This window comes from Brenneria sp. hezel4-2-4, assembly GCF_013155275.1.
GTDB lineage: Bacteria > Pseudomonadota > Gammaproteobacteria > Enterobacterales > Enterobacteriaceae > Brenneria.
In genome coordinates, this window is record NZ_JABJXS010000001.1 from 344,546 (window position 1) to 575,231 (window position 230,686).

Below are 230,686 nucleotides of genomic sequence, written 5' to 3' on the forward strand. Positions count from 1 at the left end.
GCAAGGAAGCTGTAGCTGCTGCGTGTTCCATATCCGAAGATAACAAATCAAAGACGCCAACTCCGTCAAAAAAGAAAGCCGAAAGCGATCAAACAATGCGCTTCTACGACGAGAATGGTGTTCTTAGAGTGCAAATCGGCATGCTTGATGATACTGAGGACTGACCAATGACCAAACCACGTAAAAAACGGCGTTCTGCAACTCTGCGGCAGAGCATAGAAAACATTCAGTATATTGCTCAACGCAAAAGTGACCGCGTAACAAAAGCAATTCTGGTTACAGTTCGCTGTAAACCGATGCCTGACCTCCCTGCTCCACGCAAAAAATCACGTTCCGGCAATACCAACAACGGTAGCGATCCCGATCGTTATGTTGGCTACTCAGCAGTTGGCCAGCAAAAAATGCGCGGTAGCAGCACTATTCCCCGCGGCGTTTACTGAAACTCCCCCATTAGCTCACTTCGGTGGGCTTTTTTTTCGCCTGTCGAAAGAGGTCCGCAATGGAAATCCTTCTTGCGCTGGCAATCCTGGCCGGATTGTCAGTCGTTATCGCGACCGTTTTTCATATCTGGGAGTGGTTATCCGGTCGCCGTATGCCGTCTAAGAGAGGTAAAAATGGCAGATGACATCGCCAAAATTGATTCAATGATTGCGGTTTTGCGCAACATGAAAGCCGATCTTAAGCGGCTTGGAAAATTAAGCGCTATGGACTACCGGGATATGACTCCGAAGCAGTGCCAAAAGCGCGCCGCCGATGCCGACTGGATCGGGATGGAGAACATAAAGCGCCGGCATGAACTTCACGCGTTGGCCGTAGAACTCAATTTTGCAGAGCGGCGCGAAAGCTATCACGAAATTGAATTAACTGATGGGTGGCACCGATTCAAATATAAGCCACGAGAACCTAATTAATTATTTCGCCAACGCCAAGGGAAACACGCCGCTATATGCGGCTTTTTTATTGTTCAAAAAGAGGACTAACCAATGCCAATCGTAATGACTCCCGTTAAATCATCCCAGATCCACAGCATCGGCCACGACGCGGCGACCAACACGCTAGCCATTCGTTTCAACGGTCGCAACAACGTGCCAGGCAGTTTGTATCACTACAGCAACGTAACTGCCGACGATTTCGCGGCATTCTCTGGCGCCGAGTCCGTCGGCTCCCATTTCTACCGCAACATCAAGCCCAATACGGACAAATTCCCGTACCAGCGCATCAACGAGGAGAAGTCAGAAGCGTAACCAGTAGGTTTTCACCATGCGCCTGTGTCGGGCGCATGCGTAAGCCCATTGGCACAGTGAGGTTCATATGTACGAGTACAACTACCAGCGGATGCAGGAGGAACGCCGGGAACAATACGAACGCAGACTGCCACACGATCCGGTTGAGCAGGCGGTGCTGGCTGAGCGTATCGAATACCTGCGGCGCCATGCTCACTTCTTTAACCGGATAAAGCAGCTCATCGCGGCTGAATGCGTGGTGGCCGGCAACGACGAAAGGCCAGTTCAAAGGCTGGTTGAATCCCCGGAAATGGAAGAATTTCTGAATGAGTTTCAGGAAAAGATATTTGCCATGACGGTTAAGGCCGAACGCCTTAACGAATTAGACACCGCACGCGATCCCCTTCCCCGCGAAATTTTCTGGTAGCCCCAAAAGAGAAAAGCCCCAGCTTTCGCCGGGGCTATCCCGGTCAGCGGCGACCAAACCGCATGACCATAAGGACTGACCAATGACCATAAAGATCATCAGCAGCTGATCGGGGACCAACCCGATCGCTAAGGAGTATACCGTGTCCGTAAAACATATCCAGTACCAACACCGCGTAGGCAGCCACAACATCCACCACTATCCGGAGCAAAAGCACGGCCTGACGTTCGTCATTGTCGTTACGGTTGCCTCGTTTTTCGCCTTGGCATTATTTCTTTGATAAGGACTGACCAATGACCACCAATAATGCAGTTTCAACACTGCCACAGGCTGTTATCGCGTTGGGTATCGATGATCCCACTTGGAACGCGCTGAAAAACAGCATCTACCCCGGCGCCCGAGACGATTCCGTCATTATGGCGGTGAGCTATTGCCGCGCTCGGAATCTGGATCCCTTGATGAAGCCCGTTCATCTGGTTCCGATGAACGTTAAAGATGCCCAGTCCGGGCAATATGGATGGCGGGATGTGGTAATGCCTGGCATTGGCCTTTATCGGATACAGGCGGAGCGTTCCGGTAGTTATGCTGGCGCCGAAGAGCCTGAATTTGGCCCCGATGTGACCAAAAAATTTGGCAACGTCGAAATTACATTTCCCTCTTGGTGCAAATACACCGTTCGCAAACAAATGCTTAATGGATATATCGCCGAGTATTCGGCGAAAGAATACTGGCTTGAAAACTATGCCACCGCAGGTAAAGACACCGATATGCCCAACGCCATGTGGAAAAAACGTCCCTACGGGCAACTGGCAAAGTGCGCGGAAGCCCAGGCTCTGCGCAAGGCATGGCCGGAAATCGGCCAGCAGCCTACCGCTGAAGAAATGGAAGGGAAGGATCTGGATGTATCCGGCGCGTTCAATGCCGCCAAAGACGTGACGCCCAAGACGACAACGACCGCGTCTGCGGCGTTACCGAACTATCCCAGTGATCGTTTCAATGAATATCTTCCGCAGTGGCAAACGATGATGGAAAGCGGCAAGAAAAGCGCCGAACAGATCATCGCTATGACCGCCAGCAAATACACCCTTTCCGAAGAACAAAAACTCGCCATTAAAGATTTGGAGCCAATCCATGCACACAATTCATGAATGCCAGCAGGGCTCAGCCGAATGGCTGGATCTGCGCACTAAGTATTTCACCGCTAGCGAAGCACCAGCCATGATGGGTGAAAGCAAATATCAGACGCGAAACACCCTTTTGCACCTGAAAGCAACCGGAGTTGCAACTGAGGTTGACGCAGCGACACAGCGCCTGTTCGACGCTGGGCACGAAACCGAAGCTAAAGCACGCGCCATTCTGGAAGGGTACCTCGGTGAAGACCTGTTCCCCATTGTCGCCACTCGCGACAATCTGCTGGCCTCGGTGGATGGCATCGACATGGCGGAAACTACCGTGTTCGAGCATAAGCTACTCAATAAAGACGTGGTTGCCATGACCGAGGCTGGCGAATTATCACCACACTACTACTGGCAGTTAGAGCAACAACTTTATGTCACCGGCGCCGAGCGAGCACTATTCATTTGTTCCGACGGCACGGAAGAGAATCTCTACATGCTGGAGTATCGCCCAGTACCGGGCCGTATTGAAAAACTGCTGGCGGGTTGGGCGCAATTCGAACGGGATCTGGCCGCCTACGTTCCATCTGAGTCCTCCCTAGCGGTGGTCGCCGAAGCAGTACAGGATCTGCCGGCAGTATCAGTGCAGGTCAACGGGCAAATAGAAGTTCGCGAAAACTTCAAGATTTTCGAGGTAGCACTGCGCGACTTCCTGGAAAACAAGCTGATCCGCGAACCGGAAACCGACCAGGACTTTGCCGATCTCGACCTGCAAATAAAGGCGATGAAAAAGGCGGAAGATACACTGAACGCCGCCGAGGCGATGATGCTGGCGCAAATCCAGAGTGTGGATGAAGCGAAACGCCAAAAGGACATGCTCGCCAAACTGGTGCGCGACAATCGGCTGATGGCCGAAAAGTTGCTTGCCAGTGAGAAAGAGCGCCGGCGCGCGGAGAAAGTCGTCGCGGCACGTAAGGTATTCACCGATCACGTTGCCGATCTCCAGCGCGAAATTAGTGGCGTGCGCCTTGATATCGCCGTCCCAGATTTCGCAGGCGCCATCAAGGGACTGAAAACCATGTCGAGCATTCAGGACAAGATCGACACTGCTCTGGCTAACGGCAAGATCGCCGCCGACCTGCAACAACTGACCGCCAAGCCGTTCGATGATTTCAAACTGGCGGTAACAGCACGCATCGATGCACACAAGAAAGCGGAAGAAGCCCGACTGGAAGCCGAACGTGAGCGCATCCGCCGGGAAGAAGCGACGCGTCTGGAGGCGGAACAGCAGCAGGAACAGCCACTCGCCCGCGAAACCGAAAGCGTGGAAACCACCGCGCCGCAATTGCTCGCAGCGGCAGTAAGAAACATCCCACGGTCCACGCCGAATGCCGTGCCTTCGTTGCGCTTGGGGCAAATCAACGATCGCCTAGCGCCTATCGCCTTGACTGCCGATGGCTTGGCGCGCCTGGGCATCACGCATGCAGCCACGGATAAATCCGCGAAGCTCTACCACGAAAGCGATTTCTCACGCATCTGCGCCACGTTGCTGCGACACATCGAGTCTGTTCAGGCCGCGAACAACTAAGTCCCTCTCCATTTAGGAAACACCTTATGACCACCACAACAACCGTCGCTGACGTGTTGGAATCTTCCCTGCGCCCCGTTCGGGCGCAACTCGACTTGGCGACATCGCAGACCACCGGCATTGCCCAGCGTTCCGTTGAAAGTGCAGGTGTTTTATTAAATCAAGCACAGGCCCTGTGTATTGAGCAGATCAACGCTGAAACCGACGAATACAACACTCTGTTGGATCGTCTGGAGGCGGCAGAAAACGCGCTGACAACCAAAGAACTGGCGCTGACGCAAGTTCAAGAGCGAATTGATGACGCGGAGTTGACGGCGGCAGAGGCCACAGCCGAACGCGACAGCATTACCGCCAAATACAAACTGGCGCTATCCGATCAACGGGTACTGTCAGAGGAAGTCAACCGCCTGAAATCGCTTAACCCGGAGCGCATCAAAGCTCAACTGGTGCGGGTAAAAACCGATCTGGAGGACAGCCGCACCCTGCGCAATCAGCAGTTGGCCGAAATACGGCGCGTTAAGAAAGAACTGGCCGATAAGGCCAGCAAATTAGCCAGCATGGTTCAGATTAACGATGAGTTGAGCAACCACGTTGCTGACCTGAGAGCCCGGCTGCAACGCACCGATGGCGACGTGGCGCCGCGCTACTGGCAGGCAGCAAACGGTGTTCAGTTCTACTTCTACACCTTCCAGTGGGGATTACAGCTCTATTCCCCTGAATACGACGTCAAGATCCTGAATGACATTGACTGGCATCTGGAGATCCGCAGCACTATCGGCATCTGCATGATTGTATCTGTCACCGAGTGGGCCATTCCTATCTACCCCACTGTAGAAAACTTCAAAGAAGCGTGGCCGGACGGTTTAAACGAGGCCGTCACGGTACGAATCCGTGAACTGCTGGAAGAAACCCACCCTCACCTGGTGCGCCGGGCTGAATGGGCGGAATCCATGCTTACGGAAACCCTGCCACTGAAAGAACAACATCTGGAACTCTTGGCTGCGTCCAACATTCATTCCCTGTTTGATGTGGTTCGCCGTACGCCGGAAATGCTGGCCGAGCGTGTTAAAGGCTTCGGGATCGCCACGGCACGCCAGGTTCACGCCAAATGCATGAGTCTGGTGAAGGACTGGGGAAAAACTCAAAAACACAGCGAGGCGGCTTGATATGGAAGAAGAATTGCACCCTGTAGCCGTCCTGTTCAAAGCAGAAGACGACCACTGCGACTGGACGCACGTCATTATCCATCGTATGCGCGTCCGGTCCGCAATACACACAGGCAAACCGTATAAACCGGAACCAAAGCCAATCTATGTCGGCAACCGGTTCCCGGCGGTTTCGCCTGTTGCGCCACGCATCGGTGCGCGGCGATGCTACTCAGCCAATATCATGCTGTCGGTTTACCAACTCCACCGCCGCGGCATCAACGAAAACGTGATCGCCAAAGACACCAGCATTCCTGTCGGCGATATCCGCAAACTGCTGACGCATAAAACGCAGACCCAGCGCAAACAATGGCAACTGGCCCAGCAATTACCGCTGCCGTCAAAGGCAGTGATTCTGGCGCGACTAGCAAAAGAACAGTGAAAAGTTGTTGTAGGATAGATATCCTGACAGTCCAACTATTATGATGATTATTTATACTTTCTCTCTGGACAAGTGCATGAAAATATTATCCACCATAGTGATTTCCTTAATTTCATTTTCCTCAATTAGTCATGCTGTGGTTAATGAGTTAGCTATGATCACAAAAAATGACAAAATCATTTTATCTTCAGACTGTATAAAAGCAGTAAATAAAATAGAACCTGAGCCTGGTATATTGGATAGCATTCATTTTGTGCTGGATAAACCATGCTCAGAGCAGCTTTCAGCGTTTACAGCAAAAAACGTTGGCAGCACAATGACGATTGAATACAAGGAAGCTCGACTTTGGTCAGGGTTGATCGTTAGCAAATTGTCTTCAAATTTTTCTATCTCATCTTCCGGCGCAAATCAGATGATCCTACGACAAGTACTCACTGATGCGGAGAAAAAATAGGGGGTAATTGCCGATTACAAGACTCCGCCCCAATGCTAATCATCCTTAGAAACCAGCAAGAAATTACTCACATCACTCTATTTAAAGCCGCCTAACAAGCGGTTTTTTTATACCCAAAATTAAGGAAATAATCATGCAAAAAAAAACCGAAAAAATTATTCTACGCGACTCTGAAGAAGCCGCCAGCATCAAAACAGTAACTGGCTGGGTATCAGCCAAAGGTCACTTCTATGGCGACAACGAAGATTTGGCTCGCTATGACGGCGCCACACATCAGCGTTGCTCCAACAATCCCGATCACCTCATTTACCGAATTAACGGCTACTGTGATATTTGCCACAAAGAAAGCCGCCGTAAAAAATTTGCCGAAATGCCGCGGAAAACATGGGATCGGGAAACGCCGTTGGTGATATTTGATTCCGATATCTATTTTTTCGAAGAAGACCAGATTGCGGATTATTGCAGTGAATTCGTCATCAGTCCCGATGCGTTGCAGTTGATGATCTGCGAACCCAATTATGCTCACTCGCTAGATCCTTGCGACGTTTACTGCGATCTCACGCCAGAAGATGGGGAAGTACCAAACGAATTATCGGAGGCATTCCGCACACTGAATCAGGCGATAAAAACCTGCCCACCCATTTCATGGTCAGAAGGGAAGTTCGCAGCTGATCTGCCAGTAGAAACACTAGAACGTATAAAAGAAGCTACCACCATCGACTAACCAAAGCCCCTTCCCTACACACACCAAACGACCAAAATACGGGCGTGTCATTGACATGCCCTTTTTATGAGGACTGACCGATGACCAAATTATTAACCCTGGAAGAATGGGCCAAGCGAAATTATGAAGAACCCATCCCGTCCCAGCAAACGCTTTGGCGCTGGGCGAGAAATGGAAATATTTACCCTGCTCCGGAAAAACATGGCAGGGAATACCGGGTGCGCGAAGAGGCTATTTATATCAAACCCAAAAGTTTTTCTCTGGCCAGAAAGTTAATTCAGGAAAAACAAATTCAGTCACCGTTGGTAGAGAGACTTATCCATGGCAAAGAGGCCGGAAAAATATGATGCCAATCTGCCTCGAAACCTGACATACCGTCGCAGTTATAAATCCTATTATTGGCGGAACCCCATTACCGGGAAAGAAATTCCACTGGGTCAGATTGCCCGCAGGGATGCTATCTGCCAGGCGATAGAGGCGAACAACTACATTGAACAAAACTTTACACCCGTAACACTCATTGAAAAGTTAAAAGAGAAAAAGGACACCACTCTCACTGAATGGCTGGAACGCTATGAGGTGATTATTAAGCGACGAGATTTGGCAGAAAATACTTATAAGATCCGATCTGGTCAGATAACGACAATTCGGCAAGCGTTGGGGGGTAAGGCTTTAAAAGACGTCACGACAAAGGATATAGCAGGATTTCTGGAGATATATTTTAAGCAAGGTAAGCTATCAATGGCGGGAGGTTTACGCTCCGTTCTCTCTGATATTTTTCGCGAAGCTATTGTTGAAGGACACATTGAAAATAATCCCGTAGCGCCAACCAGAGTCCCAGCAAGTGAGGTAAAACGGGAGCGCTTAGAACTAGAACAATATATAGCCATTCGCCAGGCAGCCGAACAGCAGGCGGTATGGTTTGGTTTATCCATGGATTTGGCGCTTATCACAGGACAACGACGGGAGGATATTACTCAAATGCGTTTCAGCCATATCATTGATGACCGCTTACGAATCGATCAGGGTAAAACCGGCAGCATGCTAGCACTGCCAATGGATTTGGGGCTGGAAGCTATCGGGCTCTATCTCGGTGATGTAATTGATAAATGCCGGGACATTAGCAACACAGACTATCTAATCAGTACTGGTATCCGGAAAAACAGCCCCGACGGAATGATAAATCCTGACAGCCTCACAAAAGGGTTTGTAAAAGCCAGGAAGGCTACAGGCATGGTTTTTGATGCGTGTCCCCCAACCTTTCATGAGATACGAAGCCTGGCTGGTCGACTCTATGAAAAGGAACGAGGAAAGGAGTTTGCCCAGAAGCTATTAGGGCATAAATCGGCCAAAATGACAGACAAATATCTCGATACCAGGGGCAAAGAATACACCTATCTATAAAAAACCGAATATCGGTTTTCGTGGATTTTTCGTGTATCTTCGTGGATCTTAAAAATAAATCGTTATAAATCAATAATTTAAAAAAAGACCGAATACGATTCCTGTATTCGGTCTAGGGAAATGGCTCTTGGAAGAGAGCCGTGCGCTAAAAGTTGGCATTTATACAAGCTGAACTAGCCTTGTCACCTAAGCGTAGCCAACTCCCTTGCATTTTCCAGTTTCCCTCTCATTGTGATTATCACAAATGGAACGTATTTCACACTTTATAGTAACCATTAGTAATTATTTAATTAACATTTACTCTAAAATCAACCGCATTATGGTTTACTAATGGGATCGCAAAGTTGTTCGGCACGTTCAATAAAAGGCTGTAAACTTTTTTTCTGTCCGGGATTGGCGGGATCATCCAACCAGATGGCATCAATCGACTGCGCATTGACCAAGCCGGCTTTCATTTGTGCGGTCGCGATGTCATTGAGCGGATACTGCATCAGGGTGCCCGTGTGTAAGGCATACAGTGCATTGCCAGGGCGGCAAATAAGTTGAACCTCTTCCCGCGTAAATGCCCACGTCTCTCCGTACTGTAGACGGCTAATATTCGCCAGTTTTGCGGCGGCAACGGCATTAACGGACAGTGAAGCGAAAACGAGAGATAACAGCAATTTCTTCATCATAATGCTCCTGAACATGACTATTCAGACGATCATGCCCCATCGCGGTCGCGTAATGATCTGAATCAGAAAGACAGTTTTATAGCATATAAAACATAAGGTTACTATATGGATGCAGGCAGCGATCATAACGATAGCGGCGGATGAAGTCGAGCGGCAAAGTCAGCATCATTCAGGATGTGGATGTGCAAAACAGAGGTAAGATAAGCGATGAGCCCTTGCGGAAGAAGGTTGGGAAAGGAATATCAGAGATTTGAAACCGGTTCGTCGTGTCGCAAGAGCGGGACAATGCGCCCATTCAACCGGGGCGCACCGTGTTTCCGTCAGCCGACAGGACTCAGGCTGATTCGCCACCCGCGACATTCGCCGCCATTTTTTTCAGATCCTGGTCGATAAAGAACAGGCCGCCTTCACTGGTGTTAACCAGCGCCAGCTTATCAAGGATAGATCGGAACAGTTTTTCTTCTTCATGCTGTTCAGCCACGTACCATTGCAGGAAATTAAATGTTGAATAATCCTGCAAAGCCATTGCGGCATGGGCCAGTTCGTTGATTTTTCCAGTAATCAGTTGCTCATGTTCATAGGTCAGTTTGAATACGTCAGCCAGCGACGTAAACTCGACCGGCGGCGCGGCGATGGTGCCTAATACGGGCATGCTGCCGGTATCGTCCAAATAGTTGAACAGGCGCTGCATATGCTCCATCTCTTCCTGAGAGTGTGTCTTCAGAAAAGCGGAAGCGCCTTCAAAGCCTTTGTCGCCGCACCAGGCGCTCATCTGTAGATACAAATTCGCAGAATAAAATTCCAGGTTAAGCTGCTCGTTCAATTTTTGAATCATTTCTTTTTTTAACATCGTCGTCCCTTATATCTCTGGCAGGTAAATTAATTCGAAATTATTATGCCTTGAATAAATAAAATAAAAAACATCTTATTAACTAAATTAACAATAAATATTTATATCCTTATAAATCAATATATTATTACTTTTCGTTATTGATATTAATTTTCATTTCCAATAAATAATTCGTATTATGAGTGATAATCATTTTTATTATCAAAGAGCGAATTAAATATAAATTTAACTTATTTTTGTCATCGGCAGACATTACCGCGGCTTGCCATTTTACCGCCTCTGCTTTACCTTGACGCGCAGAGTGTCGTCGATAAGCAGGAGAAATCCCACATGAGATATAATCTGGCAGACCTTTCCAAAGAAGAGATGGACAAGGTGAATGTGGATCTGGCGGCGTCAGGTGTTGCCTTTAAAGAGCGTTATAACATGCCGGTGATCCCTGAAGCCGTGGAGCGGGAACAGCCGGAACATCTGCGTAATTATTTCCGTGAGCGCGTTGCCGTCTATCGTCAGCTGTCTTTGCAGTTTTCACGTCTGCCCTATGAGCCTAAATCCAAGTAACCGCTGCCGCCTATCACGCCGGACATACTTCGTATTGATAAAAAATACTTTCTCCTTGCATGTGGGGCCAAACAGGCAGCTAATGGATTAGCAAGCCACCCTTTTACCAAGCGAGGTCAGAAATGAGTAAAGGAATGGACAGCAAAAAGAACAGCAAGAAGAAACCCTTGAAAACCGCAGCGGAAAAACGCGCGGATAAAAAGGACAAGAAGGCTAATCCACAAGCGGATGCCATCACTTAAAAACATCAATGCTGATCGGTAAACCCGCTTTCAGCGGGTTTACTCTCACTAACTCAGTCGCTTTCAAGAACCATCAGCAGAAACGCATATTCCAACGCAATATCCTCATAATGCTTAAAGCGCCCCGACTTTCCGCCGTGCCCGGCGTCCATATCGGTATACAACAGTAAAAGGCGTTGATCCGTTTTCATTTCCCGCAGCTTTGCCACCCATTTCGCCGGCTCCCAATACTGGACTTGCGAATCGTGCAACCCGGTGGTAACCAGCAGGTGCGGATAAGCCTGCTCCGTTACCCCATCATAGGGACTGTATTGTTTGATGTAGTCATAGTACTGGCGATCGTTCGGATCGCCCCACTCGTCGTATTCGCCGGTAGTCAGAGGGATAGACTCATCCAACATGGTGGTCAGAACATCAACAAACGGAACCTGCGCGACGACGCCTTTAAATAAATCCGGCGCAAAATTCACCACCGCGCCCATCAGTAATCCGCCGGCGCTGCCCCCCATTGCGAACATTTTCCGGCGATCGCCATAGCCTTTTTCAGCTAATGCGTTTGATACATCAATAAAGTCGGTAAACGAATGCATTTTGTTCAGCAACCGGCCGTCGTCATACCACTGTTGCCCGAGTTCGCCGCCCCCTCGAATATGGGTCAGAGCAAAGACGAATCCTCTGTCCAGCAGGCTTAATCGACTGACGCTGAAATCCGGATCCATACTGCTGCCGTAGGCGCCATAACCATATACCAGTATGGGATTCCGACCGGGCTTGAAATGCTTGCGGTGATAGACCAGAGAGACGGGAACCTCTACGCCGTCCCGGGCGGTGATCCACAGGCGCTCGCTGCAATAATCATCCGCAGTAAAATTTTTTACTTCGGCCTGCTTGAGTAACTGTTGCTGCCCGGTGTCCATATTCAGTTCATAAAGCGAACTCGGAGTGGTCATGGATGCGTATCCATAGCGCAGCAACGAGGTTTCCGGCGAGGGATTATAAGATAACCAGGTTACGTAGCTTGCATCATTGAAGGTAATATTTTTCTCCGCCTGCGTTTGCCAGTGAATTTGCCGCAGGCTGGTTAATCCCCGCTCTCTTTCCTCGACCACCAGCCAATCGCGAAACAGCTCGAAACTTTCAAGAACTCGCTGCTCCCGCGGAGCGATAAGCGTTTCCAGGTTGCTTTCTCCCCGATCCGGCGTGCAATACAGGCCGAAATTTTTCCCTTCCCGGTTGGAACGCAGATAAAACATGCCCCGATAGTGGTCTACGCCATACTCATGCTCTTTGCGACGCGGGATGAAGACCTGCGGCGCCGCATCGTCGCGGGTCGCATCGATCAGCAAAACTTCCGTGGTAGTCGTGCTGCTGAGGTAAATAGTGATGTAACGCTCTGAGGTTGTCTTACCCAAACTGACGTAATACGTATCATCCTGCTCTTCATAAACCAGTTCATCGGACGATGGATGGCTTCCCAGCCGATGGCGATAGACCTGATAAGGCAATAAGGTTTGCGGATGTTTGCGGACATAATAAAGAACGGCGGAGTCTGCCGACCATTCCGCCCCTGAAGAAACCTTTTCAATCACGTCGGGCAGCCAGGCGTCGCTGTTCAGATCGCGAAAACGAATATCGTACTGACGGCGGGACAGAAAATCCTCCGCCAATGCCAATACCTGATTATCGGGGCTGACGGCCAACGCGCCCAGACTGTAGAACTCATGATTTTCCGCTCGCTGATTCCCATCAAGCATCGTCTGCCATTTATCCGTCTCGCTCTCCGGCTGGCGCAGATAAATAGGATACTCTTTACCCGGCTCATAACGACTCTGATAACGGTAACCGTTTTTAACATAGGGAACCGACATATCCTCCGACGGTATCCGGTTAACCATTTCATCATACAGCGACTGCTTCAGCGCGTCGTAAGGCGCCATCACCTCGCGACTATACTGGTTCTCCTGCTGAAGATAGGCCAGCACGTCAGGATCTGTGCGCCGGTCGTCACGCAGCCAATAGTAGTTATCAATACGGGTGTCATTGTGAATGGTCAACGGATGGGGTCTTTTTGCTGCTTGCGGTACGGTCATGTCGTTCAGATCCTTGGTTTGGGAATAAAAAGAGTGGCACGATTCTCCGTGGATGCCAAGTAACGCCGGCTTTCCCTTTCGTCACATCATTACCTCAGATGCGTACGCAAACGTTTTCGTTTATACTGCGGCCATTTTTCACAACCAGATCAGGTATCACGTTATGTTAACGATTGGAACTGCCCTGCGTCCCGATGCCACACGCGTCATGCTGCTGGGCTCCGGTGAGTTAGGCAAAGAAGTGGCGATTGAGTGTCAGCGGTTGGGAATCGAGGTTATCGCGGTCGATCGCTATGCCGATGCGCCAGCCATGCAGGTTGCTCATCGAAGCCATGTCATTAACATGCTGGACGGCGAAGCATTAAAAGCGCTGGTTGAAGCCGAGCATCCTGATTATATCGTGCCAGAGATCGAAGCTATCGCCACCGATATGCTGGTTAAGCTGGAACAACAGGGGCATCACGTGGTTCCCTGCGCCCAGGCCACGCGTTTAACGATGAACCGTGAAGGTATTCGCCGTCTGGCGGCCGAAACGCTGTCCATACCGACGTCAAGCTACCGCTTTGCGGACAGCGAAATAAGCTTTCATCAGGCCGTGGCTGACATTGGTTACCCTTGTATCGTTAAACCCGTCATGAGTTCATCAGGTAAAGGGCAAAGTTTGATTCGGGAACCCGGGCAGTTGGATAAAGCCTGGCAGTATGCTCAGCAAGGCGGCCGCGCGGGCGGCGGACGGGTTATCGTTGAGGGATTGGTCAATTTTGATTTCGAAATTACCCTGCTGACCATCCATGCGGTGGATGGTATCCATTTTTGCGCGCCAATCGGTCATCGTCAGCAAGACGGCGATTATCAGGAATCCTGGCAACCACAGCAGATGAGCCCGTTGGCGCAGGCGCGCGCGCAAGAAATCGCCGGCGACGTGGTGAAAGCGCTGGGCGGCTACGGGCTGTTTGGGGTTGAACTGTTTGTCTGCGGCGACGAGGTTATTTTCAGCGAAGTCTCGCCACGCCCGCATGATACCGGCATGGTGACGATGATTTCTCAGGATCTGTCAGAATTCGCCCTGCACGTGCGCGCGTTTCTGGGGTTGCCGATCGGCGCCATTCGTCAGTACGGCGCGGCGGCCTCGGCCGTGATCCTGCCGGAACTGGAGAGCCGGAATGTTCGCTATCAGGCGCTGGCGACCGCGCTGCATCCCCACACGCAGATCCGTCTGTTTGGCAAACCGGAAATCCAGGGTAAACGCCGCATGGGCGTTGCGCTGGCGACCGCGGAAACCATCGATGAGGCCGTCGCGCTGGCGAAAAAAACCGCTTCGGCGATAAAAGTCGAGGGTTGAGCGGAGCTGAACCCGTAAAAAAGCCATCCCGGCGGATGGCTTCAGCAATACTTCGATAGGCTTATTACGCCGCCGCGCCTGCAACGGCCTTGCGCGCCAGCTCGGTGATACGCGCATAATCGCCGCTTTCCAACGCATCATTCGGCACCAGCCAGGAACCGCCGACACAGAGTACGCTTTTCAGCGCCAGATAATCACGGTAGTTATTCGGCGTAATCCCCCCGGTCGGACAGAAGCGAATTTGCGCAAACGGCCCGGCGATCGCCTGCAACGCTTTAACGCCGCCATTGGCCTCCGCCGGGAAGAATTTAAACTCGCGCAAACCGTAATCCATACCCAACATCAGTTCAGAAACGGTGCTGATACCCGGAATCAACGGGATGCGCCCTTCCGTCGCCGCTATCAGCAACGGCTCGGTGAGACCGGGGCTGATAGCAAATTGCGCCCCCGCCTCAGTCACCGCGGCCAGTTGCTGAGGATTGATTACCGTACCTGCGCCGACAATCGCTTCAGGCACCTCTTTCGCAATGGCGCGGATAGCGTCTATGGCGCAGTCGGTACGTAATGTCAGCTCCAGCACGCGAACGCCGCCAGCGACCAGCGCCTTTGCCATCGGCACCGCATGCTCCAGCTTGTTAACCACAATAACAGGAACAACGGGGCCCGCCGTCAAAATCTGTTCCGCGCTCGTTTCCCAGTTTTTCATCAAGAGTTATCTCCAGTCATGCCCAGGGGCATCATTAATGATATAGCGCGCCCCTGCCACAGGGGTCTGCATTTGCAGACGTCCGACCGCACCGTTAGCCACACATTAAAACCATAACCACATAATACAAATGCACCCTGTCCGGGTCGCGGACACGGCGTATCCGTTATTCAAACTCGTTCCACGAACGACCGTCGCGGGTGATCATCGCCACCGACGCCACCGGCCCCCAGCTCCCCGCCTGATAAGGCTTCGGCGCGTCGTTGTCCATTGACCAGGCGTCCATGATCGAGTCAACCCACTTCCAGGCTTCCTCGACCTCGTCGCGACGCACAAACAACGCCTGAATCCCCCGCATGGTTTCCAGCAACAGGCGCTCATAGGCATCGGCCAGGTGTTGTTGGTTAAAGGTCTCGGAGAAACTCAGATCCAGCTTCACCGTTTGCAAGCGGTGCTTGTGCTCCAGTCCGGGAATTTTATTCAGGATCTGAATTTCAATCCCTTCATCCGGCTGCAAACGAATAATCAATTTGTTCTGCGGCAATTGCTGATAAGAGTCGCGGAACAGGTTCAACGCCGGGTTTTTAAAATACACCACGACTTCGGAGCATTTCGTCGGCAGACGCTTGCCGGTACGCAGGTAAAAAGGCACCCCCGACCAGCGCCAGTCATCAATATCAACGCGTATTGCCACAAAGGTTTCGGTGCCGCTGCTTTTATTCGCGCCCTCTTCTTCCAGATAGCCGGGAACTTTATTCCCCTGCACAAAACCAGACGTATACTGACCCCGTACCGTTGTTTCATGCACGTTATTACGATCGATGCGGCGTAACGAACGTAGTACTTTCACTTTTTCATCACGGATGCGATCGGTCGTCAGGTCAGAAGGCGGCGACATCGCAATCATGGTCAGAATCTGCAACAGATGGTTCTGGATCATATCGCGCATCTGACCCGCTTTATCGAAGTAACCCCAGCGTCCCTCAATCCCCACTTCTTCAGCAACCGTGATTTGTACGTGATCGATCGTCCGGTTGTCCCAGTTGGCGGAGAACAACGAGTTGGCAAAACGCAGGGCCAGCAGGTTCAGCACCGTCTCTTTACCCAAATAATGGTCGATACGATAAACCTGACACTCGTTAAAATACTCGGCGACCTGATCGTTGATGACGCACGAGGAAGCCAAATCGGTTCCCAGCGGCTTTTCCATCACCACGCGCGCCGGCTCTTTATTCAGTCCTGCGGTGCCCAAACCACGGCAAATCGCCCCAAAGGTACTGGGCGGCATAGCAAAGTAGTTAATGGTGGTGCGGCTTTTCTGGTCGAGCATTTTGCCCAACTTGCCGAAACCTTGCGTATCGTCAACATCAAGATTACAGAAATCCAACCGGTTGCTTAACGTTTCCCACAACGCTTCATCAATCGGCTCTTTCATAAAGGTATCCAGCGCATCACGGATCACGCGGGTGTATTCAGCTTTATCCCAGTCGGCTCGTCCTACGCCGATGATCCGCGTTTGCGGATGGATATGACCTGCTTTTTCCAACTGATACAGGGAAGGCAGCAATTTACGGCGCGCCAAATCGCCCTTCGCGCCGAAAATAACCAAGTCGCACGCCTGGGCTGTTGAAGTTACCGCCATGTTCATCTCCTCGTTGCGGGATACTGTAATTTTATTACAGCAGTAATGTACTCTTTTTGACTCGGGCCAGTAAACCCGTCCAAATACTCAAAACCTCGGTTTAAGCTTACTGAAAATTACCCAAAAACCGGCTTGTTACAATGACTAAAGCGCATGAGGCATATGCCTGAAAGAGAAATCTTTCATCATTTCTGACAGCAGATTACTTTTCTGAAAGTTAGACACATGTCATGTTCTGGCAAAAAAAGCGCACAACTTCACGTTTTGCTCTCTGCCAACCGTCAAAGGCCGTAGTATATTTTCACGAAATCCGCATCGGTTGCTCCTTTGGTTGAAATCGGAAAAACTTACATGGCCTTTCTCATATGAATATGCTGGAAAAAATTCAGAACCACCTGGAACTTCTGAGCAAGTCGGAAAGAAAAGTCGCTGAAGCGATCCTGAGCGCCCCGCAAACGGCAATCCATTCCAGCATCGCCACCCTGGCCAGAATGGCTGTCGTCAGTGAACCCACCGTCAACCGTTTCTGCCGCCGTCTGGACACGAAAGGGTTTCCTGATTTTAAGCTACATCTGGCGCAAAGTCTGGCGAATGGCACACCTTATGTGAATCGCAACGTAGAAGAGGATGACAGTGTCGATGCCTACACCAGCAAAATATTTGAATCTACGATGGCCGGGCTGGAACATGTGAAGTCCTGTCTGGATATCATGGCGATTAACCGGGCGGTGGATCTGCTTACCCAGGCGAAAAAAATCTCTTTCTTCGGTTTTGGCGCATCGGCGGCGGTCGCCCATGACGCCATGAACAAGTTCTTTCGGTTCAATATTCCCGTGGTTTACTTTGACGACATCGTCATGCAGCGCATGAGTTGCATGAACTCCAGCGAAGGAGACGTTGTTGTGCTCATCTCGCATACCGGAAGAACGAAAAGCCTGGTTGAAATGGCGCGGCTAGCGCGGGAGAATGATGCTACAGTGATCGCCATCACATCCGACGATACGCCTTTAGCGCGTGAAGCCTCTCTGACGCTCAGGGTGGAAGTTCCGGAAGATACGGATGTGTATATGCCGATGGTATCCCGCATTGCGCAACTTACCCTGATTGACGTGCTGGCAACCGGCTTCACGCTGCGGCGCGGGGAAAAATTCAGAGATAACTTGAAGCGAGTCAAGGAAGCATTACGGGAATCGCGCTTTGATAAAGAGGCGCCATTTCTCCACCCTTTCAGTTGATTTTTAATACTGAACGTTATTTATTTTTACAAGGCTATAACCATTTAATCTGAAAGATAGAATAACTATAAACCAGACTCAATACGGAACTCGGGTAACGTATATCCAACCGATTTCAAGGCCCGCCGGATGGTCACGGAACGAATCCTCGCGGTTTAGCAAACCCGCTGACGGGATGCGGGAAAAAGACCGGCGACGTGAAAGATGAAAGGTATAGATGAAATAGTTTCGTTGTAAAGTTACACTTTACATCGTTATCCGATATTAATCGCAACACTACTGCTTCACAAGTCAACGGAGTTATACATGTCCAGACGGCTCAGAAGAACCAAAATCGTCACCACCCTGGGGCCAGCTACCGACCGCGACAACAATCTGGAAAAGATTATTGTTGCAGGCGCTAACGTAGTACGCTTGAATTTTTCTCATGGCACAGCAGAAGATCATCTATTACGTGCCAATAAAGTGCGTGAAATTGCGGCGAAATTAGGCCGCCATGTTGCCATTCTTGGCGATTTACAGGGTCCCAAAATTCGCGTTTCCACCTTCAAGGAAGGTAAAGTTTTTCTGAATATCGGTGATAAATTCCTGTTGGACGCCAACATGTCCAAAGGCGAAGGCGATAAAGAGAAAGTCGGTATTGATTACAAAGGCCTGCCCAGCGACGTGGTTCCCGGCGATATCCTGTTATTGGATGACGGCCGTGTGCAGTTGAAGGTTCTTCAGGTTGAAGGCATGAAGGTTTACACCGAAGTCACCGTCGGCGGGCCGTTGTCTAACAACAAAGGGATTAACAAGCTCGGCGGCGGTCTTTCTGCCGAAGCGCTGACGGAAAAAGACAAAGAAGACATTATCACCGCGGCTAAAATCGGTGTGGATTATCTGGCCGTCTCCTTCCCTCGCACCGGCGAAGATTTGAATTACGCCCGCCGTCTTGCTCGCGATGCTGGTTGCCACGCAAAAATCGTTTCCAAAGTTGAACGCGCAGAGGCCGTTTGTTCCGACGAAGCGATGGACGATATCATTCTGGCTTCTGACGTCGTCATGGTCGCCCGCGGTGATTTGGGCGTCGAAATCGGCGATCCCGAACTGGTCGGCATCCAGAAAAAGCTGATCCGCCGGGCGCGTAAGCTCAACCGTGCGGTGATCACCGCCACGCAGATGATGGAATCGATGATCACCAATCCGATGCCGACACGAGCGGAAGTCATGGACGTCGCCAACGCCGTACTGGACGGCACCGATGCCGTTATGCTCTCTGCCGAAACCGCCGCCGGGCAATATCCGGCCGAAACGGTATCGGCGATGGCGAAGGTGTGTCTTGGCGCGGAAAAAATCCCCAGCATCAACGTATCCAAACACCGCCTTGATGTACAGTTCGATAACATCGAAGAGTCCATTGCGATGTCTTCAATGTACGCGGCTAATCACCTGAAAGGCGTGACGGCGCTGATTGCTATGACGGAATCGGGGCGCACCGCGCTGATGATGTCCCGTATCAGTTCCGGTCTGCCCATTTTCGCCATGTCGCGTCATGAACACACGCTGAATCTGACGGCGCTTTATCGTGGCGTTACGCCAGTGCATTTTGACAGCTATACCGATGGCGTCGCCGCCGCCAATGATGCGGTCATCCAGTTGCGCGATAAGGGCTTCCTGATGTCCGGGGATCTGGTTATTGTGACTCAGGGCGACGTAATGGGCACCGTCGGCACCACCAACACCATCCGTATCCTGCGCGTCGAATAACCGTTCGCCATCACCATAGCGAACCGATCAAAAAAGCCGGATGATTGAAAAATCATCCGGCTTTTTTATGCGCCCATTGTTCTTAAAAGCGGCTCGGCGCATTCAGGCCGCTATTGCTTATAGAGATCGTCACGGCAGTAGGGTTCTATCTCCCCCGGCTTGCGGGTTTTCAGCAATTTCAGGATCCAGGTGTACTGTTCCGGATTCGGCCTGACCAGGATCTCGACCTCTTCATTCATGCGGCGGGCAATCTGCCTATCGTCCGCATTTTCCAGACCGTCCATCGGCGGGCGAATGAATACGTCAAGACAACAGGTTTTCGCGTTATACACCGGGAACAGCGGCACAATATCCGCACGGCATACTTTCATCAGGCGACCAATCGCCGGCAACGTCGCTTTATAGGTGGCGAAAAAATCCACAAACTCGCTGTGCTCCGCCCCATGATCCTGATCGGGAAGATAGTATCCCCAGCACCCTTTCCGCACTGAGCTGATAAACGGTTTTATACCGTCATTACGCGCATGTATACGCCCGCCAAAGCGGCGGCGCAGCGTATTCCACCAAAAGTCCACCAGCGCATTTTTTTGGTTATGGAACATCGCCGCCATACGCTGTCCGCGAGACGTCATCAGCATCGCCGGAATATCGACGGCCCAGCCATGCGGCACCAGGAAAATCACGTTACGGCCTTGTTCCTTCAACTTATTCAGTATCTCTTCGCCGTGCCAACGGACGTGTTTTTCCACACTTTTGGGATCGCGGATACCCACATCCACCATCATGATCATCGCCTGCGGCGCCGTGGCGAACATATTATCGATAATGGTTTCACGCTGCGCCTCGGTTAGCTCGGGCATACAATACAGCAGATTAATACGCGCCCGCCGACGGGCACCCTTTGCAAACCGACCAACCAGACGGCCTAACCCGCCCAGGACGGGATTTCTCAAGCGCGCAGGGATATACGCGGCAATCGCCATCGCCCCAACGCCCAGCCAGGTGCCCCAATAGCGCGGATGATAAAAGGCGCGCTGGAACTGCGGAACAAACTCATCGTTGTTTTTTTTATCTTTTTCCATACATCAACTCTTCAAATAAACCTAAAGCAAAAATATCAGGAACCTATAAATGAAAACGCCGGCAGCAAGCTGCCGGCTAACTATTCGTCATCAGCAACTAATCAAACTTGAGCTGAGGAACAATCTCTTTCACCTGAGCCAGATAATCATTGCGTTCCTTACCAGCCAATCCTTCAGAGCGAGGCAGTTTGGCCGTTAATGGATTGACCGCCTGTTGGTTTACCCAGAATTCATAATGCAGATGCGGCCCGGTGGAACGGCCGGTATTCCCGGATAAGGCGATGCGATCCCCTCGCTTGACCTTTTGGCCCGGTTTTACCAGGATGCGATTCAGGTGCATATAGCGCGTGGTGTACTGACGACCATGACGTATCGCAACATAGTTGCCCGCCGCGCCGCTGCGTTTGGCAATCACCACTTCGCCGTCACCCACGGCCAGCACCGGCGTTCCCACCGGCATGGCGAAATCAACGCCTTTATGCGGCGCGACGCGGCCGGTAACAGGATTAAGACGGCGGGGGTTAAAGTTGGAAGAGATTCGGAACTGTTTCATGGTAGGGAAACGCATAAATCCACGCGTTAAGCCGGAGCCTTCACGATCGTAAAATTTACCGTCTGCGGCGCGGATCGCAAAGTAATCTTTACCGCCGGTATTCAGGCGGACACCCAGCAGTTCACTCTGTTCACTGCGGCCATCCAGCATCTCGCGGGACATCAGCACGGAAAAGGTGTCATCTTTGCGCAGCTTGCGAAAATCCAACTGCCATTGCAACGCTTTAATCACCGCACTGACTTCACTGTTGGTTAAGCCGGCATTTCTGGCGCTGTTGACGAAACTGCCGTTTAGCCGACCATTTAACACGCTATTGCGCCATTCCCCTTTCAGCATTTCGATCCGCTCTTTGAAATCGGAACCGACGCGCTCATAAATCCGGGTTTCCCGGCGGGACATCTGCCAGGTCAGACTCTGCAAGTCGCCGTTATCGCCCAGTACCCAGGATATCTGCTGACCAATCTTAAGGTTGCGCAAATCCCGATTTTGCTCTGCCAGCCGTGTGACATCGCCAATATCAATGCCGTACTGAGTAAGGATGCTGCTTAACGTATCACCGGTCGACACCACATATTCATGCACCCCGCCGTCATCAGCGACTTTATCGTCCAGCTCATCCTGCGGGATCTCGTCATCCGGCGTAGGCTGATCGATAGGTTCGCTGGCCTCCGGCGTCAGTGTGCGCAATTGCTGGTTTGCGTCCAGCGCGACATCTTTCACTATTACCGGGGCATCATTAACGGGGGGATAAACAAAAGGCCGCCAAACAGCAACGGCCAATGTGACGACGGTAAGCGACCCCAGCATGACGCGGTGGGGTCTTGGTAAGCTATTATACGCCAGAGCGATAGTTCGGACTATCTGCTGCACTTATTCGTATCCTCATGATTTTTCCTCCAGGCAGCTCAGATACTGGCTCGACAGCTGCGTCAAGAAATTCACATAGCTATCTTTACCCAGTGCGATATCGCTTCCCAACGGATCCAGCACGCCCGAGCGCACGTCAGTTCCCTTGGCGACAGCATTAATAACGGCTGGCCTGAATTGTGGCTCAGCAAAAACGCATACGGTTTTATGCTCAACCAACTGTGTTCTTATCTGATGTAAACGCTGTGCGCCGGGCTGAATCGCCGGGTTGATCGTAAAATGACCTAATGGGCTTAAACCATAGCGTTGCTCAAAGTAGCCATAGGCATCATGAAATACGAAATAACCTTTACCCCGCACAGGCGCTAGCATGTTAGCAATTTTTTTATCTGTTTGCGCGATTTTATCTGTGAAATAAAGCAGATTCGCGTCTAGTTTGTCTTTATTCTGAGGCATAAGTTCCAATAATTTTTCATGAATAGCGACGGCTGCTTGTTTTGACATCTCCGAAGACAGCCAAATGTGCATATTGTACTCACCGTGATGGTGCCCATCGTCATCTTCCGCATGCGCCGAATCCGCAGCGTGATGAGGCTCACTGACGCCCTCGTGATGCTCGTGATCATGGTGTTCATCTTGATGATCGCCATCGTCATGCGCGTGCTGATGTTGGGCTTCTTTTTTCAGCGCCGCTTTTATCGCCGGCAATTCGGATAACGTAATTTGCCTGGCGGGCGCCAACTGCGACAGCGGCTTGCCTAAAAAAGCTTCCATTTCCGGGCCGACCCAAATAACCAGCTCAGCCGACCGTAAACGCTGGACATCAGCCGGACGCAAGGCATAATCGTGGGGCGAAGCGCCGTTGGGCAGCAGGACATCGGTTGGCGTAATTCCATCCGTTATCGCGGCGGCGATAAAACCCAGCGGGCGGATAGAGGTTACGACCTCGGCGCAAGCCGCATTAATCGACGCACCGGAAGCCATCAGTGCGCTGACAACAAACACACTTTTTAACCATTTATTTTGTTGAATAGGCATTTGCATCGCATATTTTCTCATTGATTCAGGTGTGATTTGTTATATTATAACATTACGAAATCTGTGCAAGTCGAATTCTATGTCCACATTGGTATCACTCAATAATATTTCCGTGTCATTTGGCAGCCGGACAGTGCTGTCGGATATCTCGCTGTCGTTACAGCCGGGACGTATTCTTACGCTGCTGGGGCCTAACGGCGCGGGGAAATCCACCCTGGTGCGCGTTGTTCTAGGCTTGCTGTCGCCCACCTCCGGCTCTTTGCAAAAAACGCCCGGGCTACGTATTGGCTACGTCCCGCAAAAACTTCATCTGGACCCTACGCTGCCGTTAACCGTTAGCCGTTTTATGCGCCTGCGTCCCGGCGTGAAACAACAGGATATCTTACCCGCCCTCAAACGCGTTCAGGCCGCGCACCTGCTGCAACAGCCGATGCAGAAACTGTCCGGCGGCGAAAATCAGCGCGTTCTGCTGGCCCGGGCGTTAATGAACCACCCACAGTTGCTGGTCTTGGATGAACCAACGCAGGGCGTGGACGTCAACGGCCAGCTCGCGCTTTATGATCTGATCAATCAACTGCGTCAGGAATTCAACTGTGGCGTATTGATGGTTTCCCACGATCTCCATCTGGTGATGGCAAAAACCGACGAAGTGCTGTGCCTTAATCAGCATGTCTGTTGCTCGGGATCGCCGGAAGTGGTGTCCCTGCACCCCGAATTTTTAGCCATGTTCGGCCAGCGCGGCGCCGAGCAGTTAGCGATTTACCGACATCATCATAATCATCGTCACGACTTAAACGGACGTATCATTCTGAAAAGACAAGGCGGGAACGACGCATGATTGAGCTTTTGCTTCCCGGCTGGTTAGCCGGTATTTTCCTTGCGCTGGCCGCGGGGCCGCTGGGGTCATTTGTTGTCTGGCGGCGCATGTCCTATTTCGGCGATACGCTGGCTCACGCCTCCCTGCTAGGTGTGGCCTTTGGCCTGTTGCTGGACATTAACCTGTTCTTCGCCGTCATCGCCGTCACACTGGCGTTGGCGCTGGGTCTGGTCTGGCTGGAGCGGCGCCCTTATCTGGCGGTTGACACCCTGCTGGGCATTATGGCGCACAGCGCACTGTCGCTCGGTCTGGTGGTGGTCAGCCTGATGGATAACGTTCGGGTGGATTTGATGGCTTATCTGTTCGGCGACTTGCTTTCCGTGACCACGGACGATCTGTGGATTATCGGCTGCGGCGTGGCCGTGGTGGTTGCGGTGCTGAGCTGGCAGTGGCGCCCGCTTCTATCCATGACAATCAGCCCTGAACTGGCCCATGTGGATGGCGTCAATCTGCAACGCACCAAGCTGCTCCTGATGCTGGTTACCGCGCTGACGATTGGCATCGCCATGAAGTTCGTCGGCGCGTTAATCATTACCTCGCTGCTGATTATCCCGGCCGCCAGCGCCCGCCGCTTTGCCCGCACACCGGAGCAAATGGCCGGCTTCGCGATTATTATCGGCACCATCGCCATTACCGGCGGTCTGGCGTTTTCCGCCGGTTACAACACGCCCGCCGGGCCGTCTGTCGTTCTGTGCGCATCACTGCTGTTTATGGCAAGCCTGATCAAAAACCGCCGGGAGCGATTCTAAACGCCGCCGGATATGCCAGGCTCATCGGCCAACGTTGTCAGCAACCTCAGCCGCCTTACAGCCGGCTACTCTTCACGCGTCAGGCCAAAATGGCGGTAGGCGTGCTGGGTCGCCATACGCCCGCGCGGCGTGCGCTGAATAAAGCCCTGTTGAATCAAAAAAGGTTCCAGCACATCTTCGATGGTTTCCCGCTCTTCGCCGATCGCCGCCGCCAGATTATCCAGCCCGACCGGGCCGCCGGTAAACTTCTCGATGATCGCCAGCAGCAGTTTCCGATCCATGTAATCGAACCCTTCGGTATCCACGGCCAACATATCCAGCGCCAGCGTAGCGACTTCGCCGGTGATTGCCCCCTCGGATTTGACTTCCGAGAAGTCCCGCACGCGACGCAGCAACCGGTTGGCAATACGCGGCGTACCGCGTGAACGGCGCGCCACTTCCAGCGCGCCGTCATACGTTAATTCGACGCCCAGACATTGCGCGCTACGACTGACGATATGTTGCAGATCGGCCACCTTATAAAACTCCAGACGCTGCACAATGCCAAAACGATCGCGCAACGGCGAGGTGAGCGAACCGGCGCGAGTGGTCGCGCCGATAAGCGTAAACGGCGGCAAATCAAGTTTAATCGAACGCGCGGCCGGCCCTTCGCCAATCATGATATCCAGTTGATAATCTTCCATCGCCGGATACAGGATCTCTTCGACCACCGGCGACAATCGGTGGATTTCATCGATAAACAGCACATCGTGCGGTTCGAGGTTGGTCAGCAGCGCCGCCAAATCCCCCGCCTTCTCCAGTATCGGCCCGGACGTGGTGCGCAAATTCACGCCCATCTCGTTGGCGACAATGTTCGCCAACGTCGTTTTCCCCAAACCGGGAGGCCCGAAAATCAGTAGATGATCCAGAGCGTCGCCGCGTTTGCGCGCCGCCTCAATGAAAATTTCCATCTGCTCGCAGACCTGAGGCTGACCGACATATTCCGCCAACAGCTTCGGGCGAATGGCGCGATCAATAAATTCCTCTTCGGGAACAGCCTCTGCGGAAATCAAACGATCTGCTTCAATCATGAATACCTCACAGCGCAGCGCGTAATGCGTCCCTGATCAGGGTTTCGCAGTCTGAATCCGGACGAACAACCTTGGCGATTAACCGGCTGGCTTCCTGGGGTTTATAACCCAGAGCAACCAGCGCGGAAGCGGCCTCCGCTTCCGCATCGCCGGCCGCATTATCGGCGGAGGACGTCGATGTCGGCGGGATATCGCTGGCTGAATTAAACAGATCGCCGCTTAGCCCTTTAAAACGATCCTTCATTTCAACCACCAGACGCTCGGCGGTTTTTTTACCTACGCCGGGCAACTTAACCAACGCGCCGATCTCTTCGCGTTCAACCGCGCTGACAAACTGCGAGGCGGACATCCCGGAAAGAATAGCCAAGGCCAGTTTCGGCCCCACACCATTGACTTTAATCAGCTCGCGGAACAGCGCCCTTTCCTGCTTGTCATTGAAGCCAAACAACAGTTGGGCGTCTTCACGCACCACAAAATGAGTAAAAATAACCGCTTCCCGGGACAGTTCCGGGAGTTCGTAAAAGCAAGTCATTGGCATGTGGACTTCATAGCCAACGCCGTTGGCTTCTATCAGCACCTGCGGCGGTTGCTTTTCCAAAATAATGCCTCTGAGACGACCTATCACGTTGATCTTCCTTTTACGTATTATCAGCAAACAACTGGATATAGCTTATAGCATAAAAAAGGCTGGATGAATATCCAGCCTCGGTTTCAGCGTAACCGCCCAGACGCCGGATGACGTTTCTCAATGCCGAGACGGATAAGGTTCTGGTTAAAATGACAGTGGGTAATGGCGATCGCCAGCGCATCGGCCGCATCGGCCTGCGGACTGGCGGATAATTTGAGCAGCGAGCACACCATATGCTGCACCTGCTTTTTATCGGCCGCGCCCGTTCCCACCACCGTCTGCTTCACCAACCGCGCGGCATACTCGAACACCGGTAAATCCTGATTCACCGCCGCCACGATCGCCGCGCCGCGCGCCTGCCCCAGCTTGAGCGCCGAGTCGGGATTTTTCGCCATAAACACCTGCTCAATGGCGAAACAGTCCGGGTGAAACTGGGTAATGATTTCACTCACCCCGGCGTAAATCAGCTTAAGGCGGGTAGGCAAATCATCGACAACGGTGCGGATACAGCCGCTGCCGAGATACGCGAGCTGACGCCCCTGCTGGCGAATGATGCCATAGCCCGTTACGCGCGAACCGGGGTCGATGCCGAGTATTATCGCCATCGTCACGCTCCGCCGGTTCGCCGGATGGAAAGGCGCCGCCTCTCCATCATCGTGCCGCCGTTATAGTAATTCGGCCACCTCATCGGAGATCTCGCCGTTGTGATAAACTTCCTGCACATCGTCGCAGTCTTCCAGCATGTCGATCAGGCGCATCAGCTTCGGCGCGGTTTCGGCATCCATATCCGCTTTGGTGGAGGGGATCATCGACACCTCGGCGGCTTCGGCCACCAGGCCCGCCGCATCCAGCGCATCCTTGACTTCGCCAAAGGTTTCCCATGGCGTGAAGACATCAATGGCGCCGTCGTCATAGGTTACCACGTCGTCCGCGCCCGCTTCCAACGCGGCATCCATCACCGTGTCTTCATCCAGACCCGGCGCATAGGAAATAACGCCTTTTTTGGTAAACAGATAAGCCACCGAACCATCCGTGCCGAGGTTGCCGCCGCTCTTGGAAAAAGCGTGGCGCACTTCGGAAACCGTGCGATTACGGTTGTCGCTCAGACATTCAACCATCACCGCCGTACCGCCGGGGCCGTAACCTTCATAAATGATGGTTTCCATGTTGTTGTCTTCGTCGCCACCCACTCCGCGGGCGATGGCGCGGTTCAGGGTATCGCGCGTCATGTTGTTGGACAGGGCTTTATCGATGGCGGCGCGCAGACGCGGGTTTGATCCCGGATCGCCGCCGCCCAGCCTGGCGGCGGTAACCAGTTCGCGGATAATCTTGGTAAAGATTTTGCCGCGTTTCGCGTCCTGTGCTGCTTTACGATGCTTTGTGTTGGCCCACTTACTATGACCTGCCATAAAAATCTCCGAAAAAAGCCTGTTTGTTCAGGCCGGATAAATAACAAATTCCTCAATCGCCTGCCGGTTGCTCCACGACTTGGTAAGCCGCGCCGCGCTGGGCGCATCCAGCCACTGGTAAGCGAGGTGTTCGGTAATCGCCACCTCGCGTTCCTCGGGTAGCGCCAGACAGAACCAGTGTTCTGTGTTGCGCGTCACCCCCGGCGCATAGCGACGTCTTAAATGAGCAAATAGCTCAAACTCAATACAGCGCTGACAGTCAAAGAGTGATAACGCCTCTGCGGATATATCAATATTAACTTCTTCTTTAACTTCACGCTGTGCGGCCGACGGCGCATTTTCGCCTTCCTCAATGCTCCCGGTGACGGATTGCCAGAAATCAGGATCATCACGCCGTTGCAGCATCAGCACCCGCCCGGTGTCACGGGCATAAATCACCACCAGAACCGAAACGGGCCGCTTGTATTTCATCTTATTGGTTCCCGGATTTACCGTCCTGCGCCGCTTTCCCTTTCCCCACCACGGCAATCGACAACTCCTCAAGCGCGGTTGGGTTGGCGAAGCTCGGGGCTTCCGTCATCAGACACGCCGCCGCCGTGGTTTTCGGGAAAGCGATAACATCGCGAATATTATCGGTGCCGGTCAGCAACATCACCAGACGATCCAGACCGAACGCCAGTCCGGCATGCGGCGGGGTGCCGAATTTCAGCGCGTCCAGCAGAAAGCCGAATTTTTCGCGCTGTTCGTGCTCGTTGATGCCCAGAATGCCGAACACCGTTTGCTGCATATCGCCGTTATGAATACGCACAGAGCCGCCGCCGACTTCATAACCGTTCAGCACCATGTCGTAGGCGTTGGCGATGGCCGCTACCGGATTGGCGGCAAGTTCGGATGGGGACATGTCGCGCGGCGCGGTAAACGGATGGTGCATGGCCGCCAGGCCGCCTTCGCCGTCGTCTTCAAACATCGGGAAGTCGATAACCCACAATGGCGCCCAGCTCCCTTCCCGGGTTAGGCTCAGATCGCGGCCCAGCTTCAAACGCAACGCGCCAAGCGCATCCGTCACCACTTTGGCGCTGTCGGCGCCAAAGAACAGGATATCGCCATCGGCGGCGCCGGTACGCTCCAGCAGCGCGGACAATACCTCTTCACTGAGGAATTTGGCCACCGGGCTTTGTACGCCCTCAAGACCTTTGGCGCGTTCGTTAACCTTGATATAGGCCAGACCTTTGGCGCCATAGATTTCGATAAACTTGCCGTACTCATCGATCTGCTTGCGGCTAAGCTTCGCGCCATCGGGAACGCGGATAGCCGCGACGCGGCCTTTGGCATCGTTCGCCGGGCCGGAAAAAACTTTGAATTCAATATCTTTTACCAGATCGGCCACATCCACCAGTTCCAGCGGGTTGCGCAAATCCGGCTTGTCCGAACCAAAACGGCGCATGGCTTCGGCAAATGTCATGATCGGGAACGCGCCCAGATCCACGCCTTTGATTTCCAGCCACAGTTCGCGCACCAGTTTTTCCATCACCTCACGCACCTGCGAAGCGCTCATGAACGAGGTTTCCACATCGATCTGGGTAAATTCAGGCTGGCGGTCGGCGCGTAAATCTTCATCGCGGAAGCATTTGACGATTTGATAATAGCGATCGAAACCGGACATCATCAGCAGCTGTTTGAACAACTGGGGCGACTGCGGCAGCGCATAGAATTTGCCTTTGTGCACCCGGCTCGGCACCAGATAGTCACGCGCTCCTTCCGGCGTCGCTTTGGTCAACATCGGCGTTTCAATATCCAGAAAACCGTGATCGTCCATAAAACGACGCACAAAGCTGGTAATGCGCGCACGGGATTTCAGACGCTGAGCCATTTCAGGGCGGCGCAAATCCAGATAACGGTACTTGAGACGCGCCTCTTCCGTGTTGGTCTGGTTCGAGTCCAGCGGCAGCGGCTCGGAGCGGTTGATGATGGTCAGCGCCGTGGCAAGAACTTCCACTTCACCGGTGGCCATATCCCGGTTGATTTGACTGTCAGGACGGGCGCGTACTACGCCTTTCAGTTGAATACAGAATTCGTTGCGCAGTTCGGATGCCTGTTTCAGTACATCCTGCCGATCCGGATCAAAGAACACCTGCACCAGACCTTCGCGGTCGCGCATATCGATAAAAATCAAACCACCCAGATCGCGACGGCGGTTAACCCAACCGCACAATGTCACTTCCTGGCCCACATGGGACAAATTCAACTGCCCGCAATATTCAGTACGCATCACTATGTCCTTTTACTCAGCCGCACAACCCACCCCTTTTCGCCGCACTGAGCGGTTGAAAAAGCCGTGGTATCTTTGCTGAACGGCATGGTTTTTCTGGATTACTGTCCGATGAAAAAAGGCGGCTATTATAAAGGAAATTCGCCCGGACGATAAGTATGAAGGTAACGCTCTGCGGCTAGCCCGCACACTCTTTTTGACAATTTTCGTTATCGGTTAATGAAATGATCGCTAATATAGGCTTAATTTGTTACCGGAACAAAACAATGTATATCGGATTACCCCAATGGCAACATCCTGCCTGGAGTCGTTTAGGATTGCACGATCTGGCGGATTATTCCCGCTACTTTAACTGTGTTGAAGGGAATACGACTTTTTATGCGTTGCCCAGCCGTGAACTGGTGATGCGCTGGCGTGATATGACTAGCGATGATTTTCGATTCTGCTTTAAATTTCCGTCCGCCATCAGCCATCTGGCTGGGCTGCGCAACTGTGAACAGGAGGTGCTCGGCTTCTACCAATGTCTGGCCCCGCTGGCATCGCGGATTGGGCAACTCTGGGTTCAGTTGCCCGCGGCTTTCGGCCCGGCCCAGCTTCCCACGCTGTGGCAATTTCTCGACGCGCTGCCGCAAGGCTTCAGCTACGGCGTTGAGGTTCGCCACCCAGATTTTTTCGCCAAAGGCGAGAGTGAACGCGCCTTGAATCAGGGGTTACGGAAGCGTGGGATGAACCGCGTTATCATGGACAGCCGCCCGGTACATCATGCCGCGCCGGACAGTCCGGCGATGCGGGAGGCGCAACGCAAAAAACCGCGCGTCCCGGTTCATGCCGTGTTGACCGCCACGCAACCGTTAATTCGCTTTATCGGCAGTGAGGATCTTGAGGAAAATCGGTCCTGGTTTCAGCCGTGGCTCAATAAACTGCCGCAATGGTCTCACGCGCGACCTTTTCTGTTTATTCATACGCCCGATATCGGCGATGCGCCGTTGCTGGCGCAACAGCTCTGGCCGTTACTGGCCGGTATTATTCCCACGATGCCCGCGCCGCCAGACTGGCCTCAGCAGGCATCCCTGTTTTAATAACCATTTGTTGTTGACTGACAAAGACTGATAACTCATGTGAATAACCGCGGCGCGCCCGTTATTCATTAGTTCTTTTCCTTATAAACGTAACTATAACCGGGTTCATTTCAGATAAAAAAAGTTGGCTTTACAGGCGACAGTTCTGCCAGGGAAAGCTATTATTCTGCAAGCCGTTTTCGGTCAGTCATGGAGTTAAAAATGGTAAGCGCGCTCTACGTAGTGCTTGGCGCATTGTTGTTGATCAAGTTGTCTGTCGACGTGGTTAAACTCAGAATGCAGTACCGCGTAGCCTATGGCGATGGTGGATTTTATGAACTACAGACGGCCATCCGGGTTCATGGCAATGCGGTGGAATATATTCCTATCGGCGCTATTCTGTTGGTTTTGATGGAGATGAACGGCGCCATCGTCGCGATGATCCACCTGTGCGGCATGCTGTTGATTGTCGGGCGTCTGTTTCATTACTACGGTCTGCGGCAGCGTGAGTTTCGCTGGAGACGCTCGGGCATGGCGGCAACCTATGTCTCATTACTCCTGATGTCGCTGGTCAACCTCTATTATCTTCCCTGGGAAATGGTTTTTACCCTGTATTAAGCCCTCTCGCGCCCCAAGTCATGCCGGGTTCGGATGATGTCGACCGGCAGCCAATACGCCGGTAGCTTGAAAGATGCAGGGTATACATGCTTTCTTGCATCATTCTGCTAGAATATGCCCCCTCAATTATCACTCTCAGCCATTACTTTTGCCATGCCAAACCGCGACCTGCTTTTTTCCGCCCCGATTGCCAATCTCGGCGACTGGACATTCGATGAACGCGTTGCCGAAGTCTTTCCAGATATGGTTCAGCGTTCCGTTCCCGGCTATTCCAACATTATTTCAATGATCGGAATGCTGGCGGAACGCTTCGTGCAACCGGAGAGTCAGGTCTATGATCTGGGCTGCTCCCTGGGCGCCGCCACCTTGTCGATAAGGCGCAATATTCACGTGCCGGGTTGCAAAATTATCGCGGTGGATAATTCGCCGGCGATGATAAAACGCTGCCGCAATCATATTGATGCTTTCCGTTCGGATACCCCGGTGGAGATCCTCGAAGCGGATATTCTTGATATTGAAATTGCAAACGCATCCATGGTGGTGCTGAACTTCACCCTTCAGTTTCTCGATCCGGCCAACCGGCAGACATTGATCGACCGGATCTATGGCGGGTTAAAACCCGGCGGCGCGCTGGTGTTGTCCGAAAAATTCAGTTTTGCCGATGCCGAGGTGGATGAGCTGTTATTCAACATGCACCACGATTTCAAACGCGCCAATGGCTACAGTGAATTAGAAATAAGCCAAAAGCGCAGCATGCTGGAAAACATCATGCTGACCGATTCCGTGGATACCCATAAGCGCCGCTTGAAGCAGGCTGGCTTTGAGCATGCCGAACTCTGGTTCCAATGCTTTAATTTCGGTTCATTACTGGCGCTCAAGACAGGGGACAAGGCGTGATCGATTTCGGCAATTTTTATCAGCAAATCGCTAAAGGTCCGCTAAGTCACTGGCTTAATACCCTGCCCTCGCAGTTAAGTCGCTGGCAGCAGGAATCGCTGCACGGTAAATTCAAACTGTGGTTCAACACCCTTGAGCATCTTCCCGCGCTGACGCCCACGCATCTCGATCTGACAAATAGCGTGACCGCCGGCATGGCGCCGGATATTTCCGCCGGACAGCGTGAAGGGATAGAAGTGCTGCTGCGCAACCTAATGCCGTGGCGCAAAGGCCCGTTCTCGCTTTACGGCGTAAATATCAATACCGAATGGCGCTCTGACTGGAAATGGCAGCGCGTGCTTCCCCATATCTCGCCGTTGCAGGATCGTCTGATTCTTGATGTCGGCTGCGGCAGCGGCTATCACCTGTGGCGGATGGTGGGTGAAGGCGCGCGTATGGCGGTCGGCATTGATCCCATGCAGTTGTTCTTGTGTCAGTTTGAAGCGGTACGCAAGCTGTTGGGTGATGACCAGCGCGCCCACGTGTTGCCCCTTGGCATCGAACAGTTGCCGGAGTTGGCGGCGTTTGACACGGTTTTTTCCATGGGCGTGTTGTATCACCGCCGCTCGCCGCTCGATCATCTGTGGCAGTTAAAAAATCAGTTGGTGTCCGGCGGCGAGCTGGTGCTGGAAACGCTGGTCATCGACGGCGACGAAAATCAGGTGCTGGTGCCGGGAGAACGCTATGCGCAGATGCGCAATGTCTATTTTATCCCCTCGCCCGATGCGCTGACCCAATGGCTGAAAAAATGCGGATTTGTGGATGTCCGGGTCGTGGATATCTGCCCCACCACGCCGGAGGAGCAGCGCAGAACCGACTGGATGATCACCGAATCACTGGCTGATTTTCTCGATCCCGCCGATCGCTGTAAAACCGTGGAAGGCTACCCTGCGCCCGTGCGCGCCGTGCTGGTCGCCCGCAAGCCTTGAGGTTATGGGCAGAAAAAAAGCCCCGGCAACACGCCGGGGCTTGGTACTCGCAAGCAAACCTGTCGGTATGCTGCGCGGCAAGGGTGCTCTGGCAGGTTGATATGCACAACCTGAAAACAGTTATGAAACCGATGATGTTGCACGGTCTGTGCTTAATGCTCGTTTCATCGCAGCCACCACATCGCCATCAACACAATACTGGCTAAACTCATCCATATCGGTATCTGAGCACATGGACACACCAATTTTGCGATAGCGCATCACTGATGGCATCCACAGTCCGGCAGAGCTATGCAGTTCCTGAATACCGCTTTGCTGGAATTTATGGAGATTGGTCAATCGCACACCGGATCCGGCCATAATGATTGGACCGCGGCTGGCATGAGTTAGTTCACGCAATAATACCAATCCGTTTTCGGCAGTCTGCTGTTGCCCGGACGACAGGATCCGGGCGACGCCCAAATCCGTCAGTTGTTCCAGCGCAATATAAGGATTCAGGCACATATCGAACGCGCGGTGAAAAGTCACCGCCATTCCCCGGGTCAGCGACATAATCTCTTTCATCCGCGGTAAATCGACATGCCCTTCAGCATCAAGAATACCGATAACCACACCAGGAAAACCCATCTCCCGAATTTGCTCAATATCATATTTAATCGACGCGAATTCGCTGGCGCTATAGCAAAAATCACCGCCGCGGGGACGCACAATAGGATGAACGGGAATCGCTATTTTCTCACGAGCAAGGCGCAAGGCTCCGTATGCCGGCGTTAATCCCCCGTCCCGTAAGCCGGAGCATAGCTCAATTCGATCCGCACCCGCCTGTTCTGCGGTGATTGCGCACTCAATGCGATAACAACATACCTCCAGTTTTGGCATATCCACCTCCATTTAACGCTGCTGAATACCACTAAATTTCATTTCCCTAAATTACGCGGGATCGTCCATGAATTACGTGAATTGATAACTATGGCATTCAAGCGTGCGCCATGAGGAGACCAGGGTCACAATGAATACGATAAATACCTGCAATAAATATGACATAAACCACAATTCTATTAATGTGTTTAGCAGGAGGATAAATCGTGAAACGCTGGCTGCTCGGTCACAACAATTTCCGTCAGCGCCGCTTTCATAGGTCACCGTTTTCACTTGCCACAATATCCCGAATATCAAATGGGTGAAACTTTATGGTTACCTTCCCATTGGTGACGGCCAACGTGGGATTAGGGATACGCTCTTTTTCACCCTGCGGCGAACTGAAATTAATTTTTACGCCCGGCGTACGCAATGCTTCATCGGATAAACCGGCTAGCGCTCTCTGATGCAGAGTATCCGGATCGCCCGGCAGCAGTAACTCCACATGCTCCCATCCTTCATGCGGATAATGTTTTTTTCCCGGCCAGGGTAACTCAATACAATCGATGCGCCAGGGGCCGATTTTGATTGCCGAATTTAATATAAACAGACAAATAGGTCGCCCATTAATCCTATTTTCGGAAAGCAGGCTTCCGATGTTCAACATCTGTGTTTTCCAGCGTTCCGCGGTCGCGTTCTGATGGCAGCGCAACGAAATGTGATCGGCGTTGAACTGCGCCAAATCCAGTTGAAGCACCGCCGCAAACTCCTTCAATTCTTGCTCGAAACGAACCAGATCCACCGCCAAATCTTCAGGCAACATATAAGTATGACTCCTCATTAGCCACGCAAATTATCAGGGGCAATTTACAGGGTGAGAATATCACCATCCATCACTTTTTAATGCGGTTATATTTTTATTCTTTTTTGGTTATTCGTGCTTTCGGCGCCAAAAGTCATCGTGAAATCGGGATAAACAGAATCAACAGGATTGATTAATAATCCTAAAAATGCCTGCTATTTATTGACATACCGATCCTCGCCTAACCTTTGTTGAGAGTTGTCTTAAATAAAATCACACCCATTGAATGAAGAAAAGAAACAGGATAATTTGAACGTCCAAATAATAATGCGAGTCTTCATCATGATGCTATTAATCATTTCAATTCTGCTGGTCATTATTGCGGCATATGCTATTTTTCGCCACTTTAAAACCAAGAGCGAACACAAAATCGGCGTAAACTCAAAGACAAAGAAACGTTAAGAACGAGACGTTCGGTTACCCCTGTTTCACATAAAAATTTCAATACGCCAGCCAAATATCATTTTTTATCTCATCCCGTCTCCCGTCACTTTCAATGTAAGCATGTCACTTCCCACCGCGCGCCCCGCCCCATCTGCTGACTCGTAAAGGCAAATATGGTATAAGCAGGGCTTGATTTTTTATTTAAGGTAAACCGGTGAATATTCAGGCTCTTCTCTCCGAAAAAGTTAGCCAGGCATTGGCCGCAGCGGGCGCTCCTATTGGTAGCGAAGCGCAGGTCCGCCAGTCGGCGAAAGTACAGTTTGGCGATTATCAGGCTAACGGCGTTATGGCCGTTGCCAAAAAACTTGGCATGCCTCCGCGTCAATTGGCGGAAAAAGTCGTTCAGCTTTTAGCGCTGGATGGCATCGCAGAAAAAACAGAAATCGCAGGCCCGGGTTTTATTAATATCTTTCTCGATAAACAGTGGGTTGCCCGCCAGGTAGAGAATGCGCTGATCGCGCCCAAACTGGGCGTAACACCGGTTGAATCGCAAACTATCGTGGTTGATTATTCAGCCCCCAATGTGGCCAAGGAGATGCATGTCGGCCACCTGCGCTCCACCATTATTGGCGATGCGGCGGTGCGTACATTGGAATTCCTGGGTCACCGCGTCATCCGGGCCAACCATGTCGGTGATTGGGGCACGCAGTTCGGGATGCTGATCGCCTATCTTGAAAAAGTGCAGAATGACAATGCCGGAGAGATGGCGCTATCTGACCTTGAAGCGTTCTACCGGGAAGCGAAAAAGCATTATGACGACGATGCCGAGTTCGCGGAACGAGCCCGGCGCTATGTGGTAAAACTACAGGGCGGCGATGAATATTGCCGTCAGATGTGGCGCAAGCTCGTGGACATCACCATGACGCAGAATCAGATCTCCTATGAGCGCCTTAACGTCACGCTGACGAAAGACGATGTCATGGGCGAGAGCCTGTACAACAGCATGTTGCCGGGCATCGTCGCCGATCTGAAAGCGCAAGGTCTGGCGGTTGAGAGCGAAGGCGCAACGGTTGTTTTCCTTGATGAATTCAAGAACAAGGAAGGCGAACCGATGGGCGTTATCATCCAGAAAAAGGATGGCGGCTATCTCTACACCACAACCGATATCGCCTGTGCGAAATACCGCTATGAAACGCTGCATGCCGACCGGGTGCTTTACTACATCGATTCGCGTCAGCACCAGCATCTGATGCAGGCCTGGGCGATTGTACGTAAGGCGGGCTACGTGCCGGATTCCGTCAGTCTGGAACATCATATGTTCGGCATGATGTTGGGCAAAGACGGCAAGCCGTTTAAAACCCGCGCCGGCGGCACCATTAAGCTTTCCGATCTGCTGGATGAGGCCTATGAGCGCGCCTGTAAGCTTATTGCCGAAAAAAATCCGCACATGGACAGCGACGAATTGCATGAGCTGGCGAAAGTGGTGTCCATCGGTGCGGTAAAATATGCCGACTTGTCCAAAAGCCGCACCACCGACTACATTTTTGACTGGGATAACATGCTGGCGTTCGAAGGCAATACCGCGCCTTATATGCAGTATGCCTATACTCGCGTGGCCTCGATCTTTAAACGCGCGGACATTCAGGAAGGTAGCCTGACGCAGCCGGTTATGCTGAGTGAAGAACGTGAAATTGCCCTGGCCACCCGGTTGTTGCAATTTGAAGAAACCGTCACCACGGTTGCCCGCGACGGGACGCCGCATGTGATGTGCGCCTATCTGTACGATCTGGCGGGGCTGTTCTCCGGTTTTTACGAACACTGCCCGATTTTGAATGCCGAAAACGATGAGGTTCGTCAAAGCCGCCTGAAACTGGCATTGCTGACGGCCAAAACGCTCAAACAAGGCCTGGATACGCTGGGTATTGCTACCGTAGAGAAGATGTAAACTCCGGCCCTCCCCTTAACTGAACCGATCCCTAAACCTGGACATCAGTTTAGACGGGGAGGGAGAAAACGAGTTTGGAAGAGCAACTCAGACGCTGCGGCGGGCGAAATCGCGCGGTCGGAATCCCAGTACCGCCAACGTGACAAAATAGGCCCCCGCCCCCGCCGCCACGACCAGCATCAGCCGTGTTATGCGCCAGGTCATACCGCCGACATCCCAGGCGGGCATCCACCACAGCAGGCCAACCAACACCAGCGACATCATAATCACGGCAATGGCCAGCTTCAGCAGAAAGCGCGTCCAGCCGGGTTGCGGATGAAAAATATCCTGCTTGCGTAATTGCCAGAACAATAATCCGGCATTCAGACAGGATGCCAGCCCGATGGAAAGCGCCAGCCCCGCATGTTGCAACGGACCGATAAAGATCAGGTTCATCACCTGAGTCAGAATCAGCGTCACAATCGCAATTTTCACCGGCGTCTTGATATCCTGCCGGGAATAAAACCCGGGCACCAGCACCTTCACAACGATCAGCCCCATTAACCCCACGGAATAAGCAATCAACGCCCGTTGCGTCATCGCCGCATCAAAGGCGCTGAATTTTCCGTATTGAAACAGCGATACCGTTAACGGTTGGGCCAGAATCCCCAATGCGACCGCGCTGGGCAGCGCCAGCAAAAAGCACAGCCGCAATCCCCAGTCCATCAGGCGGGAATATTCATCATGATTGCCGCTGGCGAAGCTTTTCGCCAGCGAAGGCAGAAGAATGGTGCCCAATGCCACGCCCAGCACCCCCGACGGGAATTCCATCAGCCGATCGGCGTAGTACATCCACGATACCGCCCCTTCACTGAGAAATGAGGCGAAAATGGTATTGATGATCAGTGATATTTGACTAACCGATACCCCCAGAACCGCAGGCCCCATCAGTTTCATCACCCGCCAGACGCTCGGCTCGCGCCATTTGATGCGGGGCAATACCAGCATGCCGATCTTTTTCAGGTGCGGCAGTTGGTAGCCGAGTTGCAGCAAACCGCCGACCAGTACCGCCCAGGCCAGCGCCATCACCGGCGGATCAAAATACGGCGTCGCGAACAGGGCAAAACCGATCATGCTGACATTCAGCAGCGTCGGAGCAAATGCCGGCACCGAGAACCGATTCCAGGTATTCAGCACCGATCCCACCATTGAGGTCAGGGAAATCAGCAAGATATAAGGGAACGTGACCCGCAACAGCGCCGAGGTAAGTTCAAAACGATCGGGCGTAGCCGCAAAGCCGGGGGCGGTCACCATAATCACCCACGGCGCCGCCACCATACCCGCCACGGTCACCAGCGCCAGGATCAGCGTCAGCATACCGGAGACGTAGGCGAGAAAGGTTCGGGTCGCTTCATCGCCCTGCTGACTTTTATATTCAGCCAGAATGGGCACAAAAGCCTGAGAGAATGCGCCCTCCGCAAAAATGCGGCGTAACAGATTAGGGAGTTTAAAGGCGACAAAGAATGCGTCCGTCGCCATGCCCGCGCCAAAAACCCTCGCCACTATCGCATCACGCACAAAACCTAACACGCGTGAAAGCATGGTCATTGAACTGACGGCTGCCAGTGATTTAAGTAAATTCATCCGATTATATTCTGAAATGTTCGGGACTGTTATCGACCATTCTGCGGTCATCCTGATTGCGCGGTGCGACTAGTCTACGCATTACGCGCTTAATAGCTACCCGGCATTGTAACGACCGTTGAACTTTTCAGCGCATTCTCAGCACGTCTCTATCACTCGCGGGGTTTATCCCTTTACGCCAACAATGCCGCAATCTGCCGCTTAAGCTCCGCCACCTCTTTCTCCAGCGCTTCGACGCGCACGGCAAGCGGAAGCGAGGCTGTCTCCGTCTCTGTCGGCAACGCAACGTCTTCGCTTACCTCACCGCTGAAAAGATGCATATAGCGGCTTTCGCGTTTGCCCGGCTCTCGGGCCAGACGCACCACAAACGGGCCATCTTCGCGCTGCCGCATCTGTTCCAGCACGTTTTCCACCTCATTCACATCCGCAAACTCGTGCAAGCGAGCGGCCCGGGTACGCAGTTCACCGGGAGTTTGCGCGCCGCGTAGCAGTAACGTCGCCACCAAAGCCACTTCGGCGGAAGACAATTTCAGATCGCCGAATTCCGAGTTACAAAACCGCTGCTCGTATTTAACCACCCGATGACCAAATCCGCTGAGCGTGCGCAAAAAATGTTTTTTTACCAGCAGATCGAGCGTTTGCTGAACATCGTTTTCGCTCAGATCCATTACCGGTTCACGATTCGTTTTCTGATTGCAGGCTGTTGTCACGCCGTTTAGCGACATCGGATACTGTTCCGGCGTGGTGATCTGCTTTTCCAACATACAGCCAATTACTCTGGCTTCTCGAACACTTAGCTGATATTTCATCAGGTACCCTTAGCGCGGCGGCTTCCAGTTAGGGGTAGTCAGGACGGTCAGAACGTGGTCCTGCCATTTTCCATCGATAAGCAGATAATCTTTCGCATACCCTTCCCGTTCAAATCCCAGCCGGGCCAGCAGATTTCCGCTACGTTGGTTGTGCGGCATATAGTTAGCCATAATGCGGTGCATATATTGCTGACGTTGCATATAACGCAACGCAGGCTGAAGCGCTTCGTACATCAACCCCTGCCCCTGCCATTTTTGACCAAGAGAGTACCCCAGATAGCAGGCGTAGAAAGATCCCCGCAGCACATTGCTAAAATTCGCCACCCCCCACACCTCATTCTCATTGGGGTCAAGCAGTAGAAAATAATAGGCGCTGCCTTGTTTGTGCATATCATTAATCACACTCAACCGCGCCTGCCAGCCCGAAGGATAGCAATGGCTGGCATCACGCAACGGTTCCCAGGGCTTAAGGAAATCACGGTTTTCCGAATAGTATTCCGCCAGACGCCAGGCATCACGCTCATGGGCCAAACGCACCACCAGCCGATCGGTCGTCAAATGCACCCGTGATGGCGCAGAACGGTAGCCAAACATTTCCCCCCCTGAATTGCGGGTTGCTCGATAAATAAAATTTATCGGAATAAACGGATAAATATTTCCTACAGACAGAAAATATCGTTATTACTGACCACTCTTACTATAACCGCATAAATTCTCTGGCGTAAAATCCCCACCGCTGAGTTATTGTTCGATCGGAACGATAAACTGCGCTTTTTTAGCGGAAATGCTAGCCGGATAACGCTCTGACGATAAAAAAATATTATCCATCAACAGGCTATCCCAAACACCCAATAGAGTTCAAAATAGTCACGTGGGTTATTTTCTTTCTTCTTCCTCGTGGTGAAACATGCCTCTGATGTCACAAGCTCGGAGCTTGGGTAAATATTTCCTGTTACTGGATAATATGTTGGTGGTTCTGGGGTTCTTTGTTGTCTTCCCCCTTATTTCCATTCGTTTTGTCGATCAACTGGGTTGGGCTGCGTTATTGGTCGGCATTGCGCTGGGATTACGTCAGCTTATTCAACAAGGGCTGGGCATTTTCTCCGGCGCCATTGCTGACCGGTACGGCGCAAAACCGATGATTATCACCGGGATGCTATTACGCGCCGCCGGTTTCGTTTTTATGGCTATTGCCGACCAACCCTGGCTGTTATGGTTATCCTGCGCGCTTTCCGGGCTGGGCGGCACGCTATTCGATCCGCCGCGAACGGCGCTGGTGATTAAACTGGTTCGACCGCAGGAGCGAGGCCGTTTCTACTCCCTGCTGATGATGCAGGACAGCGCCGGGGCGGTAATTGGCGCGCTTATCGGTAGTTGGCTGCTTCAGTATGACTTTGAAGTGGTTTGCTGGGTCGGCGCCATTATTTTCGTGCTGGCCGCAGCATTAAACGGATGGTTGTTGCCGGCTTACCGAATTTCGACCGTCAGAACGCCAATCCGTGAAGGCATGACGCGCGTTATCCGCGATCGGCGTTTTCTGACCTATGTCCTGACCCTGACTGGTTATTACATGTTGGCGGTGCAGGTGTTGTTAATGCTGCCCATCATGGTCAATGAGATTGCCGGCACGCCGGCGGCGGTAAAATGGATGTATGCCATTGAAGCCGCCCTTTCGCTGACGCTGCTTTATCCGATTGCCCGCTGGAGCGAGAAACATTACCGGCTGGAGCAGCGCCTGATGGCCGGGCTGCTGATTATGACCGTCAGCCTGTTCCCCATCGGTTTGACCGCCAGTCTGCAATCCTTGCTGATGCTAATCAGCCTGTTTTATATCGGCGCCATTATTGCAGAACCGGCGCGCGAAACGCTGAGCGCCTCGCTGGCGGATCCCCGCGCCAGGGGCAGTTACATGGGGTTCAGCCGTCTGGGGCTGGCGCTGGGGGGCGCCATTGGCTATAGCGGCGGCGGTTGGCTGTTCGACGTAGGGCATACTCTGGAGCAACCTGAATTACCCTGGTTCATGTTAGGCGTTATCGGCCTGTTGACGCTGGCCGCGCTCTATTGGCAGTTCAATCAGCGCCGTATTGAACCGGCAATGCTCGGCGGTCACTGATTTAGCTGTTTTACCGGCGTATTTGATCTCCCGGGTATTGCGCTGCATACTTTCCTAATACATTCAATCGATTGTTGCTCTGTCGTTTGATGACCCGTTCCACTCGCGGCCGCAGGCGCGGCCATGTGTTATCAGTGAACCAGAGGATACGAATATGAAGCTATATGTCTACGACCACTGTCCGTATTGCGTAAAAGCGCGCATGATTTTCGGCCTGAAGAATATCCCTGTCGAACTGCAAATTTTAGCCAACGATGATGAAGCCACGCCCAAAAAGCTGATCGGGCAAAAAATGGTGCCGATCCTGCAAAAAGACGACGGCAGTTGTATGCCGGAAAGCATGGACATCGTTCATTTCATCGATAATTATGATAAAAAACCGTTACTGACCGGCCCCATCAATTCGGCGATCAATGCCTGGTTGCGTAAGGTATCCGATTATACGCCGCGTCTGATTATTCCACGCTTTGCTCAGGCAGCGTTTGAAGAGTTCGCCTCCGCATCGGCGCGGCAATATTTCATCAATAAAAAAGAGGCTCAGCTCGGCAGTTTTGCAGAGCATCTCAGTCACTCGAAGGGGCTGATCAAAAAACTGAATAATGATTTGCAGGAGCTTGATCCGCTGATCGTTCAGCCCAACGCCTGCAACGGGGAATTGTCCACCGATGATATCCACCTGTTTCCTCTGCTACGTTCTCTGACGATTGTCGCTGGCGTCACGCCGCCGTCCCGGGTTGCCGACTACCGTGACAATATGGCCAAGCAGACGCAGATCACGCTGCTGAGCAGTCTCGCGCAATAATAACAGCATTTTCCAGCCGCTTCGCCGGGAAGCGGCTTCGGCGTTTTCAGGGCTATCCGATTGGTGAAGACCACCCGGCGGCGCACACTGATACCGTGGCATCAACCACAAGATTACACACCTGGAAATAATAATAGAGGTCAGAAAATGAAGAAGTTGGGATTCGCAGCCACGGCATTGCTGCTGGTCTTTACGTTAAGCGGCTGTAACAAGCTGACGCAGTACACGCTCAATGAGCAAGAAATCAACGAATACCTGCAAAAGCACAATGATTACCAGAAACAACTGGGTATGCCCGGCGTTGTGGACGCCAATATCGTCTTAACCGACCTGAGCAGTCAAATCGGCCGGACTGAGCCCGGTAAAGTTACCCTGTCCGGCAATGCCCGGGTTGATGTCACCTCGCTGCTTGGCGATCAAACCGCCGATCTGAAACTGACGCTGAAGGCGCAACCGGTGTTCGATAAGGCGCAGGGCGCCATTTATCTGAAAGAGATGGAGTTGGTTGATTACACCGTCCAGCCGGAAAAAATGCAGACGGTGATGAATACCCTGAGTCCCTATCTGAATCAATCGCTGAAAAGTTACTTCGCGCAGAAACCCGCCTATATCCTGAATGCGGATAACAGCGCCACCGAGGCGTTGGCGAAGAAGATGGCGAAAGGCATTGAGATCAAACCGGGACAAATCATTATTCTGTTCACTGACTAATACGCACCGCAGGTGACGGCGCCGCTGTCACCTGATCCCTGCCGGAAAATGCCCTACTCTGCGTCGGTTGACAATCCGCCCGCCTCATCCAGTTCATCACGCATGGCGTCAAGCGCCTCACGGCAAATAGCCGCCAGCGTACGGTAAAATGCCGTCGTCGCGTGGCTTTCCACCTTACCCAAAAAACGGCCGCTCCAGGGCAACAGGTATTCATCAAACAGCGCGATCTGTGCGGCGGTTTCGTCTTCCCCGGCCTGATCCTCCAGCCATGACGCCGCCAGGAGCAACCCGCCGAAGTGATCGACTGGCCCGTCGTTGAGCGGCATCCCGCGCTGTTGTAAAAATGTTCTCACGTCAGTGGGTTCAGCATCCATTTGATAGGCCGAACGCCAGGGAGACACCGCGCAGTCATCGCCGACGAACAGAGACTGATAATCGGCCTCCATGGCTGCCGCGTCATAACCCTTTTGCAAACGCTCCAGCAAGGTATCCTGTTCCAGCGGCCAGTGCTGTTGCAGTCTGCCTTCTTTAATCAGCGTAAGCAGCGGTGTTAACAGCGGATCCTGCGGCTGGCGATAAAATAAGGAGCCGAGGATGCGGCACACGATAGAAAACTCATTCATTCAGACAACCCGTTGATGATTATTAAGTGACGGCGTCACAAATCGGCAAGTTCGGCAATTGCCGGCCTTCCCCTCTGTTCAAGAAAATTTAATACCCGTCGGGGACTCACGTTCAATACGCGTTCCTGCGGGAAATTCACCTCCTGCAAAATACGTTGGCAATGGGTGAAGTCTCCCAGAGAAAATGCGATATGGGAATCAGAACCTAAAGAAAGCAAACCACCGGCATCACGCACGGCTTCGGCGATAGCCCGGCAGTTAGGCTCGCTCCCTTTACGCGAATGCATAAATGAGGAGTTATTTAACTCCAGCGCCACATTATATTTGGCGGCGGCCTCGGCGATAGCGCGAATATCGACCGGGAATTTCGGGTTGCCGGGATGACTGATAATATGCGCGTCGCCGTTGGCCATCGTGGCGATCATGGCAGCGGTATGGGTCTCTTTATCCTGCGGCGGGAATACCGGTTCATGAAAGCCGGCAATGATTAAATCCACTTGATCCAGCATCGGCCCGGCGCAATCAATTTCCCCTGCCACATTTTTAATGTTGGCTTCGATGCCGCGCAGAATACCTACGCCATCCACCTGCCGCGGCCAGATCCGCATATTCATAAAGTGCCAGTAGTGCGGCGCATCGGCCATATCGGGGCCATGATCGGTAATGGCAAACAGACGGATACTCTTCTTTTTCGCCTCGGCGATATAGTCATGCAAGGTGCTATATGCGTGGGTGCTGGCAACGGTATGCATATGTAAATCGACGGGATACATAATTTCTCCTGAGTCAGCTTTTCGTCGAAAAAGCATAACATTTTTGCGCGCCGCGCACAGCCAATGAACGGCCCAATAACCATGGAGCAACAAAAAAGAAACATTCTACTAAATACATCAGGTGCCATTTGAAATGACAAACAGGGATAAATGGCGAGTAAAGCAGCAAATTGCGTTAACTTTAGCTAAACGCGCACCGTAGCAGCAGAAGTTTATTGACGCTGCTGCGCAATTTCCCTACATTAGCGCCGTCGCCGGTACTGCGTACTGACGACCCCCGGTGAGGTGTCCGAGAGGCTGAAGGAGCACGCCTGGAAAGTGTGTATACGTGAAAACGTATCGAGGGTTCGAATCCCTCCCTCACCGCCATATTTGATACAAAATCAATTAGTTACATTATAATATTGATTTTGTCCTGCATAAAGTAATGCATAAAAAAGTTCGCTTCGGCGAACTTTTTTGTTTGTGAAATCCAGTATCCCTATCATTAGGCCAGTTTTTTCCTTCGCCAACTTCCCAACAGACAGATAAAGAAAAGCTCGGTGAGGGAACTGGAAGAAATCATCGATCAATGTCGGGCATTAATTTACGCGGTCGTTGAACTGGATGAACCCAAGGTTAAAGAGATTTTGATCTTCGTGCTGTGGGAACGACTTGAGCTGTTATTTCGATCTTTTCATGTTCAGGGATAAAGGGTGATAGGGTAAATAATGAAGGCCAGTCATAGCCTTCATCAAACGATCACCATCTGAGCATTGAAGTAGGTAAATATGTTATTGCCTCAACTTTTTCATTAAGATCATAATCTATCTGCATACTCACCGGAAGACTATAATTTTTTAAATGATAAAGATCTGTATAGCCAATATCTCTTTTTAATCTCTTCCTTGGTGGCAGAAATTTACAGGGTTCACCAAACTTTTCCTGAACCCAGCTTCTTGACATCGTATTTTTTAGCGGATGCGGTAGTTTATTTGGGAAATAATACCCGGATTTTCTATTTGATATAATCAAAGTAATTTCATTCAATACTCGATCATTTCTATTAAAAGAGAGATAAATACCCTCTTTTGCCATATCCAGACTAATACTAGAGCTGCCAGAAAAACCAGTCGGTTTGGTTTTATAGGAAATCAGACCTGCATCAAATATTTCCTGATGAGTTTTTCCCAAGCTATCGATTAATGCTTCTACATTTACGGTCATTAATACAACCCCTGATCTTCATTGAGTTTATGCATTTTTTCCCTTGCCGCCTCCAACTGCTCTTCTGTCACACCATACTCTTTCAGAGTAGGTTTTATCGCGTCAAAGTTGCGATCTACCGCACCGCGTAAATCATGAGAGTCTCGATCAATATCTTGCGGCCTATTGCGCCAACCATAAGTTTCACTAATTTTTTGGTGAACTTCAGCAGGAATGATTATAGCCGAGACATCCTTAGCCATCTGTTCTAATTCATATTCTTTAGCATCAGGATACAACCGCTTCAAAAACTCTATTACAGCTGCAGCCGATGGCATATGGTCTGCATGGTATTTTCCCTGCCGTGAACGCCCCTTAAAATTACTGTATAAATCAACATCAAGCAAGTTAACGGGTGGCTTACTCAAATAAACATAAATCGGCGGAAATACATTTTCCGGAAACACCAGAATATAATCCCGAAAATCTTTCTCTTCCGGGATAGGTGTCGCAAGGATACTGACATCCTCAATTTCCGGAATTTCAAATCCCGGTATCGCTGACGGGATAACCGGCTGTTCACCGTGTGCCGTGTCCGTTGGCAATTCCATTCCCGGATTATCCGGCGTCCATAAAATGGTTGGCCCGGTTGCGCCATCTTCCCAGAACTCGTAGCGGTTATTGGGGAAATCCTGTTTCAGCAGCCTGACACGAACCCGATCGCGTCCGCTTTCCATGCCGGTGTGGTAGCCCACCGCTTTCAGTCTGCCGGTTTCCTCATCTTCCACCCACTGATAACGCACTCGGCTCGGCGCCGTTCCCTGCTTTTTCGCCGCCTCCAGCAGCTTTCCCGGGGTTAACAGGTCAGATTGTTCACCTTTCAGGTGCTGTTGAACCAGCGCCCCCATCAGCAAAAAACTCTGCGCCATCTGTAGCTGCCCCTGCCAGACGGGCGGGCCGGAGAGCCGTTTCATCTGATGTGTCAGCGCCTTAGCCGCATCTTGATTTGCCTGAGCCACCGCGCCGCCAGCAGCAGTCGCGCCTGCTTCCGCTGCCGTACCGGCCATCACCAACTGTGGCGGTGGCGGCAACATCGCCGCATCCGCTTTACCAACAAGCAGGTCGAATAGCGTCTTATACCACGGCTCCAGCGGCGGCGATTCAGGGCGGGTATGGGATGATGTCCCGGTTAATAATTTAGCGGAAACAGAGGCATCGGTTTTGGCCGGCAACGGAGAGGTTTTTTTCGTTTTCGCCGCCTGCGCATATTGCTTCACCTCACTCTGTTTCTCAGGTGATGCAACAGGCTCAGCGACATAAACGCTCATTTCCCCGATGTTAGACTGCGGCTCGTTTTCCTTTCCCGCGTCCGTACAGCCCGCGCCACGCAAACAGGATTTGGCGAAAACCGGCTCTATTGTCAGCATGGGTGTCAAGGCCACGATGGGAGAGCGATTCAGTGCCGTTTGTTTTGCGCATTCCTGAACAGGGGACTTATAGGGCGTATCGCCAATGATAACGTTGCCGCTGCCGGAGATAATCACCCCGCCACAGCTAATTCCATCACCCATACGCGCGGCGGGTTTACCGTTAATAAAGACGGTGGATGAACCTTCGGCTATTTTTCGTGAATGCACCCCGTGCGGAACATCGGGACAGGGGCAACCGTGAAGCTGGACAGTATCCCCCTTACGGGCGGCGGGCCGGCCGTTGATGAAAACGTCGGGGCTGCCTTCAGTTATCGGTGTTTCGGGAAAGCACTGGTGACCGCTTCCGCTATCGTTAAGACGCGCCGCACCCGGCATAGTCATTCTCCTTTGACAGTCAAGCATTCCTTTTGATAGGCGGATTTTGTACGTTTTTTATGGGTCATTCAATAGCGGAACCGTTAACCGCCATAGAGGAAACATCGATAAGGTTCGGACGCCGCTAAGCATAAAAAAGCCCCCGCAAACGTGCGGAGGCAGTTCCCTTATATACATGACAAGACGCGTTAAGCGGTAACCGCCCTGTCCTCCATGGCCTGTCGCCAACCTCCCAACCAGTAGGACCGGGCGTTTATTGATTGATAAGGACAAAACTCCCTCGGTCTGCCGGAAATACCCGCTTGATAACCACGTGAATGAGCCCTTTCAAGGCGATCGCGTTTCTGTCTCTTCATGCCTTATTTCCCTCATTATTCATCTGGTGGAAAGAAAACAATGATTACTTTATAAGCAACCACAGACTATGAATAGCCATTTTGCCGCCAAAGATCAAGGCGCAAAATTCACGCCAATGTCACATTTGTGAACTAAAATAGGATTTTTCCCTGACAGGAAAGAAAGGCGCCGTTAGCCGCCGGAGTAAAGACCGCTGAGGGCGATGCCCATTCCGGCCATCGCCCCCAGAGACCCCGTCAATCATCAGGACTAATAGGTTGAAGCCGTCTGCTGGGCGATGGATTGCGCGACCTGCCGCCATCCCTGCGCCAACGTTCTGACCAGCGCATCATAGCCATCCTCCGACTGCGGCAGCACCAGGTTAAACGGTTGTTTAAGCAATTGTCCGTGATGATTCAGCACCCATTCCCCGCGGATCGCGACTTTGCCATCGTAACGGCCGTGAAAAGCGGTCACCGAGATATTCAGCACCGATTGCTCACTCCCCTGCGGCTGAGTCGTCACCAGCCACCCCGGCATGTCGTGGCTCAAATTCGCCACCAGCGATTGCTGGAGCTGTTGCTCCAGCGGGCTGGCCCACAGGTTATTGCTGGCAATGACATATTGCACATCATTAGTTTGGTAAACCAACCCCGCACTCGCCAGATAGTCCGCTAGGCTGAGGTGTTCCAGCCACAATTGCCGGCCGTTCGCCGTTTTCTCGACCGGCGCAACCGCCTCCTGCATAGCCGGCAACTGATAGTAGGTTTTTTGCGGGTTGCTGCCGCAGGCCGTCAGCAACAACACCAACGCCAGAGTCCATCCTTTCATCATTGTTTTGCCTTCTTCGGTTGAGGATCTTCGCTGCCCGATGCCTCAAACACCAGGGCGTTGCTCTTCTCATTCAAGGTGCGCAGAACGGGCTGTAGCTCGCGCAGTACCTGATCCAGCCGCTGCATATCGCCCAGCATCTTGTTATAAGCCGGGGAGCCTGGCTGGAAGCCTTTCATGCTGCGGTTCAGCTCGCGCAAGGTTTGCTGCATATCCTGCGGCAGATCCTGCATCGCCTTGCTGGTGGTGATCGCATTGAGCGAGGCCAGCGTTTTTTGCATTTCGCGCAGCGTTGCCTGACTTTCCGCCAACGTTTTGGTTGCTTCGTTCACCATCGGATTCAGCGGCAATGCATTCACTTTATCCAGTACCGACATCAACTTATGCTGAATCTGAGACAGACCGCCGCTAACGGTCGGTAATACCGGATAACCATCAATCGTCAGCAGCCTTTTATCCACCTTTTCATGCGGATAAAAATCGAGATCGATATATAGCGACCCGGTCAGAAGATTCGCGCTTTTTAACGCCGCCCGCAGCCCTAACGGCTGGGCTTTGCTCAAATGCTGTTCGAAATCGAATTTGCCGCCCAACTTGTGATCAAAGCGATCGGGTTCAATGCGGATCAATACCGGGATCCGGTAATCGTTATCGATATTCTGTTTCAGATCCTTGGTGAAGAACGGCACCGTCGCCACCGTCCCCAGCCGGATCCCCCGGAATTCAACCGGCGCGCCGGGTTGCAATCCGCGAATGGATTCGCTGAAAAACACCAGATACTCGCGGTAATCGGTATATAGCGAATCCTGAATGCTGCGCTGGTTGTTGAATAGCCGATATTCGGCCTGCGCGACGGCCGGGTCGCCGGGCCCCCAGCCAGTCGGCACATCAAAGCTTACGCCGCCGCTGAACAGCGTGGCTATCGATCCCATTTCCAGCCGCATCCCCTGCGCCGACATATCAAAAGACACGCCGCTGTCTTTCCAGAAACGAACGTTGGTGGTCACCAAACTGTCGTAAGGTGCGGAAATAAAGAGTTGATAGCGCATTTTCCGCGCGCCGGGATCGAACTCGCTGGTTTCAACCGAGCCGACCCGATAACCGCGAAACAGTACCGGATCGCCGGCATTCAGTTGACCGGCCTGCTCGCTGTCGAGAATAACGCGAATGCCTTTGGCATCCGGGGAGGCCAAAGGCGGTGAATCCAGCAGGGTAAATTCCTTTTTTTCGCCGTGGTGAGAACCGGGCTGAAGTTCAATATAAGCGCCCGACAGCAGCGTGCCCAGACCGGAGATCCCCGCGCGCCCGACCTGCGGTTTAACCACCCAGAACGCCGAGTCCTCCTTGAGCAAACCATCCATATCATCATGCAGGCGCGCTTTGATTTCCACCCGATGGAGATCGTCGCTCAGTTCGACGCTTTCGACGATGCCGACATCCACGCTGCGGCTCTTGATCGTGGTTTTCCCCGCTTCAATGCCCTCGGCATTACTGGTCACCAACGTGACCTGCGGCCCCAAATGGCTAAAGTGATAAAACAGTATCCACGCCCCGATCAACACCGTTACTATCGGAACGATCCAGACAGGCGACCAGCGTTTAATCGTTTCTACGCCCGCAACGGCGTATTTATCTTTCGTCAACGGAGGACTCCTTATGCAAAACATCATCACGGCGATCCCACAGTAACCGGGGATCAAAGGTCATAGCGGCAAACATCGTCAGGATCACCACCGAAGCAAACAGCACCGCGCCAATGGCAGGATAAATGCTCATTAGCAGCCCGACGCGCACCAGCGCCGACAGCACGGCGATAACAAACACATCGATCATCGACCAGCGCCCGACAAATTCCACTATTTCATACACCACATGCAGGCGCTCGCTATCCGGTTTCCCCTTGCCGCCGGCGCTCCAGCATAACCACCCTAATGCCAGCATTTTCAGCGACGGCACCATGATGCTGGCAATGAAAATCACCATCGCCACCGGATACGATCCCGATCCCCACAAAAAGATGACGCCGGACATAATCGTCGATCCCATCAGGCTGCCTAACGATTCCGTTATCATAATGGGCATCAGATTCGAGGGGATATACAGCATTACCGACGTGATCAACAGCGCCATCGTCCATTGCAGACTGTGTTTTCTGCGCGCATGTCCGCGACTGTGGCAACGCGGGCAAACCAACCGATCGGCGGGCAATATCGCCGTACAGCACCGACAGGAGCGAAGCCCTTGCGCCAATCCGCTGACGCCGGTCTGCGGAATGGCCGGCAGATCGGGCGGCGGCACGATATCGTTCCACAACCAGCGGCGATCCAGACTTTGGAACGTCAACAGTTGCAGCACGCAGAACAGCACATAGGGAATAAAGCTGTTTCCAACGCCAATATCGCCGTAAGCCATCAGTTTGACGAAACTGACCAGCACCGCGGCCAGGAAAATCTCCGCCATGCCCCAGGCTTTCAGTTGGAACAGGATCTTCCCCATGACTTTTTTTATCGCCAGCGGTAACGAGATACGCAAACACAGCAGAATCACCGTCGCCATACACATGGCGGGAACAAGCTGAACAAACAGCATAAACAGCGTCGCCACGCTGGCATAATCTTCCGCCACCATCACTTTGGGGATTTCAATCAGGGTGATCTTGCTGGTGACGCCGGCGACCCGCATGGAAACAAACGGGAACAGATTAGCCAGCAAAAGCATAAACAGCGCGCTCAAGGCATAACCGATCGGGCGTTTGCGCGGTTCCGTCTGATAGCTGGTCAGCGCCGTTTTACAGCGCGGGCACACCGCTTTTTGACCATGCGCCAACTGCGGCAGTTTGACCAACAAATCACACTGCGGGCATAACATATAGTCATCGTGATGATGGTCGTGAGAACACACCGCTCGCCGTCTCCTTCAGGAATGCGCCTGACGCGGCCATCGCGTCAGGCCGTTTAATGCTAAATCAGCCGTTCCTTTGCGCTTCAAGCGCTTCCCAACGTTCAAAACAGGATTCCAGCGTTTTTTCAGCCTCCGCCAATGCCGTCAGCACCTGCTGGGTTTCCTCGTGCGGACGACTGAAAAATCCGCTATCGCTCATTTGTGTTTGCAGCGCCTCGATTTGCTGTTCCAGTTGCTCGATTTGCAACGGCAGTTGATCCAACTCGCGCTGTTGGTTATAGCTGAGTTTTCCCGCATTGCGTTTAGCGGGCGGCGCGCTGCCGTTGCCCACGGATGATGTCTGCGCCGGCGCGGAGGATGCAGACGCGGTGCGCAGCGGCGTCGACTCGCTACGCTGCTGCTGGGCATCGTAGTAGCCGCCGACATAGCGGGAAATCACCCCGTTGCCCTCAAAGATCCAACACTCCGTCACCGAATTATCCACAAACTGGCGATCGTGGCTCACCAACAGTACCGTACCCTGGTAGCTGTCGATCAACTCTTCCAGCAATTCCAGCGTTTCCACGTCCAGATCGTTGGTGGGTTCATCGAGGATCAGCAAATTACTGGGCTTCAGGAACAAGCGCGCCAGCAATAACCGATTACGTTCGCCCCCGGACAGCGCCTTTACCGGCGTCATCGCGCGTTTGGGATGGAACAGGAAGTCCTGCAAATACCCCAGCACATGACGCGGGCGGCCATTGACCATCACTTCCTGTTTGCCTTCCGCCAGGTTATCCATCACCGTACGCTCCGGATCCAACTCGGCGCGGTGCTGATCGAAATAGGCCACTTCCAGCTTGGTTCCACAGTGTACCCGTCCGCTGCTTGGCGTCAGTTCGCCCAGCATCAGCTTTAACAGCGTGGTCTTACCGCAGCCGTTCGGCCCCACCAGGGCGATTTTATCGCCGCGCTGTACCTGCGCCGAGAAATTACGCGTCAAAACCTTATTATCGATCTGATAGTTAACCTCTTCCAGTTCAAACACGATTTTGCCGGAACGTGCGGCTTCCTCCACCTGCATTTTCGCCGCGCCCATCACTTCACGGCGCTGCGAACGCTCATTCCGCATGGCTTTCAGCGCGCGCACCCGGCCTTCATTACGCGTGCGACGTGCCTTGATGCCCTGCCGGATCCACACTTCTTCCTGCGCCAGTTTGCGATCGAACTCGGCATTTTGCAGATCTTCCACCCGCAGCGCTTCTTCTTTCCCGGCCAGATACTTATCGTAATTTCCCGGCCAGGACACCAGCTTGCCGCGATCCAAATCGACAATCCGGGTCGCCATATTGCGTATAAAGGAACGGTCGTGGGAAATAAACACGATGCTGCCCTGGAAGGTTTTCAGAAAGGCTTCCAGCCAATCAATGGTTTCGATGTCAAGGTGGTTGGTCGGTTCATCCAGCAGCAAAACCCGGGGCGAACTGACCAGCGCCCGCCCCAGCGCCGCTTTACGCAGCCAGCCGCCGGATAAGGACGCCAGCGGCGCGTCGGCGGCCAGGCCAAGCTGTTCCAGCACCTCGTGAATGCGGCTTTCCAACTGCCACAGCCCCTGGTGCTCAAGAATATCCTGAAGCTTGGCCAGCTGATTCAGATTCTTTTCACTGGGATCGGTTTCTACCAGGCGCAGCGTCGCGTGATAATTCTTCAGATAATCCGCCTGCGCGGCGACGCCTTCAGCGACAAAATCAAATACGCTGCCGGCGATATCGCGCGGCGGATCCTGTTGCAGACGCGCGACGATCAAGTCTTGCTCATAGGTGATCCGGCCGTCATCCAGCGGAATTTCTTTGGCCAGTATTTTCAACAGCGTCGACTTGCCCGCGCCATTGCGGCCGACCAGACAAACGCGTTCGTTTTCTTCGATATGAAGTTCGGTGTTATCCAACAGGGGGGCGTCGCTGAATGACAGCCATGCGCCCGATACGCTGATTAATGACATTGCTATTACTTTTCCTCGCCGGCATGCTTTAGCAGCCAGCAGTTATGAATCTGACGGTTGCGGGCAAAATCCTGTGATTGGGTACGGGCGGTGATCTCGTGCGCCGCCAGACCTAACGCAGCCAATCCCGGCATATCCATCTGGAATCCGCGTTTGTTGTTGGAGAACATGATCGTTCCGCCGCGACGCAGCAGCCGTTTAAGATCTTTCATTAACGCCAGATGATCGCGCTGTACGTCAAAGGTGTCTTCCATGCGTTTGGAATTGGAAAACGTCGGCGGATCGATAAAAATAACGTCAAATTGTTCATTCGTTTCACGCAGCCACGACAGGCAATCGGCATGGATCAGGCGATGTTGCCGCCCGGTCAGGCCATTGACCCGCAGGTTTTTCTCCGCCCATTCCAGATAGGTTCGCGACATATCCACGGTGGTGGTGCTACGCGCGCCGCCCAACCCGGCATGCACGCTGGCCGTGCCGGTATAGGCGAACAAGTTGAGAAAATCTTTGCCCCGGCTCATCTCACCGAGCATTTTACGGGCGATGCGGTGATCGAGGAACAAGCCGGTATCCAGATAGTCTGTTAGATTGACCCACAGCTTGGCGTTATACTCTTCCACCAGCAAAAATTCGCCCTTTTGCGCCAATTTTTCATATTGGCTTTTCCCCTTCTGACGCTCACGGGTCTTCAGGATCAGACGATTCGACGGCAGTTCCAGCACGCTCAGCGTGGCGTTGATCACATCAAACAGACGCTGGCGGGCTTTCTGCGCATCAATGGTTTTAGGCGGCGCGTACTCCTGCACCACCACCCAACTGCCGTAACGATCGACGGCGACATTGTATTCGGGCAGATCGGCGTCATACAGGCGGTAACACTCAATGCCCTGCTGTTGCGCCCATTTTTCCAGCTTACGCAGATTTTTACGCAGCCGGTTGGCGAAATCCTCGGCGATCTGCCCCGCGCCCGCCGCCCCCTGACTTTCCGCCAGTTGATAATTTTTCTGCACACAGTCCAGCGGGCCGTTTTTGGCCTTGAACTGGCGTTCAGCGCGCAGTTGCAGACAGCTGAGCAATTCCGGAGAGGCGCTGAATAACGACAGTTGCCAGCCGCCGAAATCGCTTTTCATCTTGCGACCCAACATATTGTGCAGCGCGATCAGCGCCGGTTCGCTTTCCAGACGCTCCCCGTACGGCGGGTTACTGACGACCGTGCCTTTCGGCCCTGCGGGTAACGGATTCTGAAGCTGTACGGCGTCTTTGACGCTGAAGGTAATTAAATCAGCCACGCCCGCCCGACGGGCATTGGCCCGGGCAATGTCGATCACCCGGCGATCGTTATCCGAACCAAAGAAACGCGAAGTGGTTTCCTGTAATCCCTGCCGGGCGCGCCGCTGCGCTTCGGTGGTGATTTCATGCCATAACTCGGCATCATGCTGCAACCAGGCGCTGAATCCCCAGTGGGTACGATGCAAACCGGGCGCGCGATCGGCGGCAATCATCGCCGCTTCGATCAATAACGTGCCGGAGCCGCACATCGGATCAACCAGCGGGGTGCCCTTTTGCCAGCCGGAGCGCAAGACAATGGCGGCCGCCAGATTTTCTTTCAACGGCGCCAGCCCCGCCAAATCGCGATAGCCGCGCTGATGCAAACCCTCGCCGCTAAGATCCAGCGCCACGCTTGCCGTGTCGCGCTGTAAAAAAACATTGATGCGGATATCCGGCTGCTGTTTAGCCACATCAGGTCGTTGACCGGTCTTACGGGTAAAGCTGTCCACAATCGCATCTTTTACTTTTAACGCGCCATACTGACTATTGCGGATATCGTCATTGGTGCCGGTAAAATGCACCGCAAAGGTTTTGTCGACGCTGAAAATCGTCGACCAGTCAATCGCCTGTACGCCGAGATACAAATCCAGATCGCTATGCACCTTAAATTCATTCAGCGGCAGCAGAATACGTGATGCCAGACGACTCCACAGCAGACTCTGATAAAGCAGGCGGTTATCACCCTGAAAATGCACCCCGCCCTGCACCACGGCACAGGCCTGCGCGCCCAGCGCTTCCAGCTCACTTTTTAACAGTTCTTCCAGACCACGGGCCGTGCTGGCAAACAGAGCATTCATATCGTCGATATCACCAATAAAGAAAATTGAGCCGCATTATAGCTAATCCGTGACGCTTGTCATAAAGTTGCCGTTTTACTTCAGCAAGGATCAATCAGTGCTCGGCGTAACGCGGCTTTATATTCATCCGGTAAAATCCATGCGCGGCTTGCAGTTGTCCCATGCCTTGGCGTCCCCAGGCGGTTTGGCGCACGATCGTACTTTCATGGTAACCGAGCCCGACGGAACCTTTATCACCGCCCGCCAGTATCCGCAGATGGTGCGGTTTACCCCGGCCCTGCTGGCGGATGGCGTGTTTATTTCCGCCCCCGACGGGCAAACCGCCAGCGTTCGCTTTACTGATTTCATCAACACGCCGCAGCCCACGGAGGTCTGGGGCAATCACTTTACCTCACTTATCGCCCCTGATTCCGTTAACCAGTGGCTGAGCCGCTATTTTCAACGTCCGGTGCAATTGCGTTGGGTCGGCAACGCGCCGTCGCGGCGCGTCAAGCGTCGCCCCGACGTTCCACTCTCTTTTGCCGACGGTTATCCGTTTTTACTGATCAACGACGCCTCTTTCCAGGCGCTGCGTCAGCGCTGTCCGGCAGGCATCAGACTGGAGCAGTTCCGCCCGAATCTGGTGGTCGCCGGCGCGTCGGCGTTTGCGGAAGATAGCTGGCAAACCCTTCGCATCGGCGAGGTCATTTTCGATGTGGTCAAGCCTTGCAGCCGCTGTGTTCTGACCACCGTCAGCATTGAACGCGGCATAAAACACCCGACCGCGGAACCGCTGGCAACCTTGCAATCGTTCCGCACCGCGGAAAATGGCGACGTCGATTTCGGGCAAAATCTGATCGCCAGGAATTCCGGTATTATTCGAGTCGGCGATGCGTTGGAGGTGCTGGCCGTCAAACCGCCTCGTCACTATGGTTCAGGGCCAGTCGTGGAGAACGTTCCCGCGCCGGAGAAAGAACAACAAACCGTAACGATTGAGTATCAGGGCAAACGTCTGATGGGAAATAATCAGCAAATCCTGCTGGAACAGCTGGAACAACAAGGCATGCGCGTTCCCTATTCCTGTCGGGCCGGCGTATGCGGCTGTTGTAAGCTGACGTTAATCAGCGGCACGGTCTCAGCGCTCAAGAAAAGCGCAATCGGAGAAAATGGCGCGATCCTCGCCTGTAGCTGCATTCCGCAAAGCGATATCCGCCTGCAATAGCAGATGCCAGAGGTTAAACGACCTTGGCGAACAGATAAGACGATGGCGTCTGTTCAGGTTCACTCTGGATGGCAACCGGCAATAATCGGTCATGCATGATTTTTATCGCATCCCCCAGCACCATCATTTTGGCGTTCAGTATTAGCTGTTCCTGCGCCAGCAGACACAGGCTGGCTTTATCGCCGGCTTCGGCGATCAGAAAACACGCGGTATCATTGTTTTCGGTCAATTGAACCTGAACGATATCGCCCGCCTGCGGCGCGGGTACAGTCGCGGCATGCTGCTGCACGAAATGCCAGCTTTTGGGCATCAGCGGTTTAAGAAAACGACTGGCGACCAGCGCATTCAAAATTAGCTCACCCTGAAGGTCGCGACTCAATGCCATCTTTTGGCACTTTTCGTTATAGGTAAAAAATAAAGCCGCGTCTTCAACACAAAATGCACTTTCATTAAACGCATCCGGGGTTAACATTTTAGACGGGAAACGCGAACGGAATAACATGCCATTGGCGAGATCCAGCATCACCCGATCGTGTTCGGTATCAAAATACCAGCGCCAGTTATCGTCAGGTTTTAACTTCATATTATTTACCCTTCGCCTTTTGTTGCATCTATTATAGGAAATGGCTGATTGCAAAACCATGTAATAAAAAACTATGCAATAAAAAAACCGGCAGGTGTTGATAGTTTATTTATGCAAACGAGTAAAATATAGACTAGCCGGGGGAATAAATAAACCCCCGGAGATAAATGAAAGACAGAAATGATTAAATATGCGTAACAATATCTTTAATCAGGCCGGGTCCCCGGAAAATAAAGCCTGAATATATCTGAATCAATGTCGCGCCCGCATCCAGTTTTTCACGCGCGGCAACCAAAGAATCAATGCCGCCTACGCCGATAATCGGCAATCGTCCGGCTAATTCCTGCGATAACCGCCGGACAATTTCCGTGCTATGCAGCTGTAAAGGACGACCGCTTAATCCTCCGGTCTGACCGCAGTGATTTAATCCCTGGATCAATTTTCTGTCGAGCGTGGTATTGGTGGCAATCACGCCGTCAATGTTATGACGAACCAGGCTGTCGGCTATTTGGATCAATTCCTCTTCAGAAAGATCCGGCGCGATCTTTACTGCCAGCGGAACATATTTCTGATATTTCTCACTTAACTCAGTCTGCTTATTCTTTATCGACAGTAAAAGATCGTCCAGCGCCTCGCCATATTGCAGCGTGCGCAATCCCGGCGTATTGGGCGAAGAGATATTTATCGCAATATAGCCGGCGTGAGGATAGATCTTATCCATGCAGATCAGATAATCCTCTTTACCCTGTTCTACCGGGGTATCTTTATTTTTACCGATATTGATCCCCAACACGCCGCCAAATTGTGATTTTTTGACATTCTCGACCAGATAATCGACGCCTTTATTATTAAAGCCCATCCGATTAATTAATCCTTCGGCTTCAACAATGCGGAACAATCTCGGCTTATCGTTCCCGGGTTGCGGACGCGGCGTGACCGTTCCCACTTCAATAAAGCCAAACCCCATTGCGCCCAATGCGTCAATACAGTCGCCGTCTTTATCAAGCCCTGCGGCCAGGCCAAGTGGATTTTTAAATGACAATCCCATGCAGCTAACGGGTTTGGTCGGAACGGACTGACGGACGAGAAATTCAAAAGGGGTATGGGTAATGCGGCGTAATTGCTGGAAGGTCAACTCATGCGCTCGTTCTGGATCGAGCTGAAATAACGCTTTCTTGATAACGGGATAGAACATATCGTCTCCTGAGATCCCAATCGCGAATAAACAAAGTCGGAATACGGCGAGATGGTAGTTCCATCACAGCGGAAAGTAAAACGTTTGCGCAATTCCGTTGATTAGCCGCAAACCTGAAAGAGAGGTGAGATGCCCGATATCACGGGCATCTCACCACGGGGAAAAGACCAAATAAGGCGAGGAAAAAGCGTTAATCCTGCAACGCTTTGCCGATCTTCTCGAACAGATCGCCAGACAAATTCTCCAGCGTTTTCAACTGTTCCAGCGCCTGACGCATCAACCCCTGCCGTTTGGCGTCATAACGTTTTAAGCGGATTAACGGCTCAATTAACCGCGCGGCGACCTGCGGATTGCGGGTATTAAGATCGATAAGCACCTCGGTCAGGAAACGATAACCGCTGCCATCTTCCGCATGGAATGCGGAAGGATTAGCGGCGACGAACGCCCCAATCAGCGCCCGCAGACGATTCGGGTTGTTCGGGCTGAACGAGCGATGGCGCTGGAGTTCACGAACCCGCTCAAGCACATCCGCCGCCGGGCTGGTAGCCTGGATCGTAAACCATTTATCCATGACCAGGCCGTCCTGATGCCAGCGATCGTCAAAGCGGGCCAACAGCGCATCACGTCCCGGTAACTGCGCGCTAACCGCAGCGGACAGCGCCGCCAGCGAGTCCGTCATGTTATCGGCCTGCTGGAACTGCGCGGTTACCAGGTTGTCGGCCTGAACTTCATCGCCAAACGCCAGATAATACAGGCAAATATTCCGCAAGGCGCGTTTACCGATATCCGCGTGCTCAATGCGATATTGCGGCGTCTGATTGGCGCGATAAACCGCCAGCCATTCATCCGCCATCTCTTTTGCCATCGCGCGGATCAGGCCATCGCGCACCGCCGCGATCGCCACCGGATCGATGGTGTCGAACAGCTCGGCGATTTCATTCTCGCTTGGCAGCGTCAGGATCTGCGATGCCAGCATGGGATCCAGATTTTCATCCAGCAAAATAGCGCGGAAAGCATCAACTACATGCATCGGTAACGAAAGCGACTGCTGTTGCTGATAACGGGAAACATTCAGACGAATGTAATTGGCCAGCAGACTTTGCGCCGCATCCCAACGAGAAAACGCATTGCTGGCGTGACGCATCAGGAATGTCAGTTGCGCATCGCTCCAGGCATAATTCAGTTTTACCGGCGCGGAAAACTCACGTAATAAAGAAGGAACCGGCTGACAGGGAACCCGATCGAAAATAAAGGTTTGCTCTGCTTCGGTCACGTTCAATATGGAAGACAGCCGCTGACCGTTTCTTTGCAGCGGGATCGCCTGTCCCTTCTGGTCGTACAATTCAATATCCAGCGGGATATGCAGCGGCAGTTTGGCCTGCTTATCGGCCCCCACCGGCGTCATCTGGCTGACGCTCAATAAATATTGCTGCGTTTGCGGATCGTAATCGTCGCGCACCGTCAGCACCGGCGTACCCGACTGACTGTACCAGCGGCGGAACTGAGCGAGATCCACACCGGAAGCGTCTTCCATCGCCTGGACGAAATCATCGCAGGTCGCTGCGCTGCCATCATGACGCTCAAAGTAGAGACGCATCCCGGCCTGAAATTTCTCTTCCCCTAATAAAGTATGCATCATCCGGATCACTTCCGATCCTTTTTCGTACACCGTCAAGGTATAGAAATTGTTCATTTCTATCACCTGATCGGGACGAATAGGATGGGACATCGGGCCGGCGTCCTCGGCAAACTGCGCCCCGCGCATCACACGCACGTTATCAATACGATTAACCGCGCGGGAACCCAGGTCGGAACTGAACTCCTGATCGCGGAAAACCGTCAGCCCCTCTTTCAAACTCAGTTGGAACCAGTCACGGCAGGTGACGCGATTTCCGGTCCAGTTATGGAAATACTCGTGACCGATCACCGCTTCGATATTCAGATAATCTTTATCGGTTGCGGTTTCAGCCTTGGCGAGCACATATTTGGAGTTGAATACATTCAATCCTTTATTTTCCATCGCGCCCATATTGAAGAAGTCCACCGCCACAACCATATAGATGTCGAGGTCATACTCCAGCCCGAAACGGGTTTCATCCCACTTCATGGCATTCTTCAATGAGGCCATCGCCCAGCCGGCGCGATCCAGATTGCCGCGATCGACATACAGCTCAAGCGCCACATCCCGGCCGGATCGGGTGGTAAAGCGATCCTGTAAGACATCAAAATCCCCCGCCACCAGCGCAAACAGATAGCACGGTTTGGGGAACGGATCCTGCCATTCGATCCAATGGCGGCCGTCGGCGAGATCGCCTTGCGCAATCCGGTTACCGTTGGAAAGCAAATAGGGATAACGCGACTTGTCGGCAGTGATGCGCGTGGTGAATTTAGCCAGCACGTCCGGGCGATCGAGGTAATAGGTAATGTGACGGAAGCCTTCCGCCTCGCACTGGGTGCACAGCGCTTCGCCTGACTGGTATAACCCTTCCAGCGCGCTATTGGCCGCCGGATTGATTTCAGTTTCAATACTCAGCGTAAATTCAGCCGGTAACTGCGTCAGTATCAGCCCGTTATCCTGTTGCTGATAATGCGGCCATGACGAGCCATCCACATGCAGGCTTACCAGCTTGAGGCCCTCGCCGTCCAGCTTCAGCGGCGCGCCCGGTTGACCTTGCAACACCACCTGACTCACTGCTTTTACATGGGTTTTCTCCGCATCCAGTTCAAAATCCAGCGCAATATCGGTAATGGTGTAATCCGGCGCTCGGTAGTCCTGGCGATATTTTACTTGCGGCTGTTGATTCATATAAAGTTTTCACCTCGTCATAAGCTTCAGAAATTAAGTTTATGCCTGTTACGCCAATGTTACCATGATAAAATAATGAGAATAATAATCATCTCAGAGCACATTTGAATCTCGCCTAAGCGGCCCCATTATGTTGTGATAAGGCAAAATTTGGCTAAGCAGGGTATACTGCGTGAACCCTGCCGATTGTCCCGACTGTGGATATGCGTCTAACGAGGATGCTGTAACGCATTATGACTTTACACACTTCCCCGATTCTAACCTCATTATTGGATACCGATGCCTATAAGCTGCATATGCAACAGGCGGTATATCATCATTATTATCCTGTCGATGTAGCGGCTGAATTCCGCTGCCGCGGCGATGAGTTGTTAGGAATCTATGCTGAAGAGATCGCCGAACAGGTTGATCTTATGCGGTACCTGGTTTTGAGTGACGAAGAATTCAGTTATCTTTCTTCTCTCCCTTTCTTTAAACAGGACTATCTCAACTGGCTGCGGAAATTTCGTTTTAATCCGCAACAGGTCAGTATTAAAAATCATCACGGCAAATTGGATATCCGTATTGCCGGGCCGTGGCGCGAGGTCATTTTATGGGAAGTCCCGCTGCTGGCGGTGATTAGCGAAGTCGTCCACCGCAACCGCTCTCCTCTGGTTGGCGCGGCGCAGGCGCTGGATCAACTGCATAAGACATTTGAGCACTTCCGTAAAATCAGCGCCGATGTCGATATCAGCCATTTCAAGCTGATGGATTTCGGCACCCGTCGTCGCTTCTCACAAGATGTGCAACAGACGATTGTCAGTACGTTGCAGGCCGAGTTTCCTTATTTAATCGGCACCAGCAACTATGACTTGGCTCGCCGATTAAAACTGGCTCCCGTCGGCACGCAGGCGCACGAATGGTTCCAGGCTCACCAACGGATAACCCCGGTGCTTGCCAACAGCCAGCGCGCCGCCTTACAGATGTGGTTACGTGAATATCCCGACCAGTTGGGTATCGCGCTGACAGACTGCATTACCATGGATGCCTTCCTGCGCGACTTCGATCGCCCGTTCGCCACGTCTTACCAGGGGCTGAGGCATGACTCCGGCGATCCCGTTGCCTGGGGAGAAAAAGCCATTGCCCACTATCAGCGCCTGGACATCGATCCGTTAAGCAAGACGCTGGTATTCTCTGATAATTTGAATCTTGATAAAGCGCTGGCGCTCTACCGCCATTTCTGGCAGCGCATCAATCTGGTATTTGGTATAGGGACGCGTCTGACGTGTGATATTCCCGGGGTCAACCCCTTGAATATCGTGATTAAGCTGGTGGAATGCAATGGTAAACCAGTGGCGAAACTGTCTGACAGCCCCGGTAAAACGATTTGTCAGGATCAGGCTTTCGTGTGCGAATTACGCAAAGCTTTCGCCCTCCCCCGCGTTAAAAAAGCCAGTTGACCCGTTTCGAGACCCTTTGATTGGATAACTTTTAACCCAGCCACGCCGGAATGCGCAAAACTTTATGGCATTCCGGCGATTTCTGCTTGTGTCCTGCCCGACGGCAAGTAACATAACGAAATGCCCGCAGACAGGGCATTCACTGTTTTTAAACACTATTAATTGAAGAGAGAATTTTATGAGCGTAGTGCCTGTAGTCGACGTACTGCAAGGCCGTGTTGCCGTTGACAGCGAAGTCACCGTGCGCGGCTGGGTGCGTACCCGGAGAGATTCTAAAGCCGGTATCTCCTTTGTTGCCGTTTATGACGGCTCCTGCTTTAATCCATTACAGGCTGTCGTTAATAATAATCTCTCCAATTACCAAGACGACGTCCTGCGTTTGACTACAGGGTGTTCCGTGGAAGTCACCGGCAACGTCGTCGCCTCTCCGGGCGAGGGTCAGAGCTTTGAGTTGCAGGCATCCGAAGTCAAGGTTATTGGCTGGGTGGACGATCCCGATACCTATCCCATGGCGGCCAAACGCCATAGCATCGAATATCTGCGTGAAGTCGCGCATTTACGTCCCCGGACGAACCTGATCGGCGCGGTGGCCCGCGTTCGTCATACGCTGGCTCAGGCTATTCATCGTTTCTTCCACGAACAGGGTTACTTCTGGGTGTCAACTCCGCTGATTACCGCGTCCGACACCGAAGGCGCGGGGGAAATGTTCCGAGTTTCCACCCTCGATCTGGAAAACCTGCCGCGGACTGAACAAGGTAAAGTCGATTTCAGCGAGGACTTTTTTGGTAAAGAGGCCTTCCTGACGGTTTCAGGCCAGTTAAATGGCGAAGCCTATGCCTGCGCGCTGTCTAAAGTTTATACTTTCGGCCCGACTTTCCGGGCGGAAAACTCCAACACCAGCCGTCACCTGGCCGAATTCTGGATGATCGAACCGGAAGTGGCCTTTGCCTCTCTGGACGATATCGCCGGACTGGCCGAAAGCCTGTTGAAGTATGTGTTTAAAGCGGTGCTTGATGAACGGGCGGACGACATGGCGTTTTTTGCCGAGCGGGTGGATAAAGAAGCGGTCAGCCGTCTGGAAAGCTTTATCACCTCTGATTTTGCTCAGGTCGATTACACCGACGCCGTCGAAATCCTGCTGAACTGCGGGCAAAAATTTGAAAATCCGGTGTACTGGGGCGTCGATCTTTCCTCAGAGCACGAACGTTATCTGGCGGAGAAACATTTCAAAGCGCCGGTGGTGGTTAAAAACTACCCGAAAGATATCAAAGCCTTCTATATGCGCATGAACAGCGACGGTAAAACCGTTGCCGCCATGGACGTATTAGCGCCGGGCATTGGTGAAATCATCGGCGGATCTCAGCGTGAAGAGCGTCTGGATCAGTTGGACAAACGTTTGGAAGAGATGGGACTGAGTAAAGAAGACTACTGGTGGTATCGCGATTTACGCCGTTACGGCACCATCCCTCATTCCGGATTCGGATTGGGATTTGAACGTCTGATTGCCTATGTTACCGGCGTACAAAACGTGCGCGATGTTATCCCCTTCCCGCGTACACCGAGAAACGCCAGTTTCTAAATAAAAATTTAATATAAGTAAAACAAATAGGTAGCAAAGAAGAGTCGGTTTTCCCGACTCTTTTTTTTTAATTTTAGTTATGCGTCACAAAGTTCCCTAAAATTTACATTTTGTAATACATATTTTCCATTAGTTACTGGATTACGAAGTTAGTAGCATTTTCGGGGTGGATTAACAGGCGTGTGAATGGAAAACTGCGTTCAGACACAGGAAGACACCAAACTTTCAGGAATGTTCCATAAGGAACTTTTTATGGCAGTGGCAGGTGTCTGAATAACACCAATGAGGGTAATAATGATGAAGCGCAACATTCTCGCAGTGGTAATCCCGGCTCTGTTAGCAGCTGGTGCAGCAAACGCAGCCGAAGTTTATAACAAAGACGGCAACAAGTTGGATCTGACTGGTAGAGTTAATGGCTTGCATTACTTCTCCGATAATAATGGTAATGACGGCGATAAAACCTATGCGCGTCTGGGATTCAAAGGTGAAACTCAGATCACCAGCGACCTAACTGGTTATGGTCGTTTCGAATACGAATTCAGAGGGAACAGATCAGAAAGTTCTGGTTCAGCTAACAGCGACAAAACTCGTTTTGCCTTTGCCGGTCTGAAGTTCGCTGACTATGGCTCTTTCGACTATGGTCGTAATCAGGGTGTCGCCTATGACGGTATTGCTTATACCGACGTATTACCGGAATTTGGTGGCGATCAGTCTAACTCTGATAACTTCCTGACTGGCCGTTCCACTGGCGTGGCGACTTACCGTAATACCGACTTCTTTGGCCTGGTTGACGGCTGGAACTTTGCTATTCAATACCAAGGTAAAAACAGCAGCGATACCTCGAATAACCGCAGTAACATCAGTGAACAAAATGGTGATGGCTGGGGTATTTCATCCTCTTACGAATCAGACATTGGTCTGGGCGTTGTAGCTTCTTATGCTGCCATCGACCGTACTAATGAGCAGAATAGTTCTGTTACTACTGGTCGTGGTAAGAAAGCTGAAGCCTGGGCTACCGGTCTGAAATATGACGCTAACGCTATTTACTTGGCTGCAACCTACGGCGAATACCGCAACCTGTCGTTCATTGGCCAGGAATCTACCCCTGCCAGTCTAACTGACACCGATGGTTTCGCAGACAAAACCAAAATCTTTGAAGCTGTAGCTCAGTATAACTTCGATTTTGGCTTAACGCCTTCTTTAGCATATGTATCAGGTAAAGCTAAAGATGATGCAAATGGTAAAAACGATTATATCACCAAATATGTCAGCGTTGGCGCGACTTATGCTTTCAATAAAAATATGTCTACCTATGTTGATTACCAAATCAACCTGATTAAAGACGACAACGCTTACGGTATCAATGATGACGATACCGTTGCAGTTGGTCTGGTTTATCAGTTCTAAGTTGATTGCATACCGTATAGCGGATTAACCGTTTACCGTATAGAAAAGGTAGAACTTCGGTTCTGCCTTTTTGTTTTTTTCGTCCCTATTATTCCTTTGTTGCCAGTCTTTTATTTTGTTTCCCCCGTTCCGCTGGTTATTTCCCTTTCTTTTTTAACCCAACGGTTGGCAAAGCCTTTTACTGGCGGTAATCTGAGAATTCTTGCTTAATCTCTGCCATGGAACACCCTATCAATGTTTGAAAATATCGCTGCCGCACCCGCTGACCCCATTCTCGGACTGACCGATCTTTTCCGCGCCGACGATCGTCCGCATAAAATTAATCTGGGCATCGGCGTTTATAAAGATGAAACCGGTAAAACACCGGTATTAACCAGCGTCAAAAAAGCGGAACAATTTCTGCTGGAAAACGAAACCACCAAAAACTACCTCGGCATTGACGGTTTGCCGGCATTTGGTCAGTGCACGCAGGAACTGCTGTTTGGCAAGCAAAATAGCATCATTGCCGACAAACGCGCCCGTACGGCGCAAACGCCGGGCGGTACGGGCGGTTTGCGCGTGGCGGCCGACTTTATCGCCAACCAGACCAGCGCCAAACGCATTTGGATCAGCAACCCGACCTGGCCGAACCATAAGAACGTATTCTCCGCCGTGGGGCTGGAAGTACGTGAATATGATTACTACGATGCCGCCAATCACGCATTAAACTTTAATGCCCTGTTAAGCAGCCTTGAAGCGGCTCAGGCTGGCGATGTGGTCTTATTCCACGGCTGCTGCCACAACCCTACCGGGATCGATCCTACGGCAGAGCAGTGGGCGCAATTAGCCGAGCTTTCGGTGCAAAAAGGCTGGCTGCCGCTGTTCGATTTCGCCTATCAGGGTTTTGCCCGCGGATTGGAAGAAGATGCCGAAGGACTGCGTATTTTCGCGGCCAAGCATAAAGAGCTGATCGTTTGCAGCTCTTATTCCAAAAACTTCGGTCTGTACAATGAACGTGTGGGCGCCTGTACGCTGGTTGCCGCCGATGCCGGCACTGCCGATAAAGCCTTTAGCCAGATGAAAGCCGCTATCCGCGCCAATTACTCCAATCCTCCCGCTCACGGCGCAACGGTGGTGGCAACCATTCTGGCTAACGATGCCTTGCGCGCCATCTGGGAGCAGGAACTGACGGCGATGCGCGAACGTATTCAGCGGATGCGTCAACTGTTTGTGAATACCTTGCAGGAGAAAGGGGCCAAGCAGGATTTCTCTTTCATTATTAACCAAAACGGCATGTTCTCATTCAGCGGGCTGAATAAAGAGCAGGTTTTACGGCTGCGGGATGAATTCGGAGTTTACGCCGTCAACTCCGGCCGTATTAACGTAGCCGGAATGACGCCGGAAAATATGGCGCCGCTATGTGAAGCCATTGTCGCCGTGCTGTAAACCAGCCAACCGATAAACGTAAAAAAGCCGGTGACAAACCGGCTTTTTTATGGCGATCTACCGCCACCGTCTCTGGGTGACATTGAAAACGCGCCGGCGTTTTTTGCTGCCGACGTTCAAGTGTTTATTACATCGCTACCAAACCGCAGGCTCATCGCGAATAAACGGATTGGTTTTACGTTCCTGACCAAAGGTTGATATCGGCCCGTGGCCCGGAATAAAGGTAATATCATCCCCTAGCGGGAGTAATTTATTGCGGATTGAGGAGATTAAAGCCTGATGATCGCCCTGGGGGAAATCACTGCGCCCCACGCCGCCATTGAAAATAACATCACCCACCTGCGCCAGACGCGATACTTTATCAAAGAAAACGATATGTCCGGGCGTATGGCCAGGGCAATGAAATACCTCAAGGGTAACCTTGCCGATTGTAATCTCATCGCCTTCTTTTAACCAACGGGAAGGCGTTAACGGTTTACACTCACTCAGCCCGAACATACGGCTCTGCGCGGGCAATCCTTCCAGCCAGAACGCATCTTCGATCTGCGGGCCGATAATCGGCACCTGATAAAATTCCGCCAGTTCAGCCGCGGCGCCGACATGATCCAGATGCCCGTGAGTCAACAGAATCTGCTTAACGGCAACGCCTGCCTGCGCCACCGCGTGTTTTATTTTATCCGCATCCCCACCGGGATCGACGATGGCGGCTTCATTGGTATTCTCACACCATAATAATGTGCAATTCTGGCTGAATGCCGTAACGGGGATAATTTGATATTTCATACTGCTCCGGGATAAACAAAATAATAACAATCCATTACAGCCAGTCAGTTTACCAGGTGCGAACAGGCCCCGTATCAATATGGACAAAATTACTGCGCGGATAATATCCAACGCCGCCGGCACGCATTTTCATCGCGGCTTTACGCAGGTTGGCAAGCTGGACGCCTTCAATATGGAAGTCCATCGCCTGCCCTTTGGTATGATAGCTTTGCTTGGCGACGCCTTTGCGATGCGCCCGCAGTTCATTATTGGTATCTATTGCGCGATACCCGGAAATCAGTTGAACCGGCTTGTTGGTTTCCAACATCACCTGTAATCGATAAAGTTGATCAAACAATTGCGGATCAATCGTTTTGACTTTGTTAGCCCGGTAATCGCGGAAAAAATGATTAAGACGGGATAACTCTTCTTTATTATATCGCCTGCCGTCAAAAAACTCGGCTTTAAGGCGTTCTCCCGTATTGAGATTATTGAACGTCAAAATACGTGGACGGGGCGTAGATAACGTAGCCATTGCCTGACCGGGAAGAAGTGCAATACCTAATGCCGCACCACCCAGCGCCAGCCATTTACGGCGATGATTGTCGATGTCTTCCATAAAGCGGATTACCTGGATATAAAGAACGGTGTCATGGGAGCACGTAAAATGCGCCGTCTGGAACCATAACCGCCTATGAAAAGTGAGTCAACCCGCTTTACTCAAGGGTTTGCGGGGGATCGCAATGATTCCCCGCCTGGCAAATAATGGGCTTATTTCGCTAAACCCAGAAATATTCAATACTTACTGCAATAACAACCCGGCTCTGGACAGAATGTGCGTCCCCGATCGCGCCGTGGCATCATAATTGTAAATATCTGTTCGGAACTGCGGCTTACCGTCATCGGCCACCCATGCGGTTAAATAATAAAGACTTACCGGGATCCTATGTTTCATCGGCACATAGGTGGTATTGCCCCGCTCCAGCGTCGACGTGATACGCTCATTATTCCAGCCGGTATCCTGCAATAACATATTGGCAAGTTCGGAGGCTTTATTCACGCGAACACAGCCGGAACTCAGCGCCCGGATATCCCGCTGGAACAAATTATGATTCGGCGTATCGTGCAGATAAATCGCTTCAGAATTGGGCATATTGAACTTATAACGCCCCAGCGCGTTATTTGCCCCCGGCGCCTGGCGCAGGCGATAGGGGAAACGGCCGGGCGACACCATCGGCCAGTCAATCATCATCGGATCGATCGCTTCCGCTTCCTGACTCCAGTCAGCCAGAATGGTGTAACCGTGGCGCTGTAAGTAACCGGGATCCTGAATAACCTTGGGAATAATATCCTGTCGCGTTAACGTCGTCGGCACGTTCCACGGCGGGTTGACCACCACATTATAAAGCGAACTGCGCATAAGCGGCGTTTTGCGCTTCGGCTGGCCGACAATGACCCGCGATGACAGCCTTTCGGCGCCATCCTGATAATAAATCAGCGAGTAGTTCGGGATATTAACCATGATGCCGGTGTGAACGTTATCCGGCAGCAGGCGCAAGCGCTGGATATTCAGCGCCAATAGCGTAGCGCGCGTTTGCGGCGAAACATTCAGCCAGTCGCGGGTTCGCTTACCAATAACGCCATCGCCATCCAGCCCCTGCCAGTGCTGAAAACGTTTTACCGCGTCGACCAATTCGCCGCTGTAGATATTTTCAGATGCAATAAGCTCGCCGTCCGCCGACGGGTTGTCCAAAGATTGACTCGCCGCCGCCGGGGATGCGGCGGTCAGCGTATGATCATTAAACAACGCACTCTCCCCGGCAGGCGCCAACATCCCTGTGCGCTGCAAAATTTCACGCAGCGCCGGCAGCGCCTGACTTGACTGCCCCGGACGTAAACTTTCAGACAGGTTCAATGTCGGCCAGGGGCGATTATCCGCCAGCATCGCCTTCAGCGCCTGATGCATTTTGGCATACTGTGAATGCTGCGGGGCCAATGCCACCACATAAGCGGCGTTATTGCCGGCCATCACCGCCTGTTGCCACTGACTGACGACCATTGCTGAAGGAGATTGCAAACGATAAGGCACACTGCTGTATAACCAGCTATTGCCATTGCTTTCCACGCCGGAAACAAACTGTAAATAGCCCAGCATGGCATCGGATAAAACAATATCACGCGCAAAACCGGTTAGCTGAGGATCGGTAAGCCAGGTCACCCAGGTGGTAAACTGCGGCTGCACGCCAGCCATCGCCAGCTCAGCCAATTGCTGTTGAAACTGCTGTACGGCGCGACTGTCCGTCCACATCGGTTGCATTTGATGCTGTGCATAGAGCGATGATAAATCGGAGAGATAATACGGCGTAATGCTTTTAGGCAACGCCGCCAACAAGCTCGCCCGGCTATGTTCCACCGAAACGGCCCCCACACTTTGGGATAGGCCAGACAACGCCACGGCTGATGTTGCCAGCACCGAAAACGAAGGAGACAGGCTACAGACCCAAATACAACCACTCCACAGTAGCCTCTGCGTTTTTCGCTTATGTAACAACATCCATTTATCCCCTGTACACATTAACCACAATGCCTTCCACGACAAGCCATTTTGATGGTGTAAATAAATTAACCCGGCTTAAATATTGCAGAGAAAATGGTTGTTTTTTTAAGTAGCAATATTAACCGGTAATTATCTGCGGCATATATTGCCTTTCCAGACTGAAATACTTCATCGGTCTTACTATCAGTATATAAAGAGAAAAATATTTTTGCTTCTCTGATGACAGGATTATTTTACTGGTCCGGCAAGTTGCCGATTAACTTTCACATAATCATCGTCAGGCTAAAAAATAAAGCCGCTCAAAAAAGCGGCTTTGCACATAAAATACTTTGTTCACCCACGCTAGGAAGCCTGTTCCCGGATCTCTGTCGCGTCACCGGCAAAGCCCCGCAGCCCTACCACATGAACGTGTTCGTTGTTCTGATAGACCTTACGAACCAGCTTATAGGTAGTGCCTTTTTCCGGGCTGATATTTTCCGGGGCGGCAATAATCAACTGCATTTCCAGACGATCGCAAAGCTCAAACAGCGTAGCAATCGACTTCGCATCCAGGCGGGCGGCCTCATCAAGGAACAATAAGCGGCAAGGGGATATGTCTTTGCCACGCAGGCGCTTCGATTCCTCTTCCCAGCTTTGCACCACCATGACCAGAATCGACATACCGGTGCCGATCGCCTCCCCGGTCGACAACGCGCCGCTTTCGGCCCGTAACCAGCCATCGGCTCCCCGGTTGACTTCGACTTCCATCTCCAGGTAGTTCCGGTAATCCAGCAGCTCTTCGCCAATGGTTTGCGGCGTCCGCTGCCCCATATCGATTTCAGGATTCAGGCGTTGATACAGTTTCGCCAACGCTTCGGAGAAGGTCAGCCGGTTACTGTTGAACAGATCCTGATGCATCTCCTGCTGTTCGGACAATACGTTCAGCAATGTAGTATGCGTTTCCCGCACGTTCACGTTCAGACGCACGCTTTTCACCTGACCGAAAGCGACGGATTGCAGCCCCTGATTCAACATGCGGATACGGTTTTGCTCGCGCTGGATGGTCTTGCGGATAATATTCGCCACGCTGCGCGAACTGATGGCCAGCATCTGCTCACGCGCGGTCAGCTCTTCCGTCAGACGATTCAGCTCAATCTCCATCTGTTCGATGGCCTCCACCGGATCGTCGGTACGGATAATATCCTGCCGGATACGCTCGCGCAGATGCTGGTATACCGCGATATAGAACTGAATTTTGCGCTCCGGGCGTTTGGGATCTTCGGAAAGACGCAGCACGTCGCGCAGATGTTCATTATCCGCTACCGCCAAACGCAGCGCGCCCAGCGCCTTGTCCGACATGGAACGCAGTTCGTCGCCATCCATATAGGCCAGTTCACGGCGGTGCAAACGCCGCTCAACGCCGTTATCCCTGACCAGGCGCATCACCGCGCACCAGCCCGCCTTGGCGGTTACCACCTGCTCGCGCATCTGATGGTAATCCCGCTCCAGTTTGCGTAATTTCTTCTGCAACCCCTCCATTTCCGCTTCACAGAACGTAATCTGTTTTTCCAACTGATTGCGGCGCGCGCGGTTATTACTTAAGGCGGCATGCAGTTCATCGCGACGCTGACGAGCGCGAGACTCGGCATCCGCATCCGCGCGCACGCCAATGTCCTGAAGCTCTTGCGTCAGCTCTTTCAGCATGTCGCACTTCGCGTCGTAAGAGCTTTTCAGCGACGCCTGCACCTGACTGTATTGCGTCAGTTGAGACTGATGCTGACGCAGTTGTTCGCGGGCCCGGGTTCGTTCCGTCTCAGCCTGCTCCAGACGATGGCGCAGTTTGTCATTCAGGTCTGCGTTTTCGCCCAGCATCCCCGCCGAGTCGGTATAGCTGAAATGCGCCCGACGTTGCACAACCTCGGTGAGCGCAAACGCCTGCTGTTTCGCCTGGCGCTGCGCATTCTGCGCCTGCACGTAATCTTCCTGAAGCTGTTGATGCTGTTGCGGATCGTTTTCCAGAACCGACGCCACTGATTCCAGCTTTGTCAGCGCCGCGCCATGTTGCTGGATAAAACGCACCGACTCTTCGGTCTCTTCCAACTCGGCGCGAATTTCCTCAACGCGATCCGGCAAGCTGTCATCGCACAACAGGCTGATGCGCGGGATCAGCTTATTAAGCTGACTGCTGCCCTCTTTCGCCTGTTCATATTGCTGACGCTGCTGCTGATTCTCACCGTCGAAATTCGCCATCGCCCGCTCAAGCTCGCCACGGCGTGAATTCAAGGCATGAATTTCCGCTTCCGGATCGTCATCAAACGCCACCGCCAGATGCGTACCGATAAAACGGCTAAAGGATTGATGCAACCGCTGGGTTTTCTGCACGTCGAATGACAGCGTGGCATAGTGCTCCGCCAGCGTTTCACGTTCGTCGCGCAGGCTTTCGAGACGCATTTCGCGCGCGGCGCGGCCAAATAAAGGCACCTCCGGGAAGCGGGAGTAACGCCACTGACGGTCGGCCACTTTCACCACCACCGCCCGCTCCAGCTCCTCGACGGCAAACACGCTGTCATCAAATGATTGCGGATCCCCTTCGATCAGGTACAGATCTTCAGGACAGTCTTCCAGACCCGCCAACTGCTCCCGCACCAATGAGAGATCCGCCACCACGATGCCGTGCCGGGAAGGGCCATAAAGCGCTGAGAAATAAGGAGCGTCATCCAGCGTGACGTCATCGTAGATTTCCGACAGCAAGACGCCGCCAAAGCGTTCCGCCAGCGCATTCAACCGCGGATCTTCGGAACCGCCGGGCTGGCTGAGGCGCTCAATCTGCGCTTCGATACTGCGTTTGCGGGCGGCAATTTCATCGCGCTCGACCGTGGTTTCACGCTCACGCTCCAGCAATTGCTGCATGTACTCCGTCACCTGCCGGCTGTCTTCAAACGTCTCGCCGCTTTGCTCGCTCAACTGGGTCAACGTTTCCTGCGCCGCCAGCCAGACCGGCGCGCGGGCGGTCAATTGCTGAATGCGTTGCTGTACCTGCTCCAATTCCTGACGCAGCGCCATGCGGCGCTCGCCGGCTTCCGCCACCAGCGACGACAGGGTTTCAATACGCGCCTCAAGCTCCTGCTGAAGAGATTCGAGATCGTCCGGCTGATAATCCTGCCCGTGACGTTTACAGAAATCCTGCAATAGCCGCTCCGCGTCCTGCTGTTCGCGCAGTCGCTGTTCCAGCTCCGATAACCGCATACGCAACGGCTGCACGCGCTCAGCCTGATAACGCTGTGAGGAACTGTCGCGCAATAGATCACGCGCCACCTGCCAGGCGTCGCCGCGGCTGACCGCGCCGGCAATCCGGGTCACCAGTTGGTAAGCCTGTTCAAACTGGCTGTGCGCGGCATCCGCCACGCTCAGTTTCTGCTCCAGCATCAGCAGCACTTCCGTGGTTTCCTGCTCTTTCGCCTGATAGCTTTCCAGCCATTCATCCGCGTTGTCGGCGGTTAGCTGCGGCAACTGGCATAACGTACGCGCACGCTCCAAGGCCTGTTGCGCCTGCTGATATTGAATCGCCCGGGTTTGCTGCACATCAAGCGCCTGCTGGTAGTCGGCAAGCTGGCTTTTCAGCTCATCCACTTCCAGTTCGGCGGCATCGGCCCGGGCTTCATTCTCAGCCTGTTGCTCCCGCGCCTCTTCAACCACTTCATTTTGTTCTTCCAGCCGGTAGCTCAGCTCTTCCAGATCCGCGTTGTAACGCTCGATTTTTTCCTGCTGACGCATGGCGGTCTGCACCAGATTCAGGTGGTCGCTGGCGGCCTGATAATCCGTTTCCAAATCGCTCTCGGCGCCGCTTTGCTCTTCGAGTTCACGGGCCATTTCAACATGGCGGTATTGTTCGGCAACCAGCTGTTTACGGCTGCCGAACAGATCGCGACGCAGTTCCAGCGCGCTATCCAGATGAATACGCCGCTCATTGGCATGACGCATATAGTCCGCGGCGACATAGGACGTGGCCTCGGAGATCAAATGCTTAAACAAATCACGATCGGACTGGGTGACGCGGATGGCTTCCAGCGTCATGCGGTTCTCGCGCAGTGCCGCTTCCATATCCTGGAACGCTTTGCGCACGCCGCTGTTTTCCGGCAGTAAATAATCGCGCAGCGAGCGGGTGATGGCGCTGGAGATGCCGCCGTACAATGACGCTTCAATCAGCCGATAGAACTTGCTGCGATCGGCGGCCGAACGTAAACGGCGCGGAACCACGCCCAGATCGAACATCAGCGAGTGGTAATCGGTGATGGAGTTGAATTGTTTGAACTGAACCCCTTCCATCTCCTCAACCCGCTCTTTCAACTCCTGCAAAGAGAGAACGCGCGCCTGACGCTCGCCGACCACCTCGGTCAGAATTTGCGTCGGCTGGATGGCCGTCGGCAGCCCCTGGATGGTGAAAGGCTTGATATCCACCTTGCGATCGCGGCCGGCGACCTGTTGCAGGCGCACCCCCACCAGCACACGCTGATGACGGGAGTTAATCACATCAAGGGTGGAATAGCAGACCCCGGCGCGCAGCTTGCCGTGCAGCCCTTTGTCGCGTGAACCGCTGGTGGCGCCGGCCTCGGTGGTATTACGGAAATGCAGTAACGTCAGGTCGGGGATCAGCGCCGTAATAAACGCCGCCATGGTGGTCGATTTACCTGCCCCGTTGCCGCCGGATAGCGTGGTGACCAGCTCATCCAGATCAAACGTGCGGGCGAAAAAACCATTCCAGTTAACCAGCGTCAGTGAGCGAAATTTACCGCGTTCAATCATTCCTGTTCATCCTCAACACTCTCCGACCGGGTATCGTCTGCGCGATCGTTTTCGTCGCTTTCGTCTTTCAGCGACAGGCTGCCTTCAACCGGCATCGCTTCACCGTCGCGAATCATCCGTAGTTGCGCCTCACGGGCATCGTCGCCGCTGCGCACATCGGCGCCGAAGCGGAATACCGATTCGGTAATACGAAACTTGCTGTTGTCGCTGCCCATGAAATAAATCATGCCCAGCCGACGCAGACGGTTGAGCGACGTGCGTACTTTTTCCTGAAGCTTTTGTCGATCCAGATCGGAACCTGTCGAACGCTGGTTAACCAGCTTCAGCAATTTGTTTTCATCCGCCAGACTGAGCAATTCTTCATACAGCTCCTGCTGACTGAAAATACCTTCATGCGCCAGACGTTCAGGACTGAGGTATAAATAGCAGAGAATTTTCCCCACCATCATATCCAGTTCAGACAAGACCGAGCGCGGGATCAGCGTCGTCGAGCGCGGACGCAGGTAGAAAAAACCTTCCGGCGCGCGGATCAGCTCCACATTGTAACGGCCGTAAAACTCTTCCAGTTCTTCCTGAAAATCCATCAGAAAGGCATGATTTTCAAGTTCTTCAATCCCGATATGACGGCCGGCGCGAAGCTGGCTGTCCAACGCGGGGAAGAGCATATTCGACAGCGCCGTCGCCAGCCTGACTGGCATGATTTGTTCAATATTTGTCGATGACATGGGCCTGTACCTTGGCTCCGTAATCATTGATTACCTGCCATAGCGCAGGCAATCCGGTGAAATCTGATTCGGCCACACCCAAGCGGACAGCCTGGTCGACCACGATTCGGGCAACATCAAAATGCCGAGAGCGGGGATACTGCGTGAGATACTCGCGCATCACATCGCTTAAATTAAGCGGTATTTGTTGCGCCTTATATTTATACAGCGCCTGTTCCACCAACGCGATCAACTGCTCGCGCATCTCGCTGAACTCTTCATATTCCAACTCCGGCGGCAATTCGCCGGTCACTTCGTCACTGCGTAACGCCAACTCCTCATCACGCATATCCAGCAAACGATCGGCGTTGGCGAAAGTTAATGCCCACGGACTGTCAAAATAGCTTTGCACCGACTGGCGCAACCGTTGGGCGAACACCCGGTTTTTATCCATATCAATGGCGGTACGGATAAATTTATGCACGTGGCGATCGTAACCGATCCACAGATCAATGGTTTGCTGGCCCCAACTGACGATACGGTCAAGTTTGCTTTGCAGATCGAATACCAGCTTATCAACAAATTCCAGGTTATTCGGGTTGTTCAGAATCGCATCCTGGATACTCAACAGACTGGCCTGCAATTTGTCGCCCGCCGCTTCCAGCGTATCCTGCAATTCGCGCAGCGTGCTTGATGTTTCCGTCAACAGCTGTTCACAACTGGTGATCGCCGCGCGCCAATCCTGGCTCAGCAAGGCGGCGATATCGTCTTTTACCCCCTGCTGCTGTTCATCCATCAGCCGTTGGGATAGATCGATGCTGTCAAAAATTTCCGCGACGGAATATTTCAACGGCGCAAAAACATGCCGATGCCAGTGAAACTCGTCGCCGCCCTCTTCCGCCGCATCAGCCGCACGTTTAAGCTCCTGAGCCACGATAGAAAGCTGCATGGAGAGACGCAGCGTCGAGAACTCACGCTGGCGAATGTAATAATCGGTAATGCCGATCCCCAGCGGCGTCAGGCGATAGATGGCATTGCCATCCGCCAGTTCGCTGGTAAAGCGATTAAGCAGCCGTTGGCGCACCAAATCGTTAATTGCATTATTGGCGCGCACGGCAATGGTTTCGTTTGTCTGATCAAATCCCTGACTGACATGGCGAAAAGCATCAACCAGTTCGCCTTCGCTCATTTCACCATCCATGCGCTCACCATTAAGTGTCGCTATCGCCAGCAAAAAAGCCAGACGCTCCGTGGGAAGTGAAAGGGAAAAATCATTTTTTCGTGCCCAGGCCACCAGTTCGGGTACAGTCTGGGAAAAATCACTCATAATGCATCCTTCAAATGGGGTTTGCGCGCCATGACATGGATATAGCGCCCCAGACTCACAAAGGGCTCCTGCCGACAGTAACGCTGCTCAAGTTCCAGGATCTCGGCAAAATTATCACTTTGTTGCTGCTTATTCTGCAAATAGTCATGAAACACCCGCACGCCCGTCTTACCCCGGATAGACAACCCCAGCTCATCAAGCCAGCCATAAACCTGCTGCGGATCCAGCGGGTGATCGGGCGATAGCGACCGCCGTTTACGCTTCGGCATGCCGGCCTGCACATAGGCAAAATTACCCAATACCATATTGCGCATCAACAAAGCATGCTGGTTATAGAACATCAGCGACAACACGCCGCCCGGCGACAAACAATCATACAATATCTTAAGCGCCTGCTGTGGTTGCGCCACCCATTCCAGCACCGCGTGAAACAATATCAGATCGGCGGGCTTATCCATATATTGACCGATATCCTGCGCGGCGCTTTGTACAAAACGCATGTTATGGATCACATCCTGTGCGCCGGCGGCCTGTTTGGCGCGCTGAATCATCTCATCTGATAAATCGCACAACAAGACCTGATGTCCTAAAGCCGCCAGACGGCAAGCCATATGTCCTTCGCCGCCGCCCGCATCCAGAATGTTCAGGGGCCGGTCGGGAAACTGCGCCAGCAGACCGCTGAGATCCTGCCATAATACCGCCTGTCGCAGTCTCCCCTTGGTGGTGCCATAAATGTTCCGGGCAAACTTTTCAGCGATATCGTTAAAATTGCGATCCTGCATCAGTCAAAGGTTCCGCATAATGATAGTCATGGCTAATAAAAAATGCGTGGCAATCGCGCGCACCGGGCTTGGTTGAAGCTGCTATTCTGGCACAGGCTGACGTAGAATAAATCGTCTTACCTAATGATATCTGCCCGGATGCGGTTTTTTTCACCCACAGGATGCAATTGTATGCTTTTCATCGTTAAAAAATCTATCGGCGGCCTGTTGCAGCCCTTACCGTTGCTGTTGTTATTAATGGGCATCGGTCTGTTGCTGTTGTGGCGCACGCGATGGCAACGCGGCGGTAAAACGTTGATTCTGGTGAGTTGGCTGACGCTGGTGTTGATCAGTATTCAGCCCGTCGCCGATCGTCTGCTCTTGCCGTTGGAAAAGCATTATCCCACCTGGCGGCAGAACCAGCCCCACGTGAATTACATTGTGGTATTGGGCGGAGGATACACCTATAACCCGGACTGGGCGCCAAGCTCCAACCTTATCGGCAACAGCCTGCCGCGCGTAACCGAAGGTATCCGGCTTTATTACGCCAACCCCGGCGCCAAAATGATTTTCACCGGCGCCGCGGCGCAAGGCAATCCGGTGAGCAGCGCGAAAACGGCGGCGCTGGTTGCTGAAAGCTTAGGGATCCCGGCTCAGGATATCCTGATACTGGATACGCCGCGGGATACGGAAGAAGAAGCCGCCAGCACGGCAAAAATCGTCGGCAGGCAGCCCTTTTTACTGGTGACCTCGGCTAACCATTTACCCCGCGCGATCCGTTTTTTCCAGGCGCAAGGCTTGAACCCGATCCCCGCCCCCGCTAATCAAATGGCGATTACCACGGCGCTGAATCCGTGGGAAAAGGTATTTCCTTCGGCTTACTATCTGTCGCACAGCGAGCGGGCCTGGTATGAAACGTTAGGGCGCCTATGGCAAAGCCTGAAAGGCGTCAAAGCGGCGCAGAACTCGCCGGATCAATAAGCGTCGCCGGCTTTTATTCCAACCAGGGGGACAGCTCGCACGAGGCGGCATCAAACAATCGGCGATCCAGTTGGCCGGTATGAATATAGCGGGCGACGGCTTCCCAGATAACGTACAGCCAGCGGCGGTAAACGAATGACTCGGCAACCGGCGCTTTGCTGAGATAGTGATATAACAGCTGTTCCGGCATGCCCGATTCGCATAGCCGCAGCAGCTCGTACTCTCTGGGCGCCCAGAGCATCATGCCCGGATTGATCATCGCCAGTAGCTGATCGCTGCGGGGATCTTTCAGCATACTGCGTAAAGAGAGATTACCGTGCACCAACACACAGCTATCGTTGAAATCATCAAATAACGCCGGGAGGCATTGACGGGAACGGTATAGCAGACTGCGATCGCCCTGCGTCAATAACGGCGCATTGATGTTGAGCAGCGTGGCCCACAGAACTTCCAGGCGCTGTTGATACCAGCTAAACCAGTCATTTTCCTGCGTGCTGTCAACCGAACCGACACAACCGTGGCTATCGATACGGTGCCAGGCCAGCACGCTTTCCACGATTTGATCCATCAGCAGCGTCCAGCGCTGCGCCGTGCGGGTCGGCGCCTCCACGGAAACGCCGCGCAGACGTTCGATCAACAGCAGCTCTTTATAGGGCGGTTGCTGGGTAATCACCACGCCGTATACCGTCGGTAGCCGGACATCGCCTTCACGCGCCAGCATGGAAAGCTTATAGGCCTCCTGCTGCGCCACCCCCTGACAAACGTAGCTTTTCGCTAGCAACGGGATAGCATTGCCTTCTTTATCGTACAACGCGTACAGATGCGCGTAAGGCTGTTCGCTTACGCACTCCAGCCGACTCAGGCTTTCCCCAAGCACCGTACTTAATTCAGCTTTCAACAGTTCCATAAATGGCTAAAACCTCTACTGAGCAGAATCGCTCCATTTGCCATCATGCGGTCAGCCGGTGACAATTTCCTCAATACAGATCAAATAAAGGAAGATCGGCGGTCGTTCTGGATAACCACCCTCTTCATGATGCGCTCACGTCAACGCGCCATGACTTCCCGCACGCGCGCCAAATCCTCCGGCGTATCGACGCCCACGCTGGGAACCGCTTTCGCCACCGCAACGTGGATTTTTTCGCCATACCACAGGACCCGCAGTTGCTCCAGCAGTTCAATTTTCTCCAACTGACTGGGCGCCCAACTGACATAACGGCGCACGAAACCCGCCCGATAGGCATAGATGCCGATGTGCCGCAAAAAATGGTCGCCGATGGTCTCTTTTGAATGCGCAAAGCGCTCACGATCCCAGGGGATGGTCGCACGGGAAAAATACAGCGCGTAACCTTGCGCATCCGTCACGACTTTAACCGCATTAGGATTGAACGCCTCTTCACTGGTTTCAATCGGCACCGCCAGCGTCGCCATCCCGGCGTGGCTGGCGGCCAGATTTTCAGCGACCTGACGGATGATCACCGGCGGGATTAGCGGTTCGTCACCCTGCACATTGACAATGATTTCATCATCGGAAAACCCGTAGCGTTCAATCACCTCCGCCAAACGCTCGGTGCCGGAATTGTGATCCGGACTGGTCAGGCAAACCTCGCCGCCAGACTGGCGGACCACCGCCTGCACATCCGGATGATCGGTCGCCACAATAACCCGCTGCGCCCCCGACTCCTGGGCGCGCTCCATAACATGCACAACCATCGGCTTGCCGTTGATATCGGCCAGCGGCTTGCCCGGCAAACGGCTGGACGCAAAACGCGCCGGAATGATGACGTTGAAGTTCATTGAGTTATCTCGTCAGCCCCTAACGTACGCGCTTCGTGCTCCAGTAAAACAGGAATGCCGTCGCGCACCGGATAAGCCAGCCCATCAACCTTGCATATCAGTTCCTGTTTTTCTTTATTAAAGTACAGTCGTCCGTTACAGACCGGACAGGCGACAATTTCAAGCAAACGGTGATCCATGCTTCCTCCATCAAGAAGCTATCTATATCCGTTATCTTTCAAGTTGCAGCGAGTTGGCTTGCCGCGCCTCAAAATCCATCGGGTATAACAAGGTTAAAATACAACAAACATCGTCAGTCGCAACGCTGGCGCCGGTCTTTCCGCGACAGTTGAAGCAGCTTGTCTAATCGGTTGAGCAATTGTGCGGCATGCGGTTCGGCCAACACCGCGTCAACCGGCAAATACCACCAGTTTCGGCAGGCGAACGGCTTGCATTTGACCGCATCCTTTTCCGTCATCAGCAAGGGTTGCTTTTCATCAACGGTCAGTCGTTTTAGCTGGTCGGCCTGATAGCTTTGATGATCGGCAAAAGCCACCTCACGGGAAACGCTCACGCCTGCATCACGAAGCGTAGCAAAAAAACGCTGTGGATGACCGATGCCCGCCATCGCCACCACGTTCGACAACCGATTCACCGGGCATTTTTCCCCGGAAACCAGATTAACCGCCATTCCTGCCGTCAAGTGCATGGCGATCTCACCGGCCTGCGCCGTTCCGCCGTTGACGATGACCGCATCCACCGATCGCAGCCGGTTTTCCCGCTCACGCATCGGGCCGGCCGGCAACCACCAGCCATTGCCAAAACGCCGAACGCCGTCAATCACCACCAGTTCGATGTCGCGCTCCAGCGCATAATGCTGCAATCCGTCATCGGTGATCACCACATCCAGCGGATAACGCGCCAGCAGCGCTTCCACCGCCTGACGCCGCACCGGCGCGACGGCGACCGGCGCGCCGGTGCGTTGATAAATCAGTACCGGCTCATCGCCTGCCTGAGCCGCGGTAACGCCATCACCAACCAGTAACGGGTAGCATTCCGCTTTGCCGCCGTAACCACGGGAAACGACGCCCGCCCGATACCCTTGGCGCTGCAACTGCTCTACCAGCCAGATAACGACCGGGGTTTTGCCGTTCCCCCCCGCCGTCAAATTTCCCACCACCATCACCGGCACCGGCGCTCGCCAGCGTTTACGCCATCCCCAGCGATAACTTAGGCGTATCAAGAAAGTGATAAGCCCGTATAACGCCGACAAGGGTATTAATAGCCAATAAAGCGGCGAGCGTCCCGACCAGATTCGCTCAATCATTCGCCAAACTGCATTTTATGTAATTGGGCGTAGGCGCCATTATTTTCCAGCAGCGCCTTATGCTCGCCGCGTTCAATAATACGCCCGTCTTCAACAACCAGAATCTCATCGGCTTTCTCAATGGTGGACAGACGATGCGCGATAACCAACGCGGTACGATCTTTCTGCAACTCATCCAGCGCCGCCTGAATGGCGCGCTCCGACTCGGTATCCAGCGCCGAGGTCGCCTCATCGAGGATCAGAATAGGACAGTCGCGCAGCAAGGCGCGGGCGATGGCGATACGCTGCCGCTGCCCGCCCGACAGCAGAACGCCGTTCTCGCCGATCATGGTGTCCAGTCCGTTTTCCATCTTGCTGATGAAATCCATGGCATGCGCCATTTTAGCCGCGCGCTCCACCTCTTCCCGGCTATAGCGGTCATTACAGGCATAGGCGATATTATTGGCGATCGTGTCATTAAACAGGTGCACATTCTGCGACACCAGCGCCACCTGACTGCGCAGGGACGCCAGCGTGTACTCGCGCAGGTCATGCCCGTCCAGCAGGATTTCGCCGGCCTGAATGTCATAAAAGCGGGTGATCAGATTGGCGATGGTGGATTTACCCGATCCCGAACGGCCGACCAGCGCGACGGTTTTACCAGGTGGAATATGCAGGCTGATATTTTTCAACGCCAGATTCTCTCTGCCCGCATAGGCAAAATCAACGTTGCGGAACACCAGATCGCCCTTTGCCCGGCCAAGCTCCAGTTTGCCGGTATCTTTTTCCTGCTCCATATCCAGAATGGCAAACAGCGTCTGGCAGGCGGCCATACCGCGCTGGAACTGGGCATTAACGTTAGTCAGCGATTTTAACGGACGCATCAGCGCAATCATTGATGAGAAAACCACGGTAATGGTCCCGGCGGTCAGGGTGTCCATAACGCTTGGGAAACTGGCGGCGAACAGCACGAAAGCCAGCGCCAGCGAAGCAATCATCTGAATAATGGGATCGGAAATCGATGAGGCGGAAACCAGCTTCATGCCCTGCTGGCGCATACGGTTGCTGACCTTGTTGAAGCGCTGAGCTTCCACCTCCTGGCCGCCGAAAATCAACACCTCTTTGTGGCCTTTCAACATCTGCTCTGCGCTGGTGGTGACCTGCCCCATCGTATTCTGCATATTTTTACTGATATCGCGAAAACGCTTGGAGACCAGCCGGATCGCCACCGACACAATCGGCGCAATCACAATCAAGATGATGGATAGCTGCCAGCTATAGTAAAACATCAGAATGAAGAGACCGATAATGGACGCCCCTTCCCTGACCACCGTAATCAAGGCGTTTGAGGATGAGGCGGCGACCTGCTCGGAATCATAGGTAATACGGGACAACAGCGTGCCCGTTGATTGCTGGTCGAAAAAGGTAACCGGCATTCCCATAATGTGGTTGAACAGGCGGCGACGCATGCTCATAACCACTTTACCGGACACCCAGGCCACGCAATAACTTGACACAAAACCCGAGGTGCCGCGCATCAGCATCAGTCCGATAACCACTAACGGCATCCAAACCAAAACGGTACGATCGGCTTTGCCAAATCCTTCATCAAGTAATGGCTTAAGCAGAGACAACATTAAGGTATCGCCAGCCGCATTAATAACCAGCGCGATCGCGGCCACAATCAGCCCCGCTTTAAAAGGAGTGATCATCGGCCATAGGCGACGAAACGTCTGCCAGGTGGAGAGATCCTTATCATTCAGCATGCAATAAACCTGAACCGGGAAGAAATAGCCGCCTATTCTACTCATTATACCGCTTTACGCCAAACCACCGATGATACCAGCGGGGCGATATTTGCTCTCTGAAGCGCAGCAGATGCCACGAATCGTTGAAAAAACGCACACTCAGCTGTCCTGACATCGCCGTATCAAGCCATTCATAGCCATACTGGCGATAACGCGCCACAATTTTTGTCGACGGCAGACGCCACGGATTATAGCGCGCGCTGGAAGAGATAATGCGCTGTGCGTCAACGGCGCGGATAAAAGGCGGCGAAGACGAACTGCCGCTTCCGTGATGAGGAATTTGTAACAAATCCGCAGCCAACGCATTTCTTTGCCATTTAACCAGTTGCCGCTCCGTTTCGGTCTCAATGTCCCCGGTCAGCAATACGCGGTGTTTTCCATCGTCGATACGCACCACGCAGGAATCGTTATTCTCCGCCCTCTCGACCTGCGACACCGGCCACAATACGGTAAAGCGCAACCCCTGCCAGCGCCAGTTTACGCCCTGCCGACAAGGCTGATGGCCGTCCTGTCTGAAAGCGCTGTAAATTTCCGCGTCCGGATACGCCGCTGTGACGGACGCTAATCCGCCGGCATGATCGCTATGGCTGTGGCTCACAATGATTTTTTCCATCACCAAACCACGCCACCGTAGATAAGGCAGTATTTCCCTGGTCGCCATGTCGCCGCCGTCCCAACGATTTCCGGTATCGTACAGGATCGCTTTCCCGTTACGCTCGATAACCACGGCAAGTCCATGCCCGACATCCAGCATGTCGACCCGCCAGTTGGGTTCCTCATTTTTTATCCGGGACAGGGCCAGAACCAGGACGACGGCAACCACACTGGCGGGATAGTCGCGCCACCACGTAAAGCGCCAGATCACCACCATCAGCCACCCGGCAATACTGCCGATAAGCAGGGACGCGTGTAGATCAATCCAGCCGGTCTGCATCACGGTCAGCGGGATAAACACGGCTCTCAGCGACCTGTCCGCCAGCCACCATAACCAGTAATTCAGTTCGGTGACGAACATCATGGGCAAGGCCAGCAGCACTAAGGGCGTGGTGATCAATGACACCACCGGCACGGCCCATAGATTTGCCGGCAAAGAGGTCAGGCTGAATCCATGAAACATACTGAGTTGCAGCGGCATCAACAGCAGCGTCATCCCGGTTTGCAAATGCAGCCAGCGTAGCCAGAACCAGCCAAAACCGGTTTGACATCGTTGCGGCAAGGGCGCCCACTGAAACCAGAAAATCAATGAGGCCACCGCCAGACAGGATAGCCAGAAGCTGTCGGACAGCACGCTGAGCGGGTCACAAACCAAAATAAGCGCCACACACCATAGCCATACCTGCCATGGCGAACAGATGACGCCTTTCATCCTCAGCAGGATCCACAGGCTGAGAGCCAATGCGGCCCTTATCGCCGGGGGATTCCCGCCGGCGAGCCATACATACCCCCACGCCACCAATCCACTGGTGAATAAGGGAAAACGGTAGCCGATTGTGTGCTCCGGCAAAAAATATTGCATCGTCCGGGCGATCCCCCAGCCGAATAATGCGGCAAGCGCAATATGCAGCCCGGAAATCGCCATCAGGTGCAAGGTGCCAGTTCTCTGGAGCGTAAGCTTGGTTTCGGGACTGACGGTTTTCATTTCGCCGAAAGTCAGCGCCAGTAAAATAGAACGCCACGGCAGCGTCATTATCCGTTGTTCGGCATGGGAAATAATACGCTGGCGCAGACCACAGGATGGGTCGATCGCCTGCGCCGACATTATCCGTGCCGATAATGGCTGACGCCTGGATATCGCCCAGCGTTGACTGTCAAACCCGCCTTGATTCAGGCGGCTGTGTACCGGGCGAAAATTGGCGGCGATCCGCCAGCGTTGGCCGCCGCACCAGCCCTGCATGTTTTGTGACAATGTCACATTCGCGTAAAGGGGTGGAAATATCCGCTTCTGGTCTATTTTCTCCAGCCGGATAACCACCCGAGACTCATCAAGTTCGGCAAAACGCATGCTGTTAATCGTGACGACCGCGTTGACCGGGCGCGATGTAACCTGCTCAATTTGTTGCAATAGCGTTTGCGCCGTTAATCCCGCCCAACAAAAACCGAACAGAACGACCGCCATTATCCGTAACGCATAATGAAGATGCCGCCACCCCATCATCACGGCCAGCGCCATCCCGCCCCATAGCACGCCGGTTGGGGGAATTTTCGGTAGGATCAGCAACGGCAAAATACCGAGGATCGCGGCAATAGCGACAGCGCTTACGGATAATCGGCTCATCACCCCCCCCTGGAAACAGCGCTTAGCCGTACCAATGTTTTTAGGAGAAGGAATAGTGCGCCATCATGACCCGTTGGCGCAGGTCAAAAATCAATCTATGCAATAGGCTGCGCAATCAATATTGTCGGTTTCAGTCAATTAGCGGGAGGTATGCGAAGCGCATTCAGCTTTCAGCGCGGGAAATGAGCGCCAGGTATCTACAGCAAACCGGCGCGGGGGTAAAATAGCGCGGCAGGGATAAAAACAATCAGGGATCGCTTAGGCGATCCCTGATTGTTACAGCGGTTAGGTTCAGCCGCTCGGGTTATTTCACTTCACCCATGGTTTTCAATTTCTTGGACAATTCACGACGCTCTTTCGACAGATCGGCGTTTTTAATGATGTAATCATCCACGCGATCTTCATAATCACTGCGCATGCTGGCAATGATGCCCTGAATGTCTTCGATGGTCATGCCAGGCTTAATGTACTCGCTCAGGTTATCGAGCAGTAATACACGCTTCTGGTTATCACGAATTTTCTTTTCGTTATCGACGATTTCACGTTGCAGTTTATTTTTACGACGAAACATACGCACAAACTCCAGAACATCCTGGAAACAAGGCTTAGTATCCTTATCCATTTTTCTACCCTTACTTAAGTCATACACAAATTCTCAATATGCTAACCATACAGGTTAGCAGCTATCTGCGACAAGATGGTTTTCTCCGGAATCGATTAATTACCGATAATACACGGCGATACGTTGGCTATTCACCTGCTCGATAGCCACCTCGGTATCAAAGATATCTTCGAGTATTTCAGAAACCATAATCTCTTCGGGCTTACCGCTGTAGATAATCCGCCCTTTGCGCATGGCGATAATATGGTCGGAGTAGGCTGAGGCAAAATTGATATCGTGAATGACCAGAACAATGGTTTTTCCCAGTTCATCCGCCGCCCGACGGATCTGTTTCATCATTGCCACCGCATGTTTCATGTCCAGGTTATTGAGCGGTTCGTCCAACAGCACATACTCCGTATCCTGACATAAAACCATGGCCACATAGGCGCGCTGCCGCTGTCCGCCTGAAAGCTGATCCAAAAAACGGCCTTTCAATTCGGTCAGATCGAGAAATTCCAGCGCCGCATCTATACGCTGACGATCGTCTGCATTTAACCGCCCTTTGGTATAGGGATAGCGCCCAAACCCAACCAACTCGGCCACGGTCAACCGGCTGGTAAACTGATTCTCCTGCCGCAGCACCGACAAACAGGTTGCCAGCTTGTCACTCGGCGTCCTGGCGACATCCATGCCGTTAACGCGGACCTGCCCGCGATCGGCGTCCAATAAGCGGCTGATGATGGACAATAACGTCGATTTCCCTGCCCCATTAGGGCCGATAATCGAAGTCACGCCGCCCCGGGGGATGGTGGCGGTAACGTTTTCCAATACCGCCATATGATTATAGGTTTTAGTTACATCGCCGATCTCAATCACACGGAAACCTTTTTAAGTAACAATAGAATAAACAGTGAACCACCGATAAATTCAATCACCACCGATAATGAGCCGGACATCCCCAGCAGATGTTCCAGCAGCAGTTGTCCGCCGACCAGGGAAATAATGCCCAGCAGAAAGGCGGCCGGCAGCAAAAAACGATGTTGTCTGGTGCCAATAATCATATACGCCAGATTGGCCACCATAAATCCCAGAAAGGTCAACGGCCCGACCAGCGCCGTCGATATCGCCACCAGCACGGAGACCAACAGCAAAATCACCGTCACGCTGCGCTTGTAATCCAGCCCCAGATTAATCGCGGTATTACGTCCCAGCGCCAACACATCGAATCGAAAGCGCATCCGCCATATCACGACGGCGATAATCACCGAGATCGCCGCCGACAGCCCGATCAACTCAGGCGCGGCGCGCGTGAAGGTGGCGAATATACGGCCCTGCAAAATAGCAAACTCACTGGGGGAGAGTAAGCGTTGCATCAGGTTGGCGACGCTGCGAAACAGCGTGCCGCAGATAATGCCCACCAGCAAAATCAGATGCAGGTTGTTACCATTTCCGGTAAATAACCAGCGGTAAAGCACGGCGGAAAACATCACCAGCAACAACGCCTCGGTGATGAATTTACCCTGAATGCCCAAACCCGGTATGCCCTGAGTACCGAAAATAAAAATCAAGGCGGTTTGAATCAGAATAAACAGCGCCTCAAACCCCATGATGGAAGGCGTCAGAATACGGTTATTGGTCACCGTCTGGAACAACACCGTCGATACGCTGGCGGCAAACGCCACCAACAGCATCGTCGCCAGCATCCATCCCCGATGCGTCAGGATATAGCGCAGATTGCTGCCGAGATTGACGGTCATAAATATCGCCATCGCCGCCAGTGACAAGGCGCCCAACAGCAATAAACGCCGGCGGGGAGATAATCCCCGTTGTTTTTCGTGCGCCACGGCAGGCACCGCCGAATTCACTTTATTAACTGACATGACGTTTTTGACTTAGCAGCAGGAGAAGAAAAACGATAGCCCCGATGACACCCAGAATGACGCTGACCGGTATCTCAAACGGATAGCGAACCACCCGGCCGATGATGTCGCACAATAACACCAGGCCTCCCCCCAGCAGACACACCCACGGAATGGTTTTACGGATATTATCGCCCATTATCATACTGATAAGATTGGGAACGATAAGGCCGAGGAACGGTAAAGCGCCAATCACCACCACCACCACGCCGCTCACGACCGCCACAATCGACAGCCCCATCAGCATCACCCGCCGATAGTTAAGCCCGACATTGACCGAAAATTCACGCCCCATGCCCGCCACGGTGAAGCGATCCGCGATCCAGCAAGCGACAAGCGTCAGTATACCGACCAGCCACAGCAGTTCGTAGCGACCTTTCAATACGCCGGAAAAATCCCCCGACTCCCAACTGCCGAGCGCCTGCAACAGATCAAAATGCATGGCGCCGAACGTGGTGATCGCACTGATAACGGCGCCGAGCATAATCCCCACCAGCGGCACCACCAATGCGGATTTCAGCACTATCCGCCGCAACAGCAGCATAAATAATAGCGTACCGGCCATCGCAAACAGGCTGGCGACAATCATTTTGACAAACACGGAAGACGTCGGCGCCAGAACCATCATAACCAGCAGGCCCAATCCTGCGGACTGGGTTGTTCCGGCCAATGACGGCTCCACGAAGCGGTTTTGCGTCAACAATTGCATGATCAAACCGGCCACGCTCATCGCGCTCCCCGCCAGCAGCAATGCCAGCGTTCGCGGAATGCGGCTGATCAGGAAAATATCGCGCATGGACTGATCGCTCCACAGCGCCTGCATACTCACCCGGCCGGCGCCGACAAACAGACTGGCAACGATCATTCCGCCCAGCAGCATGATACCAAGCGCAAAATAGAAAGGTTTCATTGTTCCTGCCACGATCGTGCTATTGCTTATTCAACGCGTTATCGACGTCCGTAATCAGCTTTTTATAGCTTTGCAGGCCTCCGGCGATATAAAGCGATGCGGAATCCAGATAAACGATATGATTATTTTGCCAGGCGTTGGTCTTATGAATCAGCGGATTGTCCAGCACCTGCCGCGCCGACTCCCCGCCCGCCTGCCCGATGGCGCTATCGCGATCCAGCACAAACAGCCACTCAGGATTTACGCTGAGTATGAATTCCGAGGTCACCACATTACCGTGCCGGCCCGCCTGCGGAAATTCCGTGGCGGGGGTAAATCCCAACTCATCAAAAATAAATCCAAAACGCGATGCCGGGCCGTAAGCCGACATTTTTCCGCCGCTGATCATCAGCACCAGGGCATTACCGGCATTGACGGCTTTAGCCTGGGTTTGGGCAATCTGCTGTTTAAAATCAGCTAACTGTGCTTTGGCTTCCTCTTCTTTGCCGAAGAGGGTTCCCAATTGTTCAATACGTTGGGAGAAACTCTGCATAAACTGGTTTTCATCAACGTCGAGCGATATCGTCGGCGAGATGGCGCTCAACTTATCGTAAGCATCGGTGGCGCGTCCCCCGGCGATAATCAGGTCAGGTTTCATGCTGCTGAGCACTTCATAGTCAGGCTCGAACAACGTGCCGACGTTGATGTATTCACTGCCGCGATATTTGGCAAGAAACTCAGGCAGTTGCGTACTGCTCTGCGGAACGCCGGCCACCTCGATATTCAAGGCATCCATCGTATCCAGGGTGGAGGGATTGAAGACGACGACTTTTTGGGGATGCAGCGGAACCTGCGTGGTTCCTTGCGCATGCTCAACGGTTATCGTTTCCGCGTTTTCTGATGACGAAACCGCCTGATCGCAACCTGCCAGCGCGAGCATTGACGCGAGTAACGTCGTTTTCACCGTAAAAGCTACGTTCACCTGCATTATTTTCCCCTTTCGCTGATTATCGCTTGGGACAATAGGCCGCAAGCAATAAATAAAAGAATCTAATTATCATTCGCATTAAAGGGGAAATTGTACCCGAATGGGCGTCAACATGCCTAGCAATTATACCCGCGCGGGATTTGACCCACATCAGGAAAGCGACACAGAAAACCTATTCAATGATATTCTTATTGCTTTATTAGCATTCAAACTCATCATCTAACGCAATGTAAATATGGCCGATAAAACACAACCTACGTTTTTCATTCATGACTATGAGACATTCGGTAAGCACCCGGCCCGCGATCGGCCCGCGCAGTTTGCCGGAGTGCGCACCGATATGGATTTCAACATCATCGGCGATCCGCTGGTCATCTATTGCAAACCGGCGGATGATTATCTGCCGGAGCCTGAAGCGGTGATGATCACCGGCATCACGCCGCAGTTGGCCTTGGCCAAAGGCGTGAACGAAGCCGAGTTCGCCCGCCATATTCATGAAGCATTCAGCGTTCCCGGCACTTGCGTCATGGGCTATAACAACATCCGGTTCGATGACGAAGTCAGCCGCAATATCTTTTATCGTAATTTCTATGATCCTTACGCTTACAGTTGGCAAAACGGCAACTCGCGCTGGGATTTACTGGATGCGCTGCGCGCGTGCTATGCGCTGCGGCCGGAAGGAATTGTCTGGCCGGACAACGATGACGGCTTGCCCAGCTTCAGACTTGAACATTTAACCCGGGCCAACGGCGTCTCCCATGAACATGCCCACGACGCCATGTCCGACGTTTACGCCACCATCTCCATGGCCCGGCTGCTGAAGCAGGCTCAGCCCAAGCTTTTTGATTATCTTTTCCAGTTGCGCAACAAGAATAAGGTCAACGCACTGCTTGATATTCCGCAAATGAAACCCCTGGTTCATGTTTCCGGCATGTTTGGCGCGGCGAGGGGCAACACCAGTTGGGTGGCGCCGCTGGCGTGGCATCCCGACAACCGCAACGCCGTGATCATGTGCGATCTGGCCGGCGATATGACCCCGCTGCTGGATTTGGATGTCGATGAATTACGCCAACGGCTGTATACCCGCCGGGATCAACTGACGGCCGACCAGCAGGCCGTTCCCATCAAATTGGTTCATATCAACAAATGCCCGGTGCTTGCGCCCGCCAATACGCTGAGGCCGGAAGACGCGGCACGATTGGGTATTGATCGCCAACGGTGTCTGGATAATGTAAAACTGCTGCGGCAGAACAGTCAGATCAGAGAAAAAGTCGTGGCGCTGTTTGCCGAGTCGCCGGCATTTAGCGCGCCAAGCGATGTCGATCAACGTCTCTATGACGGCTTTTTTGGCGATGCCGATCGCATGGCGATGAAAATCATTCAGGCAACCGCGCCGCAAAATCTTCCCGCGTTGGATCTCAAATTCGTCGATGACCGTCTGGAGCCGCTGCTATTCCGCTATCGCGCCCGCAACTTTCCAAACACGCTGGACGACAGCGAACAGCAACGCTGGTTGCAGCATCGCCAGGGGGTGTTCACCGCGGAGCGGTTGCAGGAATACATTGCCGAATTGGATGCGCTATATCAGCGTTATGACGGGGATAAACAAAAAACCGATTTAATTAAGGCGCTGTGGGCTTACGCGCAAGATCTGGCGAGCTAGTCGCTCATTGCCGAAAGTCCGGGGCGGAGAACCGGTTCTCCGCCCTTTTCGTCCGGCTATTCAGCGAGGTGCCGGATAACTTAAATCAACTCTTCACTGCATTGCGGCACCGGTTGACGGAAACTGCGCGTGACGAAAGCCAGATAAAGCAGACCCATCGTTGCCCAAATCAGGCCGAGGGTCATGGAGCTTTCCTCCAGATTAACCCACAGCGCGCCAACGGTCAGCGCGCCCAGCACCGGTAAAATAAGGTAGTTGACGGTATCTTTCAGCGTGCGATTGCGGCGCTCGCGAATATAGAACTGTGAAATCACCGACAGGTTCACGAAGGTGAAGGCCACCAGCGCGCCGAAGTTAATCAACGCGGTAGCCGTTACCAAATCGAAAGAGACCGCCGAGAGCGCAATCGCGCCGACCAGCAATACGTTCAGCGATGGCGTCCGCCATTTCGGATGAATATAGCCAAAAAAGCGTTCGGGGAATACGCCATCGCGGCCCATCACATACATCAGGCGCGATACGCCGGCGTGCGCCGCCATCCCGGACGCCAGCACCGTCACGCAGGAAAAGACCAGAATAATCGACTGAAAAAATTTCCCGGCGACATACAGCATGATTTCCGGCTGCGAGGCGTCCGGATCGTTAAAGCGCGAGATATCCGGAAAGTACAGTTGCAGAAAATAGGCGACGGCGATAAAAATCACCCCGCCGATCAATGCGGTCAGAAAAATCGCTTTCGGGATAACATTGCCGGCATCCTGCGTTTCTTCAGACAATGAACTGATGCCGTCAAACCCCAGGAAAGAGAAGCAAAGGATCGTCGCGCCGGTGATCATCGGCACGACCTGCGCGTTTTCCGACCAGAAAGGTTGCGTGCTGACGAGCGTTCCGGCCCCTTCTCCGTGATAAACGCCCTGAATGACCAGTCCCAAAAACACGACCATGATGGCGACCTGCACCACCACGATGACGGAATTAAGATTGGCGACCACATTGATGCCGCGCAGGTTAAACAGCGTCATCAATCCGACCAGCGCCGCGACGAAAATCCATGACGGCACGCCGGGGAAAATGGCTTCAAGGTAGATTTTCGCCAGCAGAATATTGATCATCGGCATAAACAGATAGTCCAGCAGCGATGACCACCCCACCATAAATCCAACATGCGGGCTAATGGCTTTTTGTGCGTAGGTATAGGCGGAACCGGCGGATGGAAAGCGGCGAACGAGCTTGCCATAACTTAAGGCGGTAAACAGAATGCCTGCCAGGGCGAAGGCATAAGCGGTGGCGACGTGGCCGTCGGTCAGGCCGGAAACGATACCAAACGTATCAAAAATGGTCATTGGCTGCATATAAGCCAGCCCCATCATGACAACCGGCCATAACGTGAGTGTTCTTCTTAATTGCACACGTTTCGCGGAACTTACTGATTGCCCCATTATCCCTTTCCTCACGGTGGCTCACTGGCACACACAAGCAGACTTATCTATCCGGATCATTGTCCGGCCTCTTTAGTTGAAGACCTAAATGCAAAAAAATAACCGACGCTATGGAGCGTCGGTTATTTTGCAAGGCGCGTATTCTGCACCAGTCATTCCCGTCTGACAAGATGTTGAGAAATCCGGAAACAATTTTATGGCTATCGCGTTTTATTAAAAAGTCATCATGCGGCTGCGTGTAAGCACGTTGGCAAAAAAATCACAGTTCCTGAAACTTTCTTTTCTTCTCATTGTGTAATCTTTCAAGCTCGAAAATGACCTGTTGCAGGTCACGTTCCTGGGCGGCAGACAGCATCGGAAATTTAAAGCTCAGGCGCTGGGTGATTCTCACCTCGCCTTTATTATCCACGTCTTTCATCGTCGATTGACCGACAAACTGCAAATCCACGCAGAAGAACCCATATTCATCGAGATCCATCTCAACCCCGCTGATGATATCCCCTTCCTTCAATAACCCGGTGGTATCCCGATCGGTATACAGGCTTACCCCGCCGAGAGAGAGATCCCTGATGGTAAATTGAAAGCGGCTGTCATCCGGTAATTCGCCACGGCACAGCAATGGCGGCCAAAGCGGCGTATTAATACGGAAATAGGTTCTGCGCTGGATGAGGTAGAGTTGTTCCGGAATAGAGGCGGTGAACGCGGGTAAGCCTTGAAAATCAACCGTTCGGGCGATTTCAGCGCTAAACTCGACTTTAGCTCCGGTCGGTTCAGCCACGAAACTCAATGCTCCCGCATACAAGGCGCGGCTATTCTCGCGTTCGACGCCACCCAGATCAAAAATAAAAATGTTATTGTCGGGTATGACATCAAGTATTTTACTGATGAACTGACCACGAGAATGATGAACCATAACCGTGGTGTCATTTTTCTTTAATTCACGCAGCGTTGCGCAGATAGCCAGTTTGTTACGCTTAACAAACTGCTCTTTCAAATTTTCATCCACTACTTCCATCCCCACCGTTTAGCCAATGGTTTATATTTATGTTTTGACATGATAAATATTGCTTCAATCGGTATCGACCGGCACCGCTCACAACTTTAGAGCAAATGCCGAAAAAAATACAATAACCCGTCGGCAAATCAGCGCTTTCTCCTGACGCCGGAGGATCGCCGTTCTGGTCGTTGCTCTCCGCTGCCCGCAATGGGGAAACAACACCGCATATGCCTTTTATTTTCTGATTAAATACGCCGAATTGCTGTTTAAACGCTCATTTTTCACACCGAAAAATTGCTATTTATCATCTTCAAAAATAAACTCGGCTTAATAAGAATTTACTATGAATTTTTCGTATATTTGCACAATAAACCCCGTGCTTGCGCCCAACGCCAAGAGATCTTAATCACAAATTCTTATTACACCTTATAAAAAAACTAAAACTCCAGGCATGCGGACCGATAAATCATCTCGTCCATAAATCAAATAATATTTCCCATTATTCATCATGAGTGTGTTTTATACACGGAGAGGCACAATGCATTCTTTAATTTCCCGCATTCGTAATGTTAAAATTTCCCACAAGCTTTACATCGGCTTTGGCGTTGTCCTTCTATTGGTCATTATTGCATCGTATCTGAGCGTTAATCGATTTAAAGAAATTAGAAATATTTATGAAAAAACCAACCTGATATACAATATTAACATTGAGGTTTTTCAGGCTAAAATCAATCGGCTAAAATATTTTTACACTGCTGATGAACAGTCTCGCGAAGTTATGTCAAACTATATCAAACACGCGACTCAGTTTACCCAGGAAGCAAGTAAGTTGTCATGGAGCGCTGAGGAAATAGCACATATTAACGATATAGATCAGTATCTTGATGAATTTCAGACCACCATTGGCAACATGGGCGTCGCCACAAAGAAAACCGTTGATTACAAAGCACAAATAGACAGCCTTAATAATGAAAATCATCTTCAAAATTTCAACGATAATCTTTATCGTCAATTAATAGAGAACGATCTTTTTCATAAAATTAACGATTTTTCGTTATTAGTTGCGGAGATAAAAAATCACGCGTATGAACTTCAAATTAAAGGCACCGATGAGTCGCTAAAAAAACTGGAAGAAAAATTCAGTAATTCAGAAAAGGCTTATCAGGATATCGCCCCGGCTTTATTACCGGAGCAAAAGGTCTTAGTCGATGGCCTGTGGCGATATGCGGTCAACTACAAAACGCTTAATGAAGATTATTTTAAATCCCTGAACGAACTGAAACTGGCGGAGGATGCCGTTAAAGTTGCGGGCGATAAAAGTAGCGCGGCCCTTAAAGCCATCATTAACATTGTAAAAGAAAAAAATGATGTTCTGGCCTACGACTCCGCCAATATCACCATTATTATTGGTCTTATTGCCGTTATCATTGGCATCGCCGTTTCAATGTATATTACACGCCAAATCACCAAACCCGTTATTCACAATCTTTCTCTGGCTGAACAAATCGCCAGCGGCGATCTTACGGCTTCAATAACCGTCGATCGCCATGATGAACTAGGGCAATTGACCGCGGCAATGGCACGAATGAACGAAAAACTGCGCCGTATGATTAGCGATGTCCGCGACAGCGTGGATAGCGTCGCCAACTCGGCCGCCAAAATCGCGGTCGGCAATAACGACCTGTCGTCCCGTACGGAACAGCAGGCGGCCGCCGTGGTTGAAACCGCCGCCAGTATGGAAGAATTGACCTCCACGGTGAAGAACAATGCGGAAAATGCCCGACATGCCAGCCAGATAACGGCGGAAGCATCGCACAATGCTTATAAAGGGGGAGAAGTGGTGCGCAACGTGGTCAGCACCATGGATGACATCTCAGCCAGTTCCAGGAAAATCGCCGACATCACCGCCGTGATTAATAGTATCGCTTTTCAAACCAATATCCTGGCGCTGAACGCCGCCGTTGAAGCGGCCCGGGCCGGCGAGCAAGGACGTGGGTTCGCCGTCGTCGCCAGCGAAGTGCGTAACCTTTCTCAACGCAGCTCTCAGGCGGCCAAAGACATTGCCGGTCTGATATCCGAATCGGTTTCGCGCATTGATGTGGGTAACCAGTTGGTTGCCCAGGCGGGTGATACCATGGATCAAATCGTCGCTTCCGTTTCCCGGGTTAATGACATCATGAACGAAATCTCCGCCGCATCCGATGAGCAAAGCCGTGGGATTGAACAGATAGCCCGCGCAATCGGCGAACTGGACACCACGACCCAGCAGAACGCGGCGCTGGTGATGGAATCGTCTATTTCGGCCAACTCGCTGGAGGAACAGTCAGACCTGCTGGAAAAAATGGTGGCTAATTTCCGTTTGTCCCAGAACGAAAATCCCGCACAAACCAGGCTGGCGGCAATCACCCCGCCTTCAGCGCAAAAAACGCTGCCTCAGGCCAGCCGCGGCGCGGACACAACGGCGCCGAATAAAGACTGGTCGGCATTCTGATCCCCATGCCCTGATTGCCGCCAGGCTAATCAGGGCAACCTGAAATCTCAGGTTGCCTGCATTCTGTTACCCCAGCGGCATGGTCATCGGATCCGGATACTGATAGTCAAATCCGAGTTCATTGCAAATACGCTGACCATCAACGATACGGCCTGAAGCCGTATTTTCATCAGCGACAAACTGCGGCGGGGTTAATCCTAACTGACGAGCCTGCTCGGGATAATAATCCTGTTTCGCCGGGTGCCCCGGCGCACAGAGATTATACAGATGCCCGCCGTGCGGGCGTTTTAATAATAGCTGGATGGCTTCCAGCACATCTTCCTGATGAACCAGATTCACGCCGCGAGCGCCGCCGGTCAGCCCGGTTTTCCCGGCCAGAAAACGACCGGGGTGACGATCGATACCCACCAGTCCGGCCAACCGCAGGATATCCACCGAGGTATCCGGCAAATGTTGTAGCCACTGTTCGAGCGACACCAGTACCTTGCCGGCAATGGATACCGGTTGCAGCGGTGAGTTTTCCCGCACGACGCCGGTGGTATTGCCATACACGGAGGTTGAACTGGTGAAGATAATCCGCGGTACTTTAAAAACCCGGGCGGTATTAACCAACTGTTGCACCGCCTGAGCATAATGCTCCCCGCCCTGCGCCGTACGGCTGGCGGGCAACGTGATAATCAGCACATCCACCTGCAATAAGGCGGTTAACTCGTCGGCATCACACATCAGCTCAGGCGTCAGTCTGAGCTGATAGCACTCGATGCCGCTCAGCCGGGCGGCTTCAACGCCGTCAATGGTGGTTTTACTGCCGACAACCTGATAGCCATGACCATTCAGCGCCAACGCCAGCGGCATACCCAACCACCCCAGTCCGACAATCGCCACTTTCTTCATCATTCACTCTCCCGCACATCCGCCGCAATATTTATCGGGTACTTACCGTCGATGACACCCTGCACGATCAATCATCCCGCATCCAGTAAAAAAGTGTTGCACAAATACCCGCACATGGTTTAGGTTATCCGACAGGCAGTTACTCTATTGATACAACCAAGAGATAATTTATGACAAGCGTTCTGTTTAACCACCATCATCACCATCACCCTGACTAGTCTTTCAGGCGATTGGTGCTGGAAGACGTTCAGATCTTCCAGTGGCGCAGAACGAAAAGAGAGCCCTCGGAAGATCACTTCCGAGGGTTTTTTTATGGGCTGGCTTTCATGCCTCCCCCCTGCGGGCCGTTGCCAAGCAACGTTAAAAAAACGCTCCGCGGTTTTTTATAGCCCGATTTTTTTAGCATAGTATTTAATTTGACAGGTAATGAGGTTTCCATGCTGGATAAAACACGTTTACGGATAGCAATGCAGAAGTCAGGCCGCCTGAGCGATGATTCACGCGAACTGCTGGCACGTTGCGGTATCAAAATCAATCTGCAACAACAGCGTCTTATCGCGTTTGCTGAAAACATGCCGATCGACATTCTGCGCGTTCGTGATGACGATATTCCGGGACTGGTGATGGATGGCGTCGTCGATCTGGGCATCATCGGTGAAAACGTGCTGGAAGAAGAGTTGCTCAACCGCCGCGCCCAGGGCGAAGACCCTCGCTACTTTACCTTACGCCGTCTGGACTTTGGCGGCTGCCGTTTGTCGCTGGCCATGCCGCTGGACGAAGAATATACCGGCCCGCAGTGTCTGCAAAGCAAACGCATCGCCACCTCCTATCCTCACCTGCTCAAACAATATCTCGATAAACAAGCCATTGATTTCAAATCCTGTCTGCTGAACGGTTCGGTTGAAGTCGCGCCTCGCGCCGGGTTGGCGGACGCGATCTGCGATCTGGTATCGACGGGCGCCACGCTGGAAGCGAACGGCCTGCGCGAAGTCGAAGTCATCTACCGCTCCAAGGCCTGCCTGATTCAACGCGACGGTGAAATGTCCGCCGACAAACAACAGCTCATTGATAAATTGCTGACGCGTATGCAGGGCGTTATTCAGGCGCGTGAATCAAAATATATTATGTTGCACGCGCCAAGCGAACGGCTGGAAGAAGTCGTCGCCCTGCTGCCTGGCGCGGAGCGCCCGACCATTCTGCCGCTGGCCGGCGACCAAAGCCGCGTCGCCATGCATATGGTCAGCAGCGAAACCCTGTTCTGGGAAACCATGGAAAAACTCAAATCTCTCGGCGCCAGTTCCATTCTGGTATTGCCGATTGAGAAAATGATGGAGTAATGACGATGGCCGACAGCAACTTCAATACCCTGATTGACTGGCAAGCGTGTAGCGCCGAAGAACAGCGCCGGTTACTGACTCGCCCGGCGATCTCGGCGTCCGATCGCATCACCGGTATCGTAAAAGATATTCTGGCAACCGTGAAAAGCAGCGGCGACCAGGCATTACGTGTGTACAGCGCAACGTTTGATAAAGTTCAGATCGACGCTATCCGCGTCAGTGAAGCGGAAATCGCCGCGGCCTCGGCCCGTCTGGGCGAAGATGTGAAACAGGCGATGGCGGTGGCCGTGCGCAATATCGAAACCTTTCACAATGCGCAAAAACTCCCCACTGTCGATATCGAAACTCAGCCCGGGGTACGCTGCCAGCAGCTTACCCGCCCTATCGCCACCGTCGGCTTATATATTCCGGGCGGCTCGGCGCCGCTGCCTTCAACGGTGCTGATGCTGGGCACCCCGGCCCGCATCGCCGGCTGTCAACGCGTGGTGTTGTGTTCTCCCCCGCCCATTGCCGATGAAATTCTGTACGCCGCCCAGCTCTGCGGTATTCAGGAAGTGTTCCAACTGGGCGGCGCGCAGGCTATCGCCGCGATGGCCTTTGGCACGCAAAGCGTCCCCAAAGTGGATAAAATATTCGGCCCCGGCAACGCCTATGTTACCGAGGCCAAACGTCAGGTCAGTCAGCAGCTTGACGGCGCGGCGATTGATATGCCCGCCGGCCCGTCCGAAGTGCTGGTGATTGCCGACAGCGGCGCCACCCCGGCGTTTATTGCCGCCGACCTGCTGTCACAAGCGGAGCACGGCCCTGATTCACAGGTTATCCTGCTGACGCCCGACGCCGCATTGGCCAAAGCGGTGGCCGATGCCGTCGAGCAGCAGCTCGCCCAGCTTTCCCGCGCCGAGATCGCCCGGCAGGCGCTGTCCGGCAGCCGGGTCATTGTGGCCCGTGATTTAGCGCAATGTGTGGAAATCAGTAATCAATACGGCCCGGAACACTTGATCATTCAGACGCGCGATGCGGAAAAATGGGTCGACCGCATCACCAGCGCCGGTTCCGTTTTCCTGGGCGACTGGTCACCCGAATCGGCGGGCGACTATGCGTCCGGCACCAACCATGTATTGCCGACTTATGGCTATACCTCAACCTATTCAAGTTTGGGATTGGCGGATTTCCAGAAACGGATGACGGTGCAACAGTTAACGCCGCAGGGTTTGCTGCAACTGGCGCCGACCATCGAAACGCTGGCGCAGGCCGAACAGCTTACCGCCCACAAAAATGCCGTCACCCTGCGTGTCGCTGCCCTTAAGGAGCAAGCATGAGCATTGAACAACTGGCCCGCGCCAATGTGCGCGCCCTGACGCCCTATCAGTCTGCCCGCCGGCTGGGCGGTAACGGCGACGTGTGGCTGAATGCCAATGAATATCCGCAGGCGCCGGAATATCAGCTCACGCTATCGACGCTGAACCGCTATCCTGAATGTCAGCCCAAACAGGTGATTGAACGCTATGCCGAGTATGCCGGGTTAGCGCCGGAGCAGGTGCTGGTCAGCCGCGGCGCGGACGAAGGCATCGAACTGCTGATTCGGGCTTTCTGCGAGCCGGGTAAAGACGCCATTCTGTTCTGTCCGCCGACCTATGGCATGTATGCGGTAAGCGCCGAAACGTTCGGCGTGGAACGCCGTACCGCGCAAAGCACCCTTGACTGGCAGTTGGACATGGACTCCATCGAACGGCAACTGGACGGCGTAAAGCTGGTGTATGTATGCAGTCCCAATAATCCGACCGGCAATCTGGTGAAACAGGAAGACCTGCGTCGCCTGCTGGATCTGACCCGGGACAAAGCGCTGATCGTCGTCGACGAAGCCTACATTGAGTTCTGCCCGCAGGCCTCGACCGTCGGCTGGTTGGCGGACTACCCGCATCTGGTCATCCTGCGGACCCTGTCGAAAGCCTATGCGCTGGCCGGACTGCGCTGCGGCTTTACGCTGGCCAACGCGGATGTGATTGCCTTATTGCTGAAGGTGATTGCCCCGTACCCGCTGTCGCTGCCGGTTGCCGATATCGCCGCGCAGGCGCTGAGCGCGCAGGGGGTGGCGAACATGCGGCGAAACGTGGCCGAGGTGATGGAAAACCGGCGCTGGCTGGCCGACCAATTAGCGTCGCTGGCCTGTGTGGAAAAGGTATTCCCCAGCGAAAGCAACTATCTGCTGGTGCGTTTTACCGCCTCCAGCCAGGTTTTCAAGATTCTGTGGGATGAGGGCATTATCCTGCGCGATCAGAACAAACAGCCCGGGTTGTCCGGCTGTTTACGCATCACTATCGGCAACCGTTATGAATGCGAACGCGCCATCGACGCATTACGGTCATTGCCTGGAATCAACGCTTAATCTCAAGGAGCCAATGTGGGCCAGAAATATCTCTTTATCGACCGTGACGGAACATTGATTGCTGAGCCGCCCGAGGATTTTCAGGTTGACCGGTTGGATAAGCTGGCGTTTGAGCCGGAGGTTATTCCCTCTCTGCTGGCATTGCAAAAAGCCGGATTCAAGCTGGTGATGATCACCAATCAGGACGGACTCGGCACCGCCAGCTTCCCGCAGGAAACGTTCGATCCGCCGCATAATCTTATGATGCAAATCTTTACCTCGCAGGGGATCCGCTTTGAACAGGTGCTGATTTGTCCGCATTTGCCGTCGGACAACTGCGACTGCCGCAAACCCAAAACGGCGCTGGTGGAGGCCTTCCTACAAGGCAGCGTGATGGACAGCGCCAACAGCTATGTGATTGGCGACCGCGAAACCGACGTAACGCTGGCGCAAAACATGGGCATTACCGGCCTGCGTTATCAGCGTGAAGGCCTGAACTGGAGCGCCATCACCCACCAGCTCACCAAACGTAACCGCCACGCGCATGTCGAGCGAGTGACGCGCGAAACGGCCATTGACGTTAACGTCTGGCTGGATCAGGAAGGCGGCAGCAAGATCAACACCGGCGTCGGTTTTTTCGACCACATGCTGGATCAGATCGCCACTCACGGCGGTTTCCGCATGAACGTGGAAGTGAAAGGCGATCTGTATATCGACGACCACCACACGGTGGAAGATACCGGTCTGGCGCTGGGCGAAGCGCTCAGTAAAGCGTTGGGCGATAAACGCGGTATCGGCCGCTTTGGCTTCGTCCTGCCGATGGATGAATGCCTGGCGCGCTGCGCGCTGGATATCTCCGGGCGACCGCATCTGGAATACAAGGCCGAATTCAGCTACCAGCGGGTGGGCGATCTGAGTACGGAAATGGTCGAACATTTCTTCCGCTCGCTCTCCTATGCCATGGGCGTCACGCTACACTTGAAAACCAAAGGGCGTAACGACCATCACCGCGTCGAAAGCCTGTTTAAAGTCTTTGGCCGGGCGCTGCGTCAGGCCATTCGGGTTGAGGGCGATACGCTGCCGAGTTCAAAAGGGGTGTTGTGATGAAGGTTGTCATTCTGGATACCGGCTGCGCCAACCTGTCCTCCGTTGACTATGCGGTGCGGCGTTTAGGCTATCAGCCGGTGGTCAGCCGGGAAGCCGATGTGGTGCTGCATGCCGACAAACTGTTTTTACCCGGCGTCGGTACGGCGCAGGCGGCCATGAACCAGTTGGCCGAACGCGATCTGATCGATCTGATCAAAGCCTGTACCCAGCCGGTGTTGGGCATTTGTCTCGGCATGCAGTTGCTGGGTACATCCAGCGACGAAAACGGCGGCATTGCCACGCTCGGCATTATTGATACGCCGGTCAAACGCATGACGGATCACGGTTTGCCGCTGCCCCACATGGGCTGGAACCAGCTCGTTCCGCAGGCCGGGCACCGACTGTTCCGCGATATTGACGAAGACGCCTACTTCTACTTTGTCCACGGCTACGCCATGCCGGTCTGCCCGCATACCATTGCGCAGGCAAACTACGGCGAGCCTTTCACCGCCGCGGTGGAGAAAGATAATTTCTTTGGCGTGCAGTTTCACCCCGAGCGTTCCGGCGCGGCCGGCGCCCAACTGCTGAAAAACTTTCTGGAGATGTAAATCGTCATGATTATTCCCGCATTGGATCTGATCGACGGACAGGTCGTCCGGCTGCATCAGGGCGATTATGGACAGCAACGCCAGTACGGCAGCGATCCCCTGCCCCGGCTACAGGATTATCAGCGGCAGGGCGCGCAGGTGTTGCATCTGGTCGACCTGACCGGCGCCAAAGATCCTTCCGCCCGTCAAATTCCCCTGCTGAAGACGCTGCTGTCCGGCGTAAGCGTACCTGTCCAGGTCGGCGGCGGTATCCGCAGCGAGCACGATGTGGAAGCGCTGCTCGACGCCGGCGCCCGCCGCGTGGTGATTGGCTCCACCGCGGTAAAACAGCCGGCGCTGGTTCAACAATGGTTCACCCGCTATGGCGCACAAGCGCTGGTGCTGGCGTTGGATGTGCGCATTGACGCCAGCGGCGTCAAACAGGTGGCGATCAGCGGCTGGCAGGAGAATTCGGCCGCGACGCTGGAGCAAACCGTCGAACACTATCTGCCGTTTGGCCTGAAACACGTGCTGTGTACCGATATTTCACGCGACGGCACGCTCAGCGGCTCAAACGTCGAACTGTATCGTGAAATCTGCCAGCGCTATCCGCAGGTGGCCTTTCAGGCATCCGGCGGCATCGGTAACCTGGCGGATATTGCCAATTTGCGCGGTAGCGGCGTGCAGGGCGTGATCGTCGGACGTGCTCTGCTGGAAGGTAAATTTAACGTAGCGGAGGCCATTTCATGTTGGCAAAACGGATAATACCCTGTCTGGATGTTCGTGACGGGCAGGTGGTCAAAGGTGTACAGTTCCGCAACCATGAAATTATTGGTGATATTGTCCCACTGGCGCAGCGTTATGCGCAGGAAGGGGCCGATGAACTGGTATTTTACGATATCACCGCCTCATCGGACGGCCGCGTCGTCGATAAGAGCTGGGTCTCCCGCGTGGCTGAAGTGATTGATATCCCTTTCTGCGTCGCCGGCGGCATCAAGAGCATAGAAGAAGCCGGGCAAATACTCTCTTTCGGCGCGGATAAGATCTCGATTAACTCACCGGCGCTGGCCGATCCGACGTTGATTACCCGCCTTGCCGATCGTTACGGCGTACAATGCATCGTGGTGGGTATTGATACCTGGCATGATGCGGCAACCGGCCGTTATCACGTTAATCAATACACCGGCGATGAAACGCGCACCAAAGTCACGACCTGGGAAACACTGGATTGGGTGGCGGAAGTACAAAAGCGCGGCGCGGGTGAAATCGTACTGAATATGATGAACCAGGACGGCGTGCGCAACGGCTACGATTTACATCAGCTCAAGCTGGTGCGTGAGGCGTGTCATGTTCCGCTGATTGCCTCCGGCGGCGCCGGCACCATGGAGCATTTCCTGGCCGCCTTTCAGGATGCTCAGGTTGACGGCGCGCTCGCGGCATCGGTATTTCATAAACAGATCATTAATATTGGTGAACTGAAACACTATCTTAAGCAACAAGGCGTGGAGATTCGGGTGTGTTAAGCGAACAGCGTATTTTAAACGACGAACAAAGAAACCAACTCGATTGGGAAAAAACTGACGGCCTGCTGCCGGTTATAGTGCAGCATGCGGTTTCCGGTGAAGTCCTGATGTTGGGCTATATGAATCAGGATGCGCTGAAAGCGACGGAAAGCAGTGGCAAAGTGACGTTTTTTTCCCGTACCAAACAGCGTTTGTGGACCAAGGGAGAATCTTCCGGCAACTTTCTCCACGTGGCGTCAATTACGCCGGATTGCGATAACGACACGCTGTTGGTTCTGGCGAATCCCATTGGACCGACCTGCCATCGGGGCAGCAGCAGTTGCTTCTCTCCCGCCGCCAGCGAGTGGCAATTCCTGTATGAACTGGAACGGTTGCTCGGCGAGCGTAAGAGCGCCGATCCGGCCAGCTCTTATACCGCCCGCTTATATGCCAGCGGCACCAAGCGCATTGCGCAGAAAGTGGGCGAAGAGGGTCTGGAAACCGCGTTGGCCGCCACCGTTCACGATCGGGAGGAGTTGACCAACGAAGCGGCGGACTTAATGTATCATCTGCTGGTGTTGCTACAGGATCAGGATTTGGATCTTGCCACTATCATTAACCGTTTACGCGAACGGCACCAATAATCATCGCTCGGGCATTCCTGTCAGCGGGATGCCCGGTTTAACCTCGATCGACCGCTGATTACAGCCTGTTCGTCTCTTCTTCTGAGACTCTCACTGCACCATTTTCGTACAAATCGATAGCCAAAACGGTGCATTGCACCACGCCTTTGTGACCATGCCTCTACCTCTTATGCGGGCATGAAATCGGCATTCTCATTATTAATCAACTGATAATCATCGCGGCAATATCACTGGCACAAAATATGCTTAGTTCTATAAATAGGAACCAGGTTCCATTTTATGAGACTTTGTATGAGCATATTAAATACCACGGCGGCCATTCTGAACTTAATGAGTCAGCTAAAACGCGGTATTACCGCCGGCGATATCATTACCCATTTGCAGTTGCCCAAAAGCACCACCTCCAGAGTGCTGAAGCAACTTTGCGAAACCGGATTTCTAAGCAAGGATACCCATAGCGCCACCTATCACCCGGCATTAATGCTGCTGGAAGTGGCTTATCTGGCGCATCGCACCTCGTCGCTTACCGACGACATTGAAAAGGCGCTACGCGCTTTATGTCACGCTACCGGCCATACGGGTTATCTTTCGGTATTGGATGGGGCGGATATTCTGGTGTTGCGGGTGATCCCCGGACGCCATGCGTTGCAGGTCATGACCTATCCGGGAACCCGTTCCCCCTGCTGGGCGACATCGACCGGTCGTTCCCTGCTCTCACGCTTTACCCCTGAGCAGTTGCATTCCTATTTCGACGACACGCTATCACCCGAGAGCAAAACGCAGATCGCATTCGAACGGCTGGAGGAACAGCTCCAGACGGTCAGGGAACAACGCTGGTCTTCCGCTATCAACGAAGCCGTTTCCGGCACCGCTTCGATCAGTTGTTCGGTAAAAAATCCGCAAAGCGGCGAAGCCATCGCTTTTTGTCTGACATTCCCGGCCAGCATGGCGAATGAACAGGAAATACAGCATCTGGCAAGGCAGCTTGGCAACGCCGCCATGTCAATCGGCAAGAAATACGGCGATCCGTACTGGTTACGGTGAGTCCGTAAATTAAAAAAACAAGCATCTTCTTTTAACATCAGGAGTGGTATTACATGTCAGATCATTCATCCCTCCACCAGACGAATCATCCGGGGAAAGAGAAAAAACCGCATCACGCAAGCTTTAATCCGCTGACGTTGGTATTTCTGGTCATCCTGAGTCTGTTTGGCGCGGTTATCGGCATTCAACTATTGACGACCTTGGGCGTCACGCCCAACACCTCAATTATCGGCGCATTGATCGCGATGATTATTGCCCGTGTTCCACTACAGCTGTTACGCCGCTTCCGCTCGATCCACGTGCAAAATCTGGCGCAGACGGCCATTTCCTCAGCTACCTTTGGCGCGGCCAACAGTCTGTTGCTGCCTATCAGCGTGTTATGGCTGTTTGGCCGGCCCGATCTGGTCGTACCGGTATTTATCGGCGTCTCTCTGGCCATGTTGCTGGACGCTTTTCTGCTTTACCGGATGTTCAATACTTCCGTGTTTCCGGCGACCGGGACATGGCCGCCGGGGGTAGCGGCCGCAGAGTCGATCAAGGCCGGCGATCGGGGGGGCAGCCAGGCGGCGATCCTCAGCGCCGGGGTGGCTATCGGCGCCATCGGTTCCTGGTTCAAGTTGCCGATGGCCGCATTGGGTACGGCGTTCATCGGTAATATCTGGGCGCTTACCATGTTTGGTATCGGTCTATTATTACGCGGCTACAGCCAGCCCATTTTGGGCATTGATATTAATAAAAATTACATTCCGCACGGCATGATGATCGGCGCCGGCCTCGTCGCGCTTGTTCAGGTGGTTATGCTAATCCGCGGTAAAAAAACCACCCAGACAGTGCTGTCGGCCGCAGCACTGAAAGCCGCCAATGACGACCGCCGGCATATTCTCAGCGCACTCCGCATGGGCGCCATCGGCTATATTGTGCTGGCGATGCTGATTGCGGCGGGCACCGGGCTTTATAGCGAAATGTCCATCGTCATGTTGCTGGCGTTTATTCTCTATGCCGCTTTTGCCGCTTTTATCCACGAATTGATTGTCGGACTGGCGGCCATGCACTCCGGCTGGTTCCCCGCATTTGCCGTCGCCTTGATCACCTTGATTATCGGTATGATGATCGGTTTTCCATTGCTGGCGTTGGCCGTACTGTGCGCCTTTTCCGTCGCCACCGGTCCCGCTTTTGCCGATATGGGTTATGACCTGAAGGCCGGGTTTATCTTGCGGGACAACGGCGCCGATCCCGCTTTTGAATTGGAAGGACGTCGCCAGCAGCTATTTGCCGCCATGATCGCCTTTATCATCGCCATCCCGGTGGTTTATTTCTCCTATCAAAGTTATTTCCAGAATAATTTGGTTCCTCCCGTCGCTAAAGTGTATGTCGCAACCATTCAGGCCGGCGTGTCGATGGATATCGCTAAATCCCTGATGATCTGGGCGGTGCCGGGCGCATTGATCCAATGGCTGGGCGGTTCAAAACGTCAACTGGGCGTTCTGCTGGCGACCGGTCTGCTGATCACCAATCCCTTGGCCGGCTGGGCGGTATTGCTGGGGATTACGCTACGCCTGCTGGTCATAAAAGTCGGCGGAGAAGAAATGCGTAACCGGATGGAAGTTTTTGCCGCCGGACTGATTGCCGGAGATGCCATCTTTAATTTCTTTAACTCGATTCTCGCCAGCAAGATCGGCGGAAAATAACGCTAATAAACTATTTTTGTACGCAACGAATGTCACATCATCTAACCATGAGAGAGTAAAATGAGCCTGTTACAAACCTTACACGTATTCGAAGCGCTTGATAGCGCCGCCGCCAGCGGAAAAACCGTGGTTGAGCTGCTGTCCGCCTATCCCGATGTCAATGTCAGCGTGACGGAATTCAAGGGCGATAAAGGAAAAACGGACTTTGTTAAAATCGTTATTCCCGGCAACGCCGGCAAACACGCCGGCGGCCAGGCTCCGACGCTGGGTATTGTTGGACGTTTAGGCGGCATTGGCGCCCGACCGGAGCGCATCGGGCTGGTTTCCGATGGCGATGGCGCCGTCGCCGCCATCGCCGCCGCGTTAAAGCTGGCGCATATGCAAACACAGGGAGACACGCTGCCGGGCGATGTGATTATCACCACCCATATCTGCCCGGACGCACCAACCCGGCCGCACGAACCGGTGGACTTTATGGACTCTCCGGTCGATACCGAAGATATGAACGAACAGGAAGTCATGCCGGAAATGGATGCGGTGCTGTCTATTGATACCACAAAAGGCAACCGTATCATCAACCACAAGGGATTTGCCATTTCACCCACCGTGAAACAGGGTTACATTCTGCGCGTAGCCGATGATTTGCTGCGCATTATGGAAATGACCAGCGGCAAACTTCCGGTCACGTTCCCGATCACCACCCAGGATATCACCCCGTACGGCAATGGCGTGTTTCATCTGAACAGCATTCTGCAACCCTCCATTGCGACTTCAGCTCCGGTGGTCGGCGTGGCGATCACCGCTGAAAGCGCGGTGCCTGGCTGCGGAACCGGCGCCAGCCATGAGGTGGATATCGCCGCCGCCGCCAAATTCGTGGTCGAAGTGGCTAAAGAGTTTACCCGCAATACCTGCCGCTTCTTCGATCGGGACGAATACGATCGCCTGATTGAACTCTACGGTTCGCTGGCCCACTTGCAAAAACGCCAATAATGGAGATGTCGATGCCTCTGCTCGGTACATTGACCATCGGTCAGGCGCCTCGCGCCGATATTACCCCCATACTGGCGTCACACCTGCCGGCGGGAACGCGCTGCATTCATGCCGGGGTTCTGGACGGTTTGGATAAAACGGCCATTGAGCGGCAATTCGCTCCGCAGCCGGACGATGCGCTGTTAACCAGCCGTTTGCTGGACGGCAGCGCGGTTATTTTAGGCAAAGCGGCGGTACATCAAGCGATCCAACAAAAGCTGCATTACCTCGAGCAACAGGGGTGTTCACTGATTCTCTTGCTGTGCACCGGCGAGTTTCATGGTCTTTCCTGCCAGCAGGCATGGCTGGTTGAACCCGACCAGGTGGTTCCTCCCGTTGCCGCCACGCTGATCGGTGAGCGTCAGGCCGGCATCCTCGTGCCGCTGGCGAAACAGATCGCCAGCGAAGGGCAAAAATGGGGCGATATGCGCCATCCGCCGGTTTATGCGACGGTTTCGCCTTACGACGGCAGCCGGGATGAGTTGATACAGGCAGCGCTCGCCTTAAAAGACCAGCAGGCAGAAGTCATCATTATGGATTGTATGGGTTATACCGAGTGGCACCGACAGCAGGTTCGTCAAGCGACCGGTTTGCCGGTGTTGCTTTCCAACGCGCTGATAGCCCGCCTGATCGCCGGGCTACTTTAACCACAAGGAATACCTTATGGAGCTATTACTGTTAAGCAACGGAACGCTGCCGGGGAAAAACTATCTGGAACATGCCCTGAACGCCATTCAGGCACGGGTGAAAACCCGGCGGAATGCATTGTTTATCCCTTTTGCCGGGGTGACAACGAGCTGGGATGATTATACGCAAAAAGTGCGACACGCATTATCGGCGATAGATATCACTATTACCCCGATTCACACCCAGACGGACCCGCAGCAGGCCGTACTTGATGCTGATATCATCATCGTCGGCGGCGGAAATACCTTTAACCTGCTGAAATGTTGTCGTGAGCGGGGATTGCTTAGCGCCATCCGCCAACGCGTCCTGGAGGGCGCGGCTTATATCGGCTGGAGCGCCGGCGCTAATCTGGCCTGTCCGACGATTTGCACCACCAACGATATGCCCATTGTCGATCCGCAAGGATTTGATGCGCTGAATCTGATCGACTTCCAGATCAACCCGCATTACACCAACAAACTTCCCGATGGGCATCAGGGGGAAACCCGGAACCAGAGGTTAGCCGAACTGTTGATGGCCCAGCCGGACATCACCATTATCGGCCTGCCTGAAGGGGATTGGTTGACCGTCGACGATCGACAGGTCTGGCTGAACGGCCCCTACCCGGCAATACGGTTTACCGCGCGGCAACCGCCGCAGACGCTGGCTTGCGGCGAAATACGCCTGTCATAACCTCAGCGGTTGTTATCCATAAATAAGGAGCGCCCATGACACTCGGCATTATTCGCGTACTTACCACGCAGGATCAAACCCTGCTTGAAGAGCACGGTCGCCTGCTTGAGCAGGAGTATGGTTTGTCATCCATCAGCCGTTGTATTTCCGAACAGGAACACGGCATTTTTGACCAGCGCAGTGAAGCCATCGCCGTCCCTAAAATCATTGCGCTCGGTCAGTCCTTTCAACAAGCAGGATGCCAGGCTATCTTTCTTAGCTGCGCCGCCGACCCCGGTCTTGAACAACTGCGTCAGGCGGTCACCATCCCGGTTATCAGCGCGGGCAGCGCCTGCGCCCGGATAGCCGCCAGTCTGAAATTACCCGTTGCGGTTATCGGAATTGGCGGCCAGGCGCCCGCGCCTTTCAGGCGGTTATTGGGGGAGGAGGTTGCCTACGCGCGTCCGGATGGCGTAACGCAAACCACCGATTTGTTGACGCCGGAAGGAAAAGAAAGCGCATTCGCCTGCGCCCGACAGCTCTATGATAACGGCGCGAAGGCGATCGCATTTTCCTGCACCGGCTTATCGACTATCGCCCTGGCGTCGCGTATCAGGCAAGAAATAGGTTGCGTTGCCATCGATGCCGTTAGTGCCGCGGGTATGTTTGCCATTGAGTGGTTAGGTTCGCCGGCATCGTCCAGCCGCTAATACATAACCGTCGCCGTCAAGCTATCGCACCATAAAAAATGGCACCTTTTCAGGTGCCATTCAGGAAATTCTCTTGCAAGCAAGACTACAGTCCATCAGCCGAAAATAGCGGCATGATTAACCGTAGATATTGGCGCGATCGCGCAATTCTTTACCCGGCTTGAAGTGAGGGACGTACTTGCCTTCCAGCTCAACTTTTTCACCCGTTTTCGGATTGCGACCAACGCGTGGTGCACGGTAGTGAAGTGAAAAACTGCCGAACCCACGGATCTCAATACGATCACCTTCGGCCAACGTTGTGGCCATCTGCTCGAGCATCTCTTTCACTGCATCCTCAACCACTTTGGCGGGGATATGAGATTGCTGTCCAGCAAGTCTTTCAATAAGTTCAGACTTGGTCATGGTTCCTCCAAGTACGTGATTACGTGAATAACCACGATAACTTACTACCGTTTCAAGAGTGAGCAACCAGGTTGCTCACTCCACCGTTATTACTCGCCTTTCGCTGCTTTGAAAGCTTCAGCCATAGCGCTGGAGAAGTTGCCGTCTTCCTGTTTGTTGTTAACAGTGGCGATAGCATCTTTCTCGTCTGCTTCGTCCTTGGCACGAACGGACAGGCTGACAACGCGGTTTTTACGATCAACACCGGTGTATTTCGCTTCAACGCTGTCGCCAACGTTTAATACCAACGTTGCATCTTCAATGCGGTCGCGAGACGCTTCAGAAGCACGCAGATAGCCTTCTACGCCGTCTGCTAATTCAACTGTAGCACCTTTGGCGTCAACTGCCGTAACTTTACCAGTAACAATCGCACCTTTCTTGTTTACAGACAGGTAGTTATTGAACGGGTCTTCAGCCAGTTGTTTCACGCCCAGGGAGATACGCTCACGCTCTGCGTCAACCTGCAATACAACAGCGGCGATTTCGTCGCCTTTCTTGTATTCGCGCACCGCTTCTTCGCCGGCCACGTTCCAGGAGATGTCGGACAGGTGAACCAGACCGTCGATGCCGCCATCCAGACCGATGAAGATACCGAAATCAGTAATGGACTTGATCTTGCCTTCAACGCGGTCGCCCTTGTTGTGGGTTTCAGCGAATTGCTGCCACGGATTGGCTTTGCATTGTTTCAGACCCAGGGAGATACGACGACGTTCTTCGTCGATATCCAGAACCATAACTTCCACGACATCGCCAACGTTGACAACTTTGGACGGATGGATGTTTTTGTTGGTCCAATCCATTTCGGATACGTGCACCAGGCCTTCAACGCCTTCTTCGATTTCAACGAAGCAGCCGTAGTCAGTCAGGTTGGTCACACGGCCGGTCAGACGCGTGCTTTCCGGGTAACGCTTAGCGATAGCAACCCAAGGATCTTCGCCCAGCTGTTTCAGGCCGAGGGACACGCGAGTACGTTCGCGGTCGAACTTCAGCACTTTAACGGTGATTTCGTCGCCCACATTAACGATTTCGCTTGGATGTTTAACACGTTTCCAAGCCATATCAGTGATATGCAGCAGGCCGTCAACGCCACCCAGATCAACGAACGCACCGTAGTCGGTAAGGTTCTTGACGATACCTTTGACTTCCATGCCTTCTTGCAGGTTTTCCAGCAGTTGATCGCGTTCAGCGCTGTTTTCAGATTCGATAACCGCACGGCGAGAAACAACAACGTTGTTGCGTTTCTGATCCAGCTTGATCACTTTGAACTCAAGCTCTTTGCCTTCCAGATGCAGCGTGTCGCGTACCGGACGAACGTCTACCAGAGAACCAGGCAGGAACGCACGAATGCCGTTCAGCTCAACGGTGAAACCGCCTTTAACTTTACCGTTGATAACACCGGTAACCGTCGCAGCTTCTTCGTAAGCTTTTTCCAGCATCAGCCATGCTTCATGACGTTTGGCTTTCTCACGAGACAGCAGCGTTTCACCGAAGCCATCTTCAACAGCGTCCAGCGCAACGTCGACTTCATCGCCAACCTGAATTTCCAGTTCGCCCTGGGCGTTTTTGAATTGCTCTACCGGAATGGCGGATTCAGATTTCAGACCGGCGTCAACCAGTACCACATCTTTATCAATAGCAACCACAACACCACGAACGATGGAGCCAGGACGGGTTTCGATTTCTTTCAGGGATTCTTCAAAGAGTTGAGCAAAAGATTCAGTCATGTTGATAATCTTAGGAGTCTTCAATTTAACGTCCATCTGGCTTCCTGCTCGATGGGGTTGTTTAACATGCCCCGCTGTGCATCCTTACAGCGAGGTAAAAATTCTTGGGTTTTCCGCGTGTTACGCTAAAATTTCGCGGGAATAAGCCAGCGCTCGCGCAATCACGTCGTCAATTGTCATAGCCGTTGAATCCAGCACCAATGCATCAGTCGCGGGCACCAATGGCGCAACGGCCCGATTACGATCGCGATCGTCGCGTTCTCTTATCTCGGACAAAAGACGTTCAAAGTTAACATTAAACCCCTTCGCCTGCAACTGTAGCATGCGCCGCTGCGCCCGTTCCTCTGCGCTGGCATCCAGAAAGATCTTCACCGGCGCATCCGGAAACACCACGGTTCCCATATCGCGGCCGTCGGCAATCAGCCCCGGCGCTTCACGAAACGCACGCTGGCGGCGTAATAATGCCTCGCGGACCCGTGGGAACGCCGCCGTCTGAGACGCCGTATTGCCGACCGTTTCGGTGCGGATCTCATTACTGACGTCCTCACCTTCCAAAATCACCTTTAACTGCCCGTCCTCAGAGATAAAACGCACATCCAGATGTGAGGCCAAAGGCACCAGCGCCTCTTCCGAATGGATATCCACCTGATGGTGTAACGCCGCCAGCGCCAGAACACGATAAATCGCCCCTGAATCCAGCAAATTCCACTGTAAAGCTTCTGCCAGCGCCTTGCACAAAGTGCCCTTACCCGCGCCACTCGGTCCGTCAACCGTAATCACCGGTGCAGTCACCGTCATTTCTCTCTCCTTTACACTGGGAATACCGTTGCTGTCGTTTAAGACACTACGGTGCTTCATTATACGCATCAATGGCGAGAAAGGTTATATCGACGGGAAAAATAAGACGGCGCCCGATCTCGTCGGATCGGGCGCTGAGCAGGATTGGGGTTGAAAATCGCCCCTGTTACGCCAGTTCGCTTAAGCGCGCCAGTTGTTCAAAATAGTCCGGAAACGTTTTGGCGGTGCATTTCGGATCGAGAATGGTGACCGGCGTATCGGACAACGCGACCAGAGAAAAGCACATCGCCATCCGGTGATCGTTATAGGTTCCTATTTCAGCAAATTTCAGCCGGGCGGGCGGCGTGATGCGAATATAATCCTCGCCCTCTTCAACCTCCGCGCCCACTTTACGCAATTCCGTCGCCATTGCCGTCAAACGATCGGTTTCCTTTACCCGCCAGTTATAAATATTACGCAGCGTGGTCGTCCCGCCCCGGGCAAACAGCGCGGTGGTCGCAATGGTCATGGCGGCATCGGGAATGTGGTTCATATCCATATCAATGGCATGAAGTTCGCCGCGCCGGCATTCAATATAGTCATCACCCCAGCGGATGTCGGCGCCCATCTTCTCCAGCACATCGGCAAAGCGGATATCGCCCTGAACGCTTGCGCGCCCCACGCCGGTAACCCGCACCGTTCCCCCCCTGATGGCGCCCGCCGCCAGGAAATAAGACGCCGATGACGCATCGCCTTCGACCAGATAATCGCCCGGCGCACGGTATTGCTGACGACCTGCGACAGAAAACCGTTGGTAATTATCGTTACGCACATCGATACCAAAGGTTTTCATCATATTCAGCGTGATATCGATATAGGGTTTGGAAACAAGATCGCCCCGAATGCGGATATGGGTATCCTGAGGAGCCAGCGGCGCGGCCATCAGCAGCGCGGTCAGAAACTGGCTGGATACGCTGCCGTCGACGCTGATTTCCCCACCCTGAAACCCGCCGCGCAAGCGCAAGGGAGGATAGTTTTCCTGCTCCAGATAATCCACTTTCGCGCCGCCCTGACGCAGGGCGTCCACCAGATGACCGATAGGGCGCTCTTTCATGCGCGGTTCGCCGGTCAGAATGATATCGCCGTCGCTCAGACACAGCGCCGCCGCCAACGGACGCATTGCGGTTCCCGCATTCCCCAAGAACAGCTCAAGCGGTTGCCCGGCTTTCAACGCGCCGCCCAGACCGGTGATTTCGCACTGGGTGCGGTTGGCGGAGAGTTGATAATTTACCCCCAACGCCTGTAACGCAGTCAGCATATGACGAACATCATCGCTATCCAGCAGATTCGTCAGCCGCGTTACCCCGTCAGACAGTGCCGCCAGTAGAAGCGCGCGATTGGATACGCTTTTTGAGCCGGGGAGGTTAATGGTGCCGTTAATCAATTTAACCGGCTGTAGGGTCAGGGATTCCTGCATGTGAAACTTATTCTCCAAACGTGAACACAGAAACCCCGGTCTCGCCGGGGTTTCTGAATCAATTACCCATAATCAGTTGGCGCCCGACGGCATTACCCGTGACGACGTTCAAAATCCGCCATGAATTCGGTCAGCGCCTTAACGCCCGCCAGCGGCATCGCGTTATAAATAGATGCCCGCATACCGCCTACCGCACGGTGTCCTTTCAGCGCATGAAGACCGGAAGCCTGGGCTTCTTCCAAAAAGACTTTGTCCAGGTCGGCATTGGCCAGCAGGAAAGGCACATTCATGCGGGAACGGTTGGCGACGGCAACGTCATTGCTATAGAAATTGCTGTTATCAATCGCGCTATAAAGCAGGTCCGCCTTGTCCTGGTTGCGTTTTTCCATTTCAACCAGACCGCCCTGCTCTTTCAGCCACTTAAAGACCATGCCGGAAAGATACCAGGCAAAAGTCGGCGGGGTGTTAAACATGGAGTCGTTGTCGGCAAGGATCTGATAATCCAGGATCGATGGCAACTCACGACGCGCCTTGCCCAGCAAATCATCACGGACAATCACCAGCGTCAGCCCTGCGGGGCCAATGTTTTTCTGCGCGCCGGCATAAATAACGCCATAACGGCTGACATCAATCGGGCGGGATAGAATGCTGGAAGAGAAGTCCGCCACCACGACTTTATCGCCAAAATCCGGGGTTTCTTCGATAGCCAGCCCGTCAATGGTTTCATTAGGACAATAATGAACATACGCGGCATCGTCAGACAGTACCCATTCGCTCATGGGTTTGGTGCTGCGCAGGCCATTCACGCGCGTTTTCACATCGATGACCGTCGGGGTGCAGTATTTTTCCGCCTCATTTACCGCACTGTGCGCCCAATAGCCGCCGTCAATATAGTCGGCCTGCGTTTTATCCCCTAACAGATTGAGCGGAACGGCCGCAAACTGCGCGCGGGCGCCACCGTGACAAAACAGCACTTTATAGTTGGAGGGGACTTTCAGCAAATCGCGCAAATCCTGTTCGGATTCGGCGGCGACCTGCATAAACTCTTTACTGCGGTGGCTGATTTCCATTACCGAAGTACCCAGGCCATGCCAGTTGCATAATTCCTGTTCAGCCCGACGTAACACTTCAACCGGCAGCATAGCTGGACCGGCGCTAAAATTAAAAACCTGAGTCATTTCCCCTCACCACATCTTAAAAATAGCGATTAATTTATCACAATGGTTCGAAACACACTGCTTTACCCTGATACCGGTTTTATCACTCGTCACCCGTGGCTGCAATGCTTATTGCGCTTTGTCGCGCAAAACAGCGTGGCTGACGGCGTGTCTCAACCCATGTTATCAATCTGTTATAGAATGAATAGAGTCGGCGGCCAAAAGCCCGTATCATGCACCTCTTATTCAAACCTGCAAAAGTGAAAACCATGACCCAAACGTTCATCCCAGGCAAAGACGCCGCCCTGGAAGACTCCATCGCCCGTTTTCAACAGCAACTCCTGGATCTGGGGTTCAACATCGAAGAAGCCTCGTGGCTGAATCCGGTGCCTAACGTCTGGTCAGTCCACATTCGCGATCGCGATTGTCCGCTCTGTTTCACTAATGGCAAAGGCGCCAGCAAGAAAGCCGCATTAGCTTCAGCGCTGGGCGAATACTTTGAACGTTTATCGACAAACTATTTCTTTGCGGATTTTTACCTCGGCAAAGCGATTGCGCAGAGTGATTTCGTGCATTATCCCAATGAAAAATGGTTTCCCCTCCCCGCGGATAATACGCTGCCGGACGGCATTCTGGATCCTCGCCTGCGTGAGTTTTACGATCCGGAAAACGAACTCGGCGCCAGCGATTTGATCGACCTGCAATCAGGTAACGCCGCTCGGGGGATCTGCGCGCTGCCGTTTATCCGCCAGTCTGATTTGCAGACGGTGTATATTCCGATGAACATCATCGGCAACCTGTATGTTTCCAACGGCATGTCCGCGGGCAATACCGCCAACGAGGCCCGCGTTCAAGGGCTGTCTGAAGTGTTCGAACGCAGCATCAAAAACCGCATCATTGCCGAATCAATCAGTCTGCCGGCCATTCCGCAGGCGGTATTAAACCGCTACCCCGGCGTGGTTGAAGCCATTGCCACGCTGGAAAAAGAAGGCTTCCCGATCTTCGCTTACGATGCCTCTCTCGGCGGTCAATACCCCGTTATCTGCGTTGTGCTGTTTAATCCGGCAAACGGAACCTGTTTCGCCTCATTTGGCGCGCACCCTGATTTCGGCGTGGCGCTGGAACGTACCGTAACCGAACTGCTGCAAGGCCGCGGGCTGAAGGATTTAGACGTTTTCACACCGCCGACCTTTGATGAAGAAGAGGTGGCGGAGCATGCCAATCTGGAAACCCACTTTATCGACTCCAGCGGTCTGATCTCCTGGGATATGTTCAAGCAGCAGGCGGATTACGCGTTTGTCGACTGGAGTTTCAGCGGCACGACGGAAGAAGAATTTGCGACGCTGATGGCGATCTTCCAGCGGGAAGATAAAGAAGTGTATATTGCCGACTATCAACACCTGTCCGTCTACGCCTGCCGGATTCTGGTTCCCGGCATGTCAGACATTTACCCGGCCGAAGACCTGCTGTTGGCGAATAACAGCATGGGCGCCCACCTGCGTGAAACGCTGCTGGCCCTGCCGGATAGCCAGTGGAAAAAGGAAGATTACCTTACTCTGCTGCAACAGCTGGATGACGAAGGCTTTGATGACTTCACCCGCGTACGCGAATTACTTGGTATCGCCACGGGTAAAGATAACGGCTGGTTTACTTTGCGCATCGGCGAACTGAAATCCATGCTGGCGCTGGCCGGCGGCGATCTGGATCAGGCATTAATCTGGGTAGAATGGACGCTGGATTTCAACGGCTCGGTCTTTACCGCCCAACGCAGCAATTACTACCGCTGTCTGCAAACGCTTTTGCTGCTGGCGCAGGAGCCGGAACGCGAACCCGCCGAATATTACGACGCCTTCGTCAGAATGTACGGACGTGAAACCGTGGACGCCGCCAGCGCGGCAATCGCCGGCGAACAGAGTTTCCACGGGTTGTTCTCCATCGACGATGGATTTACGGCCTTACCTGCGCATCGATCGCTGCTGGCGGCTTATGAGAAATTGCAACAGGCCAAGCGTCGATACTGGCCTTTAAATAGCTGACTGGGCGACGCCGGCGATGCCCCCTGTCGCCCGTCACGCCCGGGCGATGTTCTACTAAAAAAACCATGCGATAACCCTTAGTTTTAAGGGGTTATCGCTGTTTGATAATCAATATCGCCGGTTAATCCAATCCTTATCATTCCGCACATTGTTATTAAATGGTTAAATTTAAATTAAATTACATCAAAAATACCGCACCTAAATTATACAAAACGTTATATTTATTAACCCCAAAACGGGATGGAAATGCCGGTTAATTCAAATCTTTTTGCAAACTTTAAAATATTTTTTCCAAATAAAAATCAAATGGATACATGTAAAACGCCCCCTTTCATCCCCATGCAAGCCGGCGTTAGTTTTGAGCAATATGATCCACGTCAAATTTTGCTTTATACTGCTTTGTTAGTATCTCGACGCTGATAAATTTTAAGAGAGAGTTAGTGTGAAAGCTGACAACCCCTTTACTCTACTATTACCGGCCGCAATGGCGAAAGTAGCCGAAGATGCCGGTGTCTATAAAGCAACAAAGCAACCGTGGACCACGTTTTATTTAGCGATCACCGCAGGCGTTTTTATTTCGATCGCCTTTGTCTTTTATATTACGTCCACCACCGGCACCTCGACGATCCCGTTTGGCATCGCCAAGCTGATCGGCGGTATTTGTTTCTCGCTGGGGTTGATGCTGGTCGTGGTGTGCGGCGCGGATTTATTTACGTCCACCGTACTGACGGTTATCGCCAAAGCCAGTGGACGTATAACCTGGAAACAACTAGCCTGTAATTGGGTTAATGTCTATATCGGCAACTTGATCGGCGCGCTTTTCTTTGTCGCGCTGATTTGGTTTTCCGGCGAGCACATGGTCGCCAATGGCGCATGGGGGCTCAACGTTCTGCAAACCGCCGAGCACAAGCTTGAGCATACCTTTGTTGAAGCGCTGTGCCTGGGGATTCTGGCGAACTTGATGGTATGTCTGGCCGTATGGATGAGTTATTCCGGCCGTACCCTGACCGACAAGATGTTTGCGATGATTTTACCGGTCGCCATGTTTGTCGCCAGCGGATTTGAACACAGTATCGCCAACATGTTTATGGTTCCGATGGGGATCGTAATCAAAAATTTCGCGGAGCCGGAATTCTGGCACGCAATAGGAATGGCGCCTTCCCAGTTTGAACATTTGACCGTTAGCCATTTCATCAGCAGCAACCTGATTCCAGTCACGATAGGAAACATCATTGGTGGCGGCCTGCTGGTAGGTTTAACATACTGGGTAATTTATTTGCGCGGCGGAGACAAGCACTAGGGTGCAATCGGCCGCAACGTCGGGTTTTAAAAAATCCATATCAAAGGTAGGTGTAAAATGACCGAGCTGAATGAAAAATTAGCCAGCGCATGGCAAGGCTTTAGCAAAGGTGAATGGCAGGATGGAGTCAACGTTCGTGACTTCATTCAGAAAAACTACACGCCGTATGAAGGTGACGAATCTTTCTTGGCCGGCGCGACTCAAGCCACTTCCGCGCTGTGGGACAGCGTGATGGAAGGCATCAAACAGGAAAACCGCACTCATGCACCTGTTGATTTCGATACCAACGTTGCAGCGACCATCACTTCCCACGATGCCGGCTACATCAATAAAAGCCTGGAAAAAATCGTCGGGCTGCAAACTGAAGCGCCGCTGAAACGTGCGCTGATTCCGTTCGGCGGCATCAAAATGGTTGAAGGTTCATGTAAGGTTTATGGCCGTGAACTGGATCCGCAGCTGAAAAAAATCTTCACCGAATACCGTAAAACCCATAACCAGGGCGTTTTCGACGTTTATACCCCTGACATTCTGCGTTGTCGTAAATCAGGCGTTCTGACCGGTCTGCCTGATGCCTACGGCCGTGGCCGTATCATCGGCGACTACCGTCGCGTAGCGCTGTACGGTATTGACTACCTGATGAAAGACAAGTTTGCTCAGTTCTCTTCCCTGCAATCCAAACTGGAAAACGGCGAAGATCTGGAAGCAACCATCCGTCTGCGCGAAGAGATCGCCGATCAGCACCGCGCGCTGGGTCAAATTAAAGAGATGGCCGCCAAGTATGGTTGCGACATTTCCCGTCCGGCGACCAATGCTCAGGAAGCGGTACAGTGGACCTACTTCGGCTACCTGGCCGCGGTTAAGTCTCAGAACGGCGCCGCGATGTCTTTCGGCCGCGTATCCACATTCCTGGATATCTATTTCGAACGCGATCTGAAAGCCGGCAAGATTACCGAAGAAGACGCACAGGAACTGATCGACCATCTGGTGATGAAACTGCGTATGGTTCGCTTCCTGCGCACGCCCGAGTACGATGAACTGTTCTCCGGCGACCCGATCTGGGCAACTGAATCACTGGCGGGCATGGGGCTTGACGGACGTACGCTGGTTACCAAAAACAGCTTCCGTTTCCTGAATACCCTGTACACCATGGGGCCGTCGCCTGAACCGAACATGACTATCCTGTGGTCTGAAAGACTGCCGCTGAACTTCAAAAAATACGCGGCGAAAGTCTCCATCGATACCTCTTCTCTGCAATATGAGAATGATGACTTGATGCGTCCGGACTTCAACAACGATGACTATGCTATCGCCTGTTGCGTAAGTCCGATGGTCGTCGGTAAGCAAATGCAGTTCTTCGGCGCCCGTGCAAACCTGGCGAAAACCATGCTGTATGCCATCAACGGCGGCGTGGATGAAAAACTGAAAATGCAGGTTGGCCCGAAATCCGCGCCGATCAAAAGCGACGTGCTGGATTTCGATGAAGTGATGGAACGTATGGATCACTTTATGGATTGGCTGGCCAAGCAGTATGTCACCGCGCTGAACATCATCCACTACATGCATGATAAGTACAGCTATGAAGCCTCGCTGATGGCGCTGCACGATCGTGACGTGTATCGCACCATGGCTTGCGGTATCGCCGGTCTGTCTGTTGCCGCCGACTCCCTGTCCGCCATCAAATACGCCAAAGTCAAACCTATCCGTGACGAAGACGGCCTGGCTATCGACTTTGACATCGAAGGCGAATATCCGCAGTTCGGCAACAACGACGCGCGCGTCGATGAATTGGCCTGCGATTTGGTTGAACGCTTCATGAAGAAAATTCAGCAGCTGAATACCTACCGCGGCGCAACGCCGACGCAGTCCGTCCTGACCATCACCTCTAACGTGGTATACGGTAAGAAAACCGGTAACACGCCTGACGGACGTCGTGCCGGCGCGCCGTTCGGACCGGGCGCCAACCCGATGCACGGTCGCGACCAGAAAGGCGCGGTCGCCTCTCTGACCTCGGTTGCCAAACTGCCGTTCGCCTATGCGAAAGACGGTATTTCTTATACGTTCTCCATCGTTCCTAATGCACTGGGTAAAGACGATGATGTGCGTAAAGCCAACCTTGCCGGTCTGATGGATGGTTACTTCCACCATGAAGCGGCCAGCATTGAAGGCGGCCAGCATCTGAACGTCAACGTGATGAACCGTGAAATGCTGCTTGATGCAATGGAAAACCCGGAAAAATATCCGCAGTTGACCATTCGCGTATCGGGCTATGCAGTGCGTTTCAACTCACTGACCAAAGAGCAGCAGCAGGATGTAATTACCCGTACATTCACACAGTCGATCTGATTTCCCTGACTGTCTGAAAAGGCGTAAAATAAAGGCTCCACGTTAGTGGGGCCTTTTTCTCACCCTATCGCGTCACAGAGTGTCAAACCTGTTTCGCCAGCCCTCTATGAACATTCCCGCGATAAACATGGTGGATGGCTGGCAAAACAGATTCGACGCAGCATCGGTCGGGGGGTATGCGCTGTCATTATTGACAGGTATTCCGCCCATTTTCTTATGACTGCGCTCATAAAGACCGCTATTGTTCGGTCAAACCTGGAGAAAACCTCGCAATGTCAGTAATCGGTCGCATCCACTCCTTCGAATCCTGCGGTACTGTCGATGGCCCGGGGATTCGTTTTATCGTTTTCTTTCAAGGCTGCCTGATGCGCTGCCTGTACTGCCATAACCGGGACACCTGGGATACTCACGCCGGTAAAGAAATCACGGTGGAAGAATTAATGAAAGAAGTGGTGACTTATCGCCATTTTATGAACGCCTCGGGCGGCGGCGTCACGGCTTCCGGCGGCGAAGCGATTCTACAGGCCGAATTTGTACGCGACTGGTTTCGCGCCTGCCGCGCGGAAGGCATCAATACCTGTCTGGATACCAACGGATTCGTACGCCGTTACGATCCGGTGATTGACGAGCTTCTGGACGTCAGCGATTTGGTCATGCTTGATCTGAAACAGATGAATGATGATATCCACCAGAATCTGGTCGGCGTGTCTAACCATCGGACGCTCGACTTCGCCCGCTATCTGGCAAAACGCAATCAGCGCACCTGGATACGTTATGTCGTCGTTCCCGGCTGGTCAGATGATGATAAGTCGGCGCATCTGCTCGGCGAATTTACCAAAGACATGTCGAATATCGAGAAAATTGAATTACTTCCTTATCACGAACTCGGTAAGCATAAGTGGATAGCCATGGGCGAGGAATACAAACTGGACGGCGTGAAGCCTCCGACAGCGGAGACCATGGATCGGGTAAAATCCATTCTTGAAGGATACGGCCATAAGGTGATGTACTGATTTCGCCCCGCCTGAAAGCATCGAACCGCCCATAAGCATCCACTTATGGGCAGCGATTATGCCAGCCGTCCCGCCGCCTTTATCTTCACCTGAACCGCATTTCCCGGCAAATAAGCCAAAGGGATCTCCTGATAATCCACGATCGCAATGCTGCCCGACATCGCGCCCGTCTGCTCCGCCAGCGCAATGGCTTGCTGCTGCAATTCAAGCCTGATACGGTCGCGATCGTGTTCAGAGATTTTGACCACTTTATCGATTTGCGCGCCCACCAGCCCTAAGGCGACGCCAATTGCATTAGCGGCCTCAAAGTTCCGCGGACGGATCACCTCGCTGATGCCGGACAACGTATCGGGCAGCAGTACGCTGCCGCCGCCGACCAGTACGGCCGGAACGCTGCCGACAGACGATTTCATGCGATCGATCGCCTCTTCAACCTGCTGAATCATTTTCTGGTATACCTGTCGGCAAAACTCCTTGGCCAACTTGGGTAATGTTGCCGTCAGCGCCGACGGCCAGCGGCTGGCATCCAGTTGCATCATGACATCGCTTAAGGTCAGGGTGTCGCCGCCGAAGCTCAGACCCTTTTGCAGCAGGCGATATCCCACGCTGTCGGGGCCAAGCGTGATATTACCCGCCGAATCCCGTCGCACGCAGGTGCCGCCGCCGATACCGATAGAGACAATATCCGGCATTCTGAAGTTGGTGCGAATATCCCCCACTTCGACCGCGATGGCCGACTCCCGCGGAAAGCCGTTTACCAACACCCCGATGTCCGTGGTGGTGCCGCCGACATCAATGATTAAGGCATCGTCCAATCCCGACAGGTGGCAAGCTCCGCGAATAGAGTTAGTGGGGCCGCAGGCCATTGTCAGGATCGGATACTGCTTGACCGTATTTTCAGACATCAGCGTACCGTCATTTTGTCCGAAAAAGGGCGTCGCCTTAATGTCATGATGTGATAGCGCCTGCATAAATCCATCAACAAAGCGATGGGCGGTGCGCTGTAGCGCGGCATTGAGAATAGTGGCGTTTTCTCTTTCCAGCAGACCGATATTGCCGATTCGATGCGACTGCGACAGCGAAACATCAGGCAAGGCGGCACGGACCCAGTCGGCAACGATCTGTTCCTGGGCGCTATTCACCGGTGAGAACACCCCGCAGACGGCTACGCTATCAACGTTCCCACGCATTTTTTCGCATGCGGCCATCACCTCATCATAAATAACGGGATGAATTTCCTTACCGTCGAACTCATAACCGCCATGCAGCTGATAGAAATGCGGGCCGAGGATTTGCCGCCATTCATCACTCCAGTCAAACAGCGGCGGAACTCCGTCGCTGCTGGGTAAGCTAAGCCTTAACAGCCCCACCCGATTCAACCCTTTCCGCTCGACGAGCGCATTGGTGCATTGCGTGGTACCCAGCATGGCATAACGAATTTCCTGCGGCTGCACACCGGACAGTTCAAGTACCTGGGCGATAACCTGCACAATACCGCTATAAATATCATCGCTGGTGGGGAATTTTGCCGTGGCGATACACTGAAGATCCGCATCCAAAATGGCGGCATCGGTATTCGTGCCGCCGACATCAATGCCGAGGCGGTAATCATTTTTCCCGGACATAGTAGACCTCAGTGGTTAACAAGCTGCTCTATTGGCACATACTGCACCGGATACCCAAAATACCCCGGTCCGACGACCTCTAGTCCTTTAGCCGTTCGCCACTTTTCATTGCACGGATAAGCAATGATCTCAACCCGCTGACCATAACGCAGGTGCTCGGTAATAATTGGACGCCCCGTTTCCCTGTCCAGTATCGAAATCAAATCGGGCACGATCGCCAGCAGATTATCCTGAGTCGGCACGGCCACCTCTGAGGAGCGATAAGCCAGCAAAAGTTCATTTTGAAAAAGTACGGTAAACATCTCGCCTTTCGAACAGCCTATGCCTTCAACAACCACTTTTCCCCGGGCAAAACCACCGGTGGTGCGGCGATCGACATCAACGACTTTCCCTGATGCGATCACGTGCGCATTTAATACTGGCAGTAAGGCCTGAACCCCGTTGCTTCCCGACTGATGCGCCAGCCGGATGGTGCGTCCGATATTTTCAGCCAGCGTCAGGGTTCCCTTTATCGCGCTTTGCTTAAGCTGCCGGCCTCTTAATGGATAGTCGCACATGGCGCAGGCGGCGCCCATTTGTTCGGTAATGGCACGCGCCAGCCGTTCAGACCAGATGCCGTCGATAGGGTTGAGGATCACCGAATTCCCTTTTTCATCGGCCAGCGTATTGGGGGCCGAAGGCAAACCATCCAGAAAAAACGTTACCATCTGCGCTTCCGGAAAAGCCCGCCCCATCGCATCGCAATCAATGACCGGTAAATCTTTTTTCGCCGCGGTGATAAAGGGGATCAGGGAATTGACGCCGCCAGCCTCAATGGGGAATGTCGCCGCGATCGGTTGCGCCAGCACGTTCTCCATGCTTTCAAACGCCTGCACAAACTGATGGGCGGTCATGATTTTTTCGACAATAACCGCGGTGGCGCCAATCATGCTGCATGGCGCCACCAGATCATCATCTTTGACTTCATCCAGACTGAGGATGGCAACCGGCTTCATCTGCCGCATAGCGTGTTTAGCCATCAACGCGCCGACGTAAGGATCGCCGCCCCCGCCGGTGCCAAGTACCGCTGCGCCTAACGCAATATCGTCAATCGTTTTAGCGTCAATATAACGGACCATTATTCACCCGGTTACCACTTCAATCACAAGCCTGACTGCGATGAGTCGGCCAATGGCGGAAAGATTTTATTTATGGCGAGATAAACCGCCATACTAGCCATCACGCCATCCAGGGCGGAAATTGAACTTATCGTAAAGGCGTCAAAAAAATCCGGGGACGTTAAGACGCTAACCACACTGCCGCACAACCATGCAAGAGCCGCAGTCAGGTTGAGCGCACAGGGTTGTGATATAGCCTGCTTCAGGCGTTCGGCATTAAGGAAATAATATTCGACGAGATAAACGCCCGCGATAGGTGAAATCAACACGCCTAAAAGCGATAAGAATTGGGTAAAGTTATTAATCATGCCATTGTAGGCTAATAACAACCCGACAATCGCCATCAGAACAACCAACACCGGTCGGGATAATGCTCTAATCACGACGGATAATCCCAAAGATGCGGAGATCAGGTTAGAACTGTTGGTTGTCCATTGAGCAAAAATCAGCACCAGAATCGCTGACAACCCCAAACCAATGCTGAAAAAGACTTCAACCAGATCTTCACTGCCGACCAAACGGGTCAATACCAAAGCAACCAATATGGTGGAGCTATTACCCAAACAAAAACCCAGCCCCGCGCCGAGCAGCGCATCCTTACGGGTTTTAGCATAGCGTGCAATATCCGGGGACATGACGGCGGAGACGATCCAGATGGAAACAACATAGGAGATGGCGGCGCCCATGCCGATAGGCGTTTTAATGGCTATTTCCGGCGCGGTTGAATGACTTGTCGCCGCCAACGCAATGCCGGTAATAATTAATATCAGCATAAGCGGCACGCTGAATATGCTCAGCTTACCCAGCGCCCTGACGCCCCAGATAGCGGTAAACGTCATTAACGCCATACCAAAGAGCAGTATCGGCAGGCGGCCGGGCTCAAATTGATAATGCATTAATGCCTTTTGCAGCATCACGCCAAAGAAATCGAGTTGGAACGCAAACCACCCAACAAAAGAAATCGCCGAGAAAATCCCAATCAATTTACCGCCGAGGCGGCCAAATACAGAAATACTCAGCAGTGTGGTCGACAGTCCGCAACCATGCCCGACGTTAGCGCATAGTGCCGCCAGTATCCCCAGCAGGGCGGAACCGATCAACGTGGCGCTGACCGCCTGTATAAAAGGCAAGCCGGAGCTTAAAAAAGCGCCGAGAAATAAACCTGAAATATCGATCCCGATCGCCAGCCATATCAGGGCGATAACATACCAGCGCTTACGAGCTTCAGGCGGCACGGTTTCATATTCATAGTCATAGATTTGCCGGACTTTCGGCCGAGCTTCTGGCGCAATATTCCCTTGAGACATATATCCTCCACTAAATAGCAACCTAATTATTATTTTGCCTTTATTATATTTTATAGGGGTTATATGACGCCGTATAGAAAAATGGCACGGCCAAATAATTGACCGAGCCATTTTTTAGAGAGACCCTGGTGTGACGCATAAAACCACGTTTTTTCGTGGCGTCACATTAAATACGTGACGTGCATACAAGATAATGAGGAATTATATTGATTAATACAGATATATTTTGATGTTAACATTTACGTTTATTATGTATTCGAAGGAACGGCTATGCGCTTAGACAAACTGGAGATTCGCTGGTTAAAGCTTTTCTGTAAAATAGTGGAAAAACAAGGAATTACAAACGCCCAGGCTGCTACAGGCCTCAGCCAGCCGATACTCAGTCACTATCTTTCACGGCTTGAAGATGAGCTGGACCTGGTGCTCTGTGAACGAGGCCGCGGGGGGTTTTCTTTAACAACGGAAGGCGAAGCCGTCTATCAGGAAGCAAAATCCCTCATTGCCACGCTGGATGATTTCGCCAATCGATTAGCACACATTAAGCATCAACTGATCGGCAAGGTTCGCATTGGCTGTCTGGACAATACGGTAACACACCCGGCAAAAGTCATATCAACCGCAATCGCCAAACTCTATAGTCAAAGTGAAGAAGCGACGGTTGAACTTGAAATAGGCGATTATACCCCGTTGATGGAACGCTTAAAAAACGGTCACCTAGATATCATTCTCAGTGTGCTGCCCGACGACATTCCACCTGATATCTTTTTTCAGCCGGTTTTTATTGAACATAGTAATTTTTATTCCGCATCGCAAAATGCAGATCGGATAGAACAGGAATGGCGAAATGGCACGCTTAACCCGCGCCGATTACTGATTGGAGGACATGCATTGCATGAAATCAGCAAGCAATTAGGGCCGGTCGCCAAGCAAGGGTTACAAAATACAGCCTGGCACCTTGAAAGCAGCTTATTGCTGCTATTGGCGGGAACACATACGGGTTTTCTTCCCGATCACTATGCTTCCCCCTGGGTTGCGCAAGGGAAGCTAACCGCGATTTCACCAGACATTCTTGGCCTGACCAGTATTTTTTATCTTATTCGCAACGCCAAACAGCGGCTAAGTCCGGTTGCAGAGGCATTGTGGAATAACATGGTCAAAGCCGGCGAGAGTTCACTCGCCGGCTTGCAGTCATAGCGTCAGGCCGCTGCGAATGGTTTTGGATGGTGATCGGCTTTCTTCAGCAACATCACCAGATAAAACAGCGAAACGGCGGCAATCAGGACAAACAGCAACCGATCTGAATACGTTTGCATCAGTACCGCCGCCAAGGCAGGCCCACACAGACTGCCCAACGTACAGCTCAGCAATAGCGCCTGATTCATGGCGATGAGTTCATCAGGGCGAACTTTCTCGCAGGCCCATGACATCGCCACGGGATAGAGCGTAAAGCCGGCGCATCCCAGCACGAACAATGCCGGAGCCAATGCATAATGACTAATGCTGAGCATCGCAAGACACCCGACAATCACGGCAAAAACCAGCACCCGCAGCACCAACAGTCGGCCATAGCGGTCAGCCATACGCCCGACCGGCCATTGGCCGACAATACCCGCACTAATCAGCAGCGCCATCCAGTAGCCAACCCGGGCATCGCTCATCCCTTGATGGGAAAGATACAGCGGCATTAAACCGTACAGCGAACCAAGAATAACGCCGGAAATAACACAGCCGTGAATACCTATACGCGCACTGCGATATTTCAGCATTTTCCAGATATTTACCTTATGTTCCTGCCCTATTGGCGCCGGAATACGGGTAAACAGCAGCGGCAATATCGCCAGAACAATCAACGCCATCACCCAGGGTAAAACGCTGAGCAACGCCGTTGGCAACATGCTAAGCAATAACTGCCCCATTACGCTGCCCAGATAATAGGCCATCATATAGGCGGCTAAAAGTTGGCCTCTCTGGGTTGAGGTGCCGCTGCAAAGTAGCGCGCTTTCGACTATCACCCAAATTAGCGCACAGCCCACACCGGCCAGAAAACGCCAGAATAACCAACTCCAGAAATCAACAGAAATGCCCAGACCGAGGGTCGCTATTCCGAACAACGCGACGGCGCAATAATAACTGCGATTAAATCCATAAAACCTGATTAACCGGCCTGCAAATAACGTTCCGACCAGATTCCCGCTGAAATAAGACGACCCGACAAGGCCAACCTGCCAAACTGGAAGTTGCTGATAATTTAACCACAGGGGTACCATGGTATTCAGTACGGCAATACAAACCGTCAGCAACAAAAGGCCGCAGAGCAATAACAGCACTGGGCGAGAATAAGCGGGCATAGTGAAATGGATAACCAGACAACCAGAAAAAAGTGATCGCATCATGCCACTGCGTATTTAAAAGTCAATCCAGTGAAAATCAGTGCATTACACTGATTTCTCCTTTGATTTAAATAATTTATCAAACGCAGGTTTAAACGGATGAGCGGCAGAATGATCTGGGATCTACCTCAATGATTTTAAATAAATTTAATTTTTAGAAGATAATCAAAACGTATAGTCGAGCTGAAAAAAGTATTTTCTTGATTAAAAAATATTACCGTATGACGGCATTAAAAAAAGCGCCATCAGGCGCTTTTTAAGATAGTGGACGGTTAATTAGCCGATAAATTCCTGACCGCTCATATACGGACGCAAAACGTCAGGGATCGCAATGCGGCCATCCGCCTGCTGATAATTTTCCAGCACCGCAACCAGAGTACGTCCGACAGCCAGCCCCGAACCATTCAAGGTATGAACCAGGCGGGTTTTTTTATCGGTTTTACTGCGGCAACGCGCCTGCATGCGTCGGGCCTGAAAATCCCACATATTGGAACAGGAAGAAATTTCGCGATAAGTATCCTGAGCCGGTAACCACACTTCCAGATCATAGGTCTTACTGGAGCCGAATCCCATATCTCCGGTACACAACAGGACTTTACGGTATGGCAGTTTCAGCAATTGCAATACGGTTTCAGCATGGGTGGTTAATTCTTCCAGTGCCTGCATTGAATCTTCGGGACGCACAATCTGCACCAGCTCGACTTTGTCAAACTGATGCATGCGAATCAAACCGCGGGTATCACGGCCATAAGAGCCGGCCTCCGAACGAAAACACGGCGTATGGGCCGTCATTTTCAGCGGTAATGACGCTTCATCCAGAATTTCATCGCGCACCAGATTAGTCAGCGGAACCTCGGCGGTAGGAATCAACGCGTAGTTGCTGGTTTCCGCCTCTTCGCTTAACGGCTTGGTATGAAACAGATCTTCGCCGAATTTCGGTAGCTGCCCCGTCCCGTACAGCGTCGCATGGTTGACCAGATAAGGAACATACGCTTCCTGATAGCCATGCTGCTGAGTGTGCAGATCGAGCATAAACTGAGAGAGCGCACGATGCAGACGGGCGATCGGCCCTTTCATCACCACAAAACGGGCGCCGGCCAGTTTTGCGCCGGCAGCGAAATCGACCCCATCGGCCATCTCGCCAAGCTCCACATGATCGCGCACCGGGAAATCAAACTTGCGCGGTTCTCCCCAGCGGCTGACCTCTTTATTGTCGCGCTCATCCTTACCAACTGGAACGGAATCATCCGGCAAATTGGGGATCGCCAACGCTAAATCGCGGATTTCATTTTGCAGTTGATCCAGCTCGGCTTTGGCCGCATCCAGTTTCTCGCCCAGCTCGTTAACTTCTCGGCGCAACGGCTCGATATCTTCGCCACGGGCTTTTGCCGCACCGATCTCTTTCGATCGGGAATTACGTTCCGCCTGTAGATTTTCAGTGTCTACCTGTAAAACCTTGCGACGTTCTTCCTGCTTACGCAGAGTATCAACATCCAGCTTAAAGCCTCGGCGAGCCAGTAGTTTTGCGGCGACTGCGTCTAGCTCATTGCGCAGTAAATTGGGATCGAGCATGCTAATCCTGTGCTTATGATTATCAAATGAAAGGGTGTTGTTCCCGGCATATACACGCGTCCGGGCGTCAGAAATTATCGCGTTAACCTTACCGCAACGCTTGATTTAGCGGTAGCGTTTTGTCGGGCTATTTTGATCCTGAGCGGCAAGCCAGGCGAGCTTTTCACCAATTTTTCCCTCAAGACCGCGTGACGACGGGGTGTAATACTGCGCATCGGCCATTTCGGGTGGGAAATAGTTCTCTCCCGCCGCATAAGCATTGGGTTCATTATGGGCATAGCGATATTCCGCTCCCAGGCCCATTTCTTTCATCAGACGCGTCGGGGCATTCCGCAGATGCTCGGGAACGTCGTAATCCGGCTTTTCCCGCGCATCATGCAGCGCGGCCTTAAATGCCGTATAAACCGCGTTGCTTTTCGGCGCGCAGGCCAGATAAACAATCGCCTGCGCAATCGCGCGTTCGCCTTCCGCCGGTCCTACGCGGGTAAAACAGTCCCAGGCGGCGATAGCGACCTGCATCCCGCGCGGATCGGCATTGCCGACATCCTCAGAGGCAATCGCCAACAGGCGGCGGGCAACATACAGCGGATCGCCCCCGGCGGTAATGATGCGCGCATACCAATAGAGCGCGGCATCAGGCGCCGAGCCTCGCACCGATTTATGCAGCGCCGAAATCAGATCGTAATAACGATCGCCTTTATTATCAAACCGGGCGCTGCGTTCGCCTGACACTTCTTTCAGCAAGGCCGGCGTCAACGTGCGTATGCCTTGCGCATCCGCCTCGGCCATATCCGCCATCATTTCCAGGCTGTTCAGCGCCCGACGGGCATCCCCATTGACCAATTCAGCCAACATGCGCCGGGTATCGTCTGGCAATACGATATTTTGCCCGCCGTAGCCCCGCTGACCGTCATTCATCGCCTGTTGCAGCACCTGCTCAATATCTTCCGCGGTGAGCGCTTTTAGCAGATACACACGGGCGCGAGATAACAATGCCGAGTTGAGTTCGAAAGAGGGGTTTTCGGTCGTCGCGCCGATAAATGTAATTGTGCCGTCTTCAATGTGCGGTAAAAACGCATCCTGCTGACTTTTGTTGAACCGGTGGACTTCATCGACAAACAAAATCGTACGCCGCCCGGCATGACGATTTTGCCGCGCCCGCTCGATGGCCTCGCGAATCTCTTTTATTCCTGACGTCACCGCCGAAATCCGCTCGACGTCCGCCTGCCCGTAATGTCCGATCAATTCCGCCAGCGTCGTTTTCCCGGTGCCGGGCGGCCCCCACAGGATCATCGAATGAAGCTGACCGGCCTCAATGGCGCGCGGCAACGGTTTACCCGCGCCTAAAAGGTGCTGTTGACCAATATACTGGGCCAATGTCGCCGGCCGCATACGCGCCGCCAGCGGTTGGAATTCATTACGGGAAAAATCAAGCGACAGATTGCTCACCCGGACCTCACTGACGTTGATCGTCCAGCGACACGCCTTGCGGCGGCGTAAAAGTAAATTTTGCTGAATCAACCGCGCTGTTTTGCTGATTCTTCAGCACATAGCGGCTGCGCTGCCCATCCTGCTCCGTGGCGGTGAACTGCCTGATGGTGCCGTTGGGGGTTACGCTGATCGCAAATTGCTTCAGGTTGCCGTTGGCGGACTTGGGCGTTAGCTCAAAATCGTCGCCTTTCTGGCGCACATCATATCTGCCCCAATCGCTGGCGTCGTTGCGGGTAATCAGCATAAACGGCGTATTGCCTGTCGCGTCTTTTAACCAGGTGGCCGTCACCTGTTCGACAAACGGGTTGTAGAACCAGAGGGTTTTACCATCAGACACCAAGACACTTTCGTCCGGCGACGTGGTTTGCCAGTTGAACAGATTGGGGCGTTTCAGCCACAATTCGCCTTCGCCTTCCTGCACGGTGGCACCATCGGCGCTGGTCACGGTCTGCGTGAAACCGGCATGGAAACTGTTTACTTTACTAAGCCGATTTTGCAAATCACCGGCCGCATCCGCCCACACCACGGTTGATGTGATGCCAGACATCAAACAACAGGCGACTAACCATTTTTTCATCATACTAAAATCCTTTGAATTTCCTGACATCACAACCGGGTTGTGAAGACATCAGACTCTCTGCGTGGTCAATACTTTAGCTGAACCCACTCAGACAGCGATAGGCGAATTGTCTGCTAATTGCGGCTTTTACGCTTCTTTGCATAAGGGCTGCAACCGCAGCCCTTTATATTCACTCCATTGGCGGCGGAGCCAGCACCTCGCGGTTACCGTTATGCCCGGGAGAACTGACGATGCCCTGCGCTTCCATCTGCTCCACGATACGCGCAGCGCGATTGTAACCTATGCGGAACTGCCGCTGTACGCCGGAGATCGATGCCCGGCGCTTGTCCACCACAAAGGCAACGGCCTGATCAAACAGCGGATCGAGTTCTTCATCGCCATCCAGACCGAGGCTGCCCCCTTCGCCATCGTCGCCGCCGCTGACGATATTCTCAATATATTGGGGCCGCCCGCGCGCTTTCCAATCCTGAACCACCGCGTGAACTTCCTGATCGCGAACAAAAGCCCCGTGCACACGCACCGGTATTGATGAGTTGGGCGCCATGTACAGCATATCCCCCATCCCCAGTAGTGATTCGGCGCCGCCCTGGTCAAGGATGGTGCGCGAATCAATCTTGCTGGATACGGTGAACGCGATACGGGTCGGAATATTGGCTTTGATCAAGCCGGTGATCACATCCACCGATGGCCGTTGCGTAGCCAATACCAGGTGAATACCCGCCGCACGCGCTTTCTGCGCCAGTCGGGCGATCAACTCTTCAACTTTCTTGCCCACCGCCATCATCAAATCAGCAAATTCATCGACCATCACGACGATATAAGGCAGTTTTTCCAGCACCGGCGGCGTCATATCCATACTGTCGCCCGGCTTCCAGAACGGATCGGGAATAGGACGCCCCATCGCATTCGCTTCCATCACCCGTTCGTTATAGCCGGACAGATTACGCACCCCCAACGCCGACATCAGCTTATAGCGGCGCTCCATTTCACCGACGCACCAGCGCAGCGCATTCGCCGCATCTTTCATGTCCGTAACGACTTCCGTTAACAGATGCGGGATCCCTTCATAAACGGACAGCTCCAGCATTTTCGGGTCGATCATGATAAAGCGCACTTCTTCCGGCGTGGCCTTATACAACATGCTGATAATCATGGCGTTAACGCCGACGGATTTACCGGAACCCGTCGTACCGGCCACCAGTAGGTGCGGCATTTTCGCCAGATCGGCCACCACCGGTTGCCCGGCAATATCTTTACCCAGCACAATAGCCAGCGGCGAAGGATTATCACGGAACTTGGCGCAGTCCAGCACTTCCCGCAGATAAACGGTTTGGCGGTGCTTGTTAGGCAACTCCAGCCCCACATAGGGTTTACCGGGGATAACTTCAACAATACGTACGGCAACCACCGACAGCGAACGCGCCAGATCGCGTGACAGATTGGAAATACGCGCGGCCTTCACGCCCGGCGCCAAATCCAACTCAAAGCGGGTAATCACCGGCCCGGGATAGTGATCGACGACATCGGCTTTTACCCGGTAGTCACCCAGCCGCGCCTCGATCAGACGCGCCGTCTGCTCCAGCGCGAAACTATCCACCGGCGCTTCACTTTCCGGCGGCGGCGTCAGTAAATCCAACGTCGGCAGCGGTGTGGTCGGTTTTTGCAACGGCTGATCGTTACGAACCAGGAAAGGGTGAATCAAACTATCCATTATCGGTTTACGCGCGGGAGCCGCCGGCTCTATCGGCGAAACCGCATCGGCGTTGGCGGCCGACGTGTTCTGCTCATGTTGCCGGGAATCAACCGCATCATCTCCGCCCTGTTGCGGCGGCGTATCGACATGTTCGGAAGCGGATAAGGTAAACAGCGGTTCACTGGGGCCGTCATCAACCAGATCGGCCAGGGGAGAAAAGCCGGGAATCTGTGCGCCCGACGGCATATCAGACAAGGCGGCGCGGTTTAGCGTCGGTTGCTGCTGCGCCGGCATGCTCTCATCCACCCCGCCATAGCGGGACTGCTGCTGAGCATCAAAATCCTTAGCCAGTTGCGCTTGCAGCAGCGCTTCCTGATCGTCTTCCTGTTGCGGATAATCTTCGCCATAGCGCTGACGCTGCTGCTCGATATACGCCTGCTGTAACGCGGCTTCCTGCTGCGCAATATCATCCGGGGATTCCTCGCCGTGCGCCGGACTGTTGTTATCCATATCGCTCTGAGCTTGCGACGCCCTGGCCTGTTGTTCAGCCAAGCGCTGCGACGGCAATGTAATACCGTACGAGGCCAGCTCGCGACGAGTCGGGATGCGAACCGGATTCGGACGCGGCAACTCCGGCCCAACGCCCTGTTTTACCTGAGAATTTCCGTCATCATCGGCACTAAAGGCCGGCATAAAGGTATTATTCGCCTTGAACGAAGCCTCCGTTCTGTCTGGCGTTTCGGACTGCCCGGCATAAGGCGCCCGATCGATAGGCTGCGCGACCTGCGATTGCGCAATCGGCGGCGTATCCGCACTGCCGGATGGGTGGTAGGCTTCCGCGCCGTCGTCATGGGCCGCGGGAACGGGCGTCGGCACCTCAAAAGAATACAACGGCGGATTGAGCGTTGAAGCGACATCAATTTGCTGCCGGGCGGCGGGTTGCTCCGGCATGCCCTGCTGCGTGTCCATCGCCAGAGACGCCACGAGCGACGAATCCGATGAGGGGGCGGCCGCTGGCTGCTCGCCGCCCTGCTCCGCCGGACGTGTTTCGTGGGTTGCCGAGGCTATCGACGGCGCCGAGAATAAAACATCATCATCGCTGTCGGCCGACGTTACGGACAGATCTTCCCGACGATCGACGGACTCGGAAGACAGCGGTTCAGGCAGGTTATCGCTGCGCGAGCGATTAGACATGAACGTCAGACAGCCCAATACCGCCGAACCTATTTTTTCGGCGATGGTCAACCATGACCAACCGGTAAACAGCGTCAGGCCCGCGGCCCAGACGCACAGTAATATCAGCGTCGCCCCCATGCCGTTAAAGCGGGGAACCATCGAACTGCTCAGCAGGCTGCCCAATACGCCGCCGGAGGCAAAATAGTAGAGGTCGTCAATATTCAACGCCGCCAGGCCGCAGGAGGTCAGAATCAGCGCCAGGGTGCCAATCAGGCGCAACGAAAATGTAAAGTAGTCGATCGCGCTCTGGTTATCGCGATGACGAAAAGCCGACCAGCACAGACATAACATTATCGGCGGAATGGCATAAGCCAACACGCCAAAAACAAAAAACAAGGTATCCGCCAGCCAGGCGCCCGCTACGCCGCCGAGGTTATGGATAGGTTCGTGCCACGCGGTTTGCGACCAACTGGGGTCAGAAGGACTAAAACTAAGCAACGCGACGCTTAGATAAACAGCAAAAAGCGCCACTACGATCAATATCGCTTCAAGTAAACGGCGAGAACCACTGAGTTTTCTCAGGGTAATGTCTTTATCTTCTGTGTATTCCTGGCTCAAGCGTCTCTCCAGGGGCCTGTAAAGGTTTATGACAAAGCGCCGAGAAAAACCCGGCGCTGAAACTGTATAAATTCACAGGAGTGTAGCTGAATTTATCGGGTTTTGCACCCATGCATTTATCGGGTCTTAATGACCAAACGATTGCTTTGTTTAACTTCTTCCATCACCACATAGGTGCGGGTGTCGTTCACACCCGGCAATCGAAGCAGCGTCTCGCCCAACAACTTACGATAGGCGGACATATCCGGTACACGGGTTTTCAACAGATAGTCGAAATCGCCGGAAACCAGATGACACTCCTGAATTTCTTCAAGCTTTTGCACTGCCGAATTAAATTGCTCAAACACATCGGGCGCGCCGCGATTTAGCGTAATTTCAACGAACACCAGCAGCGATGCATCCAGATAGTGTGGATTCAGCAGCGCGGTATAGCCATTAATAAACCCCTGCCGTTCCAGGCGACGTACGCGCTCCAGGCAAGGCGTCGGCGATAGTCCCACTCGTTTGGACAGCTCGACATTAGAAATACGTCCGTCTTTTTGTAATTCGTTCAGGATATTGCGATCGATACGATCGAGGTCTTTTCCTGGCCGTTTTTTAGTCTCTACCATTATTATTGTCTCTCTCACTCTTCCTTGCACCTGCTACACTCCGACCAACTTCAATGTATCAGAGCCACCCTAAAGAAGACCCGCTGTCAATTTTGTATATCAAAAGTCATTGTCTCTTTCCGCCGCTGTCTGTCATCGTCATGCGCTAGTGGTAAAATGTCGAACCAGGCAAAAACGAATTGTCCGTGGCTTAAAGACCAGCCAGCCAGACGACGAATAAAAAGCCGAGCTTTTAACTATTCACATACAAAAAATTTCCTCTTACCCAGATGTTTTCGCAAAAGCACAGCGGATTGTCAAAGCAAAACAACTAAAATCAGAAGAAAGTACCAGATTAGATAAGGCAAACGCGTATTGTGGGGCGCATTCAGTCATTTTACTTATGAATGTGGCTGATCTATCAGCCATTTATCGTCGCAATAGCCACCAACGATTAAACCTATAGCTAACAACTTCGCCACATACTTTTTTTACTTCGGTAATTTCCTTACAATCACGTTAATCTCCGTCATCATGAAATGAGGAACTCATGAGTACCGTTAAACACCACAAGTTATTGATTTTGGGTTCAGGCCCGGCCGGATACACTGCCGCGGTTTATGCTGCACGGGCTAATTTAAAGCCGGTACTCATCACCGGGATGGAGAAAGGCGGCCAGTTGACCACCACCACCGAAGTCGAAAACTGGCCGGGCGACGCTGAGGGTTTGACCGGGCCTCTGCTGATGGAACGGATGCAGGCGCATGCGGAAAAATTCAATACCGATATCGTATTCGACCATATTCAACGCGTTGATTTGCAAACCCGCCCTTTTCGTCTGTTTGGCGACAGCGATGAATATAGCTGCGATGCGCTGATTATCGCCACCGGCGCCTCCGCCCGTTATTTGGGCCTGCCCTCCGAAGAAGCCTTTAAGGGCAAAGGCGTGTCTGCCTGCGCCACCTGCGACGGTTTCTTCTACCGCAATCAGAAAGTCGCCGTCGTCGGCGGCGGCAATACCGCCGTTGAGGAAGCGCTCTATCTATCCAATATTGCAGCGGAAGTGCATCTGATTCACCGCCGCGACAGTTTCCGCTCAGAAAAAATCCTGATTGACCGTCTGATGGATAAAGTGAAAAACGACAATATCATCCTGCATACCGACCGTACGCTGGATGAGGTTCTCGGCGACAACATGGGCGTGACAGGCGTGCGTCTGCGCGATACGCACAGCGGCGCGACGGAAGAACTGGAGCTGGCCGGCGTATTTATCGCTATCGGCCATAGCCCGAACACCGCGGTATTTGGCGGTCAGCTTGAACTGGAGAATGGCTACATCAAGGTACAGTCGGGGATCCACGGTAATGCCACCCAAACCAGCATTCCTGGCGTTTTTGCCGCGGGTGACGTGATGGATCACATTTATCGTCAGGCAATCACCTCGGCAGGAACCGGCTGCATGGCGGCACTTGACGCCGAACGGTATCTGGACGGGCTAACCGCCGCGAAATAACCCCGCTTTGCCTTCCGGGGCGTTTTCACCGCCCCGGATAACGTTCTCTTTTCCCTTCATCACGCAAAAATTGATCGTCTCCCTGCCTTTTCGTTTGCAGAGCGCTTTTGTCGCGGTAACATGGCGGCATTCTGAGCGTAGGAGAATAAGCTTGTTAACTAACGGTTATATAAGCGTTATTTTCCATTAACACTCTTCATGTGAAATAACCACCTGGTGCCTGATGAAAAAAACCAGACAGCAAGAACTGACCTCTTGGCTGAAGCAGCAAAGTAAGCTGGCGCAACGCTGGTTACGGCTTTCACTGTTGCTCGGTTTCCTTAGCGGGGTGCTGATTGTCGCGCAGGCATGGCTCTTGGCCTCGCTGCTGCATGCCTTGATTATCGATCATACGCCGCGCGATGCGTTGCTCACGTCTTTTCTGCTGCTTGTCGCCACCTTTGTACTGCGGGCATTGAATAGTCTGCTGCGCGAGCGCGTGGGTTTTCTATGCGGACAGGCGGTACGTCGGCAAATCCGTAAGCTGGTATTAGATCGCTTGCAGCAGTTGGGCCCGTCCTGGGTTCAGGGGAAACCGGCGGGAAGCTGGGCGACCATGATCCTCGAACAGGTTGAAGATATGCAGGATTACTATTCCCGCTATCTGCCCCAGATGTATCTTGCCGCGCTGATCCCGCTGCTTATTCTGATTACCCTATTCCCGATTAATTGGACGGCAGGTCTGATTCTGTTGCTGACTGCGCCGCTGATCCCGCTGTTTATGGCGTTGGTCGGCATGGGCGCGGCCGATGCCAACCGGCGTAACTTTCTGGCGCTGGCGCGTTTGAGCGGCCATTTTCTCGATCGTCTGCGCGGGCTGGAAACCCTGCGTCTGTTTAATCGCGGCCGTGGGGAAACGGAGCAGATCAGCAAAGCGTCTGAAGACTTTCGCCGCCGTACCATGGAAGTCTTGCGCATGGCTTTCCTCTCCTCCGGCGTACTGGAATTCTTCGCCTCGATTTCTATCGCCGTGGTGGCCGTTTACTTTGGTTTTTCTTATCTGGGAGAGCTGAATTTCGGTCATTACGGCGCCGGCGTGACGCTGTTCGCCGGGTTTCTGGTGTTGATCCTGGCGCCTGAATTCTTCCAGCCGCTGCGCGACCTCGGCACGTTTTACCACGCCAAGGCTCAGGCCGTCGGCGCCGCGGAATCGCTGGTGACTTTTCTGACGGCGGAAGGCGAAACCGTGGGCTTTGGCGAGCGTGAATTCAGCAGCGAGCGGCCGATAGCGATCCAGGCCGCCGATCTGGTCGTTCTGGCGCCCGACGGCACGCCGCTCACTCAGCCGCTGACATTTACCATTGAGTCCAGCCGGCGTATCGCGCTGGTGGGCATCAGCGGCGCGGGAAAAAGTTCGCTGCTGAACGTGCTGCTTGGCTTCCTGCCCTACCGCGGCTCCCTCACCGTAAACGGCATTGAGCTGAATACGCTGTCGCCCGAATCATGGCGCCGGCAGTTAAGCTGGGTGGGACAAAACCCTCATCTGCCGGAGCAGAGCCTGCGGGGGAATATTTTACTGGGAAAACCGCAGGCAACCGGGGATGAATTGCAGCAGGCCATTGAACGGGCGTACGTGCATGAGTTTCTGCCCCAACTGCCGCAGGGTTTAGATACGCCCATCGGCGATGGCGCGGCGCGTCTTTCCGTCGGGCAGGCGCAGCGCGTCGCGGTCGCCCGCGCGCTAATCAATCCATGCCGTCTGTTGCTGCTTGATGAACCGGCCGCCAGCCTGGATGCGCACAGTGAACAGCGGGTAATGGGGGCGTTGAATGCCGCGGCGCGTAATCAAACAACGCTGCTGGTCACCCATCAATTGCACGACACCCTTGATTACGACGCTATCTGGGTCATGCATCATGGCCAGCTCGTGCAACAGGGTAACTATCGGACGCTCAGCGCGCAATCCGGCGCCTTTGCCGAACTGATGGCGCAACGTCAGGGAGTGTTATGATATGTCTCAAATAAAAACCATGCGGGTTTTAAAACCCTTTCTGAGGTTATATCGCCGTCATATCTGGCGCTTGAGTCTGGGGATCCTGTTAGCCATTGTGACGTTGCTGGCCAGCATCGGGTTGCTGGCGCTGTCGGGCTGGTTTCTGGCTGGCGCGGCATTGGCAGGCGCCGCCGGGTTATATACCTTTAACTATATGTTGCCCGCGGCCGGGGTGCGAGGCGCGGCCATTACCCGTACCGCGGGCCGTTACGCCGAAAGGCTGGTAAGCCATGACGCCACTTTCCGCGTTCTGCAACACCTGCGCATATTTACCTTTTCACGGATTCTGCCTCTGTCTCCCGGCGGCATCGCACGATTTCGTCAGGCCGACCTGCTGAACAGGCTGGTCGCCGATGTTGATACGCTCGACCATTTATATCTGCGCGTTATTTCGCCGATTGTCAGCGCCCTGCTGGTGATTCTGATCGTCACTTACGGTCTAAGCTGGCTGGATGCCTCGCTGGCGCTGACATTGTGCGCCATCATGCTGAGCCTGCTGTTGATTCTGCCAGTCGCATTCTATCGCGCGGGTCATCCTATCGGTGAGGATCTGACCGCCTTGCGGGCGCAATATCGTATCCAGTTGACAACCTGGCTACAGGGTCAGGCGGAATTGACCGTTTTTGGCGCGCTGTCGGCTTCGCGTCAACGGTTGGCGCAGTTGGAAATGCGCTGGCTGGCGCGGCAACAGCAGCAGGCTAACCTGACCGGACTGTCTCAGGCGCTGATGATCTTATGCAGCGGGCTGACGGTCACCCTGATATTATGGCTGGCGGCGGCAGGTATCGGCGGCGATACGCAGCCCGGCGCGTTGATTGCGCTGTTTGTCTTTGCCGCGTTGGCCGCCTTTGAAGCGCTTGCGCCCGTGACCGGCGCTTTCCAGCATATGGGACAGGTTATTGCTTCCGCCGCCCGTGTCGATCAGATTATCCGCCAGCCGGCCGAGATTACCTTTCCGCAACAAGGTCCGCCGCTCGCGCCGACGGCCTCGCTGGCGTTAAATCGCGTCAGTTTCACCTATCCGGATCAACCACTGCCCGTACTAAGCGATATTTCGCTCAGTATCCGTGCCGGCGAGCATCTGGCCCTGCTTGGACGGACCGGATGCGGCAAATCCACCCTGCTGCAACTGCTTACTCGCGCGTGGGACTGCGCACAGGGCGAGATCGCCCTGAACGGCTTGCCGTTATCCGCATGGCGAGAGGATGAACTGCGCGGCATGATGAGCGTCGTGCCTCAACGCGTGCATATTTTCAGCGCCACGCTGCGCGATAATCTGTTACTGGCCGATCCCGAGGCGCGGGATGAACAGCTGAAGACGGTGTTAAAACAGGTTGGTTTGGATAAACTCCTGGAAAATGAAGGACTGAATGCCTGGCTCGGCGAAGGCGGCCGCCAGCTTTCCGGCGGCGAACAGCGCCGTGTCGGCCTGGCCCGGGCCTTGTTGCACAATGCACCGCTGGTATTGCTGGATGAGCCAACCGAAGGTTTGGATGCAGAAACCGAACGGCGTATTTTGCAACTGCTGCGTCGACACTGTGAAGGAAAAACCTTGATTGTGATTACGCATCGGCTGTATGAGTTAGCATCAATGGATCGTATTTGCGTGATGGATGGCGGTCGGATAATCGAACAAGGGAACCATCAGGCGTTGATGGCTCAGCAAGGGCGCTACTGGCAATTTCACCAGCATATTTGAATCTCCAACCGCCTGTCAGAGTACAGGCGGTTATTTAACCGGAATATTATGCGACTGTATCAGCTTTCCTGCGACTCACTTCATTTCCCCGATCCGATTAATGCGCTGGACGAGCCGAACGGATTATTGGCGATAGGCGGCGATCTTTCCATTGCGCGGCTGACGGCGGCTTATCGGCAGGGGATATTTCCCTGGTATTCCCCCGGCGAACCTATTTTATGGTGGTCGCCCGATCCGCGAGCGGTACTGTTTCCGGGCGCCTTTCATATCAGCCGCAGCATGAAGAAATTTCTGCGTAAGCACGATTTTCAGGTCACTCTCAACCATGCTTTTAATGACGTGATCGCCGCTTGCGCCAATGAGCACGACGGAGGAACCTGGATTAGTCAGGAAATTACTCTGGCATATGCGCAACTTCATCAGTCAGGACAAGCACATTCTGTCGAAGTGTGGCAGAATGGCTCGCTTGTTGGCGGACTGTATGGTGTTTCGCAAGGCGGATTGTTTTGCGGCGAGTCAATGTTCAGCCGAACCGATAATGCATCCAAATATGCTTTACTGACATTCCAACAACATTTTATTGGTCACGGTGGTTATCTGATCGACTGTCAGGTACTAAATGCGCATACCGCATCACTGGGGGTAGGTGAAATTCCCCGCGACCGCTTTTTGCAATTTCTTTTTCAATTGCGGGATAAACCGGTGAGTGATGGCTGTTGGCGCCCGCAAACGCTGGCTCGGCCGAGGCCATGATAACTAACGGCGGTTTATAAATAAGACTCAGTTTATGAACGCTCCTTTACATAATGTGGGTTTTTCGGCATTATCTTGCCGGTTAAAAACAAAGGTAGTTACACCTAGAGGATTCGATGGCCAAAGAAGACAATATTGAAATGCAAGGCACCGTGCTTGATACGCTGCCCAATACCATGTTCCGCGTTGAATTGGAAAACGGGCACGTGGTTACCGCTCATATCTCCGGTAAAATGCGCAAAAACTATATCCGCATCCTGACGGGTGACAAAGTCACTGTAGAGCTGACCCCGTACGACCTGAGCAAAGGCCGCATTGTCTTCCGCAGCCGTTAACCGGTTCGCCCATCGCTGACAGTAGCGATATTCGAGGATGTACCAACCTCTGCTGCCCTTTCCGTTTTCGGCAAGGGCTTTTGCTTTTGGTTGTTCCCCGACACAGGGAAAAAAACCGACGATCAAAAAAAGGGCGATGCGCTATGCACCACCCTTTTTGACTTTGCCGCTATTCAACGCAGGGAGTATCGCCCTTAGTGAATCGCGCCTTCGGTTTTACGTTTCTGAGCGCTCTGGAAACCATAGGTCAATTGCTGAGTGTCTTTATCCAACTCGACTTTGACCGAACCGCCATCCACCAATGAACCGAACAGCAGTTCATTCGCCAGGGGTTTCTTCAGGTTTTCCTGCATTACCCGGGCCATAGGCCGCGCGCCCATCGCTTTGTCGTAACCCTTCTCCGCCAGCCAGTCTCGCGCTTCGTCGCTGACTTCCAGCGATACGCCCTTCGCATCCAACTGTGCCTGCAATTCCACGATGAATTTATCCACCACCTGCTGAATAACCTCGGCGGACAGATGGTTGAACCAGATAATGCCGTCAAGACGGTTACGGAACTCAGGCGTAAACACTTTCTTGATCTCTTCCATCGCGTCGGTGCTGTTATCCTGCTGGATAATCCCGATAGAGTTACGCTGGGTTTCCCGTACGCCGGCGTTGGTGGTCATCACCACGATAACGTTGCGGAAATCGGCTTTACGGCCGTTGTTATCCGTCAGGGTGCCGTTATCCATAACCTGCAACAACAGGTTAAAGACATCGGGATGCGCCTTCTCGATTTCATCCAGCAGCAACACCGCGTGAGGATGTTTAATCACCGCATCCGTCAGCAAGCCGCCCTGATCGTAACCGACATACCCCGGAGGCGCGCCGATTAAACGACTGACGGTGTGGCGCTCCATGTACTCGGACATGTCGAAGCGCAACAGCTCGATATCCAGCGCTTTCGCCAGTTGCAGCGTAACTTCCGTTTTACCCACCCCGGTCGGCCCGGCAAACAGGAACGACCCCACCGGTTTGCGCTCGTGGCCCAATCCCGCACGACTCATCTTGATGGATTCAGACAGCGCTTCAATGGCCTTATCCTGACCGAACACCAGCATCTTCAGACGATCGCTCAGATTTTTCAGCACATCGCGATCGCTGGCGGACACGGTCTTTTCAGGAATGCGGGCGATACGCGCCACCACGGATTCGATATCCGCCACGTTAACCGTTTTCTTACGCTTGCTGATCGGCATCAAACGGCTGCGGGCCCCCGCTTCATCGATAACATCAATCGCCTTATCGGGCAGGTGACGATCGTTGATGTATTTCACTGCCAGCTCTACCGCCGCGCGCACCGCTTTCGCCGTATAACGGACGTCGTGATGCGCTTCATATTTCGGCTTCAGGCCGTTAATAATCTGCACGGTTTCTTCCACGCTCGGTTCGGTGATATCGATTTTCTGGAAACGACGCGCCAGCGCCCGATCCTTTTCAAAGATATTGCTGAACTCCTGATAGGTGGTAGAACCAATCACGCGGATCTTGCCGCTGGATAACAGCGGCTTAATCAGGTTGGCCGCGTCGACCTGACCGCCGGAGGCCGCGCCCGCGCCGATGATCGTATGTATTTCATCAATGAACAGAATACTGCTCTTATCCTGTTCAAGCTGTTTCAACAGCGCTTTGAAACGCTTTTCAAAGTCGCCGCGATACTTGGTGCCCGCCAGTAACGAACCGATATCCAGCGAATACAGCGTGCAGTCGGCCATCACTTCCGGCACGTCGCCCTGCACGATACGCCAGGCAAGGCCTTCGGCGATGGCGGTTTTACCCACGCCGGACTCCCCTACCAGCAGCGGGTTATTCTTACGGCGGCGGCATAGCACCTGAATGGTTCGCTCCAGTTCTTTATCCCGACCAATCAGGGGATCGATTCCGCCGACGCGCGCAAGCTGATTCAGATTGGTGGTGAAGTTTTCCATACGGTCTTCCCCTCCGGCCTGTTCTTCATTGACAGGGTTCTCCGGGTTTGGCGCCTGCCCGGATTCTTCTTTGCGCGTCCCGTGGGAAATAAAATTCACCACGTCCAGACGGCTGACATCATGCTTGCGCAACAGGTACGCGGCCTGCGATTCCTGCTCGCTGAAAATGGCGACCAGCACATTCGCCCCGGACACTTCGCTGCGTCCCGACGACTGAACGTGGAAAACCGCCCGCTGCAACACGCGCTGGAAACTGAGCGTCGGCTGCGTTTCACGCTCTTCATCCGCTTGCGGCAGCGTTGGCGTGGTTTGTTCAATAAAGATTTCCAGCTCCTGACGGAGCGCGGTTAAATCCACCGTACAGGCTTCCAGTGCTTCACGTGCGGCCGGATTACTGAGCAGTGCCAACAGCAAATGCTCCACGGTCATAAACTCGTGTCTGTGCTCACGCGCTCTGGCGAAAGCCATGTTGAGACTGAGTTCCAGTTCTTGATTGAGCATAGGCACCTCCCCCAATAAATTGCCTGACTTCAGGCTTTTTCCAGCGTACAGAGCAGCGGGTGCTCATTTTCTCTGGCATAACGATTTACTTGTACAACTTTGGTCTCAGCCACTTCAGCACTGAATACGCCACAAATCGCCTTTCCCTGATAATGAACCGTCAACATCAATTGCGTCGCCCGTTCAATATCATAAGAAAAGAACTTTTGCAGAACGTCAATAACAAATTCCATCGGTGTATAATCATCATTGTTTAATAGCACTTTATACATTGATGGAGGTTGTAATTTTTCTTTGAGTTGATCGGCGGTCAGTTGTTCCGACTGCGACCACGTACTGTTGTTTCCCATTCTCTGCCCAATGTCGTCTGAATATCATCGTGCTCATCAGTATTTACAGTAGCACGTCTGGTTTTCATTTTTCCATTTAGCTAATGAAATGGTGGCGAGAAAGCAAAAATCAATCTTTGTCATCTCGCGAATTGACTGCGAAATCCTGAACCGTCGCCGTCAATAGCGTTATCTGCATCAAACTTTGAAAAACTCCCCCGCCCCCCTTGCTTGACGCCGGGATCGATTTCACTAAAGTGTAGAATTGAATTGATGAGGTTTTAATCAATTCGTATTCAGTTTAACCAAATAACCTCACCTTACACATAAAAGAATACTCTTTCGAAGGATGTCGATGTATGGAGACAGGTACTGTTAAATGGTTCAATAACGCCAAGGGTTTTGGTTTTATCTGTCCTGAAGGGGGCGGCGAAGATATCTTCGCTCACTACTCAACTATTCAAATGGACGGATACCGAACGCTAAAGGCCGGACAGGTCGTCAGGTTTGATGTTCATCAGGGACCGAAAGGAAATCATGCCAGTCTGATCGTGCCACTGGTGAGCGAGGCTGTTTCCTGACTCTTACTGTCTTTCAACGATTTCTGACATTTACTCGGGTAAGACAAAATGCTGGTCGCCTATCGGCCAGCATTTTTATGCCGCCGGAAGCCGGGTTCGCCCTCCCCTTGTAATGCGTCTTTCACCGCCCCGGCGCGCTAATCGGCGCGCCCGCGCGCCAGCCACAGCACCCGGGAAAACATGCTGCGAATCAAGGGCGGGATCGCGTCGCTTCCCATCGTCGCGGCTTCCATCGCCACCTCGATAGCCAAATCGGGTTTTGAGGAGCGCTGAATCGCTTTGAGGATGATTTTATGCATGGATAACGGCACCTTTTCAGGCAGCAGCGCGACGCGGTGATAGACATGTCCGAATCCGGCGCGATACATATAGTGCTCCATATCCAGCGCGGGCAAGACGGTCAGATGATCCCGATCGCTTTCGCCCTGTGCCGCCAGCAGGCTTTGCGCCGTTGCCACATACTTTTTCCCCGCATCGTCGCCATCCACCAGCACATGCCATTCAATCCCCATCCGCTGGGCGAACTTCAACAGCGGCCGCAGCCCCGATTGAGCAAACTCAATCACTTTGACGCCTTCAGCCTCAAAATGATGACCGCACTGACGCGCCAGCTCATTCAACATCCAGACTTCCGTTTCCCCCTCCACCAGCAGCCAGCAACGCGCAAACAGCGACGCGGGCCGATTAAAGCGAATATGAAAGGCAATGCGGCGGCTGTCTTCCGCGCTCATCCCTTGTCGGCCGATACGGTAGGTGGCTACGCGCGATGATTCCCGCACCAGCCGGCACACCTGCTCCATCGGCACCAGCGACAGCAGTTCGCCGGAATTGGTGGTGGTGACTTTCTGTAGCGGCAACTGCATCAGTAATCCCCACGCCACCGACAGCATAATCGGATGCAGTCGCGTTTCAGGATCTTCGATCACCAGCAGAGGACGAGAATGCGGATCCAACGCCACCGCGCCTTTGGCCTGAAGCAGCGTGGAAAATAGCTCAAGCAAAATAATCCGGCGGCTGCGGCTCTTCGGATCGGCAATCAGCCGGTTGATGTTATCCAGCGAGCGCCAGGATTTGCCGTTATGCATCCGTTCATGACGATGATGCCGCCGCTCATTCAGGGTGGCGCTTTGTTCAGAAAAATAGTGCTCCAGCAATTGGCGCATCGCCGCCAGACCTTGCCGTAGTTCTTTATCCGTCAGTTTCTGCGGATTTTTAGCCAGTTCGCCCATCAGTTGTTCAAACTGCTGCGCCAGCTTTTCATTGCCGTTGTCCGCGGTGACGGCCAGGGTTCCCGAACGTAAATGCCGCATAAAGCGGGCGTCCCGCAGACGCAGCACCGGATGCAAACGGATCACTTCACGGGCCAGTTCGTCAATATTGCTTAACGCAATCGGATGCCCTTGCGCATCAAGAAAACTGCGCCAGGTAAAGACGGCCCGGCTTTCATCCACTTCGCCTTCCAGCCGATAGAAAATGCGGTGCAACGACGCATCGCCTTCGACCCAGACGCGTTTGAGCGGACGATAACGCGGCGCGAGATGGTGTCCGGGCGCATTTTCGCAAAAGGTAAAAATGATCTGCAAATGACGCTCACGGCTGTTTTCGTCACCCGGCTTAAAATAGAAGTCCTGTAATTCAAAATGATACAGGGGCAATGTCGGCGCCAGCAGCAGCGATAACGCATCCAGCAGGCTGGACTTTCCCCAGGCGTTCTCGCCTATCAGCACGGTATTATCATCCAGTACCAATGACAGGCGATTAATCCCCCGGAACCCAAGAATCTCTACGTTTTCCAGATACATCCACGTCTCCCGTTTCCGTCTCGCCGTTATGACATGATAGCAAAACAACCTGTTGCAGGTTATCCCGCCAGACGATACTTTACTCAAGATGATAATTTGTTTAATTTTAATAGATTATGTCATTTTCCCCTTCCGCTGCCGGCTTTTCTCGCTAAGGACGCCCATTCTGTGATGTATTCAGGGTTATTAATCATTTTAGTGCCGCTTATGCTTGGCTATCTGGTGCCGCTGCGCGTCAAAAAAATCTTACAGGCAATTAATCAGTTATTAAGTTGGATGGTGTATGTCATTCTGTTTTTAATGGGCATCAGCCTGGCGTTTCTGGATAACCTCAGCAGCAATCTGCTGCTGATCTTTCAGTACACCGCCGTCTGTACCGCCTGCATTGTTACGCTGAATATCGCGGCGCTATGGTTGCTGGAAAAACGCTATGCATGGCGCGGTAGACATGAACAACAAACGCCGCCCTCGCGCCTGCATATGATTCTGGATTCCCTCAAGCTGTGTCTGGTGGTATTTGGCGGTTTTCTGCTGGGATTAACGCAATGGCCGGGCCTGACCTATGCCAGTCAGGGCAGCGAGTATGCCCTGATCCTGTTGCTGTTTTTCGTCGGAATACAGTTGCGCAACAGCGGAATGACGCTACGTCAGATCGTGTTGAACCGCCGGGGCATGATGGTGGCGCTGATTGTCGGCGTCAGCGCCCTGGCAGGCGGCCTGCTCGCCGCCTGGCTGCTCGGCCTGCCGCTCAAAACCGGGCTGGCGATAGCCTCTGGCTATGGTTGGTATTCGTTATCCGGCATTCTTCTGACCGACGCCCTGGGGCCGGTCATCGGCAGCGCCGCCTTTTTTAACGATCTGACCCGTGAACTGTTGGCCATTATGCTGATCCCCGCGCTGGCGCAGCGTAACCGTTCCTGCGCCCTGGGACTTTGCGGCGCAACCTCGATGGACTTCACTTTGCCGGTGTTGCAGCGCAGCGCCGGCGTGGAAATGGTTCCCGCGGCCATTGTGCACGGTTTTCTGTTAAGTCTTGCCGCGCCGATCCTGATGGCCGTATTTTCATCCTAGCCGTTCGTTTCCCCCGCTGTTTTCCCGTCCTATCGCGGGCAGTGATTAAGTGTCGTTTTCATTGCCCGCGAACAAAGTTGCGCTAAATCAAGTTTATCCCACGTTGCGTTAAAAACGCCTTTTTCGCTATGCCGTGAACCTCTATGCTTCAAACAAGTATTTTAAATACAACTTTAAAAAAGGAATCATTATGTTTTGCGTGCAATGTGAACAAACCATTCATACCCCGGCAGGAAATGGCTGCTCTTATGCTCGGGGCATGTGTGGTAAAACCGCGGAAACCTCCGATCTGCAAGATCTGCTGGTTGCCGTGCTGCAAGGGCTATCGGCCTGGGCGCTGAAAGCCCGCGAACTGGAGATTATCGATCACGATATTGACGGCTTTGCGCCACGCGCCTTTTTCTCCACCCTGACCAACGTTAACTTCGATTCGCAGCGGATTGTCGGTTACACGCGGCAGGCAATCGCGCTACGTCAATCGCTGGCGATTCGCTGTCGCCTGCTCGATGCGCAGGCAGCGGTCGATCATCCGATGGCGGAACTTCAACTGGCGGGAAACGATATTCCGACGCTGCTGCGACAGGCGGCCGGTTACGCTCTTGATAATGATAAGGCCAGCGTGGGGGATGACATTCACGGTTTACGTATGCTCTGCCTGTATGGGCTGAAAGGCGCCGCGGCGTATATGGAACATGCCCATGTGCTGGGCCAGTACGATGAAACCATTTATGCGCAATACCATGCTTTTATGGCCTGGCTGGGTACGCAGCCCGCCGATGCGGATACTCTGCTGAACAACGCCATGGGCATCGGTCAATTGAACTTTAAGGTGATGGCGATCCTCGATCGCGGCGAAACGGAAGCCTATGGTCATCCGACGCCCACCCGCGTCAACGTCCGCTCTGTCGCCGGTAACGCCATTCTGATTTCGGGCCATGACCTGAAAGATTTACGTATGCTGCTGGAACAGACCGAAGGCGCCGGGGTGAATATCTATACGCATGGCGAAATGTTGCCGGCGCACGGTTATCCGGAGCTGAGAAAATTCAAACATCTGGTCGGGAACTACGGCAGCGGCTGGCAGAATCAGCAAAGCGAATTCGCCAAATTCCCCGGTGCGATCGTCATGACCTCCAACTGTATTATCGACCCGAACGTCGGCAACTACGGCGATCGCATCTGGACGCGCAGCATCGTCGGCTGGCCGGGCGTCAACCATCTGGAAGGCGACGATTTCAGCCCGGTGATTGCCCAGGCGCAACGTCTGGAGGGCTTCCCCTACAGTGAAATAGAGCGCCGGATTACCGTCGGCTTCGGCCGCGAAACCCTGCTGAGCGCCGCCGATACGGTGATCGATCTGGTGGCGCAAAAGAAATTGCGCCACGTCTTTCTGGTCGGCGGTTGCGACGGCAGCCGTGAAGAGCGCAGCTACTTCACCGATTTTGCCCGCAATGTGCCCGACGATTGCCTCATCATGACGCTGGCCTGCGGCAAATACCGCTTCAACAAGCTGGATTTCGGCACTCTGGAAGGCTTGCCTCGTCTGCTGGATGTCGGTCAGTGCAACGACGCCTACTCCGCCATTATTCTGGCGGTGAAACTGGCTGAAAAACTGGGCTGCGGCATAAACGATCTGCCGCTCAGTCTGGTGCTGTCCTGGTTTGAACAGAAAGCCATCGTCATTCTGTTAACCCTGCTGTCCCTTGGGGTGAAAAATATCTACACCGGCCCCACCGCGCCGGGCTTCCTGACGGACAATCTGCTGGCCATTCTGCATGAGAAATTCGGCATGCGGCCAATCACCACCGTCGCACAGGATATGAACGCCATTCTCGCCGCCTGATGAATTTATACGCCGTCAACCCTACAGCTACAGGGTTCTGGCCCGACGCCGCCAGACAGCCGGCCTTTCCAGCCATGATGGCGCGCTCACCGCCATCATGCATCGCTTTACTGTTGTTTTCCCCGTTCCCGGCTATAGTAATAAACCGTATCGCGATTTGTCCTCCGGAGCCTATTCGTTATGACATCCCATCCCGCCCCGATTCTGATTCTGGGCGCCAGCGGCTATATCGGCCGTCACTTAACCGAACGGTTCAGTCGGCAGGGGTTGCCGGTGATTGCCGCCGCCCGCCGGATAGACGCCATTAACGCGCAGCGCTGGCCGGGAGTGACGTGTCGGTCGGTTGATTTGTGTAAACCCGAAACGCTGACCGAAGGGCTGTGGGGCGCGGAAACGCTCTATTATCTGGTTCACAGCATGGGGGATGGTGAAAACTTTATCGCTAAAGAGCGTGTCGCGGCCATGAATCTGTTGCTGGCGCTGCCCGCCAGCCGGGTAAAACACATTGTTTATCTGGGTGCGCTACAGGCGAAAAATGACGGTTCTCCGCACTTGCAGGCCCGCAAAATCACCGGAGACATTCTGCGCGGCAGCGGCATACCGGTCACGGAACTGCGGGCCGGCATTATTGTCGGCGCAGGTTCGGCCGCATTCGAGATCATGCGGGATATGGTGTACAACCTGCCGGTATTGACGCCGCCACGCTGGGTGCGCTCCAAATCTTCTCCGATTGCGCTGGAAAACCTGTTGGTCTACCTGACCGAGATCCGCCTTCATCCGGCCCCGGAACACCGCATTATGGATGCGGCAGGTCCGGAATATATCAGCTATCAGACCCTGTTTGAGCGTTTTATCGCCATCAGCGGCAAACGCCGTTTGTTGATCCCCGTGCCGATGCCGACGCATCTGGTTTCGGTCTGGTTTTTGCACCTGATCACCTCCGTTCCGCCGACGGTGGCCCGCGCGCTTATTCAGGGACTGAAACACGATCTTCAGGCGGATGGCTCGGCATTGCAGGCGCTGATCCCCCAGACGCTGCTCACCTTTGATCAGGCCGTGCGTACAACGCTGCAAAGCGAAATGGAAAGCACTCAAAGCGCCGACTGGGGCAACGATACGGAAGTCCGCGCCCGCTGGAAGCCGGACTACGGCTTCTATCCCAAACAGGCCGGGCATTCGGTCACCACTCCGGCATCCAGCCAGGCGCTTTGGCGGGTGGTTCAGCAGATCGGCGGCAAAGAGGGCTATTTCTATGCCAATGCGCTGTGGAAACTGCGGGCCAGGCTCGACGATCTCAGCGGCAACGGTGTGACCTATGGCCGTCCGGATCGGCCAACGCTCGAGATCGGCGATAAAATTGACGGCTGGAAAGTCATCTCCATCAAGCCACAGCGGCAATTGGTGATGCTGTTTGGCATGAAAGCGCCGGGGCTGGGGAAACTCACTTTTACCATCACCGATCGGGGCACCCAGCGCACGCTGGATGTCCGGGCGCGCTGGCACCCCGCCGGCTTTAACGGACTGGTCTACTGGTTCTTGATGATGCCGGCCCACCTGTTTATTTTCCGGGGCATGGCCGCGCGAATCGCCCGGCTGGCGGAAGAGACCGCCTGATGTCAGACCGCGGTTACAGCCTTGAACTTCCCGCCGCGCCATATTTTTCCAGCAGCGCGTCGACAATGGCTTCGGTTTGCGCATCCGCCAGTCCCTGATGATTTTCCGGGCGGAAATGCATTTGAAACGCGGCGATCGCCTGCCGTTTCTGACGTTCGGTCATGTCATCGGACAGCGGATAACCGTAGCGCGCCAGCTTATCCAGCAAACGCCCGACGTCCACCGGCTGACGTTCGGCTCTGCCATTGAGATAAAACGATACCCTCGCCTCGTCCGGCCAGGCGCCGATACCGGCCTGCGCCAGTGTTTGCCAAGGGAAAAGCGGGCCGGGATCCTGCTTACGCAACGGCGCAATATCGCTGTGCGCCACGACATCTTGTGGCGCAATCTGATAACGCGCCACGATTTGACCGGCTATCGCCGTTAGCAGCGCAATTTGCTCCGCCGGAAAGGGCGTCCAGCGCATGCCGATCAGCGTTTGCCGATAACCCGGATTTTCAAGTTCGATACCGATCGATGAATTATTCAGCCGGGTAAATCCGCGCCAACCGCTGACGCCGGCATGCCAGGCGGCCTGCGATTCCGGCACCAGACGCCAGGCCACCGGTTTCCCGTTCTTCAGCGGCGGAACGGCCGGGATCAGATAGTGTGAACTGACCCGCTGATCGGTCAGAATATTCAGGGACGTTGGGAAATCTTCCGCCGTATAGTGAATCACCAGAAAGCGAATACGTGATTCCTGCGCCTGGGACGCCTGCGTGGTGACCAGATGGAACTCGTTTCGATCACGCCAGGAGGCGGCTGACTGGCAGCCGGCCAGGACAAACAGCATCAGCATAGTCATGCATTTAATCATGGTGTTTCCGTTGCAACACATTCCTGCACAGACGATAACCCGCTCACTAACGGCGCACTTTTACCGCCGTACCGCTCACGGTCACCATCAGCATACTGCTGTCTTTGCCGACCGTCTCGTAATCAATATCAATGCCCACGACGGCATTGGCGCCTAAATCCGCCGCCTGCTCCTGTAACTCTTTAAAAGCAATCAGCCGCGCTTTACGTAATTCTTTTTCATACGCCCCGGATCGGCCGCCGACGATGTCGCGTATTCCGGCGAAGAAATCACGAAAAATATTCGCGCCCAGGATCGCCTCCCCCGTCACGACGCCACAGTATTCGGTAATGGTAAATCCTTCCAGACTCGGTGTGGTAGATAATTGCATCATAGACTCTCTGACTGTTAACGGCGCGACAGCGCCTTTCTGCGATAGCGGATGTACTACCTTACCACGCTATTATGCGCCAATATTTCCTGCCGGCATGTTTATGCCGATTGGGCGGAGATTATTATGCTTTACCGGCAAAATCGCCCCTCAAGCCGTACGCTAATATTTTGTGCTATTATTTACGCAATAAGTCGCCTGTTAGCAAATTTTAACCCATGGCGATTGCATAACTATTCTGCCGACGTTAACATTCGCGGCATCAATGTCTATTCAATTCTTACGCATGAGTATTCAACTAAACAGCATTAATTGTTTCTACGGCGCGCATCAGGCGCTATTCGACATCACTCTGGATTGTCCTGCGGGCGAAACACTGGTGCTGCTTGGGCCAAGCGGCGCGGGCAAGAGTTCTCTGCTGCGCGTGCTTAACCTGCTGGAAATGCCGCGCTCCGGCACGCTGTCCATTGCCGGCAATCAGTTTGATTTCAGTCATGTCCCCGCCGATGGCGCTATTCGCGAATTACGTCAGAATGTCGGCATGGTTTTCCAGCAGTATAATCTGTGGCCGCACCTGACCGTTGCTCAAAACCTGATCGAAGCCCCCTGCCGCGTACTCGGGCTAGGCAAAGATCAGGCAAAGGCGCGTGCCGACAAGCTGCTTAGCCGCCTGCGCCTGAATGATTTTGCCGATCGTTATCCTCTGCACCTTTCCGGCGGTCAGCAGCAGCGCGTCGCCATTGCCCGCGCGTTGATGATGGAGCCTCAGGTGCTGCTGTTCGACGAGCCGACCGCCGCGCTGGATCCTGAAATCACCGCTCAGGTGGTGAACATCATCCATGAACTGACGCAAACCGGGATCACACAGGTTATCGTAACCCACGAAGTCGAATTTGCCCGCAAGACGGCCAGCCGGGTGGTGTATATGGAAAACGGCCGCATCGTGGAGCAAGGGGATGCCGGCCACTTTGCCCAGCCGCAGACGCCTGAATTCGCCGGCTATTTATCTCATTGATTAACATCAGGAAAATCACGATGAAAAAATTGATCGTTGCAGCACTTCTGGCGGGTTTGAGCGCATCGGCCAGCGCCGCCGACACCATCCGCTTTGCCACCGAAGCGTCTTATCCCCCGTTTGAGTTCGTGGATGCCAATAATAAAATTCAGGGTTTTGACATCGATCTGGCCAACGCGCTGTGCAAAGAGATGCAGGCGACCTGCACCTTCAGCAATCAGGCTTTCGACAGTCTGATCCCCGGCCTGAAATTCCGCCGTTTTGAAGCGGTTATCGCCGGTATGGATATCACGCCGGAACGTCAGCAGCAGGTATTCTTTACTCAGCCGTACTATGACAACTCGGCGCTGTTTATCGCTCAGAAAGGTAAGGTCGCCGACACGGCGGCGCTGAAAGGCAAACGCGTCGGGGTGCAGAACGGCACTACGCATCAGAAATACCTGATGGAGAAGCACAGCGACATTACCACCGTTCCTTACGATAGTTATCAGAACGCGGTGCTGGATCTGAAAAACGGTCGGCTGGATGCGGTGTTCGGCGATACCGCCGTGGTGAATGAGTGGCTGAAACAGAACGCCAATCTGGCCGCGGTGGGGGAAAGCGTCACCGATAAAGATTATTTCGGCGTGGGTCTGGGGATTGCCGTTCGTCAAAACAATGACGCGCTGTTAAAACAATTCAACGACGCGCTCGACAAAATCAAGCAGGATGGCACTTATCAGACCATCTACAAAAAATGGTTCCAGCAGTAATCTGACGCTCAATGATTGAATTTCAACCTCTTGCAAGCGCCGCCGGGATGACCGTCGGCCTTGCCGTCTGCGCCCTGGCGCTCGGGCTCACTCTCGCCATGCTGTTTGCCATTTGGGAAACCGCCCGCTGGAAAGCGGTAAGCTGGAGTGGAACCGCGCTGGTGACGCTGTTGCGCGGCCTGCCGGAAATTCTGGTGGTGCTGTTTATCTATTTTGGCTCTTCCCAATTGCTGCTGATGCTGGCGGACGGTTTTACGCTGGATCTCTATCTGGTGCAGGTTCCGGTTAAGCTGGACATGGAGATGTACGAAATCAGCCCGTTCCTGTGCGGTGTTATCGCGCTGGCGCTGTTGTACGCCGCTTACGCCTCCCAAACGTTGCGTGGCGCGCTGAAGGCCGTTCCACAAGGGCAATGGGAGTCCGGTCAGGCGCTGGGACTGGGCAAATCGGCGATTTTCATCCGCCTGATCATGCCGCAGATGTGGCGTCATGCGCTGCCGGGTCTGGGCAACCAATGGCTGGTGTTGTTGAAGGACACCGCGCTGGTTTCGCTGATCAGCGTGAACGATTTGATGCTGCAAACAAAAAGCATTGCGACGCGAACGCAGGAACCCTTTACCTGGTACGTGGTCGCCGCGGCCATTTACCTGGCGATCACGCTGTTAAGCCAGTACGTTCTGAAACGTATTGAGCTGCGGACGACGCGTTTTGAACGGAGGCCTTCCTGATGCTCGCTTATCTACCTGAGCTATTAAAAGGCCTGCACACCAGTCTGACGCTGACGGTGGCGGCGATCGTCGTCGCCCTGCTGCTGTCGCTGCTGCTCACTGTCGTTCTGACCTTGAAAACGCCGGTGATTGCGCCGCTGGCGAAAGTCTATATCACCTTGTTCACCGGAACGCCGTTGCTGGTTCAGATCTTCCTGATTTACTACGGCCCTGGCCAGTTCACGTCCATTCAGCAAATTCCCTGGCTGTGGAAACTGCTTTCTCAACCGTGGCTCTGTGCGATGGTCGCGCTGGCGCTGAACAGCGCGGCCTATACCACGCAGCTGTTTTACGGCGCGGTCAAGGCGATCCCCGCCGGGCAATGGCAATCCTGCGCCGCGCTGGGCATGTCGCAACGCCAGACGTTGCGTATTTTGCTGCCCTTTGCCTTTAAACGCGCGCTGTCGTCTTATTCAAATGAAGTCGTACTGGTGTTTAAAAGCACCTCGCTGGCCTACACCATCACCTTGATGGAAGTGATGGGCTACAGCCAGCTAATGTACGGACGCACCTATGATGTGATGGTTTTCGGCGCGGCGGGTATTATTTATCTGTGCGTCAATGGGGGGCTTACCCTGTTAATGCGCGTGATCGAACGCCGCGCGCTGGTATTTGAACGCCGTAACTGAAACCGGAATCAATCCGTACAGTTAACTGTAAATAAATAAAGAACCGATCTGGAGCAGGTAGATGAAAAAATTATTGATCGCCACCTTACTGGCTGGAATGACATTCAGCGCCGCCGCCGCGGACACCATCCGTTTTGCCTCATCGGCGACCTACCCTCCTTTCGAATCTCTGGATGCCAATAACGAAATCGTCGGTTTCGATATGGATCTGGCGAAAGCGCTGTGCAAACAGATGCAGGCGACCTGTACCTTCACCAACCAGGCGTTTGACAGCCTGATCCCGGCGCTGAAATTCCGTCGCTATGACGCGGTTATTTCAGGGATGGATATTACGCCGGATCGCAGCAAGCAGGTGGCGTTCACCCAGCCTTATTATGCCAACTCTGCCGTAGTGATCGCCCAGAAAGGAAAATTCACCGACTTTGCTGAACTGAAAGGCAAACGTATCGGTATGGAAAACGGCACCACGCATCAAAAATACCTGCATGACAAGCACCCGGAAGTGCAGACGGTCGCTTACGACAGCTACCAAAACGCGGTGCTGGATCTGAAAAACGGCCGTATTGATGGCGTGTTCGGCGATACCGCCGTGGTGAATGAGTGGCTTAAAACCAATCCGAATCTGGCTACCGTCGGCGAGCACGTGACCGATGCGGAATATTTTGGCACCGGTCTGGGCATCGCGGTTCGCCCGGATAATCAGGCGCTGCTGGAAAAACTGAATAACGCGCTGGACGCCATCAAAGCGGACGGCACCTATCAGGCCATCAACGATAAGTGGTTCCCGCAATAAGTTTTTCGCCGCTCACACTACGCGGCCATTTTGCGCCGCGTAGTCATACTCACGCTTTTCTTTGCAACAGCGCCAGCACTTCATAGTGCGCCGTATGCGGAAACATATCGAACAGTTGCACCCGTAGCACACGGTAGTCGTCCAATTCAGCCATATCCTTCGCCATGCTCTCGGCATTACAGCTGGAATAGAGAATGTAATCCGGCGCCATACGGCTCAGGTAGGCGCACAGCTCGCCTCCGATCCCCCGACGCGGCGGGTTGACCAGCACCAAATCAGGAATTTCCGCTTTAGCGGTGGCGAACTGTGTTGAATCCAGCGCCTGAAACTCCACCTGGGTTAACCCCAACTGTCGCGCGGAGCGGCGCGCACAGGCAATGGCTTCGGGGCTGATTTCAATCCCCGTCAGGCGCACTTGCGGCGACGCACAGTGCAAACCAAAGCCGCCCACGCCGCAGAATAAATCCCACATACTGCGAATGTTCAATTCAGCTACCCAGTCGCGGGCGGTGGCATACAACGCGGCGGCCACCTGCGGATTGGTCTGGAAAAAACTCTGCGGCCGGATATGCAACGGCACCCGATTTAACGCTTCGGCCAGTGAGGAAGCTTCGCTGAGAACGATCTCGGTCTTTCCTTCCATAATCGCCTGATGAACCGGCTGGATATTGGCGGAGATCACCTCAAGCTGGGGAAGTTGCTGCCGTAACCACGGCAGCGCCGCGCGCAATGGCGCGAGCTTGCTTTCCGAACGTAAGACAAAACGCAGCATAAAAGCGCCGCTCAGGGTGCTTTGCGTCAGCAGCAGGTATTTCAACTCTCCCCGGCGACGCGCGACGTTATAGGGCGTCAGTCCGGCTTTGGCGATAAAGGTCTTCAGTACGTCGAAAACCGGCAGGAAGCCGGCGGGATAGAGCGGGCAGTCGCAAAGATCGACCGCAGTGCCATCCCGATGCAACATACCCAATAGCGGCCGCTCAACGCTTCCGCTGACCACCATTTTGGCTTTATTACGAAACGCCGTCTGTGCCGACGGGCAAACAGGCAGCCATTGCCGAACCGTGCGTGACTGTAGCAAATCAGCAAGGTGTTGTTGTTTTTCGGATAATTGCTGTGGATAGGCTTTTTCCAGCCATTGGCAGGAACGGCAGGTTCCTGCGCTGTATCGGGCACAATGCATAGATTAAAAATATAACTGTCGCGATAAATGCAGAATGAGGCGGATTATACCACCCCGATTGACGATCCCATCTATCTTTCAGAAAAACGCCGGGAGCGCTTTTCAACGCCGCGTGCGGCGGCCCGCAGGGCGAGTCTCATGGATGAGACGAGTAAAAAAACGCCGGGAGCGCTTTTCAACGCCGCGTGCGGCGGCCCACAGGGCGAGTCTCATGGATGAGACGAGTAAAAAAGCGCCGGGAGCGCTTTTCAACGCCGCGTGCGGCGGCCCACAGGGCGAGTCTCATGGATGAGACGAGTAAAAAAGCGCCGGGAGCGCTTTTCAACGCCGCGTGCGGCGGCCCACAGGGCGAGTCTCATGGATGAGACGAGTAAAAAAGCGTCGGGAACGGCGCGGTAAAAACAGCAGCACGATCACCAGTAAATCCGGTATCTTCTGCAATAACAACTGGTGCAGCACCGCCACGTGATCGTCGCCAGTGATATGGAATATGGCGGGGAAATAGTCGCTCACGGACGCCAGCAGCATATACGGCACCACCAGACACTGGCAGATAACATATCCCCAACGCCCCCAGTTGGCGCCCGTCAGCACGGCGAATCCGCAACGCACCTCGGCGCAAACCACCACCAGCGACAACAGAAAAATCAGCGTTGAATCCCATGACTGCGCGCTGCTCCCTATCCAGTCTCCCAGACCGCTCAGACCCAACTCCCAGACCAACAGTAAAACACCCAGGAAACGGGTGGCGATAATAGCGATGCCCGCCACCATGACCGGAACCGGAGCGTACGCTTTTTGCAGTGTGATTTCCTTTTTACTGTACAGAATTTCTCCTCTCTCCCTTCATACAGAACGATAACGCCACCAGACAATGGCGGCGTTATCGTTGACTCAGCGTACGGCGAAGAAACGGCTGGCGATGAATCAGCCCCGTCTCGCTTTTTGCATATCGCGCTGGCGCTGTTTCTCTGCCCTGGCCATAAACCACCAGGCAATAAAGCCAATAATTCCCACCACCAATAGTATCAAAGAAGCCAGCGCGTTAATCTGCGGATTAACCCCCATCCTCACGCTGGAGAAGACCAGCATCGGCAGCGTGGTCGACCCCGGCCCGGCGACAAAGCTGGCAATCACCAAATCGTCCAGCGACAGCGTAAACGCCAGCAGCCAGCCGGAAATCAACGCCGGGGCAATCATCGGAACCGTAATGATGAAGAATACCTTTAGCGGCGTGGCGCCCAGATCCATCGCCGCCTCTTCAATAGACCGATCCAGCTCTCGCAGACGCGCGCTGATCACCACCGTGACATAAGCGGTACAGAATGTGACATGCGCCAGCCAGATGGTCAGCATCCCGCGCTCCGAAGGCCAACCGATGGCGTGCCCCAGCGCCACAAACAGCAGCAGCAGGGAAAGGCCGGTGATCACATCCGGCATGACTAATGGCGCGGTCAGCATAAACGCAAAGCCGTTCGAACCGCGAAAGCTGCCGAAACGCACCATCACCAGCGCCGCCAGCGTCCCCAGCACCACGGCCATGGTGGCGGATGCCGCGGCAATCGTCAGGCTGAGCAGCACGGCGCTGATCATCGCAGAGTTATGAAACAGCTCGACATACCAGCGCGTCGACCACCCTGCCCATACCGTCACCAGCTTGGAACTGTTGAATGAATAGATCACCAGCATCAACATCGGCGCATAGAGGAAGGTAAAGCACAGCACCAGAATAACGATACGCCACGGTGAACGAACCACCGGCAGATTGTTCATACCTCGCCCTCCGCCGCTTTGCTCTGGTGCTTGTGAAACCAGATGATTGGCATAATCAACAACAGCAACATGATAATCGCCACCGCCGATGCAACAGGCCAATCACGATTGTTAAAGAACTCCTGCCAAAGAATACGGCCGATCATAATGCTATCCGGTCCCCCCAACAGTTCAGGGATCACGTACTCGCCCACGGTGGGGATAAATACCAGCATCGAACCAGCGATAATTCCCCCTTTGGTCAGCGGTACGATAACGCTGAAAAAGGTTTTTAACGGACGCGCGCCTAAATCAAGCGACGCTTCAACCAGCGAGTAATCCAGCCGGGTGAGCGCGGTATAGATCGGCAATACCATAAAGGGCAGATAGGAATACACCACGCCGATATACACCGCCAGATTGGTATGCAAAATCACCAGCGGCTGATCGATAACCCCCAGCCACAGCAGGAAGTTATTCAGAATACCGTTATTTTTCAGTATCCCCATCCAGGCATAGACGCGGATAAGAAAGGATGTCCACGACGGCAGAATAACCAACAGCAGCAGAATATTACGGGTGGACGGTTTGCTGTGCGCCACCGCCCAGGCCAGCGGATAGCCGATCGCCAGACAGCATAGCGTCGATACCGCCGCAACCTGCAATGATTGCAGATAGGCATCAATATAGAGCGGATCGTCGAGCAAATGCAGATAGTTTGCCAGATTCAACGAAATATCCAGCCGGTCATCCACCCAGGAAACCAGATCGGTGTACGGCGGTATGGCTCGCGCCATTTCCGCCAGACTGATCTTGAATACGATCAGGAACGGCAGCATAAACAGCAACAGCAGCCACAGATAAGGCAGCGCGATAACCAGCTTATGCCCGTGATCCTGGCGCCAGCGCAGCATCAGCAGGGTTAACCGACGGCGTTTTTTTTCCGGCGACTCCACGGTGTTATGTTCAGAAAACATTGTCATGACAATTCCTCACTACACCGTCAACACCACGCAACTATCCGCGTCCCAACACAAACGCACCTCGTCGCCCCAGGTCGGCGTGCCTTTACGGTAGCGATAGGCGTTCTGCAATTGCGCGCTGATAATCTGTCCGCTGTTCAGTCTGACATGATAAATCGACAGATCGCCCAGATAGGCGATATGCACCACTTCCCCAACGGCGAAATTGCAGCCATCAGCCGGTATCTCATCACCGAGCATGATTTTCTCCGGCCTAAGGGCGATATACACCGGCACGCCATCCACCACGGAGACATCGGAATCAACCTTCAGCGGATGCACCAGCCCCGGACTTTGTATAATCAGCGCGTCATCCCGCCGCTCCGTCAGCACCCCTTCGAACATATTGACCGAACCAATAAATTCGGCGCTGAAACGGGTATTGGGGTTTTCATATATTTCTTCAGGTTCGCCGATCTGCACAAATTTCCCGCGGTTCATGATGGCGATTCGGCCCGCCATCGTCATCGCTTCTTCCTGATCGTGCGTCACCATCACGCAGGTCACGCCGACGCGCTCCAGAATATCAACCACCTCAAGCTGCATGCGGTCGCGCAGTTTCTTATCCAGCGCACCCATCGGTTCATCCAGCAACAACAGCTTCGGACGTTTTGCCAGACTGCGCGCCAGCGCCACGCGCTGCCGCTGGCCGCCGGAAAGCTGATGCGGTTTGCGGCCGGCAAACTCCTGCATATGCACCAGCGTCAGCATTTCCTCCACCCGATCTTTGATTTCAGAACGCGACAACCGATCCTGCTTAAGACCAAAAGCAATATTCTTTTCCACCGTCATATGAGGAAACAAGGCATACGACTGGAACATCATGTTGATCGGACGCTGATAGGGAGGAACCCGCGACAGATCCTGACCATCCAGGACGATTTGCCCCTGCGTTGGATGCTCGAAACCCGCCAGCATGCGCAACAGCGTGGACTTTCCGCAACCGGACGCGCCCAGCAGGGCAAATATCTCGCCCTTATAAATCGTCAGACTGACATCATCAACAGCGGCCTGACCGTCAAATGATTTGGTCAGATTACGAACTTCCAGCAACGGGGTAACCGCTTTTTGGGGCTTGGGCTGGGGACGGGGAATGGCTTCATTCACTTCGCATTGCTCTCCGGCAAAAGCAGAACAAGTCACCGCCTTGATGTATCAAGGCGGTGACACAGATATTGTGCAAACAGGCGGGATTAGCCGCCTGTTAGTTATCCCATGAATTCAGAGCAAAAAACGTTTATTTACCGCTTTTTACCTTAGTCCATGCACGCGTACGGGTACGGTCAATCTGGGGAGATTGCACCTTAAGCGTAAACAGTTTAGCGCGAACATCCGCAGGCGGATAGACACCCGGATCGTTACGAATTTCTTCGTTCACCAACGGCACCGACTCTTTATTCGCACTGGCGTAGTACACATGATTACTGATATTGGCCATCACATCCGGCTTCAGCAGATAATTCATAAACTGATAGGCTGAATCAACATTCTTGGCATCGACCGGCATGGCAAGCACGTCAAAGAAAGCCAGCGCCCCTTCTTTCGGGATGCTGTAATGAATGTTGACGCCATTTTTAGCTTCTTTGGCGCGGTTGGCCGCCTGCATCACGTCCCCCGCCCAGCCGATAGCCACACAAATATCGCCGTTAGCCAGGTCGTTGATGTATTGAGACGAATGGAAGTAACGAATGCTGGGGCGCAGTTTTAACAACAGGTCGGTGGCTGACGTGGTGTAGTCGCCCGCCGTGGTGCTGTTCGGATCCTTGCCTTGATAGTTCAGCACGGTGGCGAAAATTTCTTCCGGCGCATCCAGGAAAGAGACGCCGCAGCTTTTCAGTTTTTCCAGATTTTCCGGTTTCAGCACCAGATCCCAGCTGTCCACGGGCGCATCGGCTCCCAGAGCGGCTTTGACTTTATCAATGTTGTAACCGATGCCGGTCGTCGCCCATAAATACGGCAGCGCATATTTGTTATCCGGATCGTGCTGGGCGATCAACTTCAACAGTTCGGGATCGAGATTGTTATAATTCGGCAGCTTACTTTTATCTAATGGCTGAAATACCCCCGCGGCAAGCTGGCGTTCCAGGAAGCTGGCCGAGGGAACGACCAAATCAAACCCGGTGCTGCCGGCCATCAATTTGCCTTCCAACACTTCATTGGAGTCAAACACGTCATAAACCACTTTTACGCCTGTTTCCTGCTGGAAATTTTGCAACGTATCCGGCGCAATATAATCAGACCAGTTGTAAACATGCAGCGTTTTCTCTTCCGCAGATGCGGTGACGGACGCGGCCATCAGCAAGCCGGCAACAACACCCGATAACAATTTTTTACGTTGGGTGAACATCCGTTCCTTCCTCCATACAAGGGGGTGATTCATGGGAGTCTGTGTGTCTCATTCAGAGACGAAACTCCACCTGCGCCTGTGCGGCAGCGATAGAAATCAATGAATGACTATGCACTGAATTCATCATAGTAGATATCGACCTAAAGACGACGCTATCGCATGCCTGTTACAGCAATCAAGCATAACCGCACTACATCGGTCATACCATAGTCGAAAGTAAAAAATGGCTTTTATCGATTTTTTATTCACATTTTATCTATGTAATACGGCCAATTAGCGATAAACAGCGCTGAATATCCGGCAATCGGGCGATAAATGCAGAATAAACAGCGGGTAGCAGAAAATAAGAGAAACTGATTGCTGCCGTTGGCAGCAATAGGACTAATGAAGGAAAGAGCTATTCATTCCGCCAGCAGAGGACTCTTCTTCATCACCGATAAACAGCAGATTATTGGCGCCGGCCTCTAAAATCACCATCGAGATTTGTTCTTCAGACTGCTGCATGAAATGCCTGAACTGTTCCAGCGTCATACCCGCGGCGACGCTGAACGCCTGACAAACAATCAGCTTCGGCAGATTATCATCCTGAACATCGATAAATGCTTTTACCGTCAGGGAGCTGGCGTTGATCTGGCTCAGGTCGCCGACCAACGGAATCAACGCGCTGGGCTTCACCTCCGCCAGCGCGGAGAACAGAACCACGTTATCCACCAGATCGACTTTCGCATCGAATACCCCATCAAAATTCTGCATGTGAGGTAAATGGAGCGCCTGACAGGAATCACATTCAAAAAACACGATGTTTAATTGATCCAGCCACCGCCGTAGCATAGTCAAATCCGGGACGATGAGTGAATCCATCATTTTTGCCTCATACCGACTGTTGTTAAAAAGGGCCCATAGCTTACGGAATATTACGTTCCGACGCCATGATAAACACGCCTTAAATCACATTAAACCGTGATAAATCACAAACGATCGGTTCCGATATTTACCGGCCAGACCGCCAGGCGGAAAACTACCTTTTATTCACCAATAACGCACGAACATGCTGCTCAATAAATTCGATCATCATGCCGGCAATATCAACCCCGGTGGTGGTTTCAATCCCCTCCAGCCCTGGGGAGGCATTGACTTCCATCACTAAAGGGCCGCGTTCGGCCCGCAGAATATCGACGCCCGCCACGTTCAGCCCCAGCGTTTTTGCGGCTTTAACGGCAATGGCCCGTTCCCGGGAAGTTATCTGAACTTTACTTGCCGAACCGCCGCGATGCAGATTGGAACGGAACTCGCCCGGTTTTGCCTGCCGTTCGATGGCCGCCACCACCCGGTTGCCGATAACCAGACAGCGAATGTCTCTGCCCTGCGCTTCACGGACATACTCCTGCACCAGAATATGGGCATTCAGTCCCCGGAATGCGTCAATAACGCTTTCCGCCGCCTGTCGGGTTTCAGCCAGCACCACCCCGATCCCCTGCGTCCCTTCAACCAGCTTGACCACCAGCGGCGCGCCGCCGACCATTTCTATCAGATCGCCGGTATCATCGGGTGAATGAGCAAAACCGGTGACCGGCAAATCGATGCCGGCGCTGGCTAATAGCTGTAGGGAATGCAGTTTGTCGCGGGCACGAATAACCGCGACGGAATTGTTCAGCGGAAAACCGCCCGACATTTCAAACTGGCGCAGCACCGCCGTGCCATAAAACGTGATAAGCGAACCGATACGCGGGATAACCGCATCATATTTCACTAACCGACGGCCGCGGTAATGCACCGACGGCGCCGCCGAATTGATATTCATGTAGCAGGACAACGGGTCAAGAATATCTATCTGATGTCCGCGCTCTTCCGCGGCTTCGCGCAGACGTTTGCAGGAATATAACGACCCGTCACGAGACAGAATGGCTATCTTCATAAATGTCCGAGGGATACGCTAGCGTACCGCCCATCCCTGTTGATGTAAGTAGTCCAGCATAAACGGGCGCAGTTCTTTTTTCAGCGTGCGCCGTACATGCTCGCTCCAGGTGTCGCGCCGATTGCTGGTGCGCTGAAGATAATACTCCGCCAACTGCTGGTCATATTCCGCCAACTTCTGGCGATCGAGCGGCTGATAAACGTTCTCATGCACCAGCATCTCCACCGGCATACGCGGCTTTAACTGCGGATCGGCGTCAGGGTAGCCCAGGCAAAGTCCAAATAGCGGCAAGACCTGTTGCGGTAGTTTCAGTAATGTCGTGACATCCGCAATCTTGTTGCGAATACCGCCGATAAATACGCCGCCAAGCCCCAGGGACTCCGCGGCGACCAGCGCATTCTGCGCCATTATCGCCGTATCGACGCAGCCGATCAGCAATTGCTCCGCCAGGCCGGTTTCAGCCTGTGGAAATATTTGCAGATGACGATGGAAATCGGCACAAAAAACCCAGAACTCCGCCGCCTGAGCGACATAAGCCTGCTCACCCGAATAGTGAACCAGCGTTTGCCGCATCGCCGGATCGGTAATACGGATAATGGCGCTGCACTGCAAGAAACTGGAACTGGACGCACTCTGCGCGGCGGAAAAAATCGCGCGACGTTGCTCGTCCGTCAGCGGTTGTGCGGTAAAAGCACGGATGGAGCGATGGCGTTGTAGTAAATCAATAGTGGGCGTCACTCTGCATATCCTTCAGGCATTAAGTCATACACCGTAATGGTTCCCCCGCCCGCCGTCTCGACCGGGACGAGGGAGACACCGAATAACTGCATCATACTGATGACGATTATATGCCAGCCGGCCGGACAGACCAACGCCGCCTGCTTTTCAGCCTCATCATTGAGAGAACAAATCGATGCAACAGGTAATTACTACTTCTTTTCATCAAACAATGCGAGCATAGTAACGCCCATTAACGACAGGCATTGCGCCAATAGTTTTGGAAAAACATTTTTTATTGTTCATTTTACTAAGGAGTTTACATGTTCGCTGTGATTTTCGGGCGGCCTGGCTGCCCTTATTGCGTCCGCGCTAAAGAATTGGCGGAAAAACTGGCGGAACAGCGTGATGACTTCAGATTCCGCTATGTCGATATCCGCGCGGAAGGGATCACCAAAGAAGATTTGTCGAAAACGGTAGGCAAACCGGTGGAAACCGTGCCGCAGATTTTCCTGGATGAAAAGCACATCGGCGGCTGCACTGATTTTGAGGCTTACGCCAAAGAAAACCTGTGTTTATTTCAGCAATAACCTCTCCGACACATAAAGCAAAAGGCGCATCTTGCGTCTTTTTTATGCCTACGGCTTAACGGAACGCCCGCTCAGCGCAAATACCGCCGATAGATCGCATGCAGAAATAAAAAAACCAGCGCCCCCAGCACGCTCCAGAAAACGGCGCTCAGCATATAGGCCAACTCCTGCCAGAAAGAGTGATGGGGCGTACGCCAAAAGTGCAGCACAAGCAGGCACACCGGCATTGCCACCAACGCGCCAATCAACGGGTAAAGCAATCGCCCATTCGCGGACAGGCAGCTGGCGACCACCCCGGGTAATAAAAAAAGCAGCATTCCGAAGTCGCCGCGCAGTCCATCCCCGGCGACCACATCGGACACATTCATTTTTTGACTTAAAAAAACCACGGTAAACAATAAAAAACAGCAGGTCGCACCAACCCAACCTTTATCGCTCGCCATACGCATCCTCTCTTGTCTGATACCGCCTCTGACACAGTCAATATGCGCAGCTGAACATCCCCGATATGAAAAAAAGTGAGGTATCGCCGCTATTTATTCAGCGTATACTGGTTGTAGAGTCAACAAACCTCTAGAATAGCGGCGCCACAATAATTGCACTGAACAATTTGTACTGAAGGATTTATACTGATCACCGCTGATTTCTTTCAGCTGACGGTTATTTTTGATGTCAGTGGAATCTCTGCACTTAATGGTTAAATTTAGCCTCTATCGCTTTTTATATCAAGAACTTACTGGTAAACAACAAGTTACATCCCATGAATATAAACGTCGCTGATTTGTTAAACGGGAATTACATTCTGCTTTTATTCGTGGTTCTTTCATTAGGACTCTGCCTGGGGAAATTACGCCTGGGGCCGGTACAACTCGGTAATTCTATTGGTGTTTTAGTTGTATCGTTATTACTCGGCCAGCAGCACTTTTCGATTAATACCGAAGCGCTCAGCCTCGGATTTATGTTATTTATTTTTTGCGTCGGTGTTGAGGCCGGGCCAAATTTCTTTTCCATTTTTTTCCGCGACGGCAAAAATTATTTGATGCTCGCCCTGGTGTTGGTCGGCAGCTCACTGCTTTTAGCATTGGGATTGGGAAAATTTTTCGGCTGGGGGATCGGGCTGACCGCCGGTATGCTGGCGGGCGCCATGACGTCGACGCCGGTGTTGGTCGGCGCCGGCGATACCTTACGAAATGTGTCCAGCATCGGCTCACAGCTCGGCGTCGAACAGGATAACCTCAGCCTGGGTTACGCCCTCACCTATCTGATTGGTTTGGTCAGCCTGATTTTTGGCGCCCGCTATCTGCCCAAATTACAGCATCAGGACTTACCCACCAGCGCCCAGCAAATTGCCCGTGAGCGCGGACTTGATACCGACAGCCAAAGAAAAGTTTACCTGCCGGTTATCCGCGCTTATCGCGTCGGGCCGGAGTTGGTCGCCTGGGCGGACGGTAAAAATCTGCGGGAATTGGGCATTTACCGCCAAACGGGTTGCTACATCGAACGTATTCGACGTAACGGCATTCTGGCTAATCCCGATGGCGACGCCGTGCTGCAAATCGGCGATGAGATTTCCCTTGTCGGCTACCCCGATGCCCACGCCCGCCTTAACCCAAACTTTCGCGACGGAAAAGAAGTCTTCGATCGCGACCTGCTGGATATGCGCATCGTAACCGAAGAAATTGTGGTGAAAAACCACAATGCCGTCGGTAAACGCCTCAGCCAGTTAAAACTAACCGACCATGGCTGTTTTCTTAACCGCATCATTCGCAGCCAGATTGAAATGCCGATTGACGATGGCGTGGTGCTGAATAAAGGTGATGTGTTGCAGGTAAGCGGTGATGCGCGCCGGGTAAAAAGCATCGCCGATCGGATTGGGTTTATTTCCATTCATAGTCAGATGACCGACCTGCTGGCCTTCTGCGCTTTCTTTATCATCGGCATCATGGTCGGCCTGATCACGTTCCAGTTCAGTAATTTTACCTTCGGCATCGGCAACGCCGCGGGCTTATTATTCGCCGGCATCATGCTCGGCTTTTTGCGGGCCAACCACCCGACTTTCGGCTATATCCCGCAAGGCGCGTTGAATATGGTGAAAGAGTTCGGCCTGATGGTGTTTATGGCCGGCGTCGGGCTCAGCGCGGGCGGCAGTATCGGCCGCAGCTTCGGCGAGATCGGCGTACAAATGCTGGTATCGGGGTTAATTGTCAGTCTGGTGCCGGTGGTGATTTGTTTTCTGTTTGGCGCCTATATACTGCGGATGAACCGCGCGCTGCTGTTTGGCGCGATGATGGGCGCACGAACCTGTGCCCCGGCGATGGAGATCATCAGCGATACCGCCCGCAGCAATATTCCGGCATTGGGCTATGCCGGAACTTATGCCATCGCCAACGTATTGCTGACGCTGGCGGGTTCATTGATTGTGATTATCTGGCCTGAATTACCGGGTTGATAGTAAATGTAAAAAACCGTCACTATTTATTAGAAGGGGCAGAACTTTTTCTTAGCGACGAAGTCTGAATTAATGCCACTGCTTTTCTTTAGATATCCCCATATTGAGGAGCCCATCTTTCCCGCCTTTGAGGTTCAAGATTGATGGGCCTTTTCTTTTTCCGAGCCTTCGGAAATGACGCTGATACGCCTTTTCAAGGTGTCGCAATTAACCGAATAAACCACCAAACCACTGCTGAAGTTTTATCATCACCGAATCCCACAGCCGGCTGAAAATTCCCGCTTCAGGAATGTCGTCCAGCGCCACCAGTTGACGTTGCCCGATGCTTTTGCCATCCAACTGAAAATCAATGGTGCCGACCACCTGATTCTTCGCCAATGGCGCAGACAACTGCGGCTGGAGCAGCGTAAAGCTGGCTTTCAGATTTTTCATCTGTCCTTTGGGGATCGACAGTGCGGCATCTTGCGCCACGCCGAGTCGGGCGTCTTTTTGCGTGCCGAACCAGACTCGCTGCGTGGTAAAGGGAGCGCCCGCCTTGATTGGCGTTACCGTTTCAAAAAAGCGGAATCCCCAGGTCAGCAGTTTTTCGCTTTCACGGAACCGCGTCGCATCCGTCGGCGCCCCCAGCACCACGGAGATCAGGCGCATATTTCCTTCCGTGGCCGACGCCACCAGATTATGTCCTGCTCCGCTGGTATGACCGGTTTTTATACCGTCCACATTCAGATTGGTGCTCCACAGCAACCGGTTACGATTGGGCTGCCGGATATTATTGAACGTGAACTCTTTTTCTTTATGCAACGCGTATTCGTCCGGCACGTCACGGATCAATGCCTGCCCCAGTAACGCCATATCCCGCGCGGTACTGTACTGGCCCGGCGCATCGAGGCCATGGACGGTGAGAAAGTGGGTGTTGGTCAATCCCAGCGCGTTGACATAATTGTTCATCAGACTGACGAACGCATCCTGGCTGCCGGCGACATAGTCAGCCAGCGCAATGCTGGCATCATTACCCGATTGAATAACGATACCTTTATTCAGTTCCGAAACCGGAATGCGATCGCCAGGTTTAAGAAACATCAGCGAGGAGCCGCGTAATACCGGATTCCCCGTCGCCCAGGCATCCTTCCCCACGGTGACGATATCCGCAGGATTGATTTTCCCGGCCTTTATCGCCTGCCCGGTGACATAACTCGCCATGATTTTCGTCAGGCTGGCAGGATCAAGACGCTCATCCGCGTTAGATTCAGCCAGCACTTTCCCGCTGTGGTAATCCATCAAAATATAGGCTTTAGCGTCAACCTGAGGAACCGCCGGAAGCTGCTCCGCCTGCGTTAAAGGCGTGATACTCGCCAGTAATATCGTTCCCGCAGTAAAGAATGTTAATCTGGAAAGGAGAGTCGTTGTCTTCATGAGATCGTCGCGATATCCATAGGTCATTAAAAATATTTGCTTTTCAATATGTTTTGAAAAATTTTGCAACATCCAAAGGTAACGTTTCGCCACCCTCAAGGAAACTGTTCAGTTGTAAAGATAATCAAAGAAATGAAAAGGTCTAAAAAATCAAAGATAAACAAAGGAATTGCGTTGGCAATAAGAAGTGTCTTACTACAAAAATACATAGAAAAGGATGTGCGTGGCTATCTTTGAGAACCTCCTCCCTGAGGTTCTCTGAATGTAAAACCTGAAAGGCTTAACGCCGCTCGCGCTTATCCGCCCGCTTTGACAGCCAGTCGCCCAGCGTTTGAACGATCTGCACCAGAATGACCAGCGCGATAACCGTCACGATCATGACATTGGTTTCATAGCGATAATAACCGAAGCGAATCGCCAGATCGCCGACGCCGCCGCCGCCGACAATCCCCGCCATCGCCGAATAACCGATCAGGCTGACCAGCGTAATGGTCAGGCCGCGCAATAAGCCGGCTTTGGCTTCCGGCAATAACACGGTACAGATAATACGCATCGGGCTGGCGCCGAAGGCCTCGGCTGCCTCGACAATACCGGGATCCACTTCACGCAGCGCGCTATCCACCAAACGAGCGTAGAACGCAATGGCCGCCACCGACATCGGCACCGATGCCGCCACCGGGCCGATGGTGTTGCCTAACAAAATCTGCGTCAACGGCAACAACAGCACCAGCAGAATCACAAAGGGTATCGACCGAATGATATTGACCAGCACCGTGCTGAGTAGATACACCGCGCGGTTCTCCCAAAACAGGTGACGATCGGTGACATAAATCAGAAAACCCAACGGTAACCCACCGATAATCGCCAGCAGCGTTGAAATGCCGACCATCTGAAACGTTTCGCCGAATGCCGCGACCAGATCAAACCATAAATCAGCCATGTAACACCTCCACCTGCGCGGTTCTGGCCTGAATATACCCGACGGCTTGCGCGACTTTTGCCGGATCGTCAGGATGCGTTAACAGAGCGACCAGTATTCCCAATGCGCGGTTACCGATATATTCAATTTTGCCGTGCAGAATGTTGACGGAAACGCCGTAACGGGTTGCCACATCAGAGAGCACCGGCTGCTCGGCCGATTCGCCGACGAACAGGATTTTCAGCAAGGTTCCCTGTAAATCTTCCAGCAGGCGGGGAGGCAGCTCAAGATTCAGCGTATGGGCCACCAGTTGCCGTGTGAATGGATGCTGCGGCGCGGCGAAAATATCAAACACATCGCCCTCTTCCACCACTTTACCGCCGGTCATCACCGCAACCCGATCGCATACCGATTTGATGACACTCATTTCGTGTGAAATCAATACGATAGTAATACCCAGTTTCTGATTAATCTCTTTGAGCAATACCAGGATCGCCGCCGAGGTTTCCAAATCAAGCGCCGAGGTCGGTTCATCGCACAGCAGCACTTCAGGATGATTGGCAATGGCGCGGGCGATCCCCACTCGCTGTTTCTGCCCGCCGCTCAACTGAGACGGAAAAGCGGCGGACTTATCGGATAACCCCACCAGACTAAGAATTTCCGGCACCCGCTGAGCGATGTCAGCATTGGATTTCCCCGCCGCTTTCAGGCTGAATGCGACGTTTTCCGCCACCGTGCGCGTTTGCATCAAATTGAAATGCTGGAAGATCATACCGATTTTCTGGCGCTGTTCGCGCAGGCTTTTGCCATTCAGATCGCTGACTTTCACCCCGTTGACCCGCACAACTCCGGCGCTGGGGCGCTGTAATAAATTGATCGTGCGCAGCAGGGTGCTTTTCCCGGCGCCGCTGGTTCCAACGATGCCGTAAACCTCTCCCGGCTGAATATGCAACGTCACATTATCAACTGCACGATTGCCCTGCTGTTTCCCCTGTGGGAAATCAACGCACACACCCTCTAACTGAATCATTATCCGCAAACTCCCGGCATGAGCGGAAAAAAACAAAGCCGGTCACAGACCGGCCAGACAAATACAGCATATTAATCATTAATCGCCCGTCAATACCGGCTGGCATATTACTGTGCGGGCGTTGGCGTTTTCGCCTGCATCCATTCCGGTTTCTGGAACTGACTGAACATTGAATCCGGCTGGTTAATCACCGCCGCATAAGCCGGCGATTCGACGACGGCCTGGGTATCTTTGACAAACGGCTTATCCAGATCGTCGGTGCGCACCGCAATCACGTTTTTCAGATTTTCATCCAGCGTTTCCAGTTTGATCGCCGACGAAAGCTTCAGCCCTGCCGCAAAAGCAAAGTTACCGTTAACCAGCGAGGCGGTCACGCTATCCAGCGTGCGCGGCAACTGTGCGGCTTCCAGCGGTTTGAATACCAGCCCGCGCGGATTTCCAACGATATCTTTTTCCGATGCCTTGGTTGGGTCGATATCGGGCTTGATGGTGATCAGCCCCAGCGATTGTAAAAAGCGCAGGCCGCGAGCCAGATTGGTGGCATCGTTGGACAAGGTGATGACATCGCCGGTTTTCAATTCGTCCAGCGACTTGATTTTATTGGAGTACAGTCCCATGCTGGCGGTCGGTACAACGATCAGCTTGCTGATTTTGAGATTTTTGTCGGCGGCGAATTTTTCCAGATACAACGTATGCTGGAACAGGTTGGCGTCAATGCTGCCGTTGGCTAATGCGAGATTCGGCTGAACATAATCGCTGAACTCACGCACCACCACTTTATAGCCTTTCTTGGTCAACTCAGGTTTAATCGCCTGATTAACCATATCGCCATAAGGCCCCGGCGCCACGCCAAAGATGATAGTTTGCGGATCGCCGCTGGCACAAGCCAGTTGCACACCGGCGGCGAGCAGCGCAATACCCAGCGTTGCGCGAAGAGAATACGTTAATTTCATTGCTTGGCTTTCCTGTCTGAATATAACCTGCTGTCATTATTAGGAATGACACGTTAAATCATAAAGACCAAAAAGGCATATCATTATTTCTCATCTTCTATTCACTTTCTGATTCATTCAGTCAGTGTCAGAATAAAAGCTCTTTTCTCATGCTGAGGTGCGACATGATAACCATCTGGGGTCGTGTAAATTCGACCAACGTTAAGAAAGTGCTTTGGTGCGCGGCGGAATTGGCCCTGCCTTATCAACATATTTTGGCGGGCAGAGAGTTCGGGCGCAATCATGACGCCGACTATCTGGCGATGAACCCCAACGGGCTGGTCCCCTGTTTACAGGACGATAAATTGGTACTGTGGGAGTCCAACACTATCGTGCGTTATCTGGCGGCGCAATACGGTCAGGATTCGCTGTACATTGCCGACGCCGGCGCGCGAGCAAGCGCGGAAAAATGGATGGACTGGACCAGTACGCTGGCGGTTTCCTTTGCCGGCGTATTTATCAGCCTGGTGCGCACGGCGCCGGAAGATCGTGATATGGCGCTGGTGGAGAAAAGCCACGCAGAATGCGAGCGTTTACTGACGATTGTCGATACCGCGCTGGCAAGCCAACCGTGGCTGTCGGGCGATAAATTCGGTATTGGCGACATCCCGCTGGGCTGCATCGCTTACGCCTGGTTTAACATGGATATCACGCGGCAACCGCATCCCCATCTGGAGCGCTGGTATCGGCAGTTAACCGAACGCCCGGCCTATCAGCAAACGGTGATCATCCCGCTGACCTGAATGTTTTACGCTCACAGGCACCCCGCAAGGTGCCTGTATTGTTAACCGCCCGCGCCATTGCCGTTACTCCGGCCCGACTTTCAACAGTTTGCCGTTATCATGATCGGTCAACAGATAGATATAGCCGTCAGGCCCTAAGCGCACTTCACGGATCCGTTCGCCGCGATCCTGCAACAACCGCTCTTCCGCGACCACCTTGTCGCCCTCCAGCGTCAGACGAATCAGATTTTCTTCCGCCAGCGCGCCAATAAACAGCGAGTTTTTCCACTGCGGGAAACGGTCGCTGTTATAGAACGCCATTCCACTGACGCCCGGCGACTTTTTCCAGTAAAAATCCGGGTTAACCATTCCGGCGACCTCTTCGCCCTTGGATTCCGGGATCTTCAGCCCGGAATAGTTAATACCGTGCGTCGCAATCGGCCAGCCGTAGTTTTCACCCGCTTTAGGAATGTTGATTTCATCACCGCCTTTCGGGCCGTGTTCGTTTTCCCACAGTACGCCGGACCAGGGATTAATCGCCAGCCCCTGGGGATTCCGATGCCCATACGACCAGATTTCCGGACGCGCATTCGGCGTATTGATAAACGGATTATCCGTCGGTATTTCGCCATTTGCGGTCAGACGCACAATCTTGCCCTGTAACTTATCCAGATCCTGCGCCGTCGGACGCTGGTTATTTTCCCCTAAGGCGATATACAGGTATCCCTGAAGGTCAAAGGCCAGTTTGCCGCCGAAATGATTGCCGGTGGACAGTTTCGGCTCCTGACGGAAGAAAACCGTGAAATTCTCCAGTTGGCTCTCATCGTCCGACAGACGGCCATAGCCAACGGCCGTTCCCGCTTTTCCATCGCTGCCTTCCTCGGCAAAACTCAGGTAGATTCGGCGGCTTTGCTCAAAATCAGGCGATAGCGCCACCTCCAGTAACCCGCCCTGTGATTCGGCATACACCTCGGGTACGCCTGCTATCGGCGCGGAAAGCCCGGTTTCAGCCTGCCAGCGGCGCAGGTTTCCGGAGCGCTCGGTGATCAACATTCCCCGATCGCCCGGCAGAAAAGCCAGCGACCACGGATGATCGAGCTTATCCTGCAATTCCGTGACTTTGGGCTGAGCCGCCGGCAAATAACCAGAAAACATCAAGGACGCGCCAATCAGTAACCAGCGCGTCTGACGCAGCCATAACCAAGGCCGGGAAGCATTGCGTATGGCGTTATCAGGCAACGGGTGATTAAACATAGCGTTGTCTCCGTTCAACTAATGTGCTGTAAATTTAGGTGTTGGACGATATTTGTGCAAAAAAATACGCCGACGTTTACATTTTTGGGCGCAGACATAATTAACGTGCTGAGTTTTTACCAGTGACTATAAGCCACACTAACTATAGTGTAGAATTCTGCGGTTTTCTTTTGAATGAATTGTGAGCAAATAACATGCAACAACACCGTATTGGATTCGTTTCTCTCGGTTGCCCGAAAAATCTGGTGGACTCGGAAAGGATCCTGACCGAACTGCGTACCGAAGGCTATCAGGTGGTGCCGCGCTATGACGATGCCGAACTGGTGATCGTCAATACCTGCGGTTTTATTGACAGCGCGGTACAAGAGTCGCTGGAGGCCATCGGTGAAGCGCTGAATGAAAACGGCAAGGTCATCGTCACCGGCTGTCTGGGCGCGAAAGAAAATCAAATCCGCGAAGTGCATCCCAGGGTGCTGGAAATCACCGGGCCTCATAGCTACGAGCAGGTGCTGTCGCATGTCCATCGGTACGTGCCGAAACCGGAGCACAACCCGTTCACCAGCCTGATTCCGGCTCAGGGAGTCAAGCTGACGCCCCGCCATTACGCCTACCTGAAAATATCGGAAGGCTGTAATCACCGCTGCACGTTTTGCATTATTCCGTCGATGCGCGGCGATCTGGACAGCCGTCCCATCGGTTCGGTGCTGGATGAAGCCAAGCGTCTGGTGGACGCGGGGGTCAAGGAATTGCTGGTGATCTCTCAGGACACGTCCGCCTACGGCGCCGACGTTAAGCAACGCACCGGATTCTGGAACGGACAGCCGGTTAAAACCAGTATGGTCAGCCTGTGCGAACAACTGGCTTCGCTGGGCGTGTGGGTTCGTCTGCACTATGTTTACCCTTATCCGCATGTGGATGATGTGATCCCGCTGATGGCGGAAGGGAAAATCCTGCCGTATCTGGATATCCCGCTGCAACACGCCAGCCCGCGCATCCTCAAGCTGATGAAGCGCCCCGGCGCCGTCGAACGTACGCTGGAACGCATAAAAAAATGGCGCGAAATCTGCCCGCAGCTGACATTACGCTCGACGTTTATCGTCGGCTTCCCCGGCGAAACGGAAGAAGACTTCCAGATGCTGTTGGATTTTCTGCAAGAATCCCGGCTGGATCGCGTCGGCTGTTTCAAATACAGCCCGGTGGAAGGCGCGACGGCCAATCAACTGCCGGATCAGGTGCCGGAAGAGGTCAAAGAAGCGCGTTATCATCGCTTTATGCAGCTTCAACAAGGGATATCCGCACAGCGGTTGCAGGAAAAAATCGGCCGCGAACTACAGGTGCTGATCGACGAAATTGATGAAGAAGGCGCCATCGGACGCAGCATGGCCGATGCCCCGGAAATCGACGGCGCGGTCTACCTGAATGGCGAAACCAACCTTAGCGTCGGCGATATCGTGACGGTAAAAATCGAACACGCCGACGAGTACGATCTGTGGGGAATCCGCGTTTAACCGAACCCGGCGCCATCGGCCGGTGGCTTGAATCATTTAAGCCGCCGGCATTTTTATCCGCTATTTTGCCGTCATCGTCGAAAAATCAGGCAATAAGTCCCACCGATGTCGCCTGTGTCTTGCGTCCCCCAGTCAGGTAAAGTAGCCTTGAGACATGACAACCCCAATCGCCTTACCTGAGGCATAAGCATGTGGAAACGCCTGATATACGGCCTGTTAACGATCATTGGCGTGCTGTTGCTGTCTGCTTTTGCTCTCGATCGCTGGATCAGTTGGAAAGCTGCGCCCTTTGTTTACGATGATTTGCAGCAACTGCCGTCACGCCAGGTCGGCGTGGTGCTGGGCACCGCCAAGTATTACCGCACCGGCGTCATCAACCAGTATTATCTTTTCCGTATTCAGGGCGCTTTGAATGCCTATAACAGCGGTAAAATCAGTTATCTGCTGCTTAGCGGCGACAATGCGCTGCAAAGTTACAACGAACCCATGACCATGCGGCGCGATCTGATTGCGGCAGGCGTGACCCCGGTAGACATCGTGCTGGATTATGCGGGGTTTCGTACATTGGACTCGATCGTCAGAACACGCAAAGTCTTTGATACCAATGATTTCACCATCATCACCCAGCGTTTCCACTGCGAGCGGGCATTATTTATCGCCCTGCATCTGGGTATTCAGGCGCAGTGCTATGCGGTTCCCTCGCCCAAAAATATGCTGACGGTGCGTCTGCGGGAATTTGGGGCCAGGCTGGGCGCGCTGTTTGATCTGTACATTCTGAAGCGGGAACCCCGTTTTCTCGGGCCGCCGATCTCCATTCCTACCGAGCATGACATTCCCGATGACGCCCCGGACTACCCTGCCGTTCTGCCTGAACAGATCCTCAAATCGGCCCGGTAGCACGTTGGGTTATCGTCTGTCGCCGCTGTGCGTAAGTTTCACGCCGCCGTCACGATCATCAGGCCGTTTTGGCAATCGCCATGGTTAGCTTGCGCCACAGCCATTCAATTGGCCCCTGTCGAAAATGACTCAGCCAGTAATGAGAAAACAGCAGGTTCACCCCCCAGACCAGGGGAACGACCGCCAGCAGTTGCAGACGGTCTAAGCGCATAAACAGTCCGAGATGGTTAAACAGCAGAGTACAGACCAGGGTTTGCAATAAATAATTCGTCAGTGCCATGCGTCCGATATCACTGACCCAATAGGTAATCCGCCACTTGCATAATGTTGACCAGAATCCATAGCACAACGCGAGATATCCCACCGCTTGCAAAAGGGCGCTCAGTTCGCGCGGGATCTGCAATAACAGGCCGCTCCAGCGATATTCCCACTGCACGGCCCACTGAGCGACGACACCGATGGCGTTGATACCCAACGCCAGCGGAATCAACCATAAAGCGAGCTTACGGTAATGCGCCTGGCTGAACGTCCCTTTTAGCCAGCCGCTGCGTATCAGGCCGGCGCCCAATAGCATCGAACCGGCCAACAGCCAGCCGTACTGGACGCCCAGCGACAATAGGCTGTCAGTCAGCAGACTCACCCGGTTGCCCCACGCCTCCGGCCCTCCCGTCGTTTGCCAATAGACCTCATAGGCAATATCGGATGCGGCCGGTTGCCAGAATCGTCCCGATTGCAGACTGAGCAACTGACTTAAAATAAACAGGACGCCGACCCCCACCAGATACATTATCGCTCCGGTGCGCAGCAGAGCCTGACTTCCCTGCGCATGGCGGATCATGCCGTAGCACACCAACCCAATCAGGCCATAATCCAGCAGAATATCGCCGTCCCAGAAAAAAATGCTATGCACTAAACCCAGCAGCATCAGCCAAAAAAGCCGGGCGTGAACCCAACGCTTTCCCCTGGGCAACAACAGCTGTAGTCCGGCCCCGAACAGCAGAGAAAATAACGTCAGAAATTTTGCCTGCACGATAAGATCCATCACGGCCCAGGTCCAGACATCACTCAGCGATGGCGCGCCTTGCCAGGCAGGATTGAGATAAGCCGCTTTCGGTAAGCCGAATGCGTTGATATTAAGTAATAGAATCCCGAGTACAGCGACGCCCCGGGCAAAATCCAGCGTGGCTATACGGGGTGACGGCGTCGGTTGAGAAGGCATAGATCTTAGGTATTAAGTCATCGGAATGACGATTGTATTAATAGATGACCGGAAATAATACGCATTTTATTGATACGTTGGCCATTATCTGGCGCCGGCCAACGTATCAATGCGAAAAGAACGGAACTAATTGTGGTGACGTACCGCGCGCAGGAACTCCTGACGGGTATTCTGACTGGATTTGAACAATCCGCCCAGTGAAGTGGTGGTGGTTGCGCTGGTTGCGTCACGGATGCCGCGCGCTTTAACGCAATAATGCACGGCATCGATCGATACGGCGACGTTGCTGGTGCCCAGCAACGTTTGCAACGCGGTCAGGATTTGTTGCGTTAAGCGTTCCTGAACCTGTGGGCGCTGGGAAAAGAACTGCACGATACGGTTGATTTTCGATAAACCGATCACACCGTCTTTCGGAATATAAGCCACCGTCGCCTTACCATCAATGGTCACAAAATGATGTTCGCAGGTGCTGGTTAACGTGATGTCGCGGACGGTTACCATTTCATCCACCTTCATCTTGTTCTCGATGATGGTGATTTTAGGAAAATTGGCATAATCCAGCCCGGAGAAAATTTCATCGACATACATTTTGGCAATACGGTGCGGCGTCTCCGCCAGACTGTCATCTTCCAGATCGAGACTTAACAGATTCATGACTTCCGTCATATGCTCGGCAATGCGCTGTTTACGCGTTTCCCGGTCCAACAATTCGCCGCGTAACGGCGTTTCGAGGCCGCGCGCCATCAGCGCCTCATGCACCAGGACGGCTTCTTTACTTAACGATGACATTATTATTCTCCTGCAGGTGTTACTTATATTGATGCTGGTCAGGCCAAAACGCCGTCACCACTCTAGTTGAGAGAGGCACGATTATCCAGTGATTGTATGTCATGATTGTTGAAATAGATTCAGCTTATCGCCAACCGATCTTCAGCGGCAAACCGAAATGAAATGATGGAAAACAACAGGCGCCGAGAGCGACCCCGGCGCCTGTCTGGCGTTTACTATCGCTGATGCGGCCTTAAGATCGGCCGGTATGCTTATTTTTTAATTAGAACGTTTCCCAATTGTCATGCGCGCCGCCCCCCTTTTTACCGCTATTTGTCGTCAATAATGCGGGCTTTATTGCCGTCACCGGTTCTCCAGACAGCAGATTTTTACCGTATTGCCGTTTTTCGCCTCCCGGCAATTGGAAGACGGATACCGCTTCGTTTAACTGACGGGTTTGTTCTTCCAGAGAAGCGGCGGCGGCGGCGGATTCCTGCACCAAGGCGGCATTCTGCTGGGTCACGCCGTCCATTTCAGCCACCGCCTGACCAATTTGGCTGATGCCGCGGCTTTGTTCGTCAGACGCTGAGGCGATTTCGCCCATCAGATCGTTTACCCGGCTAATGGCGGTGATGATTGACTCCATCGCGTCACCGGTTTGCGTTACCTGATGCGAGCCGGTATTCACCCGTTCTACCGATTCAGCAATCAGCCCTTCGATCTCCTTGGCGGCCTGCGCGCTACGCTGCGCCAGATTACGCACCTCACCCGCCACGACCGCAAAACCGCGCCCCTGCTCGCCGGCCCTGGCCGCTTCTACCGCCGCGTTCAGCGCCAGAATATTGGTCTGGAAAGCAATGCCGTTGATTACGCTGGTAATATCGGCGATCTTCTTCGAACTGGTGGAAATATCGGCCATGGTTGACACCACGCCGGTAGTCACTTCACCGCCTTTTTTAGCGGCAACGGAGGCATCCAGAGCCAATTTGCTGGCCTGATGAACATGCTCTGCGTTTTGTTTCACCGTGGCGCCAAGCTGCTCCATGCTGGCAGCCGTCTGTTCCAATGCCGCGGCCTGCTGTTCGGTGCGGGAAGAGAGGTCATTGTTGCCGCTTTTAATTTCACTCGCGCCTTGATAAATAGAAGCGGAACTGTCGCGAATGGTTGAAACCGTGTTGATCAGGCTTTGCTGCATATGTTTTAAAAAAGGGATCAACTGGCCGACGCAGTTGCGGCCAAACTCTTCCAGATGAAGCCCTAACTGACCATCGGCCAGCACCCTGAAATGATCTTTAATGAGGTTTAACGGCTTAACCAGATAATTGACCAGATAGCGATCGGTCAACACCAGAATCAGCAGGCCGAGTATCACCGCAACCAGTAACGTACTTTTATTCCAGCTGACTAGCTCATACACCCGGGACAGCGAACCGCTGGAGGCGGCAAGCGCGCTGGTCTGATAGTTATCCATCGCCAGACTGTATGCCACGCGCGAAGGAAGAAACCGATCTCTGAACTGCTGACGAAACGCCTCGTTATTATTTTCCCTGACCACCGCAAGAAAAGGCCTTAATCCATCTTCCAGCGCCGCTTGCCATGTCTTTTGCAGATTGTCCACCGTGGCGGTATCGACGCCGCGATGATCGGCGGCCTTAAATTTATCCAGCACCGCCTGGGCATCCTTCAATGCCGCCTCAGCCTCGGTAAGATTTACGGCCGCCTTATCCGTTTCGCCGGTTTGGGTATAATCCATTGCCAACTGTATGCGGGTCAGCGTACGCGCAAACTGCTCGCTGCCGTCTGCCAGCGTGTCGACATTCAGTTTCTGCACCTCGCCGGATTCCAATAATTTTGTCATTTCACTCAGTGAAGATGACATATAGAAAGAGACGCCTCCCCATAAGAGTAAGAATATTCCCAATATTGTTAAAAGCATCGCTCTGATGGTGATATTTTTTAAAAAGCTCACGGAAGACTCCTGTTAATTATCTGGTACTTCGCACCTGCGTTTTTTTAGTCATTAACCAGCGCATTTTTAAATAAAACTCGACTGACGTTGCATAATTTAATGATGAGTGGTGAGGGAATTTACTTAACCTCCTCTTGTTCACAACAGGAAAGAGACATTCCATCACAGAACCAATAGCATTCTTTCCTGATGAACACTCTTGTTATCGGCAGATTTCGTCAGGGGTTTACCTTTTTCGATCACCAATCACGATCAAAAACCCGCCAATGATAGATTTAACCTATTGTTTGCTCGTAATTATTTATAAAACCTTTTAACTTGTTATTTTAACGGTTTATTTATAATTCTTTTCGTATCCAGGATTTGAAATTCCAGATATTTATTCAGCCCAGGATAGCCTGTTTCAGGATCAAAAAAATATGCAGTTACGCATTCTATTTTGTCCGCTTCGTCACAGAAATATATTTAAATAAATAGAATGTCATACTAAATAATTCTTATTCCTGAAAGACGGCAAGCGACGGACAATTCGTCGGGAACGAATTCGACCAGCCAATGACTGGCTCACACTTTACGGCCAAGCTTTCAGCTAGGTGTTACATGAAAGTTGCTAATAGAGTGACTTATGGTTAAACTCACAAAAAATGAATGATTCATGCAAAGTTAATGACAAAAAGTGAAAAAAATGGATCTGACCCAGTTACGTATGTTTTGCCTGGTTGCCGAAACGGGTTCAGTCGTCCGGGCGGCAGAACAACTTCACCGGGTTCCATCGAACCTTACGACCCGCCTGCGGCAGCTCGAACATGAGTTGGGAACCGATCTCTTTATCCGCGAAAAGCAACGCTTGCGGCTGTCCCCCGTCGGGCACAATTTTCTTTGCTACGCGCAACGTATTCTGGCGCTGAGTGAAGAAGCCATCAGTATGACCCGCACGGGTGAACCGGCTGGCAATTTTGCGTTGGGTTCGATAGAAAGCACCGCCGCGACCCGACTGCCGGGCCTGCTTGCAGCTTATCATCAACGCTATCCCGCGGTGGCGCTTTCACTAACGACCGATACCAGTGGGGAAATAGTCGAACGGGTTCGCGCCGGAACGCTGGCCGCGGCTTTCGCGGACGGCCCGGTTTCCTATGATGAACTGAACGGCTGCCAAACCTTTCCTGAGCATCTGGTGTTGATCTCGGATGCCAATCACGCGCCGATTCACCGGGCGCAGGATGCCAAAGACGATACGCTGTTCGCTTTCCCGCCGCGCTGCGCCTACCGTTCCCGATTGGAAAAGTGGTTCAGGCAGGATGGCGTGGCGCCCGGCAACATTATGGAAATCCGGTCATATCAAGCCATGCTCGCCGGCGTCGCCAGCGGAGCCGGACTGGCGTTTATCCCCGTCTCCGTACTTGAACGGTTAGCGGCGCATGAGTACGTGCAGATACACCCATTACCCGCTGAAATCGCCGATACCGCCACCTGGCTGATATGGCGGCGCGATGCGTTCGGCCCCAATGTCGAAGCGCTGAAAAAGCTCATCATTGAACAATCTTCAACCTGACGCCATGCTTTACCGAGACCAACAATAATTTTAACTGCTTCCGCAACCTATTGCCGCTAGAGGAGTAACACCATGCAAATGATCAAAACCCGCGCCGCCGTCGCCTGGGGCCCAAACCAACCCTTGTCGATTGAAGAAGTCGATTTGATGCCGCCGCAGAAAGGCGAAGTTCTGGTGCGCATTATTGCCACCGGCGTTTGTCATACCGATGCGTACACCCTGTCCGGTAAAGATCCGGAAGGCGTTTTTCCGGCCATTCTGGGTCATGAAGGCGGCGGCATCGTTGAAGCCATCGGCGAAGGCGTGACCAGCGTAGCCGTTGGCGATCACGTTATTCCGCTGTACACCCCTGAATGCGGCGAGTGTAAATTCTGTCGTTCCGGAAAAACCAACCTGTGTCAGGCTATCCGCGCCACGCAGGGCAAAGGTCTGATGCCGGACGGCACCACCCGTTTCTCTAAAAACGGTCAGCCTATTTTCCACTATATGGGAACATCGACGTTTGCAGAGCATACGGTGGTGCCGGAAATTTCTCTGGCTAAAATCAGCAAAGACGCTCCGCTGGAAGAAGTCTGCCTGCTGGGCTGCGGCGTGACCACCGGCATGGGCGCGGTGATCAATACCGCCAAAGTAAAAAAAGGCGATACGGTAGCGATTTTCGGCCTCGGCGGCATCGGGCTGTCGGCCATTATCGGCGCGCAAATGGCCGGGGCCGGCCGGATCATCGGGATTGACCTCAATACCAGCAAATTCGATCTGGCGCGCAAGCTGGGCGCCACCGATCTGATCAATCCGAAAGACTACGATAAGCCGATTCAGGACGTGATCGTCGAACTGACCGACGGCGGCGTTGATTTCTCATTTGAATGTATCGGCAACGTGAACGTGATGCGTTCCGCGCTGGAATGCTGCCACAAAGGCTGGGGCGAATCGGTGATTATCGGTGTCGCAGGAGCCGGTGAGGAAATTTCCACGCGTCCGTTCCAATTGGTGACGGGCCGCGTCTGGCGCGGTTCCGCCTTCGGCGGCGTGAAAGGCCGCAGCCAACTGCCGGGCATCGTACAGCGCTATCTGGACGGCGAATTCCAGCTTAATGATTTCATCACCCACACCATGAGTCTGGATGAGATCAATACCGCGTTCGATTTAATGCATGAGGGCAAATCGATCCGTTCGGTTATCCATTTCAGCTAACAGCGACATCAACCCGGCCCTTTTGATTTCAAGGTATTGCCGCAGACGTCCCGGACATCCGCCGGTTAGGGTGTCCGGGATCGCCGCCAGACGCGCGGCAACCGGAAAGATTAAGGGATATACCCGATAAAAGGAGGCAGCACAGCGATGATACCGTCACTGGAACTTCTGGAAGAACACCGAATGTTTGGCGGCTGGCAACAGCGCTACCGCCACGCGTCCGATACGCTGAACTGCGACATGACATTCAGCATCTATCTGCCGCCGACGCCGGATGACACGCCGCCGCCCGTGCTTTACTGGCTGTCCGGACTCACCTGCAACGATGAGAATTTCACCACCAAAGCCGGCGCTCAACGCATCGCGGCTGAAAAGGGGCTGGTTCTGGTCATGCCGGATACCAGCCCGCGGGGGCAAGGCGTTGCCGATGACGCGGGATACGATCTTGGACAAGGCGCCGGCTTTTACGTCAACGCCACCCAGCAGCCTTGGGCCGCGCACTATCAGATGTATGACTATATCCGTCAGGAATTGCCGGCCATCATTCAGCAACACTTTAATGTGAACGATCGGCAGTCTATCAGCGGACATTCCATGGGCGGACACGGCGCGCTAATGCTGGCCTTACGCAATCCGGGGCAGTACCTTTCCGCGTCCGCCTTTGCGCCGATCGTTAACCCGTGCCAGGTTCCCTGGGGACGCAAGGCGTTCGAGAGCTATCTGGGCCAGGACGAAACGCAGTGGCTACAGTACGACAGTTGCCATCTGCTGGCGAATACCCGGCATAAGCTGCCCATTCTGGTCGATCAAGGCGACTGCGACCAGTTCTTACCCGACCAGCTACAGCCGGCGAAACTGGCCGAACTGGCTCGACAGCACCAGCAACCGCTGACGTTGCGTACGCAGTCTGGTTACGACCACAGCTATTTCTTTATCGCCAGCTTTATTGAGGATCATCTGCGCTTTCACGCACAGTATTTGTACCAGCAATAATCTCCGCCATGCAGGAGCCGACGCCGATCGGTTCCTGCGTCTTGTCCGCCTGAATTACCGCTCTCGACCGACCGCAAATTGCTGCTGGAGAAAATTGTTTTTTCCCGGTAGACAAACTTATAATCAGACGCAGCCTTTAAACACGCCATGCCCGTTTCTTGAAAAGAAGCAAAAACATGACGCCTGGCTGGAGATCGGCGCACCGGTGCCGATATACACATTGCGGTAACGTCGATATCTGGAATGTGGCATTGATTGTTCAGGAGTACGGAATTTTGCAAAGAAAACGGGTTTCATCATCAGAGTTGTTCGCTATCGGATACGATGCGGAAAAGAGTCTATTGGAAGTCGAATTGCTGAATGGCAGCATATATCAGTATTCCGGGGTCGCGCGGATGATCTATGAAGAGTTAATGGCCAGTTCGACCAAATACCGCTATTACTCACGTTATATCAGAAGCTCGTTTCCCTACGAAAAAATACAATAGCGGCATAAACTTTAAATAACAAAAGGTTGTTTTTGGGGATGTTCTCTTCACGTAAAAAATCGCGCTGAAGTGGACGGGTCCGCCGGGTGAGCGGCAGGACGCCGCGAAAACCAGTGCCGCCCCATGTCGGGCTCGGGCAACGGTTGCAGAAAGCCGTATTGGTTGGTGCGCACGAAACCCCACTGCACTGGCAGAAATTTTTCCCCAAATTTGTGGGGATTCCTCAGCCTTTACCGGCGACGCTCATTTATAAGCCTCGTTGCTTGCCGTTAATCGGCCAGCGTCTCCACCTTATGAAACGCATCCAGCATGACCTGCTCATCCAACGCCAGCGGCAAATAGTGAATAGACTCGCCCGGTTTCAGCGTGCGGGCGATCACCGCCTGCATCGCGGCGCGATCGTTGATATCCACCGCCAGCTCCGCCAGCGACGTCGGCAATCCCAGCACCTTGAACGCGGCGCGGAGCTGCCGCAGCGTGGCATCATCCCCCAGCAAGGCGCTTTGAACCAAAATGCCATAGGCGACTTTTGTCCCGTGCAAAAACCGTTCGGTCTGCGGTAAAACCGTCAGTCCATTGTGGACGGCGTGCGCCGCCGCGACCCGGGTATAACGCTCCCCCAGACCGCCGACCATACCGCCGCCGGCAATAATGGCATCCACAACGTCCAGGAAATCCTGCGTCAGTTCGCCGCGGGCGACGGCCGTCATCGCCGAGGCACTCTGCTTCAGCAGCACATCGCGGATATCCAGCGCCGTTTGCAGGCCAAGACGCACCGTTAACGATAAGGCGTCAGGCTGCGGGCTGAGCACCATGGCCTCATACCACTTCGCCAGCGTGTCGCCGATGCCCGCCAGCAGGTATTCTGGCGGCGCGGCCAGAATAATGCGCGGTTCTACCAGCACCAGATGATTGGCATCGGTGAAAATTTCAAAATTCAGCGCCTGACCGGCATCGTTATACCACACCGACAGCGGCGTCCAGGCGGCGCACGTCGCCGCAATCGTCGGGATCGCCACCAGCGGAACGCCCACCTGCCGGGCCACCACTTTGGCGGTATCCAACACCGCGCCCCCGCCGATGCCGATCACCACCTGACAATGCTCCCCGGCCCGCGCCGCCAATCGGGCCACTTCGCTTTCGCTACAGTGCGCGCCGCACAGCACACGCCGGGATGAATCGGCATTAAACGCCGCAGGCAAAAACGGCTCGGCGGCGGCCAGAGCGCGTTCTCCGTATATCCACAGGGCATTGTTAAGCACCGCCGGCGGATAAAACGTCAGCAATTTATCGATTGCCCCGGGAAAAGAAAAGTAGTTGGCCGGACCGACCTGTACGCGGATTGCCGTTGTGTTCATCTGCTGATATTCCTTGCGGTGCGATTTTTGTTATGAGAGCCACATGCGCGGGCTAACCCGTCATCCCTGCATCGCCAGGTCGTTGGCCTGTTGACGCGAGGAGAACGATAAAACCAGTTTGCTGATAACACCATCTTATTCACTTGGCTGACGCGGTTTAAGAATTTTTTTACTTAACTTATGCTTTTTCATTCGTAGCCCGCGCGCCGCCGGGCGCTGAATCTGTATTTAATTCTGCCGGTTATGTGATACCTTTCACATCCGTTTTCTGACGATATTTACCGCCAAGAGCGTTAACGAACCATGACGTCCATCACCCAACCTACCCGATTGGAAATGCGCGACATTTCTATTTCATTCTCCGGCTTTAATGCCTTGAAGCAGGTTAATTTCACGCTGGAAGGGGGATCCATTCATGCCTTGACCGGCGCAAACGGCGCGGGTAAATCGACACTGATGACCATTTTGTCCGGCGCCTATCGTCACTATCGCGGCGATATCCTGATTGACGGCGTTCCGGTGGATATTCACTCGCCGCGCGCCGCCAAACGCCACGGCATTCATCTGGTGCAGCAAGAGGTGGATGTGGCGCTGGTTCCCAGCTTATCCGTGGCTGAAAACATCATGCTGGATACGCTGGCACAGACGGGCCATCTGCTCGATTGGCCCCGGCTATATCGACAGGCGCAGGCGCTGCTCGATCAGCTCGGCGTAGATCTGAACGTACGTCGGCGTCTGGACAGGTGTTCTCTCGCCGAGAAGCAGCAGATCCTGCTCGCCAGAGCGCTGTCCCACGAGTGCCGTTTTTTAATTCTGGATGAACCGACCGCCCCGCTCGATCAGGCGGAAAGCGCGCGCCTGTTTCAGGTGGTTCGCCGCTTGCGGGCCGAGGGGATCGGGATTGTTTTTATTTCTCACCGCATCCATGAACTGAGCGAAATTTGCGATACGTTAACCGTACTGCGGGACGGCGCATTGGTCAGCAGCGGCCCGATGCAGGGCTTAAGCGGCGAACAGATCGTGGAACGCATGCTCGGTCATCAGTTGGATGACATTTTCCCGCCGCGTCGGACGCGACCGCCGCAAGAGGTATTGCTTCAGGTCAGCGGGCTGCACGATGAAATTCTGCTGCGCGATATCTCTCTGACGCTGCGCAAAGGTGAAATTCTGGGCATAGCCGGGCTGGCCGGCGCAGGGAAAACGGAACTGTGTAAAGCGCTGTTCGGCGCGACCGCCAGTCAGGTCGCCGACGGCGAATACCGTGGCGCGCCCTGGAAACCGCACTCCCCCCATCGCTCGGTTGAAATCGGCATTGCGCTGGTGCCGGAAGAGCGGCGTAAGGAAGGGATCTTTATTGAGGAGTCGGTCGCCATGAACCTGAGCGTCAGCGCCAGCGACAGCTTCTCCCGCTGGGGCATATTCAGCCACCAGCAGGCCCTTCGCTGGGCCAGACACCTCATTGCGCAGTTGACCGTTCGGACCACCGGCCCTATGCAGAAACTCGCCCGGTTATCGGGCGGCAACCAGCAAAAAGTCGCCATTGGCAAATGGTTACGCAGCGACGCGCAGGTGCTGATTTTTGATGAACCCACCAAAGGGGTGGATATCAAAGCGAAACAGGATTTGTTTTCCCTAATTGATGGCTTGGCGCAACAAGGCAAAGGCATTATTTACGCCTCGGGCGAATTTTCCGAACTCGTCGGCCTGTGCGATCGGATTTGCGTACTGTGGGACGGCCGTATCGTCGCCGAACTGAATGCATCAGACATTGATGAAGAAATATTACTATTGTATTCAACTGGAGGAACTCCCGCGTGAGTCACCAACTTTCACCTAACGGGGTGATCCCCTTTCGCCACCGCTTTTTCGAATTTTTGTACCAGTGGGGCATGCTGATTACCGTAGTGGCCTTGATTGCGTTGTTTGGGCTGGCTTCGGATAATTTTCTGGATCCTTACAATATCATCAATATCTTGCGCTCGATTGCCATTGTGACGGTCATCGCCATTGGCGTGTCCATTTCGCTGTCGGTGGGCGGGTTTGACCTGTCCGTCGGTTCGACCGCCTCGCTGGCCAATGCGCTGGTGATATCCCTGTTCGTCTGGCATGGATTTGGCACTACCGGCGCGATTGTCCTGACGTTGTTGCTGTGCACGCTGGTCGGGCTGTTCAACGCGTTTCTGATCGTGGTGCTGAAGATCCCCGATATGCTGGCGACGCTTGCCAGTCTGTTTGTGATTCAGGGCGTGGCGATGACCTACAGCTATGGCGGCTCCATTACTCAAAACATGGTGTTGCCGAGCGGTGAAATGGCCGAGGGCGTTATTCCTGAGTTTTTCGCCACGCTGGGGCAGGTTCCGGTGATCGTCGTCGTTATGCTTGTCGTCACGCTGGTTGTGCAGTTGTATTTATCATTGACCAAGCATGGACGCAGAATGTATGCCATCGGCGGTAATCCTGAAGCCGCGCGGCTGGCGGGCATTCGCACGGCCCGCTATCGGGTTCAGGCCTATATTTTCTCATCGTTGCTGGCGGCACTGGGCGGCATTCTGCTGGCTTCGCGCATCGGTTCCTCGCAGGTCAACGCCGGCGGCGGCTATCTGATGGATGCGGTCGCGGCGGCCTATATCGGTTTCTCACTGGCGGGATCGGGCAAACCGAATGCGCTGGGAACGCTGGTAGGCGCCGTTATTCTCGGCGTATTGCAAAACGGGCTGGTGATGCTCTCCGTTCCCTACTATGCCATGGACATCATCAAGGGGTTGGTATTGGCGCTGGCGCTGGCGATGACCTACATTCAAAAACGCTGATTATAATCATACTCACCGCCGGCAAAGGCGGTGAGATACCGGACGCGGCTTTTATTTATTCCTGGCATCCTACCATTTTTAATAGCCAGACTGCCGGCATACTGCATTTCCGATCCCGGCCGTTTCCCTGCCGAAAAATAACGGCCATTGCGCGACCTTTGCCTAAATCAGCAAGGCTGATAGTTTCAATCATCATGAATTTAATCGCATTCAAGCACTAACGGTAAATATCCGGCGCCTATTAGATAAGAAGCAATAATAGAGTAACCACAAAATAATAAGGCGTATCGGTAGCGTATTAATCTTGTTCGTCTAATGCCGCTTTCATTTATTAATCTTATTAATCGCCCTGCTGCTGAACAAACTCGTCGATATTCTCAATTGTTTTTTCCATCAATGCCTGTAGCGACGATGCCGATGTCCAGGAAATATGAGGCGTAATCAATAGATTAGGAAGTATTTTTGCCGCCAGCATAAGCGGATTGTCCTTAGCGGGCGGTTCTTGCGTCAAACCGTCCAACGCCGCCCCCGCAATGCCGCGCCGGTTCAACACCGAAATTAAGGCCGCTTCATCAATCAACCCGCCTCTGGCGGTATTAATAATAAACGCCGTCGGTTTACACAATGCCAGCGTTTGCGAATTGATCAGACAGCGGGTTTCCTCACTTAACGGACAATGCAGAGAAATAATGTCCGCAGACTGCAAAACCTGCTCAAACGGCAAATATCCCGGCCGACACGGCGCTCTCCCGTTGCGCTCGGAAAAAATGACTTTCATCCCCAGCGCCGTCGCCAGCCGAGCCACCTCGCGGCCAATCGCTCCCGCGCCGAAAATCCCCAACGTCGATCCGGCAATGTCCTTAACCGGGTGGTCAAAGTAGGAAAACTGCGTCTGGCTGGCCCATCGATCGCTAAGCTGATCGCGATACCATCCCATCAGGCTGTGCTTAAGCGCAAAAATCATGGCAATGGTGTGCTCGGAAACGGCCTGGGTTGAATAGTCAGGCACATTCTTCACGGCGATCCCCAACTCGGCGGCAGCGACGGTATCAATATTGTTTGTCCCGGTCGCCGTTACCGCAATCAGCTTCAGATCGGGCAATGCCGATAGCGTTTCTCGCGTTAATAACGTTTTATTGGTAATAATAATATCACTGTTTTTTGCCCGGGCGATAACCTGCTCGGGAGACGTATAACTATATTCAACCCATTGATGACGACATTGCGGTCGCCTGAAACTATTTTTTTTCAGAAAAATGGTTTCAGGCAATGCGCCCTTATCCAGAAAGGTAATTTTAAGCATCGTAGTCAACCTGATAATTATTTATACGTTAAAAGTATGATCGCGATAGTAACAAAGTCCATTCGCCAAACCTAATAACGCCATTTTTTGCCCCTGAATAACCGATGAAATATGCCGACTATATTTCAACAAAAAGATAGTGAGTTAATTATTTCATTAAAAATTACTTTGTGATAAATCTGAATATCACTAAGTATTGATGATAATTGTCAAAAATACAGCTAAGGATAGCGTGCGATAAGGACGGGCAGGAATAACCGCCATAAAAAAGGGTTGTTCCCGTCTGGCGGAACAACCCGATAAAAGCGCTTATTTGTGATCGGGGAAAGTCATATCCTGATATTTGATAAAGCGCGTCCCCCGGCACAATTTGTAGCCAAACCAGATCAGTAAAAATAGCGGGAGCCCAACATACGTCGCCGTGACGCCATACCAGTCAATTTTATCTTCCAGAAACGCCTGATAGTTCTGTCCCAGCGTAATCACCAGACAGAGTACGAAAGCAAAAATCGGCCCCAGCGGGAAGAAGCTCGAACGGTATGGCAGGCGATTCAAATCATGCCCATGCATTATATAACCCCGGCGGAAACGATAATGGCTGATCGCAATTCCTAGCCAGGCGATAAAGCCGGTCATGCCGGAGGTGTTTAACAACCACAGATACACCGTCTGGTTGCCATACATGGATGACAGGAAACACAGCGCGGCGACTACCGTCGTCGCATACAGCGCATTCCGCGGCACGCCGCCTTTTGACAATCTGGCGAAAATACGCGGCGCCTTGCCTTCCGAGGCCAGGGTAAACAACATACGGGTGGAGGCGTACATTCCTGAATTCCCCGCTGACAGCACCGCCGTCAGGATAACCGCGTTCATCACCGCCGCGGCTGAAAGCAAACCGGCATTCTGGAACACCAGCGTGAACGGACTGACGGTGATGTCTTTTACGTCATTACGCAACAGGTTAGGATCGGTATACGGGATAATCAGGCTGATGATCAGGATGGCTAAAATATAGAACAACAAAATACGCCAGAATACCTGACGAATCGCCCGCGGAATATTCTTACCCGGATCTTGCGACTCGCCGGCGGCGACCCCAATCAACTCCGTACCCTGAAAAGAGAAACCGACAATCATCGCCACCCCGATCATGGCGGAGAAGCCACCGGCAAAAGGCGCATCGCCAATTTGCCAGTTATGGAACCCCGCATTTTCGGCGCCGCGCAGAATGCCCACGATCATCAGGATACCCACGGCAATAAAGATAATCACCGTCGTCACCTTGATCAGCGAGAACCAGTATTCCGCTTCGCCAAATCCCTTCACCGAAATGTAATTCAGCAGGAACATCAGCGCTAAGAACAGCGCGCTCCAGATCCAGCCGGACACTTCCGGGAACCAGTACCCCATCACCAGTTGGGCGGCGACAAGATCGACCGCAATGGTCACCGCCCAGTTGTACCAGTAGTTCCAACCCAGCGCGAAACCGAATCCTTCTTCTACATAGCGCGAACCGTAGGTTGAAAACGAACCGGAAACCGGCATAAACGCCGCCAACTCTCCCAGGCTGGTCATCAGGAAATAAACCATCAAACCAATCAGGGCGTAAGATAACAACGCACCGCCCGGCCCCGCCTGTGAAACCGTCGCGCCGGAGGCGACAAATAATCCGGTGCCTATCGAACCGCCAATGGCGATCATCGTCAAATGCCGTGCCTTAAGCTCACGACGCAGGGTAGGTATCCCCTGGGATTGAATATCTTGCTGAGTCATTATTATCCTGACTGCCGTTACTAAAAATCGAGGCGGGATTGTAGCAAATAGCCTTTATCTGAATAGCCATGATCGCTGTGTTATAAGATAGCTTAATAACTCGAAGCCGATCATTAGCAATAGCTTTTTCCTATCCGGCCTCCCGGCAATAACTCAGGAAACGCTGCAAAACATTCGAAATATGCTTCTGACGGTGATGAACCAGATACAGCGTACGCATGAATTTGGGCAACGGCACAGACAACTCAACCAGCGTGCCGGTTTCCAACTGTTCGGCAATGACCTGGCGCGACAGACAGCTAATACCAATACCATGACGTACCGCGTGTTTAATGGCCTCGGAATTGCCCAACTCCATCACTAAACGAAAATGAGGCAAACGCGCCAGCAGCAGATGATCCAGCACTTCCCGCGTTCCCGAACCGCGTTCGCGCATAATCCAGGGCGCGTCGGCCAATGATGATAGGGAAAGTTCCCGCTGGCTAAGCGGATGCGTCGGCGAACAAAAAACCACCAGTTCATCTTCCAGCCAGGGTTGGGTAACCAGATCGGTATGATGGCATGGCCCTTCTATCAACCCAAGGTCGACACTGAACTCCGACAGGCTGGTAATCACATCCTGCGTGTTCCCAACATGCAGTTCCAGAGGAATGTCGGGGAAATCCTGCCGGTAACGGGCAATCATGGCCGGCAACAGATAGTTGCCGATGGTGCTGCTGGCATAAATGCGCAATGCCCCATTGTCCTGGCGAAAAAGTTGTTCCACCTCCAGTGATTGTTCAAGCAACGACAAAGCCTTCGGATAGAGCAGTCTGCCATGCTCATTCACCACCAGTCGTTTGCCGACGCGATCAAAAAGCTGAACGCCCAGTTGCCCTTCCAAATCGGCCAATGCGGCACTCACGGCGGATTGAGAGAGTGCAAGCACAACCGAAGCCTGAGTGGTGGAACCACTCCTCAGGACTTCTGCAAAAACTTCCAGCTGGCGTAAAGTGATATGCATAAGGGCTCTTTATCGAAAATAGCTATAGGTTGCGAATATATTAATCAATTTATTTTTTAAGTCTTCTGATTATAGGCTGAGCCCGTCGCTCGGAATACGCAGAACAGCGTTACAAAATGTTGACTCTTTCTGCTGTGCCGCCCCCGAACATCTCCTGTCACAGAACGATAACGCGGCTTCCCGACTTATCAGCGATAAGTTTAATAACTTTTTTTATTCTCTGACTGGCAAATATTCCGAAAGTATCACCATGGGATCGGCGCCAGGCAAAACCGCGGCGGCCGCTGACGGAGTGGATATCAATCCGGCCGTTGAAATGATGCCATTGGCGCGAATAATTTATCCGTTAACGTCTCATTACCCCACCGGACAATGGCATAATGCCGCCGTCATCAAGAGGAGAAGAACATGAAATACGTAGGTGCCCACGTCAGCGCCGCCGGCGGCGTCGATCAAGCCGTTATTCGCGCCCATGAACTGAACGCAACGGCGTTCGCGCTGTTTACGAAAAACCAGCGCCAATGGGAGGCGGCGCCGCTCACTGCGGAGATCATCGAACGGTTTAAAGCGGCTTGTGAACGCTATGCCTACGCGCCGGCCCAGATCCTGCCTCATGACAGTTATCTGATTAACCTCGGACACCCCGAAGAAGCGGCGCTGGAGAAGTCTCGCGTCGCCTTTATCGACGAAATGCGCCGCTGCCAACAGCTCGGACTGAGCTTGCTTAATTTCCATCCGGGCAGCCATTTGAAACAGATTGATGAAGATCGCTGTCTGGCACGTATCGCCGAGTCGATTAATCTCGCGTTGGCGGAAACGCAGGGGGTGACCGCCGTTATCGAAAATACCGCCGGACAAGGGAGCAATCTGGGATACCGTTTCGAACATCTGGCCGCCATTATCGACCGTGTTGAAGATAAAAACCGCGTGGGCGTCTGTATCGATACCTGCCATGCTTTCGCCGGCGGTTACGATTTACGCACCACAGAAACCTGTGAGTCGACGTTTGCCGAATTTGAACGCGTGGTGGGATTTCATTACCTGCGGGGGATGCATTTAAATGATGCGAAAAGCGAATTCAATAGCCGCGTCGACCGGCATCATAGTCTGGGTGAAGGCAATATTGGTAAAACCGCCTTCAGCTATATCATGAAAGATAAACGTTTTGACGGGATCCCTCTGATTCTGGAAACCGTTAACCCGGATATTTGGGCGCAAGAAATTGCCTGGCTAAAATCTCAGGCTTAACCCCATCGAAAAAAATAGCGCCAGTCGGCATGATGTCGACTGGCGCTACTCCACAACCTCCCTGTTTATGGCCGAACGATTAAGCTTTTACCAATTGTTCATCCGGGCGCTTCAGCAACGCGTACAGCACGCCCGCCACCACGGTTCCGGCAATGATTGACAGCAGATAACCAATAGCCGGCGTAATCGCGCCAGGGATCAGCAGAACAAACAGACCGCCGTGCGGCGCCATCAGTTTCGCGCCGACCGCCATGGACAACGCGCCTGTCAGCGCCCCGCCGACGATACAGCACGGCAGAACACGCATCGGATCGCGGGCCGCAAACGGAATAGCCCCTTCGGAAATAAAGCACAGCCCCAGAACCAACGCGGCTTTGCCCCCTTCACGCTCGGTCGTGTTGAACTTGTTGCGCGCCAGAAAAGTCGCCAGCCCCATCGCCAGCGGCGGAACCATACCGCCCGCCATGACCGCGGCCATCGGCGCGTAAATCTGACTACTGAGCAGCGTGGTGCCAAATACATAGGCCACTTTGTTTACCGGCCCGCCCATATCCGTACACATCATGCCGCCCAGGATCGCCCCCAGGATCACCGCATTCGCCGTTCCCATGGATTGCAGCCAGCCTGTCAGGCCGGTCAGGATTTTAGCCACCGGCGTACCAACGACATAAATCATGATCAGGCCGGTAATCAGCGTCGCGATCAGCGGAATAATCAGAATAGGCTTAAGCGCGGCCATACTCTGCGGCAACGGCAGCCGGTTGTTTATCTCTCTGGCAACGTAACCGGCCAGGAAACCGGCGATGATCCCGCCGAGGAAACCCGCGCCGGTGCTGACCGCCAACATCCCGCCGACCAGGCCCGGCGTTAACCCCGGACGGTCGGCGATGGAGAAGGCGATGTAACCGGCCAGTATCGGCACCATCAGCGCAAACGCGGAACCGCCGCCGATCTGCATCAGCGCCGCCGCCAACGTTCCTTCCTGTTTAAAGGCCTCGATACCAAACACAAACGACAGCGCGATACACAGACCGCCGGCAACCACCATCGGCAGCATGTAAGACACGCCCGTCAGCAGGTGACGATACGGACCCGCGCCGCCTTTCTGAGCGGATTCCGTGCCTGCCGCCGTTGTTTGACCGCTCGGCTGATAAACTTTGGCTTCCGCTACCGCTTTATCCAGTTCCTGTGCGGTCTTTTTCAGCGCCAGGCCCGTAGAAGTGCGGTACATTTTCTTACCGGCGAACTTGCTCAGATCGACTTCGATATCCGCGGCGACGATCACCAGATCGGCCTGTTCGACCTCTTCCGGCGTAATCGGATTCCCGGCGCCCACCGAGCCGCGGGTTTCCACTTTGACCCACCAGCCGCGTTTTTTCGCTTCGGTTTCAATCGCTTCAGCGGCCATAAACGTATGGGCGACGCCTGTCGGACAGGCCGTCACCGCAACAATGCGTTTGGCTGCGGTATTTTGCTGAACCGGTGCTGACGCGGCGGCCTGATAGGTCGCGGCTTCCGCTTGCGCCTTGGCGAGGAACGCGTCCGGCTGGCTGGCTGCCAGCTCCACATCGCCCACAAACACGCGTTTGCCATTCAACGCGCTGTCCGCCGCGGCGGTCGCACCCAGAATGATCACCAATTCAGACTCGTCAGCCTGTTCCGTAAACGTCAGCCCTGCTTTCGCAGCGGCAGCGCCGAGTAGGTTCTTCACCAGATGGCTTCTCGCCAGACCCAGTGATTTATCTAAAATCAGCAGCGTTTTCATTGTTTGTCTCCTGCTGTTAATTAAAGGGTTTCAGATCGACACGCGCCATCATTGCGGCCAACTGAGGACGGTCGGTAATTCCAACATTGCTTTGGCTTACGGCCAGCGCGGACACCGCCGTCGCCAGACGCAAAGTATGTTCACTGGACTCACGCATTAATAAGCCATAAATCAGTCCCCCAACCATGGAGTCGCCTGCTCCTACCGTACTGATCACTTCGCAGGCCGGCGGTTTCGCCAACCATGCGCCCGAGGCATTCACCCACAGGGCGCCTTCCGCTCCCAATGAGATCACGACATGCGCGATACCCTGCTCACGCAGCGCATGCGCGGCATCAACCACATCCGCCAGCGTAGGCAACTTACGTCCGGCCCAGATTTCCAGTTCCCGGCGATTGGGTTTTACCAACCAGGGCGCGGCTTTCAAGCCTGCCACCAGCGCGTCGCGGCTGCTGTCGAAAATAATGCAGGGACATTGGCTGCGCAGGCGGGACATCCAGTCGGTAAAGTCGTCGGGCGCGACACCCGCCGGCAGACTTCCGCTAACGGCGACCATGTCGAACTGCCCCAGCCAACTCAGCGAGTCGTTGACAAAGCGCTGCCAGTCCTGCGGCGTAACATCAAACCCGGAAAAATTGAAGTCGGTAACATCGCCGTCTTGTTCTGTTAATTTGACATTGATACGCGTGCGGCCTGAAACCACCTGAAAGCGGTTTGCAATGCCCAGTTCGCTGAACAACTGCTGGAAACCATCCTGATTGTCTTTGCCCAGGAATCCACCCACCGTGACATCAATCCCGAGGTCTTTCAGCACCTTGGCAACGTTAATACCTTTGCCGGCGGCGTGGAGGCCTGCCGTCTGAACCAGGTTCACTTCGCCCCGCTCAATCTCCGGGCAATAGCCAACCAGATCGTAAGCCGGATTCAGGGTAATGGTGGCAACTCGCCTGCTCATGCTGCCTCCTCGCCCAAACCAGAACTAATGGCTTCGCCAATGGCGGCCAGCGCCTGCTCGGCATCGTCGCCGTTCGCGGTAAACCGCAGTTTGTGACCTTTCTTCACACCCAGCGCGATAACTTTCATCAGGCTGCGACCGTTCACCGGTTTGCCCGTACCGTTAAGATTGGCGACGGTAATTTCGCTGCCGAACTGTTTAATCACGTTAACCAGCATCGTGCCCGGACGCGCATGCAAACCATGGTCGTTGCGAATGGTGAATTCGGCCGTCAGCACTTTACTTTCTTCCGGCACGTCGCTGGTCAGCAGCGCCAACAGCGTTGCGGCGTCGGCGGTCAGCAGACGTTCAGCTTTTTGTTCGATCAGTAGTTTGCTCAGGTAATCAATCGGCGGAAGCGCTTGTTCATCGGCGGCGGCGACCGTCACCAGCAATGCGACCGACTCATCATCAACCTTAAACGGCGCGGCGGGACGAGCAACGGCGACCGCGCTGCTGAGGTTCCCCTCGGCGTTGTCGCTGAACCAGACGCCCTGCCCCAGATTCAGCGGCGTGGCGCCGACAACCGCGCTGACGAAACCGGCATCCACCGCGCCGATCTGTTGCAGACGACCGGCGTTCAGCGCCTGAAGCGTCAGCAGGTTGTCCGTCGCCACATCCAGTGAAATCAGCGAAGTATCGAAACGGAAATCGGCCAGTTGCTGCTCGCCCATCAGCAGGCTGCGGAATTCTTCCGCCGAGTCGGTGCTCGCCAAACGCGCGGCGACGCGGTCGTCGCTAAGCACATGCGTGAGTTGACGTAACAACGCCAGATGCTCATCGGAACGCGCGGCGATCCCCAGCACGACATAAGCGGTCTGGTCTTCACCCCAGGCGATGCCCTGAGGAAACTGGAAAACCTGTATTCCGGTTTTCAGCACCAAATCGCGGGTATCGGTGGTGCCGTGCGGGATCGCAATACCGCTTCCCAGATAAGTGGACGTCTGTTGTTCGCGCTGTAGCATGCCATCGACATACGCTGCGCTGACGCACCCGGCGTCGGTCAGTGCGGAAGCAACAAGCTGTATGGCTTCCTGCTTGCTGCTGGCCGTCGCGCCTAAATGAATATCTTGCTGTGACAACTGGAACATGGCTCTCCTCTCTTACTGAAAGTTGAATCGTTTCAGCTTTTATGTGGAAAAAAGCGTGGCTCGTGTAGGCATTGCTTCCAAAGACATCGCTGAAACGTTTCAATGAGTCTGTTGCCATTACGAGGTTTATGCAAGTATTCTGCACAATCGGCGTAACGAAATTATGACATCACGCACATTTTTGCCTGCACCAACCGCAGCGGCGCCATAAAAATCGCCTTAAGCTGAAACCTTGCTGAAGAAAAATAATGAAACAGTTTTTCTGTTTTTTTATAAACCGGCGTAGAATGACGCGCTCGATCTCTCCTCTGCCTGCTGCTTAAGCGTTACCACTTTATGCACACAACCGTCAGCACAACCCGACGTCAGCCCGACCTGACTTCGTTAGCCTTTTTAGTCATCGCATTCCTGACCGGGATCGCCGGGGCATTGCAACTTCCGACCCTCAGCCTTTTCCTTTCCACAGAAGTGCAGGTACGGCCATTTCTGGTTGGGATGTTCTATACCGGCAGCGCGGTCATCGGCATAATCGTCAGCCAGCTACTGGCGACCCGCTCAGATCGGCAGGGCGATCGCAAGACGCTTATTTTTCTGTGCTGTTTATTAGGCGCCCTGGCCTGTATTTTGTTTGCCTGGAACCGTAACTACTTCATTTTGCTGTTCGTCGGCGTATTGCTCAGCAGTTTCGGCTCTACCGCCAACCCGCAGCTCTTCGCACTGGCCCGGGAACATGCGGATCGCACGGGCCGAGAAGCCGCGATGTTCAGCTCCATCCTGCGCGCGCAGATCTCCCTCTCATGGGTTGTCGGCCCGCCCATCGCATTTGCCCTGGCCCTGGGTTTTGGCTTCACGGCCATGTATCTGACCGCCGCGGTGGTTTTTATCCTCTGCGGCATACTGGTCAGGCTTTTTCTGCCGTCCATGCCGAAAGTGAAGGTGAAAACCGCCGCCACCCTGGAATCTCCCCGTCGCAACCGCAGAGACACGCTACTGTTATTCGCCGCCTGCACGCTGATGTGGACCTGTAACGGTATCTACATCATCAATATGCCGCTCTACCTGGTGCATGAGTTGCATCTGCCGGAAAAACTGGCCGGAGTGATGATGGGAACCGCCGCCGGGTTAGAGATCCCGACCATGCTGATCGCCGGTTATGTCGCCAGACGTTTTGGCAAACGCTTTCTTATGCGGCTGGCAATCTCTGCCGGCCTGCTGTTTTATGTAGGATTATTGTTTCTTGATAGCGAGATTGCCTTGCTGGCGTTACAGCTGCTGAACGCGGTGTTTATTGGCATTCTCGCCGGGATCGGCATGCTGTATTTTCAGGATCTGATGCCCGGTCAGGCCGGCGCGGCAACGACGCTCTTTACTAACACCACCCGGGTAGGCTGGATTATTTCTGGCTCACTGGCCGGTATCGTCGCGGAAATCTGGAACTATCACGCCGTTTTCTTTATTGCGCTGATCATGATAGTCGGATCGGGTTATTGCCTGTGGCGCATCAAAGACGCGTAACGCGATCACCGTCAGGCGCGGTGTCGGCTTCCAGTTGGATCAGGTAAATCAGCGCATCGTCCCGATGGCTGAAACACATATCGGCCCGCGGCTGTAACCCGGCGCACACCGCGGGTCTGAGCGGCGAATGAAACAGTCCGCAGCGCATATGCGCATCCAGGTGAATACACCGGGTATTGGCAGGCTTGCCGTTGGGCATCCCCGGCAGCGGGCTGGATATTGAGGGCGCGATGCAGCAGGCGCCGCAATCAGGGCGACAGTCCATCAGTAAGCTCTCCGGCGGGCTGACCAAAGATCAGGGATCGTTCGACACCTTAACAGTCATCCGGGCAAAAACCTACGCCTATCGGCCATCCGGTTATTCGTGCGGGCGCTATTATTAAATGATGCTTGACGTATGAATTCCCGCTTGCCTGAATCCGGCGGCGCGAGTAACGTGTCGCCACAAAAAACTCACTCCTCATAACAGGTAATTTTTATGGCAAGAGCGAACGAAATTAAACGCGGTATGGTCGTTAACTATAACGGCAAGCTGTTATTCGTGAAAGACGTCGATATCCAGAGCCCAAGCGCCCGCGGCGCCAGCACATTGTACAAAATGCGTTTTTCCGACGTGCGCACCGGGTTAAAGGTTGAAGAACGTTTTAAAGGCGATGATATTCTCGATACCATTTCCCTGACCCGCCGCACCGTCACCTTCTCTTATATTGACGGCGACGAATACGTCTTTATGGATGACGAAGATTACACGCCTTACCACTTCAAAAAAGAACAGATAGAAGAAGAGCTGCTGTTTATCCCCGAAGGCGGTATGCCCGGTATTCAGGTGCTGTCATGGGATGGTCAAATCATCGCGCTTGAATTGCCGCAAACGGTGGATATGGAGATTATCGACACCGCCCCGGGCATCAAAGGCGCGTCAGCCAGCGCTCGCAACAAACCGGCGACCATGGCAACCGGCCTGACCATTCAGGTGCCGGAATATCTGAGCGCCGGCGAGAAAATCCGTATCCATATCCCTGAGCGCCGTTACATGGGACGTGCCGATTAAGTTCCCGTTGCTCATCCCGCCGGGCGACGCGGCGGGATCAATCCTTTCCAATATTCGCTATGGAGCCTGTTTTGTTAACGAAAGTGAATTTGATTACCGGCTTTCTTGGCAGTGGCAAAACCACGACGATTCGTCATCTGCTTGCTCAGAAACCCGAGCATGAAGTCTGGGCCGTATTGGTCAATGAATTTGGCGAGGTTGGGATTGACGGCGCGTTACTGGCGGATTGCGGGGCGGTATTGAAAGAAATCCCCGGCGGCTGCATGTGCTGCGTGAATGGCTTGCCGATGCAAATCGGGCTGAACATGCTGCTACAGCAGAAAAAACCGCACCGTTTGTTGATTGAACCCACCGGCCTGGGTCACCCGAAACAGATCCTCTCGTTGCTGACGGGCGAAAGTTACCAGCCCTGGCTGACGTTACAGGCGACACTCTGTCTGCTGGACGCCCGCCAACTGCATGAGCCGCGTTATACGGAAAATGAAAATTTCCGCGATCAACTGGCCGCCGCCGACATTATCGTCGCCAACAAGCAGGACACCTATGGCGATGCGGATCGCGCCGCTTTACGACAGTGGCAGCGCAATAATCACGACGATCGGCTTATTGTTCCGGCCTCGCGGGGACAGATCGATCGGCAGTTGTTGGACCAGCCGCGTCATAACGTGCGTGAACTGCCGGCGAGCGCGCACCATCACCCGCGCAACGCCACGCACGGACTGGCCGCTTTACGGCTGCCGGACGCAGGCTCCTGGCGCCGTTCATTGAATCAGGGTCAGGGCTACCACGCCTGCGGCTGGGTTTTCTCTGCGGAAACGCTATTTGATACCGCCGCGCTGCTGGATTGGGTTCGTCTGTCCCCGGTCAGCCGGGTCAAAGGGGTTATGCGAATAAAGGAAGGCACGTTGATCGTCAATCGTCAGGGGTTCGACCTGCATATTGAAACCAAACCCGCCGCACCGGTCGATAGCCGTATTGAGTTGATTAATGAACAACCGGCAGAATGGAATAATTTACAAACCGGGCTGTTAAAGGCTCGTTTAACTACGGCGGAATAGAATAACCGTTTGGTTCTCGGATTTTGAGTTATTCCCCGCATGTCTCGACGTAATATTCCTGCTATTTTGCTGCTCAATATCTTGGGTATTGGGCTATTTTTATCCTGGTATCTGCCGCCAAACCACGGCTTTTGGTTTAGGTTGGACAGCCATATTTTCTTCTATTTTAATCATCAACTCACCCAAAGCCCGCTATTCCTGAAATGGGTGGCGCTGACCAACCTGCGAGCGTTTGATGGCTGCGCGCTCATCGTGATGGGCCTGTTGTATCTGTCGTTTTATCTGAAGGCCGCGCCGCCAGAGCGCCGACGTTTGCTGATTATCGGCATCGTTATGCTGTTCACCGCGTTGGTGCTTAATCAACTGGGACATTTATTGCCGGTTCAGCATGCCAGCCCCACGCTTTACTTCAGCGATATCAACCGGGTTGCCGACCTGACGGATATTCCCGCCAAAGATGCGTCAAAAGACAGTTTCCCGGGCGATCACGGCATGATGCTGATGGTGTTCGCCGCCTTCATGTTACGCTACTTTACCCGAAGCGCGTTCGCGGCAAGCGTCGCAATCGCGGTGGTTTTCGCCTTACCCCGTATCATGATCGGCGCCCACTGGTTTAGCGACATTGCGGTTGGCTCGCTCTCGGTTGTGCTGGTCGGATTAAGCTGGTGGCTGCTCACCCCCGCCAGCGACGCATTAATTAATTTGCTGCAATGCTGTTTGCCCGGCAAATACTCGTTAAGAAAAAACCATCCCTAACCCTCAATTACGACCACGTTGTTCTTGCCGATCGTCTAATCGATCGGCAAATAAAACCATCCCGTCCCCGCCACAAAACCAGCACGAGATTCTTTACTGACACATTTCCTCAACAAAAAGTGCTGTTATTTGAGTTTTTTTTACATCGTTTTTTTTGCTAATTTCATCATTAAATCTTATAAATAAAATAGTTAAAACTGCTCGCAATCTGTTTATCGATACGGTAGTCTCAACGAAGTTTGCTTTTTTCCACTCCTTGAACTAGCGGAAATAAGAAAATAATGTGCATTCCGGCACGTTTTCACCGTTGCGCATTTGGTGAACCGGGAACTCTGCTTTAATCTGAATCTCGTTTTCGTTTGGCATTTATTACATAACGGTATTTATCGTTAAGGACTTCAAGGGAACATAACAATAATGGTCAAGTCTCAACCGATTTTGAGATATATCTGGCGGGCGTTGCCTGCCGTGGCGATAGCAATAACGCTTTCCGCATGTGGTAGCAACAGTGCATCTAACAATCAAAATGCTCAAACTGAGATGCATGCAGTCAATGATAAAGACGGTCTTTTACTGCAAGCCTCTCAGGATGAATTTGAAGCATTAGTTCGTAACGTGGATATCAAATCCAAGTTACTTAACCAATATGCCAGTTGGAAAGGTGTGCGCTACCGTTTAGGCGGCGACAGCAAGCGCGGCATCGATTGTTCCGCGTTCGTTCAACGAACGTTCCGCGAACAGTTCGGTATGGATTTACCCCGCTCAACCTACGAACAACAAGAAATCGGCCAGAAGATCCAACCCGCTAAACTGCGTCCCGGCGATCTTGTCCTGTTCCGTGCCGGTTCAACCGGGCGCCATGTCGGTATTTATCTCGGTAATAACCAGTTCGTTCATGCCTCAACCAGCAGCGGCGTGATGATTTCCAATATGGATGAAAGCTATTGGAAAAAACGTTATCACGAAGCCCGGCGCGTACTGAGCAAAGGAACGAACAGCTAATCGATTTCTCCCCTTGATGTACGATGTACAATACCAAACGAGATGATGGAACGCTGCTTAGCAATAAGCGGCGTTTTTTATTTGCCCCGCGCCGACGGCGCTTTGCGCTCAGCGTAGCTACGCCCTGGTCAGATGATGATTATGGTAGGTCTATGGGTGGAATTCGTGGTAAAAGTGGAAAATCGGGTTTAGGGAGGTAATGATAATGCCTGTTGTTTCAAGAACTTTATGACGTTAAAAACCTCTATAGAAAATCACGCCTGAACACAGGCCTTGGGTAAATCGAATTCATCCGCAGGAGATTACCGTTAAGATGTTGAAACGTGTCATGACTGCCGTATTACTTTACACCCTGTCCCTGGGATCGTATGCCGAAACCGAAACTATTGGGCACAGCGATGCTTTCGCGCTTTTGGGTGAACCTAAATACCGCGCCGATTTCCGTCATTTTGACTATGTCAATCCCGATGCCCCGAAAGGCGGCAGTATCACGCTCAGCGCACTTGGCACATTCGATAACTTTAACCGCTATGCTCTGCGTGGCGTGGCGGCGGTTCGTACCGAACGTCTCTATGATTCACTGTTTGTCGCCTCCGACGATGAACCCGGCAGTTATTATCCGTTAGTGGCCCAATCAACCCGTCACGACGCCAATTTTCACTGGATAGAAGTCACGCTGAACCCCAACGCGCGTTTCCATGATGGCTCGCCGATTACCGCCGCCGACGTGGCGTTTACCTACAATATGTTTATGACGCAGGGTGTGCCGCAGTTTCGTCTCTACTTCAAAGGGGTTACCGCCAAAGCCGTGGCGCCGCTTATCGTGCGTTTTGATTTTCCCGTCCCTGATAAAAACCGCATGTTCAGCCTGCTCTCGCTGCCTATCATGCCGGAGAAGTTCTGGAAAAATCATAATTTTAGCGAGCCGTTATCCTATCCTCCTCCGGCCAGCGGCCCGTACCGCATCACCGCTTACCGTACCGGACAATACGTCACCTATTCACGCGTGAAAGACTATTGGGCCGCCGATCTCCCGGTGAACAAAGGCCAGTATAATTTTGACACCATCCGCTATGACTACTATCTGGATGACAGCGTGGCGATGGAAGCCTTTAAAGCGGGAGCGTTCGATATGCGGGTGGAAAGCTCGCCGAAACACTGGGCGACGCAATATCATGGCGGCAACTTTGAACGCGGCTACATTCTCAAGCAGGATCAGGAAAACCAGTCCGCACAGGATACCCGCTGGCTGGCCTTTAATATTCAACGGCCAATATTCAGCGATCGGCGGGTGCGCCAGGCGCTGACGCTGGCATTCGACTTCAACTGGATGAACAAAGCGCTTTTTTATAGCGCCTATCAGCGCGCCGATAGCTATTTTCAAAATACCGAGTATGCCGCCGCCGGGGAGCCGGGCGCCGACGAATTGGCCTGGCTGACGCCATTGAAGGATAAGCTTCCCCCCGAGGTGTTCGGCCCCCGTTATCAATCGCCCTCTTCCGACGGCAGCGGCTACGATCGGCAGAACTGGTTAACAGCGCTGAAACTGTTGGAGCAGGCCGGATGGGAGTTGAAAAATCAGCAACTGGTTAACCGCCACACCGGCAAGCCGTTTACTTTCGAATTGCTGCTGCCCAGCGCGGCGAATTCCCTGTATGTGCTGCCTTTTCAGCAGAATTTAAAAAAGCTGGGCATCAACATGACCGTGCGTAATATTGACAGCGCGCAATTCACCAGCCGCCTGCGCAAGCGTGATTTTGATATGTTGCCAACGCTATACAGCGCCGTTCTCTATCCCAATGATGACCTGCAAATACGCTGGCACTCGCACTATATCGATTCCAGCTACAACACGCCCGGCGTGAACGATCCGGCCGTTGATTCACTGATTGAGGCGATCGTCGCACATCAGGGACAGAAAGCCCCGCTGCTGTCGTTAGGCCGGGCGCTGGACCGCGTGCTGACCTGGAATCAGTTTATGATCCCCATGTGGTATTCCAATCATGACCGTTTTGCCTACTGGAATAAGTTTGCCATGCCGGCTATTCGCCCGGCCTACTCGTTAGGTTTTGATAGCTGGTGGTACGATGTTAAACACGCGGCAACACTGCCGGCAGAGCGACGTTAAGGAGTCAACGTGGGCGCTTACCTGTTACGCCGTCTTTTATTGGTGATCCCGACGCTGTGGGCGATTATCACCATCAACTTCTTTATTGTACAAATCGCGCCGGGCGGCCCGGTCGATCAGGCCATCGCCGCGATTGAAATGGGTCATGGCAGCGGTTTCACCGCCAGCGGCGGCATTGATGCCGGCATCGCCCGTTCAGGCGGAAACGGCGCGCCGTCTATCGAAAATAGCTATCGTGGCGCGCGCGGGCTGGATCCGGAAGTGATTGAAGAAATCACTCGGCGCTACGGTTTTGACAAACCCATTCATGAACGTTATTTCAAGCTGCTGTGGGATTACATGCGCTTTGACTTCGGCGACAGCCTGTTCCGCGGATCGTCGGTAATGCAATTGATTAAGGAAAGCATGCCGGTTTCGATTACCCTGGGCTTGTGGAGCACCTTGATCATTTATCTGGTTTCCATTCCTCTCGGGATCAAGAAAGCGGTGAAAAACGGCACGCCGTTTGACACCTGGAGCAGTACGCTGATCATTATCGGCTATGCCATTCCGGCTTTTCTGTTTGCCATTCTGTTGATTGTTCTGTTCGCCGGCGGCAGCTATCTGGACTGGTTCCCTTTACGCGGTCTGGTGTCCAGCAATTTTGACACCCTGCCCTGGCACAGCAAAGTAACCGACTATCTGTGGCACATCGCCTTGCCGGTGTTGGCCTCGGTGATCGGCGGTTTCGCCACCCTGACCATGCTGACCAAAAACTCATTCATGGACGAGATCCGGAAACAGTATGTGGTCACCGCGCGCGCCAAAGGGCTGGATGAGAAAAGCATTCTCTATCGCCACGTTTTTCGCAACGCCATGCTGCTGGTGATTGCCGGGTTCCCGGCCACCTTTATCAGCATGTTTTTTACCGGTTCGCTGTTAATTGAAGTGATGTTCTCGCTGAACGGGCTGGGGCTGTTGGGTTATGACGCCACGCTGCAACGCGACTACCCAGTGATGTTCGGTACGCTTTACATCTTTACGCTGATCGGTTTGTTATTGAATATCCTCAGTGATATGACCTATACGCTGGTTGATCCGCGTATTGATTTCGAGGGACGCCAATGAGCCGATTAAGCCCGATTAATCAGGCGCGCTGGGCGCGTTTTAAAAGTAATCGCCGGGGATATTGGTCGTTGTGGATCTTTCTGGCGCTGTTTATCGTCTCCCTGTTCTCAGAACTGATCGCCAATGACAAACCGCTGCTGGTGAAGTATGACGGCCAACTCTATGCGCCGGTTTTCGTCGACTACAGCGAAACGACTTTTGGCGGCCAGTTTGATACCGCGACGGACTTCCGCGACCCTTATATCGCGCAACGCCTTGACGCTCACGGCTGGGCGCTGTGGCCGCCGGTTCGCTATAACTACGACACCATCAACTACGCCACCACCGTGTCGTTCCCTTCGCCGCCGTCATGGCGCAACCTGCTGGGAACGGACAGCCAGGGAAAAGATGTCGTCGCTCAGGTGTTATACGGCTTTCGCATCTCGCTGCTGTTTGGCCTGGCGCTGACCGCGCTCTCCAGCGTGATTGGCATTACCGCGGGGGCAACGCAAGGATATTACGGCGGCCGACTGGATCTGTGGGGGCAGCGTTTTATCGAGGTCTGGTCCGGTATGCCTACGCTGTTTCTGATTATTCTGCTTTCCAGCGTAATTCAGCCTGATTTCTGGTGGCTGCTGGGCATTACCGTATTATTCGGCTGGATGAGCCTGGTGGGCGTGGTGCGGGCCGAGTTCCTTCGCACCCGCAATTTCGACTATATCCGCGCGGCGCAGTCGATGGGCGTCAGCGATCGGGTTATTATGTATCGCTGCATGCTGCCCAACGCGATGGTCGCCACGCTGACCTATCTGCCGTTTATTCTGTGCGGTTCGATCACCACGCTCACCTCATTGGACTTTCTGGGATTTGGTTTGCCGATGGGCTCCCCCTCATTAGGCACGTTATTGCTGGAGGGCAAAAACAACCTCCAGGCTCCCTGGCTGGGCATTACCGTATTTATGGTGCTGTCTATTGTGCTGTCATTACTCATTTTTATCGGCGAAGCGGTGCGCGACGCCTTTGACCCCAGCAAGGCGCATTAATATGTCATCTCCTTTATTACATATTCAGGATCTCAGCATCGCGTTCCGCAGCGGAACGCAGGAACAGCGGGTAGTCGACCAACTTTCGCTGACGGTCAATGCCGGTGAAACGCTGGCGCTGGTTGGCGAATCGGGTTCGGGAAAAAGCGTCACCGCGCTGTCGGTTCTCCGTTTACTCCCGTCCCCCCCGGTGGTCTATCCGCAGGGTGATATTCTGTTCGCCGGCCAGTCGCTGCTGCATGCTGAGGAGAAAATACTGCGTCAGATACGCGGCGATCGCATCGCCATGATCTTCCAGGAACCGATGGTTTCGCTCAATCCGCTGCAAAGCATTGAGAAACAGTTAGTCGAAGTGCTATCGCTGCACCGGGGAATGCGTAATGAGGTTGCCCGCAGCGAGGTGGTTTCCTGTCTGGATCGCGTGGGCATTCGGCAGGCCAAAAGCCGGTTAGGCGATTTTCCCCACCAGCTTTCCGGCGGCGAACGGCAGCGGGTGATGATCGCCATGGCCTTGCTGACCCAGCCCGATCTATTGATCGCCGATGAACCCACCACCGCGCTGGACGTTACCGTACAGGCGCAAATTCTGAAGCTGCTGGACGAGCTGAAACAGGAACTGGGGATGAGTCTGTTATTCATCACCCACAACCTGAATATCGTCCGGCGCTTAGCCGATAACGTGGCCGTCATGCAGGCGGGCAGATGCATTGAGCGCAACACCTGCGCAGGGCTATTTGCCGCCCCCCGGCATCCCTATACCCGTCAGTTGCTGGACGCCGAACCCTCCGGTGAGCCACAGCCGTTAACCAGCGAAGAGGCGCCAATCCTGCGGGTTAATCAGCTGCAAGTCTCCTTCCCCGTCAAACGCGGCCTGCTGCGACGCACCGTCGATGAAAAACAGGTGGTTAAAGATATCAGTTTCACGCTGCGGCGGGGAGAAAGCCTGGGGCTGGTGGGCGAATCCGGTTCGGGGAAAAGCACCACCGGGCTGGCGTTACTACGTTTGCTGCGTTCCCGCGGAGAAATCTGGTTTGATAACCAGCCGCTGCATGAATTTAACCGCCAGCGGATGTTGCCCTTCCGGCGGCGGATCCAGGTGGTCTTTCAAGATCCCAACTCCGCGCTGAACCCGCGGCTGAACGCCGAACAGATTATTTCAGAAGGACTGACCGTACATCAAAAACTCAGCAATGCGGCGCGGGAACAGCGGGTGATTGAGGCCATGCAGGAGGTGGGATTAGATCCGGCCACGCGTCATCGTTATCCTTCCGAGTTTTCAGGAGGACAGCGCCAGCGTATTGCGATTGCCCGGGCGCTAATCCTGCAACCGGAACTGCTGATCCTTGATGAGCCTACGTCGTCGTTGGACAGAACGGTGCAGGCTCAGATACTCGCCTTGCTGAAGTCGCTTCAGCAGAAGCACCAGCTGGCTTATCTGTTTATCAGTCACGATCTACAGGTGGTTCGGGCATTGTGTCATCAGGTTATCGTGCTAAAACAAGGCGAAGTGGTGGAACAAGGCGACTGCCGGCAGGTATTCACGCATCCGGCACAAGACTACACGCGGGAACTGTTGCAATTGTCGTCGTAATAAACGACGGGCATTAAACCACGATATACCAGGAAGCGCGGCAATGCCGGGGGGACGGATGTTGCCGCTCAAAACGGATACTGTGCCGACACGGTTTCAGCAATCGCCACGCCGACATTTTTCAAACGACACATAACCGTGCTTTCATCATTACGGTGTAAAAACAGGCAAGGCTCGCCTTCCCACTCCACAACGGCGCACTCAACCTGAATTTCGCTCAGAGACTGATTCAACTGGTGCATAATTTTCCACGCGACATCGCCATCGTGACTCAACAATTTGAGACCAATCAGATTATTGCCTTCATCTCTGCCGCTCAACGGAATCGGTTCAACTTTTACACCGGCAAAACCCGATAACCAGCGATAACTTTGCGGCAAACGATGCACCACCGAAAGTTGGAAGTTATCCACTACTGTTCTTCCTCAGGTTAAATTTTACTGCAAATTCACAATACAATAACATATTTATCATAGTAGCCTGAGCGCCACATCTTTTGCCACTTTTTAAGGCTATAAAAAGCAACAGGATCGACTCAAACAAGCCTCTACACATGTTGATATAGGTTACAGCAAGACACATTAATGTTAGAGCGATCACAAATTACGCTTCTTTTCAGGCTATATGTAACCTTTTCCACGTAATACCTCAACCCCTTTCACTTCATTTGTTCACTTATAAGTCATATATTTTACATATATAAAACAAATTAACCTACCGAACGCAGATGTGTCCAAGGCATATCGGAGCAACCGGGGAATGAATAGCGGGAAAAACAAAGATATGTGACAGCCGACGACCGCTCGCTGTCACAAAATTAGAATGGGCCGCAACGACTTGGCGTAGCGCTTATGCAGACGGTTTATCTGATGCCGGCGATTTCCTGGCTGCTCAGTTCCCGGTATTCGCCCGGTTCTAATGCGCTGTCCAGGATGATATCGCCGATACGCTCACGATGCAGTTGTACGACACGATTGCCGACCGCGGCGAACATCCTTTTCACCTGATGATAACGCCCTTCGCTGATGGTCAGACGCACCTGATAATCCGTTATCCGCTCCAGCGTAGCGGGTTTGGTTAAATGCTTCTCGCCATGCAACTGCACGCCGTGGGCAAACTGCGCTGCGGTATCCTCGCTTAATGGCTGTTCCAGCGTCACCAGATAGGTTTTCTCACAGTGATGCTTAGGCGAAGTAATACGATGCGACCACTGTCCGTCATCGGTCAGCAGCACCAGCCCGGTGGTATCGATATCCAGACGCCCTGCCGCATGCAGCTTATACGCGACGGGAACATCCATAAAATACAGAATGGTCGGATGATCGGGATCTTCCGTTGAACACACATAGCCCTGCGGTTTATTCAGCATAAAATAGCGAGGCCCGGATTGCTGTATCAACGGATTACCATCAAACGCCACCTCATGTTCAGGCAACAGCTTAAAAGCGCCGCTTTTTACCACCTCACCATCAACGGTGACCCGCTGCGCGCGCAGTTCGCGCGCCACCAGCGAACGGCTGATTTCCAATTGCTGGGATAAAAACTTGTCCAATCGCATTAAAGACCAACTGACTGTTTAACTCATGAGAGCGACACACGCCGCACCTTGCGTCAGCGTGCCGTACTCATGAAAATGAAAAAGGAGCAACGTGACCCGCTGCCGGAATCGTCTAGTATAACGGGGCGTTAGCCGAGGTACTAGAATTCAACGACGCTCATTCCGCTTTGCCGCCGCGCTAATCGTCAGCGGATATCTCACGCGCGCTATCGCACCGGACATCGGCAACAGGCATAATAAGCACAATTGCTTACGTTGAGGGTTAAGATATGTCATCCATTCACGGCCATGAAGTCTTGCAAATGATGATCGCTACCGGTGAATCTTTCACCACCGAGCAACTTATCGCCGCCATTGAGCGCCGTTTTGGCCGCGACGCACGTTTCCACACTTGCTCAGCCGCGGAGATGAGCGCCGCCATGCTGGTACAGTTTCTGGCCGAGCGAGGCAAGTTTATTCCGCTGGATACCGGGTTTACCACCAGCGCCAGCAAAATCTGTCAGCACTAAACGATGTCGTTTACCCTACGGCCCTATCAGCGTGAGGCCGTATCCGCTACGCTCGACTATTTTCGCCGTCACGCCCAACCGGCGGTCATTGTACTGCCCACCGGGGCGGGTAAAAGCCTGGTCATCGCCGAATTAGCCAAACTGGCACGCGGCCGCGTGCTGGTTCTGGCGCATGTCAAAGAACTGGTGGCGCAGAATCATGCCAAATACCGCGCCTGGGGATTGGAAGCCGACATCTTCGCCGCCGGACTCCGGCAGCGGCAAAGCCGGGGAAAAGTCGTATTCGGCAGCGTACAGTCCGTCGCGCGTAATCTGGATCAATTCGATCACGCCTTTTCATTACTGATCATTGATGAGTGCCACCGTATCAGCGATGACGACGACAGCCAGTATCAGCAAATTATCCAGCATCTTCAACAAACCAATCCGCAACTGCGGTTGTTAGGACTGACCGCCACGCCTTATCGGCTGGGGAAAGGCTGGATTTATCAATATCACTATCACGGCATGATTCGCGGCGACGAAAACTGTCTGTTCCGCGATTGTATCTATGAACTGCCGCTGCGCTACATGATCAAACATGGGTTTCTGGTGCCGCCTGAACGGCTGGACATGCCCATTGTCAAATACGATTTCAACAAACTGGCGGCCAGAAGTCATGGCCTGTTCAGCGAGGTCGATCTTAATCGTGAACTAAAACGTCAGCAGCGCATCACCCCGCATATCATCAGCCAGATAGTGGACTACGCGCAGACACGCGCTGGTGTGATGATCTTCGCCGCAACCGTGGAACATGCCCGTGAGATCCATGCGTTATTACCGGCCGATCAGGCGGCGCTGGTCAGCGGCGAGACCCCTTCCGCGGAGCGGGATGCCCTTATCGAGGCCTTTAAACAACGGCAGTTACGCTATCTGGTCAACGTTGCCGTATTGACCACCGGTTTTGATGCGCCGCACGTTGACCTGATCGCCATATTGCGCCCGACAGAATCCGTCAGCTTATATCAGCAAATCGTAGGCCGGGGCCTACGCCTGTCTCCCGGCAAAACCGACTGCCTGATTCTCGACTACGCCGGCAATCCCCACGACCTCTACACGCCGGAGGTCGGAAACAGCAAACCGCACGCCGATAGCCAGCCCGTTCAGGTATTTTGCCCGCAGTGCGGGTTTGCGAATTTATTCTGGGGGAAAACGACGACGGATGGCGAGGTCATCGAACATTACGGTCGTCGCTGTCAGGGTTGGGAACAGCCGGACGACGGCCCGCGCCGGCAGTGTGATTATCGATTCCGTTTTAAAGTCTGCCCGCACTGCGGCGCCGAAAACGATATTGCCGCCCGCCGCTGCCATCAGTGCGAGGACGTGCTGGTCGATCCTGACGATATGTTGAAAGCCGCGCTGAAGCTAAAAGACGCGCTGGTGCTACGCTGTAGCGGAATGCAGCTCACGCCCGGACGAGACGCCAAAGGAGAATGGCTGAAAATCACCTACCATGACGAAGATGGCGCAGAGGTCAGTGAACGCTTCCGCCTGCAAACGCCGGCCCAACGCCATGTCTTTCAACTGAATTTTTTACGCATTCATCAACGGGCGCCGGGCGTCCCTATGGTCTGGCAAACGGCGGCGGATATTCTGGCGCAACAGCCTCTATTGCGCCCCCCCGACTTTGTCGTCGCCCGCAAACAGGGGAAATTCTGGCAGATCCGGGAAAAAATGTTCGATTATCAGGGCCGTTTTCGCCGCGCAAACGAACTGCGGGGCTAACTAATTCGCGGTTTTATTTGCCCGACGCACCATATTCCGCTAAAATTCAGCCCGCTTTTGTACCGCAAAAGCAGAACAACCCAACTTGCTGCTGGGTCGCCTGTAGCAGGATTACTTATCTTAAGTAGAGTAAAAAATGATTACTATCAAAGCAGAAGCACGTAAAGAGCAGGGTAAGGGTGCGAGCCGCCGCCTGCGTACCGCTGGCAAATTCCCAGCCATCGTTTATGGTGGTTCAGAAGCGCCGATTTCTATCGAATTGGATCACGATGTAGTAAAAAACCAGGAACTGAAAGAAGGTTTCTACGGTGAAACCGTTATCCTGTCTATCGATGGTAAAGAAATTCAGGTGCGAGTTCAGGCTGTGCAGCGTCACGTATTTAAGCCAAAACTGACTCACATCGACTTCGTTCGCGTTTAATTACGCTGAAGTCATCCGGGACGCCGGGAAAAACGCCGCTTTCGCGGCGTTTTTTGTCATCATGACTAACCGTATGCATTGAGGGTACGCTGGCACAGTTCAGAGCGCACGCAATCCTGTTTACCGAAAGACACCACGCCAATCATATCGTCCTCCGCAAAACGCTCCAGCGCATCGCGCAGCCCGGACTTAACGCCGGCAGGTAAATCGCACTGCGTCACATCACCATTCACAATTACCGTTACATTTTCTCCCAAACGAGTAAGAAACATTTTCATTTGGTTAACCGTCACATTCTGCGCTTCGTCCAGAATCACGACCGCATTTTCAAACGTCCGACCACGCATATAAGCAAACGGCGCGATTTCCACTTTGCCTATTTCCGGGCGTAAACAATACTGCATAAACGACGCGCCCAGCCGTCGCAATAACACGTCATAAACCGGACGGAAATAAGGCGCAAACTTCTCGGCAATATCTCCGGGTAAAAAGCCTAAATCCTCATCGGCCTGTAATACCGGCCGGGTTACAATAATACGATCAACCTCTTTATGAATAAGCGCTTCCGCCGCCTTGGCCGCGCTCAGAAACGTTTTGCCACAACCCGCCTCACCGGTGGCAAAGATTAACTGTTTATTCTCTATTGCAGACAAGTAATGCTCCTGGGCTAGTGTCCGGGCTTCAATGACAGAGGTGTCGCGATTTTCCCGCGCCATACCTATCGATTCAATCCCGCCCATATTAACCAGAGAAGTGACCGATTCTTCCTCACGTTGACGATGACTACGCGATTCGCGCCGAATAACGCGCTTCGCTTCACGACGTGCTTTGATCACTGCTTTTTGTCTTCCCATAGTGGCACCTTACAGTTTGTTTCACTTACCGCACTGCCGCAGCAGCGCGTGACGTTTCACTCACAACGAGGTTTGGCTTCCTTATTAAGCCGATGAGAACAGAATAGACAACATGCAAACCGGAACGGTACGCAGACCGGTTGGATGGAATAATCAATGAGGAATAACCAGACGGAACGGATGAACAAGAAAATGGGGTTAACAACAGGTAGCGCAGTGTAGAAAAAAGGTGGGAGGAAAATCCCTCGCATCGGCGAGTCGACAAACTTCGACAACGTAGTCCAAAGCAGGACATTACCATCCGCGTTCCTCACTGTGACAACAACTATTCCAATGAATAATGATTGACCGCATTAGAACCACTGTTAACCATTAGACTAAAAATTAGTGCTGTATGATTGCAGTAGTATGACAGTGCAATAGTTTGCCCCTATCTTGCAAGCTTTTTCACACTGCCATAACATTTACGTATAGTCGGGATACCACGATCCGGCAACCTTCGGGTATAAAAAAAGATGGCATCGATCAGTAGTGCTTCTGCCAATCCAGATATTGATCGTATTTTCGCAACGCGCTCCTATAGATATTATTGTCGATTTCGGGGAGGTAATCGTGAATATATTGCTGTAGGTTTTCTTTGGTAAACCGTTCTATGGGATAATTTCTTGCCGTCAGCAGTTCGTCTAAACGACGCAACCGAATCACATATTCACGCAGTGTGCTGTGCCTGACTTCCGTCTGTTCAATGAGGTATTGGGTGAACGCTTTTATATCGAAATAGTTAGCCTGCATATTGCATAATATTTCGCTACAAAAACGACAGAGGGGGATGAGCTCCTGTTGCAGACCTGACCATGTTTCGTCGTCAATTAACCTATCGATGTCGCCTACCGATTTTTTATTAATAAGCTGATTACGAAACACCAACGAAACGCGGTCAAGTTGTTTATTACAATGCGAGCAATGTGTTTGTTTATGTTTGAAATCTTTCAGATAACGGCTGAGAAGCTGTTTCTTCCGAATTGATAGAGGCATGAATCCATTCCATGACAAATACTTGTGATAACACGATCCCTACGCAGCTAAATTAAACATCGTTCATTAATTTTACGCGCAGGCGCTTTATCGCCTGGCTATGCAACTGACTGACCCGTGACTCCCCTACTTCCAGCACCGCACCGATCTCTTTCAAGTTCAGCTCTTCCTGATAGTAAAGCGTCAACACCAATTTTTCGCGTTCAGGCAGGTTTTCAATCGCCTCCATTACCCGATGGCGTAAATTACCTTCCATCAGTTGATGCAACGGATTGGCATCTTCATTCCCTTCCAACAACGCTTCTGCGCTATCGCCATGTTCTTCACGCCACTCATCGTAAGAAAAAAGCTGGCTATTATTGGTATCCAGCAAAATCTGACGATAGTCTTCCAGCGTGATGTCCAAAGACTGCGCAACTTCCTGCTCCGTTGGTGCACGGCCCAGCTGCTGTTCAGCTCGTTGCATTGCTTGTGCCACTTCCCGCGCATTACGCCGCACACTGCGCGGCGCCCAGTCGCGACTGCGTAACTCATCCAGCATTGAACCACGGATTCGCTGAACCGCATACGTCGTAAACGCCGTACCTTGCAGTGAATCGTAACGCTCAACCGCGCTAAGCAAACCGATACCGCCGGCCTGCAACAGATCATCAAGCTCAACGCTCGCGGGGAGACGAACCTGTAGACGCAAGGCTTCATGACGCACTAAAGGAACATAGCGCTTCCAAAGTGCGCTCTTATCCATTGTGCCTTCGGCGGTATACAGATCGCTCACAGTGACAAATACCTACGATGATAGTGTTATCGACACTATTATGCTTTTGAGTAGGGTCGCCAATCGCTTGAATAGCGCCAGAAAAGGCACCCTATTTAGGATATGCTCGTATCCGCGCGGCTAAACGTCCGCTATTGCCATTGGTTAAAACGCCAGCCAAGTCGCGGCCTGAAGACATTTGCGCCTGCCGATGGCCAACTTGTCCAAAGTGTCGGCAATATGAGGAAAACGGCGCGATAAGATAAAAAATATGAAGGTGCTTCGCAGAAAATCACGCCGCACCACTAGACGGCAGGCCCTGTGTAGTACTGGTAGAATAAAGCAGATCAGCCTCCATATTGACAAACGAAACGGATTCCAGTTGCAGCGTGGTTACTTACAAATTTAACGTTAATCTATACCAAAGATATCTCGAGTATAAATCTTATCTGCGACATCCAAGAGATCCGACGACATTCTGTTAACCAAAATGACATCCGATAATGACTTAAATTCATTTAAATCGTTAACAACTCGGGAGCGGAAAAAGTCTTTATCATGCAAATTGGGTTCGTAAACAACAACCTCAATACCTTTTGCTTTTATCCGTTTCATTATCCCCTGAATAGCAGAAGCTCTAAAATTATCAGATTCAGCTTTCATCACCAGTCTATAAATTCCGACGACTTTCGGCTTCATCTTTATTACTGACTCGGCAATAAAATCTTTACGCGTACTGTTCGCAGCCACGATAGCCTGAATAATATTGTTAGGAACACTGGCGTAATTCGCTAACAACTGTTTGGTATCTTTGGGAAGACAATAGCCACCATAACCAAATGAAGGATTATTGTAGTGATTTCCAATCCTTGGATCCAACCCGACACCTTCGATAATCTGTCTGCTTTGCAGGCCTAAAGACTGGGCATAAGTATCCAGTTCATTAAAATAAGCGATACGCATTGCCAGATAGGTGTTGGAAAATAACTTAATCGCTTCTGCTTCTGTGGACTCAGTAAATAATACAGGTACATCTTTTTTAACCGCTCCTTGAAGTAATAACTGCGCAAATTTCTCAGCACGCTCGGAACGCTCACCGACCACAATACGAGAGGGATAAAGATTATCGTACAGGGCTTTCCCTTCCCTTAAGAATTCCGGTGAAAAAATAATATTATCCGTATTAAATTTACTTTTTATTTCCTGCGTATAACCAACCGGTATTGTTGATTTGATCACCATCACCGCATTGGGATTCAAGGACAGCACCTGCCGTATCACTGATTCGACAGAATCCGTATTAAAATGATTCGTTTCCGGATCATAATCGGTAGGCGTGGCGATAATAATAAAATCCGCATCTTGATATGCAACCGACGCATCCAATGTTGCTTTGAAATTCAATGCCTTGTGCTGAAGATAATCTTCAATTTCTTTATCAACGATAGGAGATACTTTATCATTCAGCATTGCAACCTTTGCAGCCACGACATCGACAGCAACAACTTCATTATGCTGAGCCAGAAGCATCGCATTAGACAATCCAACATATCCAGTTCCGGCAATGGCTATTTTCATGACAGCCCCATTTTATACATATAAAGAGAATTAATATGATATCTTGGATAAAAGGCACCGAAGTCAGGTGCCTTTATATTATTTTACTGGGGAATATATTTATACTCTTCCAGCATGTTATTAAGCGATGCAATATCTATATGATTTTTTAGCTTAAAAACCCCTGCACTTTCAGCCTTCTCTTCCATGTCTAAAAACGTCAGCACGACATGATAATCAGGCCGGTTCCAGAAGTCATGAATGAAGATCAGCGTATCCGTAATATTTTTTTGTTTTTGTAATGTATGTTTTATCGTATTCAGCGTACAGGCAACGCGAAAACGCCCATCGACAAGAATAAAATCAAAAGCGCTATCATGTAGCAAAATCGCTTCACTATAATCCGAAAATTTTTCCCGATGCGTATTATCAACCGGAAATCCCCACGCCTGTGTCGGACCAATATCTACGTACTCAACTTTACAGAGTGGGCCGACCTCTTTTTTAAGCGTTTCTACCCATTGCTTATCACTTTCAACACCGAATACTTCCACGTTATTTCTGGCGGCAAGCTTGGTCGAACCGCCGCTGCCGAATTCAAAGTAAGATTTAGCCTGTTTCAGATAGCGTTCAAACAGTTGCGTTTCCTTTTCTGACATCCTTGGTCTATCAGGAATGAGGGGTATACCCCTCATCTCCGGCGTAGCCGGAGATGCACGATCGGCTTTGGTAGCACTGTTGTCGTCAAAATAACATTTAGCTCTCTCTTCGGAGTCCATTTTCAATACTGAATAGACAAAATCATGCGCCCGGTAAGCCGTGTGCATAATAAACGCTAATTTCTCACGCTGGTTTGCCGTCATCATCTGTAACCGGGCATCATTCGGCACATAGATGGCTGCGGCGGCCAGCATTCTTGAAGATGGCAGCGTATTCCGCTCATCGATATGGGTTGGTGATGCATACTCGACTTTAGCCAGCGAATGGAAAGCAAAACCGTACTGTGCCAGCAATACGGTAATATCACTGAATAACCTTTGTTCCTGATGCGTTGCAGCGAAACTGATACGCACCTCAACGACAGGGCAATTCGAAAGTATGCGCTCGCCATGGGCAATCACTTTACCAATGTCGTAACGATTATCCAGAATAAGCCAATCAAGTTGTTCCAGCCCATCGATGTGATCGAGTTTTACCGTTTGCGTCATTACTTCCGCTATTACCCGTTGCTCCTGCGTTATCAGTGGTTTTAGGCTACTGCTGTATTCTTCGGCAAGACACATATAAACGGGCGTTGGCTGCCCATTCCCCAGTCCATGAAATTTAATATGCTGTATACCATTTTTTCGCAACGGCAAATGGCTATGTTGAACTCTGCCGATAAGATCCGTAATAACAAAATGAAACGCTTCTGTGGCGACCAACGGAATAAACGCAGGGCTTACCGCAACATTACCGCCATCATCGAGGGCAATAACTTTCCCTTCCAATTTAAAACTGAACGCCTCATCCACGTTATTTTTGCCGGAATCCTCCGCCACAGGATGCTGCAACGTCACCGGTTGTTTATCATCATGGAAATAAGGCTGAAAATCGTTGCTTAACGTTAGTGCCTCAGGTTTTTTGCCTTCGCAATAACGCTGCCAAACGGCACGCATAGCATCGGAAAAGTGTTTGGCAAAGCGTTTGCCATCACAAACAGGAGATGCCAGCAGAATATCGCGCAGATGCTGGCGAATTACACTCAGACTCGCCAAATCCCGCGTCAGCCCCACGGTAATATCAATATACTGTTCCCAGCTATTCGCCACTAGCTCCGGCATACCCGCATTCACCAGATGGGTCGCGGAATGACGGCCAGCAAACGTCGGGCCCGGCAGCGTCACCACCGGCACTCCCATAGCCATCGCTTCACAGGTGGTTAATCCGCCGGAATAGGGCCAAGGATCCAGCGCAATATCAACCTCATTATATCGGGAGAGTAATTCCTTATGCAGTGAATAAGCCTCAATTTTTATCCGCTCGCGCGCAATACCATGCTCTTGCAGCGTGGCATAAATTCTTTCGCATAGTTTCTCACTGCTATACTGAGAACTTTTCAAAAATAAGCGCGAATCCGGCACCGCATGCAAAATTTTTGCCCACTGTTCCAGCAAAATTTCATTGATTTTAGAAGAATTGTTAAAACAGCCGAAAGTAATATAGCCTTGTTGGGCCACTGGCAACGTGGTTACCGGCGGCAGATAGGCTGGCGGATCGAAGCAAATATAATCATCCGGCATACGAATCAACTTTTCGGTATAAAGTCCGTCCACGCCCGGCGGCGTTTCCATACTGTCACTCAGCAGATAATCCATCGCCGCAAGACCGGTACTGCTGATTAATCCCCCTACCCATTTTATCTGGATAGGCGCCGGTTCCCTCATCATGGTCAGCATACGGCTGTTGGCGTTATAGCCGCATAGGTCGAACAGAATATCAACGCCATCCTCTCGAATCTGCTGCGCCAGTGCGTCGTCGGTAACGTTTGCAATCACTTTCCACCGCGAACAAAGCGCTTTTATCCGCCGGGTAATATGATCATCCATATGGTTAGTGCTGTAGGCATAAAACTCCAGCTGCGTTGTCGGAACATGCGACAACCCATACACAATCATGCTGCCTACAGGGTGATTGCGAAAACCGTCGGAAATCATGCCGATACGAATGCGTTTATCAGCGGTTTTGGTTTTACTGCTGGCTTCGGCGCGAACAGTCTTGTCACCCGGCAAAAACTTCGATTGCCAGACTTTACACAGCGCCAGAATCTGTTCCGCACTCTTATCAGGCCAGTAGTGCCAAGTAGTGATGCGGTTAAAAAAGGGATAATAATATTTAGAAACTCGTTCACTTTTCTTCAGGCAATATTCCGCTTCTTCGAATAAGCCGAAATCCAGTTTCAGCGTTCCCAGATTATTCCAATGCAAATAGTTGCCCGGTTCCAGCTTCGTCAGTTTTTCCAGCAACGCTTCAGCCTGATCATACTTATGCTGTTTTTTCAGTACCAACGCCTGAAGACTGAGTAATTCACCATTCTGTGGCTCAACCTTTAATGCACCAGTCAGCACGCTTTCAGCTTCATCCAACCGGCCGACTATATTGTACAGATCCGCTCTGGCATAGAGCGCATCCATATGATCTGGATGGTATTTTACCGCTTTATCAAAATACTCTTCCGCGTCAGTAAGCTTATCAAGCTGCTGCAACGCCCGTCCGGCGACGATCAGTGAATATAGATCCTTATCATTGTCGCGCAGACTCTCTTTAGCTATCTCGAACGCTTTCTCCGGCTGAGATAAGACCAATCCAATCGCACGCTGTATATTATTGCTTACGCGTAACTGGTGCGTTTTTTTGCTCATACCCCATGGGCTTTTGGATAATTTTTTCATATTCGACGTTTTAATTGGCTGGCGACAATGGATTGATTTATATCGATATACTTGTGAACAAGGATTCTATAAATCAAAGAGATACGCAGTATAGTGCACATAAAAAAAAATGACGGGTATAACACCCGTCATTATGTCGCTTAATTATTGCGATTGATGCTAACTTATTGCAGCAGAGACAGTACCGTCTGCGGTACCTGGTTAGCCTGAGCCAACACAGAAGTACCAGCCTGTTGCAGAATCTGCGCCTTGCTCATATTGGACACTTCCGTCGCGTAGTCGGCGTCCTGAATACGGGACTGGGCTTCGCTCAGGTTAGTGGTGGTGCTGCTCAGGTTATTGATGGTGGACTCGAAACGATTCTGTACCGCACCCAGATTAGAACGTAATTTGTCAACCGTAGAAATGGCTTCATCCAGCTTCGCCAGAGGGTCGGCCGTGGCCTGAGATTGCAACGTAGTCGCAGTAAGATCATCCGCCGTTAATGTAAACGCAGCAGTACCGGCGGCAGTAGCGGTGTCAGCATCAGCCGGATCGATAGCAACATAGAACGACGCTGATGCGCCTGCTTCAACACTTATGCCACGCAATGCCAGATTATCAGAATCAGTCTGATTACCAGCAGTCACCGTCACTTTGGCAAACCAGTTACCATTGGCATCCACCTGAGCCGTTCCTGCTACTGTGATAGCGGAAGTCGTGCTGCTCAGACCAAAGGCGGCTTTCGCGGCATCAGTTGTAGTACCGGTCGCAGTTACAGTAGAAGCAGTAACGGCAGTCGTCGTGCCATAAGCTGCCTTGAAGTTTGTTGCGGTAGCAGCGCTAATTGTGCCTGCCGCCGGACCAGACACGTTAAACGTGCTCAGTCCCAGCGTTGAGCTGTTGATCTTGGACAGATTAATAGTGATAGTCTGACCATCATTCGAACCAACCTGAATGGAAACAGATGTCTTGCTGCCATCCAGTACTTTTACGCCGTTAAAGTCGGTCTGTTCGGAGATACGGTCAATTTCAGACAGACGCTGGGTGATTTCGTCCTGGATAGATGTCAGGTCGGAAGAGCTGTTGGTACCGTTCTGCGCCTGTACGGTCAGGGTACGGATAGCTTGCAGGTTATCGTTGATTTCGTTCAACGCGCCTTCAGTGGTCTGCGCCAAAGAGATACCGTCGCTGGCGTTGCTGGAAGCCTGAGTCAGGCCGTTGATGCTGGAAGTGAAACGGTTAGAAATCGCCTGACCGGCGGCGTTGTCGGCCGCGCTGTTGATTTTCAGACCGGAAGACAGACGTTCGATCGCCGTACTCAGTGATGCCTGAGACTTGTTCAGGTTATTCTGTGCAACCAGCGAGATGCTGTTGGTATTGATTACTTGTGCCATATAAGGAGTTCCTTTTAATCATCCAGTGGATGTTTAGCAATAAAGGTTCAGGCTTAACTGCCTACGGCGTCTACCACCGTCCTCTCTGATATCGGCGTTACCTTTCTAACCTTTAGCATTTAATTTAAAAAATTTTTACGTCAGGAGGAGTTTTATTCCGCTGCTCGGTGCTTTTATTACGTTTATTCCGCCGTCTCTACGTTTTTACGCTGGCCCTCATTTCCGTCGTCCCTGCGGCCGTTGGTAGGGACCTGCTTTAAATGGCAGCTCGGTGCAGGAGATGCGCTTCTGTGCGCTGTGGGGGCCTCATAAATTGGAATATGTTATATCGAGAATATTTCGTGCGCGATAAAGCCACCATTTCTCTGCTACGTCGTAGTACGCGCCCGACGCAGGGTGGTTCAAACGCCGCCACCCTACGAACCCGGGCTTGTGGCTGAAATCACGCCGCTGGCGCGGTTCCTTCGGCGGTCGCCCCCTTTCCCGAACCGCCAGTGACGCGGCATACTCGCCCCATCCATGGGGCTCGCCCTAACGGGCCAGCACAAGTGCTGTTCAAAAACGCTCCCGGCGTTTTTGTCCGACGCGGCACTGGCTTGCGCCGCGTCCTGCGGCGCATTCGCGGGGTCGCCACCTCAGCGTAATTTTTTACGCCGTAGGGTGAACAGCTTAAAGACTGAATTTATATTTAATATCAGCATGCTAAATATAAAGATACAAACAAGGTATTTTTATAGGGATTCCCCAGTGCCTTCGCAGACATGATGGGGAAAGTGGCCTGACTGCGAGTGCTTAACACAGTATTTGCGGCCGTTGGCGGAAACCTCCGAGCACGACCGAAAAAGCAGACATATCGCAGATCCGCGCCGTACTCTTCTGTTAATAGCCCGATAAAGCCATCATCAGTTTGCTTATTAACGGCAACGATATTTTTTCTTTCAGGTAAATTTTTATTCCATGCTGCCGATAACCACAAAACTGGATTTAAACGTCACTCATCAGGAGTATGGATTTATGGCAACCACCATCGCCTCTACTACATCTACTATCGGGTCGCTGACATCGACGCTGGGACTCGGCGTGGGTTCCAGCCTGGATCTGTCCTCGCTGCTGGAATCCATGCAGGCCGTGGAAGAACAGAAGCTGACGGTCATCAGCAATAAACAGACCGCCTATCAGGATAAATCCGACGCCTATGAGGCGCTGCAGACGGCGCTGGAAACCTATTCCACCGCCACGGCAAAACTGACCGACAGCGATCTGTTTAACGCCAAAAAAACCTCCACCAATACCGCGTTTACCACTGAAGTCAGTTCTTCCGCCACCTCCGGCAGCTACAGCGTTAACGTAACCCAGTTGGCAACCGCGCAAACGCTGGTCACAGAAACTCAAGACAGCAAAACTACTCAACTGGGCACCAGCGGGCTAAGCGATCGCACCTTAAGCATTACCGTCGGTACCGGCAGTGCGGTGAGCATCAGCCTGACCGACGATCAGACCACTCTGACCGGCATCGCCAGTGCGATTAACTCAGCCAACGCCGGCGTTACCGCCAGCATTGTGCAGTCCGGCGATAGCAGCTACCAGTTGACCATCACCTCCAATGAAACCGGTGAAGCCAATACTATCGCCATCAGCAGCAACGACAGCGCGCTGGAAAGCATTCTCGGCGATACCAGCACCACCCGCACCGAATCCGTTGCCGCGCAAAACGCCAAATTGACCGTTAACGGCGTGGCGATTGAGCGTAGCAGCAATACCGTTACCGATGTGCCGGCCGAGGGCGTGACGCTAACGCTGACTTCGACCTCCAGCGCGGCGGAAACGCTGACCATCAGTAAAAGCATTACCGACGCCACCAGCGCCATTAAAGCCTGGGCGACCGCCTATAATACCCTGCAGACCGCGTTTACCACCCTCTCCGATCCCGAACAGGATACCGGCGTGCTTTCCGGTGATTCGGTGCTGCGTTCGGTAAAAAATCAGCTTAAATCGTTATTAAGCACCGCACAGAGCAGCGACACGTTTAAGGTGGTCAATGAGCTGGGTATTACGCTGAAAAGCGACGGCACGTTATCCGTCAACGATACCGACCTGATCAACACCCTGACCGAGAACTCGTCGGCGGTCAGCGACTTTTTCGTCGGCGATGGCAAAACCACCGGGCTGGCGACGCAAATGGTGGCCAAAGTGGACACCTTTACCGCTACCAAAGGCACCATCGCCCAGGCGAAAGAAGATATCACCGATATGCTCAGCAACCTGAGCAAGCAGTACACCAAGGTGCAGACCAGCATCGAGTCCACCATGGCCCGCTACAAAACCCAGTTTGTTAAGCTGGACGTGTTGATGTCGGAAATGAGTACGCTGAGTACCTATCTGACCAACCAGTTTGAAGCGCTGACATCCAGCAGCAACAGTTAATTTTGGAGTTCACCATGTCAACGATGTACGGCTCTCAGGCCTATGCCAAAGTCGGATTGGAAAGCAGCGTGATGAGCGCCGGCCCGCACAAACTGATTACGCTGCTGTTCGACGGGGCATTAAGCGCGTTGATGCGCGCCGATATCTTTATTCAGCAGGGCGATACGGTTGCCAAAGGCAATGCCATCACCAAAGCGATCAAAATTATCAGCAGCGGGTTGCAGGCCTCGCTGGATATGCAAAAAGGCGGTGAAATCAGCCAGAATCTGGCCCAGCTTTACGATTATATGGTGCGGAAACTGCTGCACGTAAATTTATACAATGACCGTGATACGTTGGCGCAGATTATCGAGTTGCTGCGCGGCATCGCCGATTCCTGGAAAGAAATTGGCGAGGATACGCCGGAGCAGGCAAAGGCCGGCTAATATAAACATTCCTGTAGTTTTATCGCGTTTTACACAAGGAAAATGTAATGCACGTCAGTCAATCCATGCTGAGCGGCTATAAAAGTATATTAGACATTAGCATTAACATGCTTCAGCTGGCGCAGCAGGCTGACTGGGAGAAGTTGATCGAACTGGAACAACTGTACGTTAATGCCATCAATGAACTGCCCGCCATCACCGAAGAGCAGACCGATAAGACGACGTTATCAGAACAGCAGCAGATCCAGGATTGCCTGCAACAGATTCTGCATAATGAAAGCGAAATCAGCCGCTTGCTTAAAGAGCGGATGGAAGAGCTAAAAACGCTGATCGGGACGTCATCACGGCAAAAGTCGGTGAATCAGGCTTACCATAAATTTGCTGATGATGAGTCTATGTTGCCGGGAGATATAAGTTAACCAGACAGACGCCGCTTACGGCGGCTTGAAAGACAGACATCTCCCGCGCCAGCAAACGCAGACCCCGCCTAAGGCAGCGGAGAATAAGGGAAAGAGACGATGGTATAGGGCAGGAATGGCATTTTTCAGGGTAATACGGATTAACCAGATAATCGCTTATCGGTATTACACTGTCATATTCATAACTTCCTGGTAAGCCGAGACCAGCTTATTTCTTACCTGAATACCCATCTGTAATGAAAGAGAGGATTTTTGCAAATCAACCATCACATCATTAAGCGCTATGCCGGGCTTGCCCAGTTCAAAATCCTGCGCCTGAGTACGCGCCGCCTGTTGCTGCGTGCTGATTTTGTCAAGGGCGGACTTCAGCTCAGCGGCAAACCCACCATTGCTCACATTCGATGAGACGCCGCCACCTGCCTGCGCCTGTATCGCGGTTGCCTGCAACTGCTGCACTACGGACTCTATACCCTGAATTGACATTTCGTTACCACTACAAATTAAATCATGATGAAACCATACCAGATTATTGCGTCTTCTAACGCGCTAAATAGCTATAAAAAACACAGCTAATTCAGCCATCGAAAGTGTACCTACAAGGAAATAATGTCATTCCTCCCCATTGGAGGCAGCCATTGTTGATGCGAATAACGTTATAGCTCATCAGGGAGTCTGTTTTGTTGTTACTAATAATTATCAAGATGTTTACCATCAGGAATATTGCATGAGCTCCGTGAAAAGCAGCCC

The 230,686-nt window shown here is 53.0% G+C and carries 206 protein-coding genes, 1 tRNA gene and 1 other annotated feature (2 of these 208 cut by a window edge); of the genes, 100 read left to right on the top strand and 107 right to left on the bottom strand.

The window, feature by feature from the left end:
- The 14 genes from HOY33_RS01625 to HOY33_RS01690 all read left to right on the top strand — a co-directional run.
- A protein-coding gene (locus HOY33_RS01625) for a hypothetical protein (RefSeq protein ID WP_172287957.1) crosses the window boundary here: on the top strand, positions 1-164 show its 3' portion. Its footprint begins 58 nt before the window's first position; only the last 164 of its 222 coding nucleotides appear in the window; its start codon lies off the left edge, out of view; the stop codon is at positions 162-164.
- 3 nt (positions 165-167) lie between these two features.
- On the top strand, positions 168-440 hold the full coding sequence (locus HOY33_RS01630) for a hypothetical protein (RefSeq protein WP_172287958.1): 273 nt from the start codon (positions 168-170) through the stop codon (positions 438-440).
- A gap of 174 nt (positions 441-614) precedes the next feature.
- Positions 615-911 carry a regulator gene (locus tag HOY33_RS01635; protein WP_172287960.1) on the top strand — a complete coding sequence of 99 codons (297 nt, stop codon included), beginning with the start codon at positions 615-617 and terminating at the stop codon, positions 909-911.
- Between the two features lie 72 nt (positions 912-983).
- Positions 984-1,244, top strand: coding sequence for a KTSC domain-containing protein (locus HOY33_RS01640; protein ID WP_172287961.1), 261 nt, complete (start codon positions 984-986; stop codon positions 1,242-1,244).
- A gap of 67 nt (positions 1,245-1,311) precedes the next feature.
- Complete coding sequence (locus tag HOY33_RS01645) at positions 1,312-1,650, top strand: hypothetical protein (RefSeq protein ID WP_172287963.1); 339 nt, start codon at positions 1,312-1,314, stop codon at positions 1,648-1,650.
- 142 nt (positions 1,651-1,792) lie between these two features.
- Positions 1,793-1,930: a hypothetical protein gene (locus tag HOY33_RS01650; RefSeq protein ID WP_172287964.1), complete on the top strand. Its 138-nt coding sequence runs from the start codon at positions 1,793-1,795 to the stop codon at positions 1,928-1,930.
- Positions 1,931-1,943: 13 nt separating this feature from the next.
- Positions 1,944-2,798 carry a phage recombination protein Bet gene (bet, locus tag HOY33_RS01655; RefSeq protein ID WP_172287966.1) on the top strand — a complete coding sequence of 285 codons (855 nt, stop codon included), beginning with the start codon at positions 1,944-1,946 and terminating at the stop codon, positions 2,796-2,798.
- The gene (locus HOY33_RS01660) at positions 2,782-4,353 is read left to right on the top strand and encodes a lambda-exonuclease family protein (RefSeq protein ID WP_172287967.1); all 1,572 of its coding nucleotides are present in this window, start codon (positions 2,782-2,784) and stop codon (positions 4,351-4,353) included. The genes bet and HOY33_RS01660 overlap by 17 nt, the downstream gene beginning before the upstream one ends.
- Positions 4,354-4,379: 26 nt before the next feature.
- On the top strand, positions 4,380-5,519 hold the full coding sequence (locus HOY33_RS01665; RefSeq protein WP_172287968.1) for a hypothetical protein: 1,140 nt from the start codon (positions 4,380-4,382) through the stop codon (positions 5,517-5,519).
- Between the two features lies 1 nt (position 5,520).
- Entirely contained in the window at positions 5,521-5,940 is a 420-nt protein-coding gene (locus HOY33_RS01670; RefSeq protein ID WP_172287970.1) for a hypothetical protein, read from the top strand.
- Between the two features lie 76 nt (positions 5,941-6,016).
- Positions 6,017-6,394 (top strand): hypothetical protein, encoded by a 378-nt coding sequence (locus HOY33_RS01675; protein ID WP_172287972.1) that lies wholly within the window; start codon positions 6,017-6,019, stop codon positions 6,392-6,394.
- 133 nt (positions 6,395-6,527) lie between these two features.
- Positions 6,528-7,118 carry a hypothetical protein gene (locus HOY33_RS01680; RefSeq protein ID WP_172287973.1) on the top strand — a complete coding sequence of 197 codons (591 nt, stop codon included), beginning with the start codon at positions 6,528-6,530 and terminating at the stop codon, positions 7,116-7,118.
- A gap of 80 nt (positions 7,119-7,198) precedes the next feature.
- Positions 7,199-7,465 (top strand): excisionase, encoded by a 267-nt coding sequence (locus tag HOY33_RS01685; protein WP_172287975.1) that lies wholly within the window; start codon positions 7,199-7,201, stop codon positions 7,463-7,465.
- A complete protein-coding gene (locus tag HOY33_RS01690; RefSeq protein WP_172287976.1) occupies positions 7,440-8,522 on the top strand; it encodes a tyrosine-type recombinase/integrase in 1,083 nt (360 codons plus the stop codon). Before HOY33_RS01685 ends, HOY33_RS01690 begins: the two co-directional genes overlap by 26 nt.
- A gap of 317 nt (positions 8,523-8,839) precedes the next feature.
- On the opposite strand, the gene HOY33_RS01695 is transcribed toward HOY33_RS01690, so the two are convergent.
- Both HOY33_RS01695 and ftnA read right to left on the bottom strand, forming a co-directional pair.
- Complete coding sequence (locus tag HOY33_RS01695) at positions 8,840-9,196, bottom strand: YebY family protein (RefSeq protein WP_172287978.1); 357 nt, start codon at positions 9,194-9,196, stop codon at positions 8,840-8,842.
- A 334-nt stretch (positions 9,197-9,530) separates the two neighbouring features.
- Positions 9,531-10,046 carry a non-heme ferritin gene (ftnA, locus tag HOY33_RS01700; protein WP_172287979.1) on the bottom strand — a complete coding sequence of 172 codons (516 nt, stop codon included), beginning with the start codon at positions 10,044-10,046 and terminating at the stop codon, positions 9,531-9,533.
- 330 nt (positions 10,047-10,376) lie between these two features.
- Between ftnA and HOY33_RS01705 the strand changes: the two genes are divergently transcribed.
- Positions 10,377-10,607 (top strand): DNA polymerase III subunit theta, encoded by a 231-nt coding sequence (locus HOY33_RS01705; protein ID WP_172287981.1) that lies wholly within the window; start codon positions 10,377-10,379, stop codon positions 10,605-10,607.
- 295 nt (positions 10,608-10,902) lie between these two features.
- On the opposite strand, the gene HOY33_RS01710 is transcribed toward HOY33_RS01705, so the two are convergent.
- Entirely contained in the window at positions 10,903-12,939 is a 2,037-nt protein-coding gene (locus HOY33_RS01710) for a S9 family peptidase (RefSeq protein WP_172287982.1), read from the bottom strand.
- A gap of 163 nt (positions 12,940-13,102) precedes the next feature.
- On the opposite strand from HOY33_RS01710, the gene purT reads away from it, so the two are divergent.
- Positions 13,103-14,281, top strand: a complete 1,179-nt coding sequence (gene purT, locus HOY33_RS01715; RefSeq protein ID WP_172287984.1) for a formate-dependent phosphoribosylglycinamide formyltransferase — start codon at positions 13,103-13,105, stop codon at positions 14,279-14,281.
- Between the two features lie 64 nt (positions 14,282-14,345).
- Here purT and HOY33_RS01720 read toward each other — a convergent pair whose 3' ends face one another.
- Complete coding sequence (locus tag HOY33_RS01720) at positions 14,346-14,987, bottom strand: bifunctional 4-hydroxy-2-oxoglutarate aldolase/2-dehydro-3-deoxy-phosphogluconate aldolase (RefSeq protein ID WP_172287985.1); 642 nt, start codon at positions 14,985-14,987, stop codon at positions 14,346-14,348.
- Between the two features lie 166 nt (positions 14,988-15,153).
- Complete coding sequence (gene zwf, locus HOY33_RS01725; protein WP_172287987.1) at positions 15,154-16,629, bottom strand: glucose-6-phosphate dehydrogenase; 1,476 nt, start codon at positions 16,627-16,629, stop codon at positions 15,154-15,156.
- Between the two features lie 365 nt (positions 16,630-16,994).
- Here zwf and HOY33_RS01730 point away from each other — a divergent pair, with 365 nt between their 5' ends.
- A complete protein-coding gene (locus HOY33_RS01730; protein ID WP_172287989.1) occupies positions 16,995-17,864 on the top strand; it encodes a MurR/RpiR family transcriptional regulator in 870 nt (289 codons plus the stop codon).
- A 306-nt stretch (positions 17,865-18,170) separates the two neighbouring features.
- Positions 18,171-19,613, top strand: a complete 1,443-nt coding sequence (gene pyk, locus HOY33_RS01735) for a pyruvate kinase (RefSeq protein ID WP_172287990.1) — start codon at positions 18,171-18,173, stop codon at positions 19,611-19,613.
- 110 nt (positions 19,614-19,723) lie between these two features.
- Here the strand turns inward: pyk and lpxM are convergent, their stop codons facing one another.
- From lpxM to znuA, 3 genes are all read right to left on the bottom strand, one after another.
- Entirely contained in the window at positions 19,724-20,695 is a 972-nt protein-coding gene (gene lpxM, locus HOY33_RS01740) for a lauroyl-Kdo(2)-lipid IV(A) myristoyltransferase (RefSeq protein WP_172287992.1), read from the bottom strand.
- A 97-nt stretch (positions 20,696-20,792) separates the two neighbouring features.
- On the bottom strand, positions 20,793-22,118 hold the full coding sequence (gene mepM / locus HOY33_RS01745) for a murein DD-endopeptidase MepM (RefSeq protein ID WP_172287993.1): 1,326 nt from the start codon (positions 22,116-22,118) through the stop codon (positions 20,793-20,795).
- 12 nt (positions 22,119-22,130) lie between these two features.
- Complete coding sequence (gene znuA, locus HOY33_RS01750; RefSeq protein WP_172287995.1) at positions 22,131-23,159, bottom strand: zinc ABC transporter substrate-binding protein ZnuA; 1,029 nt, start codon at positions 23,157-23,159, stop codon at positions 22,131-22,133.
- A 73-nt stretch (positions 23,160-23,232) separates the two neighbouring features.
- Here znuA and znuC point away from each other — a divergent pair, with 73 nt between their 5' ends.
- Positions 23,233-23,991 (top strand): zinc ABC transporter ATP-binding protein ZnuC, encoded by a 759-nt coding sequence (znuC, locus tag HOY33_RS01755; RefSeq protein ID WP_172287997.1) that lies wholly within the window; start codon positions 23,233-23,235, stop codon positions 23,989-23,991.
- Positions 23,988-24,779 carry a zinc ABC transporter permease subunit ZnuB gene (znuB, locus tag HOY33_RS01760; RefSeq protein WP_172287998.1) on the top strand — a complete coding sequence of 264 codons (792 nt, stop codon included), beginning with the start codon at positions 23,988-23,990 and terminating at the stop codon, positions 24,777-24,779. The genes znuC and znuB overlap by 4 nt, the downstream gene beginning before the upstream one ends.
- A 65-nt stretch (positions 24,780-24,844) precedes the next feature.
- On the opposite strand, the gene ruvB is transcribed toward znuB, so the two are convergent.
- The 6 genes from ruvB to aspS all read right to left on the bottom strand — a co-directional run bounded on the left by ruvB (position 24,845) and on the right by aspS (position 30,155).
- Positions 24,845-25,849: a Holliday junction branch migration DNA helicase RuvB gene (gene ruvB, locus HOY33_RS01765; RefSeq protein WP_172288000.1), complete on the bottom strand. Its 1,005-nt coding sequence runs from the start codon at positions 25,847-25,849 to the stop codon at positions 24,845-24,847.
- A gap of 7 nt (positions 25,850-25,856) precedes the next feature.
- A complete protein-coding gene (gene ruvA, locus HOY33_RS01770; RefSeq protein WP_172288002.1) occupies positions 25,857-26,474 on the bottom strand; it encodes a Holliday junction branch migration protein RuvA in 618 nt (205 codons plus the stop codon).
- Positions 26,475-26,560: 86 nt separating this feature from the next.
- Positions 26,561-27,082, bottom strand: coding sequence for a crossover junction endodeoxyribonuclease RuvC (ruvC, locus tag HOY33_RS01775; RefSeq protein ID WP_172288003.1), 522 nt, complete (start codon positions 27,080-27,082; stop codon positions 26,561-26,563).
- A gap of 60 nt (positions 27,083-27,142) precedes the next feature.
- Positions 27,143-27,886: a YebC/PmpR family DNA-binding transcriptional regulator gene (locus tag HOY33_RS01780; protein WP_172288004.1), complete on the bottom strand. Its 744-nt coding sequence runs from the start codon at positions 27,884-27,886 to the stop codon at positions 27,143-27,145.
- Between the two features lie 27 nt (positions 27,887-27,913).
- The gene (gene nudB / locus HOY33_RS01785; protein WP_172288006.1) at positions 27,914-28,357 is read right to left on the bottom strand and encodes a dihydroneopterin triphosphate diphosphatase; all 444 of its coding nucleotides are present in this window, start codon (positions 28,355-28,357) and stop codon (positions 27,914-27,916) included.
- A gap of 1 nt (position 28,358) precedes the next feature.
- The gene (aspS, locus tag HOY33_RS01790) at positions 28,359-30,155 is read right to left on the bottom strand and encodes an aspartate--tRNA ligase (protein ID WP_172288007.1); all 1,797 of its coding nucleotides are present in this window, start codon (positions 30,153-30,155) and stop codon (positions 28,359-28,361) included.
- Positions 30,156-30,421: 266 nt separating this feature from the next.
- Between aspS and HOY33_RS01795 the strand changes: the two genes are divergently transcribed.
- From HOY33_RS01795 to cmoB, 4 genes are all read left to right on the top strand, one after another.
- On the top strand, positions 30,422-31,234 hold the full coding sequence (locus HOY33_RS01795; protein WP_172288009.1) for a DUF72 domain-containing protein: 813 nt from the start codon (positions 30,422-30,424) through the stop codon (positions 31,232-31,234).
- Positions 31,235-31,435: 201 nt separating this feature from the next.
- Positions 31,436-31,831, top strand: a complete 396-nt coding sequence (locus HOY33_RS01800; protein WP_172288010.1) for an MAPEG family protein — start codon at positions 31,436-31,438, stop codon at positions 31,829-31,831.
- Between the two features lie 153 nt (positions 31,832-31,984).
- Positions 31,985-32,728, top strand: a complete 744-nt coding sequence (gene cmoA, locus HOY33_RS01805; RefSeq protein ID WP_172288788.1) for a carboxy-S-adenosyl-L-methionine synthase CmoA — start codon at positions 31,985-31,987, stop codon at positions 32,726-32,728.
- A complete protein-coding gene (gene cmoB, locus HOY33_RS01810; RefSeq protein WP_172288012.1) occupies positions 32,725-33,696 on the top strand; it encodes a tRNA 5-methoxyuridine(34)/uridine 5-oxyacetic acid(34) synthase CmoB in 972 nt (323 codons plus the stop codon). The genes cmoA and cmoB overlap by 4 nt, the downstream gene beginning before the upstream one ends.
- A 120-nt stretch (positions 33,697-33,816) precedes the next feature.
- On the opposite strand, the gene cutC is transcribed toward cmoB, so the two are convergent.
- Positions 33,817-34,575 (bottom strand): copper homeostasis protein CutC, encoded by a 759-nt coding sequence (cutC, locus tag HOY33_RS01815; RefSeq protein WP_172288013.1) that lies wholly within the window; start codon positions 34,573-34,575, stop codon positions 33,817-33,819.
- A 253-nt stretch (positions 34,576-34,828) separates the two neighbouring features.
- Positions 34,829-35,377: a VOC family protein gene (locus HOY33_RS01820; protein WP_172288015.1), complete on the bottom strand. Its 549-nt coding sequence runs from the start codon at positions 35,375-35,377 to the stop codon at positions 34,829-34,831.
- Between the two features lie 637 nt (positions 35,378-36,014).
- On the opposite strand from HOY33_RS01820, the gene argS reads away from it, so the two are divergent.
- Positions 36,015-37,745, top strand: a complete 1,731-nt coding sequence (argS, locus tag HOY33_RS01825; RefSeq protein ID WP_172288016.1) for an arginine--tRNA ligase — start codon at positions 36,015-36,017, stop codon at positions 37,743-37,745.
- Between the two features lie 87 nt (positions 37,746-37,832).
- Here argS and murJ read toward each other — a convergent pair whose 3' ends face one another.
- From murJ to rimJ, 3 genes are all read right to left on the bottom strand, one after another.
- Complete coding sequence (gene murJ / locus HOY33_RS01830; RefSeq protein WP_172288018.1) at positions 37,833-39,368, bottom strand: murein biosynthesis integral membrane protein MurJ; 1,536 nt, start codon at positions 39,366-39,368, stop codon at positions 37,833-37,835.
- A gap of 173 nt (positions 39,369-39,541) precedes the next feature.
- Complete coding sequence (locus tag HOY33_RS01835) at positions 39,542-40,177, bottom strand: YceH family protein (protein WP_172288019.1); 636 nt, start codon at positions 40,175-40,177, stop codon at positions 39,542-39,544.
- 9 nt (positions 40,178-40,186) lie between these two features.
- A complete protein-coding gene (rimJ, locus tag HOY33_RS01840; protein ID WP_172288021.1) occupies positions 40,187-40,771 on the bottom strand; it encodes a ribosomal protein S5-alanine N-acetyltransferase in 585 nt (194 codons plus the stop codon).
- A gap of 313 nt (positions 40,772-41,084) precedes the next feature.
- Here rimJ and mdtH point away from each other — a divergent pair, with 313 nt between their 5' ends.
- From mdtH to HOY33_RS01855, 3 genes are all read left to right on the top strand, one after another.
- Positions 41,085-42,290 (top strand): multidrug efflux MFS transporter MdtH, encoded by a 1,206-nt coding sequence (gene mdtH, locus HOY33_RS01845; RefSeq protein ID WP_172288023.1) that lies wholly within the window; start codon positions 41,085-41,087, stop codon positions 42,288-42,290.
- Between the two features lie 154 nt (positions 42,291-42,444).
- Complete coding sequence (gene grxB, locus HOY33_RS01850; protein ID WP_172288024.1) at positions 42,445-43,092, top strand: glutaredoxin 2; 648 nt, start codon at positions 42,445-42,447, stop codon at positions 43,090-43,092.
- Between the two features lie 147 nt (positions 43,093-43,239).
- Positions 43,240-43,803 (top strand): lipoprotein, encoded by a 564-nt coding sequence (locus HOY33_RS01855; RefSeq protein ID WP_172288026.1) that lies wholly within the window; start codon positions 43,240-43,242, stop codon positions 43,801-43,803.
- Between the two features lie 53 nt (positions 43,804-43,856).
- Here HOY33_RS01855 and HOY33_RS01860 read toward each other — a convergent pair whose 3' ends face one another.
- Both HOY33_RS01860 and HOY33_RS01865 read right to left on the bottom strand, forming a co-directional pair.
- A complete protein-coding gene (locus tag HOY33_RS01860; RefSeq protein WP_172288027.1) occupies positions 43,857-44,426 on the bottom strand; it encodes a molecular chaperone in 570 nt (189 codons plus the stop codon).
- A 35-nt stretch (positions 44,427-44,461) separates the two neighbouring features.
- On the bottom strand, positions 44,462-45,199 hold the full coding sequence (locus tag HOY33_RS01865) for a phosphatase (protein ID WP_172288029.1): 738 nt from the start codon (positions 45,197-45,199) through the stop codon (positions 44,462-44,464).
- A gap of 279 nt (positions 45,200-45,478) precedes the next feature.
- On the opposite strand from HOY33_RS01865, the gene HOY33_RS01870 reads away from it, so the two are divergent.
- A tRNA-Ser gene (locus HOY33_RS01870) sits at positions 45,479-45,568 on the top strand.
- A 173-nt stretch (positions 45,569-45,741) separates the two neighbouring features.
- The gene (locus HOY33_RS01875) at positions 45,742-45,891 is read left to right on the top strand and encodes a hypothetical protein (RefSeq protein ID WP_172288030.1); all 150 of its coding nucleotides are present in this window, start codon (positions 45,742-45,744) and stop codon (positions 45,889-45,891) included.
- Between the two features lie 49 nt (positions 45,892-45,940).
- Here HOY33_RS01875 and HOY33_RS01880 read toward each other — a convergent pair whose 3' ends face one another.
- The 8 genes from HOY33_RS01880 to rlmKL all read right to left on the bottom strand — a co-directional run bounded on the left by HOY33_RS01880 (position 45,941) and on the right by rlmKL (position 56,364).
- The gene (locus HOY33_RS01880) at positions 45,941-46,405 is read right to left on the bottom strand and encodes a DUF6392 family protein (RefSeq protein WP_172288032.1); all 465 of its coding nucleotides are present in this window, start codon (positions 46,403-46,405) and stop codon (positions 45,941-45,943) included.
- Positions 46,405-48,189, bottom strand: coding sequence for a type VI secretion system PAAR protein (locus tag HOY33_RS01885; protein ID WP_172288034.1), 1,785 nt, complete (start codon positions 48,187-48,189; stop codon positions 46,405-46,407). Before HOY33_RS01885 ends, HOY33_RS01880 begins: the two co-directional genes overlap by 1 nt.
- Positions 48,190-48,377: 188 nt before the next feature.
- Positions 48,378-48,545 carry a ribosome modulation factor gene (gene rmf, locus HOY33_RS01890; protein WP_172288036.1) on the bottom strand — a complete coding sequence of 56 codons (168 nt, stop codon included), beginning with the start codon at positions 48,543-48,545 and terminating at the stop codon, positions 48,378-48,380.
- A gap of 250 nt (positions 48,546-48,795) precedes the next feature.
- The gene (gene pqiC / locus HOY33_RS01895) at positions 48,796-49,359 is read right to left on the bottom strand and encodes a membrane integrity-associated transporter subunit PqiC (protein WP_172288037.1); all 564 of its coding nucleotides are present in this window, start codon (positions 49,357-49,359) and stop codon (positions 48,796-48,798) included.
- Complete coding sequence (gene pqiB / locus HOY33_RS01900) at positions 49,356-51,026, bottom strand: intermembrane transport protein PqiB (protein WP_370541581.1); 1,671 nt, start codon at positions 51,024-51,026, stop codon at positions 49,356-49,358. The genes pqiC and pqiB overlap by 4 nt, the downstream gene beginning before the upstream one ends.
- Positions 50,986-52,257: a membrane integrity-associated transporter subunit PqiA gene (gene pqiA / locus HOY33_RS01905; RefSeq protein ID WP_172288041.1), complete on the bottom strand. Its 1,272-nt coding sequence runs from the start codon at positions 52,255-52,257 to the stop codon at positions 50,986-50,988. Before pqiA ends, pqiB begins: the two co-directional genes overlap by 41 nt.
- Positions 52,258-52,321: 64 nt before the next feature.
- Positions 52,322-54,238 (bottom strand): ABC transporter ATP-binding protein, encoded by a 1,917-nt coding sequence (locus HOY33_RS01910; protein WP_172288042.1) that lies wholly within the window; start codon positions 54,236-54,238, stop codon positions 52,322-52,324.
- Between the two features lie 5 nt (positions 54,239-54,243).
- The gene (gene rlmKL / locus HOY33_RS01915; RefSeq protein WP_172288044.1) at positions 54,244-56,364 is read right to left on the bottom strand and encodes a bifunctional 23S rRNA (guanine(2069)-N(7))-methyltransferase RlmK/23S rRNA (guanine(2445)-N(2))-methyltransferase RlmL; all 2,121 of its coding nucleotides are present in this window, start codon (positions 56,362-56,364) and stop codon (positions 54,244-54,246) included.
- Between the two features lie 97 nt (positions 56,365-56,461).
- Here rlmKL and HOY33_RS01920 point away from each other — a divergent pair, with 97 nt between their 5' ends.
- Complete coding sequence (locus HOY33_RS01920) at positions 56,462-57,565, top strand: MOSC N-terminal beta barrel domain-containing protein (protein ID WP_172288045.1); 1,104 nt, start codon at positions 56,462-56,464, stop codon at positions 57,563-57,565.
- 13 nt (positions 57,566-57,578) lie between these two features.
- Here HOY33_RS01920 and HOY33_RS01925 read toward each other — a convergent pair whose 3' ends face one another.
- From HOY33_RS01925 to pepN, 3 genes are all read right to left on the bottom strand, one after another.
- The gene (locus HOY33_RS01925) at positions 57,579-58,148 is read right to left on the bottom strand and encodes a cell division protein ZapC (protein WP_172288047.1); all 570 of its coding nucleotides are present in this window, start codon (positions 58,146-58,148) and stop codon (positions 57,579-57,581) included.
- Positions 58,149-58,332: 184 nt separating this feature from the next.
- Positions 58,333-59,343, bottom strand: a complete 1,011-nt coding sequence (gene pyrD, locus HOY33_RS01930; RefSeq protein WP_172288048.1) for a quinone-dependent dihydroorotate dehydrogenase — start codon at positions 59,341-59,343, stop codon at positions 58,333-58,335.
- Positions 59,344-59,533: 190 nt separating this feature from the next.
- On the bottom strand, positions 59,534-62,149 hold the full coding sequence (pepN, locus tag HOY33_RS01935) for an aminopeptidase N (protein ID WP_172288050.1): 2,616 nt from the start codon (positions 62,147-62,149) through the stop codon (positions 59,534-59,536).
- Positions 62,150-62,382: 233 nt separating this feature from the next.
- Between pepN and pncB the strand changes: the two genes are divergently transcribed.
- From pncB to HOY33_RS01955, 4 genes are all read left to right on the top strand, one after another.
- Positions 62,383-63,588 (top strand): nicotinate phosphoribosyltransferase, encoded by a 1,206-nt coding sequence (gene pncB / locus HOY33_RS01940; protein ID WP_172288051.1) that lies wholly within the window; start codon positions 62,383-62,385, stop codon positions 63,586-63,588.
- Between the two features lie 178 nt (positions 63,589-63,766).
- Positions 63,767-65,167, top strand: coding sequence for an asparagine--tRNA ligase (gene asnS / locus HOY33_RS01945; RefSeq protein WP_172288053.1), 1,401 nt, complete (start codon positions 63,767-63,769; stop codon positions 65,165-65,167).
- Between the two features lie 294 nt (positions 65,168-65,461).
- Entirely contained in the window at positions 65,462-66,574 is a 1,113-nt protein-coding gene (locus tag HOY33_RS01950; protein ID WP_305793235.1) for a porin, read from the top strand.
- 234 nt (positions 66,575-66,808) lie between these two features.
- Positions 66,809-67,999: an amino acid aminotransferase gene (locus HOY33_RS01955; RefSeq protein ID WP_172288054.1), complete on the top strand. Its 1,191-nt coding sequence runs from the start codon at positions 66,809-66,811 to the stop codon at positions 67,997-67,999.
- Positions 68,000-68,134: 135 nt separating this feature from the next.
- Here HOY33_RS01955 and HOY33_RS01960 read toward each other — a convergent pair whose 3' ends face one another.
- The 7 genes from HOY33_RS01960 to cmoM all read right to left on the bottom strand — a co-directional run bounded on the left by HOY33_RS01960 (position 68,135) and on the right by cmoM (position 78,913).
- On the bottom strand, positions 68,135-68,782 hold the full coding sequence (locus tag HOY33_RS01960) for an MBL fold metallo-hydrolase (RefSeq protein ID WP_172288056.1): 648 nt from the start codon (positions 68,780-68,782) through the stop codon (positions 68,135-68,137).
- A gap of 49 nt (positions 68,783-68,831) precedes the next feature.
- Positions 68,832-69,380: a YcbK family protein gene (locus HOY33_RS01965; protein WP_172288057.1), complete on the bottom strand. Its 549-nt coding sequence runs from the start codon at positions 69,378-69,380 to the stop codon at positions 68,832-68,834.
- A gap of 183 nt (positions 69,381-69,563) precedes the next feature.
- Positions 69,564-71,315: a L,D-transpeptidase gene (gene ldtD / locus HOY33_RS01970; RefSeq protein WP_172288059.1), complete on the bottom strand. Its 1,752-nt coding sequence runs from the start codon at positions 71,313-71,315 to the stop codon at positions 69,564-69,566.
- Between the two features lie 345 nt (positions 71,316-71,660).
- Positions 71,661-76,100: a chromosome partition protein MukB gene (gene mukB, locus HOY33_RS01975; protein ID WP_172288060.1), complete on the bottom strand. Its 4,440-nt coding sequence runs from the start codon at positions 76,098-76,100 to the stop codon at positions 71,661-71,663.
- Positions 76,097-76,825 carry a chromosome partition protein MukE gene (mukE, locus tag HOY33_RS01980; RefSeq protein ID WP_172288062.1) on the bottom strand — a complete coding sequence of 243 codons (729 nt, stop codon included), beginning with the start codon at positions 76,823-76,825 and terminating at the stop codon, positions 76,097-76,099. Before mukE ends, mukB begins: the two co-directional genes overlap by 4 nt.
- Complete coding sequence (gene mukF, locus HOY33_RS01985) at positions 76,806-78,131, bottom strand: chromosome partition protein MukF (RefSeq protein ID WP_172288064.1); 1,326 nt, start codon at positions 78,129-78,131, stop codon at positions 76,806-76,808. Before mukF ends, mukE begins: the two co-directional genes overlap by 20 nt.
- The gene (cmoM, locus tag HOY33_RS01990; protein ID WP_172288065.1) at positions 78,128-78,913 is read right to left on the bottom strand and encodes a tRNA uridine 5-oxyacetic acid(34) methyltransferase CmoM; all 786 of its coding nucleotides are present in this window, start codon (positions 78,911-78,913) and stop codon (positions 78,128-78,130) included. Before cmoM ends, mukF begins: the two co-directional genes overlap by 4 nt.
- Positions 78,914-79,084: 171 nt before the next feature.
- Between cmoM and elyC the strand changes: the two genes are divergently transcribed.
- Entirely contained in the window at positions 79,085-79,873 is a 789-nt protein-coding gene (gene elyC / locus HOY33_RS01995; RefSeq protein WP_172288067.1) for an envelope biogenesis factor ElyC, read from the top strand.
- A 13-nt stretch (positions 79,874-79,886) separates the two neighbouring features.
- On the opposite strand, the gene HOY33_RS02000 is transcribed toward elyC, so the two are convergent.
- The 11 genes from HOY33_RS02000 to HOY33_RS02050 form a co-directional block, all read right to left on the bottom strand.
- Positions 79,887-80,780, bottom strand: a complete 894-nt coding sequence (locus tag HOY33_RS02000) for a YcbJ family phosphotransferase (RefSeq protein ID WP_172288068.1) — start codon at positions 80,778-80,780, stop codon at positions 79,887-79,889.
- A 140-nt stretch (positions 80,781-80,920) separates the two neighbouring features.
- Complete coding sequence (gene kdsB, locus HOY33_RS02005) at positions 80,921-81,670, bottom strand: 3-deoxy-manno-octulosonate cytidylyltransferase (RefSeq protein WP_172288070.1); 750 nt, start codon at positions 81,668-81,670, stop codon at positions 80,921-80,923.
- Positions 81,667-81,849, bottom strand: coding sequence for a Trm112 family protein (locus HOY33_RS02010; RefSeq protein WP_172288071.1), 183 nt, complete (start codon positions 81,847-81,849; stop codon positions 81,667-81,669). Before HOY33_RS02010 ends, kdsB begins: the two co-directional genes overlap by 4 nt.
- Before the next feature lie 113 nt (positions 81,850-81,962).
- Entirely contained in the window at positions 81,963-82,976 is a 1,014-nt protein-coding gene (gene lpxK / locus HOY33_RS02015; RefSeq protein ID WP_172288073.1) for a tetraacyldisaccharide 4'-kinase, read from the bottom strand.
- Positions 82,973-84,721, bottom strand: a complete 1,749-nt coding sequence (gene msbA, locus HOY33_RS02020) for a lipid A ABC transporter ATP-binding protein/permease MsbA (RefSeq protein ID WP_172288792.1) — start codon at positions 84,719-84,721, stop codon at positions 82,973-82,975. Before msbA ends, lpxK begins: the two co-directional genes overlap by 4 nt.
- A gap of 37 nt (positions 84,722-84,758) precedes the next feature.
- Positions 84,759-87,038, bottom strand: coding sequence for a ComEC family protein (locus HOY33_RS02025; protein WP_172288074.1), 2,280 nt, complete (start codon positions 87,036-87,038; stop codon positions 84,759-84,761).
- Between the two features lie 304 nt (positions 87,039-87,342).
- Entirely contained in the window at positions 87,343-87,660 is a 318-nt protein-coding gene (gene tmaR / locus HOY33_RS02030) for a PTS system regulator TmaR (protein ID WP_172288075.1), read from the bottom strand.
- 99 nt (positions 87,661-87,759) lie between these two features.
- A complete protein-coding gene (locus tag HOY33_RS02035; protein ID WP_172288077.1) occupies positions 87,760-88,518 on the bottom strand; it encodes an ABC transporter ATP-binding protein in 759 nt (252 codons plus the stop codon).
- Positions 88,515-89,522, bottom strand: coding sequence for an iron chelate uptake ABC transporter family permease subunit (locus HOY33_RS02040; RefSeq protein WP_172288078.1), 1,008 nt, complete (start codon positions 89,520-89,522; stop codon positions 88,515-88,517). The genes HOY33_RS02035 and HOY33_RS02040 overlap by 4 nt, the downstream gene beginning before the upstream one ends.
- Positions 89,512-90,471 carry an ABC transporter permease gene (locus tag HOY33_RS02045; protein ID WP_172288080.1) on the bottom strand — a complete coding sequence of 320 codons (960 nt, stop codon included), beginning with the start codon at positions 90,469-90,471 and terminating at the stop codon, positions 89,512-89,514. Before HOY33_RS02045 ends, HOY33_RS02040 begins: the two co-directional genes overlap by 11 nt.
- A 19-nt stretch (positions 90,472-90,490) precedes the next feature.
- Positions 90,491-91,432, bottom strand: coding sequence for a siderophore ABC transporter substrate-binding protein (locus tag HOY33_RS02050; protein WP_371734375.1), 942 nt, complete (start codon positions 91,430-91,432; stop codon positions 90,491-90,493).
- A 241-nt stretch (positions 91,433-91,673) separates the two neighbouring features.
- Here HOY33_RS02050 and sbcB point away from each other — a divergent pair, with 241 nt between their 5' ends.
- Complete coding sequence (gene sbcB / locus HOY33_RS02055) at positions 91,674-93,101, top strand: exodeoxyribonuclease I (protein WP_172288083.1); 1,428 nt, start codon at positions 91,674-91,676, stop codon at positions 93,099-93,101.
- Positions 93,102-93,181: 80 nt separating this feature from the next.
- Here the strand turns inward: sbcB and HOY33_RS02060 are convergent, their stop codons facing one another.
- Positions 93,182-94,540 (bottom strand): APC family permease, encoded by a 1,359-nt coding sequence (locus HOY33_RS02060; RefSeq protein ID WP_172288085.1) that lies wholly within the window; start codon positions 94,538-94,540, stop codon positions 93,182-93,184.
- Between the two features lie 259 nt (positions 94,541-94,799).
- Positions 94,800-95,555, bottom strand: coding sequence for a flagellar brake protein (locus HOY33_RS02065; RefSeq protein WP_172288794.1), 756 nt, complete (start codon positions 95,553-95,555; stop codon positions 94,800-94,802).
- Between the two features lie 520 nt (positions 95,556-96,075).
- Here HOY33_RS02065 and HOY33_RS02070 point away from each other — a divergent pair.
- A complete protein-coding gene (locus tag HOY33_RS02070) occupies positions 96,076-98,028 on the top strand; it encodes a methyl-accepting chemotaxis protein (RefSeq protein WP_172288086.1) in 1,953 nt (650 codons plus the stop codon).
- Positions 98,029-98,094: 66 nt separating this feature from the next.
- On the opposite strand, the gene HOY33_RS02075 is transcribed toward HOY33_RS02070, so the two are convergent.
- Positions 98,095-98,922, bottom strand: coding sequence for an SDR family oxidoreductase (locus HOY33_RS02075; protein WP_172288796.1), 828 nt, complete (start codon positions 98,920-98,922; stop codon positions 98,095-98,097).
- Positions 98,923-99,092: 170 nt separating this feature from the next.
- On the opposite strand from HOY33_RS02075, the gene hisL reads away from it, so the two are divergent.
- The 15 genes from hisL (at position 99,093) to HOY33_RS02150 (ending at position 112,252) form a co-directional block, all read left to right on the top strand.
- Positions 99,093-99,140: a his operon leader peptide gene (gene hisL, locus HOY33_RS02080; protein WP_121514178.1), complete on the top strand. Its 48-nt coding sequence runs from the start codon at positions 99,093-99,095 to the stop codon at positions 99,138-99,140.
- Positions 99,116-99,236: a sequence feature (His leader region), on the top strand. It overlaps the preceding gene by 25 nt.
- Positions 99,237-99,359: 123 nt before the next feature.
- The gene (gene hisG / locus HOY33_RS02085; RefSeq protein ID WP_172288088.1) at positions 99,360-100,259 is read left to right on the top strand and encodes an ATP phosphoribosyltransferase; all 900 of its coding nucleotides are present in this window, start codon (positions 99,360-99,362) and stop codon (positions 100,257-100,259) included.
- Positions 100,260-100,264: 5 nt separating this feature from the next.
- Positions 100,265-101,578: a histidinol dehydrogenase gene (gene hisD, locus HOY33_RS02090; RefSeq protein ID WP_172288089.1), complete on the top strand. Its 1,314-nt coding sequence runs from the start codon at positions 100,265-100,267 to the stop codon at positions 101,576-101,578.
- Positions 101,575-102,645, top strand: a complete 1,071-nt coding sequence (hisC, locus tag HOY33_RS02095) for a histidinol-phosphate transaminase (protein WP_172288091.1) — start codon at positions 101,575-101,577, stop codon at positions 102,643-102,645. Before hisD ends, hisC begins: the two co-directional genes overlap by 4 nt.
- A gap of 15 nt (positions 102,646-102,660) precedes the next feature.
- The gene (gene hisB, locus HOY33_RS02100; RefSeq protein WP_172288092.1) at positions 102,661-103,728 is read left to right on the top strand and encodes a bifunctional histidinol-phosphatase/imidazoleglycerol-phosphate dehydratase HisB; all 1,068 of its coding nucleotides are present in this window, start codon (positions 102,661-102,663) and stop codon (positions 103,726-103,728) included.
- Entirely contained in the window at positions 103,728-104,318 is a 591-nt protein-coding gene (hisH, locus tag HOY33_RS02105; protein ID WP_172288094.1) for an imidazole glycerol phosphate synthase subunit HisH, read from the top strand. The genes hisB and hisH overlap by 1 nt, the downstream gene beginning before the upstream one ends.
- Positions 104,319-104,324: 6 nt before the next feature.
- The gene (hisA, locus tag HOY33_RS02110) at positions 104,325-105,062 is read left to right on the top strand and encodes a 1-(5-phosphoribosyl)-5-[(5-phosphoribosylamino)methylideneamino]imidazole-4-carboxamide isomerase (RefSeq protein WP_172288095.1); all 738 of its coding nucleotides are present in this window, start codon (positions 104,325-104,327) and stop codon (positions 105,060-105,062) included.
- Positions 105,044-105,820 carry an imidazole glycerol phosphate synthase subunit HisF gene (gene hisF, locus HOY33_RS02115; protein ID WP_172288097.1) on the top strand — a complete coding sequence of 259 codons (777 nt, stop codon included), beginning with the start codon at positions 105,044-105,046 and terminating at the stop codon, positions 105,818-105,820. The genes hisA and hisF overlap by 19 nt, the downstream gene beginning before the upstream one ends.
- Positions 105,821-105,831: 11 nt before the next feature.
- On the top strand, positions 105,832-106,443 hold the full coding sequence (gene hisIE, locus HOY33_RS02120; protein WP_172288798.1) for a bifunctional phosphoribosyl-AMP cyclohydrolase/phosphoribosyl-ATP diphosphatase HisIE: 612 nt from the start codon (positions 105,832-105,834) through the stop codon (positions 106,441-106,443).
- A 291-nt stretch (positions 106,444-106,734) separates the two neighbouring features.
- A complete protein-coding gene (locus HOY33_RS02125) occupies positions 106,735-107,487 on the top strand; it encodes an IclR family transcriptional regulator (RefSeq protein ID WP_172288099.1) in 753 nt (250 codons plus the stop codon).
- 53 nt (positions 107,488-107,540) lie between these two features.
- A complete protein-coding gene (locus tag HOY33_RS02130; RefSeq protein ID WP_172288101.1) occupies positions 107,541-109,175 on the top strand; it encodes an OPT/YSL family transporter in 1,635 nt (544 codons plus the stop codon).
- Between the two features lie 60 nt (positions 109,176-109,235).
- The gene (locus HOY33_RS02135) at positions 109,236-110,165 is read left to right on the top strand and encodes a DUF1177 domain-containing protein (RefSeq protein ID WP_172288103.1); all 930 of its coding nucleotides are present in this window, start codon (positions 109,236-109,238) and stop codon (positions 110,163-110,165) included.
- A gap of 11 nt (positions 110,166-110,176) precedes the next feature.
- Positions 110,177-110,851, top strand: coding sequence for an AroM family protein (locus HOY33_RS02140; protein WP_253906908.1), 675 nt, complete (start codon positions 110,177-110,179; stop codon positions 110,849-110,851).
- Positions 110,852-110,867: 16 nt separating this feature from the next.
- A complete protein-coding gene (pepE, locus tag HOY33_RS02145) occupies positions 110,868-111,563 on the top strand; it encodes a dipeptidase PepE (RefSeq protein ID WP_172288107.1) in 696 nt (231 codons plus the stop codon).
- A gap of 35 nt (positions 111,564-111,598) precedes the next feature.
- On the top strand, positions 111,599-112,252 hold the full coding sequence (locus HOY33_RS02150) for an aspartate/glutamate racemase family protein (protein ID WP_172288109.1): 654 nt from the start codon (positions 111,599-111,601) through the stop codon (positions 112,250-112,252).
- 117 nt (positions 112,253-112,369) lie between these two features.
- On the opposite strand, the gene ihfB is transcribed toward HOY33_RS02150, so the two are convergent.
- From ihfB to serC, 5 genes are all read right to left on the bottom strand, one after another.
- Complete coding sequence (gene ihfB, locus HOY33_RS02155; protein ID WP_255556128.1) at positions 112,370-112,720, bottom strand: integration host factor subunit beta; 351 nt, start codon at positions 112,718-112,720, stop codon at positions 112,370-112,372.
- A 23-nt stretch (positions 112,721-112,743) separates the two neighbouring features.
- On the bottom strand, positions 112,744-114,417 hold the full coding sequence (rpsA, locus tag HOY33_RS02160; protein ID WP_172288800.1) for a 30S ribosomal protein S1: 1,674 nt from the start codon (positions 114,415-114,417) through the stop codon (positions 112,744-112,746).
- A gap of 120 nt (positions 114,418-114,537) precedes the next feature.
- A complete protein-coding gene (gene cmk / locus HOY33_RS02165) occupies positions 114,538-115,215 on the bottom strand; it encodes a (d)CMP kinase (RefSeq protein ID WP_172288111.1) in 678 nt (225 codons plus the stop codon).
- A gap of 166 nt (positions 115,216-115,381) precedes the next feature.
- Entirely contained in the window at positions 115,382-116,671 is a 1,290-nt protein-coding gene (aroA, locus tag HOY33_RS02170) for a 3-phosphoshikimate 1-carboxyvinyltransferase (RefSeq protein WP_172288112.1), read from the bottom strand.
- Positions 116,672-116,763: 92 nt separating this feature from the next.
- The gene (gene serC, locus HOY33_RS02175; protein ID WP_172288114.1) at positions 116,764-117,849 is read right to left on the bottom strand and encodes a 3-phosphoserine/phosphohydroxythreonine transaminase; all 1,086 of its coding nucleotides are present in this window, start codon (positions 117,847-117,849) and stop codon (positions 116,764-116,766) included.
- 248 nt (positions 117,850-118,097) lie between these two features.
- On the opposite strand from serC, the gene ycaO reads away from it, so the two are divergent.
- The 4 genes from ycaO to pflA all read left to right on the top strand — a co-directional run bounded on the left by ycaO (position 118,098) and on the right by pflA (position 124,520).
- The gene (gene ycaO / locus HOY33_RS02180; protein WP_172288116.1) at positions 118,098-119,864 is read left to right on the top strand and encodes a 30S ribosomal protein S12 methylthiotransferase accessory factor YcaO; all 1,767 of its coding nucleotides are present in this window, start codon (positions 118,098-118,100) and stop codon (positions 119,862-119,864) included.
- A gap of 442 nt (positions 119,865-120,306) precedes the next feature.
- Complete coding sequence (gene focA / locus HOY33_RS02185) at positions 120,307-121,164, top strand: formate transporter FocA (protein WP_172288118.1); 858 nt, start codon at positions 120,307-120,309, stop codon at positions 121,162-121,164.
- A gap of 57 nt (positions 121,165-121,221) precedes the next feature.
- Positions 121,222-123,507 carry a formate C-acetyltransferase gene (gene pflB, locus HOY33_RS02190; protein ID WP_172288120.1) on the top strand — a complete coding sequence of 762 codons (2,286 nt, stop codon included), beginning with the start codon at positions 121,222-121,224 and terminating at the stop codon, positions 123,505-123,507.
- Positions 123,508-123,779: 272 nt separating this feature from the next.
- A complete protein-coding gene (gene pflA, locus HOY33_RS02195) occupies positions 123,780-124,520 on the top strand; it encodes a pyruvate formate lyase 1-activating protein (RefSeq protein ID WP_172288122.1) in 741 nt (246 codons plus the stop codon).
- A 56-nt stretch (positions 124,521-124,576) separates the two neighbouring features.
- Here the strand turns inward: pflA and HOY33_RS02200 are convergent, their stop codons facing one another.
- From HOY33_RS02200 to HOY33_RS02210, 3 genes are read right to left on the bottom strand one after another with little or no spacing between them, the layout of a single operon-like run.
- Positions 124,577-126,145 (bottom strand): hydantoinase/oxoprolinase family protein, encoded by a 1,569-nt coding sequence (locus HOY33_RS02200; RefSeq protein ID WP_172288124.1) that lies wholly within the window; start codon positions 126,143-126,145, stop codon positions 124,577-124,579.
- An 8-nt stretch (positions 126,146-126,153) separates the two neighbouring features.
- Positions 126,154-127,263, bottom strand: a complete 1,110-nt coding sequence (locus HOY33_RS02205; protein ID WP_172288126.1) for a DUF917 domain-containing protein — start codon at positions 127,261-127,263, stop codon at positions 126,154-126,156.
- A gap of 23 nt (positions 127,264-127,286) precedes the next feature.
- The gene (locus HOY33_RS02210) at positions 127,287-128,609 is read right to left on the bottom strand and encodes a cytosine permease (RefSeq protein WP_172288128.1); all 1,323 of its coding nucleotides are present in this window, start codon (positions 128,607-128,609) and stop codon (positions 127,287-127,289) included.
- A 270-nt stretch (positions 128,610-128,879) separates the two neighbouring features.
- Between HOY33_RS02210 and HOY33_RS02215 the strand changes: the two genes are divergently transcribed.
- Positions 128,880-129,803: a LysR family transcriptional regulator gene (locus HOY33_RS02215; RefSeq protein ID WP_172288130.1), complete on the top strand. Its 924-nt coding sequence runs from the start codon at positions 128,880-128,882 to the stop codon at positions 129,801-129,803.
- Between the two features lie 2 nt (positions 129,804-129,805).
- Here HOY33_RS02215 and HOY33_RS02220 read toward each other — a convergent pair whose 3' ends face one another.
- From HOY33_RS02220 to lrp, 6 genes are all read right to left on the bottom strand, one after another.
- The gene (locus HOY33_RS02220; RefSeq protein WP_172288132.1) at positions 129,806-130,957 is read right to left on the bottom strand and encodes an MFS transporter; all 1,152 of its coding nucleotides are present in this window, start codon (positions 130,955-130,957) and stop codon (positions 129,806-129,808) included.
- Between the two features lie 318 nt (positions 130,958-131,275).
- Positions 131,276-132,571, bottom strand: a complete 1,296-nt coding sequence (gene serS, locus HOY33_RS02225) for a serine--tRNA ligase (protein WP_172288134.1) — start codon at positions 132,569-132,571, stop codon at positions 131,276-131,278.
- 105 nt (positions 132,572-132,676) lie between these two features.
- Positions 132,677-134,020, bottom strand: coding sequence for a replication-associated recombination protein A (locus tag HOY33_RS02230; protein ID WP_172288136.1), 1,344 nt, complete (start codon positions 134,018-134,020; stop codon positions 132,677-132,679).
- A 7-nt stretch (positions 134,021-134,027) separates the two neighbouring features.
- Positions 134,028-134,639, bottom strand: coding sequence for an outer membrane lipoprotein chaperone LolA (gene lolA, locus HOY33_RS02235; protein WP_172288802.1), 612 nt, complete (start codon positions 134,637-134,639; stop codon positions 134,028-134,030).
- A 172-nt stretch (positions 134,640-134,811) separates the two neighbouring features.
- Positions 134,812-138,129, bottom strand: coding sequence for a DNA translocase FtsK 4TM domain-containing protein (locus HOY33_RS02240; protein WP_172288138.1), 3,318 nt, complete (start codon positions 138,127-138,129; stop codon positions 134,812-134,814).
- Between the two features lie 116 nt (positions 138,130-138,245).
- Positions 138,246-138,740, bottom strand: a complete 495-nt coding sequence (gene lrp / locus HOY33_RS02245; RefSeq protein WP_172288140.1) for a leucine-responsive transcriptional regulator Lrp — start codon at positions 138,738-138,740, stop codon at positions 138,246-138,248.
- Between the two features lie 529 nt (positions 138,741-139,269).
- Between lrp and trxB the strand changes: the two genes are divergently transcribed.
- The 5 genes from trxB (at position 139,270) to infA (ending at position 145,051) form a co-directional block, all read left to right on the top strand.
- Positions 139,270-140,232, top strand: coding sequence for a thioredoxin-disulfide reductase (gene trxB / locus HOY33_RS02250; protein WP_172288142.1), 963 nt, complete (start codon positions 139,270-139,272; stop codon positions 140,230-140,232).
- 223 nt (positions 140,233-140,455) lie between these two features.
- Entirely contained in the window at positions 140,456-142,222 is a 1,767-nt protein-coding gene (cydD, locus tag HOY33_RS02255; RefSeq protein WP_172288144.1) for a cysteine/glutathione ABC transporter permease/ATP-binding protein CydD, read from the top strand.
- A gap of 19 nt (positions 142,223-142,241) precedes the next feature.
- Positions 142,242-143,963 (top strand): cysteine/glutathione ABC transporter ATP-binding protein/permease CydC, encoded by a 1,722-nt coding sequence (gene cydC, locus HOY33_RS02260; RefSeq protein ID WP_172288804.1) that lies wholly within the window; start codon positions 142,242-142,244, stop codon positions 143,961-143,963.
- Between the two features lie 48 nt (positions 143,964-144,011).
- On the top strand, positions 144,012-144,716 hold the full coding sequence (gene aat, locus HOY33_RS02265) for a leucyl/phenylalanyl-tRNA--protein transferase (protein WP_172288146.1): 705 nt from the start codon (positions 144,012-144,014) through the stop codon (positions 144,714-144,716).
- Between the two features lie 116 nt (positions 144,717-144,832).
- Positions 144,833-145,051: a translation initiation factor IF-1 gene (gene infA / locus HOY33_RS02270; RefSeq protein WP_002211347.1), complete on the top strand. Its 219-nt coding sequence runs from the start codon at positions 144,833-144,835 to the stop codon at positions 145,049-145,051.
- 194 nt (positions 145,052-145,245) lie between these two features.
- Here infA and clpA read toward each other — a convergent pair whose 3' ends face one another.
- Together clpA and clpS are read right to left on the bottom strand one after the other, a co-directional pair.
- The gene (gene clpA, locus HOY33_RS02275) at positions 145,246-147,522 is read right to left on the bottom strand and encodes an ATP-dependent Clp protease ATP-binding subunit ClpA (RefSeq protein ID WP_172288148.1); all 2,277 of its coding nucleotides are present in this window, start codon (positions 147,520-147,522) and stop codon (positions 145,246-145,248) included.
- A 29-nt stretch (positions 147,523-147,551) separates the two neighbouring features.
- Positions 147,552-147,872 (bottom strand): ATP-dependent Clp protease adapter ClpS, encoded by a 321-nt coding sequence (gene clpS / locus HOY33_RS02280; RefSeq protein ID WP_172288150.1) that lies wholly within the window; start codon positions 147,870-147,872, stop codon positions 147,552-147,554.
- Positions 147,873-148,210: 338 nt separating this feature from the next.
- On the opposite strand from clpS, the gene cspD reads away from it, so the two are divergent.
- On the top strand, positions 148,211-148,432 hold the full coding sequence (gene cspD / locus HOY33_RS02285) for a cold shock-like protein CspD (protein WP_109055519.1): 222 nt from the start codon (positions 148,211-148,213) through the stop codon (positions 148,430-148,432).
- A 137-nt stretch (positions 148,433-148,569) separates the two neighbouring features.
- Here the strand turns inward: cspD and HOY33_RS02290 are convergent, their stop codons facing one another.
- Positions 148,570-150,234, bottom strand: a complete 1,665-nt coding sequence (locus HOY33_RS02290) for an ATP-dependent endonuclease (RefSeq protein ID WP_172288152.1) — start codon at positions 150,232-150,234, stop codon at positions 148,570-148,572.
- A 171-nt stretch (positions 150,235-150,405) separates the two neighbouring features.
- Here HOY33_RS02290 and HOY33_RS02295 point away from each other — a divergent pair, with 171 nt between their 5' ends.
- The 3 genes from HOY33_RS02295 to HOY33_RS02305 all read left to right on the top strand — a co-directional run bounded on the left by HOY33_RS02295 (position 150,406) and on the right by HOY33_RS02305 (position 154,762).
- Positions 150,406-151,305, top strand: coding sequence for a lysine exporter LysO family protein (locus tag HOY33_RS02295; RefSeq protein ID WP_172288154.1), 900 nt, complete (start codon positions 150,406-150,408; stop codon positions 151,303-151,305).
- A 190-nt stretch (positions 151,306-151,495) separates the two neighbouring features.
- A complete protein-coding gene (hcp, locus tag HOY33_RS02300) occupies positions 151,496-153,148 on the top strand; it encodes a hydroxylamine reductase (protein ID WP_172288156.1) in 1,653 nt (550 codons plus the stop codon).
- A 180-nt stretch (positions 153,149-153,328) separates the two neighbouring features.
- A complete protein-coding gene (locus HOY33_RS02305; RefSeq protein ID WP_172288158.1) occupies positions 153,329-154,762 on the top strand; it encodes a DUF2867 domain-containing protein in 1,434 nt (477 codons plus the stop codon).
- A 13-nt stretch (positions 154,763-154,775) separates the two neighbouring features.
- Here the strand turns inward: HOY33_RS02305 and HOY33_RS02310 are convergent, their stop codons facing one another.
- Together HOY33_RS02310 and HOY33_RS02315 are read right to left on the bottom strand one after the other, a co-directional pair.
- Complete coding sequence (locus HOY33_RS02310; RefSeq protein ID WP_172288160.1) at positions 154,776-155,618, bottom strand: N-acetylmuramoyl-L-alanine amidase; 843 nt, start codon at positions 155,616-155,618, stop codon at positions 154,776-154,778.
- Positions 155,619-155,664: 46 nt separating this feature from the next.
- On the bottom strand, positions 155,665-155,988 hold the full coding sequence (locus HOY33_RS02315) for a heavy metal-binding domain-containing protein (protein WP_172288806.1): 324 nt from the start codon (positions 155,986-155,988) through the stop codon (positions 155,665-155,667).
- Positions 155,989-156,274: 286 nt separating this feature from the next.
- Between HOY33_RS02315 and artP the strand changes: the two genes are divergently transcribed.
- The 5 genes from artP (at position 156,275) to artJ (HOY33_RS02340) (ending at position 159,944) form a co-directional block, all read left to right on the top strand.
- Complete coding sequence (gene artP, locus HOY33_RS02320; protein ID WP_172288808.1) at positions 156,275-157,003, top strand: arginine ABC transporter ATP-binding protein ArtP; 729 nt, start codon at positions 156,275-156,277, stop codon at positions 157,001-157,003.
- Positions 157,004-157,023: 20 nt separating this feature from the next.
- Entirely contained in the window at positions 157,024-157,755 is a 732-nt protein-coding gene (gene artJ, locus HOY33_RS02325) for an arginine ABC transporter substrate-binding protein (RefSeq protein WP_172288162.1), read from the top strand.
- An 11-nt stretch (positions 157,756-157,766) separates the two neighbouring features.
- Complete coding sequence (gene artQ / locus HOY33_RS02330; protein ID WP_172288164.1) at positions 157,767-158,483, top strand: arginine ABC transporter permease ArtQ; 717 nt, start codon at positions 157,767-157,769, stop codon at positions 158,481-158,483.
- The gene (gene artM / locus HOY33_RS02335; RefSeq protein ID WP_172288166.1) at positions 158,483-159,151 is read left to right on the top strand and encodes an arginine ABC transporter permease ArtM; all 669 of its coding nucleotides are present in this window, start codon (positions 158,483-158,485) and stop codon (positions 159,149-159,151) included. The genes artQ and artM overlap by 1 nt, the downstream gene beginning before the upstream one ends.
- Before the next feature lie 61 nt (positions 159,152-159,212).
- Positions 159,213-159,944, top strand: a complete 732-nt coding sequence (gene artJ, locus HOY33_RS02340; protein ID WP_172288168.1) for an arginine ABC transporter substrate-binding protein — start codon at positions 159,213-159,215, stop codon at positions 159,942-159,944.
- A gap of 49 nt (positions 159,945-159,993) precedes the next feature.
- Here artJ (HOY33_RS02340) and rlmC read toward each other — a convergent pair whose 3' ends face one another.
- From rlmC to nfsA, 9 genes are all read right to left on the bottom strand, one after another.
- Positions 159,994-161,124, bottom strand: coding sequence for a 23S rRNA (uracil(747)-C(5))-methyltransferase RlmC (gene rlmC, locus HOY33_RS02345; RefSeq protein WP_172288170.1), 1,131 nt, complete (start codon positions 161,122-161,124; stop codon positions 159,994-159,996).
- A gap of 321 nt (positions 161,125-161,445) precedes the next feature.
- Positions 161,446-161,934 (bottom strand): YbjO family protein, encoded by a 489-nt coding sequence (locus tag HOY33_RS02350; RefSeq protein WP_172288810.1) that lies wholly within the window; start codon positions 161,932-161,934, stop codon positions 161,446-161,448.
- A gap of 117 nt (positions 161,935-162,051) precedes the next feature.
- Positions 162,052-162,897: a putrescine ABC transporter permease PotI gene (potI, locus tag HOY33_RS02355; RefSeq protein WP_172288172.1), complete on the bottom strand. Its 846-nt coding sequence runs from the start codon at positions 162,895-162,897 to the stop codon at positions 162,052-162,054.
- A complete protein-coding gene (gene potH / locus HOY33_RS02360) occupies positions 162,894-163,859 on the bottom strand; it encodes a putrescine ABC transporter permease PotH (RefSeq protein WP_172288174.1) in 966 nt (321 codons plus the stop codon). Before potH ends, potI begins: the two co-directional genes overlap by 4 nt.
- A gap of 12 nt (positions 163,860-163,871) precedes the next feature.
- A complete protein-coding gene (gene potG / locus HOY33_RS02365) occupies positions 163,872-165,005 on the bottom strand; it encodes a putrescine ABC transporter ATP-binding subunit PotG (RefSeq protein WP_172288176.1) in 1,134 nt (377 codons plus the stop codon).
- A gap of 130 nt (positions 165,006-165,135) precedes the next feature.
- The gene (gene potF, locus HOY33_RS02370; RefSeq protein ID WP_172288178.1) at positions 165,136-166,245 is read right to left on the bottom strand and encodes a spermidine/putrescine ABC transporter substrate-binding protein PotF; all 1,110 of its coding nucleotides are present in this window, start codon (positions 166,243-166,245) and stop codon (positions 165,136-165,138) included.
- Between the two features lie 381 nt (positions 166,246-166,626).
- Positions 166,627-167,106 carry a YbjN domain-containing protein gene (locus tag HOY33_RS02375; protein WP_172288812.1) on the bottom strand — a complete coding sequence of 160 codons (480 nt, stop codon included), beginning with the start codon at positions 167,104-167,106 and terminating at the stop codon, positions 166,627-166,629.
- Between the two features lie 157 nt (positions 167,107-167,263).
- Positions 167,264-168,160: a 30S ribosomal protein S6--L-glutamate ligase gene (rimK, locus tag HOY33_RS02380; RefSeq protein WP_172288180.1), complete on the bottom strand. Its 897-nt coding sequence runs from the start codon at positions 168,158-168,160 to the stop codon at positions 167,264-167,266.
- 18 nt (positions 168,161-168,178) lie between these two features.
- Entirely contained in the window at positions 168,179-168,898 is a 720-nt protein-coding gene (gene nfsA / locus HOY33_RS02385) for an oxygen-insensitive NADPH nitroreductase (RefSeq protein ID WP_172288182.1), read from the bottom strand.
- A gap of 302 nt (positions 168,899-169,200) precedes the next feature.
- Between nfsA and HOY33_RS02390 the strand changes: the two genes are divergently transcribed.
- Positions 169,201-169,467 (top strand): GrxA family glutaredoxin, encoded by a 267-nt coding sequence (locus HOY33_RS02390; protein ID WP_172288183.1) that lies wholly within the window; start codon positions 169,201-169,203, stop codon positions 169,465-169,467.
- 71 nt (positions 169,468-169,538) lie between these two features.
- Here the strand turns inward: HOY33_RS02390 and HOY33_RS02395 are convergent, their stop codons facing one another.
- A complete protein-coding gene (locus HOY33_RS02395) occupies positions 169,539-169,910 on the bottom strand; it encodes an inner membrane protein YbjM (protein WP_172288184.1) in 372 nt (123 codons plus the stop codon).
- A 317-nt stretch (positions 169,911-170,227) separates the two neighbouring features.
- Between HOY33_RS02395 and HOY33_RS02400 the strand changes: the two genes are divergently transcribed.
- Positions 170,228-171,916 (top strand): aspartate:alanine antiporter, encoded by a 1,689-nt coding sequence (locus HOY33_RS02400; RefSeq protein WP_172288185.1) that lies wholly within the window; start codon positions 170,228-170,230, stop codon positions 171,914-171,916.
- Positions 171,917-172,123: 207 nt separating this feature from the next.
- Here the strand turns inward: HOY33_RS02400 and HOY33_RS02405 are convergent, their stop codons facing one another.
- The 4 genes from HOY33_RS02405 to HOY33_RS02420 form a co-directional block, all read right to left on the bottom strand.
- On the bottom strand, positions 172,124-173,329 hold the full coding sequence (locus tag HOY33_RS02405; protein WP_172288186.1) for a serine hydrolase: 1,206 nt from the start codon (positions 173,327-173,329) through the stop codon (positions 172,124-172,126).
- A gap of 280 nt (positions 173,330-173,609) precedes the next feature.
- Complete coding sequence (locus HOY33_RS02410) at positions 173,610-174,269, bottom strand: methionine ABC transporter permease (protein WP_172288187.1); 660 nt, start codon at positions 174,267-174,269, stop codon at positions 173,610-173,612.
- Positions 174,262-175,278: a methionine ABC transporter ATP-binding protein gene (locus tag HOY33_RS02415; protein WP_172288189.1), complete on the bottom strand. Its 1,017-nt coding sequence runs from the start codon at positions 175,276-175,278 to the stop codon at positions 174,262-174,264. The genes HOY33_RS02410 and HOY33_RS02415 overlap by 8 nt, the downstream gene beginning before the upstream one ends.
- 107 nt (positions 175,279-175,385) lie before the next feature.
- Entirely contained in the window at positions 175,386-176,231 is an 846-nt protein-coding gene (locus tag HOY33_RS02420) for a MetQ/NlpA family ABC transporter substrate-binding protein (RefSeq protein WP_172288191.1), read from the bottom strand.
- 164 nt (positions 176,232-176,395) lie between these two features.
- Here HOY33_RS02420 and HOY33_RS02425 point away from each other — a divergent pair, with 164 nt between their 5' ends.
- Entirely contained in the window at positions 176,396-177,013 is a 618-nt protein-coding gene (locus HOY33_RS02425; protein WP_172288193.1) for a glutathione S-transferase family protein, read from the top strand.
- 63 nt (positions 177,014-177,076) lie between these two features.
- Here HOY33_RS02425 and HOY33_RS02430 read toward each other — a convergent pair whose 3' ends face one another.
- Complete coding sequence (locus tag HOY33_RS02430) at positions 177,077-178,147, bottom strand: PQQ-dependent sugar dehydrogenase (protein ID WP_172288814.1); 1,071 nt, start codon at positions 178,145-178,147, stop codon at positions 177,077-177,079.
- A 293-nt stretch (positions 178,148-178,440) separates the two neighbouring features.
- Between HOY33_RS02430 and rimO the strand changes: the two genes are divergently transcribed.
- Both rimO and sanA read left to right on the top strand, forming a co-directional pair.
- Entirely contained in the window at positions 178,441-179,754 is a 1,314-nt protein-coding gene (rimO, locus tag HOY33_RS02435; protein WP_172288195.1) for a 30S ribosomal protein S12 methylthiotransferase RimO, read from the top strand.
- A 189-nt stretch (positions 179,755-179,943) separates the two neighbouring features.
- Positions 179,944-180,651, top strand: coding sequence for an outer membrane permeability protein SanA (gene sanA / locus HOY33_RS02440; RefSeq protein ID WP_172288197.1), 708 nt, complete (start codon positions 179,944-179,946; stop codon positions 180,649-180,651).
- A gap of 58 nt (positions 180,652-180,709) precedes the next feature.
- On the opposite strand, the gene yeiB is transcribed toward sanA, so the two are convergent.
- From yeiB to HOY33_RS02455, 3 genes are all read right to left on the bottom strand, one after another.
- Positions 180,710-181,870, bottom strand: coding sequence for a DUF418 domain-containing protein YeiB (yeiB, locus tag HOY33_RS02445; RefSeq protein WP_172288199.1), 1,161 nt, complete (start codon positions 181,868-181,870; stop codon positions 180,710-180,712).
- Positions 181,871-181,996: 126 nt separating this feature from the next.
- A complete protein-coding gene (gene folE / locus HOY33_RS02450; protein ID WP_172288201.1) occupies positions 181,997-182,659 on the bottom strand; it encodes a GTP cyclohydrolase I FolE in 663 nt (220 codons plus the stop codon).
- Between the two features lie 262 nt (positions 182,660-182,921).
- Complete coding sequence (locus HOY33_RS02455) at positions 182,922-184,607, bottom strand: methyl-accepting chemotaxis protein (RefSeq protein ID WP_172288203.1); 1,686 nt, start codon at positions 184,605-184,607, stop codon at positions 182,922-182,924.
- 685 nt (positions 184,608-185,292) lie between these two features.
- Here HOY33_RS02455 and HOY33_RS02460 point away from each other — a divergent pair.
- From HOY33_RS02460 to HOY33_RS02475, 4 genes are all read left to right on the top strand, one after another.
- A complete protein-coding gene (locus HOY33_RS02460) occupies positions 185,293-186,159 on the top strand; it encodes a LysR family transcriptional regulator (protein WP_172288205.1) in 867 nt (288 codons plus the stop codon).
- Between the two features lie 72 nt (positions 186,160-186,231).
- Positions 186,232-187,353, top strand: coding sequence for an S-(hydroxymethyl)glutathione dehydrogenase/class III alcohol dehydrogenase (locus HOY33_RS02465; RefSeq protein WP_172288207.1), 1,122 nt, complete (start codon positions 186,232-186,234; stop codon positions 187,351-187,353).
- Between the two features lie 147 nt (positions 187,354-187,500).
- Positions 187,501-188,346 carry an S-formylglutathione hydrolase gene (fghA, locus tag HOY33_RS02470; protein ID WP_172288209.1) on the top strand — a complete coding sequence of 282 codons (846 nt, stop codon included), beginning with the start codon at positions 187,501-187,503 and terminating at the stop codon, positions 188,344-188,346.
- Positions 188,347-188,621: 275 nt separating this feature from the next.
- Positions 188,622-188,834 (top strand): KTSC domain-containing protein, encoded by a 213-nt coding sequence (locus HOY33_RS02475; protein WP_172288211.1) that lies wholly within the window; start codon positions 188,622-188,624, stop codon positions 188,832-188,834.
- Between the two features lie 269 nt (positions 188,835-189,103).
- On the opposite strand, the gene HOY33_RS02480 is transcribed toward HOY33_RS02475, so the two are convergent.
- The gene (locus tag HOY33_RS02480) at positions 189,104-190,192 is read right to left on the bottom strand and encodes an oxidoreductase (RefSeq protein WP_172288213.1); all 1,089 of its coding nucleotides are present in this window, start codon (positions 190,190-190,192) and stop codon (positions 189,104-189,106) included.
- A 303-nt stretch (positions 190,193-190,495) separates the two neighbouring features.
- Here HOY33_RS02480 and HOY33_RS02485 point away from each other — a divergent pair, with 303 nt between their 5' ends.
- Positions 190,496-192,010: a sugar ABC transporter ATP-binding protein gene (locus HOY33_RS02485; protein WP_172288215.1), complete on the top strand. Its 1,515-nt coding sequence runs from the start codon at positions 190,496-190,498 to the stop codon at positions 192,008-192,010.
- A 71-nt stretch (positions 192,011-192,081) separates the two neighbouring features.
- Positions 192,082-193,002, top strand: coding sequence for an ABC transporter permease (locus tag HOY33_RS02490; protein ID WP_253906924.1), 921 nt, complete (start codon positions 192,082-192,084; stop codon positions 193,000-193,002).
- Between the two features lie 340 nt (positions 193,003-193,342).
- Here HOY33_RS02490 and HOY33_RS02495 read toward each other — a convergent pair whose 3' ends face one another.
- From HOY33_RS02495 to yieE, 3 genes are all read right to left on the bottom strand, one after another.
- Positions 193,343-194,305 (bottom strand): 2-hydroxyacid dehydrogenase, encoded by a 963-nt coding sequence (locus HOY33_RS02495; protein ID WP_172288219.1) that lies wholly within the window; start codon positions 194,303-194,305, stop codon positions 193,343-193,345.
- 309 nt (positions 194,306-194,614) lie between these two features.
- Positions 194,615-196,081 (bottom strand): amino acid permease, encoded by a 1,467-nt coding sequence (locus tag HOY33_RS02500; protein WP_172288221.1) that lies wholly within the window; start codon positions 196,079-196,081, stop codon positions 194,615-194,617.
- Positions 196,082-196,211: 130 nt separating this feature from the next.
- A complete protein-coding gene (yieE, locus tag HOY33_RS02505) occupies positions 196,212-197,084 on the bottom strand; it encodes a DNA-binding transcriptional regulator YeiE (RefSeq protein ID WP_172288223.1) in 873 nt (290 codons plus the stop codon).
- Positions 197,085-197,492: 408 nt separating this feature from the next.
- Here yieE and nfo point away from each other — a divergent pair, with 408 nt between their 5' ends.
- Complete coding sequence (nfo, locus tag HOY33_RS02510) at positions 197,493-198,332, top strand: deoxyribonuclease IV (protein ID WP_172288225.1); 840 nt, start codon at positions 197,493-197,495, stop codon at positions 198,330-198,332.
- A gap of 79 nt (positions 198,333-198,411) precedes the next feature.
- Here the strand turns inward: nfo and fruA are convergent, their stop codons facing one another.
- Genes fruA through fruB form a run of 3 tightly spaced genes read right to left on the bottom strand, consistent with a single transcriptional unit; the run spans position 198,412 to position 202,182 of the window.
- A complete protein-coding gene (gene fruA / locus HOY33_RS02515) occupies positions 198,412-200,097 on the bottom strand; it encodes a PTS fructose transporter subunit IIBC (RefSeq protein ID WP_172288227.1) in 1,686 nt (561 codons plus the stop codon).
- Positions 200,098-200,113: 16 nt separating this feature from the next.
- Positions 200,114-201,052 (bottom strand): 1-phosphofructokinase, encoded by a 939-nt coding sequence (gene fruK, locus HOY33_RS02520; RefSeq protein WP_172288229.1) that lies wholly within the window; start codon positions 201,050-201,052, stop codon positions 200,114-200,116.
- Positions 201,049-202,182, bottom strand: a complete 1,134-nt coding sequence (gene fruB, locus HOY33_RS02525) for a fused PTS fructose transporter subunit IIA/HPr protein (protein ID WP_172288231.1) — start codon at positions 202,180-202,182, stop codon at positions 201,049-201,051. The genes fruK and fruB overlap by 4 nt, the downstream gene beginning before the upstream one ends.
- A 336-nt stretch (positions 202,183-202,518) precedes the next feature.
- Here fruB and setB point away from each other — a divergent pair, with 336 nt between their 5' ends.
- Positions 202,519-203,697, top strand: coding sequence for a sugar efflux transporter SetB (setB, locus tag HOY33_RS02530; protein ID WP_172288233.1), 1,179 nt, complete (start codon positions 202,519-202,521; stop codon positions 203,695-203,697).
- On the opposite strand, the gene HOY33_RS02535 is transcribed toward setB, so the two are convergent.
- Positions 203,684-203,962: a YkgJ family cysteine cluster protein gene (locus HOY33_RS02535; protein WP_172288235.1), complete on the bottom strand. Its 279-nt coding sequence runs from the start codon at positions 203,960-203,962 to the stop codon at positions 203,684-203,686. The genes setB and HOY33_RS02535 overlap by 14 nt on opposite strands.
- A 213-nt stretch (positions 203,963-204,175) precedes the next feature.
- Between HOY33_RS02535 and yeiP the strand changes: the two genes are divergently transcribed.
- The 8 genes from yeiP to yejF all read left to right on the top strand — a co-directional run bounded on the left by yeiP (position 204,176) and on the right by yejF (position 213,412).
- The gene (gene yeiP, locus HOY33_RS02540) at positions 204,176-204,748 is read left to right on the top strand and encodes an elongation factor P-like protein YeiP (protein WP_172288237.1); all 573 of its coding nucleotides are present in this window, start codon (positions 204,176-204,178) and stop codon (positions 204,746-204,748) included.
- A gap of 71 nt (positions 204,749-204,819) precedes the next feature.
- Positions 204,820-205,806: a GTP-binding protein gene (locus HOY33_RS02545; RefSeq protein ID WP_305793248.1), complete on the top strand. Its 987-nt coding sequence runs from the start codon at positions 204,820-204,822 to the stop codon at positions 205,804-205,806.
- Positions 205,807-205,845: 39 nt separating this feature from the next.
- On the top strand, positions 205,846-206,562 hold the full coding sequence (locus tag HOY33_RS02550; RefSeq protein WP_172288241.1) for a phosphatase PAP2 family protein: 717 nt from the start codon (positions 205,846-205,848) through the stop codon (positions 206,560-206,562).
- A gap of 417 nt (positions 206,563-206,979) precedes the next feature.
- Positions 206,980-207,564 (top strand): bifunctional murein DD-endopeptidase/murein LD-carboxypeptidase, encoded by a 585-nt coding sequence (gene mepS, locus HOY33_RS02555; RefSeq protein ID WP_172288243.1) that lies wholly within the window; start codon positions 206,980-206,982, stop codon positions 207,562-207,564.
- Positions 207,565-207,892: 328 nt separating this feature from the next.
- The gene (locus HOY33_RS02560) at positions 207,893-209,692 is read left to right on the top strand and encodes an extracellular solute-binding protein (RefSeq protein WP_371734376.1); all 1,800 of its coding nucleotides are present in this window, start codon (positions 207,893-207,895) and stop codon (positions 209,690-209,692) included.
- 9 nt (positions 209,693-209,701) lie between these two features.
- On the top strand, positions 209,702-210,799 hold the full coding sequence (locus HOY33_RS02565) for a microcin C ABC transporter permease YejB (RefSeq protein WP_172288247.1): 1,098 nt from the start codon (positions 209,702-209,704) through the stop codon (positions 210,797-210,799).
- A complete protein-coding gene (locus tag HOY33_RS02570) occupies positions 210,796-211,821 on the top strand; it encodes an ABC transporter permease (protein ID WP_172288249.1) in 1,026 nt (341 codons plus the stop codon). The genes HOY33_RS02565 and HOY33_RS02570 overlap by 4 nt, the downstream gene beginning before the upstream one ends.
- Position 211,822: 1 nt before the next feature.
- Entirely contained in the window at positions 211,823-213,412 is a 1,590-nt protein-coding gene (gene yejF / locus HOY33_RS02575) for a microcin C ABC transporter ATP-binding protein YejF (protein ID WP_172288251.1), read from the top strand.
- 68 nt (positions 213,413-213,480) lie between these two features.
- On the opposite strand, the gene HOY33_RS02580 is transcribed toward yejF, so the two are convergent.
- Together HOY33_RS02580 and rsuA are read right to left on the bottom strand one after the other, a co-directional pair.
- Entirely contained in the window at positions 213,481-213,825 is a 345-nt protein-coding gene (locus tag HOY33_RS02580; RefSeq protein WP_172288253.1) for a YejG family protein, read from the bottom strand.
- Positions 213,826-214,274: 449 nt separating this feature from the next.
- Positions 214,275-214,970 (bottom strand): 16S rRNA pseudouridine(516) synthase RsuA, encoded by a 696-nt coding sequence (gene rsuA, locus HOY33_RS02585; RefSeq protein ID WP_172288255.1) that lies wholly within the window; start codon positions 214,968-214,970, stop codon positions 214,275-214,277.
- A gap of 269 nt (positions 214,971-215,239) precedes the next feature.
- Between rsuA and HOY33_RS02590 the strand changes: the two genes are divergently transcribed.
- The 3 genes from HOY33_RS02590 (at position 215,240) to rplY (ending at position 217,664) form a co-directional block, all read left to right on the top strand.
- Positions 215,240-215,479: a YecH family metal-binding protein gene (locus tag HOY33_RS02590; RefSeq protein ID WP_172288257.1), complete on the top strand. Its 240-nt coding sequence runs from the start codon at positions 215,240-215,242 to the stop codon at positions 215,477-215,479.
- Between the two features lie 3 nt (positions 215,480-215,482).
- Complete coding sequence (locus HOY33_RS02595) at positions 215,483-217,243, top strand: DEAD/DEAH box helicase (protein WP_172288259.1); 1,761 nt, start codon at positions 215,483-215,485, stop codon at positions 217,241-217,243.
- A gap of 136 nt (positions 217,244-217,379) precedes the next feature.
- Positions 217,380-217,664, top strand: a complete 285-nt coding sequence (gene rplY, locus HOY33_RS02600; RefSeq protein WP_172288261.1) for a 50S ribosomal protein L25 — start codon at positions 217,380-217,382, stop codon at positions 217,662-217,664.
- A gap of 65 nt (positions 217,665-217,729) precedes the next feature.
- On the opposite strand, the gene phoH is transcribed toward rplY, so the two are convergent.
- The 6 genes from phoH to HOY33_RS02630 form a co-directional block, all read right to left on the bottom strand.
- Entirely contained in the window at positions 217,730-218,518 is a 789-nt protein-coding gene (gene phoH / locus HOY33_RS02605; protein ID WP_172288263.1) for a phosphate starvation-inducible protein PhoH, read from the bottom strand.
- A gap of 525 nt (positions 218,519-219,043) precedes the next feature.
- Positions 219,044-219,553 carry a flagella biosynthesis regulatory protein FliZ gene (fliZ, locus tag HOY33_RS02610; RefSeq protein ID WP_172288265.1) on the bottom strand — a complete coding sequence of 170 codons (510 nt, stop codon included), beginning with the start codon at positions 219,551-219,553 and terminating at the stop codon, positions 219,044-219,046.
- 52 nt (positions 219,554-219,605) lie between these two features.
- A complete protein-coding gene (locus HOY33_RS02615) occupies positions 219,606-220,328 on the bottom strand; it encodes an RNA polymerase sigma factor FliA (protein WP_172288267.1) in 723 nt (240 codons plus the stop codon).
- A 390-nt stretch (positions 220,329-220,718) separates the two neighbouring features.
- Positions 220,719-221,885: a nucleotide sugar dehydrogenase gene (locus HOY33_RS02620; protein ID WP_172288269.1), complete on the bottom strand. Its 1,167-nt coding sequence runs from the start codon at positions 221,883-221,885 to the stop codon at positions 220,719-220,721.
- An 83-nt stretch (positions 221,886-221,968) separates the two neighbouring features.
- Positions 221,969-225,295, bottom strand: a complete 3,327-nt coding sequence (locus tag HOY33_RS02625) for a tetratricopeptide repeat protein (RefSeq protein ID WP_216660362.1) — start codon at positions 225,293-225,295, stop codon at positions 221,969-221,971.
- A gap of 164 nt (positions 225,296-225,459) precedes the next feature.
- Complete coding sequence (locus HOY33_RS02630; protein ID WP_172288273.1) at positions 225,460-226,671, bottom strand: FliC/FljB family flagellin; 1,212 nt, start codon at positions 226,669-226,671, stop codon at positions 225,460-225,462.
- 1,014 nt (positions 226,672-227,685) lie between these two features.
- Here HOY33_RS02630 and fliD point away from each other — a divergent pair.
- The 3 genes from fliD to fliT are packed head-to-tail and all read left to right on the top strand — an operon-like array spanning position 227,686 to position 229,939.
- A complete protein-coding gene (gene fliD / locus HOY33_RS02635; RefSeq protein WP_172288275.1) occupies positions 227,686-229,095 on the top strand; it encodes a flagellar filament capping protein FliD in 1,410 nt (469 codons plus the stop codon).
- Between the two features lie 14 nt (positions 229,096-229,109).
- Positions 229,110-229,520 (top strand): flagellar export chaperone FliS, encoded by a 411-nt coding sequence (gene fliS / locus HOY33_RS02640; RefSeq protein WP_172288277.1) that lies wholly within the window; start codon positions 229,110-229,112, stop codon positions 229,518-229,520.
- 47 nt (positions 229,521-229,567) lie between these two features.
- Positions 229,568-229,939 carry a flagellar protein FliT gene (gene fliT, locus HOY33_RS02645; RefSeq protein WP_172288279.1) on the top strand — a complete coding sequence of 124 codons (372 nt, stop codon included), beginning with the start codon at positions 229,568-229,570 and terminating at the stop codon, positions 229,937-229,939.
- A 165-nt stretch (positions 229,940-230,104) separates the two neighbouring features.
- Here the strand turns inward: fliT and fliE are convergent, their stop codons facing one another.
- Positions 230,105-230,422, bottom strand: a complete 318-nt coding sequence (gene fliE / locus HOY33_RS02650) for a flagellar hook-basal body complex protein FliE (RefSeq protein ID WP_172288281.1) — start codon at positions 230,420-230,422, stop codon at positions 230,105-230,107.
- A gap of 241 nt (positions 230,423-230,663) precedes the next feature.
- Here fliE and fliF point away from each other — a divergent pair, with 241 nt between their 5' ends.
- Positions 230,664-230,686 carry the beginning of a flagellar basal-body MS-ring/collar protein FliF gene (gene fliF / locus HOY33_RS02655; protein WP_172288283.1) on the top strand. 1,684 nt of this gene lie beyond the right edge of the window, so the window shows 23 of its 1,707 coding nt (coding positions 1-23); it begins with the start codon at positions 230,664-230,666; its stop codon lies beyond the right edge, outside the window.

Excerpts from the sequence above, each read along its gene's own strand:
- HOY33_RS01630 (WP_172287958.1), top strand. The coding sequence starts at position 168 with ATGACCAAACCACGTAAAAAACGGCGTTCTGCAACTCTGCGGCAGAGC.
- HOY33_RS01635 (WP_172287960.1), top strand. The coding sequence starts at position 615 with ATGGCAGATGACATCGCCAAAATTGATTCAATGATTGCGGTTTTGCGC.
- HOY33_RS01640 (WP_172287961.1), top strand. The coding sequence starts at position 984 with ATGCCAATCGTAATGACTCCCGTTAAATCATCCCAGATCCACAGCATC.
- HOY33_RS01645 (WP_172287963.1), top strand. The coding sequence starts at position 1,312 with ATGTACGAGTACAACTACCAGCGGATGCAGGAGGAACGCCGGGAACAA.
- bet (WP_172287966.1), top strand. The coding sequence starts at position 1,944 with ATGACCACCAATAATGCAGTTTCAACACTGCCACAGGCTGTTATCGCG.
- HOY33_RS01660 (WP_172287967.1), top strand. The coding sequence starts at position 2,782 with ATGCACACAATTCATGAATGCCAGCAGGGCTCAGCCGAATGGCTGGAT.
- HOY33_RS01665 (WP_172287968.1), top strand. The coding sequence starts at position 4,380 with ATGACCACCACAACAACCGTCGCTGACGTGTTGGAATCTTCCCTGCGC.
- HOY33_RS01670 (WP_172287970.1), top strand. The coding sequence starts at position 5,521 with ATGGAAGAAGAATTGCACCCTGTAGCCGTCCTGTTCAAAGCAGAAGAC.
- HOY33_RS01675 (WP_172287972.1), top strand. The coding sequence starts at position 6,017 with ATGAAAATATTATCCACCATAGTGATTTCCTTAATTTCATTTTCCTCA.
- HOY33_RS01680 (WP_172287973.1), top strand. The coding sequence starts at position 6,528 with ATGCAAAAAAAAACCGAAAAAATTATTCTACGCGACTCTGAAGAAGCC.
- HOY33_RS01685 (WP_172287975.1), top strand. The coding sequence starts at position 7,199 with ATGACCAAATTATTAACCCTGGAAGAATGGGCCAAGCGAAATTATGAA.
- HOY33_RS01690 (WP_172287976.1), top strand. The coding sequence starts at position 7,440 with ATGGCAAAGAGGCCGGAAAAATATGATGCCAATCTGCCTCGAAACCTG.
- HOY33_RS01695 (WP_172287978.1), bottom strand. The coding sequence starts at position 9,196 with ATGATGAAGAAATTGCTGTTATCTCTCGTTTTCGCTTCACTGTCCGTT.
- ftnA (WP_172287979.1), bottom strand. The coding sequence starts at position 10,046 with ATGTTAAAAAAAGAAATGATTCAAAAATTGAACGAGCAGCTTAACCTG.
- HOY33_RS01705 (WP_172287981.1), top strand. The coding sequence starts at position 10,377 with ATGAGATATAATCTGGCAGACCTTTCCAAAGAAGAGATGGACAAGGTG.
- HOY33_RS01710 (WP_172287982.1), bottom strand. The coding sequence starts at position 12,939 with ATGACCGTACCGCAAGCAGCAAAAAGACCCCATCCGTTGACCATTCAC.
- purT (WP_172287984.1), top strand. The coding sequence starts at position 13,103 with ATGTTAACGATTGGAACTGCCCTGCGTCCCGATGCCACACGCGTCATG.
- HOY33_RS01720 (WP_172287985.1), bottom strand. The coding sequence starts at position 14,987 with ATGAAAAACTGGGAAACGAGCGCGGAACAGATTTTGACGGCGGGCCCC.
- zwf (WP_172287987.1), bottom strand. The coding sequence starts at position 16,629 with ATGGCGGTAACTTCAACAGCCCAGGCGTGCGACTTGGTTATTTTCGGC.
- HOY33_RS01730 (WP_172287989.1), top strand. The coding sequence starts at position 16,995 with ATGAATATGCTGGAAAAAATTCAGAACCACCTGGAACTTCTGAGCAAG.
- pyk (WP_172287990.1), top strand. The coding sequence starts at position 18,171 with ATGTCCAGACGGCTCAGAAGAACCAAAATCGTCACCACCCTGGGGCCA.
- lpxM (WP_172287992.1), bottom strand. The coding sequence starts at position 20,695 with ATGGAAAAAGATAAAAAAAACAACGATGAGTTTGTTCCGCAGTTCCAG.
- znuA (WP_172287995.1), bottom strand. The coding sequence starts at position 23,159 with ATGCAAATGCCTATTCAACAAAATAAATGGTTAAAAAGTGTGTTTGTT.
- znuC (WP_172287997.1), top strand. The coding sequence starts at position 23,233 with ATGTCCACATTGGTATCACTCAATAATATTTCCGTGTCATTTGGCAGC.
- znuB (WP_172287998.1), top strand. The coding sequence starts at position 23,988 with ATGATTGAGCTTTTGCTTCCCGGCTGGTTAGCCGGTATTTTCCTTGCG.
- ruvB (WP_172288000.1), bottom strand. The coding sequence starts at position 25,849 with ATGATTGAAGCAGATCGTTTGATTTCCGCAGAGGCTGTTCCCGAAGAG.
- ruvC (WP_172288003.1), bottom strand. The coding sequence starts at position 27,082 with ATGGCGATAATACTCGGCATCGACCCCGGTTCGCGCGTAACGGGCTAT.
- HOY33_RS01780 (WP_172288004.1), bottom strand. The coding sequence starts at position 27,886 with ATGGCAGGTCATAGTAAGTGGGCCAACACAAAGCATCGTAAAGCAGCA.
- nudB (WP_172288006.1), bottom strand. The coding sequence starts at position 28,357 with ATGAAATACAAGCGGCCCGTTTCGGTTCTGGTGGTGATTTATGCCCGT.
- aspS (WP_172288007.1), bottom strand. The coding sequence starts at position 30,155 with ATGCGTACTGAATATTGCGGGCAGTTGAATTTGTCCCATGTGGGCCAG.
- HOY33_RS01795 (WP_172288009.1), top strand. The coding sequence starts at position 30,422 with ATGTATATCGGATTACCCCAATGGCAACATCCTGCCTGGAGTCGTTTA.
- HOY33_RS01800 (WP_172288010.1), top strand. The coding sequence starts at position 31,436 with ATGGTAAGCGCGCTCTACGTAGTGCTTGGCGCATTGTTGTTGATCAAG.
- cmoA (WP_172288788.1), top strand. The coding sequence starts at position 31,985 with ATGCCAAACCGCGACCTGCTTTTTTCCGCCCCGATTGCCAATCTCGGC.
- cutC (WP_172288013.1), bottom strand. The coding sequence starts at position 34,575 with ATGCCAAAACTGGAGGTATGTTGTTATCGCATTGAGTGCGCAATCACC.
- HOY33_RS01820 (WP_172288015.1), bottom strand. The coding sequence starts at position 35,377 with ATGTTGCCTGAAGATTTGGCGGTGGATCTGGTTCGTTTCGAGCAAGAA.
- murJ (WP_172288018.1), bottom strand. The coding sequence starts at position 39,368 with ATGAATTTACTTAAATCACTGGCAGCCGTCAGTTCAATGACCATGCTT.
- HOY33_RS01835 (WP_172288019.1), bottom strand. The coding sequence starts at position 40,177 with ATGAAATATCAGCTAAGTGTTCGAGAAGCCAGAGTAATTGGCTGTATG.
- rimJ (WP_172288021.1), bottom strand. The coding sequence starts at position 40,771 with ATGTTTGGCTACCGTTCTGCGCCATCACGGGTGCATTTGACGACCGAT.
- mdtH (WP_172288023.1), top strand. The coding sequence starts at position 41,085 with ATGCCTCTGATGTCACAAGCTCGGAGCTTGGGTAAATATTTCCTGTTA.
- grxB (WP_172288024.1), top strand. The coding sequence starts at position 42,445 with ATGAAGCTATATGTCTACGACCACTGTCCGTATTGCGTAAAAGCGCGC.
- HOY33_RS01855 (WP_172288026.1), top strand. The coding sequence starts at position 43,240 with ATGAAGAAGTTGGGATTCGCAGCCACGGCATTGCTGCTGGTCTTTACG.
- HOY33_RS01860 (WP_172288027.1), bottom strand. The coding sequence starts at position 44,426 with ATGAATGAGTTTTCTATCGTGTGCCGCATCCTCGGCTCCTTATTTTAT.
- HOY33_RS01865 (WP_172288029.1), bottom strand. The coding sequence starts at position 45,199 with ATGTATCCCGTCGATTTACATATGCATACCGTTGCCAGCACCCACGCA.
- HOY33_RS01880 (WP_172288032.1), bottom strand. The coding sequence starts at position 46,405 with ATGACCGTAAATGTAGAAGCATTAATCGATAGCTTGGGAAAAACTCAT.
- HOY33_RS01885 (WP_172288034.1), bottom strand. The coding sequence starts at position 48,189 with ATGCCGGGTGCGGCGCGTCTTAACGATAGCGGAAGCGGTCACCAGTGC.
- rmf (WP_172288036.1), bottom strand. The coding sequence starts at position 48,545 with ATGAAGAGACAGAAACGCGATCGCCTTGAAAGGGCTCATTCACGTGGT.
- pqiC (WP_172288037.1), bottom strand. The coding sequence starts at position 49,359 with ATGATGAAAGGATGGACTCTGGCGTTGGTGTTGTTGCTGACGGCCTGC.
- pqiB (WP_370541581.1), bottom strand. The coding sequence starts at position 51,026 with ATGATGTTTTGCATAAGGAGTCCTCCGTTGACGAAAGATAAATACGCC.
- HOY33_RS01910 (WP_172288042.1), bottom strand. The coding sequence starts at position 54,238 with ATGTCATTAATCAGCGTATCGGGCGCATGGCTGTCATTCAGCGACGCC.
- rlmKL (WP_172288044.1), bottom strand. The coding sequence starts at position 56,364 with ATGAATGCTCTGTTTGCCAGCACGGCCCGTGGTCTGGAAGAACTGTTA.
- HOY33_RS01925 (WP_172288047.1), bottom strand. The coding sequence starts at position 58,148 with ATGAAGTTAAAACCTGACGATAACTGGCGCTGGTATTTTGATACCGAA.
- pyrD (WP_172288048.1), bottom strand. The coding sequence starts at position 59,343 with ATGTTCTATCCCGTTATCAAGAAAGCGTTATTTCAGCTCGATCCAGAA.
- pepN (WP_172288050.1), bottom strand. The coding sequence starts at position 62,149 with ATGAATCAACAGCCGCAAGTAAAATATCGCCAGGACTACCGAGCGCCG.
- pncB (WP_172288051.1), top strand. The coding sequence starts at position 62,383 with ATGACTTTACACACTTCCCCGATTCTAACCTCATTATTGGATACCGAT.
- asnS (WP_172288053.1), top strand. The coding sequence starts at position 63,767 with ATGAGCGTAGTGCCTGTAGTCGACGTACTGCAAGGCCGTGTTGCCGTT.
- HOY33_RS01950 (WP_305793235.1), top strand. The coding sequence starts at position 65,462 with ATGATGAAGCGCAACATTCTCGCAGTGGTAATCCCGGCTCTGTTAGCA.
- HOY33_RS01955 (WP_172288054.1), top strand. The coding sequence starts at position 66,809 with ATGTTTGAAAATATCGCTGCCGCACCCGCTGACCCCATTCTCGGACTG.
- HOY33_RS01960 (WP_172288056.1), bottom strand. The coding sequence starts at position 68,782 with ATGAAATATCAAATTATCCCCGTTACGGCATTCAGCCAGAATTGCACA.
- HOY33_RS01965 (WP_172288057.1), bottom strand. The coding sequence starts at position 69,380 with ATGGAAGACATCGACAATCATCGCCGTAAATGGCTGGCGCTGGGTGGT.
- ldtD (WP_172288059.1), bottom strand. The coding sequence starts at position 71,315 with ATGTTGTTACATAAGCGAAAAACGCAGAGGCTACTGTGGAGTGGTTGT.
- mukB (WP_172288060.1), bottom strand. The coding sequence starts at position 76,100 with ATGATTGAACGCGGTAAATTTCGCTCACTGACGCTGGTTAACTGGAAT.
- mukE (WP_172288062.1), bottom strand. The coding sequence starts at position 76,825 with ATGTCATCGACAAATATTGAACAAATCATGCCAGTCAGGCTGGCGACG.
- mukF (WP_172288064.1), bottom strand. The coding sequence starts at position 78,131 with ATGAGTGATTTTTCCCAGACTGTACCCGAACTGGTGGCCTGGGCACGA.
- cmoM (WP_172288065.1), bottom strand. The coding sequence starts at position 78,913 with ATGCAGGATCGCAATTTTAACGATATCGCTGAAAAGTTTGCCCGGAAC.
- elyC (WP_172288067.1), top strand. The coding sequence starts at position 79,085 with ATGCTTTTCATCGTTAAAAAATCTATCGGCGGCCTGTTGCAGCCCTTA.
- HOY33_RS02000 (WP_172288068.1), bottom strand. The coding sequence starts at position 80,780 with ATGGAACTGTTGAAAGCTGAATTAAGTACGGTGCTTGGGGAAAGCCTG.
- kdsB (WP_172288070.1), bottom strand. The coding sequence starts at position 81,670 with ATGAACTTCAACGTCATCATTCCGGCGCGTTTTGCGTCCAGCCGTTTG.
- HOY33_RS02010 (WP_172288071.1), bottom strand. The coding sequence starts at position 81,849 with ATGGATCACCGTTTGCTTGAAATTGTCGCCTGTCCGGTCTGTAACGGA.
- lpxK (WP_172288073.1), bottom strand. The coding sequence starts at position 82,976 with ATGATTGAGCGAATCTGGTCGGGACGCTCGCCGCTTTATTGGCTATTA.
- msbA (WP_172288792.1), bottom strand. The coding sequence starts at position 84,721 with ATGCTGAATGATAAGGATCTCTCCACCTGGCAGACGTTTCGTCGCCTA.
- HOY33_RS02025 (WP_172288074.1), bottom strand. The coding sequence starts at position 87,038 with ATGAGCCGATTATCCGTAAGCGCTGTCGCTATTGCCGCGATCCTCGGT.
- tmaR (WP_172288075.1), bottom strand. The coding sequence starts at position 87,660 with ATGGATAAGGATACTAAGCCTTGTTTCCAGGATGTTCTGGAGTTTGTG.
- HOY33_RS02040 (WP_172288078.1), bottom strand. The coding sequence starts at position 89,522 with ATGTCAGTTAATAAAGTGAATTCGGCGGTGCCTGCCGTGGCGCACGAA.
- HOY33_RS02045 (WP_172288080.1), bottom strand. The coding sequence starts at position 90,471 with ATGAAACCTTTCTATTTTGCGCTTGGTATCATGCTGCTGGGCGGAATG.
- sbcB (WP_172288083.1), top strand. The coding sequence starts at position 91,674 with ATGGCCGATAAAACACAACCTACGTTTTTCATTCATGACTATGAGACA.
- HOY33_RS02060 (WP_172288085.1), bottom strand. The coding sequence starts at position 94,540 with ATGGGGCAATCAGTAAGTTCCGCGAAACGTGTGCAATTAAGAAGAACA.
- HOY33_RS02065 (WP_172288794.1), bottom strand. The coding sequence starts at position 95,555 with ATGGAAGTAGTGGATGAAAATTTGAAAGAGCAGTTTGTTAAGCGTAAC.
- HOY33_RS02070 (WP_172288086.1), top strand. The coding sequence starts at position 96,076 with ATGCATTCTTTAATTTCCCGCATTCGTAATGTTAAAATTTCCCACAAG.
- HOY33_RS02075 (WP_172288796.1), bottom strand. The coding sequence starts at position 98,922 with ATGAAGAAAGTGGCGATTGTCGGACTGGGGTGGTTGGGTATGCCGCTG.
- hisG (WP_172288088.1), top strand. The coding sequence starts at position 99,360 with ATGCTGGATAAAACACGTTTACGGATAGCAATGCAGAAGTCAGGCCGC.
- hisD (WP_172288089.1), top strand. The coding sequence starts at position 100,265 with ATGGCCGACAGCAACTTCAATACCCTGATTGACTGGCAAGCGTGTAGC.
- hisC (WP_172288091.1), top strand. The coding sequence starts at position 101,575 with ATGAGCATTGAACAACTGGCCCGCGCCAATGTGCGCGCCCTGACGCCC.
- hisH (WP_172288094.1), top strand. The coding sequence starts at position 103,728 with ATGAAGGTTGTCATTCTGGATACCGGCTGCGCCAACCTGTCCTCCGTT.
- hisA (WP_172288095.1), top strand. The coding sequence starts at position 104,325 with ATGATTATTCCCGCATTGGATCTGATCGACGGACAGGTCGTCCGGCTG.
- hisF (WP_172288097.1), top strand. The coding sequence starts at position 105,044 with ATGTTGGCAAAACGGATAATACCCTGTCTGGATGTTCGTGACGGGCAG.
- HOY33_RS02125 (WP_172288099.1), top strand. The coding sequence starts at position 106,735 with ATGAGCATATTAAATACCACGGCGGCCATTCTGAACTTAATGAGTCAG.
- HOY33_RS02130 (WP_172288101.1), top strand. The coding sequence starts at position 107,541 with ATGTCAGATCATTCATCCCTCCACCAGACGAATCATCCGGGGAAAGAG.
- HOY33_RS02135 (WP_172288103.1), top strand. The coding sequence starts at position 109,236 with ATGAGCCTGTTACAAACCTTACACGTATTCGAAGCGCTTGATAGCGCC.
- HOY33_RS02140 (WP_253906908.1), top strand. The coding sequence starts at position 110,177 with ATGCCTCTGCTCGGTACATTGACCATCGGTCAGGCGCCTCGCGCCGAT.
- pepE (WP_172288107.1), top strand. The coding sequence starts at position 110,868 with ATGGAGCTATTACTGTTAAGCAACGGAACGCTGCCGGGGAAAAACTAT.
- HOY33_RS02150 (WP_172288109.1), top strand. The coding sequence starts at position 111,599 with ATGACACTCGGCATTATTCGCGTACTTACCACGCAGGATCAAACCCTG.
- rpsA (WP_172288800.1), bottom strand. The coding sequence starts at position 114,417 with ATGACTGAATCTTTTGCTCAACTCTTTGAAGAATCCCTGAAAGAAATC.
- cmk (WP_172288111.1), bottom strand. The coding sequence starts at position 115,215 with ATGACGGTGACTGCACCGGTGATTACGGTTGACGGACCGAGTGGCGCG.
- aroA (WP_172288112.1), bottom strand. The coding sequence starts at position 116,671 with ATGCAGGAATCCCTGACCCTACAGCCGGTTAAATTGATTAACGGCACC.
- serC (WP_172288114.1), bottom strand. The coding sequence starts at position 117,849 with ATGACTCAGGTTTTTAATTTTAGCGCCGGTCCAGCTATGCTGCCGGTT.
- ycaO (WP_172288116.1), top strand. The coding sequence starts at position 118,098 with ATGACCCAAACGTTCATCCCAGGCAAAGACGCCGCCCTGGAAGACTCC.
- pflB (WP_172288120.1), top strand. The coding sequence starts at position 121,222 with ATGACCGAGCTGAATGAAAAATTAGCCAGCGCATGGCAAGGCTTTAGC.
- pflA (WP_172288122.1), top strand. The coding sequence starts at position 123,780 with ATGTCAGTAATCGGTCGCATCCACTCCTTCGAATCCTGCGGTACTGTC.
- HOY33_RS02200 (WP_172288124.1), bottom strand. The coding sequence starts at position 126,145 with ATGTCCGGGAAAAATGATTACCGCCTCGGCATTGATGTCGGCGGCACG.
- HOY33_RS02205 (WP_172288126.1), bottom strand. The coding sequence starts at position 127,263 with ATGGTCCGTTATATTGACGCTAAAACGATTGACGATATTGCGTTAGGC.
- HOY33_RS02210 (WP_172288128.1), bottom strand. The coding sequence starts at position 128,609 with ATGTCTCAAGGGAATATTGCGCCAGAAGCTCGGCCGAAAGTCCGGCAA.
- HOY33_RS02215 (WP_172288130.1), top strand. The coding sequence starts at position 128,880 with ATGCGCTTAGACAAACTGGAGATTCGCTGGTTAAAGCTTTTCTGTAAA.
- HOY33_RS02220 (WP_172288132.1), bottom strand. The coding sequence starts at position 130,957 with ATGCCCGCTTATTCTCGCCCAGTGCTGTTATTGCTCTGCGGCCTTTTG.
- serS (WP_172288134.1), bottom strand. The coding sequence starts at position 132,571 with ATGCTCGATCCCAATTTACTGCGCAATGAGCTAGACGCAGTCGCCGCA.
- lolA (WP_172288802.1), bottom strand. The coding sequence starts at position 134,639 with ATGAAAAAATGGTTAGTCGCCTGTTGTTTGATGTCTGGCATCACATCA.
- lrp (WP_172288140.1), bottom strand. The coding sequence starts at position 138,740 with ATGGTAGAGACTAAAAAACGGCCAGGAAAAGACCTCGATCGTATCGAT.
- trxB (WP_172288142.1), top strand. The coding sequence starts at position 139,270 with ATGAGTACCGTTAAACACCACAAGTTATTGATTTTGGGTTCAGGCCCG.
- cydD (WP_172288144.1), top strand. The coding sequence starts at position 140,456 with ATGAAAAAAACCAGACAGCAAGAACTGACCTCTTGGCTGAAGCAGCAA.
- cydC (WP_172288804.1), top strand. The coding sequence starts at position 142,242 with ATGCGGGTTTTAAAACCCTTTCTGAGGTTATATCGCCGTCATATCTGG.
- aat (WP_172288146.1), top strand. The coding sequence starts at position 144,012 with ATGCGACTGTATCAGCTTTCCTGCGACTCACTTCATTTCCCCGATCCG.
- infA (WP_002211347.1), top strand. The coding sequence starts at position 144,833 with ATGGCCAAAGAAGACAATATTGAAATGCAAGGCACCGTGCTTGATACG.
- clpA (WP_172288148.1), bottom strand. The coding sequence starts at position 147,522 with ATGCTCAATCAAGAACTGGAACTCAGTCTCAACATGGCTTTCGCCAGA.
- clpS (WP_172288150.1), bottom strand. The coding sequence starts at position 147,872 with ATGGGAAACAACAGTACGTGGTCGCAGTCGGAACAACTGACCGCCGAT.
- cspD (WP_109055519.1), top strand. The coding sequence starts at position 148,211 with ATGGAGACAGGTACTGTTAAATGGTTCAATAACGCCAAGGGTTTTGGT.
- HOY33_RS02290 (WP_172288152.1), bottom strand. The coding sequence starts at position 150,234 with ATGTATCTGGAAAACGTAGAGATTCTTGGGTTCCGGGGGATTAATCGC.
- HOY33_RS02295 (WP_172288154.1), top strand. The coding sequence starts at position 150,406 with ATGTATTCAGGGTTATTAATCATTTTAGTGCCGCTTATGCTTGGCTAT.
- hcp (WP_172288156.1), top strand. The coding sequence starts at position 151,496 with ATGTTTTGCGTGCAATGTGAACAAACCATTCATACCCCGGCAGGAAAT.
- HOY33_RS02305 (WP_172288158.1), top strand. The coding sequence starts at position 153,329 with ATGACATCCCATCCCGCCCCGATTCTGATTCTGGGCGCCAGCGGCTAT.
- HOY33_RS02310 (WP_172288160.1), bottom strand. The coding sequence starts at position 155,618 with ATGATTAAATGCATGACTATGCTGATGCTGTTTGTCCTGGCCGGCTGC.
- HOY33_RS02315 (WP_172288806.1), bottom strand. The coding sequence starts at position 155,988 with ATGCAATTATCTACCACACCGAGTCTGGAAGGATTTACCATTACCGAA.
- artP (WP_172288808.1), top strand. The coding sequence starts at position 156,275 with ATGAGTATTCAACTAAACAGCATTAATTGTTTCTACGGCGCGCATCAG.
- artJ (WP_172288162.1), top strand. The coding sequence starts at position 157,024 with ATGAAAAAATTGATCGTTGCAGCACTTCTGGCGGGTTTGAGCGCATCG.
- artQ (WP_172288164.1), top strand. The coding sequence starts at position 157,767 with ATGATTGAATTTCAACCTCTTGCAAGCGCCGCCGGGATGACCGTCGGC.
- artM (WP_172288166.1), top strand. The coding sequence starts at position 158,483 with ATGCTCGCTTATCTACCTGAGCTATTAAAAGGCCTGCACACCAGTCTG.
- artJ (WP_172288168.1), top strand. The coding sequence starts at position 159,213 with ATGAAAAAATTATTGATCGCCACCTTACTGGCTGGAATGACATTCAGC.
- rlmC (WP_172288170.1), bottom strand. The coding sequence starts at position 161,124 with ATGCATTGTGCCCGATACAGCGCAGGAACCTGCCGTTCCTGCCAATGG.
- potI (WP_172288172.1), bottom strand. The coding sequence starts at position 162,897 with ATGAACAATCTGCCGGTGGTTCGTTCACCGTGGCGTATCGTTATTCTG.
- potH (WP_172288174.1), bottom strand. The coding sequence starts at position 163,859 with ATGACAATGTTTTCTGAACATAACACCGTGGAGTCGCCGGAAAAAAAA.
- potF (WP_172288178.1), bottom strand. The coding sequence starts at position 166,245 with ATGTTCACCCAACGTAAAAAATTGTTATCGGGTGTTGTTGCCGGCTTG.
- HOY33_RS02375 (WP_172288812.1), bottom strand. The coding sequence starts at position 167,106 with ATGGATTCACTCATCGTCCCGGATTTGACTATGCTACGGCGGTGGCTG.
- rimK (WP_172288180.1), bottom strand. The coding sequence starts at position 168,160 with ATGAAGATAGCCATTCTGTCTCGTGACGGGTCGTTATATTCCTGCAAA.
- HOY33_RS02390 (WP_172288183.1), top strand. The coding sequence starts at position 169,201 with ATGTTCGCTGTGATTTTCGGGCGGCCTGGCTGCCCTTATTGCGTCCGC.
- HOY33_RS02395 (WP_172288184.1), bottom strand. The coding sequence starts at position 169,910 with ATGGCGAGCGATAAAGGTTGGGTTGGTGCGACCTGCTGTTTTTTATTG.
- HOY33_RS02400 (WP_172288185.1), top strand. The coding sequence starts at position 170,228 with ATGAATATAAACGTCGCTGATTTGTTAAACGGGAATTACATTCTGCTT.
- HOY33_RS02405 (WP_172288186.1), bottom strand. The coding sequence starts at position 173,329 with ATGAAGACAACGACTCTCCTTTCCAGATTAACATTCTTTACTGCGGGA.
- HOY33_RS02410 (WP_172288187.1), bottom strand. The coding sequence starts at position 174,269 with ATGGCTGATTTATGGTTTGATCTGGTCGCGGCATTCGGCGAAACGTTT.
- HOY33_RS02415 (WP_172288189.1), bottom strand. The coding sequence starts at position 175,278 with ATGATTCAGTTAGAGGGTGTGTGCGTTGATTTCCCACAGGGGAAACAG.
- HOY33_RS02420 (WP_172288191.1), bottom strand. The coding sequence starts at position 176,231 with ATGAAATTAACGTATTCTCTTCGCGCAACGCTGGGTATTGCGCTGCTC.
- HOY33_RS02425 (WP_172288193.1), top strand. The coding sequence starts at position 176,396 with ATGATAACCATCTGGGGTCGTGTAAATTCGACCAACGTTAAGAAAGTG.
- HOY33_RS02430 (WP_172288814.1), bottom strand. The coding sequence starts at position 178,147 with ATGTTTTCTGGTTATTTGCCGGCGGCTCAGCCCAAAGTCACGGAATTG.
- rimO (WP_172288195.1), top strand. The coding sequence starts at position 178,441 with ATGCAACAACACCGTATTGGATTCGTTTCTCTCGGTTGCCCGAAAAAT.
- sanA (WP_172288197.1), top strand. The coding sequence starts at position 179,944 with ATGTGGAAACGCCTGATATACGGCCTGTTAACGATCATTGGCGTGCTG.
- yeiB (WP_172288199.1), bottom strand. The coding sequence starts at position 181,870 with ATGCCTTCTCAACCGACGCCGTCACCCCGTATAGCCACGCTGGATTTT.
- folE (WP_172288201.1), bottom strand. The coding sequence starts at position 182,659 with ATGTCATCGTTAAGTAAAGAAGCCGTCCTGGTGCATGAGGCGCTGATG.
- HOY33_RS02460 (WP_172288205.1), top strand. The coding sequence starts at position 185,293 with ATGGATCTGACCCAGTTACGTATGTTTTGCCTGGTTGCCGAAACGGGT.
- HOY33_RS02465 (WP_172288207.1), top strand. The coding sequence starts at position 186,232 with ATGCAAATGATCAAAACCCGCGCCGCCGTCGCCTGGGGCCCAAACCAA.
- fghA (WP_172288209.1), top strand. The coding sequence starts at position 187,501 with ATGATACCGTCACTGGAACTTCTGGAAGAACACCGAATGTTTGGCGGC.
- HOY33_RS02480 (WP_172288213.1), bottom strand. The coding sequence starts at position 190,192 with ATGAACACAACGGCAATCCGCGTACAGGTCGGTCCGGCCAACTACTTT.
- HOY33_RS02485 (WP_172288215.1), top strand. The coding sequence starts at position 190,496 with ATGACGTCCATCACCCAACCTACCCGATTGGAAATGCGCGACATTTCT.
- HOY33_RS02490 (WP_253906924.1), top strand. The coding sequence starts at position 192,082 with ATGCTGATTACCGTAGTGGCCTTGATTGCGTTGTTTGGGCTGGCTTCG.
- HOY33_RS02495 (WP_172288219.1), bottom strand. The coding sequence starts at position 194,305 with ATGCTTAAAATTACCTTTCTGGATAAGGGCGCATTGCCTGAAACCATT.
- HOY33_RS02500 (WP_172288221.1), bottom strand. The coding sequence starts at position 196,081 with ATGACTCAGCAAGATATTCAATCCCAGGGGATACCTACCCTGCGTCGT.
- yieE (WP_172288223.1), bottom strand. The coding sequence starts at position 197,084 with ATGCATATCACTTTACGCCAGCTGGAAGTTTTTGCAGAAGTCCTGAGG.
- nfo (WP_172288225.1), top strand. The coding sequence starts at position 197,493 with ATGAAATACGTAGGTGCCCACGTCAGCGCCGCCGGCGGCGTCGATCAA.
- fruA (WP_172288227.1), bottom strand. The coding sequence starts at position 200,097 with ATGAAAACGCTGCTGATTTTAGATAAATCACTGGGTCTGGCGAGAAGC.
- fruK (WP_172288229.1), bottom strand. The coding sequence starts at position 201,052 with ATGAGCAGGCGAGTTGCCACCATTACCCTGAATCCGGCTTACGATCTG.
- fruB (WP_172288231.1), bottom strand. The coding sequence starts at position 202,182 with ATGTTCCAGTTGTCACAGCAAGATATTCATTTAGGCGCGACGGCCAGC.
- setB (WP_172288233.1), top strand. The coding sequence starts at position 202,519 with ATGCACACAACCGTCAGCACAACCCGACGTCAGCCCGACCTGACTTCG.
- HOY33_RS02535 (WP_172288235.1), bottom strand. The coding sequence starts at position 203,962 with ATGGACTGTCGCCCTGATTGCGGCGCCTGCTGCATCGCGCCCTCAATA.
- yeiP (WP_172288237.1), top strand. The coding sequence starts at position 204,176 with ATGGCAAGAGCGAACGAAATTAAACGCGGTATGGTCGTTAACTATAAC.
- HOY33_RS02550 (WP_172288241.1), top strand. The coding sequence starts at position 205,846 with ATGTCTCGACGTAATATTCCTGCTATTTTGCTGCTCAATATCTTGGGT.
- mepS (WP_172288243.1), top strand. The coding sequence starts at position 206,980 with ATGGTCAAGTCTCAACCGATTTTGAGATATATCTGGCGGGCGTTGCCT.
- HOY33_RS02560 (WP_371734376.1), top strand. The coding sequence starts at position 207,893 with ATGACTGCCGTATTACTTTACACCCTGTCCCTGGGATCGTATGCCGAA.
- HOY33_RS02570 (WP_172288249.1), top strand. The coding sequence starts at position 210,796 with ATGAGCCGATTAAGCCCGATTAATCAGGCGCGCTGGGCGCGTTTTAAA.
- yejF (WP_172288251.1), top strand. The coding sequence starts at position 211,823 with ATGTCATCTCCTTTATTACATATTCAGGATCTCAGCATCGCGTTCCGC.
- rsuA (WP_172288255.1), bottom strand. The coding sequence starts at position 214,970 with ATGCGATTGGACAAGTTTTTATCCCAGCAATTGGAAATCAGCCGTTCG.
- HOY33_RS02590 (WP_172288257.1), top strand. The coding sequence starts at position 215,240 with ATGTCATCCATTCACGGCCATGAAGTCTTGCAAATGATGATCGCTACC.
- HOY33_RS02595 (WP_172288259.1), top strand. The coding sequence starts at position 215,483 with ATGTCGTTTACCCTACGGCCCTATCAGCGTGAGGCCGTATCCGCTACG.
- rplY (WP_172288261.1), top strand. The coding sequence starts at position 217,380 with ATGATTACTATCAAAGCAGAAGCACGTAAAGAGCAGGGTAAGGGTGCG.
- phoH (WP_172288263.1), bottom strand. The coding sequence starts at position 218,518 with ATGGGAAGACAAAAAGCAGTGATCAAAGCACGTCGTGAAGCGAAGCGC.
- fliZ (WP_172288265.1), bottom strand. The coding sequence starts at position 219,553 with ATGCCTCTATCAATTCGGAAGAAACAGCTTCTCAGCCGTTATCTGAAA.
- HOY33_RS02620 (WP_172288269.1), bottom strand. The coding sequence starts at position 221,885 with ATGAAAATAGCCATTGCCGGAACTGGATATGTTGGATTGTCTAATGCG.
- HOY33_RS02625 (WP_216660362.1), bottom strand. The coding sequence starts at position 225,295 with ATGAAAAAATTATCCAAAAGCCCATGGGGTATGAGCAAAAAAACGCAC.
- HOY33_RS02630 (WP_172288273.1), bottom strand. The coding sequence starts at position 226,671 with ATGGCACAAGTAATCAATACCAACAGCATCTCGCTGGTTGCACAGAAT.
- fliD (WP_172288275.1), top strand. The coding sequence starts at position 227,686 with ATGGCAACCACCATCGCCTCTACTACATCTACTATCGGGTCGCTGACA.
- fliS (WP_172288277.1), top strand. The coding sequence starts at position 229,110 with ATGTCAACGATGTACGGCTCTCAGGCCTATGCCAAAGTCGGATTGGAA.
- fliT (WP_172288279.1), top strand. The coding sequence starts at position 229,568 with ATGCACGTCAGTCAATCCATGCTGAGCGGCTATAAAAGTATATTAGAC.
- fliE (WP_172288281.1), bottom strand. The coding sequence starts at position 230,422 with ATGTCAATTCAGGGTATAGAGTCCGTAGTGCAGCAGTTGCAGGCAACC.